This is a genomic window from Brevundimonas sp. GW821-FHT02A10 (assembly GCF_059422025.1).
This window is the reverse complement of the sequence record NZ_JBWKWC010000001.1, coordinates 456,363-680,383: the sequence shown is the minus strand read 5'-3', so window position 1 is coordinate 680,383 and position 224,021 is coordinate 456,363. Positions and strand designations below refer to the sequence as shown.

The 224,021-nt window shown below is 67.6% G+C and carries 216 protein-coding genes and 1 tRNA gene (2 of these 217 cut by a window edge); 111 read left to right on the top strand and 106 right to left on the bottom strand.

From position 1 onward, the window contains the following. The 10 genes from cuyB to accD form a co-directional block, all read left to right on the top strand. Window positions 1–428 carry the 3' portion of a cysteate racemase gene (gene cuyB, locus AC07U0_RS03005; protein WP_494718543.1) on the top strand. 232 nt of this gene lie to the left of the window's left edge, so the window shows 428 of its 660 coding nt (coding positions 233–660); the start codon falls outside the window, past its left edge; it ends in the stop codon at window positions 426–428. Between the two features lie 204 nt (window positions 429–632). After that, entirely contained in the window at window positions 633–1,592 is a 960-nt protein-coding gene (locus tag AC07U0_RS03000; RefSeq protein ID WP_494718542.1) for a nucleoside hydrolase, read from the top strand. Then, window positions 1,589–2,437, top strand: coding sequence for a ribokinase (locus AC07U0_RS02995; RefSeq protein ID WP_494718541.1), 849 nt, complete (start codon window positions 1,589–1,591; stop codon window positions 2,435–2,437). The genes AC07U0_RS03000 and AC07U0_RS02995 overlap by 4 nt, the downstream gene beginning before the upstream one ends. Window positions 2,438–2,512: 75 nt before the next feature. Next, entirely contained in the window at window positions 2,513–3,412 is a 900-nt protein-coding gene (locus AC07U0_RS02990) for a class I SAM-dependent methyltransferase (protein ID WP_494718540.1), read from the top strand. Beyond that, window positions 3,409–4,149, top strand: a complete 741-nt coding sequence (locus AC07U0_RS02985) for a pseudouridine synthase (RefSeq protein WP_494718539.1) — start codon at window positions 3,409–3,411, stop codon at window positions 4,147–4,149. The genes AC07U0_RS02990 and AC07U0_RS02985 overlap by 4 nt, the downstream gene beginning before the upstream one ends. A 31-nt stretch (window positions 4,150–4,180) precedes the next feature. Continuing rightward, window positions 4,181–4,819, top strand: coding sequence for a phosphoribosylanthranilate isomerase (locus AC07U0_RS02980; RefSeq protein WP_494718538.1), 639 nt, complete (start codon window positions 4,181–4,183; stop codon window positions 4,817–4,819). Between the two features lie 31 nt (window positions 4,820–4,850). Next, window positions 4,851–6,065 carry a tryptophan synthase subunit beta gene (trpB, locus tag AC07U0_RS02975; protein ID WP_494718537.1) on the top strand — a complete coding sequence of 405 codons (1,215 nt, stop codon included), beginning with the start codon at window positions 4,851–4,853 and terminating at the stop codon, window positions 6,063–6,065. Further along, window positions 6,062–6,502: a hypothetical protein gene (locus AC07U0_RS02970; RefSeq protein ID WP_494718536.1), complete on the top strand. Its 441-nt coding sequence runs from the start codon at window positions 6,062–6,064 to the stop codon at window positions 6,500–6,502. Before trpB ends, AC07U0_RS02970 begins: the two co-directional genes overlap by 4 nt. Next, a complete protein-coding gene (gene trpA / locus AC07U0_RS02965) occupies window positions 6,499–7,329 on the top strand; it encodes a tryptophan synthase subunit alpha (protein WP_494718535.1) in 831 nt (276 codons plus the stop codon). Before AC07U0_RS02970 ends, trpA begins: the two co-directional genes overlap by 4 nt. Window positions 7,330–7,338: 9 nt before the next feature. Beyond that, a complete protein-coding gene (gene accD / locus AC07U0_RS02960) occupies window positions 7,339–8,238 on the top strand; it encodes an acetyl-CoA carboxylase, carboxyltransferase subunit beta (protein WP_494718534.1) in 900 nt (299 codons plus the stop codon). A 236-nt stretch (window positions 8,239–8,474) separates the two neighbouring features. Here accD and AC07U0_RS02955 read toward each other — a convergent pair whose 3' ends face one another. From AC07U0_RS02955 to AC07U0_RS02925, 7 genes are all read right to left on the bottom strand, one after another. Further along, window positions 8,475–8,891: a hypothetical protein gene (locus AC07U0_RS02955; protein WP_494718533.1), complete on the bottom strand. Its 417-nt coding sequence runs from the start codon at window positions 8,889–8,891 to the stop codon at window positions 8,475–8,477. Between the two features lie 83 nt (window positions 8,892–8,974). Continuing rightward, entirely contained in the window at window positions 8,975–10,735 is a 1,761-nt protein-coding gene (mnmC2, locus tag AC07U0_RS02950; protein WP_494718532.1) for a tRNA (5-methylaminomethyl-2-thiouridine)(34)-methyltransferase MnmC2, read from the bottom strand. 107 nt (window positions 10,736–10,842) lie between these two features. Continuing rightward, window positions 10,843–11,151, bottom strand: coding sequence for a hypothetical protein (locus AC07U0_RS02945; protein WP_494718531.1), 309 nt, complete (start codon window positions 11,149–11,151; stop codon window positions 10,843–10,845). A gap of 144 nt (window positions 11,152–11,295) precedes the next feature. Then, window positions 11,296–11,553 carry a hypothetical protein gene (locus AC07U0_RS02940; protein WP_494718530.1) on the bottom strand — a complete coding sequence of 86 codons (258 nt, stop codon included), beginning with the start codon at window positions 11,551–11,553 and terminating at the stop codon, window positions 11,296–11,298. Between the two features lie 113 nt (window positions 11,554–11,666). Then, on the bottom strand, window positions 11,667–11,963 hold the full coding sequence (locus AC07U0_RS02935) for a hypothetical protein (RefSeq protein WP_494718529.1): 297 nt from the start codon (window positions 11,961–11,963) through the stop codon (window positions 11,667–11,669). Between the two features lie 157 nt (window positions 11,964–12,120). Beyond that, window positions 12,121–12,987, bottom strand: coding sequence for a flagellar motor stator protein MotA (gene motA / locus AC07U0_RS02930; protein ID WP_494718528.1), 867 nt, complete (start codon window positions 12,985–12,987; stop codon window positions 12,121–12,123). Between the two features lie 86 nt (window positions 12,988–13,073). Beyond that, a complete protein-coding gene (locus tag AC07U0_RS02925) occupies window positions 13,074–14,873 on the bottom strand; it encodes a long-chain-acyl-CoA synthetase (RefSeq protein WP_494718527.1) in 1,800 nt (599 codons plus the stop codon). Between the two features lie 275 nt (window positions 14,874–15,148). On the opposite strand from AC07U0_RS02925, the gene AC07U0_RS02920 reads away from it, so the two are divergent. Both AC07U0_RS02920 and AC07U0_RS02915 read left to right on the top strand, forming a co-directional pair. After that, window positions 15,149–15,625: a peptidase S1 gene (locus AC07U0_RS02920; protein ID WP_494718526.1), complete on the top strand. Its 477-nt coding sequence runs from the start codon at window positions 15,149–15,151 to the stop codon at window positions 15,623–15,625. Between the two features lie 153 nt (window positions 15,626–15,778). Continuing rightward, window positions 15,779–16,312 (top strand): hypothetical protein, encoded by a 534-nt coding sequence (locus tag AC07U0_RS02915; RefSeq protein WP_494718525.1) that lies wholly within the window; start codon window positions 15,779–15,781, stop codon window positions 16,310–16,312. Between the two features lie 96 nt (window positions 16,313–16,408). On the opposite strand, the gene AC07U0_RS02910 is transcribed toward AC07U0_RS02915, so the two are convergent. Further along, window positions 16,409–17,734: a PQQ-dependent sugar dehydrogenase gene (locus AC07U0_RS02910; RefSeq protein WP_494718524.1), complete on the bottom strand. Its 1,326-nt coding sequence runs from the start codon at window positions 17,732–17,734 to the stop codon at window positions 16,409–16,411. A 9-nt stretch (window positions 17,735–17,743) separates the two neighbouring features. Next, window positions 17,744–18,304, bottom strand: coding sequence for a lipocalin family protein (locus AC07U0_RS02905; protein ID WP_494718523.1), 561 nt, complete (start codon window positions 18,302–18,304; stop codon window positions 17,744–17,746). 146 nt (window positions 18,305–18,450) lie between these two features. Here AC07U0_RS02905 and AC07U0_RS02900 point away from each other — a divergent pair, with 146 nt between their 5' ends. The 4 genes from AC07U0_RS02900 to AC07U0_RS02885 all read left to right on the top strand — a co-directional run bounded on the left by AC07U0_RS02900 (window position 18,451) and on the right by AC07U0_RS02885 (window position 21,845). After that, window positions 18,451–18,771 carry a DUF2218 domain-containing protein gene (locus tag AC07U0_RS02900; protein WP_494718522.1) on the top strand — a complete coding sequence of 107 codons (321 nt, stop codon included), beginning with the start codon at window positions 18,451–18,453 and terminating at the stop codon, window positions 18,769–18,771. Window positions 18,772–18,881: 110 nt separating this feature from the next. Continuing rightward, the gene (locus tag AC07U0_RS02895; RefSeq protein ID WP_494718521.1) at window positions 18,882–19,850 is read left to right on the top strand and encodes an ABC transporter ATP-binding protein; all 969 of its coding nucleotides are present in this window, start codon (window positions 18,882–18,884) and stop codon (window positions 19,848–19,850) included. Further along, window positions 19,847–20,614 (top strand): ABC transporter permease, encoded by a 768-nt coding sequence (locus AC07U0_RS02890; RefSeq protein ID WP_494718520.1) that lies wholly within the window; start codon window positions 19,847–19,849, stop codon window positions 20,612–20,614. The genes AC07U0_RS02895 and AC07U0_RS02890 overlap by 4 nt, the downstream gene beginning before the upstream one ends. Before the next feature lie 106 nt (window positions 20,615–20,720). After that, the gene (locus AC07U0_RS02885; RefSeq protein ID WP_494718519.1) at window positions 20,721–21,845 is read left to right on the top strand and encodes a hypothetical protein; all 1,125 of its coding nucleotides are present in this window, start codon (window positions 20,721–20,723) and stop codon (window positions 21,843–21,845) included. A 17-nt stretch (window positions 21,846–21,862) separates the two neighbouring features. Here AC07U0_RS02885 and AC07U0_RS02880 read toward each other — a convergent pair whose 3' ends face one another. Next, a complete protein-coding gene (locus AC07U0_RS02880) occupies window positions 21,863–22,240 on the bottom strand; it encodes a hypothetical protein (RefSeq protein ID WP_492033925.1) in 378 nt (125 codons plus the stop codon). A 185-nt stretch (window positions 22,241–22,425) separates the two neighbouring features. Here AC07U0_RS02880 and AC07U0_RS02875 point away from each other — a divergent pair, with 185 nt between their 5' ends. The 4 genes from AC07U0_RS02875 to AC07U0_RS02860 all read left to right on the top strand — a co-directional run bounded on the left by AC07U0_RS02875 (window position 22,426) and on the right by AC07U0_RS02860 (window position 25,682). After that, window positions 22,426–22,854: a DUF305 domain-containing protein gene (locus AC07U0_RS02875; RefSeq protein WP_494718518.1), complete on the top strand. Its 429-nt coding sequence runs from the start codon at window positions 22,426–22,428 to the stop codon at window positions 22,852–22,854. A 72-nt stretch (window positions 22,855–22,926) separates the two neighbouring features. Beyond that, window positions 22,927–24,111, top strand: a complete 1,185-nt coding sequence (locus AC07U0_RS02870; RefSeq protein WP_494718517.1) for an acyl-CoA dehydrogenase family protein — start codon at window positions 22,927–22,929, stop codon at window positions 24,109–24,111. A gap of 4 nt (window positions 24,112–24,115) precedes the next feature. After that, complete coding sequence (locus AC07U0_RS02865; protein WP_494718516.1) at window positions 24,116–25,240, top strand: acyl-CoA dehydrogenase family protein; 1,125 nt, start codon at window positions 24,116–24,118, stop codon at window positions 25,238–25,240. Between the two features lie 76 nt (window positions 25,241–25,316). Beyond that, window positions 25,317–25,682, top strand: a complete 366-nt coding sequence (locus tag AC07U0_RS02860; protein WP_494718515.1) for a hypothetical protein — start codon at window positions 25,317–25,319, stop codon at window positions 25,680–25,682. Between the two features lie 78 nt (window positions 25,683–25,760). Here AC07U0_RS02860 and AC07U0_RS02855 read toward each other — a convergent pair whose 3' ends face one another. The 15 genes from AC07U0_RS02855 to AC07U0_RS02785 form a co-directional block, all read right to left on the bottom strand. Beyond that, window positions 25,761–26,060, bottom strand: coding sequence for a hypothetical protein (locus tag AC07U0_RS02855; protein WP_494718514.1), 300 nt, complete (start codon window positions 26,058–26,060; stop codon window positions 25,761–25,763). 153 nt (window positions 26,061–26,213) lie between these two features. Next, the gene (locus tag AC07U0_RS02850; protein ID WP_494718513.1) at window positions 26,214–26,480 is read right to left on the bottom strand and encodes a hypothetical protein; all 267 of its coding nucleotides are present in this window, start codon (window positions 26,478–26,480) and stop codon (window positions 26,214–26,216) included. Window positions 26,481–26,582: 102 nt separating this feature from the next. Further along, a complete protein-coding gene (locus tag AC07U0_RS02845; protein ID WP_494718512.1) occupies window positions 26,583–26,825 on the bottom strand; it encodes a hypothetical protein in 243 nt (80 codons plus the stop codon). 14 nt (window positions 26,826–26,839) lie between these two features. After that, window positions 26,840–27,829, bottom strand: a complete 990-nt coding sequence (glk, locus tag AC07U0_RS02840) for a glucokinase (protein ID WP_494718511.1) — start codon at window positions 27,827–27,829, stop codon at window positions 26,840–26,842. Then, window positions 27,829–29,664 carry a phosphogluconate dehydratase gene (gene edd, locus AC07U0_RS02835; RefSeq protein WP_494718510.1) on the bottom strand — a complete coding sequence of 612 codons (1,836 nt, stop codon included), beginning with the start codon at window positions 29,662–29,664 and terminating at the stop codon, window positions 27,829–27,831. The genes glk and edd overlap by 1 nt, the downstream gene beginning before the upstream one ends. After that, on the bottom strand, window positions 29,664–30,368 hold the full coding sequence (pgl, locus tag AC07U0_RS02830; RefSeq protein ID WP_494718509.1) for a 6-phosphogluconolactonase: 705 nt from the start codon (window positions 30,366–30,368) through the stop codon (window positions 29,664–29,666). Before pgl ends, edd begins: the two co-directional genes overlap by 1 nt. Continuing rightward, on the bottom strand, window positions 30,361–31,818 hold the full coding sequence (gene zwf / locus AC07U0_RS02825) for a glucose-6-phosphate dehydrogenase (RefSeq protein WP_494718508.1): 1,458 nt from the start codon (window positions 31,816–31,818) through the stop codon (window positions 30,361–30,363). Before zwf ends, pgl begins: the two co-directional genes overlap by 8 nt. Before the next feature lie 41 nt (window positions 31,819–31,859). Beyond that, window positions 31,860–32,483, bottom strand: coding sequence for a bifunctional phosphoribosyl-AMP cyclohydrolase/phosphoribosyl-ATP diphosphatase HisIE (gene hisIE / locus AC07U0_RS02820; RefSeq protein ID WP_494718507.1), 624 nt, complete (start codon window positions 32,481–32,483; stop codon window positions 31,860–31,862). Then, window positions 32,480–33,247 carry an imidazole glycerol phosphate synthase subunit HisF gene (gene hisF, locus AC07U0_RS02815; RefSeq protein WP_494718506.1) on the bottom strand — a complete coding sequence of 256 codons (768 nt, stop codon included), beginning with the start codon at window positions 33,245–33,247 and terminating at the stop codon, window positions 32,480–32,482. The genes hisIE and hisF overlap by 4 nt, the downstream gene beginning before the upstream one ends. Then, complete coding sequence (locus tag AC07U0_RS02810; RefSeq protein WP_494718505.1) at window positions 33,244–33,978, bottom strand: 1-(5-phosphoribosyl)-5-[(5-phosphoribosylamino)methylideneamino]imidazole-4-carboxamide isomerase; 735 nt, start codon at window positions 33,976–33,978, stop codon at window positions 33,244–33,246. The genes hisF and AC07U0_RS02810 overlap by 4 nt, the downstream gene beginning before the upstream one ends. Continuing rightward, entirely contained in the window at window positions 33,975–34,574 is a 600-nt protein-coding gene (hisH, locus tag AC07U0_RS02805; RefSeq protein ID WP_494718504.1) for an imidazole glycerol phosphate synthase subunit HisH, read from the bottom strand. Before hisH ends, AC07U0_RS02810 begins: the two co-directional genes overlap by 4 nt. Beyond that, window positions 34,571–35,995: an imidazoleglycerol-phosphate dehydratase HisB gene (gene hisB / locus AC07U0_RS02800; RefSeq protein ID WP_494718503.1), complete on the bottom strand. Its 1,425-nt coding sequence runs from the start codon at window positions 35,993–35,995 to the stop codon at window positions 34,571–34,573. The genes hisH and hisB overlap by 4 nt, the downstream gene beginning before the upstream one ends. Next, window positions 35,992–37,299, bottom strand: coding sequence for a histidinol dehydrogenase (gene hisD / locus AC07U0_RS02795; protein WP_494718502.1), 1,308 nt, complete (start codon window positions 37,297–37,299; stop codon window positions 35,992–35,994). Before hisD ends, hisB begins: the two co-directional genes overlap by 4 nt. Then, window positions 37,299–38,180, bottom strand: coding sequence for an ATP phosphoribosyltransferase (gene hisG / locus AC07U0_RS02790; RefSeq protein WP_494718501.1), 882 nt, complete (start codon window positions 38,178–38,180; stop codon window positions 37,299–37,301). Before hisG ends, hisD begins: the two co-directional genes overlap by 1 nt. Window positions 38,181–38,187: 7 nt before the next feature. Next, window positions 38,188–38,511 (bottom strand): YerC/YecD family TrpR-related protein, encoded by a 324-nt coding sequence (locus AC07U0_RS02785; protein ID WP_494718500.1) that lies wholly within the window; start codon window positions 38,509–38,511, stop codon window positions 38,188–38,190. A gap of 189 nt (window positions 38,512–38,700) precedes the next feature. On the opposite strand from AC07U0_RS02785, the gene AC07U0_RS02780 reads away from it, so the two are divergent. The 8 genes from AC07U0_RS02780 (at window position 38,701) to pgsA (ending at window position 49,263) form a co-directional block, all read left to right on the top strand. Beyond that, complete coding sequence (locus AC07U0_RS02780) at window positions 38,701–40,104, top strand: circularly permuted type 2 ATP-grasp protein (protein ID WP_494718499.1); 1,404 nt, start codon at window positions 38,701–38,703, stop codon at window positions 40,102–40,104. Further along, window positions 40,104–41,042, top strand: a complete 939-nt coding sequence (locus AC07U0_RS02775) for an alpha-E domain-containing protein (protein WP_494718498.1) — start codon at window positions 40,104–40,106, stop codon at window positions 41,040–41,042. The genes AC07U0_RS02780 and AC07U0_RS02775 overlap by 1 nt, the downstream gene beginning before the upstream one ends. Before the next feature lie 4 nt (window positions 41,043–41,046). Continuing rightward, window positions 41,047–41,904: a transglutaminase family protein gene (locus AC07U0_RS02770; protein WP_494718497.1), complete on the top strand. Its 858-nt coding sequence runs from the start codon at window positions 41,047–41,049 to the stop codon at window positions 41,902–41,904. An 84-nt stretch (window positions 41,905–41,988) separates the two neighbouring features. Continuing rightward, the gene (locus AC07U0_RS02765; protein ID WP_494718496.1) at window positions 41,989–42,762 is read left to right on the top strand and encodes a proteasome-type protease; all 774 of its coding nucleotides are present in this window, start codon (window positions 41,989–41,991) and stop codon (window positions 42,760–42,762) included. Window positions 42,763–42,816: 54 nt separating this feature from the next. Next, a complete protein-coding gene (gene uvrC, locus AC07U0_RS02760; RefSeq protein WP_494718495.1) occupies window positions 42,817–44,715 on the top strand; it encodes an excinuclease ABC subunit UvrC in 1,899 nt (632 codons plus the stop codon). Window positions 44,716–44,803: 88 nt separating this feature from the next. Further along, window positions 44,804–47,866: a DUF3857 domain-containing protein gene (locus tag AC07U0_RS02755; protein ID WP_494718494.1), complete on the top strand. Its 3,063-nt coding sequence runs from the start codon at window positions 44,804–44,806 to the stop codon at window positions 47,864–47,866. A gap of 40 nt (window positions 47,867–47,906) precedes the next feature. Then, the gene (locus tag AC07U0_RS02750) at window positions 47,907–48,530 is read left to right on the top strand and encodes a carbonic anhydrase (RefSeq protein WP_494718493.1); all 624 of its coding nucleotides are present in this window, start codon (window positions 47,907–47,909) and stop codon (window positions 48,528–48,530) included. Window positions 48,531–48,606: 76 nt separating this feature from the next. After that, the gene (gene pgsA, locus AC07U0_RS02745) at window positions 48,607–49,263 is read left to right on the top strand and encodes a CDP-diacylglycerol--glycerol-3-phosphate 3-phosphatidyltransferase (protein WP_207868762.1); all 657 of its coding nucleotides are present in this window, start codon (window positions 48,607–48,609) and stop codon (window positions 49,261–49,263) included. Here pgsA and AC07U0_RS02740 read toward each other — a convergent pair. The 4 genes from AC07U0_RS02740 to AC07U0_RS02725 all read right to left on the bottom strand — a co-directional run bounded on the left by AC07U0_RS02740 (window position 49,260) and on the right by AC07U0_RS02725 (window position 54,482). Then, window positions 49,260–49,478: a hypothetical protein gene (locus AC07U0_RS02740; protein ID WP_494718492.1), complete on the bottom strand. Its 219-nt coding sequence runs from the start codon at window positions 49,476–49,478 to the stop codon at window positions 49,260–49,262. The genes pgsA and AC07U0_RS02740 overlap by 4 nt on opposite strands. A gap of 148 nt (window positions 49,479–49,626) precedes the next feature. Continuing rightward, window positions 49,627–50,145 (bottom strand): GNAT family N-acetyltransferase, encoded by a 519-nt coding sequence (locus AC07U0_RS02735; RefSeq protein WP_494719178.1) that lies wholly within the window; start codon window positions 50,143–50,145, stop codon window positions 49,627–49,629. Between the two features lie 2 nt (window positions 50,146–50,147). After that, window positions 50,148–52,208 carry a S46 family peptidase gene (locus AC07U0_RS02730; protein ID WP_494718491.1) on the bottom strand — a complete coding sequence of 687 codons (2,061 nt, stop codon included), beginning with the start codon at window positions 52,206–52,208 and terminating at the stop codon, window positions 50,148–50,150. Window positions 52,209–52,400: 192 nt separating this feature from the next. Next, on the bottom strand, window positions 52,401–54,482 hold the full coding sequence (locus AC07U0_RS02725) for a S46 family peptidase (protein WP_494718490.1): 2,082 nt from the start codon (window positions 54,480–54,482) through the stop codon (window positions 52,401–52,403). Window positions 54,483–54,665: 183 nt separating this feature from the next. On the opposite strand from AC07U0_RS02725, the gene AC07U0_RS02720 reads away from it, so the two are divergent. Genes AC07U0_RS02720 through AC07U0_RS02710 form a run of 3 tightly spaced genes read left to right on the top strand, consistent with a single transcriptional unit; the run spans window position 54,666 to window position 57,638 of the window. Further along, entirely contained in the window at window positions 54,666–55,838 is a 1,173-nt protein-coding gene (locus AC07U0_RS02720; protein ID WP_494718489.1) for an ABC transporter permease, read from the top strand. Then, complete coding sequence (locus AC07U0_RS02715; RefSeq protein WP_494718488.1) at window positions 55,835–56,593, top strand: ABC transporter ATP-binding protein; 759 nt, start codon at window positions 55,835–55,837, stop codon at window positions 56,591–56,593. The genes AC07U0_RS02720 and AC07U0_RS02715 overlap by 4 nt, the downstream gene beginning before the upstream one ends. Before the next feature lie 34 nt (window positions 56,594–56,627). Further along, window positions 56,628–57,638 (top strand): HlyD family secretion protein, encoded by a 1,011-nt coding sequence (locus tag AC07U0_RS02710; RefSeq protein ID WP_494718487.1) that lies wholly within the window; start codon window positions 56,628–56,630, stop codon window positions 57,636–57,638. A 3-nt stretch (window positions 57,639–57,641) separates the two neighbouring features. Here AC07U0_RS02710 and AC07U0_RS02705 read toward each other — a convergent pair whose 3' ends face one another. From AC07U0_RS02705 to AC07U0_RS02685, 5 genes are all read right to left on the bottom strand, one after another. Continuing rightward, the gene (locus tag AC07U0_RS02705) at window positions 57,642–58,307 is read right to left on the bottom strand and encodes a DsbA family oxidoreductase (protein WP_494718486.1); all 666 of its coding nucleotides are present in this window, start codon (window positions 58,305–58,307) and stop codon (window positions 57,642–57,644) included. 60 nt (window positions 58,308–58,367) lie between these two features. Continuing rightward, window positions 58,368–60,527, bottom strand: coding sequence for a histidine kinase dimerization/phosphoacceptor domain -containing protein (locus AC07U0_RS02700; protein WP_494718485.1), 2,160 nt, complete (start codon window positions 60,525–60,527; stop codon window positions 58,368–58,370). A gap of 1 nt (window position 60,528) precedes the next feature. Next, window positions 60,529–61,086, bottom strand: coding sequence for a biliverdin-producing heme oxygenase (locus AC07U0_RS02695; protein ID WP_494718484.1), 558 nt, complete (start codon window positions 61,084–61,086; stop codon window positions 60,529–60,531). Window positions 61,087–61,096: 10 nt separating this feature from the next. Next, window positions 61,097–61,909 (bottom strand): crotonase/enoyl-CoA hydratase family protein, encoded by an 813-nt coding sequence (locus AC07U0_RS02690; protein WP_494718483.1) that lies wholly within the window; start codon window positions 61,907–61,909, stop codon window positions 61,097–61,099. A 114-nt stretch (window positions 61,910–62,023) separates the two neighbouring features. Further along, window positions 62,024–62,179 (bottom strand): hypothetical protein, encoded by a 156-nt coding sequence (locus tag AC07U0_RS02685; RefSeq protein ID WP_492946861.1) that lies wholly within the window; start codon window positions 62,177–62,179, stop codon window positions 62,024–62,026. 149 nt (window positions 62,180–62,328) lie between these two features. On the opposite strand from AC07U0_RS02685, the gene AC07U0_RS02680 reads away from it, so the two are divergent. Next, entirely contained in the window at window positions 62,329–62,571 is a 243-nt protein-coding gene (locus tag AC07U0_RS02680; protein ID WP_494718482.1) for a DUF1289 domain-containing protein, read from the top strand. A 118-nt stretch (window positions 62,572–62,689) separates the two neighbouring features. Further along, entirely contained in the window at window positions 62,690–63,220 is a 531-nt protein-coding gene (locus tag AC07U0_RS02675; RefSeq protein ID WP_494718481.1) for a TIGR02281 family clan AA aspartic protease, read from the top strand. A gap of 4 nt (window positions 63,221–63,224) precedes the next feature. Here the strand turns inward: AC07U0_RS02675 and dusA are convergent, their stop codons facing one another. Genes dusA through AC07U0_RS02645 form a run of 6 tightly spaced genes read right to left on the bottom strand, consistent with a single transcriptional unit; the run spans window position 63,225 to window position 69,730 of the window. Continuing rightward, window positions 63,225–64,259 carry a tRNA dihydrouridine(20/20a) synthase DusA gene (gene dusA / locus AC07U0_RS02670; RefSeq protein WP_494718480.1) on the bottom strand — a complete coding sequence of 345 codons (1,035 nt, stop codon included), beginning with the start codon at window positions 64,257–64,259 and terminating at the stop codon, window positions 63,225–63,227. A gap of 57 nt (window positions 64,260–64,316) precedes the next feature. Continuing rightward, the gene (locus AC07U0_RS02665) at window positions 64,317–65,702 is read right to left on the bottom strand and encodes an FAD-containing oxidoreductase (protein ID WP_494718479.1); all 1,386 of its coding nucleotides are present in this window, start codon (window positions 65,700–65,702) and stop codon (window positions 64,317–64,319) included. A gap of 50 nt (window positions 65,703–65,752) precedes the next feature. Next, entirely contained in the window at window positions 65,753–66,652 is a 900-nt protein-coding gene (gene mmsB / locus AC07U0_RS02660; protein WP_494718478.1) for a 3-hydroxyisobutyrate dehydrogenase, read from the bottom strand. A gap of 28 nt (window positions 66,653–66,680) precedes the next feature. Continuing rightward, the gene (locus AC07U0_RS02655) at window positions 66,681–67,820 is read right to left on the bottom strand and encodes an isobutyryl-CoA dehydrogenase (protein ID WP_494718477.1); all 1,140 of its coding nucleotides are present in this window, start codon (window positions 67,818–67,820) and stop codon (window positions 66,681–66,683) included. Next, on the bottom strand, window positions 67,820–68,200 hold the full coding sequence (locus AC07U0_RS02650; RefSeq protein ID WP_494718476.1) for a DUF6678 family protein: 381 nt from the start codon (window positions 68,198–68,200) through the stop codon (window positions 67,820–67,822). The genes AC07U0_RS02655 and AC07U0_RS02650 overlap by 1 nt, the downstream gene beginning before the upstream one ends. Before the next feature lie 27 nt (window positions 68,201–68,227). Further along, on the bottom strand, window positions 68,228–69,730 hold the full coding sequence (locus tag AC07U0_RS02645; protein ID WP_494718475.1) for a CoA-acylating methylmalonate-semialdehyde dehydrogenase: 1,503 nt from the start codon (window positions 69,728–69,730) through the stop codon (window positions 68,228–68,230). A 184-nt stretch (window positions 69,731–69,914) separates the two neighbouring features. Between AC07U0_RS02645 and AC07U0_RS02640 the strand changes: the two genes are divergently transcribed. From AC07U0_RS02640 to AC07U0_RS02590, 11 genes are all read left to right on the top strand, one after another. Further along, complete coding sequence (locus AC07U0_RS02640; protein ID WP_494718474.1) at window positions 69,915–71,015, top strand: DUF2855 family protein; 1,101 nt, start codon at window positions 69,915–69,917, stop codon at window positions 71,013–71,015. A 24-nt stretch (window positions 71,016–71,039) separates the two neighbouring features. Continuing rightward, window positions 71,040–71,930 carry a LysR family transcriptional regulator gene (locus AC07U0_RS02635; protein WP_494718473.1) on the top strand — a complete coding sequence of 297 codons (891 nt, stop codon included), beginning with the start codon at window positions 71,040–71,042 and terminating at the stop codon, window positions 71,928–71,930. 42 nt (window positions 71,931–71,972) lie between these two features. Next, entirely contained in the window at window positions 71,973–72,605 is a 633-nt protein-coding gene (locus tag AC07U0_RS02630; protein WP_494718472.1) for a TetR/AcrR family transcriptional regulator, read from the top strand. Between the two features lie 50 nt (window positions 72,606–72,655). Further along, window positions 72,656–74,188, top strand: coding sequence for an acyl-CoA carboxylase subunit beta (locus tag AC07U0_RS02625; protein ID WP_494718471.1), 1,533 nt, complete (start codon window positions 72,656–72,658; stop codon window positions 74,186–74,188). Then, entirely contained in the window at window positions 74,188–74,586 is a 399-nt protein-coding gene (locus AC07U0_RS02620; RefSeq protein ID WP_494718470.1) for a hypothetical protein, read from the top strand. Before AC07U0_RS02625 ends, AC07U0_RS02620 begins: the two co-directional genes overlap by 1 nt. After that, complete coding sequence (locus tag AC07U0_RS02615) at window positions 74,586–76,580, top strand: ATP-binding protein (protein WP_494718469.1); 1,995 nt, start codon at window positions 74,586–74,588, stop codon at window positions 76,578–76,580. The genes AC07U0_RS02620 and AC07U0_RS02615 overlap by 1 nt, the downstream gene beginning before the upstream one ends. After that, window positions 76,580–77,971 (top strand): methylmalonyl-CoA mutase family protein, encoded by a 1,392-nt coding sequence (locus AC07U0_RS02610; protein ID WP_494718468.1) that lies wholly within the window; start codon window positions 76,580–76,582, stop codon window positions 77,969–77,971. Before AC07U0_RS02615 ends, AC07U0_RS02610 begins: the two co-directional genes overlap by 1 nt. Next, window positions 77,968–80,142 (top strand): methylmalonyl-CoA mutase, encoded by a 2,175-nt coding sequence (gene scpA, locus AC07U0_RS02605; RefSeq protein WP_494718467.1) that lies wholly within the window; start codon window positions 77,968–77,970, stop codon window positions 80,140–80,142. The genes AC07U0_RS02610 and scpA overlap by 4 nt, the downstream gene beginning before the upstream one ends. Next, window positions 80,139–80,561, top strand: coding sequence for a methylmalonyl-CoA epimerase (gene mce / locus AC07U0_RS02600; RefSeq protein WP_494718466.1), 423 nt, complete (start codon window positions 80,139–80,141; stop codon window positions 80,559–80,561). Before scpA ends, mce begins: the two co-directional genes overlap by 4 nt. A gap of 43 nt (window positions 80,562–80,604) precedes the next feature. Beyond that, entirely contained in the window at window positions 80,605–83,007 is a 2,403-nt protein-coding gene (locus tag AC07U0_RS02595) for a TonB-dependent receptor (protein ID WP_494718465.1), read from the top strand. 123 nt (window positions 83,008–83,130) lie between these two features. Next, window positions 83,131–84,003: a hypothetical protein gene (locus AC07U0_RS02590; protein ID WP_494718464.1), complete on the top strand. Its 873-nt coding sequence runs from the start codon at window positions 83,131–83,133 to the stop codon at window positions 84,001–84,003. Between the two features lie 18 nt (window positions 84,004–84,021). Here AC07U0_RS02590 and AC07U0_RS02585 read toward each other — a convergent pair whose 3' ends face one another. From AC07U0_RS02585 to AC07U0_RS02565, 5 genes are all read right to left on the bottom strand, one after another. Next, window positions 84,022–84,762, bottom strand: a complete 741-nt coding sequence (locus tag AC07U0_RS02585; RefSeq protein WP_494718463.1) for a porin family protein — start codon at window positions 84,760–84,762, stop codon at window positions 84,022–84,024. Window positions 84,763–84,871: 109 nt separating this feature from the next. Continuing rightward, window positions 84,872–85,678 carry a hypothetical protein gene (locus AC07U0_RS02580; protein ID WP_494718462.1) on the bottom strand — a complete coding sequence of 269 codons (807 nt, stop codon included), beginning with the start codon at window positions 85,676–85,678 and terminating at the stop codon, window positions 84,872–84,874. A gap of 11 nt (window positions 85,679–85,689) precedes the next feature. Continuing rightward, window positions 85,690–86,223, bottom strand: a complete 534-nt coding sequence (locus tag AC07U0_RS02575) for a hypothetical protein (protein WP_494718461.1) — start codon at window positions 86,221–86,223, stop codon at window positions 85,690–85,692. Then, window positions 86,220–87,053, bottom strand: coding sequence for a DUF2092 domain-containing protein (locus AC07U0_RS02570; protein WP_494718460.1), 834 nt, complete (start codon window positions 87,051–87,053; stop codon window positions 86,220–86,222). Before AC07U0_RS02570 ends, AC07U0_RS02575 begins: the two co-directional genes overlap by 4 nt. Before the next feature lie 11 nt (window positions 87,054–87,064). Further along, window positions 87,065–87,667 (bottom strand): DUF4136 domain-containing protein, encoded by a 603-nt coding sequence (locus AC07U0_RS02565; RefSeq protein ID WP_494718459.1) that lies wholly within the window; start codon window positions 87,665–87,667, stop codon window positions 87,065–87,067. Between the two features lie 217 nt (window positions 87,668–87,884). Between AC07U0_RS02565 and AC07U0_RS02560 the strand changes: the two genes are divergently transcribed. Then, complete coding sequence (locus tag AC07U0_RS02560) at window positions 87,885–89,099, top strand: BamA/TamA family outer membrane protein (protein ID WP_494718458.1); 1,215 nt, start codon at window positions 87,885–87,887, stop codon at window positions 89,097–89,099. 4 nt (window positions 89,100–89,103) lie between these two features. Here the strand turns inward: AC07U0_RS02560 and AC07U0_RS02555 are convergent, their stop codons facing one another. The 3 genes from AC07U0_RS02555 to AC07U0_RS02545 form a co-directional block, all read right to left on the bottom strand. Next, entirely contained in the window at window positions 89,104–90,066 is a 963-nt protein-coding gene (locus tag AC07U0_RS02555) for an HAD family hydrolase (RefSeq protein ID WP_494718457.1), read from the bottom strand. A gap of 169 nt (window positions 90,067–90,235) precedes the next feature. Continuing rightward, window positions 90,236–91,774 carry an arylsulfatase gene (locus AC07U0_RS02550; protein WP_494718456.1) on the bottom strand — a complete coding sequence of 513 codons (1,539 nt, stop codon included), beginning with the start codon at window positions 91,772–91,774 and terminating at the stop codon, window positions 90,236–90,238. Between the two features lie 92 nt (window positions 91,775–91,866). Next, on the bottom strand, window positions 91,867–92,850 hold the full coding sequence (locus tag AC07U0_RS02545) for an HAD family hydrolase (RefSeq protein ID WP_494718455.1): 984 nt from the start codon (window positions 92,848–92,850) through the stop codon (window positions 91,867–91,869). Window positions 92,851–92,985: 135 nt separating this feature from the next. On the opposite strand from AC07U0_RS02545, the gene AC07U0_RS02540 reads away from it, so the two are divergent. Continuing rightward, window positions 92,986–94,011 (top strand): hypothetical protein, encoded by a 1,026-nt coding sequence (locus AC07U0_RS02540; protein ID WP_494718454.1) that lies wholly within the window; start codon window positions 92,986–92,988, stop codon window positions 94,009–94,011. 14 nt (window positions 94,012–94,025) lie between these two features. After that, the gene (locus AC07U0_RS02535; RefSeq protein WP_494718453.1) at window positions 94,026–94,694 is read left to right on the top strand and encodes a hypothetical protein; all 669 of its coding nucleotides are present in this window, start codon (window positions 94,026–94,028) and stop codon (window positions 94,692–94,694) included. Window positions 94,695–94,860: 166 nt separating this feature from the next. Here AC07U0_RS02535 and AC07U0_RS02530 read toward each other — a convergent pair whose 3' ends face one another. The 4 genes from AC07U0_RS02530 to uvrB form a co-directional block, all read right to left on the bottom strand. Next, window positions 94,861–95,250, bottom strand: coding sequence for a hypothetical protein (locus tag AC07U0_RS02530; protein ID WP_494718452.1), 390 nt, complete (start codon window positions 95,248–95,250; stop codon window positions 94,861–94,863). 534 nt (window positions 95,251–95,784) lie between these two features. Then, window positions 95,785–96,606 carry a DNA adenine methylase gene (locus AC07U0_RS02525; protein ID WP_494718451.1) on the bottom strand — a complete coding sequence of 274 codons (822 nt, stop codon included), beginning with the start codon at window positions 96,604–96,606 and terminating at the stop codon, window positions 95,785–95,787. Beyond that, on the bottom strand, window positions 96,606–98,891 hold the full coding sequence (locus AC07U0_RS02520; RefSeq protein WP_494718450.1) for a DGQHR domain-containing protein: 2,286 nt from the start codon (window positions 98,889–98,891) through the stop codon (window positions 96,606–96,608). The genes AC07U0_RS02525 and AC07U0_RS02520 overlap by 1 nt, the downstream gene beginning before the upstream one ends. A gap of 80 nt (window positions 98,892–98,971) precedes the next feature. Further along, entirely contained in the window at window positions 98,972–101,191 is a 2,220-nt protein-coding gene (uvrB, locus tag AC07U0_RS02515; RefSeq protein WP_494719177.1) for an excinuclease ABC subunit UvrB, read from the bottom strand. A 299-nt stretch (window positions 101,192–101,490) separates the two neighbouring features. Here uvrB and AC07U0_RS02510 point away from each other — a divergent pair, with 299 nt between their 5' ends. Continuing rightward, window positions 101,491–102,240 carry an extensin family protein gene (locus tag AC07U0_RS02510; protein WP_494718449.1) on the top strand — a complete coding sequence of 250 codons (750 nt, stop codon included), beginning with the start codon at window positions 101,491–101,493 and terminating at the stop codon, window positions 102,238–102,240. Here AC07U0_RS02510 and AC07U0_RS02505 read toward each other — a convergent pair. Beyond that, complete coding sequence (locus AC07U0_RS02505; RefSeq protein ID WP_494718448.1) at window positions 102,237–103,208, bottom strand: hypothetical protein; 972 nt, start codon at window positions 103,206–103,208, stop codon at window positions 102,237–102,239. The genes AC07U0_RS02510 and AC07U0_RS02505 overlap by 4 nt on opposite strands. Before the next feature lie 54 nt (window positions 103,209–103,262). Between AC07U0_RS02505 and AC07U0_RS02500 the strand changes: the two genes are divergently transcribed. From AC07U0_RS02500 to AC07U0_RS02490, 3 genes are all read left to right on the top strand, one after another. Next, window positions 103,263–103,841 (top strand): hypothetical protein, encoded by a 579-nt coding sequence (locus AC07U0_RS02500; protein ID WP_494718447.1) that lies wholly within the window; start codon window positions 103,263–103,265, stop codon window positions 103,839–103,841. 117 nt (window positions 103,842–103,958) lie between these two features. After that, window positions 103,959–104,747 carry an isocitrate lyase/PEP mutase family protein gene (locus AC07U0_RS02495; RefSeq protein WP_494718446.1) on the top strand — a complete coding sequence of 263 codons (789 nt, stop codon included), beginning with the start codon at window positions 103,959–103,961 and terminating at the stop codon, window positions 104,745–104,747. Beyond that, complete coding sequence (locus AC07U0_RS02490; RefSeq protein ID WP_494718445.1) at window positions 104,747–105,277, top strand: methylated-DNA--[protein]-cysteine S-methyltransferase; 531 nt, start codon at window positions 104,747–104,749, stop codon at window positions 105,275–105,277. Before AC07U0_RS02495 ends, AC07U0_RS02490 begins: the two co-directional genes overlap by 1 nt. Here AC07U0_RS02490 and AC07U0_RS02485 read toward each other — a convergent pair. Next, window positions 105,274–105,654 (bottom strand): winged helix-turn-helix transcriptional regulator, encoded by a 381-nt coding sequence (locus AC07U0_RS02485; protein WP_494718444.1) that lies wholly within the window; start codon window positions 105,652–105,654, stop codon window positions 105,274–105,276. The genes AC07U0_RS02490 and AC07U0_RS02485 overlap by 4 nt on opposite strands. 108 nt (window positions 105,655–105,762) lie before the next feature. On the opposite strand from AC07U0_RS02485, the gene acuI reads away from it, so the two are divergent. After that, entirely contained in the window at window positions 105,763–106,761 is a 999-nt protein-coding gene (gene acuI / locus AC07U0_RS02480; protein WP_494718443.1) for an acrylyl-CoA reductase (NADPH), read from the top strand. A 56-nt stretch (window positions 106,762–106,817) separates the two neighbouring features. Here the strand turns inward: acuI and AC07U0_RS02475 are convergent, their stop codons facing one another. Together AC07U0_RS02475 and AC07U0_RS02470 are read right to left on the bottom strand one after the other, a co-directional pair. After that, on the bottom strand, window positions 106,818–107,447 hold the full coding sequence (locus AC07U0_RS02475; protein ID WP_494718442.1) for a beta/gamma crystallin-related protein: 630 nt from the start codon (window positions 107,445–107,447) through the stop codon (window positions 106,818–106,820). A 94-nt stretch (window positions 107,448–107,541) separates the two neighbouring features. Then, window positions 107,542–110,247: a M14 family metallopeptidase gene (locus tag AC07U0_RS02470; RefSeq protein WP_494718441.1), complete on the bottom strand. Its 2,706-nt coding sequence runs from the start codon at window positions 110,245–110,247 to the stop codon at window positions 107,542–107,544. A 132-nt stretch (window positions 110,248–110,379) separates the two neighbouring features. Between AC07U0_RS02470 and AC07U0_RS02465 the strand changes: the two genes are divergently transcribed. From AC07U0_RS02465 to AC07U0_RS02425, 9 genes are all read left to right on the top strand, one after another. Beyond that, complete coding sequence (locus tag AC07U0_RS02465) at window positions 110,380–111,066, top strand: hypothetical protein (RefSeq protein ID WP_494718440.1); 687 nt, start codon at window positions 110,380–110,382, stop codon at window positions 111,064–111,066. Further along, on the top strand, window positions 111,059–111,769 hold the full coding sequence (locus AC07U0_RS02460) for a hypothetical protein (protein ID WP_494718439.1): 711 nt from the start codon (window positions 111,059–111,061) through the stop codon (window positions 111,767–111,769). Before AC07U0_RS02465 ends, AC07U0_RS02460 begins: the two co-directional genes overlap by 8 nt. After that, the gene (locus tag AC07U0_RS02455; RefSeq protein ID WP_494718438.1) at window positions 111,762–111,971 is read left to right on the top strand and encodes a helix-turn-helix transcriptional regulator; all 210 of its coding nucleotides are present in this window, start codon (window positions 111,762–111,764) and stop codon (window positions 111,969–111,971) included. The genes AC07U0_RS02460 and AC07U0_RS02455 overlap by 8 nt, the downstream gene beginning before the upstream one ends. Window positions 111,972–112,059: 88 nt before the next feature. Beyond that, a complete protein-coding gene (locus AC07U0_RS02450) occupies window positions 112,060–112,806 on the top strand; it encodes a helix-turn-helix transcriptional regulator (RefSeq protein ID WP_494718437.1) in 747 nt (248 codons plus the stop codon). A 360-nt stretch (window positions 112,807–113,166) separates the two neighbouring features. After that, on the top strand, window positions 113,167–113,496 hold the full coding sequence (locus tag AC07U0_RS02445; protein ID WP_492031610.1) for a PadR family transcriptional regulator: 330 nt from the start codon (window positions 113,167–113,169) through the stop codon (window positions 113,494–113,496). A gap of 26 nt (window positions 113,497–113,522) precedes the next feature. Further along, window positions 113,523–114,665 (top strand): HAAS signaling domain-containing protein, encoded by a 1,143-nt coding sequence (locus AC07U0_RS02440; protein ID WP_494718436.1) that lies wholly within the window; start codon window positions 113,523–113,525, stop codon window positions 114,663–114,665. Window positions 114,666–114,728: 63 nt separating this feature from the next. Further along, on the top strand, window positions 114,729–115,844 hold the full coding sequence (locus tag AC07U0_RS02435; protein ID WP_494718435.1) for a bifunctional transcriptional activator/DNA repair enzyme AdaA: 1,116 nt from the start codon (window positions 114,729–114,731) through the stop codon (window positions 115,842–115,844). Then, a complete protein-coding gene (locus tag AC07U0_RS02430) occupies window positions 115,825–116,364 on the top strand; it encodes a methylated-DNA--[protein]-cysteine S-methyltransferase (RefSeq protein ID WP_494718434.1) in 540 nt (179 codons plus the stop codon). The genes AC07U0_RS02435 and AC07U0_RS02430 overlap by 20 nt, the downstream gene beginning before the upstream one ends. A gap of 29 nt (window positions 116,365–116,393) precedes the next feature. After that, window positions 116,394–117,620 (top strand): sensor histidine kinase, encoded by a 1,227-nt coding sequence (locus AC07U0_RS02425; RefSeq protein WP_494718433.1) that lies wholly within the window; start codon window positions 116,394–116,396, stop codon window positions 117,618–117,620. Window positions 117,621–117,622: 2 nt separating this feature from the next. On the opposite strand, the gene AC07U0_RS02420 is transcribed toward AC07U0_RS02425, so the two are convergent. Continuing rightward, window positions 117,623–118,360, bottom strand: coding sequence for a LamG domain-containing protein (locus AC07U0_RS02420; RefSeq protein WP_494718432.1), 738 nt, complete (start codon window positions 118,358–118,360; stop codon window positions 117,623–117,625). A gap of 4 nt (window positions 118,361–118,364) precedes the next feature. Continuing rightward, window positions 118,365–119,879, bottom strand: coding sequence for a threonine ammonia-lyase, biosynthetic (gene ilvA, locus AC07U0_RS02415; RefSeq protein WP_494718431.1), 1,515 nt, complete (start codon window positions 119,877–119,879; stop codon window positions 118,365–118,367). Window positions 119,880–120,168: 289 nt separating this feature from the next. Here ilvA and nadA point away from each other — a divergent pair, with 289 nt between their 5' ends. The 4 genes from nadA (at window position 120,169) to AC07U0_RS02395 (ending at window position 123,938) form a co-directional block, all read left to right on the top strand. Next, complete coding sequence (nadA, locus tag AC07U0_RS02410; protein ID WP_494718430.1) at window positions 120,169–121,248, top strand: quinolinate synthase NadA; 1,080 nt, start codon at window positions 120,169–120,171, stop codon at window positions 121,246–121,248. A 1-nt stretch (window position 121,249) separates the two neighbouring features. Then, the gene (locus tag AC07U0_RS02405; protein WP_494718429.1) at window positions 121,250–122,770 is read left to right on the top strand and encodes an L-aspartate oxidase; all 1,521 of its coding nucleotides are present in this window, start codon (window positions 121,250–121,252) and stop codon (window positions 122,768–122,770) included. 4 nt (window positions 122,771–122,774) lie between these two features. Continuing rightward, window positions 122,775–123,632, top strand: a complete 858-nt coding sequence (gene nadC, locus AC07U0_RS02400; protein WP_494718428.1) for a carboxylating nicotinate-nucleotide diphosphorylase — start codon at window positions 122,775–122,777, stop codon at window positions 123,630–123,632. Between the two features lie 87 nt (window positions 123,633–123,719). Next, complete coding sequence (locus AC07U0_RS02395) at window positions 123,720–123,938, top strand: hypothetical protein (protein WP_494718427.1); 219 nt, start codon at window positions 123,720–123,722, stop codon at window positions 123,936–123,938. Between the two features lie 9 nt (window positions 123,939–123,947). Here AC07U0_RS02395 and AC07U0_RS02390 read toward each other — a convergent pair whose 3' ends face one another. Beyond that, window positions 123,948–125,015: a cell wall hydrolase gene (locus AC07U0_RS02390; protein ID WP_494718426.1), complete on the bottom strand. Its 1,068-nt coding sequence runs from the start codon at window positions 125,013–125,015 to the stop codon at window positions 123,948–123,950. 535 nt (window positions 125,016–125,550) lie between these two features. On the opposite strand from AC07U0_RS02390, the gene AC07U0_RS02385 reads away from it, so the two are divergent. Together AC07U0_RS02385 and AC07U0_RS02380 are read left to right on the top strand one after the other, a co-directional pair. Then, complete coding sequence (locus AC07U0_RS02385) at window positions 125,551–125,751, top strand: hypothetical protein (RefSeq protein ID WP_494718425.1); 201 nt, start codon at window positions 125,551–125,553, stop codon at window positions 125,749–125,751. A gap of 264 nt (window positions 125,752–126,015) precedes the next feature. Then, complete coding sequence (locus AC07U0_RS02380; protein WP_494718424.1) at window positions 126,016–126,378, top strand: DUF6481 family protein; 363 nt, start codon at window positions 126,016–126,018, stop codon at window positions 126,376–126,378. Window positions 126,379–126,442: 64 nt separating this feature from the next. Here AC07U0_RS02380 and AC07U0_RS02375 read toward each other — a convergent pair whose 3' ends face one another. Beyond that, window positions 126,443–130,111: a PAS domain S-box protein gene (locus AC07U0_RS02375; RefSeq protein ID WP_494718423.1), complete on the bottom strand. Its 3,669-nt coding sequence runs from the start codon at window positions 130,109–130,111 to the stop codon at window positions 126,443–126,445. A 211-nt stretch (window positions 130,112–130,322) separates the two neighbouring features. On the opposite strand from AC07U0_RS02375, the gene AC07U0_RS02370 reads away from it, so the two are divergent. The 5 genes from AC07U0_RS02370 (at window position 130,323) to AC07U0_RS02350 (ending at window position 135,686) form a co-directional block, all read left to right on the top strand. Then, window positions 130,323–130,802 (top strand): Dps family protein, encoded by a 480-nt coding sequence (locus AC07U0_RS02370; RefSeq protein ID WP_494718422.1) that lies wholly within the window; start codon window positions 130,323–130,325, stop codon window positions 130,800–130,802. Window positions 130,803–130,975: 173 nt separating this feature from the next. Next, a complete protein-coding gene (locus AC07U0_RS02365; protein ID WP_494718421.1) occupies window positions 130,976–132,109 on the top strand; it encodes a cell wall hydrolase in 1,134 nt (377 codons plus the stop codon). A 109-nt stretch (window positions 132,110–132,218) separates the two neighbouring features. Next, window positions 132,219–134,159, top strand: coding sequence for a PAS domain-containing protein (locus AC07U0_RS02360; protein WP_494718420.1), 1,941 nt, complete (start codon window positions 132,219–132,221; stop codon window positions 134,157–134,159). Between the two features lie 72 nt (window positions 134,160–134,231). Next, complete coding sequence (locus AC07U0_RS02355) at window positions 134,232–134,639, top strand: response regulator (RefSeq protein WP_494718419.1); 408 nt, start codon at window positions 134,232–134,234, stop codon at window positions 134,637–134,639. A gap of 75 nt (window positions 134,640–134,714) precedes the next feature. Beyond that, window positions 134,715–135,686: an aldo/keto reductase gene (locus AC07U0_RS02350; RefSeq protein WP_494718418.1), complete on the top strand. Its 972-nt coding sequence runs from the start codon at window positions 134,715–134,717 to the stop codon at window positions 135,684–135,686. 3 nt (window positions 135,687–135,689) lie between these two features. Here AC07U0_RS02350 and trxB read toward each other — a convergent pair whose 3' ends face one another. Beyond that, the gene (gene trxB, locus AC07U0_RS02345; RefSeq protein WP_494718417.1) at window positions 135,690–136,697 is read right to left on the bottom strand and encodes a thioredoxin-disulfide reductase; all 1,008 of its coding nucleotides are present in this window, start codon (window positions 136,695–136,697) and stop codon (window positions 135,690–135,692) included. Window positions 136,698–136,769: 72 nt separating this feature from the next. On the opposite strand from trxB, the gene AC07U0_RS02340 reads away from it, so the two are divergent. Beyond that, on the top strand, window positions 136,770–137,114 hold the full coding sequence (locus AC07U0_RS02340; protein ID WP_494718416.1) for a hypothetical protein: 345 nt from the start codon (window positions 136,770–136,772) through the stop codon (window positions 137,112–137,114). A gap of 12 nt (window positions 137,115–137,126) precedes the next feature. Here the strand turns inward: AC07U0_RS02340 and AC07U0_RS02335 are convergent, their stop codons facing one another. The 6 genes from AC07U0_RS02335 to AC07U0_RS02310 form a co-directional block, all read right to left on the bottom strand. After that, the gene (locus tag AC07U0_RS02335) at window positions 137,127–138,098 is read right to left on the bottom strand and encodes a mitochondrial fission ELM1 family protein (RefSeq protein WP_494718415.1); all 972 of its coding nucleotides are present in this window, start codon (window positions 138,096–138,098) and stop codon (window positions 137,127–137,129) included. Window positions 138,099–138,106: 8 nt separating this feature from the next. Further along, window positions 138,107–138,580 carry a transcription elongation factor GreA gene (greA, locus tag AC07U0_RS02330; RefSeq protein ID WP_207868605.1) on the bottom strand — a complete coding sequence of 158 codons (474 nt, stop codon included), beginning with the start codon at window positions 138,578–138,580 and terminating at the stop codon, window positions 138,107–138,109. 163 nt (window positions 138,581–138,743) lie between these two features. Continuing rightward, on the bottom strand, window positions 138,744–138,944 hold the full coding sequence (locus tag AC07U0_RS02325; RefSeq protein ID WP_494718414.1) for a hypothetical protein: 201 nt from the start codon (window positions 138,942–138,944) through the stop codon (window positions 138,744–138,746). Between the two features lie 90 nt (window positions 138,945–139,034). Further along, window positions 139,035–139,700: a glutathione S-transferase gene (locus AC07U0_RS02320; RefSeq protein WP_494718413.1), complete on the bottom strand. Its 666-nt coding sequence runs from the start codon at window positions 139,698–139,700 to the stop codon at window positions 139,035–139,037. Between the two features lie 80 nt (window positions 139,701–139,780). After that, window positions 139,781–139,999 (bottom strand): cysteine protease, encoded by a 219-nt coding sequence (locus AC07U0_RS02315; protein ID WP_494718412.1) that lies wholly within the window; start codon window positions 139,997–139,999, stop codon window positions 139,781–139,783. 124 nt (window positions 140,000–140,123) lie between these two features. Continuing rightward, a complete protein-coding gene (locus AC07U0_RS02310; protein WP_494718411.1) occupies window positions 140,124–142,277 on the bottom strand; it encodes a discoidin domain-containing protein in 2,154 nt (717 codons plus the stop codon). Window positions 142,278–142,367: 90 nt separating this feature from the next. Here AC07U0_RS02310 and AC07U0_RS02305 point away from each other — a divergent pair, with 90 nt between their 5' ends. Further along, window positions 142,368–143,660 carry a dicarboxylate/amino acid:cation symporter gene (locus AC07U0_RS02305; RefSeq protein ID WP_494718410.1) on the top strand — a complete coding sequence of 431 codons (1,293 nt, stop codon included), beginning with the start codon at window positions 142,368–142,370 and terminating at the stop codon, window positions 143,658–143,660. 4 nt (window positions 143,661–143,664) lie between these two features. Here AC07U0_RS02305 and arr read toward each other — a convergent pair whose 3' ends face one another. The 5 genes from arr to AC07U0_RS02280 all read right to left on the bottom strand — a co-directional run bounded on the left by arr (window position 143,665) and on the right by AC07U0_RS02280 (window position 149,893). Next, window positions 143,665–144,078: an NAD(+)--rifampin ADP-ribosyltransferase gene (gene arr, locus AC07U0_RS02300; protein ID WP_494718409.1), complete on the bottom strand. Its 414-nt coding sequence runs from the start codon at window positions 144,076–144,078 to the stop codon at window positions 143,665–143,667. Between the two features lie 23 nt (window positions 144,079–144,101). Further along, on the bottom strand, window positions 144,102–147,398 hold the full coding sequence (gene carB / locus AC07U0_RS02295; RefSeq protein ID WP_494718408.1) for a carbamoyl-phosphate synthase large subunit: 3,297 nt from the start codon (window positions 147,396–147,398) through the stop codon (window positions 144,102–144,104). Window positions 147,399–147,421: 23 nt separating this feature from the next. Then, window positions 147,422–147,724: a hypothetical protein gene (locus AC07U0_RS02290; RefSeq protein ID WP_494718407.1), complete on the bottom strand. Its 303-nt coding sequence runs from the start codon at window positions 147,722–147,724 to the stop codon at window positions 147,422–147,424. A 434-nt stretch (window positions 147,725–148,158) separates the two neighbouring features. Next, complete coding sequence (locus tag AC07U0_RS02285) at window positions 148,159–148,854, bottom strand: HAD family hydrolase (RefSeq protein WP_494718406.1); 696 nt, start codon at window positions 148,852–148,854, stop codon at window positions 148,159–148,161. A 37-nt stretch (window positions 148,855–148,891) separates the two neighbouring features. Then, entirely contained in the window at window positions 148,892–149,893 is a 1,002-nt protein-coding gene (locus tag AC07U0_RS02280; RefSeq protein ID WP_494718405.1) for an acyl-CoA thioester hydrolase/BAAT C-terminal domain-containing protein, read from the bottom strand. A gap of 152 nt (window positions 149,894–150,045) precedes the next feature. Between AC07U0_RS02280 and AC07U0_RS02275 the strand changes: the two genes are divergently transcribed. From AC07U0_RS02275 to AC07U0_RS02260, 4 genes are all read left to right on the top strand, one after another. Continuing rightward, a complete protein-coding gene (locus tag AC07U0_RS02275) occupies window positions 150,046–150,507 on the top strand; it encodes a DUF805 domain-containing protein (RefSeq protein WP_494718404.1) in 462 nt (153 codons plus the stop codon). Window positions 150,508–150,601: 94 nt separating this feature from the next. Beyond that, window positions 150,602–151,759 (top strand): glutamine-hydrolyzing carbamoyl-phosphate synthase small subunit, encoded by a 1,158-nt coding sequence (gene carA / locus AC07U0_RS02270; RefSeq protein WP_494718403.1) that lies wholly within the window; start codon window positions 150,602–150,604, stop codon window positions 151,757–151,759. Beyond that, entirely contained in the window at window positions 151,759–152,712 is a 954-nt protein-coding gene (locus tag AC07U0_RS02265; protein WP_494718402.1) for a hypothetical protein, read from the top strand. The genes carA and AC07U0_RS02265 overlap by 1 nt, the downstream gene beginning before the upstream one ends. A 63-nt stretch (window positions 152,713–152,775) precedes the next feature. Then, on the top strand, window positions 152,776–154,002 hold the full coding sequence (locus AC07U0_RS02260; RefSeq protein WP_494718401.1) for an acetyltransferase domain-containing protein: 1,227 nt from the start codon (window positions 152,776–152,778) through the stop codon (window positions 154,000–154,002). Window positions 154,003–154,005: 3 nt separating this feature from the next. Here AC07U0_RS02260 and AC07U0_RS02255 read toward each other — a convergent pair whose 3' ends face one another. From AC07U0_RS02255 to AC07U0_RS02245, 3 genes are all read right to left on the bottom strand, one after another. Further along, window positions 154,006–154,275 (bottom strand): hypothetical protein, encoded by a 270-nt coding sequence (locus AC07U0_RS02255; RefSeq protein WP_494718400.1) that lies wholly within the window; start codon window positions 154,273–154,275, stop codon window positions 154,006–154,008. Window positions 154,276–154,486: 211 nt separating this feature from the next. Continuing rightward, window positions 154,487–154,762 carry a transcriptional regulator gene (locus AC07U0_RS02250; RefSeq protein WP_494718399.1) on the bottom strand — a complete coding sequence of 92 codons (276 nt, stop codon included), beginning with the start codon at window positions 154,760–154,762 and terminating at the stop codon, window positions 154,487–154,489. Beyond that, window positions 154,759–155,418 carry a hypothetical protein gene (locus tag AC07U0_RS02245; protein ID WP_494718398.1) on the bottom strand — a complete coding sequence of 220 codons (660 nt, stop codon included), beginning with the start codon at window positions 155,416–155,418 and terminating at the stop codon, window positions 154,759–154,761. The genes AC07U0_RS02250 and AC07U0_RS02245 overlap by 4 nt, the downstream gene beginning before the upstream one ends. Before the next feature lie 107 nt (window positions 155,419–155,525). On the opposite strand from AC07U0_RS02245, the gene dnaG reads away from it, so the two are divergent. The 4 genes from dnaG to AC07U0_RS02225 all read left to right on the top strand — a co-directional run bounded on the left by dnaG (window position 155,526) and on the right by AC07U0_RS02225 (window position 163,347). After that, entirely contained in the window at window positions 155,526–157,406 is a 1,881-nt protein-coding gene (dnaG, locus tag AC07U0_RS02240) for a DNA primase (RefSeq protein WP_494719176.1), read from the top strand. Between the two features lie 94 nt (window positions 157,407–157,500). Beyond that, a complete protein-coding gene (rpoD, locus tag AC07U0_RS02235; RefSeq protein ID WP_494718397.1) occupies window positions 157,501–159,453 on the top strand; it encodes an RNA polymerase sigma factor RpoD in 1,953 nt (650 codons plus the stop codon). A gap of 389 nt (window positions 159,454–159,842) precedes the next feature. Next, on the top strand, window positions 159,843–160,733 hold the full coding sequence (locus AC07U0_RS02230; RefSeq protein WP_494718396.1) for a hypothetical protein: 891 nt from the start codon (window positions 159,843–159,845) through the stop codon (window positions 160,731–160,733). A 172-nt stretch (window positions 160,734–160,905) separates the two neighbouring features. Further along, window positions 160,906–163,347 carry a YecA family protein gene (locus AC07U0_RS02225; RefSeq protein ID WP_494718395.1) on the top strand — a complete coding sequence of 814 codons (2,442 nt, stop codon included), beginning with the start codon at window positions 160,906–160,908 and terminating at the stop codon, window positions 163,345–163,347. A gap of 53 nt (window positions 163,348–163,400) precedes the next feature. Here the strand turns inward: AC07U0_RS02225 and AC07U0_RS02220 are convergent, their stop codons facing one another. From AC07U0_RS02220 to AC07U0_RS02210, 3 genes are all read right to left on the bottom strand, one after another. Beyond that, window positions 163,401–165,917: a TonB-dependent receptor domain-containing protein gene (locus tag AC07U0_RS02220; RefSeq protein WP_494718394.1), complete on the bottom strand. Its 2,517-nt coding sequence runs from the start codon at window positions 165,915–165,917 to the stop codon at window positions 163,401–163,403. Between the two features lie 308 nt (window positions 165,918–166,225). Next, window positions 166,226–166,732 carry a VOC family protein gene (locus tag AC07U0_RS02215; protein ID WP_494718393.1) on the bottom strand — a complete coding sequence of 169 codons (507 nt, stop codon included), beginning with the start codon at window positions 166,730–166,732 and terminating at the stop codon, window positions 166,226–166,228. A gap of 238 nt (window positions 166,733–166,970) precedes the next feature. Beyond that, entirely contained in the window at window positions 166,971–167,180 is a 210-nt protein-coding gene (locus AC07U0_RS02210) for a flagellar basal body rod C-terminal domain-containing protein (protein WP_492946954.1), read from the bottom strand. A gap of 172 nt (window positions 167,181–167,352) precedes the next feature. Here AC07U0_RS02210 and AC07U0_RS02205 point away from each other — a divergent pair, with 172 nt between their 5' ends. The 3 genes from AC07U0_RS02205 (at window position 167,353) to AC07U0_RS02195 (ending at window position 169,084) form a co-directional block, all read left to right on the top strand. After that, on the top strand, window positions 167,353–167,886 hold the full coding sequence (locus AC07U0_RS02205) for a hypothetical protein (protein ID WP_494718392.1): 534 nt from the start codon (window positions 167,353–167,355) through the stop codon (window positions 167,884–167,886). Window positions 167,887–167,922: 36 nt separating this feature from the next. Then, the gene (locus AC07U0_RS02200; RefSeq protein ID WP_494718391.1) at window positions 167,923–168,243 is read left to right on the top strand and encodes an Mpo1-like protein; all 321 of its coding nucleotides are present in this window, start codon (window positions 167,923–167,925) and stop codon (window positions 168,241–168,243) included. An 82-nt stretch (window positions 168,244–168,325) separates the two neighbouring features. Beyond that, window positions 168,326–169,084: an SDR family NAD(P)-dependent oxidoreductase gene (locus AC07U0_RS02195; protein WP_494718390.1), complete on the top strand. Its 759-nt coding sequence runs from the start codon at window positions 168,326–168,328 to the stop codon at window positions 169,082–169,084. Between the two features lie 77 nt (window positions 169,085–169,161). Here the strand turns inward: AC07U0_RS02195 and AC07U0_RS02190 are convergent, their stop codons facing one another. Further along, window positions 169,162–169,761 (bottom strand): 3D domain-containing protein, encoded by a 600-nt coding sequence (locus AC07U0_RS02190; RefSeq protein WP_494718389.1) that lies wholly within the window; start codon window positions 169,759–169,761, stop codon window positions 169,162–169,164. 219 nt (window positions 169,762–169,980) lie between these two features. Here AC07U0_RS02190 and AC07U0_RS02185 point away from each other — a divergent pair, with 219 nt between their 5' ends. Beyond that, window positions 169,981–170,583, top strand: a complete 603-nt coding sequence (locus tag AC07U0_RS02185) for a glutathione S-transferase family protein (RefSeq protein WP_494718388.1) — start codon at window positions 169,981–169,983, stop codon at window positions 170,581–170,583. Between the two features lie 115 nt (window positions 170,584–170,698). Next, on the top strand, window positions 170,699–171,475 hold the full coding sequence (locus AC07U0_RS02180; RefSeq protein ID WP_494718387.1) for a transglutaminase-like domain-containing protein: 777 nt from the start codon (window positions 170,699–170,701) through the stop codon (window positions 171,473–171,475). On the opposite strand, the gene AC07U0_RS02175 is transcribed toward AC07U0_RS02180, so the two are convergent. Then, window positions 171,456–172,064: a hypothetical protein gene (locus AC07U0_RS02175; protein WP_494718386.1), complete on the bottom strand. Its 609-nt coding sequence runs from the start codon at window positions 172,062–172,064 to the stop codon at window positions 171,456–171,458. The genes AC07U0_RS02180 and AC07U0_RS02175 overlap by 20 nt on opposite strands. Before the next feature lie 95 nt (window positions 172,065–172,159). Between AC07U0_RS02175 and AC07U0_RS02170 the strand changes: the two genes are divergently transcribed. After that, a complete protein-coding gene (locus AC07U0_RS02170) occupies window positions 172,160–173,773 on the top strand; it encodes an NAD(P)/FAD-dependent oxidoreductase (RefSeq protein ID WP_494718385.1) in 1,614 nt (537 codons plus the stop codon). Between the two features lie 5 nt (window positions 173,774–173,778). On the opposite strand, the gene AC07U0_RS02165 is transcribed toward AC07U0_RS02170, so the two are convergent. The 4 genes from AC07U0_RS02165 to AC07U0_RS02150 all read right to left on the bottom strand — a co-directional run bounded on the left by AC07U0_RS02165 (window position 173,779) and on the right by AC07U0_RS02150 (window position 177,582). Beyond that, the gene (locus tag AC07U0_RS02165) at window positions 173,779–175,521 is read right to left on the bottom strand and encodes a M1 family metallopeptidase (protein ID WP_494718384.1); all 1,743 of its coding nucleotides are present in this window, start codon (window positions 175,519–175,521) and stop codon (window positions 173,779–173,781) included. Between the two features lie 81 nt (window positions 175,522–175,602). Further along, window positions 175,603–176,775, bottom strand: coding sequence for an acyltransferase family protein (locus AC07U0_RS02160; RefSeq protein ID WP_494718383.1), 1,173 nt, complete (start codon window positions 176,773–176,775; stop codon window positions 175,603–175,605). Window positions 176,776–176,900: 125 nt separating this feature from the next. Then, window positions 176,901–177,470, bottom strand: coding sequence for an NUDIX domain-containing protein (locus tag AC07U0_RS02155; RefSeq protein ID WP_494718382.1), 570 nt, complete (start codon window positions 177,468–177,470; stop codon window positions 176,901–176,903). A 35-nt stretch (window positions 177,471–177,505) separates the two neighbouring features. Next, window positions 177,506–177,582 (bottom strand) — tRNA-Arg (locus tag AC07U0_RS02150). Between the two features lie 328 nt (window positions 177,583–177,910). Between AC07U0_RS02150 and AC07U0_RS02145 the strand changes: the two genes are divergently transcribed. Further along, entirely contained in the window at window positions 177,911–178,657 is a 747-nt protein-coding gene (locus AC07U0_RS02145) for an SDR family NAD(P)-dependent oxidoreductase (protein WP_494718381.1), read from the top strand. Next, on the top strand, window positions 178,657–179,265 hold the full coding sequence (locus AC07U0_RS02140) for a 2-hydroxychromene-2-carboxylate isomerase (RefSeq protein WP_494718380.1): 609 nt from the start codon (window positions 178,657–178,659) through the stop codon (window positions 179,263–179,265). Before AC07U0_RS02145 ends, AC07U0_RS02140 begins: the two co-directional genes overlap by 1 nt. Here AC07U0_RS02140 and AC07U0_RS02135 read toward each other — a convergent pair. After that, the gene (locus AC07U0_RS02135; RefSeq protein ID WP_494718379.1) at window positions 179,262–179,837 is read right to left on the bottom strand and encodes a hypothetical protein; all 576 of its coding nucleotides are present in this window, start codon (window positions 179,835–179,837) and stop codon (window positions 179,262–179,264) included. The two genes, AC07U0_RS02140 and AC07U0_RS02135, sit on opposite strands and share 4 nt — an antisense overlap. 117 nt (window positions 179,838–179,954) lie before the next feature. On the opposite strand from AC07U0_RS02135, the gene AC07U0_RS02130 reads away from it, so the two are divergent. Then, window positions 179,955–182,435, top strand: coding sequence for a helicase-related protein (locus tag AC07U0_RS02130; RefSeq protein ID WP_494718378.1), 2,481 nt, complete (start codon window positions 179,955–179,957; stop codon window positions 182,433–182,435). A gap of 3 nt (window positions 182,436–182,438) precedes the next feature. On the opposite strand, the gene AC07U0_RS02125 is transcribed toward AC07U0_RS02130, so the two are convergent. Both AC07U0_RS02125 and AC07U0_RS02120 read right to left on the bottom strand, forming a co-directional pair. Further along, the gene (locus tag AC07U0_RS02125; protein ID WP_494718377.1) at window positions 182,439–183,050 is read right to left on the bottom strand and encodes a hypothetical protein; all 612 of its coding nucleotides are present in this window, start codon (window positions 183,048–183,050) and stop codon (window positions 182,439–182,441) included. Continuing rightward, window positions 183,047–183,352, bottom strand: coding sequence for a PadR family transcriptional regulator (locus tag AC07U0_RS02120; protein ID WP_494718376.1), 306 nt, complete (start codon window positions 183,350–183,352; stop codon window positions 183,047–183,049). Before AC07U0_RS02120 ends, AC07U0_RS02125 begins: the two co-directional genes overlap by 4 nt. 130 nt (window positions 183,353–183,482) lie before the next feature. Here AC07U0_RS02120 and AC07U0_RS02115 point away from each other — a divergent pair, with 130 nt between their 5' ends. Next, a complete protein-coding gene (locus AC07U0_RS02115) occupies window positions 183,483–183,782 on the top strand; it encodes an RNA-binding S4 domain-containing protein (protein WP_494718375.1) in 300 nt (99 codons plus the stop codon). On the opposite strand, the gene AC07U0_RS02110 is transcribed toward AC07U0_RS02115, so the two are convergent. Next, window positions 183,751–184,416 (bottom strand): YceI family protein, encoded by a 666-nt coding sequence (locus AC07U0_RS02110; RefSeq protein WP_494718374.1) that lies wholly within the window; start codon window positions 184,414–184,416, stop codon window positions 183,751–183,753. The genes AC07U0_RS02115 and AC07U0_RS02110 overlap by 32 nt on opposite strands. 190 nt (window positions 184,417–184,606) lie before the next feature. On the opposite strand from AC07U0_RS02110, the gene fdxA reads away from it, so the two are divergent. After that, on the top strand, window positions 184,607–184,948 hold the full coding sequence (gene fdxA, locus AC07U0_RS02105; RefSeq protein WP_207868559.1) for a ferredoxin FdxA: 342 nt from the start codon (window positions 184,607–184,609) through the stop codon (window positions 184,946–184,948). A gap of 302 nt (window positions 184,949–185,250) precedes the next feature. Then, window positions 185,251–185,808, top strand: coding sequence for a CarD family transcriptional regulator (locus AC07U0_RS02100; RefSeq protein ID WP_494718373.1), 558 nt, complete (start codon window positions 185,251–185,253; stop codon window positions 185,806–185,808). 53 nt (window positions 185,809–185,861) lie between these two features. On the opposite strand, the gene AC07U0_RS02095 is transcribed toward AC07U0_RS02100, so the two are convergent. The 4 genes from AC07U0_RS02095 to AC07U0_RS02080 form a co-directional block, all read right to left on the bottom strand. Continuing rightward, entirely contained in the window at window positions 185,862–187,055 is a 1,194-nt protein-coding gene (locus AC07U0_RS02095) for a glycosyltransferase (protein ID WP_494718372.1), read from the bottom strand. Window positions 187,056–187,292: 237 nt separating this feature from the next. Further along, window positions 187,293–189,956: a glycoside hydrolase family 3 C-terminal domain-containing protein gene (locus AC07U0_RS02090; RefSeq protein ID WP_494718371.1), complete on the bottom strand. Its 2,664-nt coding sequence runs from the start codon at window positions 189,954–189,956 to the stop codon at window positions 187,293–187,295. 106 nt (window positions 189,957–190,062) lie between these two features. Further along, a complete protein-coding gene (locus AC07U0_RS02085; RefSeq protein WP_494718370.1) occupies window positions 190,063–191,007 on the bottom strand; it encodes a DUF808 domain-containing protein in 945 nt (314 codons plus the stop codon). Window positions 191,008–191,094: 87 nt separating this feature from the next. Next, on the bottom strand, window positions 191,095–191,574 hold the full coding sequence (locus AC07U0_RS02080; protein WP_494718369.1) for a DUF3617 domain-containing protein: 480 nt from the start codon (window positions 191,572–191,574) through the stop codon (window positions 191,095–191,097). A gap of 239 nt (window positions 191,575–191,813) precedes the next feature. Here AC07U0_RS02080 and rpmB point away from each other — a divergent pair, with 239 nt between their 5' ends. Next, complete coding sequence (rpmB, locus tag AC07U0_RS02075) at window positions 191,814–192,110, top strand: 50S ribosomal protein L28 (protein WP_492946975.1); 297 nt, start codon at window positions 191,814–191,816, stop codon at window positions 192,108–192,110. A 62-nt stretch (window positions 192,111–192,172) separates the two neighbouring features. Here the strand turns inward: rpmB and AC07U0_RS02070 are convergent, their stop codons facing one another. Beyond that, entirely contained in the window at window positions 192,173–192,592 is a 420-nt protein-coding gene (locus tag AC07U0_RS02070; RefSeq protein ID WP_494718368.1) for a DUF983 domain-containing protein, read from the bottom strand. 194 nt (window positions 192,593–192,786) lie between these two features. Here AC07U0_RS02070 and AC07U0_RS02065 point away from each other — a divergent pair, with 194 nt between their 5' ends. Continuing rightward, a complete protein-coding gene (locus AC07U0_RS02065) occupies window positions 192,787–195,627 on the top strand; it encodes a tetratricopeptide repeat protein (protein ID WP_494718367.1) in 2,841 nt (946 codons plus the stop codon). A 42-nt stretch (window positions 195,628–195,669) separates the two neighbouring features. On the opposite strand, the gene AC07U0_RS02060 is transcribed toward AC07U0_RS02065, so the two are convergent. From AC07U0_RS02060 to AC07U0_RS02050, 3 genes are all read right to left on the bottom strand, one after another. Then, window positions 195,670–195,948, bottom strand: a complete 279-nt coding sequence (locus tag AC07U0_RS02060; protein ID WP_207868550.1) for an HU family DNA-binding protein — start codon at window positions 195,946–195,948, stop codon at window positions 195,670–195,672. A 111-nt stretch (window positions 195,949–196,059) separates the two neighbouring features. Beyond that, complete coding sequence (gene fliP, locus AC07U0_RS02055) at window positions 196,060–196,887, bottom strand: flagellar type III secretion system pore protein FliP (RefSeq protein WP_494718366.1); 828 nt, start codon at window positions 196,885–196,887, stop codon at window positions 196,060–196,062. Further along, the gene (locus AC07U0_RS02050) at window positions 196,884–197,246 is read right to left on the bottom strand and encodes a FliO/MopB family protein (RefSeq protein ID WP_494718365.1); all 363 of its coding nucleotides are present in this window, start codon (window positions 197,244–197,246) and stop codon (window positions 196,884–196,886) included. Before AC07U0_RS02050 ends, fliP begins: the two co-directional genes overlap by 4 nt. A 143-nt stretch (window positions 197,247–197,389) precedes the next feature. On the opposite strand from AC07U0_RS02050, the gene flgB reads away from it, so the two are divergent. The 6 genes from flgB to AC07U0_RS02020 all read left to right on the top strand — a co-directional run bounded on the left by flgB (window position 197,390) and on the right by AC07U0_RS02020 (window position 201,281). After that, window positions 197,390–197,803, top strand: coding sequence for a flagellar basal body rod protein FlgB (flgB, locus tag AC07U0_RS02045; protein ID WP_494718364.1), 414 nt, complete (start codon window positions 197,390–197,392; stop codon window positions 197,801–197,803). A 20-nt stretch (window positions 197,804–197,823) separates the two neighbouring features. Next, window positions 197,824–198,243 carry a flagellar basal body rod protein FlgC gene (flgC, locus tag AC07U0_RS02040; protein ID WP_404822028.1) on the top strand — a complete coding sequence of 140 codons (420 nt, stop codon included), beginning with the start codon at window positions 197,824–197,826 and terminating at the stop codon, window positions 198,241–198,243. A 10-nt stretch (window positions 198,244–198,253) separates the two neighbouring features. Then, the gene (gene fliE / locus AC07U0_RS02035; RefSeq protein WP_494718363.1) at window positions 198,254–198,553 is read left to right on the top strand and encodes a flagellar hook-basal body complex protein FliE; all 300 of its coding nucleotides are present in this window, start codon (window positions 198,254–198,256) and stop codon (window positions 198,551–198,553) included. Between the two features lie 18 nt (window positions 198,554–198,571). Then, window positions 198,572–199,423 (top strand): 3-deoxy-8-phosphooctulonate synthase, encoded by an 852-nt coding sequence (gene kdsA / locus AC07U0_RS02030; protein ID WP_492946983.1) that lies wholly within the window; start codon window positions 198,572–198,574, stop codon window positions 199,421–199,423. A 93-nt stretch (window positions 199,424–199,516) separates the two neighbouring features. Continuing rightward, a complete protein-coding gene (locus AC07U0_RS02025; protein ID WP_494718362.1) occupies window positions 199,517–200,860 on the top strand; it encodes an amidohydrolase family protein in 1,344 nt (447 codons plus the stop codon). Window positions 200,861–200,900: 40 nt separating this feature from the next. Next, window positions 200,901–201,281: a VOC family protein gene (locus tag AC07U0_RS02020; RefSeq protein WP_494718361.1), complete on the top strand. Its 381-nt coding sequence runs from the start codon at window positions 200,901–200,903 to the stop codon at window positions 201,279–201,281. A gap of 18 nt (window positions 201,282–201,299) precedes the next feature. Here the strand turns inward: AC07U0_RS02020 and AC07U0_RS02015 are convergent, their stop codons facing one another. The 3 genes from AC07U0_RS02015 to folE all read right to left on the bottom strand — a co-directional run bounded on the left by AC07U0_RS02015 (window position 201,300) and on the right by folE (window position 205,281). Continuing rightward, on the bottom strand, window positions 201,300–203,324 hold the full coding sequence (locus AC07U0_RS02015) for an ATP-binding protein (RefSeq protein ID WP_494718360.1): 2,025 nt from the start codon (window positions 203,322–203,324) through the stop codon (window positions 201,300–201,302). Between the two features lie 97 nt (window positions 203,325–203,421). Next, window positions 203,422–204,576: an acyltransferase family protein gene (locus AC07U0_RS02010; protein WP_494718359.1), complete on the bottom strand. Its 1,155-nt coding sequence runs from the start codon at window positions 204,574–204,576 to the stop codon at window positions 203,422–203,424. Between the two features lie 120 nt (window positions 204,577–204,696). Then, window positions 204,697–205,281 (bottom strand): GTP cyclohydrolase I FolE, encoded by a 585-nt coding sequence (folE, locus tag AC07U0_RS02005; protein ID WP_494718358.1) that lies wholly within the window; start codon window positions 205,279–205,281, stop codon window positions 204,697–204,699. 107 nt (window positions 205,282–205,388) lie between these two features. Between folE and fliQ the strand changes: the two genes are divergently transcribed. The 5 genes from fliQ (at window position 205,389) to AC07U0_RS01980 (ending at window position 211,582) form a co-directional block, all read left to right on the top strand. Continuing rightward, a complete protein-coding gene (gene fliQ, locus AC07U0_RS02000) occupies window positions 205,389–205,652 on the top strand; it encodes a flagellar biosynthesis protein FliQ (RefSeq protein WP_494718357.1) in 264 nt (87 codons plus the stop codon). Between the two features lie 7 nt (window positions 205,653–205,659). Beyond that, window positions 205,660–206,442, top strand: a complete 783-nt coding sequence (fliR, locus tag AC07U0_RS01995; RefSeq protein WP_494718356.1) for a flagellar biosynthetic protein FliR — start codon at window positions 205,660–205,662, stop codon at window positions 206,440–206,442. After that, window positions 206,435–207,514, top strand: coding sequence for a flagellar biosynthesis protein FlhB (flhB, locus tag AC07U0_RS01990; RefSeq protein WP_494718355.1), 1,080 nt, complete (start codon window positions 206,435–206,437; stop codon window positions 207,512–207,514). The genes fliR and flhB overlap by 8 nt, the downstream gene beginning before the upstream one ends. A 46-nt stretch (window positions 207,515–207,560) precedes the next feature. Further along, window positions 207,561–209,651, top strand: a complete 2,091-nt coding sequence (cckA, locus tag AC07U0_RS01985) for a cell cycle histidine kinase CckA (protein WP_494718354.1) — start codon at window positions 207,561–207,563, stop codon at window positions 209,649–209,651. A 104-nt stretch (window positions 209,652–209,755) separates the two neighbouring features. After that, on the top strand, window positions 209,756–211,582 hold the full coding sequence (locus AC07U0_RS01980; RefSeq protein ID WP_494718353.1) for a DUF885 domain-containing protein: 1,827 nt from the start codon (window positions 209,756–209,758) through the stop codon (window positions 211,580–211,582). A 20-nt stretch (window positions 211,583–211,602) separates the two neighbouring features. Here AC07U0_RS01980 and AC07U0_RS01975 read toward each other — a convergent pair whose 3' ends face one another. Beyond that, window positions 211,603–212,523 carry a LysR substrate-binding domain-containing protein gene (locus AC07U0_RS01975; RefSeq protein ID WP_494718352.1) on the bottom strand — a complete coding sequence of 307 codons (921 nt, stop codon included), beginning with the start codon at window positions 212,521–212,523 and terminating at the stop codon, window positions 211,603–211,605. A gap of 323 nt (window positions 212,524–212,846) precedes the next feature. On the opposite strand from AC07U0_RS01975, the gene AC07U0_RS01970 reads away from it, so the two are divergent. Continuing rightward, complete coding sequence (locus AC07U0_RS01970; protein WP_494718351.1) at window positions 212,847–214,697, top strand: DUF885 domain-containing protein; 1,851 nt, start codon at window positions 212,847–212,849, stop codon at window positions 214,695–214,697. 3 nt (window positions 214,698–214,700) lie between these two features. Here AC07U0_RS01970 and AC07U0_RS01965 read toward each other — a convergent pair whose 3' ends face one another. From AC07U0_RS01965 to AC07U0_RS01955, 3 genes are read right to left on the bottom strand one after another with little or no spacing between them, the layout of a single operon-like run. Further along, window positions 214,701–215,612: an NAD(P)/FAD-dependent oxidoreductase gene (locus AC07U0_RS01965; RefSeq protein ID WP_494718350.1), complete on the bottom strand. Its 912-nt coding sequence runs from the start codon at window positions 215,610–215,612 to the stop codon at window positions 214,701–214,703. 7 nt (window positions 215,613–215,619) lie between these two features. Further along, window positions 215,620–215,832, bottom strand: a complete 213-nt coding sequence (locus AC07U0_RS01960; RefSeq protein ID WP_494718349.1) for a hypervirulence associated TUDOR domain-containing protein — start codon at window positions 215,830–215,832, stop codon at window positions 215,620–215,622. Beyond that, window positions 215,829–215,963, bottom strand: coding sequence for a hypothetical protein (locus tag AC07U0_RS01955; RefSeq protein WP_494718348.1), 135 nt, complete (start codon window positions 215,961–215,963; stop codon window positions 215,829–215,831). The genes AC07U0_RS01960 and AC07U0_RS01955 overlap by 4 nt, the downstream gene beginning before the upstream one ends. A 191-nt stretch (window positions 215,964–216,154) precedes the next feature. Between AC07U0_RS01955 and AC07U0_RS01950 the strand changes: the two genes are divergently transcribed. The 3 genes from AC07U0_RS01950 (at window position 216,155) to AC07U0_RS01940 (ending at window position 218,789) form a co-directional block, all read left to right on the top strand. Beyond that, complete coding sequence (locus tag AC07U0_RS01950) at window positions 216,155–217,375, top strand: NADP-dependent isocitrate dehydrogenase (RefSeq protein ID WP_492946999.1); 1,221 nt, start codon at window positions 216,155–216,157, stop codon at window positions 217,373–217,375. 159 nt (window positions 217,376–217,534) lie between these two features. After that, window positions 217,535–218,179 carry a DUF2939 domain-containing protein gene (locus AC07U0_RS01945; protein WP_494718347.1) on the top strand — a complete coding sequence of 215 codons (645 nt, stop codon included), beginning with the start codon at window positions 217,535–217,537 and terminating at the stop codon, window positions 218,177–218,179. 52 nt (window positions 218,180–218,231) lie between these two features. Continuing rightward, a complete protein-coding gene (locus AC07U0_RS01940) occupies window positions 218,232–218,789 on the top strand; it encodes a DUF2939 domain-containing protein (protein ID WP_494718346.1) in 558 nt (185 codons plus the stop codon). A gap of 34 nt (window positions 218,790–218,823) precedes the next feature. Here the strand turns inward: AC07U0_RS01940 and AC07U0_RS01935 are convergent, their stop codons facing one another. The 3 genes from AC07U0_RS01935 to gltB all read right to left on the bottom strand — a co-directional run. After that, entirely contained in the window at window positions 218,824–220,626 is a 1,803-nt protein-coding gene (locus AC07U0_RS01935) for a DUF885 domain-containing protein (protein WP_494718345.1), read from the bottom strand. Window positions 220,627–220,694: 68 nt separating this feature from the next. Then, window positions 220,695–221,987: an ammonium transporter gene (locus AC07U0_RS01930; RefSeq protein WP_494719175.1), complete on the bottom strand. Its 1,293-nt coding sequence runs from the start codon at window positions 221,985–221,987 to the stop codon at window positions 220,695–220,697. An 81-nt stretch (window positions 221,988–222,068) separates the two neighbouring features. Then, window positions 222,069–224,021, bottom strand: partial view of a glutamate synthase large subunit gene (gene gltB, locus AC07U0_RS01925; protein ID WP_494718344.1) — the 3' end only. 2,565 nt of this gene lie beyond the right edge of the window; the window shows 1,953 of its 4,518 coding nt (coding positions 2,566–4,518); its start codon lies off the right edge, out of view; it ends in the stop codon at window positions 222,069–222,071.

The window sequence follows — 224,021 nt, the reverse complement described above, 5'->3', positions numbered from 1 at the left end:
GCAATACGGCGCATGCGCAGGGCGCGGGCATCCGCGCGGCCGGTCTGCCCTTCATCGACATGATCGCCGAGACGACGGCGGCGGTGGTGGCGACGGGGGCGAAGCGAGCCGGAATCCTCGCCACGCCCGGCGGCGAGGCCCTCTATACTGCGGCCCTGACGGCGGCGGGGATCGAGCCGGTGGTGCTGGAAGGCGCCGACCGCGAGGCCTTCATGGCCCGGGTATACGGGGTCAAGGCAGGGGACATGGGTGAGGCGGCCCGGACCCGCATGGCCCAGTTGGCGGCGGCCCTGGTCGCGCGCGGCGCCGAGGTGGTCATCGCCGGCTGCACCGAGGTGCCGCTGCTGCTCGGCGCCGGCGACGTCACTGTGCCTCTGGTGGATTCCGCCGAGGTGCTGGCCGGGGCTTGTGTGAAGGCCTGTCTGTGATCCTTCTCCCCTTGCGGGAGAAGGTGGCAGCCGAAGGCTGACGGATGAGGGGGCACGCCAACCTTTAAGATGGGCTGATCCAATCACGTCCGACGCCGTACGACCCCTCATCCGACCTCGCTGCGCTCGGCCACCTTCTCCCACAAGGGGAGAAGGATCATGTCGTCCTTGCCTCTTGCGACAACCCTCGCCAAACCTGTCGCGATGACGACGCGTAGCCTGATTATCGACTGCGACCCCGGGGTGGATGACGCCGTGGGGTTGTTCCTCGCCTTCGCGGCGCCCGGGCTGGAGCTCCTGGCGGTGACCACGGTGGGCGGCAATGTCCCGGTGACGGCGACGGCGCGCAACGCCCGGATCATGCGCCAGATCGCCGGGCGCGAGGATGTTCCTGTGTATGCCGGCGCCGAGCGGCCTCTGGTGCGCGAACCGGCGGGCGCGGGGGATTTCCACGGTCTGGAAGGAACCGGCGACCTGACCGTCTTCGAACCCGATGCGCCCGTCGCCGAGGGCCATGCGGTCGACGCCATCATCGATCTGGTCATGAGCCGCGCGGCGGGCGAGGTCGCCCTGTCCGTCATGGGGCCGATGACCAATGTGGCGCTGGCCATGCGCAAGGAACCGCGGCTGGCGGCTCATGTCGGCTGTGTCGTGGTCATGGGCGGGGCGCGCAGCGAGGGCGGCAACATCACCGCCTCGGCCGAGTTCAACATCTGGGCCGACCCGGACGCGGCGGCCGAGGTCTTCGCCTCCGGTTGCGAGATGATCGTCATGGGGCTGGACGCCACCCATCAGGTGCGCGCGACCGAGGCCCGGATCGCCGCCATCGAGGCCGTCCGCACGCCTGCCGCCGAAGCCACGGCGTCCATGCTGCGCTTCTCCCAGCGGATTGAGCGGGAGATTGTCAGGGGTGATGCTTCGCCCCTGCACGACCCGTGCACCGTCGCCTGGCTGCTCAAGCCCGAGCTGTTCGAAACCCGGCCCTGCCGGATCGAGGTCGAGACCGCATCCGACCTCACGCGCGGTCATACGGCGGTGGAGTTCCGCATCGACCCCGCGACCGCGCGCCATCACTGGGCGACCAAGGCGGACGGGCAGGGGGTGTTCGACCTGATCACGGCGACGCTGAAAGCCGCCGCCCCGCAGCGAAAGGCCGTCGGATGAACATCACCGTCGTCGGCTCCATCAACCTCGACTTCGTCGCCTCCGCCCCCAGCCTGCCGGCGCCGGGCGAGACGGTGACGGGTGCGACCCTGATGCGTCACCCGGGCGGCAAGGGCGCCAACCAGGCTTTGGCCGCCGAGAAACTCGGAGCGGAGGTCGCCCTGATCGGCCGGGTCGGCGACGACGGCATGGCCGGGGTGGCCCTGGCCCTGATGGAGGATTTCGGCGTTGATCTGGCGGGGGTGGAGGTCGATATCGCCGCCCCGACCGGCGTGGCCCTGATCGCGGTCGATCCCACGGGCGAGAACCAGATCGTGGTCGCGGCCGGCGCCAACCACATGGTCACGCCGGAACAGCTGCCGGCCCGGATCGAGGGGCCGCTGATCGTTCAGCTGGAGCTGCCGATCGCGACGGTGGAGGCCGCCGTCGGCCGCGCCGTCGGTTTCGTCTGCGCCAACCTGGCCCCCGCCGCGCCGGTGTCGGAGGCCCTGCTGCGGCGCGCCGACCTGATCGTGGTCAATGAGGTCGAGGCCGAGTTCTACGGCGACCTGCTGCACCACGGTGGCGGCCGGGTGGTGATTACGCAAGGCGCGCGTGGGGCCGAGATGTACCAGCGCGGGGTCAAGATCGCCTGGGCCACGCCGCCGAAGATCACCGCCGTCGATGCGACCGGCGCCGGCGACGCCTTCGTCGGGGCCATCACCGTGGCCCTGCTGGACGGAATGGAACCGGCGGAGGCGCTGAAGTTCGCCTGCGCCGCCGGGGCGGTCGCCGCCACCCGCGCCGGGGCCCAGCCGTCCCTGCCGACGCGCGATGAGGTCGAGGCCTTGCTCTCACAAAGCTGAAGGCTCTGGGTCCCCGCCTTCGCGGGGATGAGCGGATGTTTCCTGTTCGAAGCGGAACCGGCTATAGGCGCCGCGATGAACACGATCCTCTATGGACGGCCGCCGCTGGTCTTCGATCCGCCCGGCGCCGCGACCCAGACCTCGCCCCTGATCCCCGGATCGATCCCGCTGGAAAGCCTCGCGCCCGGCTCGGTCGACAGCGTCATGATCTACGCCCCGCCCGGCGTGCTGGAGCGGCGCTACACGCTGGCGCTCGCCCTGAAGGCCCTGAAGGTCGGCGGACGGCTTGACGTCATGGCTCCCAAGGACAAGGGCGGCTCGCGTCTGAAGAAAGAGCTTGAGGCCTTCGGCCTTGAGATCGGCGAGACGGCCAAGGCGCACCATCGCCGCTGCGTGGTCATCAAACCCGAAGCCATGACGGGTATCGACGCGGCCATCGAAGCGGGCGCGCCGCGTCTGGTCGAGGGGCTGGAAGCCTGGTCGCAACCGGGCGTCTTCGCCTGGGACCGGATCGACGGCGGCTCGGCGCTGCTGGCGCAAACCCTGCCTGCGCTGAAGGGCGCGGGCGCCGATCTGGGCTGCGGCTATGGCGCGCTCGCGACCGTGGTGCTGCGCTCGCCCGCGGTGACGGCGCTGAAGCTGGTCGATACCGATCGCCGCGCAGTCGAGGCCGCGAAACGCAATGTCGAGGACCCGCGAGCCAGCTTCGAATGGGCTGACGTCCGGACGCTCGAAGGCGAGGGGAACCTCGACTTCATCGTCATGAACCCGCCCTTCCACGACGGCGGCGCCGAGGACCGGCGTCTGGGTCAGGCCTTCATCCGCAAGGCCGCCGAAATGCTCAAGAAGGGCGGCGTCCTGTGGCTCGTCGCCAATCGCCACCTGCCTTACGAGGCCGAGCTGAAAGAGGCCTTCAAGCGCGTGACTCCGGCCGGCGACGGCGGCGGCTACAAGCTGTTCGAAGCGGTCAAATGAGCAAAACACCGACCTCTCGCGTCGATAAACTTCTCGGCTCGATGGGCTACGGTTCGCGGACCGAGATCGCGCGGCTGGGCAAGGTCGGGGGGATCGTGCTGGACGGCGCCGATCTGACGGATGTGTCGAGGCGGATTCCGGTGACGCCGGACCTGCCGACGCGGATGGAGATCGACGGCGAGCCGCTGGATCCGGTCGCGGGTCTGGTCATGCTGCTCAACAAGCCGCTGGGCATGACCTGTTCGCGCAAGGAAGACGGGGCGCTGGTCTATGACATCCTGCCGGAGCGCTGGAAGCGTCGCGACCCGGCGCTCTCGACCATCGGGCGGCTGGACAAACAGACCTCGGGCCTGCTGCTGCTGACCGACGACGGCGACCTGCTGCACAGGGTGATCAGCCCGAAGAAACATGTGGCCAAGGTCTATCGCGCCACGCTCGCCCGGCCGCTGGTCGGAACCGAGGGCGCGCTGTTCGAACAGGGCGGTCTTGTGCTGGAAGGCGAGGACAAGCCGCTGGCGCCCGCGCATCTCGAAGTGCTGTCGCCGACCGAGGCCCGGCTGACCGTGACCGAGGGCCGCTATCACATGGTCCGCCGCATGTTCGCCGCCGTTGGCAACCACGTCGAGGCCCTGCACCGTGAGCGTCTCGGCGGGTTGACCCTGCCCGACGACCTAGCGCCGGGCGAATGGCGGTTGCTGGATCAGGCGCAGATCGACGCGATCTTCGCCGGGTCTTGACCTCGGGCCGCCCGCCGCGCACCTGCGGGGCATGACCACCGGCGTGAAAATCTGCGGCCTGACCACTCCCGAGACGCTCGATGCGGCGCTGGATGGGGGGGCTGCGTTCGTCGGGGCCGTGATGTTCGCCAAAAGCCCGCGCAACGTCGCCCCGGTCGAGGCGGCGACCCTGTTCGAACGCGCTCGCGGCCGGGCGAAGGTCGTGGCCGTGGTGGTCAATCCCGACGACGCCCTGCTGGGCGAGATCGCGGCGACGCTGAAGCCCGACTTCATCCAGCTGCACGGCTCGGAAGCGCCCGCGCGCGCGGCCGAGGTCCGGGCCCTGACCGGAGCGGGGATCATCAAGGCCCTGCCGATCCGGAGCGCGGAGGATTTTGCGGCGGCGGCGGCTTGGGAGCCGTTCTGCGATTACCTGATGTTCGACGCCAAACCGCCCGAAGGCGCGGACCTGCCGGGCGGGGTGGGGGCGTCGTTCGACTGGTCCCTGCTGGCCGGGCGCGCGTTCGAGAAGCCCTGGTTCCTGGCGGGCGGGCTGAACCCCGAAAACGTCGCCGAGGCGATCCGGATTTCGGGCGCGCCCCTCGTGGACGTGTCCTCTGGCGTGGAAAGCGCCCCGGGTGTTAAGGACGCAGCCCGGATTGCGGCGTTTCTGAAGGCGGCGCGGTCCTAATTCCGACGCCTCCCCGCGTGAAGGTCTGCCTGTGAACGCCATCCTGCCCAATGCCTACGCCCAGCCCGACGCCGAGGGCCGTTTCGGTCCCTATGGCGGCCGGTTCGTGCCCGAGACCCTGATGCCGCTGGTGCTGCAGCTGGACGAGGCCTATGCGGCGGCCAAGGCGGATCCGAGCTTCCAGGCCGAACTCGACGGCTTCCTGACCCACTATGTCGGCCGCGAGAGCCCGCTTTATTTCGCCGAGCGCCTGACCGAACATTTCGGCGGGGCCAGGATCTGGCTGAAGCGCGAGGACCTGAACCACACGGGCGCGCACAAGATCAACAACTGCATGGGCCAGATCCTTCTGGCCCGCCGCATGGGCCGCACCCGGATCATCGCCGAGACCGGCGCGGGTCAGCACGGGGTGGCGACGGCGACCGTCTGCGCCCGCTTCGGCCTGCCCTGCACGGTCTATATGGGCGCGGTCGATGTGGAGCGGCAGCAGCCGAACGTCTTCCGCATGAAGCTTCTGGGGGCCGAGGTCTTCCCCGTCACCGCCGGCGCTGCGACCCTGAAGGACGCGATGAACGAGGCGATGCGTGACTGGGTCACCAACGTCGAGGACACCTATTACATCATCGGCACGGCGGCCGGGATGCACCCCTATCCGATGATGGTGCGTGACTTCCAGTCGGTGATCGGCAAGGAGATCAAGACCCAGGCGATGGCCCAGATGGGCAAGCTGCCCGAGGCCGTGGTCGCCTGTATCGGCGGCGGGTCGAACGCCATCGGCGCCTTCCATCCCTTCATCGATGACGCCGGCGTGCGGCTGATCGGGGTCGAGGCGGCGGGCCATGGGCTGGACACGCCCGACCATGCGGCCTCGCTCAAGGGCGGACGGCCCGGCGTGCTGCACGGCAACCGCACCTATCTGCTTCAGGACGACGACGGCCAGATCCTTGAGGGGCACTCCATCTCGGCTGGTCTCGATTATCCGGGCATCGGGCCGGAGCACGCCTGGCTGCACGACATCGGCCGCGCCGAATATCGCTCGGCGACTGATCAGGAGGCGCTGGACGCCTTCCAGCTGTGCTCGAAACTCGAGGGCATCATCCCCGCACTGGAGCCTTCCCACGCCCTGGCCCGCACGGGCGAGATCGCGAAGGAAGTGGGCAAGGGCGGCGATGTGGTCCTGCTGATGTCGGGGCGTGGCGACAAGGACATCTTCCAGGTCGCGAAATATCTCGGAGTCGAACTGTGAGACAGACGATCGCCGCGGGGCTGGTCCTCGCCGCCTTCCTGACCGGCGCGGCCGGAGCCTCGGCTCAGGGTGTTTCGGTCGCCCCGCCGCCGCTGGACGTGCTGGACGGAACCGTACTCGCCGCTGACTGCGGAAACATGTTTGGTCTGGCCGGAAACGCCTTTTGCGTGACGGCGCCGCTGGCGGGCATGGAGACCGCGTCCCGCGCCTATGTCGAGCATCAGAAGACCCAAGGCTGGCTGGTCGCCGAGGACAATGAGCGCCACGTCGTCTTCGTGCGCCGCAAGGACGGCGGCGACTGCGAGATGATGCAGATGCTGGCCTATTACGACCGCAGCAAGCCCGCCGCCGCCGACACCCCCGGCTATCTGGCCTTCTCTCTCATTCCCGGCGGCGGCTGCCGGGCCGAGAGCCCTGTTTCGGCGCCCGCCCAATGACCACTGCCCGTATCGACGCCCGCTTCGCCGCCCTGAAGACTGAAGGCCGGGCCGGCTTTGTCGCCTATGTGATGGCCGGCGATCCCTCGCGCGACGAGGCGCTGGAAATCCTGAAGGGCCTGCCCGCCGCCGGCGCCGACATCATCGAACTGGGTTTTCCCTTCTCCGATCCCATGGCTGAAGGACCGCCGATCCAGCGCGCCGCCCAGCGCGGGCTGAAGGCCGGTCTGACGTTGAAGGGCACGCTGGCGCTGGCCGCCGCCTTCCGCGAAACCGACGCCGACACCCCGGTGATCCTGATGGGCTATCTGAACCCCATCGAGAGCCACGGCTATGAGGCCTTCGCGCGCGACGCGGCCGCCTCGGGCATTGACGGTCTGATCATCGTCGACTGCCCGCCGGAGGAGGCCGATCCGCTGTCGGACGCCCTGGACGCCCACGGCGTGTCCCTGATCCGCCTCGCCACCCCGACCTCGGACGACGCCCGTCTGAAGGTCATCGCGCGGCGCACCTCGGGCTTTGTCTATTACGTCTCGGTCGCCGGCGTGACCGGGGTGAAGGAGGCGCAGGCCGTCTCCGTCGCACCGGCCGTCGAGCGCGTCCGCAAGGCCTCGGGCCTGCCGGTCGCCGTCGGCTTCGGGGTCAAGACGCCGGAGCGCGCCGCCGAGATCGCCCGCGTCGCCGACGCCGTCGTGGTCGGTTCCGTGCTGGTGGAAGAAGTCGCCGCGGCCCTGGCGGCGAACGAACCTGCCGCTCCGCGCGTTCTGGCCAGGGTGAAGGCTCTGGGCGACGCCGTACGGGGTGCGCGCGTGGGCGAAACCGTCTAGAGACCCGCCATGGCTGATAACAAACCCCATAACGACAAACCCCGCGTCGGTTGGCTTTCGCGCTTCGCCCCGGGCGTGCGCAAGATCGTCAGCCGCCGGACGAACGAGACCCCCGACAATCTCTGGGTCAAGGATCCGGACTCGGGCGAGATGCTCTATCGCTCGGACCTCGAGGCCGCCCTGTGGGTGACGCCGTCGGGCCGCCACATGCGGCTGAATGCCGAACAGCGTCTGCGCTACACCTTCGACGACGGCCAGTTCGAGGCGATCGACACGCCGGAGGTTCCTGAAGACCCGCTGAAATTCTCGGACGGCAAATCCTACAAGGATCGTCTCAGCGCAGCGCGCAAGGCGGCCGGCCGCAAGGACACGATGATGATCGGGTTCGGCGAGATCGACGGCACGTCCGCGGTCGTCATCGTCCAGGACTTCAGCTTCATGGGCGGATCGCTGGGCACCGCCGCGGGCGAGGCCTTCGTCGCCGCCGCCCACGCCGCCATCGCCCGTAACGTGCCGCTGGTCTGCTTCACCGCCGCCGGCGGCGCCCGGATGCAGGAGGGCGCGCTCAGCCTGATGCAGATGGCTCGCTCGACCCTGGCCGTGCAGGAGCTGAAGGCGGCCCAGCTGCCCTATGTTGTGGTTCTCACGGACCCCACCACCGGCGGCGTCACCGCCAGCTACGCCATGCTGGGCGACGTCCATCTGGCTGAGCCGGGCGCCCTGATCGGCTTCGCCGGTGCGCGGGTGATCGAAAGCACCATCCGCGAGAAGCTGCCGCCGGGCTTCCAGCGCGCCGAATACCTTCAGGAAAAGGGCATGGTCGACAAGGTCGTGGCCCGTCCGGACCTGCCCGAGACCCTCGGCGCTGTCCTGTCGATGCTGATGGGCGGAAAGCGCCGCGCGGCCTGATTTTCCGACCTGTGGGGCATGGATTTACCCCTCAGGCGTCCTGATCCATACCAAAGTTAGGACGCGGCGCGCGGGCGCACGCGATAGAAGGCCCGTGTCTGGTCATAGTACGGCCGGACGGGGCGGCCCGGTCGATTAAGTCCCTTCCAGACTGACCGGGCCGCATCCATTTTCCCGCCAGCCGACAGGCGAGGAATGTGGGATGCGGCCCAGGCGTCGCGGCCCGTGCGTCGTGGTCAGGGGCGATCGGAGGCGGGAAGGGCGGCGATTTCGGCGTCGGTCAGCTTCTTTTCGATGACGGCGCGACAGCCTTGAGCCGCGCCCGCGCGCGCCGGCGCCGACAGATTGACCCAATCATCGGTGCACAGACGGCTGAAGCCCGTGCCCGCCGCCGGCGTGATCGCCATCTGGGGCGTGTTGTACAGGTCGCTGCAATCGCCGGCGGCGCTGAGCTGGTAGACGCCCTGGCCGCGCACCTTCAGATAGACGGCCGTTCCGCCGGAGCTGGTCCGGAAATTATCGACCTGTTGCTGGAAGAAGCACTGACGTCCCGGCGCCGGGGTTTCGGCGCGAGCGGCGGTCGTGGAGGGGGCGGCGGCGGACCCGATCAACAAACCGATGACGGGCACAAACACGAGCAGGGATTGACGCAAGACGGCCTCCTTGAAGGGGATGGAATTCGAGCAGTCCATTCAAAACTGGACCCGTTACGGTTCGCCCGCAAGGGTTGCGGCGATCATACGTCTTCAGACGTGCGCGCGCCGAACCGCTGCGGCGACAGGCGCGCCGCGAAGCCGCCGGGCAGAGGTGAGGAGGCTTTCGCGATCAGGGCCGCCAGATGCTCTCCCAGAAGCGGCGCGACACAGAAGCCCCGCGACCCCAGACCGCCCAGCCCATAGACACCGTCGCCGAGTGCGCCGCAGACCGGCAGCCGGTCCGCTGTGGTGGCGCGAACGGCGGCCCGGGCCTCGGTCGGGCTCGCCGCGATCTGCGTGGCCAGTTCGGGGAAGCGGGCCGCCAGAACGGCGCGGTTTCGCTCGGCGTCGGCAGGCCGGACCTCGGCCGTGACCTCATCGCGGTCGTGGGTGGCGCCGAACAGGAAGCCTGACCCGGTCGGGGCGATATAGCCGCCCCAGGCCGTGGCCTCGGGCGCCGGATCGCTCTCGACCCAGTCGGCCTGACCTCGCACCGGGCGCAGTTTCAACTCCGGCGCCAGATCGGCGGCGCCCCAGCCGGCGGTCAGGACCACGGCGGCGGCCTCGGTCAAAATCCCGCCTCCGGCGTCGAACAGGCGCAGGGTCGCGCCATCGCGTTCGATCCGTGCGACCCGACCCGTCACGACCGGAACGCCGTCCAGCCAGTGCTCTAGGATCCGACGGGGCGCCGCGGTCAGGGCGCCGGCCATGCTCAAGCCGTCCCCGGATGCTGTCATCTCGCCCTCAGGCCACCAGGGCTGGGCCGCAACCTTGGCGAAGCGGGCGGCGTCGCGGTCGGATTGCGCCAGCTGGGTCACGCCCGGGGAGATCACCGCGCCCGGCGTCACCTGATAGAGCGTGCGGGCGCGCTCCAGCGCCTGGGCGTGGAAGCCGGCGATGACGGCGTCTCCGGCATCGAGCCGGGGGGTGACCAAGGCGGCCGGAAAGCCCGATCCCCCGGCGCCGGGCCGCTCCGCCTCGATCAGGACGACGGGCATGTCGAGGGCTCGCAGGGCCCGCGCGACCGAGGCCCCCGCGATTCCGCCGCCGATGACCGCGACCGAGGCGGGCGTTCGGGGCGTGGTCGCCGCGTCCGTTCGCCAGGCCTCCAGCCGTTCTCGCTTGCGTCCATGGCCGGGGCGTTTCTCGACCTGAAAGCCGCGCTCCGACAGGCCGCGCCGCACGGCGCCGGCGACGGTGAAGGTGGCGACGCGGGCGCCCGGCGTCGATCGCGCGGCGATCCCGTCCATGACGGCGTCGGACCACATGCCGGGGTTCAGGGCCGGGGAGAAGCCGTCCAGGAACCAGGCGTCCGCCTGTCCCGACCACTCCTCCAGCGCCCAGGCCGCGTCGCCGACGGCGAGGTCGAGGGTCGCGCGAAAGTCAGGCAGGTCGATCCGGTGAAAGCCGGGCGTCCCCGCGGGCCAGGCGGCGATCAGGGCGGCGGCGATGTCGGCGACCTCCGGCCAGGCGGAGAGCGCTCGCGCCGCCTCTTCCGCCGTCAGCGGGAAGGCCTCGATGGAGAAGATGTTGAGGAGACCGTTCGCCGGCCCCTCGCGCCGCCACAGGTCCAGCAGGGCGATGATGTTGAGCCCGGTGCCGAAGCCCAGCTCGGCGACCGTAAACCGCTTCCGCCCTGCCCAGCCCTCCGAAAGGTGGCAGCCGCCGAGGAAGACCGCACGGCTCTCGGCCAGGCCGTCGTCCTTGGAGAAATAGACGTCGCCGAACCGGGCGGATCGGGGCGCGCCGTCCTCGGACCAGGTGAGGTCGGCGTGTCCGGTGGTGTCGGGGTCGGGAAGCATGGCGCTCTCCTACACCGCCCATCTTGCCCGGACGACGGCGGATACGAAAAAGGGGCCGCCCGAAGGCGACCCCTTTCCATCGAGACCCGAAGGTCTGTCCGTAAGATCTAGTGCTTTTCCGGAGCCGGGGCTGCGGCGTGCGGCGCCATGGCGCTTTCGGCCGGAGCAGCGTGGGCGTCGGCGGCCGGAGCGGTCGTCGTGGCGGCGGCGGCGCTGGAGGCCGCTTCGCCCGCAGCGGCGGCGGCGTCGGTCGCGGCCTGGTCGGCGGTCGCGGCGGCGTCAGCGGCGGTGTCGGCGGCGGCGGCCGAATCAGCGGCGGCGTCGGCGGCCTTTTCCTCGGGCTTGGCCGAGCAGGCGGTGATGGCCAGAGCGGCGGCGGCAGCGGCCGAGAGGGCCATCAGGTGACGAATGGTCATGGGGAATTCCTTCCTTTTTCCGCGAGATCTTCAAGCCTCGCACCGGGAGCAGACGCCCGGCTGAGCGAAATCGCAAGTTAAAAACTCACGCGTTCGTGATCGCGAGGCGGGGTGCGACGATCGGTCGTCCGACCGCGAAACGGGTCAGTGCGCGGTCGGTTGCGGCGCCGCGTCAGGCGTTCCGGCGGCCTCCGCGGCCTGGGTCCCGGCCTGCAGGGCGGCTTCGCTGGCGGCGGCTGCATCGGCCCCGGCCTTGGCCGCATCGGATGCCGCCTGATCGGCGGAGGCGGCCGCCTGGTCAGCCGATGCGGCGGCGCTCTGTTCGGGATGATCCGAATGGCAGGCGGCGACGGCGAGGAGGGCGCCGAACAGGGGCGCGAGCAGCAGCGGACGAAGGGTCATGGCGGGCTCCCTGTGAGACGGGCGCGTGGCCCGCTGTCCGGCGTAACGCGAGGCGTACGTCGGAGGCAAGCCGGGAGGCCGCCGGTCGAGCCGGCAGCCTCCCGGTCAGGCGGTCAGTGTTTCGGCGCCATGGCGCTGTCGGCGGCCGGGGCCATCTTGTCGGCGGGAGCGGGCGCCATCGCGCCGCTGGCCGGGGCCATGGCGCTGTCTGAGGGGGCCATGGCGCCTTGGGCGGCGGGGGCAGCCGGAGCCATGGCTCCGTCATGGGCGCTATCGGAAGCGGGGGCCATCGACCCTTCGGCGGCAGGGGCCATCGGGGTTTCGGCCTTCTCGTCCGGCGCCGGCTTGCAGGCGGCGATGGACAGGGCCGCGAGGCCGGCGGCGGCGAGCATCAGGTGGCGAGCGGTCATCAGGGGGTTCCCTCTGTCGTTGGTTCGGCGAGGCGATGCGCCGCACCGTTGAAGCGTCGGAGGGTCGGTCAGCCCGCACCCTCGACCCGGCTACGCGGGCGAGGGGCGAAGGGTTACAGAAACAGGGTCGCGGCCCGGGGGCGTCGAGGCGCTGACGTCACTCGGTGGGCGCGGCGGCCAGGGCCTCTTCCATCTCGGCGAAGGAAGGCTGGGCCGCCGAGGGGATGTCGCCGCGGCCGATTTCGACCGAGATCTGGGCGGCGTTGCCGTGCAGGTGGGCGACCAGGACCGACTGGATGATCTTGTAGAAGGCGGCTTCCTCATCGACGATCGCGTTCAGGCGCGCTGCGAACGGGCCGACGAGGCCATAGGCCAGGAACACGCCGAGGAAGGTGCCGACGAGGGCCGAGCCGATCATCTCGCCCAGCACGGCGGGGGGTTCAGTGATGGCTCCCATGGTCTTGATGATGCCGAGCACGGCCGCGACGATGCCCAGGGCGGGCAGGCCGTCAGCCAGGTTCTGAAGCGCGTGCGGGGCCATGGCGGCCTCGTGGTGGTGCTTCTCGAGCTGCTTCTCCATGGCGTCCTCGATCTGGTGAGGATCCTCCAGGTTCATCGTCATCATCCGCAGGGTGTCGCAGATGAAGTCGATGGCGAAATGGTCCTTCATCACCTTCGGGTACTTCTGGAAGATGCTGGATTCGCCGGGCTTTTCGATGTGGCTTTCCAGGGCGATGACGCCCTTGGACTTCATCGTCTTGGTCAGCTGGAACAGCAGGGACAAGAGGTCCTTGTAGTCCTGCTTCTTCCACTTCGGACCGGCGAAACATTTGCCGAAACCGCCCAGGGACGACTTGATGACGCCGATCGAGTTGGCCATCAGGAAGGCGGCGACGCCGGCGCCGAGGATGGCCATGAGTTCGTGCGGGGCGGCGTGAATGATCACGTCCATCTTGCCGCCAGACATCAGGAAGCTGCCGAACACGAGGCCGAACAACAGCACAATGCCGATAATCTGGAACATAGACGGGCGCCCGGAGTCCGCGAGGAGAGGTCGGGACCATCGCCGTTAATGATTAAGGGGCGGTTGCGATTTGCCGCCCGATGTTCTCAGAGCCGGTTTTCGCCGCTCAGGATCGCCGCCAGGATCGCCGGGGTCAGCTTCTGGTAGCCGGACTTGCCGCCGCGCACATAGATCGTCCCGTCGGTCCTGGCCGGATCGAAGCCCTCGGCGACCAGATCGACCTTGCGGTATTTGAAGGTGCCGGTGGTCTCAACCGTCTTGGCGATGCGGACGAAGACGGGCCGGGCGTAGGGCGGCAGCTGTTCGTCGGCATAGTCGGAGAAGGCCTTGGCCGAGAATTTGCCTTCGGGAATGATGGTGACCATGCCCGCCTTGCCCTCGGTGAAGGGCACGGGCACGCCATAGGCGATGACTTCCTGCACGCCCGGCGCCTCGGCCAGCCGCTGCTCGACCTCGGAGGTGGAGACGTTCTCACCCTTCCAGCGGAAGGTGTCGCCGATCCGGTCGATGAAATAGAGGTAGCCTTCGGAATCCTGACGCATCAGATCGCCGGTGCGGAACCACTTGTCGCCGCGCGCGAAGACGTCGGTGAGGATCTTCTTCTCGGAGGCGGCCTTGTCGGCATAGCCGGAGAAGTCGTGGCGGACGTCGTTGCCGATGGCGCCGATGGCTTCGCCGATCTCGCCCGGACGGGCCTCCTCGCACAGGCCGTTGGCTCCGCGCACCGGCTCGTTGGAATCGACGTCGAAGCGGACCAGGCGGATGTTGATCTGCTTCTTGAGCAGCTTGGGCACGCGGCCGATGGCGCCCTGTTTGCCGTCGAAATTGAACAGGGAGACGTTGCCTTCGGTCGAGCCGTAGAACTCCAGGATGTCCGGGATTTTGAAGCGGCTCTGGAATTCGGGCCAGACGTCGGGGCGCAGGCCGTTGCCGAAGGCCAGCCTCAGTTTGTGGGCGCGGTCGTCCTCGCCCGGCGGGCAGTTGACCAGATAGCGGCACAGCTCGCCGATATAGACGAACATGGTCGCCCTGGTCGCGCGGACATCGGCCCAGAAATTGGTCGCCGAGAAGCGCTTGCGCAGGATCAGCCGCCCGCCGTTCAGCAGGGCCGGGCCAATGCCGACCAGACCGCCGGTCGAATGGTACAGCGGCAGGACGTCATAGATGGCGTCCTGGGGCGTCGAGTTGGTGCAGCCGGCGAAGGCCCGCATATAGGTCCGGGCGCGCGAATGGGGGATGCGCGCCGCCTTGGGCAGGCCGGTGGTGCCGGAGGTGTAGATGAAAAGGGCGGTGTCGCGGTTGGTCAGGCCTTCGCGCACGGTCCTGGGCGGCCGCACCGAGGAGGCGCTGCGCACGGCGTTGTCCAGGTTGCGCCGGGCGTCGGCCTCGTCCTCGGACTTCAGGCCCACGACCCACAGCATCAGGCTGCGCGTGGCGAAGGGACGAGCCTCCTCGACCTGCTTCCAGGTGCTCTCGTCGGCGACCACCTGGGCCACATTGACGATGTTCAGGCAGTGGGCGAGCGCCTGGCCGGTCAGGTTGGTGTTGATCAGGGCGGTGGCGATGCCGACCTTGGAGAAGCCGATCCAGGCTGCCAGATACTCGATGCGGTTGTGCATCACCAGGCCGACGACGTCCGAGCGGCGCAGGTTGCGGCTGCGGGCCCAGGCGCCGAAGCGGTTGGCCAGGGCGTCGAGCTCGCGATAGGTGACCTTGCGGGTCTCGTCCTCGACCGCGATGTTGTCGCCGAACTTGTCGACGGCCTCTTCGAAGTCGTCACAGAGCAGGACCGGGCTATCCAGCTCGATCGGCTTGATCCGCTTGAGCAGCCGCCTGAGGCCGTTGGCGAACTTGAGGTCGCGCCTGATGTTCGCTGCGAGACCCATGATTGCCGTCACTCCGTATGCGCCTTGTGTTCTCCTGATGGACAACCCGCCCGCCCGGGTCAACTCGCGGGCGAATTCAGAACGATGCTCCATGAGGTTTTGGGCGGTCCGTGGCGCCGTTGCGCCGGTAACGCACGGTCAAGTTTCACCTTTCGACAGGATTGAACGGGCGTCAGTTTTCGTCGGCTTGATCCCGGACCAAGCGCGACGTTAAATCGCACAACGCCGGTCGTCGGATCGTCCGAAGGAATTCCCGGCGGGGGGAGATTTTCGATATGCGCCGCCTTTCCATCGCCGCCGGTCTGTTTGCCCTGGCCGCCGCCGTCGCCGCCCCGGCCTACGCCCAGGACTTCGACGCCGACACCACCTACGGAAACCTGGACCTGCAGGCCGGTTTCACGCCCGATCCGGCGCTGGTGTCGCTTCAGGCGGGCGGTTCGATCGACGCCTCGACCCGGTTCGACAGCTGCCAGGGCTTCATCGCCTCGGCGCCGGACGTGCGTCTGAACTGGAGCGGTTCGACCAAGGGCGGTTCGCCGATCAAGATTTCGGTCGTGTCCAACGCCGACACCACCCTCGTGGTCAATGCGCCCGACGGCAGCTGGCATTGCGATGATGACAGCGGCGAGGATTCCAACCCCTCCCTGACCCTGACGCCCCAGAATGGCCGCTACGAGATCTGGGTCGGCACCTATACCTCGGGCGAGACCAAGAATTCGGTCCTGTCGGTTTCGGAAGTCACCAGCTTCTGATCCCTGTATCAGCCTTGCCGTGAGGCAAGCGGCGCCGTGAAGCGCGGTTGTCGTCACGATTGTGGCGACAACGGTGTTTCTTCCGGGCGGTGATGATTTGGCGGAACCCGGATCGGTGGCGGATGTTCTTTCTCCGAACTTTTGGAGGATACAATGTCCGTCACCTATACTGACGATACCGTCACCCCGATTAATGAAGACGTCTATGTGCCTGCCTTCTCGCGCCGTCCGGCGAAGCAGAAGAAGGTCCGCGCCTGGATGATCCTGGCCCCCATCGCGGCGGTCGCCCTGATCGGCGGCGGCGCGGCGATGCTGATGTCCAGCGGCGGCGAACCCGCCCAGCCCTTGGCCGAACCGGCTCCCGCCCCGACCCCGATGGTCCAGCCGACCCCGGTCGCTCCGGCTCCGGTCGCCGCGGTCCCAGTCGAGGCCGCCCCCGCTCCGGTGGTTCGTCAGGCCGCTCCGGCTCCGGTCGCGCGTCGTGAAGCAGCGACGGTCCGCAGCGCCCCGCGTGCCGCGCCCCGCGTTGAAGCCCCCGCTCCGACCGGTCCGCAACCCTATAGCGGCGCCACGTCTTCGCTGAACGCCACGACCCCGGCCCCGCGGATCGTCACCCCGTCGATCCCGGCTCCCACGCCCGCTCCGGCGGCCCCGGCCCCGGTCATCGTGGTTCAGCCCCTGACCTAGGTTTGCGCCCCGGGTCCGTGCTTGAGTTTGCGGACCTGCGTGAAGAGGCCCCGGCGGAGTGATCCGTCGGGGCCTCCTGCTGTCGGCGGCTGAAGCTCAGTTCGCCGACGACACCCGCCAGACGACATTGCCCACATCGTCGGCGACCAGCAGGGCGCCGGTCCGGTCGGTCTGGACCCCCACGGGCCTTCCTTGCGCCTCGCCGCTAGCGTTGAGGAAGCCGGTCAGGACGTCGCGCGGCGTGCCGGTCGGAACGCCGTTTGCGAAGGCCACGAAGATGACCTTGTAGCCGTTGGGCGCGGCCCGGTTCCAGGAACCGTGCTGTCCTATGAAAGCCCCGTTCCTGAAGGCGGCGGGCAGGGTCGTGCTGTCCGAGAAGGTCAGGCCCAGCGAGGCCGTATGGGCCCCGAGCGCATAGTCCGGGCGGATGGCGCTGGCGACCAAAGCCGGGTTCTGCGGTTTGACCCGCTCGTCCACCGTCTGGCCGTAGTAGCTGTAGGGCCAGCCATAGAAGGCGCCGGGCGTGACCGAGGTCATATAGTCGGGCACCAGATCATTGCCGATCTCGTCGCGCTCATTGACCGAGACCCACAGCTTTCCGCTCTCCGGGTTCCAAGCCAGGCCCACCGGGTTTCTGAGGCCCGAGGCATAGACCCGGCTGGCGCCCGTCGCCCGGTCAATCTCGAGGATAGCGGCGCGATTGACCTCCTCGCCCATACCGAAGTCGGCGACGTTGGAGTTGGAGCCCACCCCGACATAGAGCTTCGTACCGTCCGGGCTTGCGACCAGGCTCTTGGTCCAGTGGTGGTTCCGGCCGGCCGGCAGGTCGGCCAGCTTGGCCGGCGCCGCGGTGATCTGGGTCTGGCCGGTGGCATAGGGGACGCTGACCACCGCATTGGCGTTGGCGACATAGAGGCGGTCGCCGACCAGGGCCATGCCGAACGGCGACATCAGCCCGCTCAGGAAGACGGTCTTCAGCTCCGCCGTGCCGTCGCCGTCGGCGTCGCGCAGCAGGAAGATCCGGTTGGGGCTCGGCGTCCGGGCGCCGGCCTTCTTCATGAACAGGCCCTGGAAAAAGCCCTTGATGCCTTCCGACTTCACCTCAGGAGGCTTGGGCGGGGCGTTGGTCTCGGCGACCAGGATGTCTCCATTGGGCAGGCGATACAGCCAGCGCGGATGATTCAGGCCCGTGGCGAAGGGCTGGACCTTCAGTCCGGCCGCAGGGGTCGGCATGGCGCCGGCGGGCCAGCCCACGGCGGGCGCCACCTTCACCGTCGGGAACAGGGCCGAATGCGGCGCGGGCAGGGTGGGGGAGGGACCGAAGCCGACGGCGGGATCCAGCGTCTCCTGACCTCCGCACGAAGCCAGCATCAGGGCGGCGGCGCAGACGGCGACGGGGGCGGCGATGAGCGATCGAGACATGGGCAAACCTCAGTTCGGAAGCGGTGCGGGAAACTCGAGCCGGGCGGGATCATAGCCCAGTTGACGAACGCGTTCGACGAGCGCGGCGAGCTCCGTCCGCGACGGAACCGTGCGGGTATAGATCCACAGCCGGTCGAAGGTCGGGTCGGCCGAGATGAACCAGCCGTAGTCCTCGGCGTGGTCCAGAATCCAGAACTCCCAGGTCACCAGACCGCCGAAGTAGCGGGCGCGGAATTTGGCGTTGGTCCCGGGGTCGAGAATGGTCGCGCGGGCGCCGATGGCCTTTTCCTTGCCGGTCGGGGTCTTGTCCTGGCAGGTGTCGCGCAGGGTCAGGGCGGTCGGGCCGGTCAGGGTGTAGCTGGTCGTGCCCGCCACGCAGCCGTCGGTCAGCCGCATCGGCAACCGGCCGATTTCCAGCCAGCGTCCGGAATAGAGCCGGCTCGCGTCGACGGCCCTTGCCGGCTGCGGCGCGCGATACTGTGCGGGAGACGGAGCCGTGGCGCAGGCGCTGAGCCCCGCCGAAAGCGCCAGCGCGGCCGAGGCGGCGACGGCGAGGGATCGAAGGGACATCGGGCAGGCTCCACGGGTGCGGTGACAACCGTCAGCTACGAACGCGGTTCCCGTCGCGATGCGGCCACGCTCACGACACAAGAAGATATATCTTGCGAATTGTTCTCAACTGACTATAGGCGGAGCCCGACAGAAGGAAGATCCTCATGGCCGATATCGCTCCCACCGCCGGGGCCCCCATCTCCGAGGCCCGCACCGAGACCGCCCACGCCAGCCGCTATCTTCAGCAGCTGGCCAAGCACTGGAGCCACAAGTTCGAGGTCCAGTTCACGCCAACGGCGGCGACCATCGACCTGCCGCTCGGTCGCTGCGAACTGGCCGCCGACGCCGAAGCCTTGGAGGTGACGCTGAAAGGCACGCCCCACGTCGATATGGCCCGCTTCAAGACCGTCGTCGCCGAGCACCTGCAGCGCTTCGGCCACCGCGAGACCCTGACCTTCGACTGGCGCGACGCGACCCCCGCCTGACGCCGAACCGACGTCGAATTGTGTCAGCAGCTCTGTCCGGCGCCTTGAGACGGCGGTGAACAGGGCCATATTCCCCGCGCGGCCGTAACGACGGCGCGCGGGGAGCCTCCATGACGCCGACGACCAATACGCCGCCGAAAGCGGCCCCCGTGATCACGATCGCGGGCCTGTCCAAGACCTACAAGTCCGGCCTCCAGGCCCTGAAGACCGTGGACCTGAGCATCGGCAAGGGCGAGATCTTCGCCCTGCTGGGCCCGAACGGGGCGGGCAAGACCACCCTGATCTCCATTGTCTGCGGCATCGTCACCCCTTCGACCGGCACGGTCGTCGCCGATGGCTTCGATATCCAGACCCAGTACCGTCAGGCCCGCTCGCGCATCGGTCTGGTGCCGCAGGAGCTGACCACCGACGCCTTCGAGACGGTGCTGGCCACCGTGACCTTCTCGCGGGGCCTGTTCGGCAAGGCGCCGAACCCGGCCTTCGTTGAACGGGTGCTGCGCGACCTCAGCCTGTGGGACAAGAAGGACGCCAAGATCATGACCCTGTCCGGCGGCATGAAGCGCCGGGTCATGATCGCCAAGGCCCTGAGCCACGAGCCGGACATCCTGTTCCTCGACGAGCCCACGGCCGGCGTCGACGTCGAGCTGCGCCGCGACATGTGGCAGCTCGTCAGGAAGCTGCGCGATCGCGGCGTGACCATCATCCTGACCACCCACTATATCGAGGAGGCCGAGGAGATGGCCGACCGGGTGGGCGTCATCCTCAAGGGCGAGCTGATCCTCGTCGAGGAGACGAAGGCCCTGATGAAGAAGCTGGGCAAGAAGACGCTGACGCTGAATCTGACCGAAGCCATGACGGCCGTCCCTGCCGAACTGGCGCAGTGGAAACCCGAACTGAAGAACGAGGGCCATGAGCTGGAATACAGTTTCGACGCCAACGCTGACGACACCGGGGTTCCGTCCCTGATCCGCGCGCTGGAGAAGCTGGGCGTCGGCTTCAAGGACCTGAACACCACCCAGAGCTCGCTGGAAGACATCTTCGTCTCCCTCGTTCATCGCGAAAAGGGAGAAGCGGCATGACCTTCAACGCTTACGGCGTCTGGGCCATCTATCGCTTCGAGATGGCGCGGGCCCTGCGCACCCTGTGGCAGTCGGTGGTCACCCCGGTGATCACCACGGCGCTCTATTTCGTCGTCTTTGGCTCAGCCATCGGCGGCCATATGAACTCGGTCGACGGCGTGCCCTACGGCGCCTTCATCGTGCCGGGCCTGATCATGCTCAGCCTGTTCACCCAGTCGATCTTCAACGCCTCCTTTGGCATCTACTTTCCGAAATTCACGGGCACGATCTACGAGATCCTGTCGGCGCCGGTCAGTTCGATGGAGATCGTCATCGCCTATGTCGGGGCGGCGGCGACCAAGTCGGCGGTGCTGGGCCTGATCATCCTGGCGACGGCGTCGCTGTTCGTGCCGCTGCACATCCTGCACCCCTTCGCCATGTTCGCCATGCTGGTGCTGATCTCGGTGACCTTCAGCCTGTTCGGCTTCATCATCGGCGTCTGGGCCAACGGCTTCGAACAGCTGCAGATGATCCCGATGCTGATCGTGACGCCCCTGACCTTCCTCGGCGGCTCCTTCTATTCGATCGACATGCTGCCGCCCGCCTGGCGGGCGATCACCCTGTTCAACCCGGTGGTCTATCTGATCTCCGGCTTCCGCTGGACCTTCTACGGGGCCGGGGATGTGGGGGTGGGCTACAGTGTGCTGGCGACGCTCGGCTTCCTCGCGGTCTGTCTGGTCATCGTCGGCTGGATATTCAGGACGGGCTACCGGCTGAAGAACTGACCTGAACCACCGGTAACGGTCGGGCCACGAAAGGGCCGAACTGCAACCTCATCGTTGCGTTTCAGTATTGTACGCCCGGGCTCGCACCCGGACGACCGGAGCGCCCATGTCCGACAAGACCCCGGAAAGCCAGCCCCAATCCGAGCCCCGGCCCCAGCCCGAGGGCGGCCCCTCGCGGCATCAGGTGCAGTGGGGCCGGATGCCGTCGCAGGTCTTCCGTGCCGGGCCCCTGCCCAGGGGCCCGTCGGTCGTTCAGTCCCAGCCCCGGTCTGCCGCTCCCGCCGTCGGCGCGACGGTGACGCCGGCGCCGACGTCAGCGCCCGAGTCCTTCACACCGGGGGGTTCCGGCCAGCCGGTTGCTCGCCCGGCGGCGACGGGGCGCGGCGGCATTTACAGCGGCTCCCTGATCCCTCGGGCGCGGCCGGATGCGGCTACGGGCTCCCTGCCGCCGGTCGCTCCCCGTCCGACGCCGCAACCCGCGTCGCAACCCATCGAGAACCCGCCCGAACATGCAGCGCGTCAGGCGCTCGCGACCGCGCGCCTCGCGTCCGAACCGGTCGTCGCTCCGGCGCCCGCCCGGGTCGACACGACAGTACGGCCCTTGCCCGAGGCCGCCGCGCCTGCGGTGTCGCCCTTCGATCCGCTGCCCGAGCCGTTCGCCGCCATTCCCGAAGCGGCCGCCAACCCGAATCCCGTCCCGACCCCGGCTCTCTCGCGCGCGACCGGCAAGACCGGCTCCAGCCGCCTGCCGCTCTATGTCGGCGCGGGTGTGGTAGTGATCGCCGGCGTCGCCGCCGCCGTCTGGTTCCTGCGCCCGCAGCCGGCGGCCGCGCCCGCCTCGACGTCCCCTGTCGTCGTCACCGAAGCGGCTCCGGCCCTGACGCCGCCCGTCGAGTCCGCCCCGATAGCTACGCCGGAACCGGTCCCGTCCGCGCCCGCCACGACCGCGCCTGTCGCGGCGTCTGTCTCAGCCCCGGCCCGTCCGACGATGTCCGCGCCTGCCCAGACCCGTCCCGCCGCGGCCGCGACCTCGACGCGACCGGCCGCTCAGGTTCCGACCCCGACCGCGACCCGGACTCCTGTCCCGGCTCAGACCCCGGCCGCTCCGCCGCCGCAGATCGTGGTCGCGCCGATCGTCGTGGCCCCGGCCGCGCCGCCACCGACGGCCGCGCGTCCGCAGACAACCGATCCCGACGCCCCGATGTCGACGCGGCCCCAGCCTCTGGATTGAGTGAAAGCCCCCGCGCCTCAGCGCAGGGTGATGTAGCCGCGCTCGACCATCCGGCGCAGACCCTCATAGGCCTCGGCCAGCTCCTCATAGGCGCTGCGGTGGGCCGTCAGGCGGGCGGTCTGGTCGGGCGTCACCGGCGAGCCGGATTCTGACAGGCGCAGGGCCTCGGACACCCATTTGGTCCGCGCCGTGGCCACCGTCACCGCCAGCCGCTGGAAGGTCGAGGGGTCGATGACCGAGAGGGCGGCGCCGATCACCTCGCGGTTGGAGATGAAGGCGGTGTAGTCGATCTGCTCCATCAGGCCGCGCAGCTTGCGGACTTCGCTGGGATCGCTGTCCTGGGGCTCGAAATGGTCGCGGGTGCGGCGTGTGCTCGAGGTCATGATGCTCGACATCGGATCGTCCTCTGGCCTCTGGATGGCCGTTCAGAGCCGAGGTTGCGCCGCGCCGGTTAACGATCGGTTCCGGATCATCCCCAGCTGCGACGTTCCGGCCGGCGATCCCGTCTGGCCCAGCTTCCGGAATCGCGCGAATCTTCCGCCACGGAAGGGGGACGGTGATGATGCGGGAGCGACCTTATATGCGGCTGGCCATCGTCCTGTTCGGGGCTCTCATCGTGACGCTGGGCGTCGGTCACGCCATGGCCGCGCGAGCCGAGCACATCCACATCAGCGCCGACCACATCTACCTGGCCCTGATGGCCGTGGCGCCGATCGGCATGCTGCTGCTGTTCCTGCTGGGCGAGCTGTTTCCCAGCAAGAAGATGAACTACGGCCTCAGCGCCGCCTTCGCCCTGGTCTTCGTCGGGGCCTTCGTCGGAGCCCGCACCCAGGCCGGCGTCAGCGAGAGCGACTTCGCGGGCGCCATGATCAGTCATCACTCCCACGCCGTGACCCGCTGCGGAAACGCCAGCCTGAAGGATCCGCGGCTGATCGCCTTCTGCGAGCGGATGACCGCCCGCAACCACGCCGAAATCGCCGAGCTGGAACAGATTCTCGCGAAACCCTGACGCTGCGTCATTGCGAAATCCTGTTAGACAGGTCACGGGCGAAGGCGGAAACACGTGGGCCCGGGAGACGACATGACCGATCTGGAAACCTTCCGCGCGGAGACCCGCGCCTGGCTGGAGGCGAACTGCCCGGCCGAAGTCCGCGGCCCGCAGGGCGGCGAGGAAGACCGCGTCTGGGGCGGCCGCAATCCCACCTTCAAGACCCCGGCCCACAAGCTCTGGATGGAGCGGATGGGCGCGAAGGGCTGGACCGCGCCCGAATGGCCCAGGGAATACGGCGGCGGCGGCCTGAGCCGGGAAGAAGCCAAGGTCCTGCACTCCGAACTGCGCCGCATCGACGCCCAGCTGGCGCTGTCCAGCTTCGGCATCTGGATGCTGGGTCCGGCGCTTCTGCAATTCGGCACCGAGGAGCAGAAGAAGCGCTTCCTGCCCGAGATCGTGCGCGGCGAAATCCGCTGGTGCCAAGGCTATTCCGAGCCGGGCGCCGGCTCGGATCTCGCGGGCATCCAGACCCGGGCGGTGGATCAGGGCGACCACTGGATCGTCAACGGCCAGAAGGTCTGGACCTCCTACGCCGACAAGGCCGACTGGATCTTCTGCCTGGTCCGCACCGACCCGGACGCGCCCAAGCATCTGGGCATTTCGTTCGTCCTGTTCGACATGGCGACCAAGGGCGTCACCACCAAGCCCATCACCCTGATCTCCGGCAAGTCGCCCTTCTGCGAGACCTTCTTCGACGACGTCCGGGTCGAGAAGGAGAACCTGGTCGGAACGCTGAACCGCGGCTGGGACGTGGCGAAGGCGCTGCTGGCGCACGAGCGGACCATGATCGGGGCCATGGGCTCGATCGCCTCGGGACGGCCCATGGGTCTGGTCGCCGCCGACAGTCTGGGCGTCGATTCCGACGCCCGTCTGGAGGACCCGATGTTGCGCGCCCGCATCGCCGAGCTGGAAGTCGACCTCGCCGCCTTCAACCTGGCCATGGAGCGGGTCGGGGATCAGGTGAAGGCGCGTCAGGTCTCGCCCGCCATCGCCTCCATGCTCAAATACTACGGCTCGGAGCTGAACAAGCGCCGCCACGAAGTCCTGATGACGGCCGGCGGCTCGGATACGCTGGAGTGGGAGAGCGAGCGCTCTGACCACGGGTCGGCGGCCCGCGACTGGCTGCGCACCAAGGCCAATTCCATTGAGGGTGGGACCAGCGAGATCCAGCTGAACATCATCGCCAAACACCTGCTGCAACTGCCCGGAGCCTGAGCGGATGCCGCTGATCCTGACCGAAGAACAGACCATGCTGAAGGAGGCCGCCGACGGCTTCCTGAGCGAAAACGCCCCCGTCGCCCACCTGCGGGCCCTGCGTGACAGCCAGGACGCCAACGGCGTCTCGCGCGATCTGTGGAAGGCGTTCGGCGAGATGGGCTTCGCCGGGGTGATCATCCCCGAGGAACATGGCGGTTCCGGCCTCGGCGCCGTCGAGGCGGGGGTGGTGGCAGAGGCGCTTGGCCGGACCCTGACGCCCTCGCCCTTCATGGGGTCGGGCCTGCTGTGCGCCAGTCTGCTCTCTGAAGGCGGTTCGGCCGAACAGCAGGGCGAATGGCTGCCGAAGATCGCGGCGGGCGAGGCCATCCTGTCTCTGGCCATCGACGAGGGCCCCAAGCACCGGCCCTCGGCCATGACCGCCCGCGCCGAGCGTTCGGGCAACGGCTTCAAGCTGAACGGCGCCAAGGGCTTCGTGCTGGACGGTCACATCGCCGACGCTTTGATCGTTGCGGCCAAGACCGACGACGTGACCCTGACCCTCTTCCTCGTCGATCCGAAGACCCCGGGCGTCGAGATCGAGCGCACCGTCATGGTCGACGCCCATAACGCCGCCCGCGTCACCCTGACCGACGTCCAGGTCGACGCCGACGCCATGATCGGCGCTATCGACCAGGGCGAACCCCTGCTGCAGAAGGCGCTCAACCTCGGCCGCGCCTGCGCCGCCGCCCAGCTGAACGGCGCGGGCGATCAGGCTTTCCAAGTCACCCTCGAATACCTGCGCACCCGCAAGCAGTTCGGCAAGCTGATCGGCGAGTTCCAGGCCCTGCAGCACCGCGCCGCCCATCTGTTTTCCGAGATCGAACTGGCCCGGGCCGCGACCATCGGCGCCCTACAGCGCATCGACGCCGGCGTCGATGAAAAGGGACTGTCGGCCTCCATCGCCAAGTCCAAGGCCGGCCGCGTCGCCGAACTGGCGGTGCAGGAGGCGGTCCAGATGCACGGCGGCGTCGGCATGACCGACGAGTTCGACGTCGGCCTCTATATGAAGCGCGTCCGGGTCCTGAACGAACTGCTCGGCGATGCGGGCTTCCATGCGGACCGGCTGGCGCGGGCGCAGGGGTACTGATCGGCATCTGTCACGAAACGGACCCATCCGGTCCCTAGGCGTGTTTCACGACTGAAACCCGAATCGGAGACTTCTCATGCGCATCCTGATCGCTGCCCTCGCGCTTTCCAGCGCCCTCATGGCCGCATGCACGCCGATGACGGGCCCCGCCGATCCGGCGGTTCCGGGTCAGAGCGCCGACGCCGCCTCCTGCGCCTCGCGCGGCGGCGAACTGCGTCGTGTGGGCCGGATGCAGACCCAGCAGTGCATCGTGAAATACGCTGACGCCGGCAAGTCCTGCACTTCCGGCTCGCAATGCGCCGGCGACTGCCGTCTGGAGGGCAATAGCGGCGTCGCGCCGGGCGCCGCCGTCACCGGCCAGTGCCAGGCCGACAGCGACCGCTTCGGCTGCCACACCACCGTCGAGGACGGCAAGGCGGGCCAGACCCTCTGCATCGACTGATACGACCCGCCTCAAACGCATGAAAAAGCCCCCGCCGATCGCTCGGCGGGGGCTTCGTCATTTCAGACGCTCAAGCGATCAGTGCTTGGCTTCGTCCTTCACCGCGTCGGCGTGGGCGTTCGCGTTTTCCTTGGTCTGGTCGGCCGCCGAACGCATGGCGTCGGCGGTCGCCTCGCCCTGGGCCACCGTCTGGTCGGCGGCGGCCTGGGCGTGGGCCTCGGTGGTCTTGGCGTCGGCTTCCAGCTTCTCGGCATTGGCCTCGCCCTGGGCCTGGATGGCGTCGGCTTGCGAGTCAGCGGCCTTTTCGGCGGGCTTCTGGCAGGCGGCGACGCCGGTCATGGCGGCGATGGCGGCGGCGGCGATAATCAGCTTACGCATGGGAACTTCCTCCTTATGGAGACAGCCAAACGCTTTGGGGTCCTGTCGGTTCACATCGCCGTGAGAGTTTCGTGATCCGGACCGTGGGGCGTCCCGCAACGAAAAGCCCCCGCCGATCGCTCGACGGGGGCTCTGTCGTTGGAACGTAAGGCCTCAGTGACCCGGCTGTTCGCCCTGGGTCGGCGAGGTGCTGGGCGTGTTGGCGGTGGTCATGCCGCCGTCTGCATTACCCGCCTGCTGCTCGACGTGGTCGGCCTGGGCGTTCAGATTCTTTTCCTGCTGCTCGTTCGGCGTGGCGGCGGCCTGGGCTTCCAGGGCGTCGGCCTGTTTCTCGGCGGTCTTGTCGGCGGCGCTTTCACCGCAGGCGGCGACGCCGGCCAGAGCCACGGTGGCCGCGACGGCGAGGATCATTTTACGCATGGAGTTTCCTTCCCTTTTCGGAGACCGAGCGCCTCCTTGTTGGAGACAACCCAACGTCGCCGAAAGGAAAGGGTTCACGCCTGCGTGACAGTCCGTGACCGATCAGTGATCCGTCTTTTCGGCCGGGACCGGGGTGACTTCCATCGTCTGCATCTGGGCTTCGATCTGGCGCTGGGCGCTTTCGATCTGCAGTTCGTGACGACGCTCTTCGGGGGTCATGGTCGCCTTGTCCGGCACGGGCTCGGCGGCCGGAGCAGGGGCGGGGGCCGGGGCCTCGGCCTTCTGCTCGCAGGCGGCGGCGGTGAGGGCGACGGCCGCAACAGCGGCCACGGTCAGGATGCGCATTTCGATGTCTCCGATCAGCCCAGGTCCGCGCCGAGATCGGCGAAGGCCACGCGGGCGGCGCCCAGCAGGGCGGCGTGTTTGTGCAGGATAACGTGCGTCGGAATGGCCTGCATATATTCCTTGAACCGGCCCTTGCGCTCGAACCGCTCGCGGAACGGGCTGACCTTCAGGAAGGGCAGGATGCGCGGGGCGATACCGCCGGCGATATAGACCCCGCCGCGGGCGCCCGTGGTCAGGGCGATGTCGCCGGCGACGGCGCCCAGGATGGCGCAGAAGCGGGCCAGGGTCGCGCCGCAATGGCTGTTGGGATTGTCCAGGGCTTCCTGGGTGATCTGGGCCGGGTCGTCGATATGGCTCTCGCGGCCGTCGATCTCGGCCAGGGCACGGTGCATGTTCAGCAGGCCGGGACCGCAGATCAGGCGCTCGATCGAGACCCGGTCATAGCGGCGGCGCAGGATGCGCAGGATCTCGTCCTCGATCGGATCGCCGGGCGGGAAGCAGGCGTGGCCGCCCTCGGACGGCATGGCCAGTTCGTTGCCGTGGGCGTCGCGGATCAGAGCCGAGACGCCAAAACCGGTGCCCGGGCCCAACACCGCGACGGCGGCGTGGGGGTCACCCTCTTCAGGGCCGCCCAGCGAGGCCAGCTGGTCGGACGGCACCACCGGCGCGCCCCAGGCCAGGGCCTCGAAGTCATTGATCAGGCGCACGGGGTTCAGACCCAAGGTGCCGAGCTCCTTTTCCGACACCGCCCAAGGCGAGTTGGTCAGGTCGATCTCGCCGTCGGTGACCGGTCCGGCCACGGCGATGACGCCGCCGGTCGGCTTGACCTCGCAGCCGTCGATGAAGGCCTTCACGCCCTCAAGGAAGGTCGGATAGGTCTCGGCGGGGAAGCTGTCGTGGTGCTCCAGCACAGGCTTGCCCTCGACCATATGGGCCAGGGCGAAACGGGCGTTGGTGCCGCCGACGTCGCCGACGAGCAGGGTCTTGTCCCAGGTAACAGCCATCAGTCTTCATCCTCCCGGGAGAAACAAACGGTGGCGCCCTCTTCTGCGGAGGTGACCACCCGGCGGAACGCCGAGAACAGTTCGCGGCCATAGCCCCAGGATGAGGCGTCCGCATTGGCGGCCGACCGCTTCGCGCGCGGCCGGGATTGCAGGTCGGCGACGGCGACCGTGGTCAGGACCCCGGCCTCGGCGTCCAGACGGATGATGTCGCCTTCCTGGACATAGGCCAGAGGACCGCCCGCGAGGGCTTCCGGCGAGACGTGGATGGCGGCGGGGGTCTTGCCCGAGGCGCCTGACATTCGACCGTCAGTGACCAGGGCGACGCGGAAGCCGCGGTCCCACAGCACCGACATCAGGGGCGACAGGGAGTGCAGCTCGGGCATGCCGTTGGCGCGCGGCCCCTGGAAGCGCAGGACGATGACGACGTCGCGGTTCAGCTCACCGGCCTTGAAGGCGGCCTGAACGTCTTCCTGGGTCTCGAACACGGCGGCGGGCGCCTCGACGATGCGGTGCTCGGGCTTGACCGCCGAAATCTTGATCACCGCCCGGCCGAGATCGCCCTTGACCAGACGCAGGCCGCCCTCGGTGTCGAAGGGATTGGAGGCGGGGCGCAGGATGTCGAGGTCGAGGCTTTCCTTGACCCCGTCGCGCCAGACCAGCTCGCCCTCGACCATCGACGGCTCCTGGAAATAGGCCTGGATGCCTTCTCCCATGATGGTGGTCACGTCGGAGTGGATATTGCCGGCCTCGGCCAGTTCGCGGGCGATGAAGGCGACGCCGCCGGCGGCCTGGAAGGCGTTCACATCGGCCGAGCCGTTCGGATAGACCCGGGCCAGCAGCGGGGTCACGGCCGACAGCTGATCCATGTCGGTCCAGTCGATCAGCACCCCCGCCGCCCGGGCCATGGCGACCAGATGGATGGCGTGGTTGGTCGATCCGCCGGTCGCCAGCAGGGCCACGATCATGTTGACGATCGACTTCTCGGAAATGACGTCGGCCATGCGGCAGTCGCCGGTCTTCGCCAGCTCGACCGCCCGTTTTGCGGCGGAGGCCGTCAGGGCGTCGCGCAGGCCCGTGTCCGGATGGACGAAGGCGGTGGACGGCATGTGCAAGCCCCCCAGCTCCATCATCATCTGGTTGGAGTTGGCGGTGCCGTAGAAGGTGCAGGTGCCGGGCGAGTGATAGCTGCCGACCTCGCTGGCGAGCAGCACATTCCGGTCGACCTTGCCTTGCGCATATTCGGCGCGAACCCGGGCCTTTTCAGCGTTGGGGATGCCCGAGGGCATGGGACCGGCGGGTGCGAAGACGACGGGCAGGTGACCGAAGGCCAGGGCGCCCATGAACAGGCCCGGGACGATCTTGTCGCAGACGCCCAGCATGATGGCGGAATCGAAGGCGTCGTGGGTCAGAGCCACGCCGGCGGCCATGGCGATGGCGTCGCGGCTGAACAGCGACAGCTCCATGCCCGGACGGCCCTGGGTGACGCCGTCGCACATGGCGGGGGTTCCGCCTGCAACCTGGGCCGTGCCGCCGACCTCGCGGGCCGCCTTGCGGATGATGTCGGGGAAGCGCTCGAACGGCTGGTGGGCCGAGAGCATGTCATTGTAGGCGGTGACGATGCCCACATTGGGCTTCGACCCGTCCATCGCCGTCAGCTTGTCGGCGATGGTCTGGCCGGCGAAGGCGTGGGCCCAGTTGGCGCAGCTCAGCTTGGCGCGGCCGGCGCCCGAGTCGCGGGCGGCGTCCATGCGGCGGATATAGTCGGCGCGGGTGGCCTTCGACCGTTCGACGATGCGGGCGGTGACCTCGGCCACGACGGGATGGAGAGTGGGCATCAGCTGGCTTCCGTCCACACCACTTCGAGCGGGACCTTGTTGGCGATCAGGGCGGCGATGGGCTGGATGGCCGGATCGCCTTCGGCCTCCATCTCGAAGACCTCGCGCTTGGCGGCGCCCTTGAGACCCAGGATGACCCGCTCGGCCTGCATCAGCCAGGGCAGGTTGATCGAAATCCGCTCCAGCGTCGGGGCCGAGCCGTCACGGCCGTGGGGCACGCCCAGCACCGTCGGCTTGAGGGTCGGGGTCAGCAGGGTCTTCAACGTCGGGCTGTTGGGGAACATGGAGCAGATATGGCCATCCTCCCCCATGCCCAGAAGGACGGCGTCGAACCGACCGCCCGTGGCCGCGCCCAAGGCATGGGCGGCGACGGCGGCCGCCCGGTCGACGGTGACCTCGGGCGTGTAGAGGGGGATGAAGGTCGCGGCGGCGGCCTTGTCCTGCAGCAGGACGTCGCGGATCAGGCGGGCGTTCGACTCCGGCGAGCTCTCCGAAACATAGCGCTCGTCCACCAGGGTCACGGCGATGTTCGACCAGCCGATGTCGGCCTTGGCCAGCCGGGCGTAGATGGGCGACGGCGTCGATCCGCCCGGACCCGCGAAGGCCGCGCGGCCGTTGGCGATGACCGCCTCGCCGAGGGTCTCTTCCAGACGACCGGCAATGGTCGCGGCCCAGGCGTCGAGCGTGGGGAAGGCCTCAAGCATCGGTCGTATTCCAGTCCCGGCCGGTACGGGCCATCAGCATGTCCGAGCCGTCCGGACCCCAGGTCCCGGCGACATATTCCTGCGGCTTCACATCGCCGTCGACCCAGGCCTCGGAGACCTCATCGACCCATTTCCACGCCTGTTCGGCTTCGTCGCGGCGCACGAACAGGGTCGAGTCGCCCTTCAGCGCGTCCAGCAGCAGACGCTCATAGGCGATGCGGCGGCGCGGCGGCACGTCGGTCTTGTCGCGGAAGCCCCAGCTCAGGCTCATCTTGATCGGCTGCAGCTGCATCCGGCTGTCGAGGCCCGCCTTCTTGTTCATCACCGTCAGGGAGATGTCTTCCTCGGGCTGCAGCTCGATGATCATCTTGTTGGCCTGCGGCTCCCCGTCCTCATAGTCGAAGATCGAGTGGGGCAGGGGCTTGAACTGGATGACGATCTCGGTGCGCTTCTCGGGCAGCCGCTTGCCGGTGCGCATGAAGAAGGGCACGCCCGCCCAGCGCCAGTTGTCGATGTCGGCGCGGATGGCGACGAAGGTCTCGGTGTCCGAATCCTGGCCCCGCTCCTCGTCATAGCCCTTGACCAGCTTCCCATCGACCAGTCCGCCGACGTACTGGCCGCGCACGGTCACTCGCTCGGCCTCCTCATGGGTGATGGGCCGAAGCGAGCGCAGCACCTTGACCTTCTCGTTGCGCACCGATTCCGGATCGAGGTCCGACGGCGGCTCCATGGCCACCAGGCACAGCAGCTGCAGCATGTGGTTCTGCAGCATGTCCCGAAGGGCGCCGTACTCGTCGTAATACGGCCAGCGGTCGCCGACGCCGACGGTCTCGCCGACGGTGATCTGGACGTGGTCGATGTTCTGGGCGTTCCACAGCGGCTCGAACACGGTGTTGCCGAAGCGCAGGGCGATCAGGTTCTGGACCGTCTCCTTGCCGAGGTAGTGGTCGATGCGGAAGACCTGCGATTCCGAGAAGGCGTCGGCGACGGCGTCGTCGATCTCGAGGAAGGTCTTCAGGTCGCGCCCGACCGGCTTCTCCAGCACGACCCGGTCATCGACCTCGGCGAGGCCCGCGGCGCGCATGGCGGTGACGATCTTCGCATAGAGGGACGGGGAGACGGCGAGGAAGGAGGTCACCGACCCCTGACCGACCTTGTCCTTGAGCGGCTTCAGGCTCTCGGCCGAGGTGGCGTCGACGGCGAGATAGTCGAGCCGGCCCTCCATCCGTTTCCAGACGGCCTCGTCCCAGACGTTGTCCGCTTTGGCCTTGGCCTCGCAGGTCTCACGCACCTTGGCGATGTATTCGGCGGGGCTCTCCTCGGAGCGGGCGGCGCCGATGATCTTCAGATCTTCCGGCAGCAGGCCGTCGTGATCGAGGAAATAGAGCGAGGGCAGCAGCATCCGCATGGCGAGATCGCCGCCGCCACCGAACAGCACCAATGCCGCCATGCCTGTTTCCTTCCGAAGGTGAGGGCCGTGAAAGACCCTTCTTACGACGCGTCTTTGGCCGGTTGGGCCCGCTGAGCCAACACGTCCAGCACGTCCTGAAACACCAATTGACGCGACCGTAACAGGACCAGCAGATGATAGACCAAATCCGCAGCCTCGCTCGCGAGTTCCGCATCGGGACCGGCGACCCCGGCGAGGGCGGTTTCAACACCCTCCTCACCGACCTTCTGGGCCAGACGCTTGGGCCCTTCGGCGATCATCCGGGCGGTGTAGCTGACCGAAGGATCCTCGGAGGCGCGTTGGGCGATGGTCCGCTCCAGCGCCGCGATCCGGCCCAGACCGGGCGCATCCGCATCGCCGAAACAGCTGGTCGTGCCCAGATGGCAGGCCGGGCCCATGGGACGCACCGCGACCACAAGGGCGTCGCCGTCGCAGTCGGGCGTGATCGAGACGACCGTCTGGCGGTTCCCGGAGGTTTCGCCCTTCCTCCACCGTCCGCCGCGAGAGCGCGAGAAGAAGGTCGCCTCGCCGGACTCGATCGTCTCCTCCAGCGCCGCGCGGTCCATGTAGGCCAGCGTGAGCACCTGCAGGGTGTCGGCGTCCTGGACAATGGCCGGGATCAGGCCGTCGCCCTTGGCGAAATCCAGAGCATTGGGATCGATCATTGTCTCACCTCCACGCCGGACGCCGCCAGCGAGGCCTTCAGGTCGGGGATGGCGATGGCGCCGGTATGAAAGACGCTGGCCGCGAGCGCGCCCGAGACATTGGCCTGCTCGAACACGTCGAGGAAGTGCGACACGGCGCCGGCGCCGCCGGAGGCGATCAGGGGGATGGTCAGGAGGCCGCGGGCCTCGGCCAGCTGGGCGACGTCATAGCCCTTCCGCACCCCGTCTTGATCGATGCAGTTGAGCACGATCTCCCCGGCGCCGAGGCTCTGCGCCTCCGTCAGCCAGTCCAGGGTGCGCTTGCCGGCCAGACGGCGGCTGTCGGGATCGCCGGTGTATTTGTGGACGACGTATTCGCCGTTCTCACTGCGGCTGTCGACGCCGACGACCACGCACTGGCTGCCCAGCCGTTCGGCCATCTCGGCGATCAGTTCGGGGCGTTCGAGCGCGGGCGAGTTGATCGAGACCTTGTCGGCGCCGTGGTCCAGACAGGCGGCGGCCTGATCGACTGAGCGGATGCCGCCGGCGACGCAGAAGGGAATGTCCAGCAACCGGGCGATCGACTTGACCCAGGCATAGTCCAGCGTCCGCCCCTCGGGGCTGGCGGTGATGTCGTAGAAGACCAGTTCGTCGGCGCCCTCGTCGCGATAGCGGGCCGCCAGTTCGGCGGCGTCGCCCATGTCGACATGGCCCTCGAAACGCACGCCCTTCACGACCCGGCCGTCCTTGACGTCCAGACAGGGGATGATGCGGCGCGCCGTCACTGGCAGGCCGCGATGGCTTCGGCCGCGGTGAACCGGCCTTCGTAGATGGCGCGGCCGACGATGGCCCCGTCGCAGCCGATGGCGGCGGCGGCGGTAAGGTCGTCCAGCGACGAGACCCCGCCCGAAGCCTGGACCTTCAGGTCCGGACGGCGACGACGCACCTCGCCCAGCAGGTCGAGATTGGGTCCGGTCAGGGCGCCGTCGCGGCCGACGTCGGTGATAAGGACGTGGCTGAGCGTTCCCGCCGGATAGCGGTCGAGCGCCTCCCACAGGTCGAAGCCCGCGGCCTCGGTCCAGCCCTTCAGCGAGGGCACCGGCACGCCGTCCTCGCCGATGCGGACGTCGAAGGCCAGGGTCAGCTGTTCGGCCCCGAACCGCTCCAGCCAGCCGGCGACCTCGTCCGGCTTTGTCACCGCCAGAGAGCCGACGACGATGCGCGACACGCCCGCGCGCAACAGGCGGATGATGTCCTGATCCGACCGCACCCCACCGCCCGACTGGATGGCCACGTCGAAGCTGGAGGCCAGTTCGCCGATGAGGGTGTGCTGCACGGCATGCCCGGCCTGGGCGCCGTCGAGGTCGACGATATGGACCCAGGTCGCCCCGTCGCCGACGAAGCTTGCCAGCCGCCGCATCGGGTTCTCGTCATATTCGGTGACCTGATCGAACCGGCCATGCATCAGCCGCACGCAGGTCCCGGCGCGGAGGTCGATGGCGGGATAGACGATCATGCGGGCAACTCGAGGAAATTCTTCAAAATTCGGGCGCCGGCCTCGGCCGAACGCTCGGGGTGAAACTGGCAGCCCCAACGATTGCCCTTGCGGACCACGGCGGGGACGACGGTTCCATAGTCGGCGCGAGCCAGGGTCGCCTCGCCGTCCGGACAGACGAAGCTATGCACGAAATAGGCGTAGGCGCCGTCGGCGACGCCTTCGATCAGCGGATCGGCTTTTACGGTGGTCAGCCGGGTCCAGCCCATGTGCGGCACCGGCAATTCGGGATCGATGTCGAACTTCGTCACAACGCCGGGGATGAAGCCGAGCAGGTCTACGCCGCCACCCTCTTCGCTGCGCTCGAACAGCAGCTGCTGGCCGAGGCAGACGCCGAGCAGGGGACGTTCGAAGGCCTTCAAGGGTTCGATCAGGTTGAGCGCCGCCAGCCGTTCCATCGCATAGCCCGCCGCTCCGACGCCGGGCAGGATGACCCGCTCGGCCCCCGCGACCACGGCCGGGTCGTCGGTGATGACGGCCTCGGCGCCCAGCCGCTCCAGCGCGAACTGCACCGAGGCGGTATTGCCGGCGCCGTATCCGATGATGGCGACGGTCAAAGCACACCCTTGGTGCTCGGCACCGCATCGCTCTCGATCCGGATCGCCTGACGCAGGGCGCGGCCGAAGCCCTTGTAGACGGCCTCGGTCTTGTGGTGGTCGTCGTCGCCCGTGACCTTGATGTGCACGGCGGCGCCCATGGCCTCGGCCAGCGAACGGAAGACGTGGGCGGTCAGGTCGGTGCGGTATTCGCCGATGAAGGGGGTCGCGAACGTCCCTTCGAACAGCGGATAGGGCCGGCCCGAAAGGTCGATGGCGACATGGGCCTCGGCCTCGTCCATGGCCAGGACGAAGCCATAGCGGGCGATGCCGCGCCGCTCCCCGAGCGCCTGCTTCAGCGCCTGACCGAGGGCGATGGCGCTGTCCTCGATGGTGTGGTGGGGGTCGGTGTGCAGATCGCCCTCGCACGACAGGCGCAGGGAGAAGCCGCCGTGGGCCGCGACCTGTTCCAGCATGTGGTCGAAGAAGCCGACGCCGGTGTGGATCGTGATCGGACCGGTCGCGTCGAGGTCGACGGCGCAGACGATGCGCGTCTCCTTGGTGTCGCGCACGGCCTGTCCGGTGCGGTGCGGCCGGGCGCGCGGCACATTGAGGCCCAGCGCGAGCAGCAGCCGGTCGTTGACCTCCGGCTTGATCGAGATCGGCAGGCGCAACCGGTCGCCGGACCGGTCCGCCGCGACGCCGTATTTGGCCAGTTCGGTCAGGGTCGCCTCGGGATCGGAGGGGCGGGCCATCAGGATGGGGCCGACGCCGCTTTCGACCGTCATCAGCCGGGCGACCTCGCGAGCGACGCGGGCGCGCTCCAGCTTGACCGAGGCGATGCGCTCCGCGGTCTCGATCATCCGCGAAGGATCCAGCGCCTGCTGCGCCAGCCGCACGAGGGGCTCGGGCAGGGCGTAGGGCTCCAGCACAGACGACAGCCGGGCAAGCGTTTGCGCCTGCGCTATCGCCGCCCCGACGCGAGCGCCGGCCAGACCATAGGCCAGCGACAGGCTGCGCAGCACGACCAGATTGGCGTGGTCGCCGACGACGGTTACGGCCGAGGCCCCGTCGGCGAATTCGATCAGACCCTCGTCAACGACGAGCAAGGCGGGGGCGACGCGTTCGGCCATCTCGGCGACCGCCTCGGGCGAGCCGAGGGCGCGGATGACGATGGCCGCGGCTTCACCGGCTCCGGGATAGATGGCGGCGAGGCCCGTATAGGGCTGGGCGTCGGGCGCCTGAACGGACTTGCCCTCACGCGCGGCGAGACGCCAGACCAGCTCCAGCCCGTGTGTCAGACCGCGCACCGGCAGCACCTGTTCGACGGGCACACGATAAATCTGCGCCATGCGGGCGGCCAGCGCGGACGGATCAGCCGGATAGCGATCCAGACCTTCGCCGCCGGAGACCAGCGGGGCATAGGGGGCGGGCAGGGTCATTCCGGGCTCCGCAGGTCGGCGGCGCGGGCGTGGGCCTCCAGCCCTTCCAGCCGCGCCAGACGGGCGGCGACGGGCGCGAGGACGGCGGCGCCGGCCTCGGTCACCGTCTGGACCGACATGGAGGTCATGAAGCTGGCGGTGGTGATCCCGCCCAAGGTCCGCGCCCCGCCGTCGGTCGGCAGGACGTGGGACGGGCCAGCGGCATAGTCGCCCAGGGTCTCGGCGGCCCAGCGGCCGACGAAGACGGCGCCGGCGGCGGTGATCTGTTCGACCAGGGCTTCGGCGTCCTCGGTCTGGATGGCGAGGTGTTCGGGGCCATAGAGGTTGGCCACCTCGCAGGCCGTCTCCATGTCGCGCACCTTGACGATCCGGGCCTCGGCGAGGGAGGCGCGGGCGATGTCGGCGCGGGGCAGGGTCTCGAGCTGCTCCTCGACCTCCCCGAGGATGGCGTTGATCGTCGCGGTCGAGTCCGAGACGAGGATCACCTGCGCGTCCGCATCATGCTCGGCCTGGCTGAGCAGGTCGGCGGCGGCGATCTCCGGATCGGCCGAGCCGTCGGCGATGACCAGCAGTTCCGATGGTCCCGCCGGCATGTCCTGCGAGGGGCCGCCGGGCAGGGACGAGGCGTAGCGTTTGGCCTCGGCAACATAGGCGTTACCCGGGCCGAACAGCTTGTCGCAGGCCGGAATGGTCCCGTCTTCCAGCTCGACGCCGAAGGTCAGGGCGGCGATGGCCTGGGCCCCGCCGATCAGCCACAAGGCTTCGAGCCCGGCCTCTGCGGCGGCGAGGATCATGGCGGGGTGGACACCGCCGTCCTTGGTCGGAGGCGTGACGGCGACCCGCTCCCGCACCCCCGCCACGCCCGCCGGAATGGCCAGCATCAGCAGGGAGGAAAAGAGAGGGGCGCTGCCGCCAGGCACATAGAGGCCTGCGGCTCCAATCGGCCGCCAGACGAGGCGCGACTTCACACCCGGCGTGGTCTCGACCCATGCCGTATCTGCCGGCTTTGTCATCTGGTGGAAGACGCGGACGTTCTCGGCGGCGATGCGCAGCGAGCGGGTGTCGGCGGGGGCGAGCGCATTGCGGGCCGCGTTCACGACCTCAGGCGTGATGGCGATCCGGCGCGGCGCCGCCTTGTCGAGCTTCAGGCTCCAGTCGGTGACGGCCTGACCGCCGCGGGCGCGGACGTCCTCGAAGATCTCGCGCACCACATCGACGACGCGCCCCTCGGTGCGCTGCGTCGGGCGGGCCAAGGCGGCCTTGCGCCCCGCGGCGTCCAGCGATGCCCAGTCAATCCGCTGCATCACATCATCTTCTCGATGGGGAGGACGAGGATGGCCGAGGCGCCGGCGGCCTTCAGCTTCTCCAGCGTCTCCCAGAAGACGGCTTCCTGACAGACGGCGTGGACGGCGACCGCGTCATCGCGGCCCATCAGGGGCATGACGGTCGGGGCCCCGGCGCCCGGCAGGATGGCGGTGATCTCGTCCAGCGCCGAACGCGGGGCGTTGAGCATCACGTATTTGGCCCCCTGCGAGGACACCACGCCGGCCATCCGCTCGATGATGGAGTCCAGCAGATGCGCCAGTTCGGGCTCGGGGCCGGTCGGCGATTTGATCAGGACGGCCTGGCTTTCGAACACCGTCTCTTTGGCGTTGAGCCCGTTGGCTTCCAGCGTCGCGCCGGTGGAGACGAGGTCGCAGATGGCCGAGGCCAGTTTCAGCCGCGGGGCCACCTCGACAGCGCCGCGCATGACGACCGTGTCGGCCTGAACGCCCCGGTCGTTGAGGAAGCGCTGCAGGATCTTGGGATAGGAGGTCGCGATGCGCAGGCCCTGCAGCGAGTGCGGGCCTTCATAGGCGAGCGTCGGCGGCACGGCGAGCTTGAGCGTGCAGCGGCCGAAACCCAGCGGCATGATGACCTCTGCCGTTGCGCCGCCGTTCTTGTCTTCCTCCAGCACGTTCTCGCCGACGATGCCGAGGTCGCAGACGCCGTCGGCGACGAAGGTCGGGATGTCGTCGTCGCGCACGCGCAGCAGGTCGATCGGATAGTTCTCCACCCGGTACAGCAGGTCGTTGTGGCCCTTGACCCACTTGAGGCCCGCGTCCCGGATCAGCTCGAGCGAGCGGTCGGCCAGACGGCCGGATTTCTGGACGGCGATGCGCAGCCGTCCCTGAACAGTACTCATGGCGGGGTCAGGCTTTCTTCTTTTTCAGGCGTTCCAGCACCAGGCTGTAGCCCTGATGCGGCATATCCTTGAGGAACCGGGCGACGCGCACCACGGTGGTCGGGCTGGCGCCGGCTTCGAGGGCAATCTCGCGATAGGACTTGCCCTGTCCGTGCAGCAGGCGCGCCACGGCCCAGCGCTCGGCGAAGGCGCGCAGTTCCGAGGGCGTGCACAGGTCCGACAGGAAGGCGTCGAACTCCTCGCGCGTCTTCAGCGACAGCAGGGCGTCATACAGGGCTATGCGGTCGTCGGCGGCCTTGTGAACGGCCTTGCGGGTGATCGGGGCGGTCATGGCGTGTTCCACTAGAGTGTAACAGTGAAACGGTCAAGGGGTTCGGGCGTTCGTCCCCCGCGCTGTGCGCACATCGCTGACCCGCCGAAAGAAAACGTCTTTGCGCTGCAACATTTCTGTTGCGCGATGCGGCGAGGCCGGACCAATCTGAATGGGCTTAGCAGAGGGAATGGGGCCACGTTCGACGAGATGTCAGGCGAAAGCGGATCCGGCGAGATCCGTCCCAGCTACCGGACCCTGGCCCGGTGGCTCGAGAATGCGCCGTCCGATCTGCTGCAGTCCCGGTCCCGTCAGGCCGAACTCTTCTTCCGCCGCATGGGGGTGACCTTCGCCGTCTATGGCGATGTGGAGTCCAATGAGCGGCTGATCCCCTTCGACGTTGTGCCTCGCATCATCGGGGCGAAGGAATGGGAGGACCTGGAGAAGGGCCTCAAGCAGCGCGTCTCGGCCATCAACGCCTTCCTCAAGGACATCTACGGCCCGCAGGAATGCATCAAGGCCGGTATCGTCCCGGCCGACCTGATCTTCACCAATCCCCATTATCGCCCCGAGATGCAGGGCCGCCGCCCGCCGGGCGACATCTGGACCCATATCACCGGCGTCGATCTGGTTCGCACCGGCGAAGACGGTTTCCTGGTGCTGGAAGACAACTGCCGCACTCCCTCGGGCGTCTCCTACATGCTGGAGAACCGCGAGATGATGATGCGGCTCTTCCCCGACCTGTTCGCCGAGCACCGCATCCGTCCGGTCGAGACCTATACGGACATGCTGCTGGCCAGCCTTCAGGCCTCGGCGCCGACGGGAGCAGGGGCCGACCCGAACATCGTCGTCCTGACGCCGGGACCCTATAATTCCGCCTATTACGAGCACTCCTTCCTGGCCGACAAGCTGGGCGTCGAGCTGGTCGAGGGCGGCGATCTCGTGGTCAATGACGACATCGTCTACATGCGCACGACCGAGGGTCTGAAGCGCGTCGACGTCATCTATCGCCGCGTCGACGATGAGTTCCTCGATCCCCTGACCTTCCGCCCGGACTCGGCGGTCGGCATTCCCGGGATCATGGCGGCCTATGCGGCGGGCAATGTGACCCTGTCGAACGCGGTCGGCACCGGCGTCGCCGACGACAAGGCCGTCTACACCTATATGCCCGACATCATCCGCTTCTTCTCGGGCGGCGATCCGATCCTCGGCAATGTGCCCACATGGCGCTGCCGCGAGCCGGACGCGCTCAAGGAGGTCCTGTCCAAGCTCGATCAGCTGGTGGTCAAGGAGGTCGGCGGCTCTGGCGGCTACGGCATGCTGGTGGGCCCCGCCTCGACCAAGGCCGAGATCGAGGCCTTCCGCGCCAAGCTGATCGCCGATCCGGACGACTTCATCGCCCAGCCGACGCTGGCGCTCTCGACCGCGCCGACGCTCGAAGGCGGCACTCTGTCGCCGCGCCACGTCGACCTGCGCCCCTTCGTGCTGTCGAGCCCCAAGGGCATTCGCGTCGCCCCCGGCGGCCTGACCCGGGTGGCGCTCAAGGCCGGATCCCTGGTGGTCAACTCCAGCCAGGGCGGCGGAACCAAGGACACCTGGGTGCTGGACGACTGATGCTTAGCCGTACCGCAGACAGCCTTTACTGGACCGGCCGCTATATGGAGCGGGCGGATTTCCTCGCCCGGATTCTGGAAGCCGCCGTGCGTCTGGCCGCCTTGCCGGCCAAGGACGGCGCCGCCGCTACCGCCTGGGCCAGCGCCATCGCCTCGGCCGGGGTCTCGCGCGCCTTCGCCGCCTCGGGCCGGGCGCCGAATGAGAAGTCGGTGCGCGAGTATCTGGCCTTCGCGCCGGACAATCCGTCGTCGATCCGCGCCTGCATCACCGCGGCCCGCACCAACGCCCGCTCGGTCCGCACCGCCCTGACCATCGAGCTGTGGGAGGCCATCAACGGCGCCTGGAACGGCATGAACGAGCTGGGCGAGCCGTCCAAGCGCGACGACTTCGTGCGCTTCCTCGAATGGGTGAAGACCGTTTCCCTGAACGTCGAGGGCGCCTCGTCGCGGACCATGCTGCGCAATGACGCCTACTGGTTCCTGCGTCTGGGCATGGCCATCGAGCGGGCCGACAACACCGCCCGCCTGCTGGACGTGAAATACCACCTGCTGCTCCCGGCCGACGAGCGGGTCGGCGGTCAGCTCGACTATTTCCAGTGGACCACCCTGCTGCGCGAGGTCTCGGCCCTGACCGCCTATCGCTGGGTCTATCGCGAAAGCGTACGGCCCTGGCTGGTCGCCGACCTGATGGTGCTCAACCGCCAGATGCCGCGCTCGCTGGCCAGCTGTCAGGGGATGATCGTCTCCTATCTGGAGAAGCTGGCTACAGACTACGGCCGACGCGGTCCGTCCCAGCGCCTGGCTTCGGCGCGTCTGGCCCAGTTCAACGACGCGAAGATCGAGGACATCTTCCAGTCCGGCCTGCACGAGTACATTCTCGGTTTCCTGAACGAGAACAACAATCTGGCTGCCGCCATCCACGACCAGTACCTGGTGTGACCTGATGCGCATCCGGATCGACTACCAGACGCAATATTCCTATGCCCGGGCGGCGCGGTTCATCGTCCAGACCCTGCGTCTGACGCCGCGTTCGACCGAAAGCCAGCAGGTGCGGGAGTGGCGGATCGAGACCGACGTCGACACCCGTCTGCGCCGCTCGGACGACGCTTTCGGCAACATCGTCCACACCCTCTATACCGAGCGCCCGACGCCGACTCTGACCATCCGGGTCTCGGGCGAGGTGGCGACCACCGACACCGGCGGCGTCCTGCGCGGCGCCCCGGAGCGTCTGTCGCCTCTTGTCTATCTGCGCGACAGCGCCCTGACCCATGCCGACGCGGCCCTGCGGGAATTCACCGACAAGGTGGACGGGCCAAAGGGCGCCGGGCAAGGCGATGTCCTGTCCCGCCTGCACCGGCTGATGGCGGCCATCCATGGCGAGGTGGCCTTCATGGTCGGCTCCACGACCGCCGACCACACCGCCGCCGACGCCTTCGCCCAGCGGCAGGGCGTCTGCCAGGACCACGCCCAGATTTTCATCGCCTGCGCCCGCCGCATGGGTGTCCCCGCCCGCTATGTCTCGGGCCACCTGCACCGCTCGGACGGGATTATCGATCAGGACGCCGCCCACGCCTGGGCCGAGGCCTGGGTGCCCGATCTGGGCTGGGTGGGTTTCGACGCCGCCAACGGCATCGCCCCGACCGAACACTATGTGCGCGTGGCCTCGGGTCTGGACGCGCTCGGCGCCTCGCCCTTCCGTGGCACCAGCTACGGCGGCGGCATGGAGACCATGACCGTGGCCCTGCGTGTGCGCCAGATGCAACAGACCCAGCAACAACAACAGACCATCGGATGGTCATGAAGTGTCAAGGGTCGTTGTGAGAAGAGAATCTGTTAGCGTTACGGCTTGCTTAGCGCGTGCGCGCCCCGAGGCTGTACTGAACCGATGACCTATTGCGTCGGCATGTTGGTGAATGAAGGTCTGGCGATGATCGCCGACACCCGGACGAACGCGGGCGTCGACAATATCTCGTCCTACAAGAAGCTGCACGTCACCGAAGTCCCGGGCGAGCGGATCATCTCCATCTGCACCGCCGGCAATCTGTCGGTGACCCAGACGGCCCTGGCCATGGTCGCCGAGGGCATCAAGATGCCCGGCCACGACGACATCGAAACGCTGGAAACCACGCCCAGCCTGTTCCGCGCCGCCCAGCTGGTCGGCTATGCGCTCAATCAGGTCCGCAAGGAAATCGCGCCTTCGCTTGAGGCCGACAGCCTGAAGGTCTCGGCCTCGATGCTGCTGGGCGGCCAGATCCGCGGCGGCAAGATGGGCCTGTATCTGATCTACGCCCAGGGCAATTTCATCGAGTGCAGCGCGGACACCCCGTACATGCAGATCGGCGAGCTCAAGTACGGCAAGCCGATCCTCGACCGCGCCCTGCGTCCCGACACCCCGATGGCCGAGGCGGTCAAGCTGGGGCTGATCAGCTTCGACTCGACCATTCGCTCGAATATCGCCGTCGGGCCTCCGTTCGACATGGTGGTGATCAAGCGCGACAGCCTGCACGGTGACCAACGCCGGATCGAGGCCGATGACCCTTACTTCAAGGACCTCGGCCGCCGCTGGTCCGAGGCCCTGGCCAACGCCCACCGCAACATGCCGCCCCCGCCCTGGCTCGATGAGCAGAACAGCCGTCCGCAGATTTCGGTGGTCGGCTAGTCCACCCGCCGGTTCCCGCCAGCAATCGGTTTCAAATCACCTATATTGCTCCCGATGACCGAGGAGACGATTCTGGCTGAAGACGGTTCGGGCGCGCTGAAGGCCGCCGAGCTGATCCGCGACGAGGCGCGGCGCGCGCCGGACAAGCCGGGCGTCTATCGCATGTACGGCGAGGACGGGACCTGCCTCTATGTGGGCAAGGCGCGCTCGATCAAGAAGCGCATCCTCCAGTACGCCCAGGGACGGTTCCACACCCAGCGCATCGGGCTGATGGTCTCCCTGACGCGGTCGATGGAACTGGTGGTCACGGCCTCCGAGACCGAAGCCCTGCTGCTGGAATCCAACTTCATCAAGAAGCTGAAGCCGCGCTTCAATGTCGTGCTGCGCGACGACAAGTCGTTCGCCGAGCTGATGATCCGCCGCGACCATCGGGCGCCCCAGGTCAGGAAGCATCGCGGCGCCCATACGACCCCCGGCGACTATTTCGGACCCTTCGCCTCGACCTGGGCGGTGAACCGGACCCTGAACACCCTGCAGAAGGCCTTCCTGCTCCGGTCCTGCTCGGACAGCGTCTATGAGACCCGCACCCGGCCCTGCATGCTGCACCAGATCAAGCGCTGCTCGGCGCCCTGCACCGGCCTGATCTCGCTGGAGGACTATGGCGAGTTGGTCACCGAGGCCGAGCAGTTCCTGCGCGGCAAGTCGCGCGCCGTCATCGGCCGCCTGTCCGCCGAAATGACCACCGCCGCCGAGGCCGAGGACTTCGAACAGGCCGCCCGGGTCCGCGACCGTATCCGCGCCCTGTCGGCGATTTCGATGGAGAATTCGGTCTCGGCCGAGGGGGTGGCGGAGGCCGACGTCTTCGCCCTGTTCGCCGAGGGCGGCCAGGCCTGCGTCCAGGTCTTCTTCTATCGCGCCGGCCAGAACTGGGGCGGCCGGGCCTACTTCCCGCGCGTGGACAAGTCCGACACCGATCCGGAGATCCTGTCGTCCTTCCTCGGCCAGTTCTACGAGGACAAGCCGGTTCCGCGCGTGATCCTGTCGAACGTCGTCCCGTTCGAGAAGGAGCTTCTGGAAGAAGCCTTCTCGATGAAGGCGAGGGAGGCGGACGGGCGGCGTGTCGTCTCCATCGATCGGCCGCAGCGCGGCGACAAGGCGGCCCTCGTCGATCATGCCCTGACCAACGCTCGCGAGGCTCTGGGCCGCAAGATGGCCGAGGGTTCGGCCCAGGGCAAAATTCTCGACGAGGTCTGCGAGGCCTTCGGTCTGGAGGCCCGGCCCGAGCGGATCGAGGTCTATGACAACGCCCACATCTCCGGGACCAATGCGGTCGGCGGCATGATCGTGGCGGGCCCCGAGGGTTTCCAGAAGTCGCAGTACCGCAAGTTCAATATCCGCGATCAGGAGATCACGCCCGGCGACGACTACGGCATGATGCGCGAGGTCATGCGCCGTCGCTTCGGCCGTCTGGTGAAAGAAGAGGAGGAGGGCGCCGAAGAGGTGGTCCGCCCCGACCTGCTGCTCATCGACGGCGGCGCCGGACAGCTGGCCGAAGTGCTGGCGGTGCTGGCCGATCTGGGTCTCGACGACATCCTGGCCGTCGGCGTGGCCAAGGGGCCGGACCGGGACGCGGGCAAGGAGCATTTCTTCGTGCCGGGCAAGCCGCCCTTCATGCTGCCGCTCAAGTCGCCGGCCCTCTATTACATCCAGCGGCTGCGCGACGAGGCCCACCGTTTCGCCAACGGCGCCCACGCCAAGCGCCGCTCGATGGACATCAAGAAGAACCCGCTCGACGAGATCGAGGGTGTCGGACCGGGCCGCAAGAAGGCCCTGCTGCACGCCTTCGGCTCGGCCAAGGGCGTGGGCCGCGCCTCGGTCGTGGATCTGGTCAAGGTCGACGGGATCAGCGAACCGCTGGCGGAACGCATCCACGCCTTCTTCCGCAAGAGCTGATCAGCGGACGCTGATTCTCCATACAGGCCGTTCCCGCTTCTCCTGCCCAGCTTCCGTGCTAAACCTTTGCGGGAGATCTGGAGGGGTCATGTCGAGAGTGTGGTTGTGTGCGTTTGCGGCGGTTTCGCTGCTGGCGGCGGGGGACGTGCGTGCTCAGGAAGTTGAACGGGCCGCGACGCCGTCATGGGTGCGTCCGTTGGCCCAGGACGAGGCCCCGGCTCCGGTTGACGCCTCGCCGATCCGCATTCTCGCCACCGACCAGCAGGTCCGTTTCACGCGCGACGGCGTCGACACCTACACCTTCCGCCGCTACCGTGTGCAGACAACCCAAGGTCTGGGCATGCTCAGCACCATCAGCGCCGTTTGGTCGCCCCAGCGCGAGAGCGTGCAGGTCCATTCGATCCGCATCATCCGCGGAACCCAGGTCATCGACGTCCTCGACGGCCAGACCTTCGAACTGCTCCGGCGCGAGAGCAATCTTGAGAACTCCATGCTGGACGGCGCCCTGACGGCGACGCTGCAGCCGCGCGACCTGCGGGTCGGCGACATCCTGGAAACCGCCTTCACCCTCCACGACGGCGGCGGCGTTCTGGCCCCGCACCGCGAGGTGCTGAACGGACTGAACTCGGGGCTGACCGTCGACCACTACCGGATGCGCGCGATCTGGCCCGACGAAATGCCGATCCGCGTCCGGGGCATCGGCTCCTGGTCCGACGCCGCCCCGCGCCCGGATCGCAACGGCTGGGTGCTGGAGATCGACAAGCGCGACCTGCAGCCGCCCCGGATGCCTGACGACCTGCCCGCCCGCTTCTATTTTGACCGCACGGTCCAGTTCACCGACTTCGCCGACTGGTCACAGGCCTCCGCCTTGATGGCGCCGCTGTATGCGAAGTCCGGAACGCTGGAGCCCGGTTCGCCCCTGACCGCCGAGATCGAGCGCATCCGCGCCGAAAACCCGACCCCCGAGGCCCAGGCCGCTGCCGCCCTGCGTCTGGTGCAGGAACAGATCCGTTATGTCGCCCTGTCGATGGGCGAGGGCAACTATACCCCGGCCTCGGCCGACGAGGTCTGGCGCGCCCGCTACGGCGACTGCAAGGGCAAGACCTCGCTGCTGCTGGCCCTGCTGCACGGTCTCGGCATCGAGGCCGAAGGCGCTCTGGTCAGCACCAGTCTGGGCGACGGTCTGGACACCCAGCTGCCGCTGCTGGCCTGGTTCGACCACATCATCGTCCGCGCCACGATCGGCGACCGGACCTACTGGCTGGACGGCACCCGGACCGGCGACCGTGATCTGGCCTCGATCACCCCGCCTCCCTATCACTGGGCCCTGCCGGTGCGTGACGCCGCCGCCGTTCTGGAGCCCATCGTGGTGCCGCCGGCCGAACAGCTGGCGCTCGACATCTCCATGACCATTGACGCGTCCGAAGGCCTGGATGCGGCCGCGAAGATGGACATGGACTGGGCCATGACCGGAGACGCCGCCACGGCCTATCGCGAGCGGATATCGACTATTCCGCCCGAGCAGCTCGAGACGATGATGAAATCGTCCATGCAGGACAGCGACGCCTTCAAGGTCACGAACGTCGGCAATCGCTTCGATGACGCGACCAACACCTTCCATCTGCTGATCAGCGGAACGATGCGCATGGCCTGGGTCGCGGGATCGGGCGGCCGCCTGCTGGCCATCGACGGTTCGACCCTGACCACCAGCACCCAGGCCGAACGGAAGGGGCTGTACGCGGCCTGGAAGGACGATCCCTATTCCAACGCCTATCCGATCCGGAACCGGGTCCGCACGCGCATCATCTTGCCCGGCGGCGGCGAAGGCTTCCGTATCGAGGGCGCCGACCAGACGGTCGTGTCGGCCGGCGTTCACATGGAGCGCACGGCGACCATCACGGACGGCGTCGCCGAGGTGGTGATCACCTCCACCAGCCTGACGCCCGAAGTCAGCGCCGCCGACATGGCGACGGCGCGGACCCGCAACGAGAACCTTTCAAATGCGATGGTCCGGGTGCGCGCGCCGGCGAACTATCAGGCGACGGCGGCCGATCGCGCCCGGATGGAGGCCGCCGACAGCGATGTCGAGGACCTGATCAAACGGGCGGAGACCCTGACCAATTCCGAAGACCTCGACGGGGCTCTCGCCCTGCTGGACGCCGCATTGGAGAAGACGCCCGACGACGCCAAGGCCCTGCGCGCCCGTGGCGCGGTCCGTCTGGCCAAGGACGACTATGCCGGCGCCCAGGCGGACTATGACCATGCGGTCGATCTGGATCCGGCTGACATCGACGCCTTGACGGGGCAGGGCCGGGTGGCGCTCAGTGACAGCCGCGCGGCCGACGCCGTCGTCAGCTACAGCGTCGCCCTGCGTCTCGATCCGGGCAACCTGACCGCCCTGTGGGGACGCGGCGCCGCCTACTACCAGATCGGTCGCTACGACCGGGCCTTGGCCGACTACCGCGCCCTGAAGACGGCTGATCCCGATCTCTCGGCCGGACCGTCCGGTGAACTGCGCGCCCTCTACAAGCTCAACCGCCTGGCCGAGGCCCGGACGCTGATAGAGGCGATGCTGGCCGAGACCCCGACCGACCGGACCGGTCTGAACAGCCTGGTCTGGCTGGCCAAGCTGGAAGGCAGGCCCGAGACCGCTCTGGCGCCGCTGGACACCGCCATCGCGGCGTCTCCGGACAGCAGCGATCTGCTCACCCTGCGCGGCCGGGCCCGGGTGCGTGCGGGCGACGCGACCGGCGCGCGCGCCGATTTCGCCGCCGTGCGCGCCCTGGCCGCCGGCGATCCGGTCCTGCTTAACAACCTGTGCTGGGGCGAGGGGTTGGCCGGCTTCGATCTTGAGGTCGCGCTGGGCGATTGCGACAGCGCCATCGCGGGCGCCGAGGAGGCGGGCTTCATCGACAGCCGCGCTCTGGTCCTGCTTCAGCTCGACCGGTACGCCGAGGCCAAAGCCGCTTACGATCAGGCCTTGGCCGCGGAGCCGAACCAGACCTCATCCCTTTATGGCCGGGGGCTGGCGCGTCTGGCCCTGGGCGATGCGGCCGGACGCGAGGACATGGACAAGGCCCAGGCCCGGTCCTTCGACGTGGCGGACAATTTCAACGCCTTCACGGCCCGCCATCCAGAACTTTCGCGTTGATGATCTTGGCGTCGCCCCCGGGCGGCGCCAAAAGCGGTTCATGAGCGACTTCAACAACGACGCCCTGACCGAGGGTTACCGCCGTTTCCGCCAGGAGCACTGGCCGGAAGCCCGCGCGGAATACGAGACCCTGGCCAAGGGTCAGAAGCCGCACACCCTGATCGTCGCCTGTTCCGACAGCCGCGCTGACCCGGCCCTGATCTTCGACGCCGCGCCCGGCGAGCTGTTCGTGGTTCGCAACGTCGCCAACCTGGTCCCGCCCTATGAGCCGGACGGCCAGAAGCACGGCGTCTCCGCGGCGCTGGAGTTCGGGGTCAAGGTGCTGGAGGTGTCCCGCATCGTGGTCATGGGCCACGCCAGCTGCGGCGGCGTCGGCGCCATGCTGCACGGCGCGCCCGACAACTGCCGCGACTTCGTCGCCCCCTGGGTCGAGCAGGGCACCCCGGTGGTCCGCCACGTCGCCGAGACGGTGGCGCCCGATCAGGTCCAGAGCGCGGCGGAGGAGGCGGTGGTGCGCCTGTCGATCCGCAACCTGCGCACCTTCCCCTGGATCGCCGAGCGCGAGGCGGCGGGCAAGCTCACCCTGACCGGCCTGCATTTCGGCATTGCCGACGGCGTGCTGCGCAAGCTGGGCGACGGGCCGCGGTTCGAACCTCTGGGCTGATCGGTCGTTCACTGCTCACAGTCGCGTCCGGCGGCGAAGCATGGCAAACGATATGCAGCCGCCTGAAAGAGACTCGATGACCCCCGCCCATCACGCCAATCCGATCCCCAACATCCTGACCGGCATCCGCCTGTTCGCCGGGGTGGTGATGTTCCTGATCCTGGCGGGCGCGACCGGGGGTTTCGGACCGCTGTCGGCCTATCTCGATCCTGACGACCAGTTCGCCCTGTATCGCGCGGCCTTCTGGATCTTCGTGGTCGCGGCCTCGACCGACTGGGTCGACGGCTATCTGGCGCGCCGCTGGAACGCGACGACGCGCTGGGGCGCCATCCTCGATCCCATCGCCGACAAGATCCTGGTCACGGGCGCCATCCTGGGCGTGCTGACCTCCGGCTCCGTGCCCCAGATCGCCATCCCCTGCGGCCTGATCCTGTTCCGCGAGTTCGCCGTCTCGGCCCTGCGCGAGACCGTCGCCGGCAAGGTCAAGCTGGACGTCACCCTGCTGGCCAAGTGGAAGACGACGCTGCAGATGGTCGCCCTCGGCGCCCAGCTTCTGGCCCGCAACTGGGACGGCTTCGGCTGGGACCTCGACTATATCGACCAGTTCCAGCTCGTCGCCGACACCCTGATCTGGGCCGCCGCCTTCGCCACCCTGTGGACCGGCTGGCAGTATTTCGACAAGGCGCGGCGCGAGATGAACAAGCCCGAAGTCGTCAAACTGGACCCGCTCTAGGGGCGGCGTTTGGTCAGGCGCTGGTTGTCGTTCAGACCCGTGTAGGGCGGGACGGCCGCGGGCGTATTCAGACGGGCCCGTCGCTCGCGCAGCATGGCGTGAAAGTCGTCGGCGAGTTCCAGCAGCTGCCGGTTCGACAGCCGTTTGGCCACAGAGAGCAGCTCGTCTTCCAGCTTGCCGAAGGTCCGTAACGAGACTCCTGGACGGCCGGGCATGCGAACTCTCTACTGTTGGCGGGGGGACCTGCCGATCAGCTAAATCGGCGTAGGGCGCGGTGTCATGGGGGCGGCGTGATTAACGCCGCCCGGAACTCGCCATTTCCGGGAAATGTCCACAGCTTTCAGCTGCAAAGCTTGTGACCGCCTACAGCGCCTTGGCCAGCACCACGAACTCCAGGTCGCGCCGCTTGGGCAGGCCGAACCGTTCGTCGTCCATTGGGAAGGGCTGGGTCTCGCCGGTCAGGGCATAGCCGCGCCGCTCGTACCAGGCGATCAGTTCCTCGCGCTGGCGGATGACGGTCATCTCCATACGTGGCGCCTTGAGCGTTTCCGCCGCAAAGGCCTCGGCGCCCGCCATCAGCTGACGGCCCAGACCGCCCGCCTGCCGGTCCGGATCGACCGACAGCATGCCCAGATAGGCCGAGCCGTCGGCCTGACGGGCCACGAGGACGCAGCCGATCAGGACCTCGCCCTCCAGCGCCAGAAGCAGCGTCTTGTCGGGATCGGCGATGATCTCCGCCAGACCGTCCGCGTCGGTGCGCTGACCGCCAAGCAGGTCGGCCTCGTGGGTCCAGCCCTTCTTGGCCGTCTCGCCGCGATAGGCGCTCTCGACCAGACGGTGCAGGGCCGGAATGTCGTCCGGCGTCGCCGGCCTGAGCGTCAGGGTCACCGAACGCCCAGCTCCGCGACGAGACCCGACATGCCATAGACGTCGCGCAGGGCGGCGGTCACCGCGCCGGTCGTGACGATGACGCTGCGGTTGACCTGACGGTCATAGCCGTAGGCGTTGCGCTGGCTGAGCACGGTCGAGTCGAAATTGGCCCCGACGATCTCGCCCTTCGCATTGACGACCGGCGAGCCCGAGGAGCCGCCGATGGTGTCGGACGATACGGTCATGTCCAGCACGGTGTCGGCCGGGATGCGGTCCTTCGCGGCCAGCAGTTTCGGCGCGACGTCGAACGGCGGGGCGCCGGTGGCGCGGTCCCACAGGCCGGCGAAGGTGGTGAACGGCCCCCAACGCTGGCCGGGCACGTCCGAACCCTCGATCTTGCCGTAGGTCAGGCGCAGCGTCCCCGTCGCATCCGGATAGACCGCGTCGCCATAGGCGGCGAAGCGGGCGGTGGCCAGCGCTTCCGAGCCACGGTCGGTCGGAGCCTGAACCTTCTCCTCCCACTCGGTGCGGATGGCGCGGGTCGGCTCCTGGATCGACAGCAGGTACTGGATCATCGGATCGTCGGACGCCTGGATGGCGGCGAGACCGCCTTCCCACAGGGCGCGACGCACGGCCGGGTCGGCCAGCTTCGTGCCGGAGACGACGCGCGCCGACAGCTGTTCGGGCGACTCACGGCCCAGCAGCGGACGCACATAGGGGCTGTCGACGGTCAGCCATTCGCGGGTCTTGGACAGCCACCACTCCATGCGGATCTGCTCGAGCTCCGGATAGACCGGCCTTTCGGCGAACAGGGCGGTGCGGGCGGCGGACAGGCGGCTGTCGGCGAACTCCGGCAGGCGCTGGTCGGACGGCTTGGCCCGCTCCTGCGCGCCACGCACCAGCGTCCGCGCCCAGAGGAACAGTTGCGATCCGCCGGCGACCGAGGTCGTGCCGATGCCCGTGCCGCCTTCCAGCAGGGCGTATGGGGCATAGAGTTCACGAACGGCGGGCTGAATGGCGGCCAGATCATTGAAGGTGCCTTCGCCGGCCTTCTGACGGAAGTCGGTTTCATTGGCCGCCCGGGTCGCCATGAAGGCCGGGTCGGTCAGGGCGCGCATGCGGCCGAGACCGCGCTTGTAGGTGTTCTCGAGGCTGACGATCGGATCCATCGCCTCGAAGGCCTGACGCTCACCCTCTTCGGAATAGCGGATCATCCGGCCGCGCAGCTCCGAAGCGATCAGCTGATCCATCGGCAGGACCACGTCGCGCACCGTCATCAGCTGGTCCTGGGTCAGCAGACGCTGGGTCGCGCCCGGGCTGCCCGAGACGAAGACGGGCGTGCCCTCGACGGGCTTGGTGGCGTTCCAGACGAAGTGGGTCGGGGTCTGTGCGGGGGCGTCGTTCTCGTACAGCCGGATGAAGGCCGCATCGATGGCGAAGCGCGGGAAGCTGAAATTGTCGAGGTCGCCGCCGAAGGTCGCGGCCCGGTCCTCGGGGGCGAAGGCCAGGCGGACGTCGGTGTACTTCTTGTAGGTGTAGAGCTTGAACTGGCCGCCCCGGTACAGGCTGACGACCTGACAGCGCTTGTCGGTCACGTCGCCGCAGGCTTCGGATTCGATCCGCCCGGCCTCGGCGTCGCGCGCCTGGGTGAAGGCGGCGCCCGACAGGCCCTCGCCCGCCTTGTGCATCCGCTCGGTCACGTCGGCGATGCCGGTCAGGACCTCGGCGGTCGAGCCCGGGCATTTGACCTCTTCCTCACGCGCCTTGGGGGTGAAGCCGGTCTCGGCGTAGTTGGTCGCCTGGGTCGAGATATTGGCCACGCAGGTCGCGACGCAGTGGTTGTTGGTCATCACCAGTCCCTCGCCGGAGACGATCCCCGCCGAACAGCCGCCGAATTTCACCGACGACAGCCGCACCTGATCGAGGAAGCCCTGATCGATGCTCGTGCCGAGCGTCTGGTTCGCCCGGGCGATCGGGAAGTTGTCGAAGGTCCACATGCCTTCCTCGGCGCTCGCGGACGAGGCGGCGGCGAAGCCGAGAACGGCGATGGAGGCGGCGAAGGCGAGATGACGCATGGATAACTCCTGTTTCCTCCCTGTCGCGTAGCGATGGGGAGGTGGATCGGCGGCCGCTTGGCCGGCGAGACGGAGGGGTTCTTGAAGCGCACTCGGTCCAGGGTCTTCAGATCGTGGTGCGGCAAGCGCCCCTCCACCACTTCGTGGTCCCCCTCCCCATTCGCCAAGCGGCGAACGGGGAGGAGATATGGATCAGCGAACCCCCAGCTCTTCGAGCAGGCGGGGCTGGTGGTAGATGTTGCGCAGGGCCTCGGTGATGGCGGCGGTCGAGACCGTCACTGTCCGGTTCAGCGCGCCGTCGTAGCCGAACGAGCCGCCCAGCGAGTGGATATTGCCGTCGAAGGCGGCGCCGATGACTTCACCCCGGGCGTTGATCACGGGCGAGCCCGAGTTGCCGCCGATGATGTCGTTGGTCGAGACGAAGTCGTAGACGGTGTCCTTGTTCACCTTCGACTCGTTGTCGAGGAAGGCTTGGGCCGCGTTGAACGGCTCGGCGCCCGTGGCCCGCTCATAGAGACCGCCCATATAGGTGAAGGGCGGAACGGTCACGCCGCGATAGCTCCAGCCGGCGACGGCGCCGTAGGACAGACGCAGGCTGAAGGTCGCGTCCGGGTAGAGGTTGGTGCCGTAGACCGCGAACCGGGCCTGGGCGATCTTCTCGCCGGCCTTGGCGGTCGGGCCGTTGACGGCCGAGTCCCACTGGGCGCGCACGGCCTGGGCCGCGTTGTCGTTGGCCAAAACGAAGGCGATCAGCGGGTCGCCCGAAGCGGCCAGTTGCTCCGGCGTCATGGCGAACAGTTGCGCGCGCACGGCCGGGTCGCCCAGCTTCGTGCCCGTGACCAGACGGTCGGCGATGTCGGCCGGGGCGTCCTTGCCGAGCAGGGCCTTCACCTCGGCGTTGTCGACGGTCAGGTACTCCCGCGTCTTCAGCATCCAGTGGGTCAGGTAGATTTCTTCCAGACCCTGATCGATCGGGGTCACCTCGGCCAGACGACGGGCAGTCTGGGCCAGGGCGGCGTCGGTATAGCCGGCCCGGCGCTCGGCCATCGGCTTGGCGCGTTCCTTCGAGGCGCGAACGATGGCTTTGGCATAGCCGTACAGGGCCGAGCCGCCGCCGGCCGAAGCTTCCAGCTGGCGGTAGGGCAGGTAGAGGTCGCGGGCCGAGGCCTGGACCTTCTCCAGATCGCCCCACGGATCGCCGATGCGGGCGGCGATGGCGGGATCGGCGGCGACGCGGGCGCGCAGCTCGGCCTCTTCCTCACGCTTCTTGCCCATGAAGGCCGGGTCGGTCAGGGCGCCTTCCTGGCCGTAGTAGACCTTGAAGCTGTTCTCCAGACCGAACAGGGGATCGAAGACGACCCGCTTGGCCTCTTCCGAGGTGGTCGCATATTCCTGTAGACGGCCGCGCAGTTCCGAGGCCTGGATCAGGGTGATCGGGTTCACCTGATCGCGCAGACGCTCCAGCTGCGACATGGTCAGCAGACGCGAGGTCGAGCCCGGGTTGCCGGCGACGAAGGTCACGTCGCCTTCCTTGGGCGCGTTCGGGTTCCAGGTCAGGTGGGTCGGGGTCGAGACCGGCTTGCCGTCCTCATAGATACGCAGGAAGCCGGTATCGAGGGCGTAGCGCGGGAAGTTGAAGTTGTCGGGATCCCCACCGAAGAAAGCGGCCTGGTTTTCCGGCGCGAAGACCAGACGGACGTCCTCGTACTTGCGGAACTTGTACAGGGCGTAGCGGCCGCCACGGTAGAAGCTGATGACCTGACAGGTCTGGGTCTGTTTGTCGGTGCAGTTCTCGTCCTCGATCTTTGTCGTCTCGGCGCCGCGCGCCTGGACGAAGGCCGCGCCTTCCAGCCCCTGGCCGGCGCCCAGCACCCGGTCGGTGACGTCGATGATGTCGGTGAGAATCTCGGCGGTCTCGCCGGGGCATTCCTTCTCTTCCTCGCGCGTCGCGGTCAGGAAGCCGTTCTTGACGTAGTCATGCTCGGCCGAGGACAGCTCCTGGGCGCAGCCGACGACGCAGTGCCAGTTGGTCAGGATCAGGCCCTCGCCCGAGACCAGCGACGCCGAACAGCCGTTGATGCGGACGGCCGAGTTGCGGATGTGGTCCAGCCAGGCCTGATCGATGTGGGTGCCGTATTTGTCGTTCACCGTCTGGATGGGGAAGTTGTCGAACGTCCACATGCCCTCGTCCGCCTTGGCGGGCGTGGAGGCGGCGGACAGGACAGCCGTGGCCGCGCCGAGCGCAGCAAGTGAGACGGTAAAACGTAGCGACATGGGGTCGATCTCCGATGGGAACGCGGCTTTGCTAGACCCAAGCCGGGCCGCCGTCCATGCCGCCCGCCTGTGGCCTCGCGACACGTCTCGGGAACGGAGCCGACGCCTTACCCCGATTTAACTTGGTCTTGATCGTCGTCGGCCTCAGATAACGACAACACTTCGGGGTTGAAACGCTTTTACATGTCGCTCGCACTATCCACGCTGCTGTTTGAGTGGCGGCGCTATATGGCCGCCGTCATGGCGCTGGCCCTCTCCGGGCTGCTGGTCCTCGCCATGACCGGCGTCTTCATCGGCATCGGCAAGGGCTTCACCGCCACGATCGAACGTTCCAGCGCCGACATCATCATCATGCAGCCGGGCGCCAAGAGCCTGATGGGCGGCCCCTCGGGCGTGCCGCGCCGCTTCATTCCCCTGGCCTACAACCACCCTGAGGTGGTCGAGGTGAAGCCGCTGGACGGCGCCGGCGGCAGCTTCCAGTCGATCAAGAACGTCGACCCGACCATGTCCCAGGCCGAGCGCGCCCGGCGCGGCGCGCCCAAGCAGCAATTCGTCCAGACCTCGATCATCGACACCACGCCCGGTTCGGTGACCATTCCGACCGACTATTCCCAGGAACTGATCGACGCCCTGCGCCAGCCCTATACGGTCGCCATCGACGAGACGGCGCTCAAGCCCCTGGGCGTCAAGCTGGGCGACAAGGCCCTGTACAACGGCCAGACCGTGACCGTCGTCGCCGTGCTGCGCGGCTATCCCAACATGATGCAGTCCACCATCGTGATGTCACGCGACACCCTGCGGATGGTGGGCCAGGCCGACACCGGCCCGCGTGTCGGCCCCCTGATGGTCAAGCTGCGCGATCCCGCCCGCTCCCAGCTCGTTGCCGCCCAGCTCAACGCCATGGGCAACGGCCAGTGGAAGGCCTGGACGCGTCAGGAACTGGCCGACGCCAACGCCGGCGCCATGTTCGAGGAAGGCATCCTGGTCATCATCATCGGCGGCTGCGTGGTGCTGGGCACCATCATCGGCGTGGCCATCACCTGGCAGACCCTGCGCGGCGCCATCATGGCCAACATCAAGGAGTTCGCCTCCCTGCGGGCGCTGGGCGTCGGTATGGGCTCTCTGAACCGGATCGTGGTCGAGCTCAGCTTCTGGGTCGGCTGCGTCGGGGTGGTGGCCGCGATCGTCCTGACCTGGCTGGTCTCGCTGCTGGCCATGGCCAATGCGGTCATCATCGCCCTGCCGCCCATCCTTCTGGTGGTGGTCGGCGGCGGCCTGATCCTGATCGCCATGCTGTCCGGCATCCTGTCGCTGGGCATCCTCAAGAACAGCCAACCCGCGGACCTGCTGCGATGAACGCCCATACGAAAGTTCACGGCAAGCACGGCGACTTCGCGATCGAGGCCAAGAATCTGGTCAAGCGGTTCAAGTCCGGCAAGGCCTATGTCGAGGTGCTCAAGGGCGTCGACTTCGATGCGCGCCACGGCGACCTGACCATGGTCATGGGCCCCTCGGGTTCCGGCAAGTCGACCCTGATCGCGGCGCTCTCGGGCCTGCTGCGGCCCGAGGAAGGCCGTGTCGACGCCCTCGATGTCGACGACCTGTGGAAGATGTCCAGCGGCCGGATCGACAAGTTCCGTCTGGATCACTGCGGCTTCATCTTCCAGGGCTTCAACCTGTTCCCGGCGCTGACCGCCCTGCAGCAGGTCGAGATCGTGCTGAAATTCCAGGGCTTGACCCCCGGGCAGGCGAAGAAGCGCGCCACCGAGGCCCTGGTCGAGGTCGGTCTGTCGCACCGCCTGCATCAGCGCCCCGCCATCCTGTCGGGCGGCGAGAAGCAGCGCGTCGCCATCGCCCGCGCCCTGGCCAAGGATCCCAAGATCCTCTTCGCCGACGAACCGACCTCGGCGCTGGACGGCGAGAACGGCCAGGTGGTCATCCGCCTGCTGCGTCGCGCCGCCACCGAACACGGCGCCGCCGTCATTTGCGTGACCCACGACCCCCGCCTCGAGGCCTGGGCCGACCGGGTCATCAAGATCGAGGACGGCGTCATCGTCTCGGACGAACGCCGCGTGCCCGATCCCACCGCCACCCTCTCTTCGCACCACTGATCGCCAGAACAAGATCCCTCAGGACCCAACGCAAATGCCCGCCTTTCTGAAGAACAAATGGACCTGGATCGGCATTCTGCTGATCATCGTGCTGGTTGTCGGCTTCCTCGTCGTCAGCAAGGGACAGGCCGCCAAGAAGGCCGAGGTCGAGAAGGCCGCGGCGACCAAGGTCGAAAGCCCCTATGCGGCCATCGCCAACGGCAAGGTCGATATCGAGGGCGGCATCATCCAGGTCGCGGCGCGCCGCGGCGGCATCATCCGCGAAGTCCTGGTCCAGGAAGGCGACCGCGTCGTCGCCGGCCAGATCCTGGCCCGTCAGGAAGACGATGAAGCCCGTCTGGCCGTCCAGAGCGCCCGCGCCCAGGTCGCCCAGGCTGAAAGCCAGCTGGCCCAGATCCGCGTTGACATCCGCACCGCCCAGCGCGAGCGCGAGCGCCTGCAGAAGCTTGTCGCCACCAACTTCGTCGCCGCCCAGCGCATCGACCAGGCCCAGGACGCCATCGACACGGCCCAGGCCCGGCTCGGCTCCCAGACGGCCGCAGTCCAGACCGCCCGCGCCCAGCTGTCGCAATCGCTCTACAACGAAGAGCTGACGGTGATTCGCAGCCCGATGGCCGGCCGCATCGTGCGCCGCTACGCCAACCCCGGCGCCGGCGCCTCGACCCTGAACGTCTCGGCCATGTTCGATCTGGAGCCCGACGCCCCGCGCATCGCCCGCGCCGAGATCGTCGAGTCCGACATCCCCAACATCGCCGCCGGCCAGGCCGTCGAGATCACGCCGGAAGGCGATCCGACCAAGGTCTATATCGGTTCGGTCCTGCGCCGCGCCGCCGTCTTCGGCGCCCGCAAGCTGGCCTCCGACGACCCCTCGCAGCGCTCCGACGAACGCGTCGTGGAAGTCGTGGTCTCGGCCGGCGACGCGCCCCTGCTGATCGGCCAGCGCGTCCTGGTCAAGTTCATGAAGCCGGGCCAGACCGCCGGCGCTCCGCGCGCACCGTCCAACGGCGTGCCTGCCGATCGCTCGATGCGTCAGCCGGGCGCGTAAGCCTCAGGCGGCGGAGGGCGCCTTGCTCTCCGCCGCGACCTGCCTCAGGGCGCCTTCGAAGACCTCGGCGGGCTGGCCGCCCGAGATCAGATATTTGTCGTTGATGATGATGGCCGGGACCGAGTTGATCCCCCGGCTGCGCCACAGCTCCTCGGCCGCCCGCACCTCGGCGGCATAGCGGCCCGAGGCCAGCACCTCCGCCGCCTCCGCCCGGTCCAGCCCCACCGAGGCCGCTGTATCGGCCAGGACCTCGCGGTCGCCCGGGTTCAGCTGTTTCGTGAAATAGGTTTCGAACAGGGCCGCCTTCAGCGCCGCCTGTTTGCCGCTCGCCTCGGCCCAGTGCAGCAGGCGATGGGCGTCGAAGGTGTTGTAGATGCGGCTCTCGTCCGTCATCCGCATCTCGAAGCCGACCTCGGCGGCGCGGCCCTTGATCATGGCGCGCGCCTGGGCCGACTGTTCGGGCGTGGAGCCGTATTTGCGGCCGATGTGTTCGACGATGTTCTCGCCCTCGGGCGCCATCTGCGGGTTCAGCTCGAACGGCTGGAAATGGATGTCGACCTCGGCCAGATCCCCGACGCGGCCGATCGCCGTCTCCAGCCCGCCCAGTCCGATCACGCACCAGGGGCAGGAGACGTCGGAGACGAAGTCGATCTTGATCGGGGTCGGCATGGCGGGCGTCCTTGAAGGTTCGTCCGCATATGGGCGCTGATGCGTCCCCCGCCAGACCCGCTAGCCGATCGGCGCCGTCAGGATGACCCGCAGGCCCGGTCTGGCCGCCCGGTATTCGATCGCCGCCCCCAGCTGTCCGGCCAGGCTTTCGATCAGGCGCGAGCCGAACCCCTTGCCCGCCTGGTGCCCGCCGACGCCCTCGTCGGCGACGATGACCCGCGCCGCGCCCCGGTCTTCCTCGAGCGTGACGTAGAGGGGGCCGGGCCGGCCGCCATAGGCGTATTTCTGGGCGTTGATGATCAGCTCGGTCAGGACCAGTCCGAAGGTCACGGCGCGCCCGGCCTCGATGCTGATCGGCGCCAGTTCGGTGTGGATCAGCGCCGCCCAGTCCTGTCCCGAGGAGGTCGCCATGTCCTCGATCAGCTCGGAGAAATAGCGGCCCAGATCGATCGTCTCGAACTGGTCGGCGCGGTACAGGCGGCTGTGCACCAGCGACACGGCCTTCACCCGCCGCTGGGCCTCCTTGAGCACCTCGGAGGAGGGACGCGCGTCCACATTGTCGCGCGCCTGCAACGACAGGAAGCTGGCGATCAGTTGCAGGCTGTTCTGGACGCGGTGATTGACCTCACGCAGCAGGAAGTCCTGATGCTCGAGCTTCAGGTCGCGGTCGGCGACCGATTCCTGCAGCGACTGGTTGACCCGGCGCATCTGGCGCAGGGCCCGCAGTTCGAACAGGGCGTCACGGAAGCGGCCGGCGCTTTCGATCTCCGGGTTGGTCCAGCGCTGGGCCCGACCGCTGACCGTCTCGGTCCACTCCTCGAAACTGGCGCGCGGGGTCAGCTTGCCCGCCTCGCCCGTCTTGACCGCCGTATGGGGATCGCCCGCCCAGCGCACGACCTCCAGCTTCTCGGCCCGGAACCACATCATGACGAAGGGCTCTTCGGCGGCGATGACAAAGGCCATGAAGCCGCTGGCCTCGGTCTTCCAGGCGGCCGCGGCCGGGAAGATTTCCGACAGGCTGGCGCTGGAGACGACGCGGCCCGCTGCGGTCTTCGCCACCCAGTTGCCCAGGGCCGCGACGCCGTTGGCGGGTGGACAGGCGCCGCCGGTCGAGACGTTCTTGCCGCGCAACACCGCCGCTCCCGTCGCCCCGACAAGGGACGCGATCTCGTCGAGGTGCTTCGCCAGGGCCGCGTCCAGCGGCTCCTCCAGCGGGATACGGGCGACGAGTTCGTCCTCAAGTCCGCGGAGCCGCACCCGCTCGCGATAGAGTTCGGCGTCGTCCTTGGCCTTGAGCTGGCGCGCCAGACCCCGCGCGAGGGCGGTGGCGGCGATCCGCGTCTCGTGGGTCAGCAGGCGAGGCCGGCTGTCGTGACAGGCGACCAGACCCCACAGCACGCCGTCGGTGACGATGGAGATCGAGGCCGAGGATCCGACCTCCATATTGCGCAGATACTGGAGGTGGATCGGCGACACACTGCGCAGGACGCTGTCGCTCATGTCCAGCGGCGGCTCATTTTCAGGCAGGGCGGGGCGCAGGGGGCGGGGCTGGTAGCGCACCTCGGGGATGACCCGCACCGGATTGCGCACATAGAGGGCGCGCGCCTGCTTCGGAATGTCCGTCGCCGGGAAGTGGTGGTTCAGGAAGGACGACATCTCCGGCGCCCTGGATTCCGCCAGCACGCTACCCGCATCGTCGTCGAGGAAACGATAGATCATCACCCGCTCGAAGCCGGTCAGGCTGCGGAACTCGTCGGCGGCCCGGGCGGCCAGCTGGCGCACATTGGCGGCGCGTTCGAAGGCGACCCCGGCCTTGTCCATCCGGGACAGGAGGTCGATGCCGGTGTGGGTCGTGTCGCCGCTGCGTTCGACCTCGACGATCCGGCGCGTCCCGCTGCGGTGGGTGCTGACATCGAAGGTCTCGCCCGAGAGCGCGGTCCAGCGGCCGATGAAGACGGCCCCGTCGCCCGGGGGCGGGGAGGCGACGGCCTCACCGATTATCTCGCCGAGCAGGGCGGACACGGGGCTGCCGATCCACTCCTGAACGCCGGTAATGTCCTCGATGTCGCCCGCGCCATGGGCCACGACGGCGTCGTCAACGTCGGTCACCAGCATGAAGCCGTGAGGCTGGATCGACCCGGGAATGTGGATGGGCTCGCGGTCGCAGTCGTTCAGTTCGGCATCGGACAGCGCAAGGTCAGCGGAGGGCGTTTCAGGCACGTCAGTCTCCGCAAAGAACCTCATGGGCATAGCGGAAGCCGGCGACGCCGCCGGCCAGAACGTCCGGACGCGCCTCGGGTTCCCTGCGGTCGGCCAGGTCGAGAACCTCGACGAAGCGTCGCCACCAGTCTCCTGTATCAGCCCCGTAGGGGTGTAAAAAGCTCAATCCGACCAAATCCTTACCCCGGCCGACAAGTGTACGGTGGATGACGCGCCCGCCCAGCGAACTGCCCTCCAGCACATACCACCAGCCCAGCGCCTCGGCGGCGGATCCGACAGTCGGCGGGGTGATCTTCAGCGGCTCACCACCGAGGTCGGCGAGGTCCCGCGCAATGCCGTCCGCGCGGCGGCGATGGTCGAATTCCAGCCCCGGCATGTCGTTGAGCCACGGCTCGACCGCCGGCTCGACCGAGGCGTGCAGCCGGTGAAACCGCGCCACCAGATCGCGTCGCCGCTCCGGATCGGCGACCCGGCCGAACAGGTCGATGTCGGTTTCCAGCGCCTTGTGCGCCTCGCCGGTCGCCCCACGCAGGGCCTCGATGATTGCAGGTTGGGACAAGCGGTCGCCTTCAATCGCCGGTGAAGGTCCCGGCGCGCTTTTCCAGCACCGCCGTCACCCCTTCGATGTGGTCGTCGGTCAGATGGGCCAAAGCCTGCATGGCGGCCGACAGCTCCAGCGTCTGGTCGAAATTCATGTCGCGGCCCTGACGCAGCAGGGACTTGGCCATGCGCAGGGCGCGGGGCGGCTGGGCGGCGACCTGGGCGGCGGTGATCAGGGCTTCGGTCATCAGGGCCTCATGCGGCACGACCCGGTTGACCAGTCCCCAGCGATCGGCGGTCTCGGCGTCCACGGCCCGGGCGGTGAACAGCATCTCGGCGGCGCGGACATAGCCGACGTTGCGCGGCAGCAGCCATGAGCCGCCGTCGCCCGGGATGATGCCCAGCTTCAGGAAGGGCACGCCGAAGCTGGCCCGGTCCGAGGCGATGCGGATGTCGGCCAGTCCGGCGATGTCGCAGCCCAGGCCGAAGGCGGGGCCGTTGACCGCCGCCACCAGAGGAACCTCCAGCCCGTAGAAGGCGCGCACGATCCGGTGCACGACCCGGCGGTACTGCTCGCGGATCGCCGCGCCCGAACCGGCGAACAGGTCCTCGCGCGCCTTCATCGAGTTGAGGTCGCCGCCCGCCGAGAAGGCGCGCCCGGCGCCGGTCAGGACCACGCAGCGGATGTCGAGGTCGGCGTTCACCGCCTCGCAGATCGCCGCCACCTCATCGCCGTCGCCCAGGTCGGGCAGGGCGTTCAGCCGCTCGGCCCGGTCGAAGGTCAGGACCAACACCGATCCGCCGCCGGGCTGGGCGATCTTTTCCTGTTGGATGAAGGCCAAGACGCGCTCCGGAATTGCAAAACCCCGGCCTTGTCGGGGCCGGGGCGCGGTGGCGCAAGTCGGAACTTGCTGTTTGATCTTGCGATCTGGAGCTTCAGCCCGGATCAGCGAACCCTATCGGGGACGCTTGATCTCGATGGGCGTGAAGTTGGATGGATGACTGACCACGCGATCGTTCGCGCGGCTCTGCTTGCCAGAGTTCACCAACATCCCGCCCCAGAAGGCGAAGGACGTCATGGCGTGCTGGAGATTCCTGTCCTTGTCGTTCATCTTTGATGTCTCCTTTCGTTGAACGAGGAAAAGAGACACGTCGTGCTTGCAGGGGTTTGCACCCTCTTAGTCGTTTCGCGTCAAATTCTAGATCGCATACGGAATGATTAATTGCAAGGGTTTTGGTCTGGGTTCGGAGTATATTTCGCATGTCTGTCACGCCTGTGATGCCTGAGCCACGGCCAGAAAACCGGAGTGTTCCCCGGGCCATCGCGACCCCGTGCGTCAAGGTCTGCATCGTCGACGGGGCGTCCAGCCTCTGCCTCGGTTGCTATCGCACCCTGACCGAAATCGGCGGCTGGTCTGGTTTCACCGACGAGCAGCGCGCTGAAATCATGGCCGAATTGCCTGCCCGCCGCGACCAGATCGAGCCCGCGAAGCTGGGCCTCTGACGGCTCCCCGATACGGCTCCGCTCGCTAACCTTTTGTCAGCCACATCGGTTCACCGCATCCCAACGCGGCTGTGAGAGGGTGATCTCGCCGCAGAAGCGGTTTCAGTCGCGTGAGCCCATGATCCGCTTCGATTTTCAGACGGTCGCCGTGATGGTGATGGCCACGGCCTCCTCGCTGAGCGTGGCCTTCTGGTTGAATCACGCCGATGCGCGCGGTCAGGCCCATGCCGAGACCGCCGTCATGGTTCCGGCCGTGAACGCCCCTGCCCATCATTCCACCTCCGGCGCCGCCCAGGTGCTCAAGGCCGCTGACGGTCACTACTGGGCCGAGGCCGAGATCGACGGCCGCGCCGTCCGCGTCCTGGTCGACACCGGCGCCAGCGTCGTGGCCCTGACCCGTGAAGACGCCCTGCGTCTGGGGCTGCACCTCACCTCTGACGATTTCACCCGCACGGTCCAGACCGCCTCCGGTCCCGCCCGCGCCGCCCCGGTCGAGCTCAAGTCGGTCGCCATCGCCGGCGCCGAGGTCCGTCAGGTCCAGGCCCTGGTCGTCGAGAACGGCCTGAAGCAATCCTTGCTGGGCATGAGCTATCTGGGCCGCCTGTCCGGCTTCGAGGCCACCCCTGCCGGCCTGACCCTGCGGCCCTAGGAGTTCAGGCCGCGCGATCCTCGGCCTGGCTGATTTCAAAGGCCCGTTCGGCCTCGCGCACGGCCTCGACGGCGCGATCCACGACCTCGATCCCCGCGCCCTTCACGATGGAGTCCGTCGTCAGGATGCGCCGGAAGGCGCGCGCGCCGCGACGGCCATGCATCAGCCCCAGCATGTGGCGCGTCATGGCCGGCAGATGCACGCCTTCCTCCAGCCGTGCTTCCAGATAGGGACGGTAGCGGGCGATGGCCTCGAACGGATCCACGTCGGGCGTCTCCGCCCCGAAGAAGCGCCGGTCGACCTGACCCAGCAGCGCCGGTTCGTGATAGGCGGCGCGGCCCAGCATAACCCCGTCCAGCTGCACCCCGTCGGAGGCGTCCAGATGAGCCTTGGCGGCCTCCAGCGAAGCGATGCCGCCATTGATGCAGATGGTCAGATGCGGCCGCTCGCGCTTCAGCCGGCGCACCAGGTCATAGTCCAGCGGCGGCACGTCGCGGTTTTCCTTGGGCGACAGGCCCTTCAGCCAGGCCTTGCGGGCGTGGACGATGAAGGTGGTGATCCCGACCGCGGCGGAGGCGTCGACCGTGGCGAACAGGCTGGTCGCCGGGTCCTGATCGTCCACGCCGATCCGGCATTTGACGGTGGCGGGAACCCCGACCGCCTCCTTGATGGCGGCCATACAGTCGGCGACCAACTCGGGCTCGCGCATCAGGCAGGCGCCGAACCGGCCCGACTGGACCCGGTCCGACGGGCAGCCGACGTTCAGATTGATCTCGTCATAGCCGAAGGCCTCGCCGATCTTCGCGGCCTCGGCCAGCTGGGCCGGGTCCGATCCGCCCAGTTGCAGCGCGACCGGATGCTCGACCGCATCGAAGCCCAGCAGCCGCTCCCGATCGCCATGCACCACGGCCGGCGAGGTCACCATTTCCGTATAGAGCAGGGCCCGACCTGACAGGGCGCGGTGAAACGCCCGGCAATGCCGGTCGGTCCAGTCCATCATGGGGGCCACCGAAAGCCGGTGGGCGGGCGGGGTCTGCATGTCGGGCCTTCGGGAGGAAGCGGCGGTCTATAGGCGAAACCGGCTGAAAAGGCGACCTCAGGCCTTTGCAGGCTCCAGCATGCCGAAGACGGTCGGGATCAGCTCGGAGACCGTGGGATGGATATGCATGGTCCGGCGCATGTCGTCGGCGGTGGCGCCGCGGGCCATGGAGTCGAGGATGGCGTGGATCGCCTCGTCCCCCTCGACGCCCAGAATGGCGGCGCCGAGGATGGCGTCGGTGTCGGCGTCCACGACCACCTTCATGAACCCTTGCGTCTCGCCGCGTTCGACCGCCCGGCCCACGCGGGTCATCGGACGGACGCCGACGCTGACCTTGTGGCCCTTCGCCTTCGCCTGGGCCTCGGTCATCCCCACTCGGCCCAGAGGCGGGTCGATATAGAGGGCATAGGCCTCGATCCGGTCACTGACCCTGCGGTCATCATCATCGAGCAGGTTGGCCGCCACAATCTCGAAGTCGTTGTAGGCCGTATGGGTGAAGGCGCCCCGCCCGTTGCAGTCGCCCAGCGCCCAGATCCCGGGCGCCGAGGTCTCCAGACGGTCGTTGACGGTGATATAGCCGCGCGCATCGACGGCCACGCCGGCCTTGTCCAGATCAAGATCATCCGTGTTCGGAGTTCGGCCGACCGCCAGCAGGGCGTGAGAGCCGGTGACGCTGGAATCGCCCGACTTGCAGTCGACATGGACCTCGATGCCGCCACCGTCCACCGGCCTGAAGCGGATGCACTCGGCGTCGATGCGGATCGCAATCCCCTCGGCCTCGAGGATCTCTCGGATGGCGTCGGAAACCTCCGGGTCCTCGCGACTGATCAGCCGCTCGCCCTTCTCGACCACGGTCACCTGCGCCCCGAAGCGGCGGTACATCTGGGCGAACTCCAGCCCGATATAGCTGCCGCCGACGACGACCAGATGCTCGGGGATGACGTCCAGCTTCAGGATGTCGGCATTGGTCATCAGGGCGACGTCATCGATCCCCGGCATGGGCGGCCGCGCCGCCCGGCCGCCGACATTGATGAAGATGCGCGGCGCAGTCAGGGTCCGGGCGCCCACGAGCACCGTATCGGCAGAGGTGAAGCGGGCCGCGCCCCGGATCAGGACGACGTTCTCCATGCCGTCCAGCCAGCGCTCGACTCCGCTGCGGGCATTGTGGATCACGGTGTCGGCGCGGCCCTTTACCGTCGCCATATCGATCGAAGCCTCGCCTGCGATCGTCACGCCCCAGTCGGCGGCGCGGCGGACGACCGAGGCCGCGCGGGCGCTGGCCACGAGGGTCTTGGTCGGCATGCAGCCGGTGTTGACGCAGGTCCCGCCGACCAGATGCCGCTCGATGACGGCGACCTTCATCCCTGCCTTGCCCAGCCGTTCGGCGAGCGGCGGTCCGGCCTGTCCCGCGCCGATGACGATGGCGTCGAAGGTTTCGGTCATGGGCGCGCTCCGGATTGCGCCCGGAGCCTAGGCCGCTTCCGGAGGCGCCGCTACGCCTTCGGCAGCCCGTCCAGCTGCCCGCGCAGCATCTGCAGGATGGCCGAGAAGTCGCGGCCGCCGTAGCCCAAGCCGTTGAACATCTGAAACAGGGCCTCCGACTGGGCGCCGAGCGGGGTCGAGGCGCCTGCCTTGGCCGCCGCGTCCTGGGCCAGCTTCAGATCCTTCAGCATCATCGCTGTGGCGAAGCCGCCGTCATAGTTGCGGTTGGCAGGCGACGTCGGCACCGGCCCGGGCCACGGATAATAGGTCGTCACCGACCAGCTCTGGCCCGAGGACTTGGCCGCGATGTCGAAGAATTTCACCGGGTCCAGACCCAGCTTTTCGGCGAGCGCGATGGCCTCGCAGGTCCCCAGCATGGTGATGCCCAGGATCATGTTGTTGCAGATCTTGGCCGCCTGTCCGGCGCCGTGATCGCCGGCGCGGAAGGTCGCGCGACTCATCGGCTCCAGCGCCGCCTCGATGCGGGCGAACTGGTCCTCGACGCAGCCGACCATGAAGGCCAGGGTCCCGGCGTCCGCCGCCATCGTCCCGCCCGAGACGGGCGCGTCGGCGAAGACATAGCCGGCCTCGGTCGCCATCGCCGCCACGGCCCGCGCCGTATCCACGTCGATGGTCGAACAGTCCAGCAGCAGGGCCGAGGAGGGCGCCGCCCCGATGATCTGTTCCGAATAGACCGAGCGCACATGCGGTCCGGCGGGCAGCATGGTGATGACGACCTCGGCGTCCTTCACCGCTTCCGCGACCGAGCCGGCCGGGGTGCAGCCCGCGTCCCTGGCCCGGTCCAGCGCCGCCTGCGACAGGTCGAAGGCCAGAACCTCATGGCCCGCCTTCGCCTGGTTCGCGGCCATGCCGCCGCCCATATTGCCCAGGCCGATGAATGCGATCTTCATGGTCGTTCTTCCCTGATCTGTTCGCTGCTTACTGACGAAGCATTTCGCGTGCGGTGATGACCCGCATGATCTCATTGGTGCCTTCGAGGATGCGGTGGACCCGCAGGTCCCTCACGATCCGCTCCAGCGGATAGTCCTTCAGATAGCCGTAGCCGCCGTGCAGCTGCAGGGCCTCGTCGGCGATCTGGAAACAGGCGTCAGTGGTCAGCCGCTTGGCCATGGCGCACCATTTGGTCTTTTCCGGATGGTCGGTGTCGATGGCCCAGGCGCCGCGCAACACCATCAGCCGGGCGGCCTCCAGATCGGTGGCCATATCGGCCAGTTTGAACTGGGTGTTCTGGAAGTCGGCCAGGGCGCTGCCGAACTGTTTGCGCGACTTCACGTAATCCAGCGTCGTTTCCAGCGCGAGCCGCGACCCGCCCAGCGAACAGGCGGCGATGTTCAGCCGGCCGCCGTCCAGCCCCATCATCGCATAGCGGAAGCCGTCGCCCTCCTTGCCCAGCAGGTTGGCGGCCGGGATGCGGCAGTCATCGAACTGGACGATGGCGGTCGGCTGGGCGTTCCAGCCCATCTTCCTTTCCTGCGCTCCGAAGCTCAGGCCCGGCGCGTCCTTGTCGACCACGAAGGCCGAGATGCCCTTCGGCCCCGGCTCGCCCGTCCGCGCCATGACGACATAGACGTCCGAGGTTCCGGCGCCCGAGATGAAGGCCTTGGAGCCGTTCAGCACCCATTCGTCGCCCTCGAGCCGGGCGGTGGTCCGCATCGCCGCCGCGTCCGAGCCCGAGCCCGGCTCGGTCAGACAATAGGAGGCTATATTCTCCATCGTCGTCAGCGACGGCACATAGCGCTGGCGCAGGTCGTAGGAGCCGAACCGGTCGACCATCCAGGTCGCCATATTGTGGATCGAGATGAAGGCCGCGACCGAGACGTCGCCTCTGGCCAACTCCTCGAAGATGATCGCCGCCTCGACCCGGCCCAGACCCGTGCCGCCGAAGTCTTCCGACGTATAGATGCCGCAGAAGCCCATCTCCGCCGCCTGCCGCATGACGTCGACGGGGAAGATCTTGTCCTCGTCCCACTCGGCCGAGTTCGGCTTGAGCAGGTCCTCGGCGAAGGCGCGGGCCGCGTCCTGGATGGCGCGCTGGTCGTCGTTGAGGGCGAAGTCCATCAGGTCGCTTTCGGGTGGGAATAGCCGCGCACGCGCGTGCCTGCGGCCGTCGATTCAATTGGAAAATGGCCGAGCGGGGCGAGCACGTCCGCCAGGTCGAGCGGAAGATCCAGCCACTCGATGGCCCTTAGCTCGACAGGGCCAAATTCGATGGTGTCCATGAAGGCCAAGGGACAGTCGAGGCTGGGAGGAAAGTTGATCGTCTTGGCCTCGGCCACGTCAATGAACTTCACTCCGGCCAAGACCTGCGTCGGATGGGCGGCCGCGACTGCCTCAATCAGTTTGCGCCACTTGGTGTCAGACATTAGCGCAGCGGAAAACCGCTCACGCGCCAGACGGCCTTCGCGCTGAGGGTTCAGCGGCGAAGGCGAGGCGCCCAAGTTTGCTCCCTCGGGCGCCCTTCCCACTTACGCCATCGTCGGAATGACGAATGACGAGTCAGCGTGCTCCAGCTCGGAGTCCGGCCAGCGGGCGGTGATCGTCTTGACCTTGGTCCAGAACTTCACGCCTTCCATGCCGTGCTGGTTGGTGTCGCCGAAGGCCGAGCGCTTCCACCCGCCGAAGGTGTGATAGGCGACCGGCACGGGGATCGGCACATTGATGCCCACCATCCCGACGTTGACGCGGGCGGCGAAGTCGCGGGCCGCGCGGCCGTTCTGGGTGAAGATGGCGACGCCGTTGCCGTACTGGTGCTTCGACGGCAGGCTCAGCGCCTCCTCGAACGACGCGGCGCGGACGATCTGCAGCACCGGGCCGAAGATCTCTTCCTTGTAGGATTCCATCTCGGGCGTGACGTTGTCGAACAGCGACGGGCCGACGAAATAGCCCTTCTCGTGACCCTGCAGGGTGAAGCCGCGGCCGTCGACGATCAGGTCGGCGCCGTCCTTGACGCCCTGGTCGATCCAGCCCTCGACGCGAGCCTTGTGCTGGGCCGTGACGACCGGGCCGTAGTGGGCGCCGGCGTCGGTGGAGATCCCGACGCGCAGGGTCTCGATCTCGGCGACCATCCGGTCACGCAGCTCGTCGGCGGTCTTCTTTCCGACCGGCACGACGACGGGCAGGGCCATGCAGCGCTCGCCCGCGCTCCCGAACGCGGCGCCGGCCAGATCCTTGACCACCTGGTCCATGTCGGCGTCGGGCAGGACCACGCCGTGGTTCTTGGCGCCGCCCATGGCCTGGACGCGCTTATGGTTGGCCGCGCCGGTCTGGTAGACATAGTGGGCGATATCGGACGAGCCGACGAAGCTGACGGCGTGGACCAGCGGATGGGTCAGGATGGCGTCGACGGCCTGTTTGTCGCCGTGCACGACGTTCAGCACGCCCGCGGGAGCGCCCGCCTCCATCATCAGCTCGGCCAGACGCACCGGCACCGACGGATCGCGCTCGGACGGCTTCAGGATGAAGGTGTTGCCGACCGCGATGGCCACGCCGAACATCCACATCGGGATCATGGCCGGGAAGTTGAACGGGGTGATGCCCGCCACCACGCCCAGCGGCTGGCGCATCGAATAGACGTCGATGCCGGGGCCCGCGCCCCAGGTGTATTCGCCCTTCAGCGCATGCGGGATGCCGCAGGCGAACTCGATGACTTCCAGACCGCGCTGGATGTCGCCCTTGGAGTCGGCGATGACCTTGCCGTGCTCTGACGACAGCATCTCGGCCAGCTGATCCATATTGGCCTCGACCAGACGCTTGAACTCGAACATCACCCGGGCGCGGCGCTGCGGATTGGTCGAGGACCAGCCGTCGAAAGCGCCCTGGGCGGCCTGGACCGCGCGGTCCATCTCGGCGTCATTGGCCAGTTGCACCCGGGCCTGAACCTCGCCGGTGTTCGGATTGAACACGTCCGAGAAACGTCCCGAGGCGCCCGTGAAGCTGGCGCCGTTGATGAAGTGGTTGATCTCGCGCATGGGCTGCGTCCTGTTGGTTTCGTCCCTGTAGACGCCGATCTAGCAGGCCGGGCAGGGCGAGGGCATTGCAAAGTTGCGGTCACAGGCTTGCGAAAACGCATTGTCGCGCGACCTCGAAGCTTCTCCTGCGTCAACCCGGATATCCGCTAGCCTTGGCGTAACGAGGAAATGCCGGAGAAGCGAGATGCCCGATTTGAACCGCCGTCTGATGACATCGAAAGCCGATCTCGGCGCCACCCTGCTGCAGCCCAGCGGCCCGTTCGAGCCGAAGGGCGGCGAAGTGGTTCTGGCGCTGGACCGCTTCTCCCTGACGACCAACAACATCACCTACGCGGCCTATGGCGACAGCATCGGCTACTGGAGCGTCTTTCCGACCGGTCAGGACGGCTATGGCATGATGCCGGTCTGGGGCTTCGCCGATGTGGTCAAATCCCGCGCCGAGGGCGTCGAGGTCGGCGCCCGGGTCTTCGGCTATTTCCCCATTGCCGACACCCTGCTGGTGCAGGCCGAGAAGATCACAAAGGGTGGGTTCGCCGACGCCGCGCCCTGGCGCAAGGCCGTTCCGGACATCTACAACCGATACGTCCTGTGCGCCGCCGACGCCAATTATTCGGCCGATCTGGAGAACCCGGAGGTCCTGTTCCGGCCCCTGTTCATCACCTCCTATACGGCCGTCGACTTCCTGCGCGACCATGACTTCTTCGGAGCCAAACAGGTCGTGGTCTCCAGCGCCTCGTCCAAGACGGCCTATGGCGCGGCCTGGTGTCTCGGCGAAGACGACGTCGATCTGATCGGCCTGACCGGCGCCCGCAACCGCACCTTCGTGGAAGGTCTCGGCGCCTATTCGTCCGTGTACGGATATGATCAGATCGAGAGCCTGCCGACCGGCGTGCCGACCCTCTACCTCGACCTCGCCGGCGATCCCGCCCTGCGTCGCCGGGTCCACGCCCGGTTCGGCGCCGACCTGACCTACGACTGCCTCGTCGGCTCGACCCAGAGCGACGCGTTCACCAATGACGATCCGGAGCTGGTCGGGCCCAAGCCCGAGTTCTTCTTCGCCGCCACCTGTCTCGACGCTCACCGCGAGCGCGGCACGCTGCGCGCCTTCTATGAGAAGTTCTTCGCAGACCAGCGGGCCTTCTTCGAGCGCGTGGTCGACCCGGCCTTGCCCTGGATCCGCATTGTCGAGCACAAGGGGCTGGGCGAGGCGGCCAAGGTTGTGCGGGCCCTGGCGGACGGGGTGTCGGATGCAGCCGAAGGCGCGGTGGTCCGCATCGTGCGCTAGGGCCTTGCATTATCGCAGTGGTCCATGCGCAATCGCGCAATGTTCGACTGGGACGACGTTCGCATCTTCATCGCCGCCGCCCGCGCCGGCTCGCTCGGCGGAGCGGCCACCCGGCTGGGTATCGACGCCGCCACCGTCGGCCGCCGGGTCGCCCGGCTGGAGAGCGCGCTGAAGTCGACGCTGGTGGTCCGCTCCGCTTCGGGCCTGCAGCTGACAGCCGCCGGCGCCCAGCTGCTGCAGGTCGGGCTCGAGGCCGAGAGCGCCATGGACGCCGCCGCCCGGGTGGCCCAGCCCGACGTCGTCGCCGGCACCGTCCGGATCAGCGCCTCGGAAGGCTTCGGCGGCGCGGTCCTGGCCCCCGCGCTGGCGAGCCTTCACGCCGCCCGGCCCGGCCTGCGCATCGAACTGGCCGCCAGCTCGGGCTTCCTGTCGCCGTCGCGGCGCGAGGTCGATATGGCCATCACCCTCAGCGCCCCCGACAGCGCCCGGCTGATCGTCGAGCCCCTGACGCCCTATCAACTCGCCCTCTACGCCAGCCCCACCTACCTCGCCGCCCGTCCGGCGCCGGACAGCGTCGAGGCCCTCAGCGACCACGACATCGTCGGCTATGTCGACGACCTGATCTATGCGCCGGAGCTGCGCTATCTCGACGAGGTCCGCCCGGGCCTGACGCCGCATCTGGCCTCCTCCTCGATCCGGGCCCAGCGCGAGATCATCGCCGGCGGCGGCGGGATCGGCGTCCTGCCCTGCTTCCTCGCGGAAGGCCTGACGCGGGTCCTGCCCGGCGTCCTGATCGAGCGCCGCTTCTGGCTCAGCACCCACCGCGAGGTCCACGATACGGCCCGCCTGCGCGCCGTCACCGCCTGGGTCCGCGCCCTCTGCGCCGGGGCGGCGGAGCGGCTCTCGCCGTTCTAGGGGGCGGGCTGACATTCGCGTCCAGTCTGCTATGTCTGACGCATGAGTAGTGTTTCCGCACCCGCTGCCTCCGACGACCTCTGGTCCGCCCCGGGCCGGCCGCGCGATCCCGACGCCAAGCGCGAGGCCATCCTCACCGCCGCCGCCACCGCCTTTGTGAAGGACGGATACGGCGCCACCTCGATCGACGACGTCGCCGCCCGCCTGGGGGTGTCCAAGCCGACGGTCTACTACTACGCCGGATCCAAACAGGCCCTGCTCAGCGCCTGTTTCATGATCGCCCTGGACGCCTATTCCGAAGCCGTGGAGGAGGGCGCCGTCTCGGGCGTCGATGGGCGCGAGCGTCTGCACCAAGTCGTTCAGAAATATGTGGAAATTACCACCACCGTGTTCGGGCGCTGCCTGCATCGGGTGCCCGATGTCGAACTGACCCCGCCGGTCCGCGAACGGCTGCGCGCGGTCAAGCGCAAGGTCGACGCCCGCATCCGCGACCTGCTGCGCGAGGGTGTCCGCGACGGCTCCCTGCGCACCGCCGACGTCCGCATGTCGACCTTCGCCATCTCGGGCGCGATGAACTCCATCGCCCAGTGGTACGCCCCCGAGGGCAAGCTGAGCCCTGAGGAAATCGCCGAACGCCTCTGGGACGCCTTCTCCGAAGGGGTCAGGCCCCGTTGACCCGCCGTCAGCCTTCCGCCATTAAGTCTACTCGCAAGTAGGAAATAGAGATGCAGGCCATCCTCGACCAACTGGAACAGCGCCGCGCGGCGGCCCGCCTCGGCGGCGGCGAGGCCCGGATCGCGGCCCAGCACGCCAAGGGCAAGCTGTCGGCGCGCGAACGCATCGACGTCCTGCTGGACGAGGGCTCCTTCGAGGAGACCGACATGTTCGTGGAGCACCGCTCCCACGAGTTCGGTATGGAGAAGCAACGCATCCCCGGCGACGGCGTCGTCACCGGCCGCGGGACCATCGGTGGCCGTCTGGTCTATGTCTTCTCCAAGGATTTCACCGTCTTCGGCGGTTCGCTCTCGGGCGCCCACGCGGCCAAGATCGTCAAGCTCCAGAAGATGGCGCTCACGACCGGCGCCCCGATCATCGGCCTGTTCGACGCCGGCGGCGCCCGCATCCAGGAGGGGGTCGAAAGCCTCGCCGGCTATGCCGACATCTTCCTGCAGAACACCCTGGCCTCGGGCGTCATCCCCCAGATCAGCGTCATCATGGGCCCGTGCGCGGGCGGCGACGTCTATTCCCCCGCCATCACCGACTTCATCTTCATGGTGAAGGACACGTCCTACATGTACGTGACTGGCCCCGACGTGGTCCGGACGGTCACCAATGAGGTCGTCAGCCATGAGGACCTCGGCGGCGCCCGCGTCCACGCGGGCAAGTCGGGCGTCGCCGACGGCGCCTTCGAGAACGATCTGGAGGCCCTGTCCGAGGTCCGCCGCCTGATCGGCTTCCTGCCCCTGTCGAACCGCGAAAAGCCGCCCGTCCGCGACAGCTATGACGATCCGGCCCGCGACGAGGCCTCGCTCGACACCCTGATCCCGGCCAATCCGAACCAGCCCTATGACATGAAGGAGCTGATCCTGAAGACGGTCGACGAGGCCGACTTCTTCGAGATCGGCGCGGATTTCGCGAAGAACATCATCTGCGGCTTCGGCCGTCTGGACGGCCAGCCCGTCGGCATCGTCGCCAACCAGCCCCAGGTTCTGGCCGGCGTCCTCGACATCGACAGCTCCCGCAAGGCCGCCCGCTTCGTCCGCTTCTGCGACGCCTTCGGCCTGCCGCTGGTCACGCTCGTCGACGTCCCCGGCTTCATGCCCGGCACCAAGCAGGAGTACGGCGCCCTGATCAAACACGGGGCCAAACTGCTGTTCGCCTATGCCGAAGCGACCGTGCCCAAACTGACCCTGATCACGCGCAAGGCCTATGGCGGCGCCTATGATGTGATGAGCTCCAAACACCTGCGCGGCGACGTCAACTACGCCTGGCCCACCGCCGAGATCGCGGTCATGGGCGCCAAGGGCGCGGTCGAGATCATCTTCCGCAAGGAGGCCGGCGATCCCGAGGCCCTCGCCGCCCGCGAGGCCGAATACAAGGACCGCTTCGCCAACCCCTTCGTCGCCGCCGGCCTCGGCTATATCGACGACGTCATCATGCCCCACGGCACGCGCCGTCGCCTGATCCGTGCGCTGAAGACCCTCGCGAACAAGGTCCAGGACAATCCCTGGAAGAAGCACGACAACATTCCGCTGTGATGGGCTCGCTCGGCGTCAATGATCCTGCGGCGATCTATTGTGCCCGCAACGAGGACAGCGACCGGCTGATCCGGATGGATGCTGCGCGTCCTGAGGACTGGGCCGATCTGGATATCGACCTCACGATCTGGCGCGCGACTACCACCATCAAGTCGGAAAAGATCGTTCCCCGAATACTGCCCGAATTCCTGAGGCGCGCGATCGCCAACCCTTACAACGGCTGGATGACCAGCGGCGATGTGGTTCGCCTGAAGCTGGAGGCGTCGCATTTCGCGATTTGGCCCGAAGCCGACCGCGAAGCCGTTCTGGCCCTCCTGCCCGCCTATATCGCAACCCCCGACACCGACTCCGAAAGCCTGGCCGAATGGCTGCAAGCTTTCAGCCTGAAGGACGCCTGATGTTCTCCAAAATCCTCATCGCCAACCGGGGCGAGATCGCCGTTCGGATCATCAAGACCTGTCGCCGGATGGGCATCAAGACGGTGCTGGTCCACTCCGACGCCGACACCGGCTCGCTGGCGTACGAGATGGCCGATGAGACTGTGCACATCGGTCCGTCGCCCGCCGCCCAGTCCTACCTGCTGCAGGACAAGATCGTCGAGGCGGTGCGTCAGACGGGCGCCGAGGCCGTGCATCCGGGCTTCGGCTTCCTGTCGGAGAACCCGGTCTTCGCGCGGCGGCTGGAGGCCGAGGGCATCGCCTTCATCGGCCCCAACCCCCACGCCATCGAGGCCATGGGCGACAAGATCACGTCCAAGAAATTCGCCGCCGAGGCCGGCGTCTCCACCGTGCCCGGCCATATGGGCCTGATCGAGACGACCGAAGAGGCCGTGAAGATCGCGCGCGAGATCGGCTACCCGGTCATGATCAAGGCGTCGGCCGGCGGCGGCGGCAAGGGCATCCGCGTCGCGGAATCCGATGACGACATGGCCGAGGGCTTCGCTGCGGTGAAGGCCGAGGCCCTGACGGCCTTCGGCGACGACCGCGTCTTCCTCGAGAAATTCATCGTCAACCCGCGCCACATCGAGATCCAGGTGCTGGGCGACAAGCACGGCAATATCGTCAGCCTGTTCGACCGCGAATGCTCGATCCAGCGCCGCAACCAGAAGGTCATCGAGGAGGCGCCGTCGCCCCTGCTGGACGAGGCCACGCGCAAGAAGATGGGCGATCAGGCCGTGGCCCTGGCCCGCGCCGTGAACTACGACTCGGCCGGCACGGTCGAGTTCGTCGCCGGTCAGGACAAGAGCTTCTACTTCCTCGAAATGAACACCCGGCTGCAGGTCGAGCATCCGGTGACCGAGCTCATCACCGGCGTCGATCTGGTCGAACAGATGATCCGTTCGGCGGCCGGGGAGACCATGGCCTTCGGTCAGGATGACCTGAGGATCAACGGCTGGGCCATCGAGAGCCGCATCTACGCCGAGGATCCCTATCGCGGCTTCCTGCCCTCGATCGGCCGTCTGGTCCGCTATGAGCAGCCGGAGGAGGGCGAGCACGAGGGCGCCGAGGCCCCCTACGTCGTGCGCAACGACACCGGCGTCCGCGAGGGCGACGAGATCTCCATGTTCTACGACCCCATGATCGCCAAGCTCTGCACCTGGGGCGAGACCCGCATCGCGGCCGTCGACGGCATGGCCCGGGCGCTGGAGGACACCCATCTCTCGGGCGTCGGCCACAACGTCCCCTTCCTCGCCGCCGTCATGGATCAGGAGCGTTTCCGCTCGGGCGCCCTGTCGACCAGCTACATCAAGGACGAGTTCCCCGAGGGCTTCCACGGCGTCCCCGCCGGCGCCCTGCAGAAGGATGTCATGGTGGCCACCGCCGTGGCCATGAACGAGATCCTGTCGGATCAGGCCGGCGACACCTCGCAACGCACCGACTGGATCGTCCTGATCGACCGCGAGGCGACCGGCGTCACGGTCGGCTATGACGACGAGGAAGCCCTGACGCTGGAACTGGTCGAGGAAGACCGCGTCCTGCAGCTGTCCGACATCGACTGGCGTCCCGGTCTGGCCCAGTTCCGCGGCGTCCTCGACGACGAGGCCTTCACTGCCGAGGTCAAGCGCGTGCCCGGCGGCTTCGAGATCCGCAGCCGCGCGACCAAGGCCCGCGTCCGCGTCCTGTCGCCCCACCACGCCGAACTCTTCGCCCGCCTGCCCGAGAAGGTCGCGGCCGACACCTCCAAACTGATCCAGTCGCCCATGCCGGGTCTGGTCGTCTCCATCGCCGTCGAGCCCGGCCAGTCGGTCAAGACCGGCGAGACCGTGGCCATCATCGAGGCCATGAAGATGCAGAACATCATGAAGGCCGAGCGCGACGGCGTGGTCAAATCCGTCGGCGCCAAGGCCGGCGACCCCGTCGCCGCCGACGATGTTCTGGTCGAGTTCGAGTGATGTCCAGCAGCGCTTTCGACACCCCCACGCCCGAGCAATGGCGTGAGTCCGCCGTCAAGGCGCTGAAGGACAGGCCTATCGAAAGCCTGCTTCATCTGGATACGGATCATCTGGTCACCCGGCCCCTCTATGCCGACGCGACCGGGATCCAGCCCCTGTTCGCGCCGCGCCCCTCGGACGCCGAAGGCCGGGCCTGGGACCTGCGCACCCAGGTGGAGGGCGATGACCCCGAGGCCGTCAACGCCGCCGTCCTGACCGACCTCGAAGGCGGCGCCGCCAGCGTCATCCTGTCGGGCGCGGTGCTGGCGGATTCCGAGCCGTTGGCGAAGGCTCTGAACGGGGTGGCGCTCGAACTGGCCGCCATCGGCCTCGACGCCGGGCTCGCGGGACCCGAGGCCGCCAACGCTCTCGCCGTCGTCGCCAAGGGCTCGCCGCGCGCGAAGCTGATGTTCCACATGGACCCGCTGTCGGCCTATGCCGCGAACGGGGGCTCGCCCCTGCCGATCGAAATGCATCTGTCGCAGATGGCCGCCACCGCCGAGCGGCATTCGGGCGCTTATCCGGACGCGACCTTCTTCCTTGCCAGCGGCCGCGCCGTGCATGAGGCGGGCGGCTCGGCCGGGCAGGAGCTCGGCTTCACCGCCGCCGCCGTCGTCGCCTGTGTGAAGGCCGCCGTCGACGCCGGCCTGTCCGCCGAACGGGCGCTGACGGGCACGGTCCTCGGCGTCTGCGTCGACGCCGAATATTTCGACAGCCTCGCCAAGGTGCGGGCGCTGCGCCTGATCTGGGCCTCGATGACGAAGGCCTTCGGTCTCGATCTCCCCGCCAATATCGAAGCCCGGTCGTCGCGCCGGATGCTGGCCGCGCGCGATCCCTGGCCCAATCTGCTCAGGCTCACCGCCGCCGGATTCGCCGGGGCCGTCGGCGGCGCCGACGCCGTGGTGCTGGACGGCTTCACCCGCGCCTCGGGCCGCCCTGACGCCTTCGCCCGCCGTCAGGCGCGCAACACCCAGATCGTCCTGATGGAAGAGGCGCACATCGGCCGCGTCGACGATCCCGCCGCCGGCAGCTGGTTCCTCGACGCCCGGACGCGTGATCTCGCCGAGGCCGGCTGGGCCGAGTTCCAGCGCATCGAACGCGAGGGCGGCGTCGTCGCCTCGCTCAAGGGCGGGGCGATCCAGATGCGCGTCGGTGCCAGCCGCCAGACGCTGAAAGCCGCCTTCGACAAGGGCGCCAGCCAGATCATCGGCGTCACCAGATATGTCGACCCCGACGTCCGCCCGGCTCCTGTTGAGGCCTCCGCTGCGACCCCCGCCGCCGCCATTACCGACAGCTGCGCGCCCCTGCTTCCCCTCCGCTTCGCCGCCGCCTTCGAGGAGGCCGGACAATGACCGCTTCCGGGACCTTCCCCGACTTCACCAAGGCTGCGCTCGACCTCGGAGCCACCGGAACCGGACCCGCGCGCGATCCCTGGCGCACGCCGGAAGGCATCGAGGTCGCCTCCGCCTATGACGCCTCGGCCATCGCAGGCAATGAGACGGTGCACGGCCTGCCCGGCTTCGCGCCCTTCCTGCGCGGCCCCTATCCGACCATGTACGCGGGCAATCCCTGGACCATCCGCCAGTACGCCGGCTTCTCCACCGCCGAGGCCTCCAACGCCTTCTACCGCCGCAACCTCGCGGCCGGTCAGAAGGGGCTGTCGATCGCCTTCGATCTGGCCACCCACCGCGGCTACGATTCCGACCATCCGCGGGTGAAGGGCGACGTCGGCATGGCCGGCGTGGCCATCGATTCCATCCTCGACATGCGGACCCTGTTCGACGGCATTCCGCTGGATCAGATGTCGGTCTCCATGACCATGAACGGCGCCGTCCTGCCGATCCTGGCCCTCTATGTCGTGGCGGCGGAGGAACAGGGCGTGCCGCACGCAGCCCTGACCGGGACCATCCAGAACGACATCCTCAAGGAGTTCATGGTCCGCAACACCTACATCTATCCGCCCGAGCCCTCGATGCGGATCATCGCGGACATCTTCGAATGGACGGCGAAGGAGACGCCCAAGTTCAACTCCATCTCGATCAGCGGTTACCACATGCAGGAGGCCGGGGCCTCGGCCGATATCGAACTGGCCTACACCCTGTCCGACGGCATCGAATATCTGCGCGCGGGCAAGGCGGCGGGCATGGCCATCGACCGGTTCGCGCCGCGTCTGAGCTTCTTCTGGGCCATCGGCATGAACTACTTCATGGAGGTCGCCAAGATGCGCGCCGGCCGCCTGCTGTGGGCCGAGGCGGTGCGCAAGGAGGGCGGGGTCGATCCCAAGTCCCTGTCCCTGCGCGCCCACTGCCAGACCTCGGGCTGGAGCCTCGCGGCCCAGGACGTGTTCAACAACGTCTCGCGCACCATGGTCGAGGCCATGGCGGCGGCGGGCGGCCAGACCCAGTCCCTGCACACCAATGCGCTGGACGAGGCCCTGGCCCTGCCCACGGACTTTTCGGCCCGGATCGCGCGCAACACCCAGATCCTGCTACAGTCGGAGACCGGCCTGACCCGCGTCATCGATCCTTGGGGCGGCAGCTATTACGTCGAGAAACTGACCCAGGAACTGGCCGCGAAAGCCCGCGCCCTGATGGACGAGGTCGAGGCCGCCGGCGGCATGGCCAAGGCCATCGAGGCCGGGATTCCCAAGCTCCGCATCGAGGAATCGGCCGCCAAGACCCAGGCCCGTATCGACACCGGCCAGCAGACCGTCGTGGGCGTGAACCGCTATCTGAACGACGTCGCCGACGACATTCCGATGCTCAAGGTCGACAATGCCGCCGTCCTCGCCGCCCAGATCGAGAAGCTGAAACGCCTGCGCGCCGAACGCGACGAGGCGGCGACGCAGACAGCGCTTCAGGCCCTGACCGACGGCGCACGCGGCACGGCCAATCTGCTGGAACTCGCCGTTCAGGCCGCCCGCGCCCACGCCACCGTCGGCGAGATTTCCGATGCGCTCGAGGCCGCCTTCGGTCGACACGTCGCCTCGGTGAAGACCGTCTCCGGCGTCTATGCGAAGGAGGCCGGCAAGGATCCCAGGTTCGCCCGCGCTCGCGACATGGTCGCCACCTTCGTCGAGAACGACGGCGGTCCGCCGCGCATCCTGATCGCCAAGCTCGGTCAGGACGGTCATGACCGGGGCCAGAAGGTCATCGCCACCGGCTATGGCGACCTCGGCCTCGACGTCACCGCCGGCGCCCTGTTCCAGACCCCGGCCGAGGCCGCGCGCGATGCGGTCGCGGCCAATGTCCACGCGGTCGGCGCCTCGTCGCTCGCCGCCGGTCATTTGACGCTCGTGCCGGAGCTGAAGGCCGAGCTGGAGCGGCTGGGGCGGTCCGACATCATGATTGTCGTCGGCGGGGTCATCCCTCCGAGCGACGTCCAGCCCCTGATCGAGATGGGCGCCGCCGCCGTCTATCCGCCCGGCTCGACCGTCGCCGACACCGCCGTCGACCTGATCGAGAAGCTGAACCAGCGCCTCGGCTACGCCCAGCCCGCCCCCGTCAAGGAGCCCGCCCGATGATCGGCAAGCTGAACCACGTCGGCGTCGCCACGCCGTCCATCGCGGACTCCATCAAACTCTATCGCGACGTCCTCGGCGCGACGCAGATCGGCGAACCGTTCGACCTCCCGGCGCAAGGGGTGAAGGTCTGTTTCGTCGACCTGCCCAACGCCCAGATCGAACTGATCGAGCCCTATGACGACACCTCCCCCATCGTCGGCTTCCTTGCGAAGAATCCGAAGGGCGGCCAACACCACGTCTGTTTCGAGGTCGAGGACATCCATGCCGCCGTCGCCGAGAGCCGGGCCAAGGGTCTGACCATCCTCGGCACGGGCGAGCCCCGCATCGGCGCCCACGGCACCCCCGTCGTCTTCCTCCATCCGAAGGAGATGGGCGGCGTCCTGATCGAACTGATGGAGACGCCGAAAGGCGATCACTAACCGTCCCCCGACGGTCCTTCCTTCCCCCAAAAAGAGTCCTTCAATGACCTCCGCCTCTCTCGCCCGTGCGAGCGTCCTCGCGCTCGCCATCTCCGGCGTGCTCGCCGCTCCGGCCTTCGCCCAGGATCCGTCGGACGACCAACAGAACACCCACATCACGATCAATTCGACGCAACGCCTTCCGGACGTCGTCGTCACCGCCGAGCGCCGCGAGGGCTCGATGCAGCGCACCCCTCTGTCGGTCTCGGTCGCGGCCCAGCCCCTGCTGGCGGGCGCGGGTGTCGTCGACATCAAGGACCTGGCCATCGTCACGCCCGGCCTGCTGGTCGCCTCGACCTCGAACCAGACCTACACCACCGCTCGCATCCGGGGCGTCGGCACTGTGGGCGATAATCCGGGGCTGGAAAGCTCGGTCGGGGTCGTGGTCGACGGCATCTTCCGCGCCCGCAACGGCGTAGCCTTGGGCGACCTCGGTGAGGTCGTGCGCACCGAGGTCCTGCGCGGCCCGCAATCGACCCTGTTCGGCCAGAACACCTCGGCTGGCGTCATCAATGTCGTCACCGCCGGCCCGAGCTTCGACTTCGGCGCCACAGGCGAGGTCACTGTCGGCGACCACGGAACGCGTGGCGGTTCGGTCTCCGTCACCGGCCCCCTGATCGAGGACAGACTGGCGGGCCGGCTCTACGCCTCGGTCCGCCGCCGTGACGGCCTCTATGACGTGCGCACCGGCAATGGTCCGCGTACGGAATCCGACGACCAGAATGAGGCCTATGAGACCGTGCGCGGCCAGCTGCTGTGGACGCCAACCGCGACGATCTCCAACCGCCTCAGCGCCGACTTCACCCATCGCGACGAGCGCTGCTGCATCGGCGTCCAGCAATCCACCGGCCCAACAGCGGGCATTCTCGCTCTGCTCAGCCCCGACGGCGGCGTCATGAATCCGGCCGACCCTTCGGCCCGCACCGGCTACGCCAACCGCGACACCAATACCCGGATCAAGGACGGCGGCGTCTCGCTGCATACGAAGATCGACACCAGGTTGGGCCTCGTCGAACTGACCACGGCCGGGCGTCAGTGGCGCGCCGTCCTCAGCCAGGACTGGGACTTCACCTCCGCCGACATCGCCTACCGTCCTGACGACGGCAGTTGGTCCAACCGTTTCCGCACCTTCAGCGAGGAGGCGCGGCTGACCGGATCGCGCGGCGCCTTCGACTATACCGGCGGCGTCTTCCTCCTGCGCGAGACCCTGCTGCGCAAGGACGCCTTCCTCTACGGCTCGGCCTATGAGGACTATCTCGGCCGTGTCCTGACCCGCTCGACCGCCAACCCCGTCGGGCTCGCCGGCTATGTCTCCACCCTGACCGGCCTGCCCGTGGGCGAGAGCTTCGTGGCGGGGCAGGGCGCGCTCGACACCTATGAGCAGACGGCGACGACCGCCGCCCTGTTCGGCCAGACGACCTGGCATGCGACCGACAAGCTCGGTCTGACTCTCGGCCTCCGCTACAGCCATATCGAGAAGGATCTCGACGCCCGCTATACGAACACTGACGGGGGCAAGGCCTGCGCCGCCGCCCTCGCGCGCGGGATCACGAACGCCACCCTCTGCCTGCCTTGGGCCAATCCCGCCTTCAACAATCTGAGCCGCTCGGAAGGCCTGACCGACGACGGCTGGTCGGGTCTGGCCCGCGTCGAATACCAGTTCACGCCCGCCGTCCTCGGCTATGTGTCGTACGGGCGCGGTCGCAAGAGCGCGGGCTACAACCTCGACCGCGCCCAGACCAACCTCGTCCCCGACGCCTCCACCGCCTTCGCGCCCGAGGTCGTCGATTCCGTCGAGGTCGGCGCCAAGGCCAACCTCCTGCAAGGCCGGCTGCTGATCTCCGGCGACGCCTTCCATCAGGCCTATACCGACTTCCAGCTCAACACCTTCCTCGGCACCACCTTCCTGGTGAAATCCATTCCCGAGGTGACCGCCAAGGGCGCCGAGCTGGAGGGGACCTGGCGTCCGTTCAGCGGTCTCAGCCTGCAGGCGGGCGTCGTCTATGCCCAGACCGAATACGGCGACGCGCCGGTGTCCGGCCTGCCGCTGCTGGCCGGTTCGCGCCTGTCCTTCGCACCCCTGTGGTCGGGCAATCTCGCGGGGACTTGGCGTCGCGACATCGGCAATGGCTTCGCGGTCCGCGCCGCCCTCGCCGCCAAATACTCCTCGGCCTACAACACCGGCTCGGACCTCGCGCCCGAGAAGGTGCAAGGCGCCTTCTGGCTGGCCAACGGCTCGGTCGGTCTGGACTCGGACAATGGCTGGTCGGTCGAGCTCTGGGGCCGTAACCTGTTTGACGAGCAGTACAATCAGGTGGCCTTCGGCGCCCCCTTCCAGACCGGCACCATCGGCGCCTTCCTCGGCGCCCCGCGCATGGTCGGCGTGACCCTACGGGTCACCCGCTGAACCTGAGGCCGGAAGCCCGCCGCACGCGGGTCTCCGGCGCGGCCGTCAGGGTTCGTGCTGATTTCCGGGACAGGGTCGGGCGGGGAGACTTCGGGTCTCTGTCACGATCCCGAAGGCGCGATCATGGAAGTCCTCAAGTCGATATTGCCGCTTCTCATCACCGGCAGCATGGCCGCTCTGGTGGTGACCGTCGGGTTGAAGTCCGGCCCCGGCGATCTTCTCTACGTCCTGCGCCGGCCGGCCCTGTTCGGACGGGCGATGCTCGCCGTCGTCGTGATCCCGGTCGTCGTGGCGGCTCTCGCGATCTGGCTGCTTCCGCTCGATCCGGCGGTGAAGGCGGGCATCATGCTGATGGCCGTCTCCCCCGTACCTCCCCTGGTGCCCGGGCAGGAGCTGGGGGTGAAGGGCCGCAAGGAGTATGCCTACGGTGTCTATATCGCCATGGCCCTGCTCAGCGTGGTGTCGGTGCCGGTGGCCTTCGACATCGCCGCGCGCCTGTTTGGTCGAGACGACACCGTGACGGTGGCCAGGATGGTGGTGACCCTGCTGACAGGCGTCCTCATCCCGCTGGCGTTGGGCCTATTGGTCCGGCTTGTCGCCCCGGGCTTCGCGGCGAAGGCGGCGCCCTGGGTTTACAAGCTCAGCCTGCTGCTGGTGGTGCTCGCCTTCCTGCCGATTCTGGTGCGGATCTGGCCCCTGATCCAGGCGCTGATCGGCAACGGCACCCTCCTGGCCATGATCGCGGTCGTGGCGATGTGTCTGCTCGGCGGCCACCTGCTCGGCGGTCCCGACCGCATCGACCGCGCCACCCTGGCCATCGCCAGTTCGGTTCGCCATCCCGGCATCGCCGTCGCCCTGGCCGGCGCCAATTTCGTCGACAAGCACGTCGTCGCCGCCGTCCTGCTCTTCATGCTGATCGGCCTGATTGTCGGCACACCCTACAAGATGTGGATCAAGCGCACGACGCGGGAAACCCCGGCTCCGGCGACCGCCTGACGGTCGCCGGTCTGCGTGTCAGAAGGTGATCTGCGTCCCGATCAGCGGGCCGTACTGCGCGACGTCGAACACGAAGCCGTCGTGGTCGTAGTCGATCGCGTAGTAGCGATAGCCGGCCGTCAGGGCGATGCGATCGTTGAAGCGGTAGTTGACCGCCGCCATCGCCTGCCAGGTCAGGTCCGAGGACACGCCGAAGCCGCCCACGTCGCCATAGCCGATCAGCGACCAGCGCGGGCTCAGCCACACCACGCCCCGGCCGCCGATGACCGGATCGACCCAGGTCTCGGTGTCATTGGCCTTCACCGAACTGCCGTCCGGCCGCATCAGGCGGATGTCGTTGTCGGCCCAGTTGATCCGCGCCCCACCCAGCACGTCGAAGGTCGCGCTGTCTCCGTCCAGAACGCGATACGACACCGCCAGGGTGCTCATCAGCGACTTGGAGTCCACGCCCGCGGAATCGAAGCCCGAGGTCGGGACCTTCAGGTCGGCGCTCTGGCCCGTGTCGACGTAGCTGATGTCGCCGACGAACGCCCATTGCCCGCTGCGGATCTCGAACGAGGACGCCAGACCCAGCTGCAGCTCGTCGACGATGTCGCCGAAATCGGCCTCGGTATGGACCGTCGGCAGACCCGGCACCGGGGCGATGTCGCCCTTCATCCCGGCGGCCCAGAAATAGGGGGTCACGGTCACCTGGGCGGCGGCCGGAGAGGCGGCGGCAACAAGCAGGACGGCGCAGGCGGCGGGGAGGAGCGGCTTCATTTTCGTGGCCTTTTCGAAGCGAATGAGAGACCGGACCACTATTCCCAACCTGCCTGATACGGCCCATCGGGCGAAACCCGAACGCCCCTGAGGTCGTCGGGCAGGGGCGCTATTCGGGGAACAGGAAGGTCGCGACGGCGCGCAGGCCCCAGTCCGGCGCATTGGTCCCATTGACCAGATAGATCTTGGCCCCGATGCCCAGCGACACCCTCTGCTCGCCGAACTTGTACAGGTGCGACACCGACAGATTGGCCGGCACGCTCCAGGTCTCGTGGGTCCAGTCGTAGGAGGCTTCGAGGTTGGCGCCCCAGGTCGTCGCGTCGTGGGTGGTGTAGCTGTAGAAGGGCTGCAGGAAGGTCTGGCTGACGTCGTCGCGCGCCTTGGATCCCGCATAGGACCAGATGTGGTTGGCCAGCAGGCCCCAGGTCGACTGACCCTGCTGCTTCAGGACCAGCCCGGTCGGTCCGGCGCCCCATTTGTTCGTGCCCAGCTCGTCCGTGCCCACGGGCCACAGGAAGACCGGCCCCACCGCCCAGGTCAGGCCGTCCTTCGACTGGGGCGAGAAGAAGAAGCTCTGGGTAATGTCGGACAGGCCGTAGGCGTCCTCGACGCCCGGCGCCGGACTGGCCTGATAGACCAGCGGCACGATGGTCCGCACGATCAGGTTCCAGTCGTCGTTCAGCTTGAACGGCACGACCGGCTGAATGTTCAGCGTCTGCCGCGCCCCGTCGTCGGGGCCGAAGCAGCAGTCGTAATTATACTGGAACGGCACGCTGATCATGCTGGCCACGGGATTGGACAGCTTCTTGGCCAGCTCCTGGGCGTCGTCCTGGGCGCCGTCCTGGGCGAAGACCAGGCCCGGCGCCGCCCAGGCGGCCACGATCGCGGCCGCCTGGATGAGATTTCCCCGCGTCATCCGCCCGCCTCTCAGGGCCGGTCGACGACGACGTAGGTGATCGTGTCGCCCTGATACTGCGGGGCGTAATAGACCCCTCCGCAATAGTAGTAGCTCCCCGCATAGGGCGAGCAGGACGGCGGCAGGGAATAGACCATCGAGCCGATCACCGCCGAGGTCACCGCCGCCGCCGTGCCGATCGCCACCCCGGTCGCGATCGGGTGGTAGTGGTCGTCCCAGTCGTAGCCGTGGTCGTGGTGATCGTCGTTGACGTTGATGTTCACGTCGCCGGTGTTGATGCGGTTGTTGTTGCCGCGGTTGCCGCTGTTGTTGCCGCCGCGATTGATGGTGTTGTTGCCGCCGCGGTTTCCGGCATTGGTGTTGCGGTTGGGAGCGGGGCGCGCGCCGCCCCCGCCCGGAGCGCGAGCCGCGCCGGCATGGGCGCCGCCGCCGTGGCCGACGCTGGATCGTCCGGCCCCCCGCACCTGGGCGGCGGCCTCGAGCGCCGGGGCCGAGGCCAGAAGCGTGGCGGCGGCCGCCACCATGAGAGCGTGGGAACGGGTCATTGCGAACCTCCCTGATCGGCCATGCGGATGGGGGCGTCCGCGGCGGCCGGGGTAAAGGCGAAGGTGGAGGCGTCGAAGCGCGGGTTCAGGTTCCACGCCAGCTTCGCCGAGAACTCGGGCCGCGCCGGATCGGTGCGGTCGACGATGACGATCTTGAGCGGCAGGGGCTTGTCGCCCTGCTGGATCCAGACCTGCCACTCGATATCGGGCCCGGCGAAGGCGTACTGGTCGGTGGCGACGCCGTCGACGGTCACCGCGCCGATGTGCTGGGCGGTGGTGTATCCGGTCGGCAGATTGGCCGGGTCGCCCCAGTGGAAGATGTCCTCCAGCGGCAGGACGATGCCGTAGCGGTCCGCGGCGACGTCCAGCACTTCGGCGATGGTCGGCGGCGCCTCGACGCTGGCGTAGAAGCCGCGCGCCGGCGCATAGACGGTGAACCGCTTGCCGTCATAGATGAAGCGGCGGACCTTCTTGTCGGTCTTCGTCTCGATGACGAAGGCGTCCGGGCGGCGCACCTTGTAGGTGTTGGTCCCGTCCAGATCGATGCGGCGATCATCCTCCGTGACCAGATCGATGCTGCTCGTGGCCACAACCTCGAAGCTCTGCAGCGTGCCCAGATAGGCGCCCATACGGTGCAGGGCCTCGGTGGGTTCAGGCGCCGGATAGGGGGTTTCCTGGACGGCCGCGGCCGCCGCCGGTTCGGTCATCATGGCCACGACCGTGGCGGGCAGGACGGTCATGGCCGCCGCGATGACGAAGCCGGTCAGGGCGGGGGCGGCCCGGGCGGGCATCGAGACCGCCGTGCCCGGGGCGGAGGGGGATCTGCGCATCGTCATCGCCCCTACTGAGCCCCGCCGGGCAGGGTCTTGACCATGTCGGCGGCGACGGCGTTCAGGCTGGCCTGATCGGCGTCCGAGCTGTCGACGCGACGGTTCGAGGTCGCCCGCCAGGCCAGCTGGCCCGAGGCGCGATCGACCAGATCCACGATCATCGTCCCTTGTGTGTAGTTGATGGTTTCGACGTCCAGCATCGGGGCGCCGTAGAAGCCCCAGCCGCCGACACAGCCGCGGAAGCCGCAGGCCGCCATGGGCGGCGGGCCCATATTGTTCGAGGTGACGTCGGAGCGGGCTTCCAGACCGACGTAGTAGGACACCAGCAGGGTGGCCTGGCTGGGCGAGCTGACGCGCCGATAGCCCTTGGCGGCCAGGGCGCTGTCGACGGCCGACTGGATGCGCTGGTTGATGATGTCGTTGGCCACGCGCGGATCGGCCGACCGCTGGGTCGCGCTGGTCACCGGCGCCCAGGCATAGGTGGAGCCGGGCACGACCGAGGTGCTGCTGGACTGGAGCACATCGACCTTGCCGGCGGGGGTCTCGCAGCCCGCGAGGGCGAGGACGGAAAGGGCGACGGCGGCGGCGGCCGTACGGGTAAGGAAGACGGACATGGGACGATCCCTTCGAGGCTGAATGCCGGTGAGAGTTTTCGGTCCGCCGGGGTCACGGGGTAATCGGGTAAAAACCTGAGGGGGCCGCCAACTCCCCCCGAAGCCCGGTCGGGCCGACGGGCGCGGGGGCGGGGTCCCGGCCGCCCGCCTCGGGTCTAGGCCCGATAGGTTTTTCCCCCGACAGACCCGATACCGGAGCCGCAAGGAGGCGCCTCCCATGCCGTTCGACCGCTCCCGATCCCCGCTCGCTCCCTTCAATGCCGGGTCGTCTTCCCGTCGCCGGCTGACCGGTCCGGCCCTCGGCGTCTGCCTGGCCGGAGCCGCCGGATCGGCATGGGCGCAAGTCACTCCGCCGTCGGTGCCGCCGCCTTCCTCATCGTCCACATCGCCAGATGTCCCGGCCGATCCGTCCACGGACATCGCAACGAAGAAGCCCCACGACTTCAGCTTCGTCGCCCTGCCGATTCCGGTGTCCAACCCCACCATCGGCAGCGGTTTCGCGGTGGGAGCGGGCGCTCTCTACAAGGCCGGCGGCTCGGACAAGCCCTGGGTCACGGGCCTCGCCTTCCTCTACACCAACACCGAAAGCTGGGGCCTGGCCCTGGTGCAGAAGGCCTATATCGCCGACGACCGGTTCCGCGTTGTCGGCGCGGCCGGCGGCGGTGAATTCCACATCGACTACTATGGCATCGGCGCCAATGCGGGGGACCGCAACATCTCGGTGCCGATCACCCAGGACGCCGTCTTCGTCGGTGTTCAGGGCCTGATGCGGGTGGCGCCGCATTTCTACGCCGGGTTCCAGTATCGCTACCTCGACATGTCGACGAGCCTGCACATCGACCCGCCGCCCTTCCCGGACCTCGATATTCCGCCTGCGGAAAGGGAGTCCGTCTCCTCGGCCCTGGGCCTGTCGGCCGAATACGACACGCGCGACAGCGAGTACCAGACCTCGCGCGGTATCTACGCCACCGGCGTCTGGCTGGTCTCCGACACGGCGATCGGCAGCGACCGCGATTACAGCCGGGGCGAAGCGCGCATCAACGGCTATCACCGGCTGGACCCGAAATCCGTCCTCGCCTGGCGCGGCTCGGTCTGTGTCGCGGGCGACGACGCCCCCTTCTACGACATCTGCAACTACGGCAGTCAGAACGACCTCAGAGGCTATGCCTCGGGACAGTATCGCGACCGGGCCATGGTCGCGGTCCAGGCCGAATACCGACGCCACCTGTTCGGCCGCTTCGGCGCCGTGGTCTTCGCCGGGGTCGGCGGGGTGGGGCCCAATCTCGGCTCGGTCACCGACGCCTTCCTGCCCGCCGGCGGCATCGGTCTGCGGTTCGAGGCCTCGCGGAAATACGGCGTCAACGTCGGGGTCGACTATGCGGTCGGCAAGGATTCCGACGCCTTCTACTTCCGAATCGGCGAGGCCTTCTGAGGCGCTATAGGCCCCGGCGACGGATGCGTTTCGGCGGCGCGACCGCGTCACTCATCGCCGGAAACACCGTCGCCCAGTCGCGGCTCATACTGACCCGTTTCAGCCCGTAGAATTCGGCCCGGTCCAGCGCCTCGGCCAGGGGGCTCAGGACGAAGTCGCGGTCATAGGCGACCTCCCGGTCCGCATCGTCGTGATGCAGCAGCAGCGCCAGCCGCTTGCCCGGTCCGGACAGGGTATAGCGCATCATCGACAGGTCGCCGTCCGAGTTGCCGAACGCCAGGATCGGCCGCCGTCCGATGTGCAGGCCGATATTCTCGGTCTTCGCCTCGCGGTCGTCGAAGCTTTCCAGATGGGGCAGTTTGAACAGATCGAGATGCCCGTTGGTGTCCTGCACCTGGGTGCGGACCGTGCTGCCGATCACCCGCTCCGGCGGCACCCCGTAGCGGCTTTCGGCGAAGGCGCGGATGAAGTCGGACCCGCCGCCCGAGACGATCCAGATCTGGAATTCGTGGTCGCGCAGATAGTCCAGCAGTTCGAGCTGTGGCTGGAAGACCAGATCCGTATAGAGGCGGTCGAACCGGGGATGCGGCGTCTCGGTCAGCCAGTCCTTCGCCGAGCGCATGAAGTTGTCGACCGTCATCCCCGCGTGGACGGCGAAGGCGACCTCGAACACGCCGCGCTTGCCCAGAGCCTTGAGCGCCGCCAGGTCGTGGTCGAGGAAGGCCTTGTAGGGCGCCCGGTCCGCCAGTCCGGGATTGGTCCGCACCAGATGCTTCAGCCGGGCCTGGGCGAAGGCGACCTGGGGCTGGACCGGCTGTTCGCACCACAGGGTGCCATCGTTGTCGAACACGGCGATCCGCTCGGCGACCGGGACGAAGTGGTTTCCCCGGGTCGTCACGGCCGCGACGAAATCGACGATGGCCTTGCGGATGGAGCCGGTGCGCCAGGAGGGCAGGGGGTCGGTCATCGGGAGCGTCGCCGTTTCCGTGGAGAGAGGCGTCAGACAGACACGAGGACCAAGGGCGCGGAATCGGGTGAAACCCCGCCCCACGGCTCAGGTTGGTCTGTGGCCTGCGTCGACGAAAAAGGCCGGCGGTCGCCCGCCGGCCTTTCCGTTTCCTGATCGGCAGGGCGCCTCAGCCGCCGCCCTGGGCCTCCGCCATCTTCGCCACCGCATCGTCGATGGTGAAGGTGTTGGGCTTCTGAACCGGCGGGAAGTCCTTGAAGGTGGCCGCGAACTGATCGGCGAGACCCCAGGCGCCGTACAGGATGTAGGCGTGGTAGATGAACCACTCGTAGTAGCTGTTCGAGGTGACGTCCGCGTACTCGTACGGATCGGTCCTCAGGTTGAACAGCTTGGGCAGGCGCAGGGGAATAAAGGGTTCGGCCCACAGGCCCATCGTCCCCTTCAGCCGCTGCTCCATGAAAACGACCTTCCAGTTGTCGTAGCGGACGCCCAGGATGTCGCCGTCGTCCGAGATATAGACGAACAGCTGACGCGGGCTCTTCTCGACCTCGCCGGTCAGGTAGGGCAGCAGGTTGAACCCGTCGATGTGGTTCTTGTACTGCCGCCCGGCGGCGGTGACGCCCTTCTTGACCTTCTCGACGATGTCCGGCTCACCCGCCGCCGCCAGGAAGGTCGGCAGCCAGTCGTGGTGCTGGATGATCTCGTTGGAGACGCTGCCGGCCTTGATCTTGTTCGGCCAGCGGATCAGTTCGGGAATGCGGAAGGCGCCTTCCCAGTTGGTGTTCTTCTCGCTGCGGAACGGGGTCGTGCCCGCATCCGGCCAGCTGTTGCGGTGCGGCCCGTTGTCGGTCGAATAGACGACGATGGTGTCCTCGGCCAGGCCCAGCTCATCGAGCAGGTCCAGCATCTGGCCGACGTTCTTGTCATGGTCGATCATGGTGTCGTGGTAAGGCGACTGCCACCGCCCGGCCTGACCCAGGCTCTCCTTCTTCGTGTGCGTGAACATGTGCATGTGGGTGGTGTTCAGCCAGACGAAGAAGGGCTTGTCGTCGCCGTCCGCCCGCTTGATGAAGTCGGTGGCCTTCTCGACGAACTCGTCGTCGCAGGTCTCCATGCGCTCGATGGTCAGCGGTCCGGTCTCCTCGATCTTCTGCTTGCCGACCTTGCCCCAGCGCTCGTGGGTGGTGTCGTCGTCGACGTCGGTCGCCCAGCTGTGGACCACGCCCCGCGGCCCGTTCTTCTTCTTGAAGTTCGGGAAGTCCTTTTCGGGGTAATAGTCATACATTTCAGGCTCTTCCTCGGCATTCAGGTGGTACAGATTGCCGAAGAACTCATCGAAGCCGTGATTGGTGGGCAGCATGTGGTTCAGGTCGCCGAGATGGTTCTTGCCGAACTGACCGGTGGCGTAGCCCTGCTCCTTCAGCAGGGCGGCGATGGTCACCAGCTTGTCGTTCATGCCCACGGGCGCGGCCGGGGCGCCGACCTTGGACAGGCCGGTCCGCAGCACGCTCTGGCCGGTGATGAAGCTGGACCGGCCGGCGGTGCAGGACTGCTCGCCATAGCTGTCTGTGAACAGCATCCCCTCATTGGCGATGCGGTCGATATTGGGCGTCTGATAGCCCATCAGCCCCTTGGTGTAGCAACTCAGATTGCTGATCCCGATGTCGTCGCCCCAGATGACGAGGATGTTCGGTTTTCCGTTCGGCATGGCGGTTCTCCAGAGGAAGGGTGCCGCAGGGGTAGCGCCGGGCCCCCATGGCCGGGATCGGGTGAATCCCTCTGGCGAGGCGGCTGGATTCCTCAGCGGGCCTCGTAGGGGAAGACGACGCGCCAGTCGTTGCGGATGCTGACCACGGTCCATCCCGCGGGCCCTGCGGCGTCCAGCGCCTTGTCCAGCCTGCCGATCGCGCTCTGGCGGTCATAGGCGTATTCGCGCGCCGCATCGTCATGGCGGACCAGCAGGCCGAACCGCGTCCCGGTCGCGCCGGTCGCGTACTGCAGCATCTGCAGATCGCCGTCCGAATTGCCCGCCGCGAAGATGGGCCGGATGCCGATCTGCAGGGCCAGGTTGCGGACCTTGTCCGGCCCGTCGTCGGGCAGGGACCTGTCCGTCCGCGTCAGGACCCAGCCGCCGTCCGCCTCGACCATGTCGAGGGCGTTGCCGGAGCCGATCACCTGCCAGGGCGCTACCCCGTAGGTCTCGCGCGCGAAGGTCCGCATGAAGTCGCGATCGCCGCCCGAGACGATGAAGACCTGAAACCCGCCGGCCCTCAGATAATCCATCAGCTCCAGCATCGGCTGGTAGACACTGTCCGGGTACGGACGGCCCGACTGCGGATGCCGCGCCGTGGTCAGCCATTCCGTCGCTGCGGCCGAAAAGGCGTCGACCGTCAGGCCGCTGTGGGTCGCCGCGACCAGTTCCAGCAGCTCGCTCTGGGTCAGGGCCGCGATCCGCGCCCGGTCGCCGCTCAGCACCGCCTGGAAGGCCGGCCGCGCCGCCAGCGCCGGGTCCGCCTTCGCCAGCGCCGCGGCCCGCGCCAGCGAGAAGGCCACCTCCGTATAGACCGGCTGCTCGGTCCACAGGGTGCCGTCGTTGTCGAACACCGCCACCCGCTCGCCCTCGGGCACGAAGGCCGGGCCCGGCGAGGTCACGGCCTCCACGAAGGCCACGATCGCGCTCTTCGCCGCCCCCGCGTTCCACGACGGCAGCGCCGCCCGGGCCGGGCTCGTCAGCGCCAGCGCGACCAGCATCACCAGCGGGGCCAGCAGACGTCTCACAGACATGGCGATCTCCTTCCCCGCCAGCATCCCCGCGCGCGACCCCGCCGTCTGTCCGGCCAAACCCCATCCTCTCCCCGAGCCACCCCCTCAGGTCCTCGCCCGATGGCGCCGCCGGGGAGAACCGCCTCTTCTGCCCCCATGCCCAGCCGTCTGATCTCCCTGACAGGCGCCGTCGTCCTCGCCCTCACGAGCGGGGGCTGTATCGGGCTGGGCGGGCAGAGGATCGGCATCGACCGCGCCGACTACACCGTCCGGCTGCGTGACAGCGAGAAGGCCGAACTCCTGTCCAACATCGTCGCCCTGCGCTTCGGCGACGCCCCCAGCTTCCTCAGCGTCGCCTCCGTCATCAGCCAGTACACGCGCGAGACCTCGGGCCGCCTGCACCTCGAAATCTCCGCCCCCGGCGACGACAGCCCCGGCAATACCGACGGCTCCATCCTGTTTCGCGAGACCCCCACGGTCACCTACACCCCCATGTCCGGCGAGCGGTTCGCGCGCAGCCTGCTGTCGCCCATCCCGCCCGCCTCCCTGCTGGGGATGATCGAGGCGGGCTGGGCGGCGGACGACCTGTTCCACATCGCCGTCCGCTCGATCAACGGCGTGCGCGCCGGCGCCCGCGCGCCCCTGTTCGCCACCCCGGGCGACCCGGACTTCCCCGTCGTCGTGGCCTGTATGCGCCGGCTCCAGGCCTCGGGCGCCCTCAGCATCCGGCTCAAACAGGAGGACGGCGTCTGGGCCTCCGTCGCCCGCCTGTCCGCCACCCTGACCGACCAGGACCGCGCCGATCTGGAGACCCTCAGCGCCCTGCTCGGCCTCCGCCCCGAGGGCCGCGACATGCGCGTCGTCTTCGCCGTCGAGCCGGTCCAGAAGGACGAGCTGGCCGTCACCACCCGCTCCATGCTGGAGGTGCTGCAGGAGATGGGCCAGGGCGTCGACCTGACCGGAACCGACGTCTTCGATCCGCACGATCTGATCCGCGTCCATAGCGGTCCCAAGGCGCCCGACCACGTCCATGTCGCGGTCCAGCAGCGCGGCCGCTGGTTCTGGATCGAACAGGACGACACCGCCTCGATCCGCGCCTTCCTGCTGGCCCAGATCCTGATGTCCCTCAATGACGACACCGGCGCCGCCCGCTCGCCCCTCGTCACCATCCCCGCGGGTTGAGCCCGGAGAGCAAAATGGCCACCGCCGCTGCCGCCCCCAAGCCACAGACCCTCTGGTCCCGCCTCGTCCACTGGGTCGGCTCCCATGCCGACATCGCCAGCGCCGTCACCCTGTCCATCGCCGGGCTGCTGACCTCCTGGTCCGGCTATCAGGCGGCCCTGTGGGACGGGGACCAGGCGGCGTCCTACAGCCAGGCCGGCGCCCTCAGAACCGAGGCCTCGCGCCGCCAGATCCAGGCCGGCCAGCTCGAGGCCGCCGACGTCCTGATGTTCACCCAGTGGCTCGACGCCGAGGCGCGGGGCGACGCCCGTCTGGCCGGTTTCTACGAACAGAGGTTCCGCCCCGAATACCGCATCGCCCACGCCGCCTGGCGCGACCGCCAGCCCCTGACCAATCCGGCTGCCCCCGCCACACCCTTCGTCATGCCCGAATACCGGCTCGCCGCCCGCGCCGAGGGGCTGGCCATGGAGCGCAAGGCCACCGCCACCTTCGACCACGGCCAGTATGCCAACAAGGTCAGCGACGCCTTCGTCCGCGCCACCGTCATCTTCGCCAGCGCCCTCTTCTTCGGCGGCATCGGCCAGGCCTTCCGCCGCCCCGCCCTCCACCTCGCCATGCTGGCCATCTCGGTCCTCCAGTGCCTCTGGGGCGTCATCGCCATGGTCCAGCTGCCGGTGAACTGACCCCGCCACCCTCTCCCACGGGGAGAGGGCTTGAGGCTCGCAGAGCGCAGCGATGCGTCAGCCGAAAGGGTGAGGGGTAATGTCGCCAACCGGTGAGGGCATAACCCCTCACCCTCCCACGCGCTTCGCGCGCGGGCCCCTCCCTCTCCCTCTGGGAGAGGGGAAATCACGGCACCCCCACCGCCTCCCCCTCCGGCAACCCCATCTGCTCGCGCCACGCCTTCCGATGCAGCCGCAGCATCGCCTCATCCAGCGCCCACAGCGGCTTCAACCGGCCGTCCTCGTCCCAGAACTCGTCCGCCCACGGATGCTCCGCCGCCCGCGCCCGGTCCATCGCCGCCACCTCGGGCCCCAGATGGTCGGCGCGCCAGCGATAGAGGAAGGTCATGTGCCACATCGGCGCGCTCTCCATCGGCCCGCCGTCCATCATCCGGATCAGGTCCCGCGCCAGCTCCCGAGCGCCGTCCCGCTGGGCCAGAAACGCCTCCAGCTTCCGCTCGCCATACCTGTCCCAGCCCTCCGGCGGGATCGGCGACGGATCGCAATCCCCCCGCATCCCCGGCCCCCGCCGCCATCTGTCCCTGGCGCGCCGTCGCCACAGATTATCCAACCCGACGTCATACCGCTCGGCGACGGATGCCGCCGTCTCCCCCGCCTCCCACGCCCGCCGCACCTCCTCCCAGGTCTCCTCCGACCGTATCTTCGGCGCCGCCCACCGGCTCATGGCCGGGCCTCGGGGCAGAAGGGCAGGCGAGGGACGTCGAACAGGCCGCCCATGGCGATCCTCCATGCAGGGCTTTCCAGACCCCCATCCTGCCCCCGCTGGTGACTGTGCTGACCCGAACGCCTCGAGCGCCCGCATCGACGCGCCCCAAGCCGTTCAGATCCTTGAGGTTCGTCGCCCGGAACAGACATCGGGTGTGCCTATCCCTCCCCATCGCTCTCGCGATGGGGAGGGGGACCGCGAAGCGGTGGAGCGGCTCTTCACCTCCCCATTCGCGCAGGCGAATGGGGAGGACAGATTGCGCAGCGATCAGGAGGGGAGGCGCGGCACCTGAAGTGAGGAGCGATATCTCGTGATGCAGGGTGCCTAGTAATTTATCTTCACGGCAATTTCTGAAGTATTTGATCTGTAGTTAGATCCCCCACCTATCACGGAGTATCTTTTCAAGGTCACCGTTTCTCCAATATCATCATATAGCATCCGCACCGATTTATGATCGGCATTGCTTATAAGGATTTTTACGCCTCGATTCGATGCTCGCCTTATTGCTCGAGAAAGGCGCTCTTGGTCGTGCCAAGAGAATATATTCTCGTTGTATTTAACAAAGCCGTTGTTATTGTGTTTCACAGTGTAGGGTGGGTCGACAAATAGGAAATCATTCCTTTTTGCCCTATCAATTACAGGCTCAAAGTCAGAATTCAATATCTCGCAGCCGTCTAGAGCTTCTGCTATTGCTTCAAAATTATCCGATTTAAGTAGAATCTGATCCTTCGTGCCTTTTGGTACATTGAATTCTCCCTTTCTATTTACTCTGTATAGCCCGTTGTAGCAGGATCTATTAAGATATAAAAACCAAGCGGCAAGTCCTGTCGGGTCTTTTGGTCGATTTGATCGAGTTTCATAATAATATGGTTCAGAATGATTGGTAGCGTGTTTAGATAACTCCTCCTGAACTCCCATGACGTCAAACTGAATGGCGCGATATGTTCTTATAAGGTCTAGATTTAAATCTGAAAGAATCGCTCTTTCCGGTCTGATGCTGAAGAAAATAGCTCCACCTCCGAAGAAGGGCTCGACGTATGTGTCGAAATCTTTCGGTATGAGGTTCTTGTAATTTCGAGCAAGCCATCGCTTTCCGCCTGCCCATTTCAACGGAGGAGTCAGCTCCTCTAAAATCAACGCAGACATCAGGACGCCTGCTTTCGAAGATGGTCTTCAATCAACGACAGCAAATTCATGTCTGCGTCGGAATATGACCTATTGAAAGGGTGAGCATATATCTTGCGCACGTCGTTGAAATCATCGAACCATTTTATGTATTTGGTCAGGCCTTTCTGTTGGCCCGGAAGCGGTATATTCAGGACATCCTTGAAGTGGGGCCAATTTTCGTTGGTTTCGACGATTTTCTTAAGCTCAATTACGTCGAGATATGTCTCAAGAGGTGTGGTGCCGTCTGGATCCGTATCCGCCCGCTTGCTGTAGGCTTTGATTTTTATGTCTTTGTTTTTGATTCCCTTTTCAAAGAAGTCAGCGCCGTAGATCTCTCTTAGTCGCTGGATGACATACCGGTGAAGATTGTCGACGATCCATCGGACATACTGGTCTCCTTGATCGGTCCGTCCTTTCGATGAATTCAACCGAAATTCCTCAAGGCCATCCACGTTCAGTGAAGGGAGCTGTTCAGCGATTAGAGCTGCGGACTGCAAGAAGTAGCGTTTGGGGCCACCCGTACCGAAGGTAATTGGGAATCGCGCCTTGAACTCCTCATCAGAGGCCTGTTCACAGAAATCGATAAATGGTTTGGCCAGCATTATGGCTTGATCAGCCAGATCTCCTGGATCCACTTCTCGGACGTCAATTCGCTCGACGGTCTCGAGATGGCGAATGAGCTCAGACGATAGACGGATAAGGGCGGCAACTGCCACGTTATGGCAGAGGGGGACGGCGGAGCCAGCCCAACGGTCAGGGTTCACCCGGCGTATTGCCTCAAAGAAGTTGCTCAGAAAGCTCGTAATATTTGAGAGCGTTTCCTCGTGAGTACGTCCCGTGAGCGGGCCGTCCACAAGCCTTCCATCTCGTGCTGAAAGCCGCCCTATAAGCGCGCTTTGGAGGATTGCGGGCTTCAGCTGGGGTACCGTCAAGGGCTGCTGACGGCCGCGCATGCCAGGAAGAGCGATGCGATCTTCAAACGGCCCCAAAACTTCACCGCGAAGCATGTCGAGGGCGCGAACGGCGATCGCGCTAAGCGCTTCCCGGGGATCTTCGGATCCCCATTTGAGTTCACCATCTAACTCGTCGAGCAGTTTCTTTTGGACCTGCTTCTGTTCGCGATTGATCGTTGCGAATAGGTTGGCCTCTTCTTCTGCAGGAAGGCGCTCAAAGGCGACAACGGGAATCGCAGGAGCCCTATCGGGGTCGCCTACTATCGCGGCGCCGTAGATCCGATGTTGCCCGTCGATGATCCAGCAACTCTTATATGTGTCGGGCAAGTAGAGACGACCAAACTGGACGTCTCCGCCGGGGTCGCGCTCTCCGATGTCAAATCGAAGATTGTGGTGGAAATTCACCAGCACCGAGTTCGCAAAGTAGCCGCCAGCTTCAAGGAAACCGGCGATTTTCTTCAAGCGTCCAGGGTTTATCAGCCGCTGATAAGTTGGGGCTCCCGAGGGATCACGAAGATCTCGGTGGTTCACAAATGCCCGGCGAAGGAGGTCTTCTGCAGAAATGGTGAAGGAGTAGGCCGCACGGCCTCCTAAGCGAAAGCGAGACGCCATCACATAGGATTGAGATAAGGCGGGTATGGATTGGCCGCGCAGGAATTCGGCGTGAAACTGATATTTTGCGGCCTTGCCGAGAATTTTGGCTATCTCCATGAAGTATCGAAGCTCGTGTTCGCGAACTACATGAATTTGCCGATCTTTGGCGCGCGCTAGATCGTTCTCTTTCCATCGAATTCTTGCTGTCACCATCAGCCAGATGATCTTTGGCTTATATTCCGGTCCGCCGTGAGCGCGGATGGCGTTTGCTACCTGTTTCTTGATGGAGTCGAACTCGGAAAGCTCTGCTTGCAGGCTCCTAGATTTCATCGACTCGGCGGATTTGCATTCCGCCACGACCGCCGTTTCATCATCTAGCGCTAGCACGTCGATCTGCTTGGTGATCTTTTTGCCTTCCACATCGACCGTCACTTTAAAGTGGCGGCCTGTGTTCAGCTTTTCGTAGCCGAGCAGATATAGGAGGACCCAAAGTTGGTTTTCGAGCTGCTCGTCCAACCGCTTGGCTCTGCGAACTCGGACCCCGCGCTGCATGTCGCGGTCTTTTTCCCAACCCGCTTCAAGATGTTCGGCTAGCTCGCCTTGGCTGACCCGCTTGATCGAATACGGCTGGCGACGCTTTTTGTACTCGGCGATCCGAGCGGCGCGGGTCTCGGTCAGGCCCTCTGCTGGAATTGTAGCTACGTTGGCTTCTGGCAACTCGCCCCCCGGCTTATCTAGCTTATCTCGGAGGCAAGCTACTGAGAGTTGAGGGGTTTGCCTAGCGTCACCAGAGGTAGCTACCGCCCCTTCCTGAACGCCTCCGCCTTCTCCGCCGCGGCCTCCTGACGCCACTTCTTCGGGGCCGCGCGGTCCACCGCATCCCCCTCCGCCGTCATGACGTCGTTGGCGAACTCAAGGTCCAGAAGCTTGAGCTTCTTGATCTCGTCGCGCAGGCGGGCGGCTTCCTCGAACTCGAGGTTGGAGGCGGCGTCGCGCATCCTGCCTTCGAGGTCCTTGAGGGTGGCCTGGAAGTTGGAGCCGACGAAGGGTTTGGAGTCCTCGCGGACGCCGGCCGGGATCAGGACGCGGTCCTTCTCATAGGGGCTGTCGAGGATTTCCTTGATGTCGCGCTTGACGCTCTCGGGCGTGATGCCGTGTTCGAGGTTGTAGGCCTCCTGACGCTCGCGGCGCCGGTTCGTTTCGGCCATGGCGCGCTCCATCGAGCCGGTCATGCGGTCGGCGTAGAGGATGACGCGGCCGTCGACGTTGCGCGCGGCGCGGCCGATGGTCTGGATCAGGGAGGTCTCGGAGCGCAGGAAGCCCTCCTTGTCGGCGTCGAGGATGGCGACCAGGCCGCACTCGGGGATGTCGAGGCCCTCGCGCAGCAGGTTGATGCCGATCAGGACGTCGAAGGTCCCCAGACGCAGGTCGCGGATGATCTCGATGCGTTCGAGGGTGTCGACGTCGGAGTGCATGTAGCGGACGCGGACGCCCTGTTCGTGCATGTATTCGGTCAGGTCCTCGGCCATCTTCTTGGTCAGGACGGTGACGAGGGAGCGGTAGCCATTGCGGGCGACCTGTTTGACCTCGTCGATGACGTCGTCGACCTGGTTGCGGGTCTTGTCGCTGACGGGGCGGATCTCGACCGGGGGGTCGATCAGGCCGGTGGGGCGGATGACCTGTTCGACGAAGACGCCGCCCGATTGCTCCATCTCCCACGGGCCGGGGGTGGCCGAGACGTGGACCGTCTGGGGCCGCATCGCCTCCCATTCGTCGAATTTGAGCGGGCGGTTGTCGATGCAGGAGGGCAGGCGGAAGCCGTACTCCGCCAGGGTCGATTTGCGGCGGTAGTCGCCGCGGAACATGCCGTTGATCTGGCCGATGGTGACGTGGCTCTCGTCGACGAAGAGCAGGGCGTTGTCGGGGATGTATTCGAAGAAGGTCGGCGGGGGCTCGCCGGGCGCGCGGCCGGTCAGCCAGCGGGAATAGTTCTCGATGCCGGCGCAGGAGCCGGTGGCCTCCATCATCTCCAGATCGAAACGGGTGCGCTGTTCGAGGCGCTGGGCCTCCAGCAGCTTGCCGTTCTCGATCATCCAGTCGAGCGTCTCCTTGAGCTCGGCCTTGATGCCGGCGGCGGCCTGGTTGAGCGTCGGCCGGGGGGTGACGTAGTGGGAGGCGGCGTAGACGGTGATCTCCTTCAGATCGGCCGTCTTCTTGCCGGTGAGGGGATCGAACTCCTGGATGCTCTCGATCTCGTCCCCGAACAGGCTGATGCGCCAGGCGCGATCCTCCTGGTGGACCGGGAAGATCTCCACGACGTCGCCGCGCTTCCTGAACATCCCCCGCTCGAAATGGACGTCGTTGCGCTTGTACTGCAGCGCGATCAGGTCCGCCCGCAGCTTGCCCTCATCGATCTGATCCCCGACCTTCAGCGTGAAGGTCATGGCGGTATAGGTCTCGACCGACCCGATGCCGTAGATGCAGCTGACCGAGGCCACCACGATGACGTCGTCCCGCTCAAGGATCGACCGCGTCGCCGAGTGGCGCATCCGGTCGATCTGCTCGTTAATCGAGGAGTCCTTCTCGATGTAGGTGTCGGTGCGGGGGACGTAGGCCTCGGGCTGGTAGTAGTCGTAGTAGCTGACGAAATACTCGACGGCGTTGTCCGGGAAGAAGCTCTTGAACTCGGAATAGAGCTGGGCCGCCAAGGTCTTGTTGGGGGCGAGGATCAGGGCGGGGCGCTGGGTCTGTTCGATGACCTTGGCCATGGTGAAGGTCTTGCCGGAGCCGGTGACGCCGAGGAGGACCTGATCGCGGTCGCCCTCGCCGGCCTGGGCGACGAGTTCGGCGATGGCGGCGGGCTGGTCGCCTGCGGGGGTGTATTTGGTCTCGAGGCGGAACTTGCCGCCCTTCTTCTTGCCCTCGTGCGAGGGGCGGTGGGGGACCCAGTCGTCGGGCTTGCCGGGGGCTTCCTCGGGCGTCAGGCGCGGGCCGGAGACCGGGGCGAACATCGGCATCTTCGACATCGCCTTGGGCATCGCGCCGGCGTCGTCGCGGAGGAAGGCGGCGGGCGCTTCCTGCATGCCCGAGCCGGGGACGTGCACGGGCTTGGTGATCCGGGGCGCGGAGCCCTTGGGCGTCGAGGAACGGTTCATGAACGCAAGATAGGTCTCAAGGGCGGGGGACGCCAGTCAGAGCGCCCGGAACGGCGGAGGGTTGCTGACAGCAGGGTGGCAGCAAGTTTCCGCGTCGGCGACGCTTCGGGTGTGAGGTGTCCTGACCTACCTTGCCGCGGGGCGTCGCGTGGATGATTCGAATGCGGTCTGGAATACGAGGCAGGGCGGTGCTGGCGGCCTGGGTGCTGCTGTCCGGCTGCGGGCGGTTGATCCCCGACGCTCCGAAGCCCGCCCCATACTATCCTCCGAGCATGAGCCGGCCGGGGCAGACCTCCTACGCCAGCGCGACCGGGGTGATCGGCCAGCCGATCGATGGCGACACTTTCCGGCGGCTGCGCGGCGCGACGAGCTCGCTGGGCCAGTGCGTGGCCGAGCTGGATGCGGCTCGGGTGACCTTCTCACCGACGCCGGATCGGGTGAACTCCGAAACCTGCGGCCTGACCGACGCCGGGGTGCTGGGCCCGGACTTCGGGACGGTGGCCCGGTTGCAGCCCTCGGACGTGACCATGACTTGCGCGCTCGCGGCGGCGGTCAGCGTCTGGCGTCGGCAGTCGGTGGAGCCGGCGGCTCGCGAGCTGTTCGGCTCCGACGTGGTCCAGATCGATCATATGGGCGTCTACGCGTGCCGACCGGTCAACAGCCAGGCGGGCAACCGGCCGAGCGCCCACTCGCGAGCGGCGGCGCTGGACTTCGCCGGGGTGCGGCTAAGGGACGGGACACGGATCACCGTGACCAATGACTGGAACGATCCGGGGCCGAAGGGGCAGTTCCTGCACCGGATCCGCGACGACGCCTGCAAGGTGTTCGGGACCACGCTGAGCCCTGACTACAACGCCCTGCACCACGACCACCTCCACCTTGAGGCGGAGGCCAGTCGCTTCTGCCGTTAGCGGCGATTGGAGACCCGGGCGCGGGTTTCCAGATCGCTCAGGCGGCCGGTCAGGTAGTCGCGGTCGGCGGCAGAGGGCGGGGTGCGGCTGTAGGCCGCTTCAAGGCGCAGCAGGTCGCCGTATTCGACGCGGATGTCGGCGGCCTCGGTGCGGCTGATCGAACCGGAGCGCTCGCCGGCCGAGACGGCGGCGTCGATGTTGGCCAGGCGGGTGCGGTTGTCGAGGACCGGTTGATAGCCGCCGCCATTCGAGGGACCGTCGCCGATACGAGCGTCCAGCGCATCCAGACGCGCGTCGAGATCGGCTTGCTCGCGGGCGTCGATGCCGTTGCGGGCGTATGAGGCCTCGGTCTGGATCAGGGCCTGATAGTCGGTGCGCAGGCTGGTGGCCTGGGTGCGGGTGATGCGGCGCGCGGTGACGGCGGCGTTGATGCGGGCCTCGAAGTCGGCGCGGCCGTCGGCGACCGAGGTGTTCGAGCCATAGCCGCCGCCGCTGTTCGGATAGCCGTTTCCGGTGTTGTCGACGACGTTCAGCCTCTGGGTGAAGGACTGGTACTGGGCGTTCAGGTCGGCGCGTTCCTGGGTCGTGAAGCGGCCGTCGGCGCCGTAGCGGGCTTCCAGCTGAACCAGGGCGTTGTAGTCGGTGCGCAGGCGGTCAGCGCTGGAGCTGGACCGGGTTCCGGCGCGGACGTCAGCGGTCAGTTGGCTCTCGAACTGGGCGCGACCGGTCTCCAGCGGGCGGCGGTTGGCCAGCCACTGCGGGTCCAGATTGGAGTTGATGCCGAACAGGGCGCCGACGACGCTGCCGAGATTGGGCTGCTGGGTCTGGCTCTGGCTGTATGGCGTTGTTTGCCCGTAGGGCGTCTGGGCATGGGCGTTCGTCGTGATCGCCATAGCGGCCGCCGCGATCCCGATCAGGGCGGGCGCGATCAGGTCGCGCGAGGTGACGGTGGTCTTGATCGAACGCATGGCGATATCTCCGACTTGGGCCAGCCCCCCTGACCTTGAGCCGGAAGAACGGCGATGGGCCGGATCGGTTGCTTTCGTGGCGGTTCTTCAGTCATCTCCGCCTGCCGGACCCAGGGCGGAGCAACTGAAAGAGATGTCATGCGACGCGCGTTACCGGGGCTAATCGCTGTCTTCCTCGCCGGGTGCGCTGGCACGACGGATCGCACACCCGACGGCGATATCGAATTACCGCCGTCGCCGCTGGCGCTGAGCGTCTCGAGAGAGGTCGATCCCGAGGGACACCTCTATGCCCGGGTCCAGATCCGCAATGCCTCGGATCATCCGGTTTGCATCGCCACAGACGTTCTGAAGCGCGAAACCACATTCGCGATGCACATCGCCCTGCGCAGGCGGTCGCATGCGCCGATCGCCTTCCGCAGTCCTGGCTATGTCCCGCCGCCGTTGCCGGGGGTGTCTACGCTTGAGCCCGGCGCCGAGGTGAGCCGACGCTATCCGTTGTCAAACCGGTTTGCCCCGACAGAAGGCGCACTGATCGGCTATCGCGATCTGGAAATCCTTGCCCGTTTCTCCGCCGGGGGCTGCCCTGGCGTGTTTCAATACCCGATAGACTCGGGCTGGCGGCCGTTTGACTGACCGTTAGACCCGGCGTCTGCCATCCCAAACCTGTCAGCATCCCCCGTTCGCGTCCGAAAACCGCGAGACGCTTATCCGCTGCGGGCCTAGGTTCTTCCGCGAACACGGAGACCCGCCATGACCTCGTTCCGCGACCTGCACGCCTCGGGCCTGCTGATCCTGCCCAATGCCTGGGACGCCGCAAGTGCGGTGATCGCGCGCGAAGCTGGGGCCAAGGCGGTGGCGACGACCAGTGCGGGCATCGCCTGGGCTCTGGGCTGGCCGGACGGGGCGGAAGGCGAGCAGGCGCCGCCCGAGGGTGAACTGCTGGCGGCGCTGGCGCGGATCGTGCGCGTGGCGGGCGTGCCGGTCAGCGCCGACTGCGAGGCTGGCTTCTCCGACGATCCGGCCGAGGCCGCGGCCTTCATCCGTCGGGTGGTCGAGACGGGCGCCGTGGGCATCAATATCGAGGACGGCGCCGGGCCGGCGGAGGGGCTGGCGGACAAGATCGCGGCCATCCGCGCGGCGGTGGGGCCGGACCTGTTCATCAACGCCCGCTGCGACCTGTGGCTGAGAGGGATCGGGCTGATCGAAGGGCGGCTGGAAGAGGCGGCGCGACGCACGGCCCTGTATCGCGAAGCCGGGGCCGACGGACTGTTCATGCCGGGCGTGACGGACGAGACGACGATCCGCGCGCTGGTCGGGTTCGGCCTGCCGCTGAACCTGCTGGCGCGAGCGGTCCTGCCGGGGGCTGCGGCGCTGGAAGCCATGGGCGTGCGCAGGCTCAGCGCCGGGTCGAACATGGCGGCTGCCGCCTATGGGATCGCCGACCGGCTGACGCGGGCGTTCCTCGCGGACGGACTGTCGGGGCCGCAGGTCGAGGCGGCCATGGACTATGGGGCGCTGAACGCCCTGATGAGCCGCTGATGAGCCTGACCTTCTATCGCGCCGTGATCGACAGCCCGATCCAGCCGCTGGCCATCGCCTTCGATGAGGCAGGGGCGCTGAGGGCGCTGAGTTTCGACGGCAAGGGCGACAGTGTCAGGGCCACGATGGCGCGGGAGTATCCGGGCGCGACCCTGATCGAGGCGTCCGTTCCCGAGGCGATGGCCGAGGCCTTCGACGCCTATTTCGCCGGCGACCGGGCGGCGCTGGACCGGATCGCATGGTCGCTGGAGGGGGCGACCGGAGAGGGTGGCTTTCAGGCGCGGGTCTGGGTCGAGCTGACGAAAATCCCGCCGGGTCAGACCATCAGCTATGGCGAGATGGCGAAGCGCGCGGGCGGCTCAGGCCCTGAGGCCGCGCGGGCGGCCGGCGTGGCCCTGAACCGCAATCCGATCGCCCTGGTGCTGGCCTGCCACCGGGTGGTCGGCGCCGATGGGGCTATGACCGGCTTCGGCGGCGGGCTGGAGCGCAAGACCTGGCTGCTGCGCCACGAGGGCGCGCTTCTGCTCTAGGCGGCGTCGGCCTCCCCGGCCGCGCAATAGATTTCCGAGACCGGCATGCCGTGGTCGCGCTGATAGGCCATGCCCCATGCCCGCAGGGTCAGCAGGATCGGCTCCAGGCTGCGGCCATAGTCTGTCAGCTCATATTCGACGCGCGGCGGCACCTGCGGAAAGACGTGGCGGGCGACGAGGCCATCGGCCTCAAGTTCGCGCAGTTGAAGCGTCAGCATGCGTTGGGTTGCGTTGGGGATGCGCCGGGTCAGCTGCATGAAGCGCAGGCGCTTCTCCAGAAGGTGGAACAGGATCAAGGGCTTCCACACCCCGCCAATGACCGACAAGGTCACTTCGACAGCGCATCCGCTCTTCGCGTCCAGGCGTTTGGGTCGCATCTGTATACGTCCATCAATGATAGTACCGGTGATGATTGTGCCTTCTTGCGATCATCGGCGCACCGTCCGATCTGGGTCTCATCGACATTCCAGACAAGGACCGGACCGATGACTGAACAGGCGAATTTCAAGGCGCTGCTGACGACCAAAGGCGAGGGCGGGCTGCAGACTGCGGTGGTCGATTTCTCCGCGTTGGACCTGATGGCAGGCGAGGTCACGATCGCGGTCGAATGGTCGACCATCAACTACAAGGACGGTCTGGCGATCACGGGCCGGGCGCCGGTGATCTCGGTGTTCCCGCTGATCCCGGGCATCGATCTGGCCGGGACGGTCGAGGCGTCGGCGGATGCGCGGTTCAAGGTCGGCGACCGGGTTCTGGTCAACGGCTGGGCGCTGAGCCAGACGCATCATGGCGGCTATGCGCAGAAGGCCCGTGTGCCGGGCGACTGGCTGATCCCCGTGCCCGAGGCCTTCACCACGCGCGAGGCCATGGCCATCGGCACGGCCGGCTATACGGCCATGCTGTGCGTGCTGGCGCTGGAGCATGGCGGGGTGAAGCCGGAGCAGGGCGAGGTGCTGGTGACCGGGGCGAATGGCGGGGTCGGGTCGATCGCCATCGCCCTGTTGTCGAAGCTCGGCTACCGCGTCGTCGCCTCGACCGGGCGGCTGGAAGAGGCTGACTACCTGAAGGCGTTGGGGGCGGCCGAGGTCATCGATCGCGCGACCCTGTCGGAGCCGGGCAAGCCGGTTCAGACCGAGCGCTGGGCCGGGGCGGTGGACTCGGTCGGCAGCCATACGCTGGCGAATGTGCTGTCCCAGACGAAGTATCGCGGGACAGTCGCCGCCTGTGGCCTGGCCCAGGGGATGGACCTGCCGGGATCGGTCGCGCCGTTCATCCTGAGAAATGTGACGCTCGCCGGGATCGACAGCGTCAACGCTCCGCGCGAGGTCCGGCTGGAGGCCTGGCGTCGACTGGCCACGGATCTGGATGGGGTCAGGCTGGCATCTACCATCACTGAGGTGGGGCTGGCCGAGGTCCCGGTCGTCGCGGCCGACATCCTGCAGGGCAAGGTGCGCGGCCGGACGGTGGTCGACGTCAACCGCTAGACCGAAATCCGTCCCCGGAGCCCGCGCTCCGGGGGCGGAAAGTCGTGCTGTGACGTCTAGCGGATCGAGGAGATCGTGTTGCCCATCCGGATGCTGTGCAGGTCGCGGATGGACTGGCTGATCGTGACGCAGCGGCCGTTGTATCGGCTGTCGACGCACACCTGGGCCCGGCCGCTGTGGACGCGGATCGAACGGATGTTGTCGTTGAAGCCGGGGAAGTTGCCGAAGTTGGCGATCGGGGTGTCGATGGCCAGGGACCGGCCGGTGTAGTTGGCGCCCGTGTAGACGGTGACGCTGAAGTGGCCCGGCGCAGGCGGACGCGGCGGTTCGGGGCGAGGCGGGATGGGGCGGGGCGGCTGGGGCGGAACTGGGCGCGGAGGTTCGGGCGGGCGCGGTCCGCCGCCGTTGCAGCGCAGATAGCCGTCGTCGTTGGCGATGTCGCGGCCCCGGCAGCTGTTGGTGTCGATTGAAGAGAAGACCGGGGCGCCGCGCCGGTTGGGGCACTGGGCGCTGAGCATGTTGCCGTTCAGGTTCGCGCCACGACAGCTCTGCAGATAGCTGCCGGATGGAAGCTGGCCGCCGGACGGAGGGCGGGTCGGACTGGTGTGCTGCTGGGCGAAAGCCACGGCGGATACGGAGACCGAGGCAAGGATGCCGGCGGCGGCGAGAAGGCGAAGACGGGACATGCACCAGACCTCTCGAAGACGTCGCTGAATGCGACGCTTCACCCTACGCCGCCCCCGGGAGGCTGCAACCCGTTCGGCGTCTGTACGGTCGTCCCTACCAGTTCGGACTGGCGTGGGCCGGGCCGCGGAAGACGGCGTTGGCGAAGATGACCTTCATCCCGTCCAGATAGCCGCGCGTGGTCGGGTCCTGGGCGAAGCCGATGATCCAGCCGCGGCCCGAGGACGCGGCCATGATCGCGGGCTTGAAGGCCAGCTGGGCGCGGTTCTGGGCCCAGAGCTGGCCGGACATCAGCAACTCATCGGCCGAGGCGAAGCGGGCGACGTTGGTCCCCTCGCCGACCTTCAGCGGAGTGTAGATGTCGCTGCCGCCGACGAGGACGTTCAGCGACGGAGCGACCCCGGCCGAGAGCCAGTGGTCGGGATCGACGTCGGCGCGGGCCAGGACCCCGGCGACGGAGGCCGGGCCGTGCTGGCTGTCGCCGACCTGTTTCTCATAGTCCGAGAGGCTGGCGATCAACTGGCCCTCGACGCGGGCCTTGTCGGAAGCGCCTGAACCGTCACCGGCCTCGGCGGCGTTCTCGCGGCGCGAGGCCAGCATGTCGGAGGCCGGGTCGGTCAGGAAGCGGGTCGCCGAGCCGAGACCGATCAGGGTGCCGCCGTTGTCGACCCATTCCTTCAGGTGTTTGGCGCCGCCGTCGCCGAGAATGCCTTTATAGCCGCCGCCCTGGGGCAGGACGATCACCTGGAAGGCCGAGAGGTCGGCGCTACCGAGATTGGAGGTGCGGACCACGGTGACCGGATAGCCGAACTCCCGCTCCAGCACGTAGCGAGTGGCGCCGACGGCGGTCGGGTCGGTCGGGTCGTCCCAGGCCAGGGCGATGCGCGGCGCGCGGACGGCGACGGCGTCGGAGGAGCCGAAGCTGGGGCCGTCAGAGTTCCAGCTCTCGGCCGCGCCCACGACCTCGGCGCCGGTCGTGGCGGCCCAGCCGGTCATCCTCGCGGTCAGGTCGGCCGGGTTGCCGGCGCGGGGGATGACGAGCGTCCCGGCGGGCCAGCGGCGACCGGCGTGGGTGAAAGGCTTGTCCATGGTCCGCAGGGCTACGCCCTGACGCAGGGCCGAGGCCATCAGCCGGGTCGCGCCGAGGCCGGGGGCGACGAGGAAGCCGTAGGCCGCATCGCTGTCGGCGATGCCGCGCGGGACGACCTTGTCGGTGGTCGCGGCGGTGACGCTGACGGTCGGGGCAGAGGCGCAGCGGTCCGACGGGGTGTTGAACATCAGGGGCAGGGACCAAGCCGTGACGTCATAGATTTCGTCGCCCAGGCCGCGGGCGCGGCGGCGCTCCTGTTCGGCCAGGAAGGCGGCGGGGACGGCGACGTCCCTGGTCAGCAGGACTTCGGCCATGCGGCGCTGGGGCTGGCTGAGGTTCACGACATAGGAGCCGGCGGGATAGCTTTTGCCGCACGCGGTGAAGCCGGCCTCGGCCTTGCCGACCTCGACCCCCGAGGCGACCAGCAGGCCCGCCAGACGGTCGGCCTCGCCCGGGTCCCAGCTGGAGCGCGACAGCACATAGGCGCCGCGTCCCGACACGCCGTCGGCGCCGTAGGCATAAAAGTTGTTGAGCAGCCGGTCGTGGTTGGCCGAGGCCGCCTCGATGGTCGAGAGGGAGGCGACGAAATGGTTCCGGACCGTGTCGCGGTAGGTCAGGATTTCGCCCGACGACCGGCGCGCCGCCAGACCCCGGGCCGAGCCCTGCTCATAGGTCATGGAGACGGCTCCCAGGTAGCCCGGCCAGCCGTCGCCATAGCCCGGATAGAAGGCGTCGAAGACCTGGCGGTTGAAATAGGGGATGCCGTTCTGGTCGAAGCGGCGAGCGGTGTTGCGGCCGATCAGCTCGCGGCTCTCCAGCGTCGCCGGGAAGATCCACGGGTTCAGCGGCTGGGCCTCGGGCGGGAAGAAGAAGGTCTCGTCGGTGCCCATCTCATGGGCGTCGACCAGCACCTGCGGCCGCCAGTCGCGCACGGCGGCGGCCTGACCGCGCGTCTCGGGCTGGGTCTGGATGAACCAGTCGCGGTTCAGGTCGAAGAGGTCATGGTTGAACCGGCCGCCGGGCCAGAGCTGGTCGCGCTCGGCCGAGAGGGGGTCGGGGTTGGGCTCAGTGCCGAAGCCCGAGGCGTTGGAGTTCAGGAAGCGCTCGCGGCCGTCGGGATTCTGGGTCGGCACGAAGACGACGACGGTGTTGGCCAGCCATGACTGAACGGCCGGATCGCGCGAGGCCAGCAGGTGGCGGGCGGCGGCCATGGCGGCGTCGGCGGGGCTGATCTCGTCGCCATGCACCGAATACGTCAGCCAGACGATGACCGGCTGGTCGGCGATAATGGCGCGGGCGCGCTCGGGGGAGGTGACACGGGCGTCGGCCAGGGCGCGGGAGTTGGCCTTGATCTGGTCCAGTCGGGCGATATTGGCGGCCGAGCCGACGGCGGCCCAGAACACCGGACGGCCTTCATGGGTGATGGCGTAGTCGCCCATGGCCACGCGGTCGGGGGCGGCCGCGCGCAGGGCCTCGAAATAGCGGCGGACGTCGGCCGCGCGGCTGATCCGGGCGCCGCTGTCATAGCCCAGCACCTGGGCGACGGACGGGACGCTGGCGTCATAGTCGGCGCCGGGGATCAACGGGACCGATGCGGGCGCCGTCGTGGACGCGGTGGTCTGCGACAGGGCGGGAGCGGCGCCCAGAACAGACGTGGCGGCGAGGACGGCGGCGAGGCCGGCCGGAACGAGACGGCGCGAAAAAGACGGCATTTGTGATGGGATCCCCGAAAGCGGAGCCACCCTAGCCACGCCGTAGCGAAAGGGAAGCGGGGCTCTTGACGGTGTGTAACCCATAGGTGATATGTGTAACCCGAAGGTGACATCAGGCGCAGGAGCGTATCGATGACGGCGGACAACAGGAAAACCCCGGAAGGAACCAGCCGGACGAAGTTCGTGCTGCTGGCTATGTTGACGGGGCTGGGCGCAGCGATGTGCGCCTTTGGCTTCGCGTGGGGCGCCGACAAGACCGGCGATGCGGCGACGACGGCAGGGGTGATCGCGGGCATGGGCGCCGCCTTCATGGCTGCCGGAGCGATCTGCGCCTGGTTTTATCGCCCGGGCGGTCCACGCTGGCGCGTCGATCCGGCCGAGCCCGGTCGGCGGGACCGGCTGCAGGCGCAGCGCGCGCGGCAGCTGGCCATCTTTCCGGCCCTGTCGCTACTGTTCCTGGCCCAGGCCTTCGGGGCGCTGGAGCATGTGGTCGAGGGCCAGCATCGCTGGGTCGACTATGTGAGGCTGGCCGTGCCGGTCCTCTATGCCTGGGTCACGGCCCTGATGGTGATGGGCTGGGACGGCGTTTCGATGAAGAACAAGCGCTTCCTTGAAGATGAACTGACGCAGTCGCTGAGGGCGCGGGCGATGACGCTCGCCTTCTTCGTCCTGATGGCGGGCACGACCCTGTCGCTGGGGCTGGGCCTGTGGCGCGCCGAAATCGGGACGGTGAGCCTGATCCTCGCCCTGGCGGCGGCGGGCGCCGCGGCGGGCCTGCGCTTCGCCTGGCTGTTCCGCGAGGCGGGTCGCGATGAGTGAGGCCGCGATGGACGAGGTCGAGGTCCTGCTGGGGCGCGAGCGTCGGCGTCAGGGGCGGGAGCGGTTCGGGCTGGTGGTGATGGTCGCCGGCATTCTGGTCGGCGGTCTGACCCTCACGCTTGCCGATGTGGGCGCGATCTCCGAGGGGCAGGCGAGCTTGGGCTTTATGGCCGCGGTCACCGCCGGCGGGCTTGGGGCGCTGATGGTCCTGGTGTGGCGGCGGGGGCGGACGGCGCGGCGTCTGGAGAGCCTGATCGGCCGACGGGACCGGCTGCAGCGTGTCCGCAACGATCGCATTTACGCCACGTCTCTCACAGGCTGGGGCATGGTTGCGGCCAGCCTTCCGGCCTTGTCGAGGATCGTCTACGGCCAGGCGCAGGCTGATGGCGGCGACGTCGGCTTCGTCGCGGGAGCTGCCCTGGCGCCATGGCTGGTGGTGATGGCTGTCGCGGGTTGGGAGGGTCTGGCGCGACCCAACCGTCGCTGGCTTGAGGATGAGGTTACGCGCGACATGCGTCAGCGAGCTCTGTCGCTGGGGTTTATCGTCCTGATGGCGGCCATGTCAGGCCTGTTCATTCTGGGCCTGTGGCATCGGGACTGGGCCGCGATGGCTTTTCCCGCCGTCCTGATGACGGCCGCTTCGGCGGCGGGCCTGCGCTTCGTCTGGCTCGACCAGCAGGCGGAAGGCGGCGACGGTGGGTGATCCGCGTCTGGGCTCCAGACTGAAGGCGATCCGGACCGAGGCGGGGCTGACCCAGGCCGAACTGGCTGATCGCGCCGGGGTGTCTCGGAAGACGATCAACACAGTCGAAAACGGGGTCTTCATCCCCTCGACCCTGCTGGCGCTCAGCCTTGCCAGGGCCCTGGGGACCACGGTCGAGGCCCTCTTCTATCTGACCGAATAGGGCCGGCGAGGAAAACGCCCCTTTCTGTCGGCTATTGGACATTGATCAACCCAAGGGTGTGCCTCATGGTGGCGCGTGGGGTTTGATCATGCCGAACAGAGACCTGTCACTGGGTGAGCATTTCGCCGGTCTTCTGTCCGAACGTGATCCGGACAGACGCTGGAAAGTGCTGACCAAGGGTCTGGCCCGGATGGGGCTGGACCAGGTCAACTACGCCTTCCTCGACATGGTCACCTATGACCGGATGGAAGCGCGGGGCGATCCGGCCATGTCGACCATGCGGTCGGACTGGATCGAGTATTACACCGAGCGGATGTACGACATGCGCGACCCGCTGGTCGGTCATGTCCGGGCGGCGCGGTACGATCCGGTGATCTTCGAAACCGCCACCCATTACGGCCCCTCGCAGATCCTGAACGAAGCCGACGAGGCCGGTCTGGCGGGTGGCATCCTGATCCCCCTGCCGGGAGCGCCGGGCACGTTTGGGCCGGGCGCCGGGATCGTCATGGGCTCGGGGATGGATCCGGCCGAATGCAGACGGCTGCTGGAAGAGCACGGGCCGCGGCTGGTGTCCGTGGCGCATCTGTTCCATGCCGGCGCGGTCGGAGAGATGATGCGGCGTCGCTATGGGGCGGCGAAGCTGACGACGCGCGAGCGGGACTGTCTGCAGGCCGTGGCCCGGGGCCGGCGGATCAGCGCCATCGCCCATGACCTGGTGCTGGCCGAGGTCACGGTCAGCCTGCACCTGAAGAATGCGCGCCAGAAGCTGGGCGCACGCAGCCTGCCCGAGGCCGTCGCCCGGGCCCTTCTGTTCCAGCAGATCGAGGTCAGTTGAGAGGGCCTCGGGGCGCTCAAGCTTGACCATACCGTCTCAATTCCGGGACGCCCTATAGTTTTCCGCAGGTAGCGGCTGTGGCCGCCCAGCCCTAGACCTCAGGAGCCCGACGGGATGGCTCCCAGATGTCGATTCGCCGGGTTCCGAGCCGCTCCGCCTGACCGTAGGGCGGCCACGGAACGGGCGTTCCGCCTTCGCCCCACGGGGACGGGACGCCCCCTTCGCCCGTATCGGCGCCCCCCCTCGAAATCTCCCGGATCTGACCTGCCTCATCCGGGATTCCGACGTTCGCTTGACTCGGTCGCACAGTATGTCGCATACACTGTGTGTCACACACTATGTGACGCCAAGGCAGATGCGATGACCCCGGATCCCGAACTGTTCGAAAGCATGAGGCTGGAGCTGCGGCGCGGGTCGCTGGTCCTGGCCGTGCTCGCCCGGCTGAGGGAGGAGCGCTACGGCTATACCCTGCGCCAGGCCCTCGCCGGCGACGGGCTGGAGATGGAGGAATCGACCCTCTATCCGCTGCTGCGCCGGCTCGAGAGCCAGGGGCTGCTGGTCTCGGAATGGCGCGAGGAGGAGAAGCGCAAGAAGCGCTTCTACCGCCTGTCGCCGATGGGCGAGGCCATGCTGGCGGCCCTGGCCGACGAATGGCGGGGCATCAACGCCTCGCTCGACAAGATTCTCTGACATTCACGATTGAAGGAGGGACCCCAATGACCCTGACGGAACGCTATCTGAAGGCCGTGGCGGCGCAGCTGCCCAAGGCCAGCCGCGAAGACATCGTCGCCGAGCTGCGCGACGCCATCCAGACCCGGATGGAGGATCGCGAGGAAGAACTCGGCCGGCCTCTGACCGAGGACGAAGAGGAGGCGGTGCTGCGCGAGTTCGGCCATCCGCTGAGCGTCGCCGCCCGCTACGGCTCAGGACCTCAGCACGTTGTCGGGCCCGAGCTCTATCCCTGGTGGATGTTCGGGGTGAAGGTCGGGCTGATGGCCCTGGTCTGCATCACGGTCATCGGGGCGATCGTCCGCGTTCTGGTTGGCGACGAGGAGGTCGGTCGGGCGATCGGTCAGGCCTTCCACAGCGTCTTCACCGGCGGCATCACCATCATCGGCCTGGCGACCATCGCCGGCTTCATCATCGAGCGGCAGAAGGAGAAGCCGGCCTTCCTGCGCGACTGGCGGGTCAAGGATCTGGGCCTGTTCGAACTGGCGGGCATGGATGCGGATGCCGTGTCGCGGCAGTTGGCCGGGACGGTGGAGACCTCATCCCGGGATCGGCGCGGGCGTCGCGGCGGCCGTATGACCCTGTCGCCGGCGGCGCGGGCGATGGGCAGCGCGGCGGCCTGGACGGTGCTCCTGCTGTGGTGGGCCGGTCTGCTGATGGTCACGCCCCTGCGGCCCGAGGACCTGTTCGCGGTGGGCGGGGCGACGATCGGCGGCGTCGACTATGCCGACATCTTCCGTCGCATCCTGGACGTGCTCTACTGGCCCGGCGTCGCCTATGCCGCCTGCCGGATCGGCTTCGACCTGATCCGGGCGGCCCATCCGGGACAGGTGCGTTTCACGGCGCTGGGCGACCTGGCCTTCGGCGGGGCTCAGGCCTGGCTGTTCTTCTGGCTGTGGACGGCCTCGCCGCTGGCGCCGGTGATCCATGTGGACAGCGCCCAGGCCTTCGTCGACCGGATCCGCGCGGCTTTCGAGGGCGGCTGGTGGAGTCTGTCGACCGTCCTGATGGCCTGTGTGGTGTTCGGTCTGCTGCAGGCCCTGTTCAGGATGTCCGGCGCCCTGTGGCGGCTGATCACCGGCCAACTGATGGCATACGACCGCCGGCGGTGGGACGGGGCCGCCGCCTAGGTCTGAAACTCAAATGTCCGAAAACCGCGAGACATGGGGGCCGCGCGCCCCCATGTTGTCGTCATGGAAACGCGGCACACGGATCTGGATCAGGACGCCTGCTACCGCGCCGCGGTGACGCGAGACGCGCGGTTCGACGGGCGCTTCTTCGGCGGGGTGACCTCGACGGGCATCTATTGCCGGCCGGTCTGCCCGGCGCGGACGCCCAAGCGCGAGAACATGATCTTCTATCCCACGGCGGCGGCGGCCGAGGAGGCGGGCTTTCGCGCCTGCCTGCGCTGCCGGCCCGAGACGGCGCCCGACATGGGGGCGTGGCGCGGGACCTCGAATACGGTCAGCCGGGCGCTGAGCCTGATCGAGGCGGGAGCGCTGGATGAGGGCGACGTGGACACGCTCGCAGGAAGGCTTGGCGTGGGCGAGCGACAACTCCGGCGGCTGTTCCGGCAGCATCTGGGCGCGGCGCCGGTCAGCGTGGCCCAGACCCGGCGAGTGCTGCTGGCCAAGGCCCTGATCCACGAGACCGATCTGACCATGGCCGAGGTGGCGCTGGGGTCCGGCTTCGGCAGCGTGAGGCGGTTCAACGAGACCTTCCAGTCCCTGTACGGACGACCGCCCTCCGCCCTGCGGCGTCGCAGGGAACGGCCGGGCGAGGGCGGGGTGCGGCTGAGCCTGCCTTACCGGCCGCCCTATGACTGGGAGGCGATGCTGGCGGCGCTGCGGGTGCGCGGCGATGTGGTTGAGGACCGGGTCTGGTCGCGGGCGCTCGATGCTGCCGTGGACGGCGCCGACGGGCGGGTTTCGGTCACCCCGGAGAAGCCGGGCCGGGTCGAGGTGCGGGTGGAGGCTTCCGACCTCCGGGCGCTTCCGGGGGTTCTGGCGCGGGTGCGGCGGGTGTTCGACCTGTGCGCCGACCCGGAAGCCATCGCGCGGGATCTGTCGACTGATGCGGCGCTCAGACCACTGGTCGAGGCGCGGGCGGGGCTGAGGCTGCCCGGCGACTGGGTGGATGCGGGGAGCGAGGCCCCCAACGACCGCCTGCCTGAAGATTTCGACGCGCGGCTGATCGGCCGGGCGGATCACTGGCGGCCCTGGCGGGCCTATGGCGCGCTCCACCTGCGAACGGCGGGGATCGGGGCGGCGGAACTGAAGGAGATGGACCATGGCCAGAAGGCCGCCTGAACCCCTGACGCTGACGCTGGACCGGATCGAGACCCCGGTCGGAACCGTACTGCTGGTCGTCGATCCGGACGGCGCGGTGCGGGCGCTGGACTTCGCCGGATACGAGGACCGGATGCACCGTCTGCTGCGACGCCACTATGGCGATGCTCCGTTGACGGATGGTCGGGCGCCGGAGCCGGTGCGAGATGCGGTCGCCGCCTATTTCGCGGGCAACCCCAAGGCGCTGGACGGGCTGACGGTGAAGACGGCGGGCACCGACTTCCAGCGCTCCGTCTGGGCGGCCCTGCGCGATATTCCGGCCGGCGAAACCCGCACCTATGGCCAGCTGGCCGCAGCGATCGGCAAGCCGAAGGCGGTCCGTGCGGCGGGGCTGGCCAATGGCCAGAACCCGGTCGCGGTCATCGTACCCTGCCACCGGGTGATCGGGGCGAACGGGACCCTGACCGGCTATGCGGGCGGGCTGGAGCGCAAGCGCTGGCTGCTCGATCACGAACGGGCTGTACGCAAACAGCCGTTTTAACGGGGTCGCACTTAAGCTACACAGATGGAATGACTTTTTCTGATCCCACCGCTGCAAAGGCGTCCGGTATCGACCGCGACATCGCGGCGGTGGCGGGGATTGATGCGGTCACCAACATTCTGGACGTCGTCTGCCGCCTCACCGGCATGGGGTTCGCCGCCGTCGCGCGGGTCACCGAGACCCACTGGATCGCCTGCGCTGTGCGCGACGAGATCGGTTTCGGCCTGGCGGTCGGCGGGGAACTGCCGCTGAAGACCACGATCTGCGACGAGATCCGCGACAGCCGCGAGCCGGTGGTGTTCAACGACGCCGCCGAGGATCCCGCATACCGGGACCATCACACGCCGCGCATCTATGGTCTGCGGAGCTACATCTCCTTCCCGATCATCCGGGCCAGCGGCGAGATGTTCGGCACCCTGTGCGCCATCGATCCGAACCCGCATGTGGTCGACAAGCCTGAGACGCGGTCGACGTTCAAACTGTTCGCCGAGCTGATCGCTTTCCACCTGGACGCCGCCGAACGGGTCGCCGTGTCGGAGGCGGCGTTGATCGATGCGGACGAGGCCGCGGTTCTGCGCGATCAGTTCATCGCCGTCCTCGGTCACGACCTGCGAAATCCGCTGGCGGCGGTCCAGGCCGGGATCACCCTGCTGAAAGCCACGCCGCTGAACGACCGGGCGAAACTGGTCGTCGGCCAGATGGAAGCCAGCGCCTTGCGGATGGAGCGGCTGATCGCCGACGTGCTCGACTTCGCCCGCGGGCGTCTGGGCGGCGGGGTGCCTCTGGCGCGTCAGGCCGAGGGCCGGGTGCATGAAGTCATCGAACAGGTGGTGCAGGAGTTGCGCGCCGCCTGGCCGGACCGGACCATCGTCACCGACATCCGGGTCGACCGGCCGGTCGCCTGCGATCCCGACCGGGTGGGGCAGCTGTTGTCCAATCTGATCGCCAACGCCCTGACCCACGGCGCCGCGGACGGTGAGGTGCAAGTCCATGCCCTGTGCGAGGGCGAGTTCTTCGAACTGTCGGTGACCAATGCCGGCGACCCGATTCCCGACCACGCCCTGCCGCATCTGTTCAAGCCCTTCCACCGGCCGAAGAAGGATGAGCCACAGGCAGGGCTGGGACTGGGGCTCTACATCGCCTCGCAGATCGCCCACGGGCACGCCGGATCTCTGGACGCGGACTCGACGGCCGAGCGGACGCGGTTCCGCTTCGTCATGCCGGTGTGGGCGGCGATCGAGGGCGATCGACCCTAGACTCAGGTCGTACGGAACGGATTGCTGAAGCGGTCGGGCGTCAGGGCCTCGGCGTGGAAGCGTGCCTCGCGAACGGCGCCGTTGAAGTAGTTGCGCTTGTTGAACCGGCAGCCGACCGAGGACTTGCCCGGTCCCTGCGGCTTGAAGGCCAGCGGGCCCTCGGCTTGGACCACGCCGTTGACGAAGCTGCGGTAGGTGGTCCCGTCGTAGGTCTGGGCGACGTGATACCACTGGCCGACAGGGAAGCGCTTCGTGGGTTCGATCAGGGTCAGATTGTAGCCTTCGCCCTTGGTGAAGGCGTCGAGATACCATTCGTTCTCGACCACGCGGATCTCGAAGAGGAAGCGGGTGCCGATCGGCGCCGAGCCGTCGGCCGGGGTCGGTTCGTCGACGGCGAGGTGGAACCAGCGCTGTTCGAAGGCGCCGCCGTCGGGACGGAACAGGGCTTCGAAAGTGAAGTGCTCGGCGCCGGCCAGAGGGTGGTCATCGATGAACAGGGCGTCGTCGACGCCGTCGAATTTCACCGCCTGACCCCAAGGGCTGTCGGTCAGGGCAGGGGCGCCTTCGACATGGGTCGGATGGCCGCCGATGTCGGCGAGTGTGTCGAAGGTCCAGATCTGGCCGGCCGCCGCGTCGCGGGGGCGGGCGGAGAGCGGGGTGGCGCAGGCCGAGGTCGCGGCGAGCAGGGGCGCGGCGGCGGCCGCGAGGATCAGGTCGCGCCGGGTGGTATCGGTCCGCATGGGGTCACACTCCGTCGAGGAACAGGCGACTGGCCGGGTTGTCGGTCTCGTCAACGTAGGGATAGCCCAATCCGTCGAGCGCCGCGACCAGGGCCTCGCGCTCGCCCGGCTGGACCGAGACGCCCGCCAGCACCCGACCGACGTCGTCGCCGTGGTTGCGGTAGTGGAACAAGGTCAGGGCCCAGGCGGGCTGCAGGCTGTTGAGGAAGCGCAGGAAGGCGCCGGGCCGCTCGGGGAACTGGAAGCGCAGGATCCGCTCGTCGCCCAGACCCGTGGCGCGGCCCCCGACCATGTAGCGGACGTGCAGCTTGGCGGTCTCGTTCTCGCTCATGTCCTCGACGGAATATCCGTCGGCGCGCAGGGCGGCGATCAGGGCGTCCTTCTCGGCGGCGCCATCCTTCAGCCCGACCCCGACGAAGAAGTGGGCGGCGCCGGTATTGCTCCAGCGGTAGTTGAATTCGGTCACCGAGCGGCCGTCCAGCGAGCCGAGGAAGCGGCGATAGGCGTCGCGGTCGTCGGGCAGGGCGACGGCCAGAAGCGCCTCGGCGCCCTCGCCGATCTCGGCCCGTTCGGCGACGTGGCGTAGGCGGTCGAAATTGAGGTTGGCGCCGGAGTTGATCGCCACCAGAGCTCCGGTTCCCGGATTGGCGGCGGCCCAGGCCTTCATCCCGGCCAGCGCCAGCGCCCCGGCGGGTTCGGCGACGGCGCGGACGTCGTCGAAGATGTCCTTCACCGCCGCGCAGATGGCGTCGGTGTCGACGAGGACGATCTCGTCGAGCAGGTCCTTGCAGAGTTCGAAGGTCAGGTCGCCCGCGCGGCGCACCGCCACCCCGTCCGCGAACAGGCCGACCTGATCCAGGGTCACAACATGGCCCGCGTCGATGGAGGCCTTCATGGTGGGGGCGTCCACGGGCTCGACCCCGATGACCTTCGTACCGGGTCGCAGGAAGCGCACGATAGCCGCGACCCCGGCCGCCAGACCGCCGCCGCCGATGGGCACGAAGACGGCATCGATCGTGTCGGGGTGCTGGCGCAGGATCTCCAGCCCGACCGTGCCTTGACCGGCGATGACGTCGGGGTCGTCGAAGGGGTGGACGAAGGTCGCGCCGGTCTTCGCCTCAAGCTCGCGGGCGTGGGCATAGGCGTCGTCGAAGCCGTCGCCGTGCAGCACGACCTCCCCGCCACGCGCACGCACGGCCGCGACCTTGATGCCCGGGGTGGTCACCGGCATGACGATGGTCGCCTTCGCGCCTCGGGTAGCGGCGGCGAGGGCGACGCCTTGCGCATGATTTCCAGCCGAGGCGCAGATGACCCCGCGCGCGAGCTCGGCCTCCGACAGGTTGGCGATGCGGTTGTAGGCGCCGCGGATCTTGAACGAGAAGACCGGCTGCAGGTCCTCGCGCTTGAGGAAGACCGGACGACCGAGACGGCGCGACAACCGGGTCAGGCCGTCCAGGGCGGTTTCTTCGGCCACGTCATAGACCCGGGCGGTCAGGATGCGGCGGATGGTGTCTTGCACGAACGTCTCGGGAAATCAGCGCGGAGAGAAAGGAAGCTGTCGTCTAGGCCGCCGTTGATGCGGGGTCGAGCATTAATGCACCGCTTCTGGCGTCGGATGCGAGTGAGCATTTGCCCCGCAGGCAGAGAGATTTGCTTTTTCGGCGTGAAGGAAAACCCGTCGCGATCCGGCGCATTTACGCTTGCGCCCCACGAAGATCGGCCTACATTGAATGCACATATGTTCAAGTTGAGCATAAGTCTTGAATGTGAGACGGGGCGACAGAGAACGCCCATCAGGAGGACCCGCGATGGCGGACGGTATGTTTGGTCTTTCGGAGCGCACGGCGCGCGAGACGGCCCCGGTCTGGGAGAAGGTCAAGGACCATGTCACCCCGATCGAATGGCCCTCGCAGGCGGAGCTGATCGTCGAGATCAACCGTCTGAAGAAGGAGCGCGACGCCGTCATCCTGGCCCACAACTATATGACGCCCGAGATCTTCCACGGCGTGGGCGACTATGTCGGCGACAGCCTGGGTCTGGCCAAGGAGGCCGCGCGGTCGAGCGCGAAGGTGATCGTCCAGGCGGGCGTCCACTTCATGGCCGAGACCTCCAAGATCCTGTCGCCGGACAAGACCGTCCTGATCCCCGACCTGAAGGCCGGCTGCTCGCTGGCCGAGGCGATCACGGGCGCCGATGTGCGGCTGATCAAGCAGCGCTACCCGGGCCTGCCGGTGGTCACCTATGTGAACACGACCGCCGATGTGAAGGCCGAGACCGACATCTGCTGCACCTCCGCCAACGCCGTGCAGGTGGTCGAATGGGCGGCGAAGGAGTGGGGCGTCGACAAGGTCATCCTGATCCCCGACGAGTTCCTGGCGCGCAACGTCGCGGCCCAGACCAATATCGGCATCATCGCCTGGAAGGGCCGCTGCATCGTGCATGAGCGCTTCACCGGCGCCGATATCGCCGAGATGCGCGCGGCCTATCCGGGGGCCGAGATCCTGGCCCACCCGGAATGCCCCGAGGACGTCCTGTCGGCGGCCGACTTCGCCGGATCGACGGCGGCTATGACCGACTATGTGATGGCCAAGAAGCCGAAGCAGGTGGTGCTGATTACCGAGTGCTCGATGGCGTCCAACATCAAGGGCGACGTGCCCGAGGTGAACTTCATCGGCCCGTGCAACATGTGCCCCTACATGAAGCGGATCACGCTGGAGAACATCCGCGACTGCCTGCTGAACATGGAATACGAGGTTACCGTCCCCGAGGAGATGATCGCCAGGGCGGCGCTCGCCGTGCAGCGGATGATCGACCTGCCGCCGCCCGCCGTTCCGGCGCGCTACGACATGGTCAAGGCGAAGCACCACGTCGCGGTGGAGCTGATCTGAGGTGGCCCGGATCCAACATGACGGCCCGCTGATCATTGGCGGCGGTCTGGCCGGACTGTCAGCGGCGCTGGAGGCCGCGCCGGCGAAGGTGCTGGTCGTCAGCCCCGCGCCGCTGCTGCAATCGGCCTCAAGCGCCTGGGCCCAGGGTGGGGTCGCGGCGGCTCTGTCGGCCAAGGATGCGCCGGCGCTGCATCTGAAGGACACCGAGGCGGCGGGCGCGGGTCTGGTCAATCACCATGCCGCAGAGGTCCTGACCGACGACGGCCGGGCGACGGTGGAGTGGCTGGCGTCGCTGGGCGCCCCCTTCGACCGCGAGGCTGACGGCGGCTTCGCCGTCTCGCGTGAGGCGGCCCATTCCATGGCGCGCGTGGCCCGGGTCGGCGGCGACGGGGCGGGGCGGGCGATCCTGTCGGCGCTGGTCGCGGCCGTGCGCGCGGCTGAGCATGTGACGGTCTGGGAAGACGGGCGTCTGCGCGCCCTCCTGCAGGACCAGACCGGCCGGGTGGTCGGCGCCCTGATCGAGCGCCACGGCTCTGAAATGGTCGAGGTGCTGGCGTCCGCCGTGGTGCTGGCGACCGGCGGCGCGGGCGGTCTCTATGGCGCGACCACGACCCCCGCGGCCTTGCTCGGCGAGGGCCTGGCCCTGGCCTACAGGGCCGGCGCCGAGGTGCTGGACCCGGAGTTCATGCAGTTCCATCCGACGGCTATCGACGTCGGCCTCGATCCCATGCCCCTGGCCACCGAGGCCCTGCGCGGTGAGGGGGCGCGGCTGATCGACAGGGACGGCGCCTTCATCCTGGGCCCGGCGGACGACGCCGATCTGGCTCCGCGCGACGTGGTGGCGCGGGCCGTGCACCGGTCGCGGGCCGAGGGGCGCGGCGCCTTCCTCGATGCCACCAAGGCCATCGGCGAGCATTTCCCGACAGAGTTTCCGGCCGTCTTCGCCTCCTGCATGGCGGCGGGACTGGACCCGCGCGTCACCCCCATTCCGGTGGCGCCGGCGGCCCACTACTATATGGGCGGGATCACCGCCGATCCGGACGGGCGCACGACCCTGCCGGGCCTGTTCGCCGTGGGCGAATGCGCGGCGACGGGGGTGCACGGCGCCAACCGTCTGGCCTCCAACTCCCTGCTGGAAGCGGCCGCCTTCGGGCGTCGCACCGGGCGGTCGGCGGCGGCCGAGACTGTCGGCGGTGGTGAGCCTGTCGTGAACGCAGAGCCCGTCGATCACATGAGCGCGGAGGGTCTGCTGGAGCTGCGTCAGGGGCTGAGCCGCGATGCGGGCGTCATCCGCGACGCGGCGGGCCTGACCCGTCTGCTGGCGCTGATCGACAGGCTGGAAGGGGCGGAGGGTGAAGCCCTGCCTCTGGTCACCGCCCGGCTGATCGCCGAGGCGGCGCTGGCGCGGCATGAGAGCCGGGGCGGGCATTTCCGTTCGGACTATCCATTGACGAAGGACAAGGCCGAACACACCCGGGTGCGGCTCACGCCCGCGGGCGTGGTCATGATGGCGGCGGAATAAGCTCATGCGACAACTGCCGGACATCATGATCGATGCGATCGTGCGCGCCACCCTGACCGAGGATCTGGGCCGGGCGGGCGACGTCACGGCCCAGGCCTGTATCCCCGACGACGCCCGGATGCGGGCCGTGGTCGGGGCGCGCAAGGCGGGCGTGCTGGCGGGCATCGACTGCGTGCGGCTGGCCGTGCTGGCCATGGATCCGAAGGCCTCGGTCGAGATCCGGGTGCGTGATGGCGAGGCCTTCGAGGCCGGCGCGGTGCTGGCCGAGATCGAGGGCGACGCCCGGGCCCTTCTGTCGGCCGAGCGGACCGCGCTGAACCTGCTGGGCCGGCTGTGCGGGGTCGCCACCCTGACCCGCGACTATGTCCGTGCCGTCGAGGGGACGGGCGCGCGCATCGCCGATACCCGCAAGACGACGCCGGGTCTGAGAGCGCTGGAGAAGCACGCGGTCGTCTGCGGCGGCGGGATCAATCACCGCTTTGGTCTGGATGACGCCATCCTGATCAAGGACAACCACGTCGCCGTCTGCGGCGGCGTTGAGCCTGCGGTGCGCCGCGCCCGCGAGATGGCCGGCCATCTGATGAAGATCGAGCTGGAGGTCGATGGTCTGGCGCAGCTGGATGAGGCGCTGGCCCTCGTCGAGCAGGGAGCCGGCCCGGACGTGGTCATGCTGGACAATTTCAGTCTGGATGACCTCCGGACGGCCGTGGCGCGGACTGTAGGCCGGGTGACGCTGGAGGCGTCCGGCGGGGTCAATCTGACCACGGTCAGGGCCATCGCGGAGACCGGGGTCGACGTGATTTCGGTCGGCGCCCTGACCCATTCGGCGGCGGCGCTGGACGTAGGGCTCGACGCGATCTGAGGGTTTCCTCCGATCGCCAAAGAGCGGCGTTCCGGAACAGCCTTGAGTCCCGGGGGTTTAACTCCTCGAGAGATCAAGGAGGTCTTCATGAGCAAGCCGCTGAAAATCCCGAAGGAACAACGCAGTTTCGCCGCCGCCGGCAATCTGTCCGTCGAAGATCTGGCCCTGTCTCACGACCGGCGCGATGTGCTGACCGGCGTGCAGTCGAGCCAGCCGGGCGACGCGGACGTCAACCTCGGCGAGCAGGGCCGCTACGGCAATCTCAAGCAGAACCTGACCACCCACTGGAAGGTGCAGGAACGCTAAAAGCCGTCCTCAGGCTTGCGGCGTGGAGACCGAGGCGGAAGCACTCGCGGTCGCCGGCGTCGCGGGACGTTCGGCCGCCGTTACGCGCGGTGCGGGCGTGGCGGCCGGGGCCGGCGCGGGAGCCGCGGTCGCGGTCGCCGGGGCTGTGGGGCGGCTTTCCGAAGGGCGAGGGCTCTCGCCCGACAGGGCTTCCTGGGCCAGAACCATCGTATAGGCCACGGCCTGACCGGCCTGGCGAACCGGGACGCTGGGGTCGAGGCTGGCCTGCATCAGCTGCGGACGATCCTCGGACGGACGGGCGGCATAGGTAAAGGCGTTGCTGGATCCCGAACGGCCGCCGAAGCGATAGAACAGGTGGTGGCCGACCTGGCTGACCTGAATGAGGGCGTTACGCCAGCCCGGCGAGACGCCGGTGGTGTGGAAGTGGGTCGCATTGCCGACCTGGGCGTAAACGGAGCCGGACAAAGCCTTGGACGCCACATCGCGGGCCCGGTTCCAGGCGATCGGATTGACCCGGCCGCGCATCGAACCGTCGCACGTGAAGCTGAACTGGCAGCCCGCACGCAGGGCCGCGCCCTGGAAGACGACGCCGCAGATACTCTTGGGGAAGGCGGGGTGACGGACGCGGTTCAGGACCACCTGGGCCACAGCCTGCATGCCGTCACGGCCTTCGCCGCGGGCTTCGTAATAGGCGGCCTGGGTCAGGCATTCGAGATCGCGTGAGGCGTCGAGCGCATTGCCCATCCGGAACGGGCGGGCGGCGTCGGAGGTCAGGCTCACCCGGCGCAGGGCCTTGTCGGCCGGTTCGCCGCGCAGCTGTTCGAGGCGGGCGGTCATCAGCTCGGCCTGGCGGTCGCGCTGGGCGCCGCCGGCGACTGTGTAGGGGTCGTGACGCCGGGCGATGGTCAGGGCGCTTTCATCCAGCCCGCCGGCTGCGGCCGAGAGGGCCTCTTCGGTGAAGCCCGCCGCGGTGGCGCCTTCGAGTCGTTCCGCCTGCGCGCGCAGGGTCGTCGCCTTGGCTACGGTTCCGCCCATATAGGCGCAGCCGATGGCCAGTCCGACCAGGCCCCCGAACATCGCAGCCGCCGTGACGGGCCGGATACGGGCCACGTGATCGGCAGGCGTGTTCGCACGCGTCTGCGCGGAATGAAACAAAGGCGTAGTCCTGTTCAGCAGGGCGAGAAACGCAGCCCCCGGGGTCGTCTTCACAGACAGGCGAGGTCCCTCTTGGGAGTGCGTCGCATCCGGCTGTGGTTAATCGACGGTCAGCGAACGGCCGGTCGTCGAAGCAGCGCCTTAAGCCATCCGTTTATGGCGTCAATGTGTTTGATTCGCAAGCTGACGCTGCGTCGCAGCAATTTGCACGGATGAAAAGGCATTCGTGGAAAGGAGATGTGTCTTTACGATACATCGGGTTCAGTCGGTGTGTTATTTACTGTATTGGGTTTGCACTGATCAACTCAACGATGATGATCCGTTTGTGACACAAACTGAACGCGCGCAAATCTGTTGTCTTCAGGAGGTGGTGGCGGGGGATTTAAACTTCAAGGTCTGAATCGCGGAACCGTGTCCGTTAAACGGACGTTAAGCGTGAGCATTCCGGAGTTTATGCATGATCCGCACCACTCATCGCGTCCTCGTCGCCGCCGCCCTGACCGCCTCCGTCCTCGCGCTCGGCGCCTGTGGACACACGATCGAACAAAAAGCCGCGACCGGCGCCGTCGCGGGCGCTGTCGTGGCCGGTCCCGTCGGCGCCGCCGTCGGCGGGGCGGCGGGTACGGTCGTCGGCCAGGCGCAAAAGCCGCACCGATAAGCCGGTCCCAGGCGGGCGCGGGGTTGGATTTCCGGCCCCGCCTCCCTATATCGACCTGTGATCAGAGGGGCGCCATCCGCGACGGATCGGCGCCGTCCTCTGTTATCGGCCATGGCGAACCTTGCTTTTCGGCGCGGTTTCCGCTTTGTCCCACCCGCCCCGGCTCGCCTTAGTTTCGGCGGAGCCCCTCCCTAAGAGACGCGACGCTGTCACCCGGCGACGCCGCGTGACCTGAACCCGTCTGAAGGACAACCGACCCTACGCATGCGAGATCTGAAACAAACCGGCTTCAACGACCGTATCTCCGCCCAGCAGGACGCCAAGAAGGCCCTGCTCGCCAAGTTCAAGCCCAAGGCCGCCGCCCCCGACCCCGAGTTCGAAAAGCTGGCTGAGAAGCGCGCCGCCGAGAAGGAGGCCCTTCGCCAGCAGCACGAGCTCGCCAAGGCCGAGTTGCGCCGCGAGAAGGCCGAGAAGGACGCCGCCCGCCTGGCTGAGGAAATGGCCAGCCAGGAAGCGATCGACGCCGAGAAGCGCGCCGCCCGCAAGGAGCGCAAGCAGCTTTCCAAGGAAGAGCAGAAGGCCGCGCGGGACGCCCGCTACGCCGCCCGCAAGGCGCGTCAGCGCTAAGGGCTCTTCATCGAAGACTAGTGACGCCGGCGAGGGCTTCCTCGCCGGCGTTTTCGTTTGCGCCTCACGCCAGCGGCAGCAGGTCGCCGAGGGCCTGGCGCAGCTGGTCGCCGGAATAGGGTTTGCGCAGGAAGGGCCAGGGCGCGTCGCTGAGCGCCTCGTCGACGTCGTCGCCCGCATAGCCTGACGTGAGCAGGATGGGCATCGCCGGATAGCGGTCGGCGCAGACGCGGGCCAGCTCGATCCCGGTCATCCCGCCCGGCATGACCACATCGGTCAGCATGATGTCGAACGACCGGGCGGCCAGTCGCTCCAGGGCCTCTGGGCCCGTCTCCGCGGCCTCGACGTCGAGGCCGAGGCCGGTCAGCAGCTCCATGGCGATGGCCGCGACGCCCGCGTCGTCCTCGACCAGCAGCAGGCGGCGGCCAGAGGGGATGGCGTCGATCTCGGTGCGGACCTCGGGCGCGGCCACGGCCTCGGTCGTGTCCAGCGGCGGCAGATAGAGTCTGATCTCTGTGCCCCGGCCTAAGGTTGAGGCGATGTGCACGCCACCGCCGCTCTGGCGCGCGAAGCCATAGACCTGGCTGAGACCCAGACCGGTGCCCTTGCCGACGGCCTTGGTGGTGAAGAAGGGCTCGAACACCCGGGTCATGGTCGCGGTGTCCATGCCCGCCCCGTTGTCCGACACCGTGACGCAGACATACTGGCCGGGAGCCAGTTCAGAGACGTCTCCGGCGGCGACCGAACAGCTCATCGTCTGGACGGTGATCCGGCCCTTGCTCTTCGCGCCGACGGCGTCGCGGGCGTTGACCATCAGATTGAGCAGGGCGGCCTCGAACTGGGCCGGGTCGACGCTGACCTTCGCTCCGCCACGCCTGAGCTTCATCCGGTATTCCACCGCCTCGCCCACGGCCCGCCGTAGCAGGGGTTCGCTCTCCTGGATCAGGGCGTTGAGGTCGACGGGCTCGGGGCGCAGGGCCTGACGGCGCGAGAAGGCCAGCAGCTGATGGGTCAGACCCTCGCCGCGACGGGCGGCGGCCAGGGCGGCCTCGCCGAGCTTCTTCCTGCGCGCGGCGTTGTCCGGCGACTTCAGGATCATGTCCAGGGCGCCGATGACCACGGTCAGCAGGTTGTTGAAGTCGTGGGCCACCCCGCCGGTCAGACGGCCGACCGCCTCCATCCGTTGGGCGTGCATCAGGTCGGCCTCGGCCTTGGCCTTCTCGGCGAGGGCCTCACCGACCCGCTCCTCCAGCAGTTCGTTGATGCGCTTCAGGTCGTCCTCGGCGCGTTTGGCGTCGGTGATATCGAGGCTGGCGCCGACATAGCCCTGGAAGGCGCCCGTCGCGTCGAAGCGCGGCACCCCTTCGGAGCGCAGCCAACGCTGGCCGAAGGTCGGATGCTGGACCCGCATGACGGCCTCAAACTTGTCCCTCGCCTTGAAGGCCCTGAGGAAGGTCAGGGAGAAGATCTTCAGGTCGTCGGGATGGATGAAGCCCATCCAGCGGTCGTCGCGGATCTGGTCGGCGTCGACGTTGAAGAAGGTCTTGTAGCGTTTGTTGGTGAAGACAATGCCCGGGCGTTCGTCGGTCATCCAGATCAGGGCCGGGGCGCTGTCGGCGACGGTGCGGAAGCGGGCCTCGGATTCGGCCAGCGCCGCCTGGGCCTCGCGCGCGTCGGTGACGTCGAAGGCCACGCCGACGAAGCCCAGGACCTGACCGCCGGGGCCGAGGCGCGGGCGCGAGAAGGACTTCAGCCAGCGGTATTCGCCCGAATGATGCCGATAGCGCGCCTCCAGCGAGAAGGGCTGGCCGGTGGCCTCGCCGGTCAGGGATTCCCGCACCAGATAGTCCTGGTCGTCGGGGTGGATGAAACTGCGCCAGTCGGCGGTGCGGACGCTTTCGTAGTCGCCGCCCATATAGGCGACGTAGGCCTGGTTGACGAAGGCGCGCTGGCGGTCCTGCTGGGTGACCCAGATCAGCACCGGGGCGGTGTCGGCGATGGCGCGGAAGCGGGCTTCGCTCTCGACCACCTCGGCCTGGGCGCGGGTCCGCTCGACCTCGACCCAGGCGCGTTCGGCGACCTCCTCGATCAGGCCCAGTTCGTCGGCGGTCCAGATCCGGGGGCGGGCAGAGGCCACATTGAGGAAGGCGCGCAGGCGGCCGCCGCGCATGAGGGGAATGGCGACGAAAGCCAGGGCCTGGATGGCCTCGTGAGCAGGCAGGTCGGGGGAAGTGCGTGGATCGGCCGCGACGTCATCGACCGCGACCAATCCGCCGTCCGACAGTTCGTCCCGGACCGCGTCGCCGAAGTCCGAGACCGGAAGCTCGCCCTGGTTGGAGGCCACGCCCGCGGTCCAGTCCTTCGACAGCCGCCAGACCCCCGCCTCGGCGGCCAGCTCGCCAAAGCCGACGCGATTGACGCCCAGACGTTCGCCCAGCGCCCGGTTGACCACGGACATGACGTCATCCGTGTCGGTCAGCTCGCGAAGGGTGTCGCTGAGTGTCAGGACGAAGCGCTGGCGCTGGGCCTGACGGGCCATCGCCTCGATCGCCTCGCGGGTCTCGGTGAGGTCGAACGACATCCCGACATAGCCCTGGAAGCGGCCCTCTCCGTCGAAGCGCGGATTGACCGAGACGCGCATCCAGCGCCACTCGCCGTCGTGCCGGCGGAAGCGGGCCTCGAAGCCGTAGGGCGCGTGCGCCGGTCGGGCTTCCGCCTGGACCCGGCTGACCGCCGCCGCGTCGTCGGAATGCAGGGACTGACGCCAGACGTGGCCCAGGACCTCGTCCGCCGGGCCGCCGTAGAAGGCGGCTAGCGCGGCATTGACGAACTCCACCTCGCCCTCGGCATTGGTCAGCCAGACCGGGGAGGGGGCGGTGTCGGCCATCAGGCGGAACCGCTCCTCGCTTTCCCGCAGGGCGGCCTCGGTCTGTTTGGCCTCGGAGATGTCGACGATGACGGCGATGAACCCCTTGGGCTTGCCGTCGGGGCCCAGCAGCCGCTGCAGGCTGGTCAGGGCCCAGACGACAGAGCCGTCGTCGCGGAAATACCGTTTCTCGATCTGTCCCGCGCCACCGACCAGGGTCGAGGCGAGCAGGGCCTTGGTCGGGGCGATGTCGTCGGGGTGGGTGACGTCGCCGGTCCGCGCCCCGATCAGCTTCGCCTCGGTTGTGCCCAGAATCTCGGCGAAGCGGCGGTTGGCCGTCTCGACCACCCCGTCCAGGCTCACGCGGGCGATGCCGGCCGAGGCCTGTTCGATGATTGCGGCCAGCTCCAGCTCGGTCTGGCCCATGCGGACGTCCGACCGCTTCAGGGCCGCGACGGTGTCGTCCAGCGAATGGACCGTCTTGCGCAGCGACGCCGCCACCAAGGTGGCGAACAGGCTGACGATCAGGAAGTTGATGGTCGAGGCCTGGCCTTGCGGATCCATGAGCCGCGTCGCCCCCGAGGCGCCCACCAGCACCCAGCCGCCGGCGAGGCTGGCAAGCGTCGCCGACAGGCCCGCGATGCGCCCGCCCGCCAGCGCCGCCAGGATGACGCCGGGCAGCAGGATCATAAAGCCGGTATTGGCCGGATAGAAGGATTGCAACGCCCAGCGCAGGGCCAGGAAGACGGCCGAGAAGGCCAAGCCTATCAGGATGTTGACGCCCATGGGCTGCGGGCGCGACCGGGCCAGCCGCGCCAGAAGGGTGTCGGTCGCCAGAATTCGTCTGAGGAACGCCGCTGCGTCCATTCATCCCCCGATCGTGCGGCGCGCCTGGACCCTGGCCCGTTTCGCACGACGTTGCTGCAACGCTGTCGGCCGTTTCGCGTTCCCGGACGTCCGACACGCCCACTTGCCCCTGTTTCCGGCTGTCCCGTCAAGCTTTGCCGGGGTTGGATTCGGGCCTCGAAATGCCTAACTGCAACTTCTGATATCTGAACGGCTGAACCGGAGCTCCCCCATGACCGCAGCGATCAACACCGGCCTGAGCAAGGCTGAACGCACCGACGTCGTCGGCGAACTGACCAAGGTGCTGGCCGACAGCTATTCCTTGTACCTGAAGACCCACGGCTATCACTGGAATGTGCGCGGGGCCGAGTTCTTCTCGATCCACAGCCTGCTGGAGCAGCAGTACCGCGAGATCTGGGAAGCCCTGGACACCATCGCCGAGCGTATCCGGGCCTTGGGCGAATTCGCCCCGCAAGGCTACGCCACCTTCGGCAACCTGACCTCGATCGTCGATGGCGATCCGGAGAAGGATTCCAACGCCATGCTGGCCGAGCTGATCAAGGACCACGGCACGGTCATCGCCACCATGCGTCAGGCGCTCAAGACCGCCGAAGACGACGGCGACGACGTCTCGGTCGATCTGATGACCCAGCGTCTGGCTGCCCATGAAAAATCCGCCTGGATGCTGCGTTCGACGCTCGGCGCGAAGTAAGAGTCTGAACGAACGTCAATCCGTGGCCTGAAAATCGCCCGGAAGGTCTGGCATCCGCCCCGACCTTCCGGGCGTCTTCTCTTCAGACGCCGCCGACCGAAAGCACGATGATCGCCATCGACTGGACCAGGGTGAAGACGCAGGGACGGAGGGTCGCGGCCGCGGCGCCCGCCATGCTCGCCGCCCTGGGCGTGGCCATGGCCGCCAGCTCGACGCCCCGTCCGGTCATGGACCGCACCGCCGAGGCCGTGGCCCACGCCACCCGGGGCGATCTCGGCGGCGAAGGTCTGGCGGCGATGACCTCGCGGCTGACGCCTTCCGAGCTGGCCCTCGCCATCCGCCACGATCCCAATGAAAAGCAGGTCGCCCTCTATGGCCTGACCCCGGGCTGGGAGAGCCTGACGCTCGCCGGCAAGCCGACGCTGGAGCTGGGCGCCAACGGGCTGGAGGCCCAGCGGCTGAACGCCGCCACGCCGACGACCTCCGGCGCGCTCCGGCCCGCCCTGCCGTTCGTCTTCCGCGCGGCGTCAGAGGCCGACCGCAAGCGCGCCGAGCGCTGCCTGACCCAGGGTATCTATTATGAGGCGGCGCTGGAAAGCACCGAGGGTCAGGAGGCCGTGGCCCAGGTCATCCTCAACCGTGTCCGCGACCCCAATTATCCGTCCAGCATCTGTGGCGTGGTGTTCGAGGGCGCCGAGCGCAATACGGGCTGCCAGTTCAGCTTCACCTGCGACGGGTCCCTGTCCCAGGCGCCGGTCGGCTGGGCCTGGGACAGGGCGCGCACCGTGGCGCAGCGGATGCTGGCCGGCCATGTGGCGACCAAGGTCGGGACCGCGACCCACTATCACGCCGACTACGTCCACCCCTGGTGGTCGCCGACGCTGGCCAAGATCACCCAGATCGGGGCCCACATCTTCTATCGCTGGAAGGGGATCTACGGCGAGACCGCGGCCTTCCACCAGCGCTACGCCACGCGCGAGCCGGTCATTGACGAGGCCCGCTTCGCCCGGCCGCGTTTGATCGTCGCCTCCGCCACGCCGGACGCGCCGGCGATCGCGCTCGGCCCGGACGGCAAGCCGCTGGCGGTGGGCATGAAGACGGTGCAGATCGACGGCCAGACCCGGGTCGTGGGCGTGGTCAGTCTGGGCGGCCGGCGCGCTCCGACGCCGGATGAGATCGCCGCCATCAACGCTCGCATGAACGCCTTCGAGCACCCGCAGGCGACGCCGGCGGCTGCGCCGCGTGTCGTGGTCGCCCCGGGCGCCACCGCGATGGACGTCGAGGAAGTCGGCCGCCCCGGCAACTGATTGCGGCGTCAGAAGATTCAGCCAGCCTGACGACAGTCGGGTTGCAACGCTCCATCAGGCTCTGCATTTAAAAGGCTCGTTGGCGCCCGGCGCCCTGAGAAGGCCTGCCGTGTCTGAGAAGCCCGTCGAACAGATCGAGCCGTGGAGTGAGCCTGAGCGGATCGCCGCCCTGCGCAGCTATGCGATCCTCGACACCGACCGCGAGGCCTCCTTCGACGATCTGGTCAAGCTGGTCGCCCGGATCTGCGAGGCCCCGATCGCGGTGGTCAATCTGATCGACGAGGGTCGGCAGTGGTTCAAGGCCGAGGTCGGTCTGGGCGTGCGCGAGACGCCGCTTGAGACCTCCTTCTGCGCCCACGCCCTGCTGATGCAGGACGGGATGGTGGTTCCCGACGCGACCGAAGACCCCCGCTTCACCTGCAATCCCCTGGTCACCGGCGAGGCGCATCTGCGGTTCTACGCCGGGGTGTTGCTGAAGACCGCCGAGGGCCTGCCGTTGGGCACCCTGTGCGTCCTCGACACCGAACCCCGCCCGGAGGGGCTGACCGAATTCCAGGCCTCGGCCCTGAGGACGCTTGCCGGTCAGGCCATGGCCCAGCTGGAGCTGCGCCGCGCCCTCGCCCAACGCCGCGAGAGCGAAGAGACGGCGCGTCGGGCCATGACCGCTTCGGACTATGTCGGCGCCTTCGATTGGGACATCGTCAACGACCGGGTGGTGGCGGACGAGAAGTTCGCCCGCATGTATGGCGTCGATCCGGCCGTGGCCGCCGCTGGCGCCCCGATCCGGGTCTTCACCGCCGCGATCCACAATGACGACTTCGCCCGGGGGCTGGAGGACATGCGGCTCGCCATTCAGGAGGGCAAACCCTTCATCAGCGAATACCGTCTCGTGGTCGAAGGTCAGCCGACACGCTGGGTCGTGGCCCGGGGCCAGGTCTATTACGGTTCCGATGGCGCACCCGAACGCTTCCCCGGCCTCGCCGTCGACATCACCGAACGCAAGGCGATGGACGCCAACCTGGCCGAGGCCTCCGAAGCCCTGGCCGAAAGCGAGGCGAAGTTCCGGGCCATCGCCGACTCCATGCCCCAGATGGTCTGGTCGACCCTGCCGGACGGATTCCACGACTACTATAACGCCCGCTGGTACGAGTTCACCGGCGTCGAGGTCGGCTCGACCGACGGCGAGGGCTGGAACGCCATCTTCCATCCGGACGACCAGCCTCGGGCCTGGGAGGTCTGGCGGCATTCGCTGGCGACGGGCGACCTCTATGAGATCGAGTACCGGCTGAGGCGGAACGACGGGGTCTATCGCTGGACGCTGGGGCGGGCCACGCCGATCCGCAATGAGGCGGGCGAGATCGTGCGCTGGTTCGGGACCTGCACGGACATCGACGATCTGAAGCGGGTCGAACGGAACACCGAACTGTTGAGCCAGGAGCTCAGCCACCGGATCAAGAACATCTTCGCCGTGGTCTCGGCCCTGATCGCCCTGTCGGCGCGGGAGTATCCCGAGGCCAAGGCCTTCGCCGCCGCCGTGCGCAACCGCATTGGGGCTCTGGCCCGGGCGCATGAGTTCGTCCGGCCCCATACGGAGGTGTCGCGCCCGACCGTCGGCGGCATGACCCTGCATGCCTTCCTCGAGGCCCTGTTCAAGCCCTATGCCGCTGTCGATGGCGCGCCTCGGGTGGTGCTGGAAGGGGATGACGCCCTGTTCGACGATCAGGCAGCGACGTCGGTGGCCCTGCTGTTCCACGAACTGGCGACCAACGCCGCCAAATACGGCGCCCTGTCCGAACTCGGAGGTGTCGTCACGCTCGACACCCGACTGGCGGGCGACCGCTTCCGCCTGACCTGGACCGAAAAGGGCGGGCCTCCGATCACCGCACCCCCGACCCGTGCGGGTTTCGGCTCATCGCTGGCTACCATCTCGGTAGAGGGACAACTGGCCGGAAAATTGGAACGAATCTGGGCGCCGGACGGTTTGATCGTCGTAGCGGACCTCCCCGCAACTGCGCTTTCCAGACGTAAGGCCGCCGCAAAGGCGATCTGATGCGGCATGGCGTGAAACCTGCAAGGCCGTTGTGCGTTCAGGCGCAGGGCGTCGATCAAGCAAGCTGAAAGAATGACTTCGCGTATCCTGATTATTGAAGACGAAGCCCTGGTGGCCATGGAGCTGCGCTTCGTCCTGGAAGACCTCGGTCACGAGGTTGTCGGCACCGCCGCCGATGCGCGCACCGCCCGGAATCTGGTCAAGGAGATGGAGGTCGATCTGGCCCTCGTTGATATTCACCTGTCCGACGGCCCCACCGGCGTCGAGCTTGGTCGGAGCCTGGCGCAGGAAGACGGCGTCACCGTTCTCTATATGACTGCCAATCCCGGCATGGTGCGCGACGGCGTCGCCGGGACCATCGGTGTCCTGTCCAAGCCCGCCGACGAGCGCGCGGTCCAGACCGCCGTCGACTACGCCCTGCGTCGCCGCAAGGGTGAGCCGGTCGACTACGCACCGCCGGAACTGCAGCTTTTCGCCTGATAAATCGGCACAGCGACGGTTGCAGGTCAGTTGATCGGGCATAAGTCAGAAGCTCCCCCGAAACGGAGCCTTCCCATGCAAAGACGTCCCCTCGGCAAGAGCGGCCTCGAAACCGCGCCCCTGGTCTTCGGCGGCAATGTCTTCGGCTGGACCATCGACAAGGACCGGTCGTTCGTCCTGCTCGACGCCTTCATCGACGCCGGCTTCAACGCCATCGACACCGCCGACGTCTATTCGCGCTGGGTCCCCGGAAACGCGGGCGGCGAGAGCGAGACCATCATCGGCGAATGGCTGAAGGCGCGCGGCAAGCGCGACGACGTGCTGATCCTGACCAAGGTCGGCTCGTCCATGGGCCAGAACGGCGATGACGCGCGCAACGATCTGTCGGCGAAGTGGATTGAGAAGGCAGTGGACGCCAGCCTTAAGCGGCTGAAGACCGACTACATCGACCTCTATCAGTCGCACTGGATGGACAAGCTCACGCCAACCGAAGAGACCCTGCGCGCCTACGAAAACCTGATCCAGTCCGGCAAGGTTCGCGCCATCGGCGCCTCCAATCACGATGTGCCGAAGCTGAAGGAGGCATCGGCCCTGGCGGCGGAAAAGGGCCTGCCCCGCTATGAGACGCTGCAGCCTCACTACAATCTCTACAGCCGCGATACGTTCGAGGGCGAGCTGCAGGACTATGCGGTGGCCGAGAACCTAGGCGTGATCACCTATTTCAGCCTCGAGAGCGGCTTCCTGAGCGGCAAATACAAGACCGCCGAGGACCTGAAGAGCGCTAGCCGGGGCGGGGCGCTGAAAGATCATTTCAACGAGCGCGGCGTGCGCATCCTGGCGGTGCTGGACGGCATCGCCCAGCGGCTGGAGGCGACCCCGGCGCAGGTGTCGCTGGCCTGGCTGCTGAGCCGTCCGGGCGTCACCGCTCCGATCGTCAGCGCCACCTCGCTGGAGCAGTTGAACGACACCCTGAAGGCGGCGACCCTTGAGGTCCCGCAGGACGCGCTGGACGAGCTGACGGCCGCCAGCGAGTACGATCTGGGTTGACGCCTACCAGACCCCGATCTTCTCCGCCTCGTGGTGGCTGATCGGGTTGTGGGCCTTGGCGTGGTCCTCTTCCGCGAGGAAGCGGACCGCGTCGAGGGCGGCCATACAACCCATGCCGGCGGCGGTCACGGCCTGGCGGTAGATGTCGTCGGTGACGTCGCCGGCGGCGTAGACGCCCTCGATATTGGTCGCCGTCGAGCCGGGCTTCACCACGAGATAGCCGCCGGCCTTGGTCTCCAGCTGACCCTGGAACAGCTCCGACGAGGGGGCGTGGCCGATGGCGATGAAGACGCCGTCGGCGTCGACGGTCTGCGTCTCGCCGGTCTTGACGTTCAGAAGCCGCGCGCCCGTGACGTTCGACGCGACGCCGTCGGTCTGGCCGAGGATCTCCTCGACCGCATGGTCCCAGATGACCTCGATCTTGGGGTTGGCCAGCAGGCGGTCTTGCAGAATCTTCTCGGCGCGGAACTCGTTCTTGCGGTGAACGACCGTGACCCTGGCGGCGAAGTTCGTGAGGAACAGCGCCTCCTCGACAGCAGTATTGCCGCCGCCGACCACGATCACCTGTTTGCCACGATAGAAGAAGCCGTCGCAGGTGGCGCAGGCCGAGACGCCGAAGCCCTGGTATTTCTGCTCGCTCTCCAGACCCAGCCATTTGGCCTGGGCGCCGGTCGAAATGATCACTGTCTCGGCCAGCATCTCGGCGCCCGAATCCAGCTTCAGCCGGAAGGGGCGTGACGACAGATCGGCGGAGACCACGATGTCCTCGATGATCTCGGTGCCGACGTGTTCGGCCTGGGCCTTCATCTGCTCCATCAGCCAGGGACCCTGAATGACCTCGGCGAAGCCGGGATAGTTCTCGACGTCGGTGGTGATGGTCAGCTGGCCGCCGGGCTGGATGCCGGCGATGATCACCGGATTGAGCAGGGCGCGGGCCGCATAGATGGCGGCGGTCCAGCCGGCAGGGCCGGATCCGATGATGGCGAGGCGGACTTTGCGAGGTTCGGTCATGATGGCCTATGTAGTCGCTGATTCCGCTTCGCGCGATGCCGTGCGACGTTCAAATCCACAGGAGCCGGCGACATGCCCAACCGCAGTTTTCTGGGCGTCGGCGTCCTGATCGGCCTGGTCATCGGGTCCCTGGCCGGAATCTGGACCGGGCATCTGGCCTTCGGCATCATCGGCGGCGTGCTCGCGGGCGTCGCCCTGGCCCTTGTGATCGACTGGCTGGGGCAGTTGAAGCCCGGGCGTGGAAGCAAGGGCGGCGACGACGGCGGCAGCGGCTTCTGGATCGACGGTTCGGGCCACGATCGGTCGGGTCATGGCGGGCATCACGGCCATGGGCATGGCCATCATGGTCACGGCGGTCACGATGGCGGTCATGGCGGTTCGGACGGTGGTGGTGACGGCGGTGGCGGCGGCGACTGACGCCTCTGCCAGTCAGCGGGTTTGCATCGCCTCAAGCACGGCCCTCGCCGCCCGGTCGGTCTCGGCCAGCGGCTGATAGGTCCAGCTGTCGAGTGTGCCGTCGAATGGACGCGTCGCGCCGTGGGCCTCGAGGTCCGCGTGCAGGCGCGCGAACTTGCCGGCGGGCTTCAGCGCGACCATCGGCAGGACATGCACCGGCTTGCCGGTCGAGGCGGCCTCGGCGGCCATGTTGGCGCTGTCCTCGGTGACGAGGATGTGGTCGGCGGCGTTCAGGAAGGCGAAGAAGGGGTTGGCCCCCTCGCCATCCCAGAGGATGCCCGGCAGGACGGACAGGCGCGCCGTCATCGCCGTCTTCGCCGCCTCGGGCGTCCGGCGCGAGAAGGTCAGCATCAGCGAACCGCCCGCCGTCTCGATCGCCGTTGCGATCTGTTCCGCCAGATCGGCCGCATGGGCCTCGGTCAGGTCGAAAGCCTTCGACTTGCCGCCGATGAGAAGCGCGACGCGAGGATGGGGCAGGGGATTGATCGCTGTGGCGAAGGCGGGCGCGGCCTCGACGATCCGCTGAGGGGTGATCCGGTGCGGCGAGCCGACGATCTCGAACACTGTGTCGCCGGACAGGCCGTCATGGGCCGGCGCCACCACCATGTCGAAGCGCGAGGGCGACAGGCGCGGATCCTGGGTCTGAATCACGAAGGTCCTGCCGCCCGAACGCCGACGCACCGCCAGCGACAGCGGCAGGGTGGCCCGGCCGGTGGCGATCCACAGATCGGGCCAGGCCTCGTTGTCAGCAGGGAAAGGGGCGTCGGACGCCGGATCCAGCATGGCTGGAAGCTTCAACGCCGACGGCAGCTTGTCGAAAGCCGGTCGCCAGCGGATGCGTTTGGTGGTGATTTCGGCAGGCGTCAGGCGCTGGATCGCCTCGGCGAGGCCCAGCGCCTGATTCTCGATTCCTGCACGGCCGTCGGAGACGACCCGGATCCGCAAGGGGTGGGTTACTTCCACTCGACCTTGAGGATTTCATAGGCCTTCACGCCACCTGGCGTGTTGACCTCGACCACGTCGCCGATCTCCTTGGAGATCATGGCGCGGGCGATCGGCGAGGAAATGCTGATCTTGCCCTTCTTCACGTCGGCCTCGTGTTCGCCGACGATCTGGTAGCGGCCCTCTTCCTCGGTGTCCTCGTCGACCACGGTAACCGTGGCTCCGAATTTCACCTGAGAACCCGAAAGCTTGGTCACGTCGATGACCTGGGCGCGGCTGATCTTGTCCTCGATCTCGGCGATCGAGCCTTCGATCCAGCCCTGGCGTTCCTTGGCGGCGTGATACTCGGCGTTTTCCGACAGGTCGCCGTGTTCACGGGCCTCGGAAATGGCCGCGATGACGCTGGGCCGTTCCACCGACTTCAATTGCTTGAGCTGCTCGTCGAGGGTGCGGTAGCCCTCGGCCGTCATCGGCACTTTTTCCATATGAATCAGGAGTTTCTTTTTCGCCCGGAAATCCGGAGGGAGGACAGTGAGAGATAATGCGGTGTTGGCTGCAGTCGCTGGGCGCGCGCGACCGGCCAAAGAGATTAGGGCGCCTGACGTCGAAACTCAAGTCGCCATGGCGACCGTCGTTATGCCGCGAGGGTCAGGCGGCGCGGCTCGCGTTGCGCTCGCTGCGATGCAGGAGCATCCGCTTGGCGATCGTGTAGACCAGCCAGGCTAGGGCCGAGGCGCCGATCAGGGCGAATACCGAGGAGATCACCGCCGCGCCCGCCGAGATGAAGGCGATGACGAAAGCGATGGCGGCGAGAAGGCCGGTGACGATCTGAACGGTCTGGATCTGCATGGACGGGTTAACGCACCCGGGAGGGGCCGGTTGCGGTACGTCTCCGATCACTTCTGGCGCACGGCCTTGTGAGCCCTCGTCCGGACGGTCCTACGCGTAGGCGTAGGGCCCGCCGCGCTCCAGCGCCCGCTGATAGGCCGGACGGGCGTGGATGGTCTGCAGGAAGGCGCGGCAGCGCGGCTTGTCCGGACCGAACGGCGCCCGGGCCGAACAGGCTTCCAGCGGGAAGCTCATCATGATGTCGGCGGCGGTGAACTGATCGCCCGCGAACCATTGGGCCTTGGACAGTTCGCCTTCCCAATAGGCCGAGTGGGCCTCGATCTGGGGATCGATGAAGCTGGACTGGGCCTTGTTCGAGATGGCGTTGACCAGCGGCTTGATCAGGCCCGGCGAGCGCTTGGGCAGGGCGCCGAAGACGAGCTTGAGCAGCAGGGGCGTCATGGCCGAGCCCTCGGCGTAGTGCAGCCAGTAGGTGACGCGGCGGGCCGCCTCGCTGCCGGCGGGCGGGGTCAGGGCGTTGCCCGGGTGGGAGGCCAGGATCTGTTCGATGATGGCGCCGGTCTCGGCGGTGACGACGCCGTTCTCCTCGATCACCGGCGACTTGCCGAGCGGGTGGATGGCGCGGAGCTCGGGCGGGGCCAGCATGGTCGCGGCGTTGCGCTCATAGCGCTTGACCTCATAGGGCACGCCCAGCTCCTCCAGCAGCCACAGCACGCGCTGCGAGCGGGAGTTGTTCAGGTGATGGACGGTTATCATGGCGCGTTTCCCGGCGGAGTGACCGCTGTTTTCAGCACACTAGGCCGGTTGACGCGGGGGAGGGCAAGAGGCTTGCGCGATCAGGCGCGTCGCCCGCTCCAGCGCGTGCGGCTTTGCGGTCGGGCGCTGGCGGGGCGAGCGCCGGGGCCCTGCGACACCGTCTTGTTCCGATGCTGCTGGAACAGCTCGAACGCCAGGGTGGCGAGCGCCAGCTTGCCGGCATGACGCCCGGCGAACCGGCGTCCGCCCTTCGACAGAAGCAGGCCGCCGACGGCGGTGGCGATACGGGACAGGGCCATGACATTTACTCCGGTTGCCCGGATGAAACGGCCCTCACCGATATCGGTTCAGGCGCTGGGGCGGATGGTCACGTCTGCGCCGGCAAGACCGGAGCCGCGGCGGTCGGCGGGACCAGCGCGGGGATCAGTCGTCCCTGGGCTTCGGAGTTTCGGAGGAGGGCGGCGTGGTCAGGGGCGTCGTGCCTGGAGCGGGCGCACTCCCGGTCGGCGGAGTTGGCGCGCCTGTCGCCGGAGCCGCGGCCGTACCGGTCGCGGGCAGGGGAGCGCCGATCACCGGCGGTGCGCCGCTGATATAGACGGGCGGAATACGGGTCACGACGGTGCCGGTCGCGGGCGGAGGACCCGGATCGGCGGGCTGCGGCAGGCCGGTCACCGGCGGATCGGGCTCACGCACCGTCCCCGCCGCACCGGGCACGTCAAGCACGACGCTGAGCGGTGAGACGCCGGTGTCTCCAAAGGCCTCGACGGCGAAGGCGTAGTCCACCCCGGCGTTCAGGGCCCGGATCTCGACCGCGCCGCCGCGGGCCGCCAGATCGTCAGCCCAGACCTGATAGGTCAGATGCAGCCGGTCGCGCTTGACGCCCCAGCGGATGTTGTAGCCGAGGATGCGGCCGCCGGTCGGATTGGGCACGGCGTCGAAGGCGACGATGGCGTTCCTCTGATCCTCGCCGCGTTTGACCGTGACGTTGGCGGGAGCGGCCGGGGCCGGGCCCGTCGCCGTGCCGAAGACGCGCAGGTCGGCGATGGCCAGATGGGCGCCCGGCGCCTCGCCATGCTCATAGCGGATATAGCGGGCGCGCACGGGCCGCTCGCCCTGGACATAGGCGTTGGGGCTGTCGCGTTCCGAGTTCATCCGGCTGGCGAAGGTCGACCAGTCCTCGCCATCGGTCGACCACAGGATGCGGAAGCGGGTCCGGAGGCCCGGCAGTTCGGCGAAGATGCCGGCCTGGTAGTCGGCGTAGTTGACCTGCACCGCCTGCACCGTCTTCACCGCCCCGAGATCCAGCGTCAGCGTCTGGCCCGCATTGTTGTTCGCTGCGACCCAGAAGGTGCGCGGGTCCTCGTCCGTGGTCCGATCGGCGGCGAAGTCGTCCAGCGTCGAGGAGGCGGTCGCCTTGGCGCGATAGGAGAGGGGCATCCAGCCTGTGAACAGGCTGTCGGGATCCGTGACCGGACCGTCCGGCGCCCGCTGGGGGAAGTCGCCGAAGCGGCTGGAGAACCACATCTGGCCGTCCGGATGCACGCCGCCCGGATAGAGGGCGATGCGCCGCTCGAAGCTCCAGTTCAGCCCGACCCACGACGTGCCCGCGTTCCACAGATTGCCGTAGCGGTCCGCGAACGTGGAGCCCTGTCCCGCACCGCTGACGAAGCCGCCGGGCTTGTAGCTGATCGGGCTGTAGGGCGCGTATTCGAACGGCCCGAGCGGCGAGGCGCCCGTGTAGAGCCCGGTGGCGGAGGCGTTGTAGCCGGTGCCGGGCGCGGCGTACTGGAGGTAGTACCGCCCGCCGACCTTGTTCATCCAGGCCCCTTCGAGGAAGGGGCGGACCGGGGTCCCGTCGGGCAGGCCGCCCGAGTGATCCTGTCCGAATCGCTCCCAGCCGTGCCGGTCGGGGTCCAGGGTGAAGAAGGGGCGTGGCGCGTCCACCCACTCCATCGGCGGCACCGGATTGATCTCCGAGCCGAACAGGGGCGCGCTGTCGGACGAGCCCCAGTAGACGTACCATTTGCCGTCATCGTCGATGAACAGATCGGGGGCCCAGGGACCGGCGGGAATTTTGCCCGCCGACGAGGTCTCGCCCTTCGCGGCCATGCCCGGGACCGGCGGCATCACCCGGGTCAGGTAGTCCCAGACCGCGCGGGTCGGATCGATGCTGACCAGCATCGGCTTCGGCTCGGTCGAGGACTGCATCAGATAAAGGCCGTCGTCGTCCGAGGCGGCCGCCGGGGCGACGCCCGCGCCGAACGGCCAGCGATCGGGGGTGACATAGGTCCAGTCAACCAGATTGCGCGAGGTCCAGTAGCCGTCGCCCCCGGTCTGGAACAGATAATAGCGGTCGCGGTGCAGGACGATCGTCGGGTCGCCGCCGGTGCGATAGCTGATGCCCTGATGCGTCTGTTCGAAGCTGTATTTGTAGTCGAGATCGACCGGGTTGGCCCAGGTGCGTCCGGTCGGCGCCGCGCTGGTCGTCGTCGGCGTTTGGGCCGCGGCGCCGGATGCGAGCGCGCTTCCCGAAATGAGGGCGGCGACGGCGGCGAGAACGACGGTCGAAAGGCGCATTTCTGAACCCTACCATGAGCTTGGCCGCGCGAAAGACCTGAACAACCGTCGGCGGGTGGCTTCGCGCTGCGGGAGTGCTAAGCCTGTCGCATGAGCTCTTCGCGCCTCCGCAGCCTTTTCACCTCCCTCAGCCTCTGGGTGGTCGTGGCCCTCGTGCTCGGACTGGCCGTCGGCGCCCTGTCGCAGGGCTCCGGTGTGGAGACGATCGTCACCGCCATCGAGCCTCTGGGCGGGGTCTGGCTGAACGCGCTGAGGATCACCGTCATCCCCCTGGTGTTCGCCATGCTGGTGACGGGGATCGTCTCCATCGCCGACGCCGCCTCAACCGGACGGCTGGCGGCCAAGGCCCTTCTGGTCTTCACCGTCATGCTGGTCGGGGCCACCGTCTACGCCATCCTTGCTGGACTTGGCCTGCTGCAGATCTGGCCCATCGATCCGGAGGCCGGGCGCGCCCTTCTGGCGGGCATTCCCGCCGACACGGCCGCTACCGTCGGCGAGGCGGCGCGCACCGACGGGCTGCAGGCCTTCCTCAACAGCCTGGCGCCCTCCAACCTGATCAAGGCCGCCGCCGAGGACGGGGTGCTGGGCGTGGTCGTCTTCGCCATCGCCTTCGGCTTCGCCGCGACCCGGCTGGAGACCCGCCTGCGTCAGCCGCTGTCGGCCTTCTTCGAGGCCACGGCCGAGGCCATGGTGGTCATCGTCCACTGGGTGCTGCTGGCCGCGCCGTTCGGCGTTTTCGCCCTCGCGCTCGGCGTGGGCCTGCGCGCCGGTGTCGGCGCGGCGGGCGTGCTGGGTCACTACATCGCCATCGTCTGCCTGAGCCAGATCGGGGTGATCCTGCTCGTCTACGTCGGCGTGCTCGCCTTTGGTCGGATCGGTCTGCGGCGGTTCGCGGGCGCGGTCGCCCCGGCCCAGGTCGTGGCCTTCTCGACCCAGTCGTCCCTGGCCAGCCTGCCGGTCATGGTCGAGCGCGCGCGCGATACGCTCGGCGTCTCCTCGGCTTCGGCGGGGTTGATCCTGCCGCTGGCCGTCGCCGTCTTCCGTCTGACCAGCCCCGTCGCCAACCTGGCTGTCTGCCTCTACGTGGCCCAGTTGTACGGCGTGCACCTCAGCCCGGGAATCCTGATCGCCGGCGGGCTGACGGCCATCGCCGTCTCGGTCGCTTCGGTCGGCCTGCCGGGTCAGGTCAGCTTCTTCGCCTCGATCGGCCCGATCTGCCTGGCCATGGGCCTGCCCATCGGCGTCCTGCCCCTGCTGTTGGCGGTCGAGGTCGTGCCCGACATCTTCCGCACCATCGGCAACGTCACCGCCGACCTGGCCGCGACGCGTATCGTGGCAGGACGGGACGAGGCCGTGGATCTGGAAGCGGGCGAGGGGATCTAGGCCGTCAGTCGATCGCCTCAACGCCCTCGGCCTTCAGACGGGCGATATGGGCCTTCATGGCCTCGAGCTGTTCCGGCGGATGCGGCGTCCACTCCGTGATCTCGCCGACGATCCGCAAGGGCGCGCGCGAGCGGTAGGAGCGGGTCGGATTGCCCGGGAATTTCTTGTCCGTCAGGTTCGGGTCGTCGATCCAGTCGCCCGTCGGCTCGACGAGGTAGATGCGCTGACGGCCGTCGCCGGCCGCCAGTTCCGCGCCCCAGATCGCCGCCTCCAGCGTGCCCGAGAAATAGATCCACGACCCGGCCTGACCCGAGCCGTAGTTCGAGTTCCAGCCGACCGCCAGCTCGTCGCCGACGCCCAGATCGGCGCGCGTGCCATGGTGGAAGGGGCCCTTCTCGTCCGGCACGGCGTCGGTCATTGCGGTCTTCCTCTACTGGCCGGTCAGTAGGCCTGGATGGCCTTCACATCCAGTTCACCGGCCTTGATCGCCCCGATCGCCTGTGAGGCGGCGAGCGCCCCGGCGGCGGTGGTGTAGTAAGGGATTTTCATCATCAGGGCGGTGCGACGCAGGCTGAAGCTGTCCTGCAACGCCTGTTTGCCGTCGGTGGTGTTGAAGACCAGCTGGACCTCGCCGTTCTTCATTGCATCGACGATGTTCGGGCGGCCTTCCAGCACCTTCTTGACCGGGGTCACGGCCAGACCCTGTTCGGCCAGATACGTCGCCGTACCGCCGGTGGCGATGATCCTGAACCCTTGCGCGATCAGGGCGGCGACGGCTTCCTTGATGAAGGGCTTGTCGTCATCCTTGACCGAGACGAAGGCGCAGCCGGTCGTCGGCAGGGTCGTGCCGCCGCCGATCTGGGACTTGGCGAACGCGCGGGCGAAGGCGGGGGCCATGTCGGCCTCGCCGTCGCGTTTCCAGTCCAGACCCATGACCTCGCCGGTCGAACGCATTTCCGGGCCGAGGATGATGTCGACCCCGGCGAAGCGGGCGAACGGGAAGACCGCTTCCTTGACCGCGATATGATCATACGGCTTGTCGGTCAGGCCGAAGGACTTCAGCGGCACCCCGGCCATCACCTTGGCGGCGATGGCGGCGACGGGCAGGCCGATGGTCTTGGCCACGAACGGCGCTGTGCGCGAGGCGCGCGGGTTCACTTCCAGCACGAAGATGCGCGGATTGTCGGAGTGCGGCTCCTCGATCGCGAACTGGACGTTCATCAGGCCGCGCACCTTCAGCGCCCGGGCCATGGCCTCGGTCTGGCGCTTCAACTCGGCGACGACGGCCGGCGACAGCGACCACGGCGGCATCGAACAGGCGCTGTCGCCCGAGTGGACGCCGGCTTCCTCGATATGCTCCAGCACGCCGGCGACGAAGACGGTCTCGTCGTCGCACAGGGCGTCGACGTCCACCTCGGTGGCGCGGTTCAGATAGTGGTCGATCAGGACCGGATCATTGCCCGAGACCCGCATGGCCTCGCCGACATAGCGGTCGAGTCCCTCGCGGTCGTGGACGATCATCATGCCGCGGCCGCCCAACACATAGGAGGGGCGCAGGACGACCGGATAGCCGACGCGGTCGGCCTCGGCGGCGGCTTCCTCATGCGAGCGGGCCAGACCGTTCGGCGGCTGCTTCAGACCGATGTCGTTGAGCATCTGCTGGAAGCGCTCGCGGTCTTCGGCCAGGTCGATCGAATCCAGCGTCGTGCCCAGGATCGGCACGCCGTCGGCATGCAGGGCATGGGCCAGCTTCAGCGGGGTCTGGCCGCCGAACTGGACGACGCAGCCGATCAGATCGCCCTTCGAGCGTTCGACCTCGATCAGCTCCAGCACGTCCTCGGCCGTCAGTGGCTCGAAATACAGCCGGTCGGAGGTGTCGTAATCGGTGGAGACCGTCTCGGGGTTGCAGTTGACCATGATCGACTCGACGCCGATGTCGGCGAAGGCGAACGCCGCGTGGCAGCAGCAGTAGTCGAACTCGATGCCCTGACCGATCCGGTTCGGACCGCCACCCAGGATGATGGCCTTCTTCCTGTCCGAGGGCTCGGCTTCGCACTCGGGGATCTGGCCCAGGGCGCCGGTCTCATAGGTCGAATACATATAGGCGGTCGCTGAGGCGAACTCGGCGGCGCAGGTGTCGATGCGCTTGAACACGGGGCGGACCGACAGTTCGCGGCGCGCCTTGCGGACGTCGGCTTCGCTCTGGCCGGTCAACTGGCCGAGGCGGGCGTCGGAGAAGCCTTTGGCTTTCAGCTTACGGAAGTCGGCGGCGTCGGTCGGCAGGCCCTTGACCCGGACGTGGCCTTCCTCGCGCACGATGTCGGCGATCTGGCGCAGGAACCACGGCTCGTAGGAGCAGGCTGCATTGACCTCCTCGACCGTCAGGCCGTGGCGGAAGGCCTGGGCGATGACGCGGATGCGGTCGGGTGTGGGCTGACCGAGGGCGCGGATGACGGCGGCCCGGGCGGCGGCGTCATCGGGCACGTCGGAGGTGCCCTCGATCTCGATCTCGTCGAAGCCGGACAGGCCGGTTTCCAGGCCACGCAGGGCCTTCTGCATCGATTCCTGGAAGGTCCGGCCGATGGCCATGACCTCGCCGACCGACTTCATTGAAGTGCCGAGCAGGGGCTCGGAGCCCGGATACTTCTCAAAGGCGAAGCGCGGGATCTTGGTGACGACATAGTCGATGGACGGCTCGAAGCTGGCCGGGGTCACCTGGGTGATGTCGTTCTGCAGTTCGTCGAGGGTGTAGCCCACGGCCAGACGCGCGGCGACCTTGGCGATCGGGAAGCCGGTGGCCTTGGACGCCAGCGCCGACGAACGCGACACACGCGGGTTCATCTCGATGACGACCATCCGGCCGTCGGCGGGGTTGATCGCCCACTGGACGTTCGAACCGCCGGTCTCGACGCCGATCTCACGCAGGACGTTGATCGAGCCCGTGCGCATGCGCTGGTACTCTTTGTCGGTCAGGGTCAGGGCGGGGGCGACGGTGATCGAGTCGCCCGTGTGCACGCCCATCGGATCGACGTTCTCGATCGAGCAGATGATGATGCAGTTGTCCGCCGTGTCGCGGACGACCTCCATCTCATATTCCTTCCAGCCGAGGACGCTTTCCTCGATCAGCACCTCGGTCGTCGGCGACAGGTCGAGGCCGCGCAGGACGATTTCCTCGAACTCCTCGCGGTTGAAGGCGATGCCGCCGCCGGTGCCGGCGAGCGTGAACGACGGGCGGATGACGGCGGGCAGGCCGACGAACTCCAGCCCGTCCAGCGCCTCTTCCATCGAATGGGCGGCCTTGGAGCGGGGGCTTTCCAGACCCAGCTTGTCCATGGCGTCGCGGAATTTCTGGCGATCCTCGGCCTTGTCGATGACCTCGGCCTTCGCGCCGATCATCTCGACATTGTATTTCTTGAGCGCGCCGCTCGCGTCCAGCGCCAGGGCCGTGTTCAGGGCCGTCTGGCCGCCCATGGTGGGCAGCAGGGCGTCAGGGCGTTCCTTGGCGATGATCTTCTCGACCATCTCGGGCGTGATCGGCTCGATATAGGTCGCGTCCGCCAGCTCCGGATCGGTCATGATCGTGGCGGGGTTGGAGTTGACCAGGATGACGCGATAGCCCTCGGCCTTCAGCGCCTTGCAGGCCTGAACGCCGGAATAGTCGAACTCGCACGCCTGGCCGATGACGATGGGGCCGGCGCCGATGATCAGGATCGACTGGATATCTGTACGCTTGGGCATCGGGGCCTCTTGGTCTTGAAACTTTAGTGGGTCACGACCGCACACTCCCAGCCGTCGTAGTCGAGCTGGAAGGCCGCGGCCCAGGATTGCATCATGGCGGAGATGGGGGCGAAGCTGGCTTCGTCCACCGGAATGGTCGTTTCGAGGACGGTCATCTCGTCCTGGCCTCGGGTCACGAAGCCCGCGCGGCGGGCGACCTCGTTCAGGTCGTCGTGGTCGCCTTCGCCGTAGAAGTAGAACAGGGTGTGGCGCGGGGTGACGCCCGTGTCGCCATGCGTGGCGAGAGCGGCGCGGACGGCGGCGTCTTTCTCGTCATGCTCGGACATGGATCGGTCTCGCGCGAACGACCGGCGTCGCGTGGATTCGCGGCCGGGGGCGTTCAGGTTGTCGGTTAAGCGGCCCGTCTAAAGACGGGGGGGCAGGGGGGCAACCCTCTATCGTCGTTGCTGAGGCTTCCGTCCGCGGGCGGCGTGAACCCAGACCGTCGGAGTCGCACGATTTGTGACGGATTTTTGTATCGAAACAATGACTTGAGGAATTCCGGGATGGCTCTGCCCGGCGCCCTCTAAACAACGGTTACACTCTTCAACAGGCCGGGACGCTCAGCCGCGTCCGGGCCGGCGTTCATAACCATGATTTCGCATAATCTGGCAGTGTCGCGGTGGCCTGAAGATCAAGTCGCTGATTCAAAAGAAAAACATTGGCAGTATTTGGCAGTCTGTCAGTGCTTTTCACTGACAGTCCCACCTCACGCCTGCCCTCAGGCCCGTTCCGCGATCCATGCCGGAAGCTGTGCGATGGCCTCCAGCGCGCCATAACGGGGATGGCCCTCGGGCGCATCGGCCAGTTCGTGGGCCCAGGTGACGTGATAGGGGATGTGGACGCCAAAGGCGCCCGCCTCCAGCGCCGGGAGCACGTCGGACTTCATCGAGTTGCCGGCCATGACGGCCTCGGCCGGGCCGGTGCCGTGACGGTCGAAGATGCGGTCATAGGTCCCGCGATCCTTCTCCGAGACGATCTCCACGGCCACGAACAGATCGCCGAGGCCCGAGGCGGCGACCTTCCGCTCCTGATCCATCAGGTCGCCCTTGGTGATCAGGACCAGCCGGTACTTCTCCGACAGGGCGGCCAGGGCCTCGTCGACGCCCGGCAGGGTCTCGACCGGATGGGCCAGCATCTCGCGTCCGGCGGCCAGGATCTCGCGCACCACCTCCGGCGGGGCGCCGCCGTCGCACAGCTCCATCGCCGTCTCGATCATCGACAGGGTGAAGCCCTTGATGCCGTAGCCGTAGAGGCGAAGGTTGCGCCGCTCGACCTCGGCCAGCCGGGTCTCGATGGTTTCGAGGTCGCCGTGGTCGTCCAGCAGGTCGACGAAGCGGGCGTGGGTCAGGCGGAAGATGGTCTCGTTGTGCCAGAGGGTGTCATCGGCATCGAGGCCTACGGTCGTGATGGTCATAGGCGGCTCCTAGGCCCGGGAGCCGCCCCGTTTCAAGTCAGTTCAGGGCTTCGCGCAGGAAGGCGAGGACCCGGGGCCAGCCGTCATTGCGGGCCGCGACCAGGCCCGGGACGGTGCCGCCGAGTGAGGTGGCGCGCTGCAGGCCGGGCGCATCGGGCGAAACCGGGATGCCGAAGGCGGCATGGCCGGCGTCGGGATAGGCGATGTTGACCACCGGATACGCGAAATGATGGTCCTTCAGCCGCTGCACCACCTCGCCGGCCATGCGCGAGGAGGGCCACAGGCCGTCGGCCTGACCCGAGATCATCATCACCGGGCCGTGGATGTTCTCCACCGCGATCCGGGCTTCCGCAGGCGCCGCCGTCAGGCTGTCGTTGTAGAGGTTGAAGACGCCGGTGAAGCCCTTCGACAGGTCGTAGTGGGTGTAGGGCAGGGGCTGGCCATCGGCGGTCCAGGACGACCCGACCGGACCGCCGGCCATGTCGATCCCGGCCCAGACCACGCTGGACGGCACGCCGACGACGACCGCGCCGATCTGCGGCTCGCGGCTGGCGATCAGCAGGGCCAGCTCGGCGCCCTTGGAGATGCCCATGACGGCGACGGGGCCGTGGATCTCGGGTCGGGCCCTGAGCCAGGCGAGGGCGCGGCCGACCGGTTCGATCGGGACCTGATCCAGCTTGGCCTGCTGACCGGGCTCGCCGAAGTAGGAGACGGCGATGGCGGCGAAGCCCTCATCGGCCAGATGCCGCGCCAGACCGCGCGATCCGCCGAGCCCGCCCTCGGAGCCGCCCAGAACGATCACCGCGCCTGCCGAGATCTGCGATCCGGCGACGGGAGCGAAGTATTCGGCGACCAGGCCGTCCTCGCGAATGACCACGGTCGCCGGACGGGCGGTGGGAGCGGTCGCCTGTTGGACGGCGGGCGCCGGCGGGGTCTGGGCCGCAGCCATCGTGCCGGTCAGGACGAAGGCCCCGAACAGGACGGCGGACAGGGCCGCGGAGGCGCTGACGAAGGACGCGACGGGCAGGGCGTTGGGCATTTCAATCTCCATCTATGAAGAACTTTGAAACACAAAGTCTATGGCCAGTCAACCGCCCTCCGAGGTTACGGCGACTTCACTGGCGGTTTGGCCGACCCGTGTTAGCGTTTGATGCGACGGCGCTCGCCGTCGGAGCGAGACAGAGAACCGCGATGAAGGATTTCCTGAAGGCCTACACCCGCTACGCCGAGTTCGAGGGGCGGTCGGATCGCAAGGAGTTCTGGTACTATGTGATCTTCTATCTGGTCGTCAGCGGCATCCTGTCGATCATCGATGAGACCCTGTTCGGCGGCGGGATGATCGGTATCGGCGGGCCCGGCTGGGCCCAGAGCCATTGGGATGGGGGCGGACTCTGGCAATGGGGGTGGGGCTGGAACTGGGGCATCCACGACAAGGGGCCCCTGACGTCGATCTTCAGCCTGATCTCCCTGATCCCGTCGATCTCGGTCAGCGTGCGCCGGCTGCACGACACCAACCGGTCCGGATGGCATTTCCTGTTCTGGCTGCTGCCGGTCGTCGGCTGGATCTTCCTGTTGATCTGGTATTCCCAGAAGGGCGACCCGGTCTCCAACGCCTATGGCGAGCCGCCGGTCGGCAGCCAGCTGGAGCTCTGAATGCGGGTCTCGCAGGGCCGCCGTTGACCCGGCGGCCCGCGATGAGTAGTGACGCCGCCGTTTGCTCGCCGGGATTCGGTGCTAAGGAACGGCCATGACCACTCAACTGCTTCCCGGCTGCACCGGCGTCCTCGCTCTGGCCGACGGAACCATCCTGCAAGGGATCGGCGTCGGCGCCGTCGGCACGGCGCTGGGCGAAGTCGTCTTCAACACCGCCATGACGGGCTATCAGGAGATCCTGACCGACCCGTCCTACATGAGCCAGATCCTGGCCTTCACCTTCCCCCACATCGGCAATACCGGGGTGAACGTCGAGGACATCGAACAACTGGGCGGCGGATCCGACACCTCGGCGCGCGGCGCCATCTTCCGCGACCTGCCGACCGATCCCGCCAACTGGCGCAGTGAATCCAGCTTCGACGCCTGGATGAAGCGCCGCGGCGTCGTCGGTCTGGCCGGCGTCGATACGCGCGCCCTGACCAAGATCATCCGCGACAAGGGCGCGCCCCACGCGGTCATCGCCCACGATCCGGAAGGCAAGTTCGACCTCGAGGCCCTGGTCGCGCAGGCGAAGGCCTGGACCGGTCTGGTTGGCCTCGACCTCGCCAAACCCGCCTCGACGCTTCAGTCGTTCGAATGGGACGAGAGCCTCTGGGCCTGGCCCGAGGGCCACCCGAAGACCGAAGGCCGCAAGACCGTCGTGGTTGTCGACTATGGCGTGAAGCGCAACATCCTGCGGGCCCTGGCCTCGACGGGCGCGAAGATCACCGTCGTCCCCGCCACGACCTCGGCCGAGGACATTCTGGCTCGCAATCCCGACGGCGTGGTCCTGTCCAACGGTCCGGGCGATCCGGCCGCGACCGGCGAATACGCCGTGCCCGAAATCCAGAAGCTGGTCGAAAGCGGCAAGCCGGTCTTCGGCATCTGCCTGGGCCACCAGATGCTGGCGTTGGCGCTGGGCGCCACAACGGTCAAGATGGAGCAGGGCCACCACGGCGCCAACCATCCGGTCAAGGACCTGACGACCGGCAAGGTCGAGATCGTCTCGATGAACCACGGCTTCACCGTCGACCGCGACAGCCTGCCCGACGCGGTCGCCGAGACCCACGTCAGCCTGTTCGATGGCACCAACTGCGGCATCGAGCTGAAGGGCCGCCCGGTGTTCAGCGTCCAGCACCACCCCGAAGCCTCGCCCGGGCCGACCGACAGCCTTTATCTGTTCGACCGGTTCTCCGCCCTGATGGACGCCTGATGGCCTTGCCGTCCGCGAAGTCAGCCTATCTGGGCTGGCTCTCGCGCGCGCTGAAGCCTGACGGCAGCGGGTTGCCCAAGGTCAGTGGCGACCTCGTTCTGGGCTACGGCACCGGCTATGACGCAGCCGACATCGCCCCCTTCGTCCTGTCGCTGCGGGCCGTGTTCGACGGGAGCGTGGCCCTGGTCGTCGATGACCGGCCGGACCTGAAAGCCTTCCTCGACCAGCACAACGTCATCGCCGTCCATCCGCAGCATCTGGACGGCTGGGAGCCGCATGCCGTCATGGCCCGGTTCGCGGCCTTCGACCGGCTGCTGGGGCAATGGCCCGAGGTGAAGAGCGTCCTGATCACCGACGTGCGTGACGTCATCTTCCAGGCCGCCCCGTTCGCGCCTGCGCCCGAACGGCTCGAGGCCTATGTCGAGTACGAGGACGGGGTCCTCGGCGACCACGACTTCAACATGAAATACCTGCGGGCCCTCGCCGGCGACGATCTGGCCGAGGCGATCGCCCAGAAGCCCTGCATCTGCGTCGGCACCGTCATGGCCCCGCGCGAGGCCATGATCCGCTTCTGCCGCACGGTGATGATGCTGGCGGCCATTCCCCGTTCCGAGCTGGGCGGCGCCTTCGGGGCCGATCAGGCGGCCTGCAATCTGGCGGTCCACATGGGGCTGGTCGAGGCGGAGATCCGCCCCAACTACGGGCGCATCGCGACCCTTGGTCTGACGAGGACGGAAACGCTCGGCTGGTCGGACGGCAAGGTCACCAATCCCGGCGGCGGCTGGAGCGCCATCGTCCACCAGCACGACCGGCATCCGGCCCTGGCCACCGCCGTCCACGCCCGCTGGGGCGGGGGGCTGGAACACCGCGTCCGGGTGCAGAAGAAGACCTTCGCCCAGCGGCTCGATAAGCAGACCCAGTCGATCCGTCGCCGGCTTCCCGAGCTCCGGTAACGGCGTCTGGCCAATCCCCGGCCGTGACGGCAGAGTAGGGCATCGCCTTCGAGGGGGAGCTCGATGACCGCCACCGCCGAACGTCCGCTGGACGCGCCCCTGACCGCTCCGGCTTCGGGCGGGGTCATGCGATCGGGCGCGTCCCGTCTGGACGCCATCGACCTGCTGCGCGGTCTGGTGATCTGCATCATGGTGCTGGATCACGTGCGCGACTACTTCCATGCCAGCGGCCAGTTCGACCCTCTCGATCTGTCGGTGACCAACCCGGTCCTCTATGCGACGCGCTGGATCACCCATTTCTGCGCCCCGACGTTTGTGTTTCTGGCGGGCGTCTCGATCTGGCTGCAGGCGTCGCGCGGCAAGACGGGCTGGGCCCTGTCGCGATTCCTGCTGACGCGCGGCCTGTGGCTGATCCTGCTGGAGCTGACCGTGATCGGCTTCGCCTGGCAGTTCCAGGGCTACTCCCTAGTCTTCCTGCAAGTCATCTGGGCCATCGGCGCCTCGATGGTGGTGATGGCGGCCCTGATCTGGTTGCCGGTCAATGTCCTGCTGGCGCTGGGGATCGTCATTCTGGTGGGGCACAATCTGCTGGATCCGATCCAGCCCCAGGCCTTCGGCGCCGCCGCGCCGGTCTGGATGGCGGTGCATACGCAAGGGATCGCCCCGCTCGGCAAGTTGCCGATCCTGTTCGCCTATCCCTTCGTGCCCTGGCTGGGGATCATGCTGTTCGGCTATGGCTTCGGCCGGGTGTTCGACCTGCCCGAGACGAAACGACGCCGCACACTGACCCTTGTCGGTCTCGGCATGATCGCCGCTTTCGTCGTGCTGAGAGCGCTGCAGATCTATGGCGACCCCAATCCCTGGCAGATGCAGGACGCCCCGTGGAAGACGGTCGCGGACTTCATGGACGTGCGCAAATATCCGCCGTCGCTGCTCTATGCCCTGATCACCCTCGGGCCGGTGCTGGTGTTTTTGCCCTGGCTGGAGCGGGTGAGGAGCCTGCCGGCGCGTTTCCTGCTGCCGTTCGGACGTGCGCCCCTGTTCGCCTATGTGCTCCACATCTATGTGGCGCACGGGCTTCTGCTGCTGATCGGGACGGCGACGGGCCGGCCGCTTGAGGCCTTCATCAACCCCTTCTTCGACCCGCAGCCGTCAGGGCAGGGGTGGGGACTGCCGCTGATCGCGGTCTATGCCGTGTGGCTGCTGGTGCTGGCCATTCTCTACGGCCCGGTACGCTGGTTTGCAGGCGTGAAGGCGCGCCGCCGCGACTGGTGGCTGGGGTATTTGTAGCGACTACGGGATCGGCGCAAAGCTGCGGTCCTCGCAGCGCAGGGCGCAGGCCTTGCGGATCGCGGCTGGGGCGGCGCTGAACCAGTATTGGGCGTCGTCGTCGCGGTGGGCGTGTTTTCGCTCCAGTCCGCGAAGCCGCCTGAGCGCCGCGTTCTCCAGCAGGCGCGCATGCAGGGCGCGGGGCGAGAGTTCGGCGATGGCGGGAGAACCGGGGACGGCGACGGCGTCGGGGCCAGTGGGTTCCACCGCCGGACGGGCGATAGAGATAAACATCGGTCGTCTTTCAGTCGTATCGAGATTGCGACGCCGACCGCGTCCTGGCCCCGGGGCGCCCGCCATTCTTTCTGGGCGGGTCGGTATGGTTAATCCACAAGGTCTGTGGATTGTTCCGATGTGTCCATAAAAATATGCGTGAAATCAGGCAGTTATGGTCACGCTTTTAACTATATGGTTAACAAGAGATTAACGGCGGCGCTAACGGTGATCAGCCCAGACGGTCCAGATGGGCGGCCCAGGCGGCGCGGCCCGTAGCGGTCAGATTGATCCGTGTCCGGGGCTTTCTGCCGAGAAATCCGCGACCTAGCTCGACGTATCCTGCGCCTTCCAGCCGCTGCAGATGGCTGGAGAGGGTGTTGTTGGCCAGCTCAAGCGCGGCGGCCAGTTCGGTAAAATCCGCGGCGCCCCGATCCGATAAATAGGCGAGGACGCCGGTGCGAATTCGGTTCGACAGCAGCGGATCGCCCTCGAAAGGGGCGTTCACCGCGCCCTCTGACGCATCAGGATGACCGCCGGGAGGAAGGCGAGGAACAGCAGGCAGGCTGCGGCGAGCGGCAGAGCCGGGGGCGAGTTTCCGATGATCGCCATGCCGATCGCCGCCCCGAAACTGCCGATCGCGACCAGAAGCAGCCACCGGCGGTCATTCAGAATAGCCGTCACCCACCAGGCGGCGCCCCACAGGGTGAGGAGCACCGATGGCAGCAGATAGGCGGCATAGACGGCATCGGTCGACAGCTGGTCCTCGGTGAATATCCGAAAGCCGACCACCATTGTGATCATGGCGATGAAGGCTGCGCTCCAGGTCGCGGTCGCCGCACGGCTGAGGCGGACGCGGTTGGGGCCGAGGGTTCGCCAGACGGTCCAGATGAGGGTGACGAGGAAGAGGATGTGGGCGGCGAAGACGCTGAGGTTGAGCGCCTGGACGATCGGACCGGCTTCGGCGCGACCTGTCGCGGGACCGGGAAGGCCTTCGATGGCGATGCCGATGAGGATGGCCAGCAGGGCGAACCCGTACCCGCCGCCGAACACCGCCATCAGCAGAAGGAAGGGCGCGGGCTCGCCGCGACCGGCGCTGGCCAGGCGCTTTAGATAGGCGAGGTCGCTCTCGTCGGAGGAGGTCGGCGTGACGGTGTCAGACATCGGGGTTCTCCGGTTTCGGTTTGACTACTTTCAATTGTAAAGTTGTCGAGTCAAGAGGGGGCGGTCAGCGGCCTCGCTTGTCGGGCTATCGGGCGCTATGGTCGGGGGTGCGCTTCGACGAACGCTTTCTTGAAGAACTGAAGGCCCGCCTTCGCCCGTCCGACGTGATCGGCCGGTCGGTGAAGCTCAAGCGTCAGGGACGCGAGTGGGTGGGTCTGAGCCCCTTCTCGAAGGAGAAGTCACCGTCCTTCTTCGTCAATGACGACAAGGGCTTCTTCCACGACTTCTCCTCGGGCAAGCACGGCGACGTCATCTCCTTCCTGCAGGAGGTCGAGCGGCTGTCGTTCCCGGAGGCGGTCGAGCGTCTGGCCGCCGAGGCCGGGATGCAGATGCCGGCCGAGGACCCCCAGGCCGCCGAGCGCGAGCAGAAACGTCAGGGTCTGTCGGACTGGATGGACCTGTCGCAGAAATGGTTCGCCGCCAATCTGCGCCGTTCGGCGGGCAAGGCCGCGCGCGAATACTTGGAGCGCCGCGGCCTGCCCGAGGACCAGTGGGAGCGGTTCGGCCTGGGCTATGCGCCCAACGACCGCGAGGGATTGAAGAACGCCCTGATCCAGCGCGGCGCCAAGCCGGGCGAACTGGTCGAGGCCGGGATGCTGATCTCTCCGGAAGGGGGTGGCGCGCCCTATGACCGGTTCCGCGACCGGCTGATGTTCCCGATCCTCGATGCGCGGGGTCGGATCGTCAGCTTTGGCGGCCGGGCCATGAACCCCGACGACCGGGCCAAATATCTGAATGGTCCGGAGAGCCCGCTCTTCCACAAGGGCGCGACCCTCTACGGCCTGCCCGAGGCGCGGCGCATTCTCGGCGCGGAATCGAAGTCGACCCAGGCCATCATCGTGGTCGAGGGCTATATGGACGTCATCGCCTGCCAGCGCGCGGGCCTGCCGGCCGTGGCGCCAATGGGCACCGCCCTCACCGAGGAGCAGATGGAGCGGCTGTGGCGGGTCTCGTCCGAGCCCGTGCTCTGTTTCGACGGCGACGGCGCCGGCCAGCGCGCCGCCTATCGCGCCATCGAACGCGCCCTGCCGCTGCTCAAGCCCGGCCGGTCCTTCCGCTTCGCCCTGCTGGAAGGCGGCCAGGACCCCGACGACATCTTGCGCGACAAGGGGGCGCCGGCCCTGCGTCAGGCGATGAGCGAGACCAAACCCTTCGCCGAGGTTCTGTTCAAGCGCGAGGTCGAGGCCGAGCCACTGGACACGCCCGAGCGCAAGGCCGGACTCAAGGGGCGGCTGCGCCAGGCGGCGGCGGCCATCCAGGACAAGGATCTGGCCGAACAATACCGCCGCGAGATGTTCGAGCGGTTCGACGCCCTCTTCCCCTCCGGCCGCAACGCGCCCCAGTCGCAGCGTCCTCAGCAGGGCGGGCCAGGGGGGCGCTGGCGCGGGCCGCCGCCCAAGCTCGGCCAGACCGCCGAGGGCGCCGAGGCCATGCAGTCGCTGAGCCGTTCGATCGAGCCCGTCGCCGCCGCTTTGGCCCACGGCGCCATCGACGATCCGGAGAGGATGGACGACCATCTGGAGGCGATCGCCTCGCACGGGTTCGGCGATCATGCGCTGGACGGCCTGGCGCAAGAACTCGTCCGCCTTCGGTTTAGCGGCCAAACCCTTGACAGTGCGGCATTGCGACGCCATCTGGCCGCTTCGGGACACGATGCTTTAGTGCGCGAGGTCGAGAAGGCGGCGGCAAAGTCCGGCGCGCCTTTCCTGGCCGCAAATGCGCCCCTCGCCGAAGCAAGGGTCCGGTGGTCGCAAGCGTTCGACGCTCTGACTCGCGTGGCGGGGCTGGAGAAGGCGCTGGCGTCAGCGAAGTCGAATGCCGAACAGGCTTTCGACGCCTCCGCCTTCAGTCGTCTGAAGGCGGAACGCGACGTATTGCGGCGAGCCATCAAGACCGGGACGATTTGGGAAGACGAGGCCTCTTCGTAACAAACGAAGGCCGGGCGCGTTCTCTTTTGGAACGGATGTTGCATTTTTGCCGAGGGGTCTGGCGGCCTCTGAATCGGCTGGAGACAGAGACTTAATGACCGATACGCAGGAACCTGCTGAGACCTCGTCCGACGGGCCGCTGCTCGACCTTACGGATGCGGGCGTCAAGAAGTTCATCAAGCAGGCCAAGGCCCGCGGCTATGTCACGATGGAGGAGCTGAACAAGGTCCTGCCGTCGGAAGAAGTCACGCCCGACGCCATCGAAGACACTCTGGCGATGCTGTCCGAAATGGGCGTCAACGTCGTTGAGGCGGAAGAGGACGCGGCCGAGAGCTCGGGCGGCGAGGTCGCCGAGCGCGCCGAGACCCAGATCTCCGACGAAAACGCCAAGCCGACCTATGACCGCACCGACGATCCGGTACGGATGTATTTAAGGGAGATGGGGAGCGTCGAGCTTCTCTCCCGCGAGGGCGAAATCGCCATCGCCAAGCGGATCGAGGCCGGCCGCGACGCCATGATCTCGGGTCTCTGCGAAAGCGCCCTGACGTTCGAGGCCATCATGGTCTGGCGCGACGAACTGGCCAACAACCGCATCCTGCTGCGCGAGGTCATCGACCTGGACGCCACCTATGGCGTGATCAACCCGTCGTCCCTGCCGCACAACCAGCCCCAGGCCGGCATCCCCGGCCAGCCCCAGCCCGCCGCCGCCGAACCTGAAGAGGGCGCGGCCGAGAAGCCCGAGGGCGAGGACGAGGAGGACGAAGATTTCGACGACGGCGGCGGCATGTCGATCTCGGCGCTGGAAGCCGAGCTGCGCGACGGCGTCATGGAGACGCTGGACGCCATCGCCTCGGACTTCGACGCCTTCCGCAAGCTGCAGGAGCGGCTGGTCGAAACGCGCCTCAAGGGCGAGGACCTGAACGCCAAGGACCGCAAGGCCTATGAGACCCTGTCGGTCGGCATTTCGGACCGGCTGAAGACGGTCAAGCTGAACAACAACCGCATCGAGGCCCTGGTCGAGCAGCTGTACGCGATCAACAAGCGGCTGATCGGTCTGGAAGGCCGTCTGCTGCGCCTGGCCGACAGCTACGGCATCTCGCGTCCCGAGTTCCTGAAGTCCTACTTCGGCAAGGAGCTGGACCCGAACTGGACCGAGGCCGTCAAGGAAATGGGCGTCCGCTGGACCAAATTCTCGGACAACGAAGCCGCCCAGATCCACAAGATCCGCATGGATGTCGCGGCCGTGGCGGTCGAGGCCGGCCTGCCGATCGACGACTACCGCCGCATCGTCCAGACGGTCCAGAAGGGTGAACGCGAAGCCCGTCAGGCCAAGAAGGAAATGGTCGAGGCCAACCTGCGCCTCGTCATCTCCATCGCCAAGAAATACACCAACCGCGGCCTGCAGTTCCTTGATCTCATTCAGGAAGGCAACATCGGTCTGATGAAGGCGGTCGACAAGTTCGAGTACCGCCGTGGCTACAAGTTCTCGACCTACGCCACCTGGTGGATCCGTCAGGCGATCACCCGCTCGATCGCCGACCAGGCGCGGACCATCCGTATCCCGGTGCACATGATCGAGACGATCAACAAGATCGTCCGCACCAGCCGCCAGATGCTGCACGAGATCGGCCGCGAGCCGACCCCGGAAGAGCTGGCCGAAAAGCTGGCCATGCCGCTGGAGAAGGTCCGCAAGGTCCTGAAGATCGCCAAGGAGCCGATCTCGCTCGAAACCCCGATCGGGGACGAGGAAGACAGCCACCTGGGCGACTTCATCGAGGACAAGAACGCCATCCTGCCCATCGACGCGGCGATCCAGTCGAACCTGCGCGAGACCACCACCCGCGTGCTGGCGTCCCTGACGCCGCGCGAGGAACGCGTCCTGCGCATGCGCTTCGGCATCGGCATGAACACCGACCACACCCTTGAAGAGGTCGGCCAGCAGTTCTCGGTCACCCGCGAACGCATCCGCCAGATCGAGGCCAAGGCGCTGAGGAAGCTCAAGCACCCGAGCCGGTCGCGCAAGCTGCGGAGCTTCCTGGACAGCTGATCCGGGGTTCGCAAAGACGATCAGGGGCCGTCCGAAAGGGCGGCCCTTTTTCTTTGCCATCACTGCCATTTGTCATCCCGGCCGCAGCGAAGCGGAGAGCCGGGACGGGACGCCGCTGCTCCCCATCGATCCCGGTCGGCCCGCAGGGCTGAACCGGGAGACCGCCGCGGCCACGACGATCGCTCCGGATGAGCTGCGCTCTCCGGAGCGGGGGTGTTGAGCGGGGTTTGCGTCCCCGATCTTCGCTTCGCTTCGTCGGGGATGACAAGGTCCTCCCTTCCACAGAGTGACCAATCCGGATCGTCAAACGCGCCAATTGTTTTGACCAATCCCGCCAACCTCGTCTGCCTGCGACCGATACCGACGTTCCGCCAACTCACGGTCATCCCATGACCCAGAGACGCGAAATCAAGCAGAGGTCCCAAAAGGTCTGGGATGCGGCGAAGGAGGCCTATCTGGCCGGAGAGACGGCGGCCTCGGTCGCGCGGCGGTTCGACGTGGGCTACGGCAATCTGCGCTATCGGGCCAATGCCGAGGGCTGGACCCGCAGGGCGACGATGGCTGCGAAGGCCGAGGCGGACGCCGAGGAGGCGATCCGCATCGCGGGCCGGGCGGACGAGGTCGCCGAGCCCGCCGCGATCGTGGCGAGGCCGGCCACGGCGCCGGGCGCGGCCTTGCCGCTCCCGGCCGATCCCTTCGTCGATTTCGACATCCATTGCCCCGTCCCCGAAAAGGCCACTCCCGGCGAGGCGCTGGAGGCGGCGGTGCGCCGCGCGGGGCGCCGGCTGGCGCAGGGGCGGGCGCGCGAAGCGCTGGACCTGCTCAAGGCGGCCGAGGCCATGGCCCAGATCACCGGCTCGCGCCTGCCGACGATGGAGGAGATGGAGGCGGCCGATCATGAGTCGTCGCGCATCAGCGACGCCGTCGTCATCGCCATCGAACAACTGGCCGCCTTCCTGGCCGAGACCCTGCTGACGCCCAAGATCGATCCCCTGCCGGGCTTCGAACATTTCCACCTCGACTGGCGCGCCCGCTGGGCGACGCCGGACTCCGCCACCATCGACGCCGACCGCGAACGGATCTGGGCCACCGGCCGCGAGGACCTGATCGCCCTCTATGACGAGGAGGGAAACCTTCGGCCCCGTCCTTGCCCCGACGCCGAAACCCTGTCCGAGGCCCTGAACCTGATCACCGTCCGGAACATCACCCGGAAGTACGGCAACTTCCGCGAGGGGATCGAGACGATGATCGCGGCGATCCGGAGCGGGGAGGGGCGGTGAGCGGCGACGTCCACCGAGGCGTCACCGGCGGGGCCAGCCGCGACTGGACCGCCGGCGGCCGCCTGAAACCCGTCCCGGTCCCTTGACGGCTTAAGGTGTCGCCTTACCTCCCCGTGCCGGATTTGTCATTTGTGGGCGAAACCAGCGTATCCACACCGAAGGAAACTAACACTTGGGCAGGAAGAGCAAGGCGGGGCGCGCGCGCAACCGGCCGGACGAGATGTTCTCGGCTGGACCGTTCGATTTCGCGCGAAAAGGCCGTGTGGTCATCGCTCGCAACCGGATGTCACCAGCTCAGCAGGCCGAGGCGACTCGGAGGGCCGCTGCTCTCTATCCGGAGGTGGTGGCGGACATGCAGGCGCTGGTGGATGCGATCGCCGAGCGCGTCGCGGGCCTGCCGCCTGACCAGTTATTGCAGCGCGCTTGGTATGGCTTCTTCATGGCCCAGTTCGCGGGCGGGGAGGATGCGGACGCGGGCCGAAGCGACGGCATCGACCTCCGCATGATCGACTACGTCCAAAGCGTCATCGCCGCGGTCCCGCCGCGCATGCCCTATGCCGATGAGGTGTCCGACGAGGATTTCGCGGCTCTGCGCCATGATGTGGCGGCCCTGTTCTCGAAACTTGCGTTGGACTTTCCGATGGCGCGCACAGCAGCGCGCCAGCTTGCGGATCCGGACTTGGACATGGAGTTGGAAGGGTTCCAAGTGAAGGCTGAATTGTTGTGGGCCAATGTCCGTGGCCACAGATTCCAGAACCATGAGCGGGAAGCCCTGCAAGCACTGTTGGAGCCGCACTCGGCCGTGTTGCAACGGCTGTTCGGTCTGGACGCCGCAGGTCTGGCCCGAGAAGCGGAGAACATCCAGTCGGCTCTCACCCGAGGGATGCATGACGCGACCGTGGACTTATCCGCCTTCCACGAGGAGAGCTTGAAGCGGATGCAAGAGGCCTTAGAGGCCGGCGTCGTCGCAGACGGCGATCACCCCATGGCCGTGGTGATGGCGGACCAGGAATTTGCCGCACGCGGTCGTGACGTCATGGGACGGTTCATGGGCTTGGACCTCTTCGAGGTCGAAAAGACTTCGGCCCTGCCCCAAGTGCTGCGCGATGCCCTCAGCTGGGCCCCCGGCGAGGAAACCGACTTCTTCGCCCCCGGTGAGGACAAGGGGTGGCCGCTGCGGGTCTGGCCCACGATGATGCGGCCGTTCCTGCGGTTCGGCGGACGAACCTTGTGTTTCGATCGCTATGCGCTCTTCGACCATCTGTACCGGGCCCTGCAGCGTATCGTACTCGGTCTTGAACCCGGTTACCGAGTGGCTTGGAACGACGGCCAGATGGCGGCCAGCGAGGATCTGCCGTTTGAGCGGCTAGGTCAGCTGCTCCCCGGCGCAACGCGCATCCAGTCGATCTACTATCGCTGGGCGCCCGACGGTGGGGCTGCCCAATGGCATGAGGCCGACGGGATCCTGGCCTATGACGGTCATCTGTTCATCATCGAGATCAAAGGCGGCGCCTTCACCTGGACCTCGCCCACGACGGACCTGCCGGCGCATCTGGCCTCGCTGCGTGCCCTCGTCGCCCGACCAGCTGAGCAGGGATCGCGCTTCTTCGACTATCTGCGCAGCCGCGACGAGGTACGGATCTTCGACGCCGATCACAACGAGATCGGCCGCTTGCGCCTGTCCGACTACCGCCACGTGAGCCTGTGCGCGGTCACTCTGGATGCTTTCACCGCACTGGCGGCCCGCGCCCAACACCTGCGCACGGTCGGTGTCGATGTAGGCGCACGGCCCGTTTGGGCCCTGTCGCTGGACGACCTGCGGGTCTTCACTGATCTGTTCGCAAATCCGCTCGACTTCCTGCATTTCACTGAGCAGCGGATGCTTGCGGCGGCGTCGCCCGATGTCGATGTGGACGACGAGCTGGACCACCTCGGCCTCTATTTGCGGGAAAATCACTACAGCGCCTATGCCCGTTCGCTAGCTGAACACGGCGGGATTCCGCGTTTCGACGGCTACGCTGCGCCGATCTACGCCTTCTATGCAGGGCTGCTGAGGGATGAGGCTCCAGAGCCACCACGACAGGAACGTCCAGCGCTGTTCGACAACATCCTCGCCGTGCTTGACCGCAAGGCTGAACCCCGGCGCTCGGAAATCTCTAGCCTTCTTCTCGATCTGGCAGATGACGATCGTTCGGATTTGGCTGGGAAAGTTGCCCAAGCGCTGATCGATCAACCGGTGGAGCGCCGCTCAAAACCCCTGTCCTTTTATGGCGAGATCCCGCTGACGGTCTATGTCTGGTCACCCTCCGCTCTGCGAGATGCGAACGCCGCCCGTGAGCACGCTGAAAACGTCGCGGCGGCGGCGGGTGAAGGCGAACGGGTGTTGCTGGAACTGCAGTTTGGCCCCGGCGGTGCCTTGGTCAATCTGCACTGGAGCCGCATCGCTCTGAACGCGCTCGGCGTCGAACGACGGGCCGAGCTGCATCGTGCGGGCGAGGCTTTGGTCAACCGTCGCCTCGCTGAGGCGAAAGCGAAGGGTGCGATCGGGCGTAACGCCTCATGCCCATGCGGAAGCGGATCGAAATACAAGACTTGTCATGGTCGGCGCGCGTAGACACGCAACCTTTAAGCGGCGGCCCCTCCCGAGGCCGCCGCTCTTCACCCTGATCAGAAGTCCATCCGCGCCGACAGCGAGATCGTCCTGCCGTTCGCCGCTCGCCCCAGACCCACGCCGTTCGCGGGAACCGACGGCGTCGTGATCTCGATCCAGGCGACCTCGTCGAAGAGGTTGTTGGCGTTGAGCATGAGCTGGACGCGTTCGACGGGGCGGTACTGGAGGAAGGCGTTGACCAGCAGATAGCCGGGGACGGTCATGATGTCGTTGTCGGTGGCGTAGCTGCTGGTGGCGCCGATGAGGTTGGCGCCGATGGTGACGTAGCGGTTCTGGTACTGGGGCGTGGCCTGGTACATGAAGTCGGGCTGGCGACGCGGGACCATGCCGTTGACGGTGGGGTTCAGCTTGTCGTCGACGATCTCGGCCTGGGTCCAGGTGACGCCGGCGGTCAGGCTGAAGGGGCCGTGCTGGACGGCGCCCTCGGCCTCGACGCCGTAAGCGGTGTAGTTGCGGTCGGTGGTGATGGCGCCGGCCTGGACGTTGGTGTCCTCGGTGTCGGCCGAGAAGCCGGTGACGTTCAGGGTCAGGTTGGCGCGGCGGTATTTGAAGCCGCCCTCCAGCTGTTCAACGATGTCATAGCCGTCGGCCTCGTCGGGCATGGAGCCGTCGACGGTGCTGACCTTGGACGAATAGAGGATCTTGTCGGCGCCCGCGCGGGCGCCGCGGCTGTAGCGGGCGAAGACGGCGAAAGGCTCGGCGACGCGGAAGTTCACGCCGGTCGAATAGCTGAGATAGCCGTAGTCGTAGTCGACGGGCGCGGGGCTGCCGAGCGGGGTGACGGCGGTCTTGCCTTCGGCGACCGAGATGACGCCGTCGCCGTTGAAGTCATAGCCGATGATGCCGACGCGGCCGCCGCCGAGGTCGGCGCCGTAGAGCTGGCCGCTGACGTCGCCCTGGTCCCAGCGCAGGCTGCCGCCGACCGAGAAGCGGCCGAAGCGGTAGTTGAGCGAGCCGTAGGGGGCGACGATATTGTACTCGACGTCGTATTTGCGGCGGTAGAAGGCGGTATTGCCCGAGCGGTTGAAGCCGAGGTAGCCGCCCTGGGTCTGGGGAATGCCGCCGGCGTTGGTCCAGTTGATCAGGGCCGAGGAGCCGTCGGCGCCGACCAGCTGGATGTGGTTGCCGTAGAGCCAGTCGCTGCCGAGGTTCTGGATCGAGTTGTAGAGGCCGGCGGTGACGGTCAGCTCATTGCCGCCGACCTCGAAAGCGCGGCTGGCGCGGATGTCGTTGATGAAGTTGTCGAGCTTGGTCGCGTCGATACGGTTCAGCGAGCTGGCGACCACCAGGCCGTTGCCGTTGACGGTGGCGAGGTTGGGGATGACCTGACCGGCGAGCGGGCCGGTGGCGTAGCTGAAGGTCCCTGTGCCGGCGCCCAGTGAGGCGGGCAGGGCGTTGCCGGCATAGACGGCCGAGATCAGGTTGCGGGTCGTGCCGCCCGAGATCTGCGAATAGCGGGCGCGCTGGGTGATGGTCCAGTCGTCGACGGTGAACTGGCTCTCCAGACCGATCGACTTGACGTTGGCGTTCATGCCCGTGTCCATCGGGATCACGGTCGGGTTGTTGGAGCCGTCCAGGGTGATGACGCCGGGGAGGTAGCCGGACAGCATCGAGTCCTTGCGGACGTCGAAGCCGTTGAAGCTCTCGAAGGTCGGGTCGTCGTTCGTGCCGGTGATGCGCACGGGACCGGACAGGTACTGGGGCGACTTGTCGTTGAGGTATTTGCCCGACAGGCGGACATAGCCGCCGGTGAAGGTCTTCGTGAGGTTGAACTTCAGCTGGCCGCCTTCGAAGGCCTGGTAGCCGACGTCGCGCGGGCCTTCGCCGGAGCGGTAGAAGCCGCCGACGTGGAAGCGCAGGGTGTCGCTGAGCGGGGCGCCGTAGTCGAAGTCGACGCGGTTGGTGTCGTAGTCGAGGCCGGTGGTGATCTGGATGGCGCCGCCCTTGACGTCGCCGGTGCGCGACAGAAGGTTGATCACGCCGCCGGGCGAGTTGGAGGCGAAGGTCGACGACGATCCGCCGCGGATCGCTTCAATGGCCGCAAGGTTGAAGTCGGCGCGAATGAAGATGTCCGAAGCGACGTTGAAGAAGTCGCCGAACTCGAGGACCGGCAGGCCGTCTTCCTGGATCTGCATGTATTTGGAGCCGCTGGACGCCAGGGGCAGGCCGCGGATGGTGTAGGCCGAGTTGCCGTCGCCGGTGGAGGACTCGGTGCGGATGCCCGGGATATTGCGGATGATGTCGGCCAGGGAGCGGGCGCCGAGCAGCTGAATCTCGTTCTGCCTCAAGGCGCTGGTCGAGGTCGCGCTGTCGAGGCGGTCACGGCCGCGGGCCACGCCGGTCGAGAAGACGGCCTCGGCGGGGGCGGCGGCGGGCGGGCGGGCGGCGGGGGACTGGGTCTGGATCGCTTCGCCGGAAGCGGCCGTGTTTTCGACTTCGGCGGCATTGGCCGCGCTGAACGCTGACGCCAGAACAACTGGCGCAAACGCCAGCAACAGTGATTTGGTCTTCATGGTTTGTCCCCCGGATTAAGAACCGCTTCCGAGCGACATGGAACAAGAAGGATAATCAGCGATTAACCGAACATAGTTTCGTCGCAGAGTTCGACATAACCTAAGTATTACTACGTAACGATACAACTTCCGTCTATATGAACGGCGATAAGTCTTGAAGGCTCGGCCCTGGCAACCGATCAGGGGCAGAAATCATCAGTTCTGTCGGATTGTGGTCACATTTGAGGGGGCGCCGACGGGCGTAGCCCCGGGACGAAAATGGCGGCCCCTCCCCGGACCGCCGTTTTCGCCCCCTCAGACTTCGGGCCTCAGGCGTTTTCGAGCGTGCGTTCCTGCGGCTGGTGGCTGTCCAGGGCGCGGTTCGGGTCGGCCATGTCGGTCACGGCGTTGGCGAAGCCCAGGTATTCCTCGGCGAACGCCGGGGTGAGGGCCTCGACCAGCCAGGCGTTCTCGATCCAGACCTCGACGACGTGGAAATGGCCGCCGCGGTCGCAGACGAAGCTCTCCCAGCCGCGGGCCTCGGCCATCGCGTGGATGGTCTCGGCCGAGTGCTCCACGCTGACGGCGAAATGGGTGGGCGAGCGTTCCGGCCCGGAGGCAGGGTTCTGAATGAAGATGGAGCCAGGCTCGCCGTTCGGGATCATGACAGTTCCGGCAGGATAGATCTCGACGGCGGTGCCCTTGCCGTCGGCCTTGAAGACCATGCGGCTGCCGGGGTTGGGCGGGAAGTCGACGGACACGCCGCCGATCAGTTCGGCGAAGAAGTCGGCGACGGCGTTGGGATCGCGGGCGCTGACGGACAGGTGGTGGATCATCGTAGGGTCTCCTCGGAGTGGGCAAGGCTCCGCCGGGGCGTGCGAAAGGGTTCGCCGCCTGAAGGTCGGGACTGGCCGCTGTTGATGGATCTCGCAGGCCACAGGGCGCTGCGAGGCCGGGAGAACTACGGTCGCCGACCCCGGGTCTCAACTTAAATGGCTGTCATGAGCCCTTATTAACCTCGGCCATAAGACGGCCCCGAAATCGGACCGAATTCGGCAGGCGGTCGGACGGGGCTCAGGCGAAGATGTCGAGGATAGCGCCGACCATGTCATCGGCGGTGCGCCGGACGGCCGCGTTCGCCTTGAAGGCCGTCTTGGCCTCGATGCGTTCGACGGTTTCTTCCGCCAGATTCTCCAGCGGATTGGCGGCCGTGCGCGCCGCGCTGCCCTCGAAGCGGACGAGGGCGGTCGACATTCCGGCGCTGGCGATCGAGGCGGCGTTCATGGGAAGCGAGACTATTGCGAACAGGCTTAAGCGGCCGTGTGCGAAGGTGGTGAACCGGCTCAGGTGTTTACCCGATCCTTTCGGAGAACGGCGTGCGGCTTGTGCGGCCGGTCCGGGCGGTGCAGGGTTAATCCGCCGGGGGGCGTCCACGAGGGTGGAGGAGAGGGCGGCCATGTTCAGTGGAGCGCATCTGAAGCGGCGGCTGGGCCAGTATGGCGCCGCCTGGGTGATCGGGTTTCTGGTCTCGGGCGCGGGCATCCTGATCGGCTGCCTGTTCATGGACATGATGGCGGCGGCGGATTGGGTGCTGCCGTTCGTGCTGGGCGGGGTCGGGCTGGCGCTGGGCGTCGGTGTCGTGATGACCTTGCTGTCGAACCAGACCGTCGGAACGAAGCTGGCGGTCGTGCTGCTGGCCCTGCTGCTGGTGCTGCCTCTGCTGTGGGCGCCGGTGTCGGCGGCGGTCGTGATCGCCTTCTTCGCCGACCGGTCGATCGAATATTCGCAGGTCTATGCCGGCTTCCAGATCGGGATCAGCCGGGTGCTGTTCCCGATCAGCGAATGGGTGCTGGGCGGCGCCGTGTTCCAGAGCGTCTGGCAGGCGTTCCAGATCGTGGCCTCGGTGGTCGGCTTCTTCTCGGCCCTGGCCAATATCTGGCCGATCATCCGGCGGGTGCTGGGACCGGAGCCCGGGCGAGAGGCGGCCTGATTTGCATCGGACCCGACAGGAGCGCAGGTTTCACCCATGAGCACCCAGCCCGCACCCGGCGAACGCTACGCCTCGTTCGAAGCCTTCTACCCGTACTATATCCACGAGCACTCCAACCGGATGTGCCGGCGGATCCATGTGGTCGGCACGGGGCTGGTGATCCTGACCTGGGTGCTGGGGCTGACGGTCAGCCTGTGGTGGTTCGCGGCCAGTCCGGTGGTGGGCTACGGCTTCGCCTGGGTCGGGCATTTCTTCTTCGAAAAGAACAGGCCCGCGACCTTCCAGTATCCGCTGTGGAGCCTGATGGGCGATTTCCGCCTGTTCTTCGAGACGGTCAGCGGCAAGCGGAAATTCTGAAACCGTAAGTGTTCCTGATGGCGGTTACGCCAGCTGTCTGACAGGTCCATATCCAGCGCTCCCCCACTGAAGGAGCGTATTGATGGAACAGGAACTCAAGGGCCAGGTCATTGTCGTGACGGGCGGCGCCAGCGGCATCGGGCGCGACGCCTGTTTCGCCCTGGCCGGCAAGGGCGCCGACGTGGTGGTCGCGGACTTCAATGAAGAGGGCGCGAAAGCCGTCGCCGAAGAGGTTCGGGCTCTGGGTGTGAAGGCCGAGGCCTTCAAGGTCGATGTGTCGAAGGCCGAACAGGTCGAGGCGCTCGTCGATTTCGCCGTGACCACCTTCGGCACACTGAGCGGCATGTTCAACAACGCCGGGGTCAGCAAGGTGCAGTCGCTGCTGGAGATGGATCCGGCGTCGTACCTGAAGGTCATCGAGGTCGATCAGCACAGCGTCTATTACGGCCTCCACTATGGGGCGAAGGCGATGGTGAAGCTGGGGGTGAAGGGGGTGTTCGTGAACACCGCCTCGATCTACGGCTCGGTCGCCGCCAAGGGCAGCTTCAACTACAACGCCGCCAAGTCGGCCGTGATCGCCATGACCCGGTCCGGCGCGCTGGAGCTGGCCGAATACGGCATCCGCGTTGCAGCCGTGGCGCCGGGCTTCATCGAGACGCCGATGATGGGCCAGCTTGACGATACAGCCCGTGCGGCCCTCGCCAGCCAGCACGTGACGCACCAGTTGATCCATCCGGAGAAGGTGGCCAGCGTCGTGGCCTTCCTGTTCACCGATGCGGCCTCGGCCATCAACGGCTCGACCGTCGCGGTCGACGACGGCTTCCTGGCCTTCAAGGTCTAGAAGACAGGCGTCTGAAAACAGAAAGGGCGGCCGGTTCGCACCGGCCGCCCTTTTCCGTGTCGCCCTGAAAGAGCGGTTTAGTTCGACGCCATCTGCAGCGGCGCCGCCGGGGCGGTCGTGGCGGGCGGGCAGCCGTCGAAGGCGCCAACCCGGACGATGGTCAGGGTGGCCTGGTTGAGGCGGCGGGCCTGGCGCATCGAGGCGCGGCCGTTGCCGGTGTAGAGATCGACGCGTTCGCCCTTGATCGCGCCGCCGGTGTCGGAGGCGTACCAGTAGCCGTCGTGGATGGTGCCGTCGGCCAGACGCATGCCGACCGTCTCACGAATGAAGAGTTTGGTGCGGCGGGGAATGACGCGGGGATCGGTGGCCACGGTGCGCATGGCTACCGGGCGGCAGCCCAGGCTGTCGTTGCCCGTCGCTCCGCCGCCGCCTGCATGATAGAGGCTGGCGTGGGCGTTCCAGTCGGGATCTTCGGCCATCAGCTCGGCCTGTTCAGGCGTGAGATTGGCGATCGCCACCGCATCCGTATCCGTGTCGCCGTTGGAACCGATCGTCGTATCCGGGGTTTCCGAAGCAGTCCGCTCGTGAGCGACGACCGCGTCGTAAGCGACGGGCTCGCCCATGGCCGAAGAGGCGAGGGCGGCAAGAGAGACGATGGCGGCGACGGCGAAACGCACGGGCAAGGCTCATGGCGGCGCCGACCGGGAACCATGGCGGCGCGTGCTGTCTCGTTTGAACCTGTGACCACAATGTGGCGAAGACTGTGGCGAAACCCGTTCGTCCACATCTGCGACGGATAAGCGGGGCTTATCCAGAGTGATTCCGAATCCGGCTTGGGCACAGGCTGAGATTGCGATATCAGTATATCGCATTTCTTAATCCTTGATCTGGTCGCGATGCTTACTCTCTATGGTGATATTCGTTCGGGCAACTGCTTGAAGGTCAAGTGGTTGCTCGATTGGCTCGGGCGTGATTATCGCTGGATCGAAGTCGATATCCTGACGGGCGGTAGCCGGACACCGGAATTCACCGCGATCAACACCGCCTGCCAAGTCCCGACACTGGTATTCGCCGACGGCCGGCCGCTGGCCCAGTCGAACGCCATCCTCCTCGCACTGGCCGAAAGTACGAGCCTCGTTCCTGTGGATGACTACGACCGGGCGGTGATGCTGGAGTGGTTGTTCTGGGAGCAGTACAGCCACGAGCCCTATGTCGCCGTGGCCCGGTTCCAGTGCGCCTACCTCGGCAAGACGGCGGAAGAGATCGAGCCGCGGCTGATGGAGCGGGGCCATGGGGCGCTGGCCCGGATGGAGGCGCGGCTGTCCGAACCCGGGCGTGAGTGGCTGGCGGGGATGGCGGTGTCGTTGGCCGATCTGGCGCTGGTCGCCTACACGCGCGTGGCGCATGAGGGCGGGTTCGACCTGTCCGGCTATCCGGCGGTGAGGGGCTGGATCGGGCGGGTTGAGGCGGCGTTCGGGATCGGGCGCCGGGGTGCGTAAGGACCCCCTCTAGCTTTCGTCGCAATCCTCGTGTCTATGCGCCCGCCCGATGCGGAACACGCGCGCCCGCGCGTCGTTGAGCAGCGGCCAGTACAACCCCTTGCAGAGTGCCCCCATGAAGCTGCGTGTCCGCGCCGAGCTGGTCTATCGTTTCGAGCCGCCGACGGACGCCATCTATCAGATCGAGGTGGCCCACTGGCCGGGGCAGACGATCCTCGAGGAAAGCCTGACCACCAACCCGCCGGTCGTCTTCCACGAGGACAAGGATGCGGTCTTCGGGGCGCGGACGCTGCGGGCGCACCTCGAGGGCGAGGTGGCGCTGGTCTATGAGGCGGTCGTCGAGAACGGGTCGTTGAAGGGGCTGCCGGAAGGCGTGCGTCAGCACGACTGGAACGACCTGCCGGCCGAGACCCTGCCGTACCTGCTGCCCAGCCGCTATTGCCCGTCGGACCAGTTCGGACGGTTCGTGCAGCGCCAGTTCGGCGAGACCACGGGCGGCGAGCGGGTGCTGGCCATCCTCGGCTGGATCCGTGAGAACATCGACTATGAGCGCGGCGTCTCGGACAGTGAGACGACTGCGGCGCGGACCTTCATCGACCGGGCCGGCGTGTGCCGCGACTTCACCCATCTGGGCATCACCCTGTGCCGCGCCTCGGGCATTCCGGCGCGGGCGGTCAGCGCCTATGCGCACCAGCTGACGCCGCCGGACTTCCACGCCATCTTCGAGGTCTATCTGGACGCGGGGTGGTGGCTGGTCGATCCGACGGGGCTGGCGCCGATCGAGGGTCTGGTCCGCATCGCCTGCGGCCGCGACGCCGCCGACATCGCCTTCCTGAGCACCCAGGGCAACTGTCAGATGGTGCGGCAGTCGATCACGGCCGAGGCGGTTTAAGGGGGGTATCCGTCGCGGTTGCGGGGCTAATGGCAGATTTGGCGCTGGCGAAGTACTTGTCGCGCAGGTTCGGATAAGGATGAAGTCGACCGAGGTATTTGTGTCCAAGGCGGCCGAAAACAGCAGCTGCAGAATTAACGTCAGACAGATATTCTTGACCGTCGTTACCGGACGCAATATCGGCCTCTATGAAGTCTAGGATCATAATCATATATCCGACTTCTTCTTGAGCTTTAGGGTCTGGGATGACGACGTTGCTCGCGGCGAGCAACTGTGCTCGTGCTCGCCGAAGGGCTCCCGTTTCAGTAAGATGTTTAGCGTTGGCTGCTTCAGCCTCCTTGTCACCTATGTCGCCGCTGTAACTGGTCGAAACAACCTCGAGTTCTGACCCGATGTTGTAGCAAACGCTGCCGATCTTACGACGCTCGAAAACAGCCGCTCTCGCACCTTGCAAGACCGCGTACCAAAGAGCGCCTACTGCCGCGAAGGCTGCGACGCCGTTCAGGGCAAGCGTCCACCAAGCAGCATTAGCCGAGGACACAGCTGCGGCGGCCGCCTGCTGGGTAGCTGCCAACATATCTGCTTCCATGATCACCCCCTCCGTTCTCCCAACCTGCGTATCATCAAATTAGTAAGCCCATCATGCCCCATGCGTTTGGCGGCGCGAGCGGTTAGAAGGCGCGGATGTTGCGCCTTTCTGAACTCAAACTGCCTCTCGACCACACGCCGGAGGCCCTGCCCGCCGCGATCGCCGCGCGTCTGGGCGTGCCGGCCCGTGATCTGATCTCGTGGTCTGTGTGGAAGCGCGCGCATGATGCGCGGAAGAAGTCGGCGATCCTCAAGGTCTATATCCTCGACGTCGAGGTGCGGGACGAGGCGGCGGTGCTGGCCCGGTTCAGGGACGATCCGCACCTGAAGCCGACGCCGGACGTGGCCTATCGTCCGGTGGCCGTAGCGCCGAAGGGCGAGACGCGGCGGCCGGTGGTGATCGGGGCGGGGCCGTGCGGCCTGTTCGCCGGGCTGATCCTGGCCGAGATGGGCTTCAAACCGATCATCCTGGACCGCGGCAAGGTGGTGCGGGAGCGGACCAAGGACACCTGGGAGCTGTGGCGCAAGAGCAAGCTCCATCCCGAGTCGAACGTGCAGTTCGGCGAGGGCGGGGCGGGCACCTTTTCGGACGGCAAGCTCTACAGCCAGATCAAGGATCCGCGCTTCCTGGCGCGCAAGGTGCTGACCGAGTTCGTCGCGGCGGGCGCGCCCGAGGAGATTCTGACCGAGGCCCATCCGCACATCGGCACCTTCCGTCTGGTGACCATGGTCGAGGCCATGCGCGAGAAGATCGAAGCGCTGGGCGGGGAGTACCGGTTCGAGCACCGGGTCGTGGATGTGGAGCTGGACAAGGGCGCGTTGCGGGGCGTGCATCTGCACACCGGCGAATTCCTCGAGGCCGACCACGTGGTCTTCGCCATCGGCCATTCGTCGCGCGACACCTTCCAGACCCTGTATGAGCGGGGCGTCCATATCGAGGCCAAGCCGTTTTCGATCGGGTTCCGGATCGAGCATCCGCAGTCGTGGATCGACAAGGCCCTGTTCGGCCCCTGCGCCGGGCATCCGGATCTGGGCGCGGCGGCCTATTCGCTGTCGCATCACTGTTCGAACGGGCGGACGGTCTACAGCTTCTGCATGTGCCCGGGCGGGACAGTGGTGGCGGCGACCAGCGAGCCGGGTCGGGTCGTGACCAACGGCATGAGCCAGTATTCGCGCAATGAGCGCAACGCCAACTCCGGCTTCGTGGTCGGCATCTCGCCCGAGGATTACGGAAGCGACCACCCGCTGGCGGGGATCGAGCTGCAGCGCGATCTGGAGACGCGGGCCTATGCGGCCGGGGGCGGCGACTATTTCGCGCCGGGGCAACTGGTCGGCGACTTCCTGGCGGGCCGGCCTTCGACGACGCTCGGGGAGGTGATCCCCAGCTACAAGCCCGGCGTGACCCCGACCGATCTGGCGCCCCTGATGCCCGACTATGTGATCGCCGCCATGCGCGAGGCCCTGCCGGTCTTCGGCCGCAAGATCCCGCGCTACGACGACGCCCAGGCCGTGCTGACGGGGGTGGAGACGCGCAGCTCGTCCCCGATCCGGATGACGCGCGGCGCCGACTTCCAGAGCCTGAACGTGCGCGGCCTGTTCCCGGCGGGCGAAGGCGCCGGCTATGCGGGTGGCATCCTCTCGGCGGCGGTGGACGGCATCAAGGTGGCGGAGGCCGTGGCGAAGTCGATGACGGGGCAGACGGCGGCTTAGGCCGCCTAGTGCCTCGGCCGCGCCGGGCCGCTGTCCTCGCGCTGGCGGGCCTGGTAGGCATCGATGAAGTCGAGCTGGCGCAGCAGCTTGTTGTGCGGGTCGAGGATGATGTGGGCGCCCTCGGGGGCGGTGAAGTCGCCGTGGCCGTCGCGCATCGGCAGGGTGCGCAGCTGGCCGTCGACCTCGACCTCGACCGGCATGGGGAAGGCGCCGTCGGTGTCGGCCCAGGCCACGGTCGCGCGATCGCCGTCGCGGGTCAGGACCAGTTTCGGCAGGGCCGCCTGATAGACATAGGTGGCGAAGAACCAGCCGAGATCCTTGTGGCTCTCTTCATTGACGATGCGGATGAAGTCGGGCGTCGAGGCGTAGAGCGGCTCGAAATTGCCTGGGCGGGGATCGGGGCGGCCGTAGACCAGACGGGTCAGGGACCGCTTGAAGGCCTCGTCTCCAATCAGCATCCGCAGCGAATGGGCGACCAGGGCGCCCTTGTTGTAGAGGTCGAGTCCCGGGCCAGTGGCGTCGGTATAGACGGTCGCGGAATCCTGCGGCTTGCCCGACACCAGCGGGAAGGTGTTGTGCAGCGCCAGCCGCATGACAGCCAGCTCGCTCTCCATATAGCGGTCGCCGTTCAGCCAGCGGGCGTAGAGGGGCTGCATGTAGGAGCCCAGCCCCTCGTGCAGCCACATGTCGTCCCAGGTGACATTGGTCATCTGGTTGCCGAACCACTCGTGGGCCAGCTCGTGCTGCAGCAGCCAGTCATAGCCCTTGCCGTCCAGCTTGTAGGCATTGCCGTAGGCGTTGATGGTCTGGTGCTCCATACCCAGGTGCGGGGTCTCGACCACGCCCATCTTCTCGTCGGCGAAGGGGAAGGGGCCGACCTCGCTCTCATAGAAGTCGAGCATCTTCGGGAATTCGGCGAACAGGGCCTCTGCGCGGTCCTGACGGTCGGAGGCCAGACGCCAGAAATGCAGGGGCACGGTGTTGCCGAAGCGGCTGTGATAGTCGGCGGTCATCTCCGCATACGGCCCGATGTTCAGGGCGATGGCGTAGGTGTCGGGGTGAGCGGCCGACCAGTTCCAGGTCGTTGTGCCGTCGCCGTTGTCTGTCTTCCCGAGGAAGCGGCCGTTGGACGGGGCCGAGAGGTCGGACGGGATTGTGATGTGAAGGTCGGCGCGGGCTGGCTCGCCCTCCGGATGGTCGATGCAGGGCCAGAACAGGTCGCAGCCCTCGCCCTGAACGGCGGTGGCGATCCACGGCTTGCGGTCGACAGTCTGGGCCCAGACGAAGCCGCCGTCCCAGGGCGCGTTCTTCGCCTGATGCGGCGAGCCGGCATAGGCGATGCGGACGGACGCCGTCTGGCCGGCCGCGAGCGGGGCGGGCAGGGTGATGGTCATTCGGCCGTCGGGATTGGTCCATTGAGCCGCGTCGAGTGTCTGGCCGTCGACCGAGACGGAAGAGATGGCGAAGACGGTGTCGAGCTCGACCACCAGCCGGTCGAGCGGGGCCGTGGCGGTGAAGTCGAGGGTGGCGACGGCGTCAATGGTCTTCGTGTCCGGCATGACCTTGAAGGCCAGATCCGCCCTGTCGAACCGCATGGCCAGCTGTTCGGGCGTGCGCGGCGTGCCGGTGGTCAGGGTGAAGGCGGTGCTGTCCGGCGTTGCCGCTGCTGCCCGCGATGGTGTTCCGCTGACAAGCGCTGAACCTATCGTAAGGGCGAGGGTGGCTATAGCCAGGCGAAACGCGGTCATGGGAGATCTCGGAGGCTTGGTTGGTCGAATGTCCGCAGATCGGATGCGGGCTGTGGGACGGGCCATTCTATTGAGTTGAGATCAGGCCTGAGGCGGCTCAAGGGCGACGGATTTATCCCGCGGGCGCTCGATCAAGCCCTTCAAAAAATCTCTGAACCGACCGGTCCTAGCTTCCGTGAGGCGACTAAATCCATAGGCGATCAGGATCGTCGTCGCCATAAGCCCGCCGAGCAGGGCGAAAGAGACCCAGCCGTCCGACGAAACCAGCTGATAGCCAAAAGCATCATGCAGAATTCCAACCGCCAGGATCACCAGCGGGAAGTGGATCAGGTAGAGGCTGAACGAGAACTCCGCGAGGTGGTGGCTGAGGCGGGCGAACGGCATGGGGCGCTCGCCCTGGCTGGAAATCAGCAGGACCGCGAATCCGCCGGCGACCATGGCGTCGCGGATGTAGGAATCTCCCGGGAACTCGATCTTTCCGCTCAGGTAGTTCGCCGTCATCGACGCAACGAAAAAGGCGATGCCCAACCAGAGAGGCGGCCGCCACCAGTCGCGCCTCAGATATTCATACACCCCCACGCCGGCAGCCCAGAACGCGCCCCAAGCGAGAATAGGCAGGGGCAAAAAGGCGATCATGCCCACGGTTGAAGCAACGCAGACCGCGCGCACGCCCAAGCGCTTGTCGAACCAGAAAGCGGCCACCGCCGCGAACAGCATGTAGTACCACCACTCGTAGGAGAGGCTCCAAAGCGGACCGTTGCTGCCGAAGCTGGGCGCCGTCACGCGCTGGAGCATGAAAAGATTTGCGAGGAAGGTCTGGAGGTTCAGGCGATCAACGGCCGACCACATCATGGAGCCGATTTCGCTCCCCTGCAGGCCGGTGTAGATGCCGGACTGGTTCCAGAACCGGATGCCGATCACATCGGCAGCGGCCGTAAGCAGCAGTGCGGGGATCAGAACGACGTAGATCCGGCTGAAGCGCTTGATTCCGTAGTCCGTTAGGCTGAAGCCCCGTTTACCCGCGCCCTTGAGCGTAAGGCCCCCGACAAGGAAGCCGCTGATGACGAAGAAGAGCATCACGGCCTGATGCCCGAACTCGGAAATCGTAACGAAAGGCAGGAGCATTACTCGCATGCCCGAATAGTCGATGACGGGAGGAAGAAGGAGTTGCCGGAGGTGGTAGGCGACCACGATCCAGGCCGCGGCCCACCGCCAAAAATCCAGGACGCTCGATAGCCGCGGCGACAGTGTCATATGTTCCCCCAAAGCCCGTCAAAGCTTGGCATGTTCGACCGCCAGTGTCAGGCGCCCAGGTTGGCCGGGCGGTCTCAGCCGATCTAAATGCGCGTGATTTCCGCAACCCCCTCCGGCGATCCGGATCAGCCGAACAGTTCCGGGCGGCGCAGGCGCAGGGTGGAGAGCAGGACCAGGGTTTTCATGTCGTTGAGAGTCCCGGCGTCCTGAAGGCGGGCCAGTTCGGTCAGGGGGAACTCGAGGACTTCGATCTCCTCGTTCTCGTCCTTCAGGCCGCCGCCCGGGGCCACCCGGTCCGCGAGCGTATAGGCGCCGAGGTAGAGGCCGATCCATTCCGTGGAGACGCCGGGCATCGACCAGGCCGGGCCGATGCTGTCCAATCTGCCGAGGGTCACTCCAGCCTCTTCCAGAGCCTCGCGGCGTACGGCCGTCTCCTCGTCCTCGCCCGGGTCGATCAGGCCGGCGGGAACCTCAAGGATGTGGGGGTCGGCGGCGCCGGCCAGCATCGGGCCGTTGCGCATCTGGCGCACCAGAAGGGCGACGCGGCGCCCGGGGTCGTAAGGCAGGACCGCGATGGCGAAACCGTGATCCTCGACCTCGCGGGTGATGACCGCGCCCGAGTCGAGTTCGATGGTCGCCTTGTAGAGTTTCGACCAGCCTTCATAGACCGGCGTCTTCGAGATCAGTCGGCTCATCAGAACTCCGAGCGGGAGGCTTCGGGGAGGGGAGGTGGCGACTCCGGAGGGACTCGAACCCCCGACCTCTGCTTTAGGAAAGCCTTGCTCTATCCGGCTGAGCTACGGAGCCACGCACCGGGACGACCTAGCGGTTCGAGACGGGCGGGAAAAGCCCCGGGTTTTCCGTAATGCGGCGCCTGACCGCCACGAGCCGCATATCGCGTTCGTGGCGAGGATTTCGGTTTGTGGTTAATCGGCCTTAAGATACAATATCTTGTAGGGAACAAACCCCGAATCGGGCCGTGTCGGTGATTCGGTCCTGATTCGTTTCGTGCCTGTTCCGCCGCCTGAAGCGTCGCCGTTAATCGGGTTTCCTGGCGGGACAGCCGGGCGGCCGATCCGGCTTTGACATCCTCTCCGTTTCGATCTGAAACTGTCTCCCGAACGGAGATCGCGAAATGGCGACCACGGGAGAAGCAAAAGGCGTTTGTCTGATCGTCGGCGCCGGAGACGGTGTGGGCGCGGCGGTGGCGCGGGCCTTCGCGAAGGACGGTCTGGCGGTCTGCGTGACGCGCCGGCCCCGGCATCTGGACCAGCTGGACGCGCTGGCGGCGTCCATCCGCGATGAAGGCGGCGAGGCCCATGCCTATGGCGTCGATGCGCGCGACGAGGCGGAGATGATCGCCTTGGTCGACCGGATCGAGGCCGAGGTCGGGCCGCTGGAGGTCGTGGTCTTCAACATCGGGGCCAATGTCCGCTTCGGGGTGCGCGAGACCACGGCCCAGGTCTATTCCAAGGTCTGGGAGATGGCGGCCCTGGCCGGCTTCTTCGCGGGGCGGGAGGCGGCGCGGGTGATGACGCCGCGGGGCAAGGGGACGATCCTGTTTACAGGGGCCACGGCCTCGACCCGAGGCGGCGTGGGGTTCTCAGCCTTCGCCGGGGCCAAGGCGGCGCTGAGACAGCTGGCCCAGTCGATGGCGCGGGAACTGGGGCCGCAGGGGATCCATGTCGCCCATGTGGTGGTGGACGGGATGATCGACGGCGCCTTCATCCGCTCGATGGTGCCGGACGCGGAGGCGAGGCTGGCCGCCGACGAAATCCTCAGGCCCGATGAGCTCGCGAAGAATTACGTCTGGCTGCACCGTCAGCATCGCAGCGCCTGGACGTTCGAACTGGACCTGCGCCCCTGGAAGGAGACCTGGTGATGCCAGCCTCAAAGACCATCGACTTCGTCTTCGATTTCGCCAGCCTGAACGCCTATCTGGCCTATCGCGCCCTGCCGGATCTGATTGGGCGGACGGGGGCGACGGTCAACGTCATCCCCTGTCTGCTGGGCGGGATCTTCAAGGCCACGGGCAACCAGGCGCCCTTCACGGCCTTCGCCGGGATCAAGGGCAAGATCGACTATGAGATGCTGGAGATCCGCCGGTTCGTGAAAGCGCACGGGATCGCCGACTTTCAGATGAACCCGCACTTCCCGGTCAACAGCCTGCTGGCGATGCGCGGCCTGTGCGCCTGCCAGCCGGGCGAAGAGTTCGACCGCTATGTGGATGTGGTGCTGGCCGGGTTCTGGGAGCGCGGGTTATTGATGAGCGATCCGACCGTGCTGGCCGGCGTCATCGACGAGGCGGGGCTGGAAGCCGAACGGCTGCTGACGCTCGCCCAGACCGACGCGATCAAGGCGAAGCTGGCGGACAATACGGCGGCGGCGGTTGAGCGCGGGGCCTTCGGCGCGCCGACCTTCTGGGTCGGGGAGGAGATGTTCTTCGGCAAGGAACGGCTGGGCCAGATCGAGGACCTGCTGTTCGCCTAGTGGGGCTCGGGCGCCGGGACCCTGACGAAGGCCGGGCTGATCGCCGGGGCGACCACGGGCGCGACGACCGGCGCGACCACGGGAGCGGGCGTCGTCGTCGGGGTCGTGGCGGGAGCGGTCTCCGAGGCGGTCTGGGTTGAGGTCTGGGCGGGTTGAGCCACAGCTGTCTGTGAAGCGGTCTCGCCGCAGCCGCGTCCGGCGTAGAGGCCGTTCAGATAGTTCCAGCGGTCGCGTTTGGCGTGGGCCTCCGCTTCCTTCTTGTCCTTTCCCGAGCTGGTCAGGGCGTCGGCGCCCGCAAGGGCCAGACCGGCGCCGGGAACCAGCATCGAGGCGCCCGCGCGGGCGATGCCGGCGGCGCGGCCCAGAAGTCCGGGCCCTTCTTCGCCCATCGAGGCGCTGATCGTCGCGGCTTCGTCGGCCATCTGCGAGCAGGTCAGGCTGTCGTCGCCGGCGCGGACGACCGTGCCGGGGGCGTCGGCCGTCTGGGCTGCTGCGGTCTGGGCCAGGACGGGCTGGCCGAGCGCCAGAAACGCCGAGGCGGCGGCAAGCGCCACGGTTACGGGGATACGCATAGAAAGCCTCCACTCCACCCCCGAGGCCGGTCTAACGGGCGAGGCGGGCAAAGCGTTGCTCCCATGCGCGCTGCGCCGCTTGAGCAACCGAAACAGAATCGCCACCTTATGAAGGTCATGAGTGATCGCCCCACCGGCCTTGGCCCCTCCCGCGTCGTCGCGGTGCTGGGCCCGACCAACACCGGAAAGACCCACCTCGCGGTCGAACGGATGCTGGGTCACGCCTCGGGCATGATCGGCCTGCCCCTGAGGCTGCTGGCGCGCGAGATCTATGAGCGGATCGTCAAGCTGCGCGGCGCCTCCGCCGTGGCCCTGATCACCGGCGAGGAAAAGATCATCCCGACGCGGCCCCACTACTGGGTCTGCACGGTGGAAGCCATGCCGCTGGAGCGGGAGGTCGAGTTCCTCGCCGTCGACGAGATCCAGCTGGTCGCCGACCCGGAGCGGGGCCATGTCTTCACCAACCGGATGCTGCATGCGCGCGGCAAGTTCGAGACCATGTTCCTCGGCGCCGGGACGATGGCGCCCCTGATGCGGCGGTTGATCCCGGATCTGGAGATCGTCACCCGCGAGCGTCTGTCGCATCTGACCTATGCCGGATCGAAGAAGCTGACGCGTCTGCCGCGCCGGTCGGCCATCGTCGCGTTTAGCACGGATCAGGTCTACGCCATCGCCGAGCTGATCCGGCGTCAGAGGGGCGGGGCGGCAGTGGTGATGGGATCCTTGAGCCCCCGTACCCGCAACGCCCAGGTGGCTCTGTTCCAGTCGGGGGAGGTGGACTTTCTGGTCGCCACCGACGCCATCGGCATGGGGCTGAACATGGACGTCGACCATGTGGCCTTCGCGGGAATGAGGAAGTTCGATGGTCGAAGGACGCGCTGGCTGCACGCCCATGAGATCGCCCAGATCGCCGGCCGGGCCGGACGCCACGTGCGCGATGGCACCTTCGGCGTCACCGGCGAGTGCGAGGAGCTGGACGAGGATCTGGTCGAACAGGTGGTGTCGCACCAGTTCGATCCGGTGCAGGCGGCGGAGTGGCGCAACGCCCGGCTCGACTTCGACACCCTGCCGGACCTGCTGCGGTCGCTGACGAAGACGCCGGAGCGGGCGGGGCTGAAGCTGACGGCCCAGGCGCTGGACGAGACCCTGCTGCGCCGGGCGATGCAGGACGAGGAGATCAAGCGGATCAGCCGGTCGCGTGGGACGATCATGCGGCTGTGGGAATGCTGTCAGCTGCCGGACTTCCAGAAGACGACGCTGGATGAGCATGCGCGGCTGTCGCGGGATATCTTCCACGCCCTGACCGGCAAGCGCGGGCGGCTGACCGATGACTGGATGGCGCCGCGCTTCGCCGAACTGGATCGCGACGACGGCCAGATCGACCAGTTGTCGGCGCGGCTGAGCGGCGTGCGGACGCTGTCCTATATCGCGGCGCGACCCGACTGGCTGGATCAGGCCAAGGGGTGGCGTGAGAAGACGCGGGCGCTGGAGGACCGGCTGTCCGACGTGCTGCACGAACGGCTGACGGCGCGGTTCGTGGATCGCAAGACCACGGCCCTGATGCGGTCGCTGAACGACCGGGCAGGGACCCTGGCCGAGGTGGCCGAGGACGGCGTCGTGACCGTGGACGGGGAGGCGGTCGGCCATCTGGAGGGTGTCAGTTTCGCGGGCCAGACCGGCGGGTCGCTGCTCGCCGACCGGACGCTGAAGGCGGCAGCCCTGCGGGCGGTGGCGCCGGAGATTACGCGGCGGCTGGGGCGGTTGGCGGCCGATCCGGACGAGGCCTTTGCGGTGACGCCCGAGGGCGAGGTGCTGTGGTCGGGGGCGCTGGCGGCGAAGATCATCAATGCCGAGCCCTTCAGCCCGCGCGTACGGCTGATCGGCGATCTGGGTCCGCAGGCGGCGCGCGACCGGGCGCAGCGGCGCATCGAGGCCTGGCTGGCGTCGGAAGCCGGGCGGGCGCTGCGCGATCTCAAGCGGTTGAAACAGGCGGTCGAGAGTGGGGGGCTGAAGGGGCTGCCGCGCGGCATCGCCTTCCGCCTGCTGGAGGCCGGGGGGATCATCGACCGGCGCGACGTCGAGCGCGATCTGGCGGCGCTGAGTCAGGTCGAGCGGCGCACGATCAAGACCTTCGCCATTCGGGTCGGGGCCCATTCGGTGTGGCTGCCGGGCGTGCTGAAGGCGCGGGGGCGGACGATGGCCCAGGCCTTCGCGGCGAACGAGCCGTTCCGCGTGTCGGGCGAGGGGCTGGCGCTGCTGCCGATCCCGGGGCCTTCGGTGCGGGCGCTTTCAGCGTTCGGTCGGCGGTCGGTCGGACGGTGGTCGGCGCCGGTCGAGCTGCTGGAGAAGCTGGCCGAGGCGAAGCATGCGGCGGGCAAGGGCAATATCCCTGACGACGTCCTGACCGAGCTGGGGCTGAAGGCGGGGGAGGCCGGGGCGCTGCTGGCGGCTTTGAAGGCCACCCGCGCCCAGCAGCCGGACCGGCCGGGGAAGCCGGTGGTGATCAAGGACTCGCCCTTCGCCAAACTGGCCGAACTGACGGCGGCCCCCCAGCCCGCACGGCGCAAGCAGCCGCGGCGGAAGAAGGCGGCGAACTAGGTCTCAGGCGACGGCGGTTCGGCGCGCCGGCCAGACCCGCCGTATGCTCCAGCCGAGGGCTGCGCCGACAATGCAGGGCCACATTCCGTCGAACAGGAACTGGAGCGCGTACACGACGCTCAGAATATCCGGATCATTGCTGGGCCGGATCCACGGGTTGGACAGGACCGGCTTGAGCAGGATCAGGAAGAACCTGGGCATCGCGCCGTCTTGCCAAAGGAATGGCACAAGCAGGCCTGCGAGGATGGCCCGGCGCGGCCATGCGAGGGCCAGAACCAAAGAGGCGAGGGCTTGCAGGGCCGCGTTTGCGGTGCTGACCGGCCCCACCCAGTCCGGCGCGACGAACGGGTACATCAGATTGAAAGCCAGGGGGAACAGGAGCCAGCTTCCCGCCAGAACGGCGACCATGAACCCGACGCCGAACGGCGCCTCGGCCCGCATCCGCCAGCCGAGCGAACTGGCGAGGCATCCTGAGGCCCAGGCCAGCGATCCCGGTCCGTCCTGAAGCGCCTCGAATTCCTGACGCATCGCCAGTGACCATTCCGCGCGCGAGGCCGGGGTCAGGGCGGCGGCGAGGGCCATCAGGGGGCGGGCGATCACGGCCTGAAGCGTCATGCGAGCGATCCTTTCGGCGAGAGGGCGGGACGGGCGGCGGTGGCGGCGCGCAAGGCGGCCTTGCCTGCGGCGGTGATGCGATAGGCGTGACGGGGCGGACGGCCCGGAATGCCCGGCTCCAGCCACTGGCTTTCCAGCAGGCCGCGTTCGGCCAGGCGGATCAGGATCGGATAGAGGCTGCCTGACTTCAGCCCGGTCGCGGCGGCGATTTCCAGCCCGTACAGCCAGGACTGCGGGTTCAGGGCGAGCGCCGTCAGGACGGTCGCGGTCTGTGCGGAAAGGCGTCGGCCGGAGGCGGTCATGGCATAACTCTACATATGTAGAGTTTGTCGTCAAGCTGTGCCGAACGATGATTTTCGAGTCTCGGCGTCTTGTGCTTCCACCGGGAAGGCGCAGGTTTGGACGCAGGCAATGGAAGGATGAGCGCCCCGCATGAACGAGCCCTCGGTTCGCGTCGATGTCTGGCTGTGGCGGGCGCGGTTCGCGAAGTCGCGGTCCATCGCTGCGGATCTGGTCGAGCGGGGCGCGGTGCGGCTGACCCATCAGGGGCGGCAGACGCGGCTCGACAAGCCCAGCCGGCTGGTCCACCCGGGCGATGAGATCACCTTCGCCGTCGACGGACGGGTGCGGGCGGTGCGCGTGGAGGCGCTGGGCGAGCGGCGCGGACCCCCGGCGGAGGCCCGCGCCCTCTATGTCGATCTTATTGAGCCGCCGCAGGCTCCTGCTTCGTGAATTCGCCTTCGATGTGCAGCGTGACATCGTCGCCGAGGCCGACGCCCAGGCCGTAGCTGACGCCGAAGTCCGAGCGCTTGATCGTGGTCTCGCCGTCGAAGCCGACGCGGTAGCCCTTGTTCATGTACGGGCCGGCCTGGTTGAAGCGGACCGCCAGGGTCACCGGACGGGTCACACCACGGATGGTCAGGTCGCCGGCGACGGCGGCCTTCGAGGCGTCATCGCGGTCCACGGTCACCGAGGTCGCCTTGAAGGTCGCGGTCGGGAACCGGGCGGCGTCGAAGAAGTCAGGCGTCTGGAGGTGACCCTTCAGGGCGTCGTTGTTCGGGGCGACGTCGGCGATCGGCACAGTGGCGCTAAGGGTCGAGGCCGAGGGGTTGGCCGGGTCAATGGTCAGGTCGGCCGAGACGTTGGTGAACTGGCCGGTATAGGTCGAGAAGCCGAGGTGTTTGACCGACCAGGTAATCTTGCCGTGGTCCGGATCCAGTTTGTAGGTTCCGGCCTGAACCTCGACCGGGTTCTGGGTCGCCGCCGACTGGGCGTCCGCGCTGTGTGTGATAAGACCGCCGCCGACGAGGGCGAAGGCGAGGGCGGCCGCAGCGCTGGTGCGGACAAGAAGACGACGATTCAACATGATGGGCTCCGGGAGAGGGATCAGGTCGATCTAACTGCAATCGACACTGATGCAATAGCAGTTCGTCCCGGTGCGACAAGAAAGCCATGCTGTCCGGCGTCGATAGAACCGCTGAGTTGACACCCCCGGCTGCCGGGGCCATGTCCCCGAACCGCCCTCTCTCAACCGCCTGACGTGATCTCCGCCCGCCATGACCTACATCGTCACCGACGCCTGCGTGAAATGTAAGTTCATGGATTGCGTCGAGGTCTGCCCCGTCGACTGCTTCTACGAGGGCGAGAACTTCCTGGTCATTGCGCCCGACGAATGCATCGACTGCGGCGTCTGCGAGCCGGAATGCCCGATCGACGCGATCAAGCCCGACACCGAGGATGAGCCCGACGGCAAGTGGCTGCAGATCAACGCGTCCTACGCCAAGGTCTGGCCGAACATCACGGTCAAGGGCACGCCGCCCGCTGACCGCGAGGAGTGGGAGCGGGTCGAGAACAAGTTCGAGAACCATTTCAGCCCGAACCCCGGCAAGGGTTCCTAAGCAACCGCCGCAATGCGGTCACAATGGACCCCTTCGTACCAGAGACGCAGGGGACGTTTTGAAATTGCCCCGTTTTGTGATATGTTCCTTCACATTGGATCGGGCGGTCTGCAGTTTCACTGCGCCGCCCGAGTTTGCGACAGAATCCCGCCCATGAAGGCGGGGTCGGCCAGAGGTTTGGTGATCCGTTTCTGCATTTGACGCGTTGATAGTTCCACCGACGGCCCCTCGCCGGCGGTGGGAAAACTGTTTGCGCAGTGCGCTTTCGCTTCGCCGATCCCTGTGTCCGGGAAAGGAATGACATGACGAACAAGAGCGGTCTGGAATTCAAGGTTGGCGATGCGGTCGTCTACCCGGCCCACGGCGTTGGCAAGGTCATCGCGATCGAGACCCAGGAAGTCGCCGGCATGTCGCTGGAAGTCTATGTCGTGACCTTCGACCACGAGAAGATGACGCTGCGCGTTCCGACCAAGAAGGCCAAGACCGCCGGCCTGCGTTCGCTGGCCGCCGACGACGTCGTCACCAAGGCCCTGACCACCCTGAAGGGCCGCGCCCGCATCAAGCGCACCATGTGGTCGCGGCGCGCCCAGGAGTACGAAGCCAAGATCAACTCGGGCGACCTGATCTCGATCGCCGAAGTGGTCCGCGACCTGCACCGCGCCGACTCCCAGCCGGAGCAGTCGTACTCGGAGCGCCAGCTGTATGAATCGGCTCTGGACCGGATGGCTCGCGAAGTCGCCGCCGCCAACCGCATCGACAAGGACGCCGCCGTCGAGCTGCTGTCCAAGTCGCTGAGCGCCAAGAAGGCCGTCGCCGCCGCCGCCGTGGACGCCGACGCCGAGGAAGCCGAAGCCGCCTGATCCGTTCGCGGAACTTGAGACTGAAAAGCCCGGGAGCGATCCCGGGCTTTTTGCTATCCGGCCGCCGCCTGCGACGTGCGCCGGATGGTGTCGAGCAGGGCCGGGCCGACGGAGCGGATGTCGAAAGACTGTTCGAACAGGGCCTTGCCGCATTCGCCCATCTCGCGCCGCGTGGCGGCGGAGGTCGCCAGCCAATCCTGGATCAGGGCCGTGGCCCCGTCGAGGGTGTCAGGTCGGATGAGGCCGGCGCCCGCCCCCTCGACCTCGCGCCAGATATTGACCTTGTCGCTGATCAGGACGGGCAGGCCGCAGGCCGCAGCCTCGGCGACGACGACGCCGAAATTCTCCTGATGCGAGGGCAGGATAAAGGCCTCGGCGTTATGGAAGGCGCCCCATTTGGCGTCGTCCAGGATCATGCCCGTCCAATGGATGTGTTTGGCCACGCCCAGCCGTTCGGCCAGATGGCGCAACGACTGGATGAGGACCGGCGATCCCGGCCCGGCCATGACCAGCTGCAGGTCGGGCGCCCCGGCCTCGGCGCGGTTTCTGACCCGGGCGAAAGCCTCGATCAGCAGGTCGCAGCCCTTCTTCTCATGGATGCGGCTGAGATAAAGCAGATAGGGGCGGTCGCCCAGGGCCGGAGCGGCGGCCTTGAAGGCCTTCGTCTGCTCGGGGGTCGGCGGCGGTGGGGCCGAGGTGCCGTAGCCGACGACGGTCTCGCGATAGGGATGGTCGAGGAACTGCCCCCGGGCCAGCAGCCGCTCCTCCTCGGTCGTGAACAGGACGCTGGCGGCCGCGGCCATCAGCCGGCCTTCGCCGACGGTCCAGAACAGCTGTTTGGCGGCGTGCTTGAGCGGATAGGTCTGCCGGAACCAGGGATCCATCATCCCGTGGGTGAAGACATAGTAGGGAACCGGCCCGCCGGGCAGGACGCGCGAGGCGCCGAAGGCGGCGTAGTTCCACAGGCCGTTGACGATGACGGCGTCGTAGCGCCCGACGTTCTCCCTTAGCCAGGGAGCCAGGAGGGGCGAATAGCGCCAGTGGCGGAGCGGCTGCGGCCAGGCGCCGGACCCACCAAGGGCGTGGACCGTCAGGGGCGTGGTCTCAAGCCAGGGGGCGTCCGGCTGATCCAGGCAGACGACCTCGCAGGCGCACGCGTCGCGGGTGACCTCCGCCTGTCTCAGAATCCCCTCGACCGGACCGCCGTCGGCCGGATTCATCGAGGCGATGACGTGCAGAAGCTTCAACCCAGGCATCCATCAGGGACTTCGTCCCGGTCAGCCACAAGCCATCGCCGGGGTTCGGCGAGAGCCGACCCTCCGTCGATTATAGCCCCACCCCCGGGTTCAAGAGCCGACCACGCTCACCGGGCGCCGGACCGCTGACGAGGCTTCCTGCTCGTCTTACAGTCCTGCAAAGACAAGACGCCACCGACAGCGCCTCACATCAAGGCCGCGCGTCCGAAAGGCGATTTTTCCGACGCGCTAGAAGGCGGGAAGCGCCGCTTCGCCCAAGATCGTCAGCCGGCCCTCGACGCCGGAGGGGAGGTCGTCGCTCCCGGACAGGATCGGTTGGCCGCCACCGATCCAGAGCGTCACCGGTCCGGCGTGGACCGAGCGGCGTCCCTGATCGTCGACCGTGCTCATCGCCGTGGGGCTGATGTCGAAGTCGACCCGGCGGCTCTCTCCGGCCTTCAGCAGGATGCGCTGGAAGCCGACGAGGCTGCGCACGGGCGCATCGGGACCGGGGCGAGACGCATAGAGCTGGACGACCTCGGCGCCGTCGCGCGCGCCGCTGTTGATGATCTGGACGGAGACCTTCGCGGCTGAGCCCGCCGTGATGTCCGTCTGGTCGAAGGTCAGGGGCGAATAGTCGAACCGGGTGTAGCTGAGGCCGTAGCCGAACGGGTACAGCGGCGCGCCGTGGAAGCGGCGATAGGTCCGGCCGTCCATGCCGTAATCGGTGAAGGGCGGCAGGTCGTCGGCAGACTTGTAGAAGGTCACCGGCAGGCGGCCCGAGGGGCTGAAGTCGCCCGCGATCAACTCGGCGACGGCCTGACCGCCCTGACCGCCCGGATACCAGGCCTCGATAATGGCCGGCAGATGGGCGTCGGCCCAGTTCACGCTCATGGCCGAGCCGTTGGCCAGCACCAGGATGACGGGCTTGCCGGTGGCGTGCAGGCGTTCGAGCAGCTGTTGCTGGGGCGCGGGCAGATCCAGGCTGGTGCGGTCGCCGCCGGCGAAGCCGGGGGCCTGGACGACCATTTCCTCGCCCTCGAATTTCGAGGTCAGGCCGCCGACGAAGACGATCAGGTCCGCCGCCTCGGCCGAGCGCATGGCCGGGGCGGCGCCGGATCCCGGCTTGCTCCACTGGATCTTCTGGCTGGCGCGCGACCCCTTCTGGATGGCCTCGATACGGATGGCGTGGGGACGGTCCGCGCCCAGGTCGATGGCGGTGTCGGAGGTGGGCCAGGCGGCGTCCCAGACATCGGCGACCAAGACGTCATCCACGAAGACGCGATAGCCGTTGGCGCCCGTGTAGCGGAACCGGTACTGGCCGGGTTCGGCGACCTTCAGGAAGCCGGTCCAGCGGATGGAGGTCTCGCGTTCCTGACGCACCGGGCTGCCCCAGGCGAATTTGGCGTTCAGGTCCGTGCGGCTGGCGACGGGCGCGCCGGCCAGGTCCGGGCCCGCGAACTCTTCGGCCTTCAGTCCGGGCGCGGCGCAGGCGGCGTCTTGGCAAAAGGCGAGGTCGGGAATGTCCTCCAGCGGCGGGGCGACCCAGCCGGTCCCTTCCACGAAGCTGATCTCCGCGTCCGGGAAGCGGGCCTTCAGTCCGTCGAGAATGGTGATCGGATGCGAGGGCGTGCCGTTGTAGTTGCCGACCAAAGCCTCGACCGTGTTGGCGTTGGGGCCGACGACGGCGATCCGGCGCGGCGCCGCCTTCAGGGGAAGCAGGCCGTCGTTCTTGAGCAGGACCAGAGATTCCCGCGCCGTCTGCAGCGCCAGGTCGCGATGGGCCGGGGTGTCGTAGTCGGTGGCCTTGATCGCGGCGTAAGGGCCCGTGCCGGGCGGATCGAAGGTCCCCAGCCGCATGCGGGCGACGAAGAGGCGATGCAGGGCGGCGTCGAGCACGTTTTCCGAAAGCAGGCCCTGTTCGACGGCGTTGACGGTCGTCTCAGGCTTGAAAGTCCCGTTGGCCATGAAGTCACAGATCAGGTCCGTGCCGGACTTCAGGGCCAGGGCCACGGCCTCCTCGGGCGTGCGGACGGTCGCGTGCGAGGTCGGCAGATAGAAGTCGGCGATGGCGGCGCAGTCGGACACGACATGTCCGTCGAACTTCCAGTCGTCGCGCAGGCGGCGCTGCAGATAGTCGGTGTTGGCGCAGGCCGGCACGCCGTCGACGGCGTTGTAGGCGCACATCAGGGCCTGGGCGTGGGCCTCGGTGACGGCGGCGTGGAAGGCCGGCAGATAGGTCTCGGTCACGTCGCGCGGCGAGGGGTGGATGTCGTCGCGGTGGCGGCCGGCCTCCGGGCCGCTGTGGACGGCGAAATGCTTGACGGCTGCGATGGTCCTGGGGTGGAGCGGATCGTCGCCCTGCAGGCCTTCGATGAAGGCCACGCCGAAGCGGGAGGTCAGGAACGGGTCCTCGCCCCAGGTCTCCTGACCCCGGCCCCAGCGCGGATCGCGGAAGATGTTGACGTTGGGCGACCAGACGGTGAGGCCGCGATACTGGCGCGTTGAACCGTCGGGGGCGCGGTCTTCGAGGTTCTTGGCCCGGAACTCCGTGCCGATGACGTCGGCGACCTGATGGATCAGGTCCGTGTCCCAGGTCGCGGCCATACCGATCGCCTGGGGGAAGACGGTGGCTTCGCCCGCCCGCGCGACGCCGTGCAGGCCCTCGCTCCACCAGTTGTAGCCGGGGACGCCTAGGCGGGGGATGGCGGGGGCGCCGTGCTGGATCTGGGTCGCCTTTTCCGCCAGCGTCATGCGCGAGACGAGGTCGGTCGCCCTGGCCTCCGCCGAGGCGGTCGGGTCCAGATAGACCGCTGGAGCGGAGGACGGCGCGGGGGCGGTTTGTCGGGCCAGGGCCTCCATCGGCGACAGCAGGATCGCGATGGTCGCGACGACGGACAACGCCTTGTGCATGGAGGCCTCCCGGCGAAACGCCGCTCCCGGTTCGCGTTTTCGCGCTTATGGCCTCATTTGTATTATTATATAGCTTTCGGTGTCCAGTGACGCGAGGTCGCGCCCGCTAGTGCTTCGCGCCGGGCTTGAGTCGCATCGCCTGGTGCAGAACGAAGGCGATGACGCCGCCGACGACCGTGCCGATGACGGCGGAGATCAAGGCGGTGGTCAGCCAGCCGGCGAGGTCGCCGATGGGGCCGAGCGCCGATGCGATGGCGTGGGACAGGTGCTCGACCGGCTCGGCCGGCCAGGCGAGGCCGAGGGTGTGGGAGCCGTGCAGCAGGATGCCGCCGCCGACCCAGAGCATGGCGAAGGTGCCGATGGTCGACAGGGCGCTCATGACGACCGGCATCGCCTTGACCATACCTCGCCCGAAGGCGCGTACGCCCTTGCTCTCGCGCTGGGCCAGATGCAGGCCGACGTCGTCCATCTTCACGATCAGGCCAACCACGCCATAGACAACGACGGTCATGATCAGGCCGACGATGATCAGGACGCCCGCCTGGGTCAGCAGGGGTTCGGAGGCGACGTCCGACAGGGCGATGGTCATGATCTCGGCCGACAGAATCAGGTCGGTGCGCACCGCGCCGGAGACGGTGGCCTTCTCCAGGGCAGCGGGATCGTCATGGGCCGGGCCATCGTCCTCATGGCCGTCGGCGCCAAACATCTCCATCAGCTTCTCGGCGCCCTCGAAACAGAGGTAGGCGCCGCCGCACATCAGGATCGGCGTGATGGCCCAGGGGGCGAAGGCGGTCAGCAGCAGGGCGACCGGCAGGATGATGAAGAGCTTGTTGCGAACGGAGCCCACGGCGATCTTGCCGATGATCGGCAGCTCGCGGGCCGGGGACAGGCCGACGACGTAGCGCGGGGTGACGGCGGCGTCGTCGATGACCACGCCCGCCGCCTTGGTCGAGGCCTTGCCGGCGGCCGCGCCCATGTCGTCGACCGAAGCCGCGGCCAGTTTGGCGATGCCCGCCACGTCGTCGAGCAGGGCGATAAGTCCGGAGGGCATGGGCGGTCTTCAGGTCCGAGAGGGGGAGACCTTCGGGCCTAGAGCAGGATTTTCAGCTTGTCGATGCGTGCAGCGGTCGGGCGCCGATCAGAAATACTCGGCGTTGGCCGGGCACTGGGCGCTGACGCGGCGGGCGGTGATGCTGGCGGGAATATAGGGGGTGCCGCGCAGCAGCTGGGCGCCGCCGTTGAACTGGAAGCTCTCCGACTGATAGGTGCCGCGCAGGCGCACGTTGAAGCGACGGCCCTTCTTGTCCTGACAGGTGCCCTCGAAGCGGGCGTTGCCGCCGCCGACCTCGCGCACCGGATAGGTGCAGGCGTAGCGGCGGGTGGAGATGCCGCCGAAGAAGCGCGAGATGTCCTGCGGGCGGACGCATTTGGTTTCGGTGTTGCGGTCGCCGACGGCGCTGGTGGTGTATTCCCAATAGCCGGGCAAGACCGGCTGGGCCGGAGCCGGGGTCTGGGCGTGCAGGTCGCGGGTCGGCGAGGCCAGCAGAATCGCACCCGCGAGGGCGGGGGCGGCGACGGCGGCGATACGAATGGCCACGGAGGCTTTTGGCGTCTTCATCTCTAAAATGTCCCGGTCAGCGTCTTTCGCTGTTATGCCTTCACTATATGGCGGCTTTTGAACGGCGGCTGAACAGACCTCTTCGGTCAGGCGCAGACTCGGTTTCCGGCCCGAAAGCCTTGACGTCGCGCAGGCCGTTCCTCTATACGGCCCCCTCTCGCGAAGGGGACCCCTCCTTGCGCGCCCCTATTTCATGCGTCCGGTGCGTTTTGCCGGGCGATCACCTCAAGGATCAGACGATGTCGCGTCGTTGCGAACTCACCGGTATCGGCCCGATGGTCGGCCACAGCGTGAGCCACTCGAATGTGAAGACCAAGCGCCGCTTCCTGCCGTCGCTGAAGAAGGTCAAGCTGGCTTCGGAAGCCCTGGGCCAGACCTTCACCCTGCGGATCTCGAACGCCGCCCTGCGCACCCTGGACTACAAGGGCGGCCTGGACGCCTATATCGTCAAGGCCGGCGACGAGCAGCTGTCGCTCTCGGCCCAGCGCATCAAGCGTCAGGTCAAGGCCAAGCTGGCCGAGCAAGCCGCCGCCTGATTTCGGCGCTGCTGACAAGAGTTTGAAAAGGCCGGTGGAAACACCGGCCTTTTTCTTTTGCCTTAGCGCCAGGGCGAGCCTTCGCCGTGTTTGCCGATGCTCTTCCACTCGGGCGGGGCGGCCTTGTGGACGTACTGTTCCGAGACCAGCCAGCCCTTGAAGGGGCGCAAGGTCCCCAGGCACATCAGGGCCAGGAGAGGGAAGGTCACCGCGAAATGCACCCAGATCGGCGGGTGGACGGTGAACTCGAAGGCCATGAAGGCCATCATCCCGACCACGCCCACGCCCGACATGACGAAGAAGGCCGGGCCGTCCGCCGGGTCGGCGAAACTGTAGTCGAGGCCGCAGACCGGGCAGCTGTCGCGAATCGTCAGATAGCCCTTGAGCAACGGGCCCTTGCCGCAGCGCGGGCAACGGCAGCGGATGCCCGTGCTCAGGGTGTTGAGCGGCGGGTATTCAGGGGCGGGAGCGGGGTCTGACATGGCGTCTTCCTTTGTCCCGATGTCGGCCTGCGGACCCTCTGGCGCAAGGCGGCGTCGTGTCCTTGGACGATTTGTCCAACCTTCGTTCTACGGGAAATGGCAAACGCCGTATTAACCGCGTTGAAAGGCCCCGCGCGCGAGTGTGCGCGTCAATGGTTGGGCCGTCCTCGAGAAAATCGATCGCGAGGACCTCTGTGGCGCTGGGCGCCGTGGGGGCGGTCGTGCTCGCCCCGATCCTGACACCCGCCGCGCCGGCGATCGCGCAGGAAGCCTCCAGCGCGCTTGAGCCCCTGACCATCCGCCTGGGCACCACCCGCCGGGGCGAGGCCCAGAACTTCACCCGCGTCGAATTCGCCGGGGTCATCGGCGCGCGCTCGCGCGTCCGCCGCGAGGGCCAGGCGGTCGTCGTCCGCATCGGCACCACCGCCGCGCCGGACATCAGCCTGCTCAAAAACAGCCTGCCGCCGGGCGTGACCAAGGTCGAAACCCGGGCGGTCCAGGGCGGCTCCGAGGTGCTGCTGACCCTGGCCCAGGGCGCCGATGCACGGTCCGGCGTGGCCGACGGTGCGGTCTGGCTGAACCTCTATGCCCCGGGCGCCCAGCCCCAGTCGGGCCTGACCGCGTCCAGCGCCGTCCCGGCCAACGGGGTCGTGCCGGTGACCACCACGGCCGAGGCGGATCGGGTGGTGATGAATTTCCAGTGGGCCGCGCCCGTCGGGGCGGCCGTCTTCCGCCGCGACGACGCCGTCTGGATCGTCTTCGACACCGCCGCCAAGATGGGCCTGCCCAAGGGCGCCAGGATGGGTCCGGCCGGAGAGGCGCGCTGGGCCCAGGGACCGGGCTACACCGCCATCCGTATCGCCGCCCCGGAAAACCTGCCGGTGTCCGCGACGGGGCAGGGCACGACCTGGACCGTGACCATCGGAGGCGTTCCGACCAGCCCGGCCCAGGCCGTGGAGGTCGACCGCGACGACACCGCCCAGACGGCTCTGGTCGCGCGCATGGCCGGGGCGACCAAGGCCATCTGGCTGACTGACCCGATGATCGGCGACCGGTTCGCCGCCGTCACGGCGCTCGCGCCCGGCAAGGGCTTCGGCGACCGCCGCCAGACCATCGACGTCACCCTTCTGCCGACCGCCCAGGGCATGGCGGTCGAGACGCCGACCGACGACCTGACCATCGTGGCCGCCGGCGATCTGGTGACCGTGTCGCGCCCACAGGGCCTGACAATGTCGGCGCCGTCGGAGGCGGTTCTGGACGCCGCGCCCGACGCCCCGCACCTGCCGCGCAAGGCCGCCTATCCGGCGATGATTCTGGCCGACTGGGCCGATCCGGGCGCCGAGGGCTTCTCCGCCCGTTACCGCGAATTGCAGAACGGAGCCGAGCAGGAGACCGCCCAGGCCAGCGAGGATCCACGCACCCCGATCGAATCGCGCATGGGCTTCGCCCGCTTCCTGATCGCCTCGGGCCTTGGCTTCGAGGCCATCGGCGTGCTCAACGCCATGATCGCCAAGACGCCCAGCCTGCAGGGCGAGCCCGAGGTGCGCGGCCTGCGCGGCGCGGCCCGGGCCTCCATCGGCCGTTTCGAGGAGGCCGAGGCCGATTTCGCCTCGGGCGCTCTGGCCGGCGACCCGTCGACCAAGGTCTGGCAGGGCTATGTCGCGACCCAGCGCGGTGACTGGACGGGGGCGCGTCTGGCCTTCACCGCGGGCGCCTCCGTCATCGATCAGTTCCCCAACGACTGGAAGGCCCGCTTCGGGGCGGCCCATGCCCTGGCGGCGCTGGAACTCGGCGACCTGCCGGCCGCCCGATCCCTGCTGGCCTTCAGCTTCAGCCAGCGCGCCCCGGCGGCCGATCAGCTGACCGCGCGGCTGGTGCAGGCCCGGCTGTTCGATCTGGACGGCCAGAGCGACCGGGCGCTGGCGGTCTACACGGCCGTCGCCCGTGCGCCGCTGGACGGCATCGCGACGCCCGCCAAGCTGGGCGTGGTCAAGCTTTCCCTCGCCAAGGGAATCATCACTCCCGACGCCGCCGCCAAACAGCTGGAAGAGCTGAAATGGCGCTGGCGAGGCGATGCGACCGAGCTGGCCGTGGTGCGGACCCTGGGAAGCATCTACCTGCAGCAGGGCCGCTATCGCGAGGCCTTGGAGGTCCTGCGCAGCGGCAACAAGCGGATGATCGATCTGCCGGGCGCGCGCGAAATCCAGGACGACCTGTCCTCGACCTTCCGCGCCCTGTTCCTGCAAGGCGCCGCCGACGGGCTGCAACCGGTGCAGGCCCTGGCCCTTTTCTACGACTTCCGCGACCTGACCCCGATCGGCGCCGACGGGGACGAGATGGTGCGGCGGCTGGCGCGCCGCCTGATCGACGTCGACCTGCTGGATCAGGCCGCCGAACTGCTCAAGCACCAGGTCGATGAGCGTCTGGACGGCGTGGCCAAGGCCCAGGTGGCGACCAATCTGGCCACTGTCTATCTGATGGATCGTCAGCCGGAGAAGGCGCTGCAGGCCCTGTGGAGCTCGCGCACCACCCTGTTGCCGGCGGCCATGAACGCTGAGCGCCGGGCGCTGGAGGCCCGCGCCCTGATGGATCTGGGTCGCTACGACCACGCGCTGGAACTGCTGGAGGGCGACAGCACGCCCGAAGGTCTGGATGTCCGGGCCGAGATCTACTGGAAGCAGCAGAACTGGGCCGGGGCCGCCAAGGTCTATGACCAACGTCTGGGCGAGCGGTTCAAGGACACAGCCACGCCTCTGGACGCCGCCGACGAAAGCCGGGTGATCCGGGCCGGGGTCGGCTATTCGCTGGGCCACGACCTGCCGGCCCTGTCGAAGCTGTCGCGCGCCTATCTGCCGTTCGCGGCGCGGGCCCGTTCGGCGGCTTCGATGCGCATCGCCCTGTCGGGCTTCGACGGCCAGGAGGGGGCGGTGCAGGCCAGCGACTTCGGTCAGCTGACCGCCGGGGCCGACACCTTCGCCGGATGGGTCCAGGCGATGAAGGCGGACTTCAGAAAGCAGACGGGCGGGAACGGCTGACCGTTCCCGCCCGCTTTCCTCCCTGTCGAGGGAGAAGCAGTCTTACTTGTTGACCGCGTCCTTGAGGGGCTTGGAGACCCGGAAGCGGACGGCCTTGGAGGCGGCGATCTTGATGGTCGCGCCCGTGGCCGGGTTGCGGCCTTCGCGCTCGGCGCGGGCAGCGGTGTCGAAGACGCCCAGGTTCGAGATGCGGACGTCGCCGCCGGCGGTCAGCGACGAATGGATGTTCTTGACGATCGCTTCCAGCACGCGGCCGGCGTCGGCCTGCGAAACACCGGCGTCCTTGGCGACAGCGGCGATCAGTTCAGCTTGAGTGGTCATGTGGTCGTTTCCATAAACTCGCCCGATTCCGGACGATGACCGGGGGATCAACACGCTTTTGGGGCGGCTTGGCAAGCGCCGTTGACGCGCAAACGCCCTGACAGCGGGGGTTTACCCCCCGACAGTATGTCGGGTGAAGCTCTCGACAAGGCTTCCGGCGACCAGTCTCCAGCCGTCCACGAGCACGAAAAAGATGAGCTTGAAGGGCAGGGAAATCACCACCGGAGGCAGCATCATCATACCCATGGACATGAGCACGCTGGAGACTACCAGATCGATCACAAGGAACGGAACGAAAAGGAGAAATCCGATTTCGAAAGCCTTCTTCAACTCGCTGATCATGAAGGCCGGAGTGACCACGCGCAGGGGCAGGTCGGCCATCTCCGTATTGGGCTCCACCTTGCTCAGTCGGGTGAAGAGCGAGAGGTCCCCGCGGTCGACCTGGGCGAGCATGAAGTTTTTCACAGGTTCCGACGCCGCATCAAACGCTTGAGGCAGCTCCATCTGCTGATCGAGCAAGGGGCGGATGCCCGAATCATAGGCGTCCTGCCAGGTCGGAGCCATGACGATGGCGCTCAGAAACAGGGCCAGGGAGACCAGAACGGCGTTCGGCGGCGACTGCTGCATGCCCAGCGCCGTGCGCAGCAGGGACAGCACCACGATGATCCGCACGAAGCTGGTGGTCATGATCACGATAGACGGCGCCAGCGACAGGACGGTCATCAGACCGACCAGCTGAACCACCCGCTCGGTGAGGCCGGCGCCGGTGCCCAGATCGACGTTGATCGAGGAGCCGGAACCCGCGGCGGCGGCCACATCCTGTGCGAAGGCGGCCAGAGGCCAGGCCAGGCAGAGCAGGGTAGTGACCAGCGAGAGCAGGGCCGCCCGCTTGAGCTCGGCGCGGGTCGGGACAGTGAAGATCGAGGCGGCGAGCTTCACTTCGGGCCTCCCTTGTTCAGGGCGGAGAGGTTCAGACGCGCGAAGGGACGGGGCGTTTCGGCGACCGGCTCCGGCGCGGGCGGGGCAGGTCGTTCGGCGGGCTGGCGCGGCTCGATCAGTTCGCGGCCCTCGCCCAGCAGGATCAGCCGCTCTTCGTCATCGACGCGGACGAGGACCAGCCGGCGGGCGGGGTCCAGCACCAGGGTTTCCATGACCTGCAGACGCCGTTCGCCCCGCTCGGCGCCGAGCTTGGCCAGAAGCTGCGGGGCGTAGCGGCGGGCGGCCCAGGCGCAGAGCCCGATCAGGCCCAGCACAAAGGCCAGGCCGAAGATGGCGCGGGCGAAATCAAGGACGTTCATGCGGGCGACGGTTCCGGGGCCGCTGGAACGCGCGGCCGGTCGGGGCTGACTCTTTAACCATCGTGGTTAACGACCCGTTGAAATAACGCCCTGTTAACCATGCAGGCGGCATTTTCTGCCTATCCGATCAGGAGACCCGCCCGATGGGCATCGCCGACGTTCCACTGCTGGGCCAGATCAAGGGCCGCCTGAACTGGCTCGATGAGCGCCAGCGGGTGGTCTCGCAGAACATCGCCAATTCCTCGACGCCCGGCTTCGTCGCCCGCGACCTGCAGCAACCGGCCAACGCCGACTTCGCCGCCGCGATGCGGCAAGGCGGGGGACTGCAGATGGCGCGCACCAATGCGGCCCATATCGCCCCGGCCCCGGCCAATGTGGCGCGCTTCTCGTCCCAGGCCTCGCCGGACTCCGAGACGACGCTGGACGGCAATTCGGTCGTGCTGGAAGAGCAGATGCTCAAGATGTCCGAGAGCCGCATGGCCTATGACGCCGCGATCAGCCTGTATTCCAAGTCGATGTCGATGCTGCGGATGGCCGCCAAGAAGCCCGGCGGCTGAGCCGGGATCAGGAATAGACCATGCCCGATCCGGTCCCGCCCCGTAACACCGCCATGGCCGTGGCCTCGAGCGCCCTGCGCGCCCAGCAGTCGCGCATGCGGATCATCGCCGAGAACATCGCCAACGCCCAGTCGACGTCCGAGACGCCCGGCGGCACGCCCTATCGTCGCCAGATCCCGGTCTTCGAGGCGCGCAACGTCGACGGCGCGACCGGTGTGGCCCTGGCCGAGGTCAAGCCGGACCAGAGCGACTTCAAGATGGACTACGACCCCTCGCACCCGGCGGCCAACGCCGACGGCTATGTGATGCGGCCCAATGTCGACACCCTGGTCGAGGCCATGGACATGCGCGAGGCGCAGCGCGCCTACGAAGCCAATCTGAACGTCATCGAGACGGCGCGGTCGATGGAAAGCCGCACCCTCGACATCCTGAAGCGATAGGAATTAGCCGATGAATCCGATGGCGGCGATGAAGGCCTATGCGGCGGTTCAGGGCGGGGGAATGCCCACGGGTGGAGCGGCGGCCCCGGCGGCGCCCGGCTTCGGCGAGATGCTGCAGAACGTCATGGGCGACATGACCAAGTCCACCAGGGCCGCCGAGACCCAGATGACCGGCGCCATCCAGGGCCAGGGAAACATGATCGACGTGGTCACCTCGGTGTCCAGCGCCGAGGCCTCTCTGGAAACCGTCATCGCCGTCCGCGACCAGGTGATTCAGGCCTATCAGGAAATAATGCGCATGCCGATCTGACGGCCTATATAGGCCGCCATGTCCATGATTCATCTCAAGCGCTGGAACCTCTCCATCGGGGCCGGCCAACCGCTCGTCGTCATCGCCGGCGTCAATGTGCTCGAAAACCTCGACATGGCCCTGGCCGTGGGGCGCGAGCTGAAAGCCAATTGCGAGGACCTGGGGCTGCCCTATGTCTTCAAGGCCAGCTTCGACAAGGCCAACCGGTCGTCGATCACCTCCTACCGCGGTCCCGGGATCGACGAGGGGCTGAAGCAGCTCGAGATCATCAAGGCCGAGCTGAACGTGCCGATCTGCACGGACATCCACGAGGTCGATCAGGCCGAGCGCATCGCCGCCGTCGCCGAACTGGTCCAGATCCCGGCCTTCCTGTGCCGCCAGACCGATCTGGTCGTCGCCGCCGCCCGCGCCACGGCCGCGGCCGGCGGCTGGATGCACGTCAAGAAGGGTCAGTTCCTGGCCCCCTGGGACAGCGCCAACATCATCAAGAAGGCCCGCGAGGCAGCGCCTGAGCTCGACATCGTCATGTGCGAGCGCGGCGTGTCCTTCGGCTATAACAACCTGGTCGTCGACATGCTGGGCATCGGCCAGATGCAGAAGCTGGGCGTGCCGGTGACCATCGACGCCACCCACGCCGTCCAGCTGCCCGGCGCCGATCCGCGCACCAGCGGCGGTTCGACCGGCGGGCGTCGCGAAGGCGTGTCGATCATCGCCAAGGCCGCCGTCGCCGCCGGCGCCGACGGCGTCTTCCTGGAGTTCCACCCGGATCCGGACAAGGCCCTGTGTGATGGTCCGAGCTGCCTGCCCCTGACCGCCTCCCACGGCCTGCTCAAGACCCTGAAGACGATCCACGAAGCCGTTCAGGCCTGATCGTCCTCAACGGGCTTACCGCGATTTAATCGGCCGCCGCGCATCCGCCGGCGGCCGATCTTGTCTCTACTCCCCGACACGAAGGAGAGAGAGATGCCCGTCCGCCGCACCGCCTGCCATGCCCTGTTTCTGGCCGCGACCGTCGCCGCCTGTCTGACGGCCATGACCCGCGCCGAAGCTCAGGAGCGCGCGCCGGGGCCGGTGACGCTGGTGCGCGCCGGAAACCTGTTCGATTCCGAAGCCGGCCGCATGGTGGGGCCCCGCGACCTGCTGATCCAGAACGGCAGGGTGCGACAGGTCGGGACCGATCTGACGGCGCCTGAAGGCGCGACTGTACTCGATCTGCGGCGCTGCTCGGTCCTGCCCGGCCTGATCGACGCCCATACCCATCTGCTGCTGGAGCAGCGCGCGCGTGAGAGCCTGTCCGACACCGCCGCCCGCGATCAGGGCGTCGACGGCGACGCGACCCGGGTTCTGCACGCCGCGCCACGCGCCCGGGCCTATCTGGACGCCGGTATCACGACGGTCAGGGATCTGGGCAACTCGGGACAGTACCTGGATCTGATCCTGCAGCGGGGCATCGATCAGGGCGATGTCCCGGGGCCACGCCTCTATGGCTCCGGGCCGGGTCTGGCGCCCGAAGGCGGTCAGCTGGAGCCTCAGCCGGCCGATCCGCATCATCTGATCGCCGGCGAATATCGCATCATCAAGGGCCCGGATGACGCCCGCTCGGCCGTACGCGAGGCCGTCGCCGCGGGCGCCCGGGTGATCAAGATGTATCCTGAGGCGACGCCCCAGCGCACCCGGTTGTCGGTCGCCGAGATGGCCGCCATCGTCTCCGAGGCCAAGCGCCACGGCGTGCCGGTCGCGGCCCACGCCACCTCGGACGCGTCTATTCGTGAGGCGGTCGAGGCCGGGGTCGCCTCGATCGAACACGCCTATGAGGTCTCCGACGAAACCCTTCGGCTGATGGCGGCGCGCGGCGTCTGGCTGGTCCCGACCGATCCGTCTGACGAGATGGCCATCGCCTTCACCCGCGACTGGCCGGTCCAGCCGCCCGAGGCCGAGGTCCGCGCCCATCTGGCCCCGGCCCGCGACCGGCTGCGCCGCGCCCGGGCGGCGGGTGTGCGGATCGCCATGGGCTCGGACTTCTACGTGCCTTGGCTGACGGGGCGGGGCGAGGCCGCGCGCGGGACCCTGGACGGCTATGTTGAGGCGGGCATGACCCCCGCCGAAGCCCTGCAGTCGGCGACCTGGGGCGCGGGGACGCTGATCGGCGACACCGGTCTGGGCGTGCTGCGGCCCGGCGCCTATGCCGATCTGATCGCCCTGCCCGGAGACCCGACGGCGGGTCTGTCGGCGCTGCATGATCTGAAGCTGGTCCTCAAGGGCGGCAAGGTCGAACGGTCCGACGCCGCAGCCTGCGCGGGAACCTGACCCCGTCCGGGACGCTGGTCCGGAGCATCAGGAGAACGCCATGCTCAAGGACAAGCCCTCCTCCGCCATCGTCGCCGTCAAGGACCTCGCCCGCGCCAGGGCCTTCTACGGCGGAACGCTGGGCCTCGAGGCCACGCCGGAGACCAACGACCAGATCCTGGTCTTCGCCACGGGACCCACGAAGCTGGTCGTCTATGTCTCCAACTATGCCGGAACCAATCAGGCCAATGCCGTGGTCTGGGGCGTGGGCGAGGACATCGAGGCCGTGGTCGCCGACCTGACGACGAAGGGCGTCGCCTTCGAGAACTACGACATGTCGGGCGCGACTTTCGAGAACGGGGTCCACCGCATGGGCGACTTCCGAATGGTCTGGTTCAAGGACCCGGACGGCAACATCCTGCACATCAACAGCGGGACCTGAGGCCAGCGGCCCGGCCAATCAGGCCGCGCGCTTCATCGCTGCCCCGTAGAGGGCGCGGCTGACTGTGCGGAAGAAGTCGGCCGGAACCAGCGGCTTGGACACCACCCCGGCGAAGCCGGCGGCCATCAGCCGGGAAGTATCCCCGTCGCCGTCGGCCGTATAGGCCAGGATCGGGGTGTCGGCGGCCGAGGCGACATAGGACCGGATGGCCTTCAGCGCCTCGCGGCCGTCCATGCGCGGCATCCGCAGGTCCATCAGGACCAGATCGAAGGCCTCCTGCGTCAGGCGATCAACGGCCGCCGCGCCGTCCTCGACTTCGACCACGTCAGCCCCCAGACCCGACAGGAACAGGCGGGCCAGCTCACGGTTGGCCGGATGGTCATCGGCGACCAGCACCCGGGTTCCGCTCAGGGCCGACAACTGGGTGACTTCGGCAGGCGGCGTGACCTCAAGGGCGGCGTTGGCGGCCTGGGCGTCGATCTCGAACCAGAAGCGGCTGCCGCGGGCGACGACGCTGTCGGCGCCGACGGTTCCGCCCATGGCCTCGCACAGGCCCTTGCAGATCGCCAGACCCAGGCCGGTGCCGCCCGCGCCGCGCGTGGTCGAGCCGTCGATCTGGGAGAAGCGCTGGAACAGCAGGCCCAGCTTGTTGGCCGGAATGCCCGCGCCGGTATCGGCGACGGAAACCCCGAGGCGCTGGGTGCGTGGATCCCAGGCGGCGACGACCTTCACCCCGCCGGTCGTGGTGAACTTCACCGCATTGCCGATCAGGTTGAGCAGGATCTGACGGACCCTGTCCGGATCGATCATCAGGGCCGGGACCAGGGCGGAGGAGACCGAGCTCATGCGGAAGTCGAGCGTCAGATCCTTTGCCCCGGCCTGGGGCGCGAACAGCTCCAGCGTGGAGCGGCACAGATCTTCCAGATCGGTCGGCTCGGGCCGGATGGCGACCTGACCGGCCTCCAGCTTGGAGAAGTCGAGGATGTCATTGACCGTGCACAGCAGGGCCCGACCGGCGTTGTCGATGCGGCGGATGTAGTCGCGCATGACCGGCGACAGGTCAGGCTGTTCGGCGGCCAGGTCGGTGAAGCCGACGATGCTGGTCAGGGGCGTGCGCAGCTCGTGGCTCATATTGGCCAGGAACTCGGATTTGACCGCGGCGGCCTGTTCGGCGGCGACGATGGCGGCGCGCTGGTCGGTCACGTCCTGGAAGACGCCGAACAGGCTGACGGGGCGGCCTTCGCGATCGAACTGGCAGTCGCCCTTGGCCAGAACGCGGCGCTTCTGGCCGTCCGCCCGGTTGAAGCTCAGCTCTACCTGGAAGGGGCCCTTGCCCAGGGTCGAGGATTCGATCGCGTTCCTCAGGATCGTCTGATCCTCGGTGTCGTAGAACAGGATCGCCTTGCCCAGGACCGGTTGATAGGTCTCACGGGTCAGTCCGTAGATGGCATAGCATTCGTCGGACCAGAGCAGGGTCCCGGTCTTGAGGTCGCATTTCCAGTGGCCCACGCCGCTCATGGCCTCGGCCATGGCGAGCACCTGTTCGCGCTCCTTCAGCCCGTGTTCGGCGCGCAGCCGCTCCAGTTCGGCCACCGCCAGGTCGGCCAGGTCGCGCAGTTCCGCCAGCGCTTCGTCCGAAGGGCGGGGGCGGGGCACGGTGTCGATCACGCACAGGGCGCCCAGATTGAACCCGTCGGAGGTCGTCAGGGTCGCGCCGGCGTAGAAGCGGACGCCCGGGTCGCCGGTGACCATCGGGTTGTCGCGGAAACGGGGGTCGGTCGCCGCGTTCTCGACGACCAGAATGCCGCGGGGCGGTCGCTGGATCGTCACGGCGCAAAAGGCCTCCTCGCGCGAGGTCGAGCAGACGTCGATCCCGGTTCGCGCCGCCAGCCACTGGGTGTCCTCGTCGATCAGGGTGACGGCCGTCATCGGACAAGAGAACAGCTTCGCCGCCAGCCGCGCGGCGGCGTCAAGCACCGGATTGGCGGGCGCGCCGATGACGTTGAAGCTGTGTAGTGCGGTTAGGCGATCGATCTCGGACATGACGCGCTCGGGGGAGAGGGAACTGTCCTCATCCTGCCCGGCAATGGTTTACGCAGCGCTAGGCTTTGCCCTCGTACGGCGCTGTAAACCTATAACTTTAGGCCGTTTCGGGCGTCCGGACCGGCGCCGCGACAACCGCCACGCGGCGGTTGCGGCGGGTCTTCAACCAAGCCTTGATGCGGGTCTGCATCGGCTGGTCGATGACGGTGTGGAAGGCGAAGGCCACCGCGAAGGCAGCCGCGATCCCGCCGACGTAGAGAACCCATTGCGCCGCGACCGGCAGGGCGAAGCGGGCGATCAGGACATTGGCCACACCGAACCAGCCGATGCGCGTCACCTCATTGGTGATGAACATCGAAAAGGACATGACCGACAGCTTCTCGACCAGCTTCGACGGGCGGGTCACCGGCACCGCGCCGGCCGACAGGATGATCAGCGAGATCAGGACCAGGGCGACCAGGGCGTGTTTGTCGAACGCCTCGACCACGAAGAAGGCGACGGCAGCGAGGACGCCGACCACAGCGGCCAGCTTCGGCGCGATCCAGACCCGTTCGGTGAACTGGGCCAGACCCATGCCCAGGATGAACAGAGGCAGGGCGCGCCAGAAGCCGTACATCATCGGCATCTGATAGACGGGATAGCCGAACAGGGCCCAGGCCGCCTGATTGGCTGCGAGATAGAGCAGGACCACACCCGCCAGCGCCGTCCACGGTCCGAGACGCTTCATCCCCTTCAGGATCCAGGGGAAGGCGAGGTAGCAGCCGATCAGGGCCGAGACCGACCAGCTGGGCGCGTTCCAGCCCAGGCCGCCATGGACGCCGAACGCCTGGGTCAGGGTCAGTTGCGCGGGCAGTTGGTCCCAGCGGAACCATTCGGGATTGCGCGGGGGCTCGCCCAGGGCGGTCGAAACCACGACCAGGGTCACCAGGGTCAGTCCCATGATCAGATGGGCCGGGACCACGCGCAGATAGCGCTTCAGGAAGAAGTCGCCGGGCGACATCCGTCCGGCGTTCACCGCCGCCCCATAGACCCGCATCAGCACATAGCCGGAATCGATCAGGAAGAAGTTGGTCAGCAGAAAGCCGCCGCGCTCGAACATCGGATTGATGAGCTGCGACAGGGGCACGGGGCCGGCGGCCTGGTAGTGGTGCAGGATGATCAGGCTGGCCACAATGAAACGCAGGGCGTCCAGCCAGCCGCCACGGGAGATCGGCGGTGTCTCGTTTCGGGTCGAAATCGCGGTCCAGGCCATCTCACGGGCTCCTTCGAGCCTGTTCGAGCAAGGGTCGGACCATCGGCTACAGCGACGGTTGCAATGGCCGGGCGTTCAACTTCGAGGGCGTGACATTTGACTTAGGGGACGGCGCCGCCGTCACCGGGTCAGGCGCAGAAACTCCTCGCGGGTGCGGGGGTCGTCCTTGACCACGCCCAGCAGGGCGCTGGTGGTCAGTTTGGCGCCGGGGACATTGACGCCGCGCAGGGTCATGCAGCTGTGCTCGGCCTCGATGACCACGCCGACGCCCTGGGGCCGCAGCACCTCCTCGATGGCGGTGGCGATTTCGGCGGTCATCTTCTCCTGGATCTGCAGCCGCTTGGCGTAGCCGCGCACGACCCGCGCCAGTTTGGAGATGCCCACGACGCGGTCGGTCGGCAGATAGCCGACATGGGCCACGCCCACGACCGGCAGCATGTGGTGCTCGCAGAAGCTGACGAAGCGGATGTCCTTCAGCACGACCAGCTGGTTATAGCCGCCGACCTCTTCGAAGGTTCGTTCCAGATAAGCGCGCGGATCGCTCTCATAGCCCTGAAACAGCTCCTTGTAGCTGCGGGCCACGCGCGCAGGGGTGTCCAGCAGCCCCTCGCGGTCGGGATCGTCGCCCGCCCATTTGATCAGGGTGCGAACGGCGGCTTCGGCTTCTTCGGGAGAGACGGAGTGATCGTGGGGCGTATCGGTCATCGAGGGGATATAGCCGTCGAAAGTCTGAAGGGGGAGGGGGACTTTGCTAACCCGCCGTTAACCATGGTCCCGGCATTTTCTGCCCAGTATCGGGAGCGTAGAGATTTATGAACGGCGCTGAAGTTCTGGACGTGGGCCGCGACGCCCTGTGGCTGACGATTCAGCTGTGCGCCCCCGTGCTCATCGTCGGCCTGATCGTCGGCGTCGGCATCGGCCTGTTCCAGGCCCTGACGCAGATTCAGGAACAGACCCTGGTCTATGCGCCCAAGATCATCGCCATCTTTGTCTCCCTGCTGCTGTTCCTGCCGCTGATGGGCGCCCTGCTGGGTGGCTTCATGCGCACCATCGCCGCCCGCATCGCCGGGATGTAGCGAGGACGTGGAGCCTTACGCCACCGCCGATCAGGTCTGGGCCGGCGGGCTGATCTTCGCCCGCATCGGCGCCCTGCTGCTGACCATGCCCGGCATCGGCGAAAGCTATGTGCCGCCACGCATCCGGCTGGCCCTGGCCCTGCTGGTCTCGCTGGTGCTGTGGCCGATCGTGGCGGGCAGTCTGCCGGCCCTGCCGGCGACCGTGGGCGGGGTGTTCGGCTGGGTCATTCGCGAGGTCGTGACCGGCCTGATGATCGGCACCATGCTGCGCATCTTCACATCGTCGCTGTCGACGGCGGGCGAGATCATCTCCCTGCAGACCACGCTCAGCTTCGCCCAGACCGCCAACCCCCTGTCGGGCCAGCAGAACACCACCGTCGCCTCCTTCCTGATGCTGTTCGGCACGGTGCTGGTGTTCGCCACCAACACCCATCACCTGTTCATCGCCGGCATCGTCGGGTCCTATGAGCTGATCGCCCCGGCCAAGCCTTTGATCGTCGCCGACTTCGCCCAGATGGCGGTGCGCACCGTCGGCGACAGCTTCATGCTGGGCGTCCAGCTGGCGGCGCCGGTGATCGTCTTCGCCCTTATCTTCAACCTGGCCTCGGGCCTGGTCGCCCGGGTCATGCCGGCCTTCCAGGTCTATTTCGCCGCGGCGCCGCTGAGCGTCATCCTGGGTCTGTCCATCTTCGCCCTGTCCTTGGGCGTGCTGGGCACTGTGTTCATCGACCGCTTCCGCGCCCTGGCGTCGGTATTCGCGGCTGGAGCGGGAGGAGCGGCCGGTGGCTGAAGACTCCGATCCCGACTCCAAGACAGAAGACGCCACCCCACGAAAACTCGAGGAGGCGCGACGCAAGGGTGACGTCGCCAAATCTCCCGACGTCGCCCAGACCCTGAGCCTGATGGGCGCCTCCGCCGTGGTGATTTTCGGCGGCGGCTATTTCGCCAGCAAGATGGCGGAGTCCTTCGTCCCCTTCATCGCCTCGCCCCACGCCATGCTCGGCATCCTGGAATCCGGCTCGGGCGCCCAGATCGGGATCACGGCGATGTGGGCCGTGGGACCCTTCCTCGGAGCGGTCATGCTGGCCACCATCCTGGGCGGCGTCGGCGGCAATGTCGGCCAGATGGGCGGCCTGATTTTCAGCCCCGACAAGCTGGCGCCCAAATGGGACAAGGTCAGCCCGATGGCCGGGTTCAAACGGCTGTTCGGCCCGGACAACTTCATGCATTTCGGCCAGACCCTGGCCAAGCTGATCGCTGTCGGCGTGATCTGCTGGATGGTGCTCAAGCCGCATATGCGCGAGTTCGAGAACCTGGCGGCGATGAGCCCCCTGGCCATCCTGCCCCTGACCCGCGACCTGGCGGTGGCCCTTCTGGCCTCGGCCCTGGTCTTCATGGGTGCGGCGGCGGGCGCGGACTTCATCTGGCAGAAGCTGCGCTTCGCCAAGAAGATGCGGATGACCAAGGAAGAGCTGAAGGAAGACTACAAGCAGACCGAGGGCGACCCGCACGTCAAGGCCAAGCTCAAGCAGATCCGCATGCAAAAGAGCCGCCAGCGGATGATGGCCAATGTGCCCAAGGCCACCGTCATCGTGACCAACCCGACCCACTATTCGGTGGCCCTGCGCTACGAGCCCGATCAGGGCGACGCGGCCCCCGTCTGCGTGGCCAAGGGCGTTGATGCGCTCGCTCTGCGTATCCGGGAGGTGGCGAAGGAGCACAAGGTGCCGATCGTCGAGAATGTGCCCCTGGCCCGGGCCCTCTATGCCGCCGTCGACGTCGACGAGACCATCCCGCGCGAACATTTCGAGGCCGCCGCCAAGGTCATCGGATTCGTCATGCAGAAGCGGAAGAAGCGCTGATCGCGTTTCCGCGTATGCTCAGGACTCTGATTCGTCGCGGGGTCGCATGACCGCAGTCACACCGGGTTTGCCAAAGCTCCAGAAAGCCGGCCTCAGGAAGGGGCGCGGCGTCGATCTGTTGATGATCGTGATGTCGGTCGGTTTCGCCATGGCCATCGCCGCCCTGGCCTGGCCAGCGTTCCGGGCCGGGCCGACCACGACGCCCAGCATGATCCTGCTGCTGACGGTTTCGGCCGTGGCCCTGATCGGCCTGTTCGCCTTCGGCCGGGTCGACGCCAAGCGCCCTGCCGGCGACGTGGCGGTCGAGATGCTGGACGCCATGGCCGAGCCCGCCGCCCTCGTCTGGGCCGGAGGTCAGGTGCTGGCCTATAACGGCGCCTGGGCCTCGCATAACGGCGCGACCGTGGCCCTGCCGAAAGGCAAGTCGGCCCAGGCCCTCTACATGGCCTTCGCCCAAGCCCGAAAAGGCGAGCAGGGCCGGGCCATCGTCCGTCTGGGCGAGCGCGAGATCGAGGTCCTGATCGGTCTGGCCGGCGAGGGGCGTTTCCTGGTGCGCGAGGCGCCCGAGGCCGCACTGACCCACACCACCTCCGCGCCGCGCCCCTATGTCGCCGCCAAGGGCGAGGGCCGGGCCATGGCCGCCGGGGCCCCGTTCGGCTCGGCCGTGATTGCGGGTGACGATATCTTCGCCGGCCGGGCGGAAGAGCCCAATCCGGCCCTGTCGGTCCTGACCGGCCCGAATGCCGCCGGCGACGCCGCCTTCGGCCATCTGTTCGAACCCGGCGGCGTGGGCGAGGCCCGCAAACGTCTGGCCGACGGTTCGACCGGGCCGATCGAGCTGGTCGCCCGCGCCTTCCCCGACAAGATGCTGCACCTCTATGTCGCCCCCGAGGGCGACAAGCGGCGCATCTGGCTGTTCGACGTCTCGGCCCAGAAGTCGATGGAGCTGCAGCTGTCGCAGGCCCAGAAGATGCAGGCAGTGGGGCAACTGGCCGGGGGCGTGGCCCACGACTTCAACAACCTGCTGACCGCCATCCAGCTGCAACTGAGCGGCCTGCTGGAGCGCCACCCGGTCGGCGACCCGTCCTATGAAGGCCTGAACGAGATCCGCCAGACGGCGATCCGCGCGGCCGATCTGGTGCGCAAGCTGCTGGCCTTCTCGCGCAAGTCGACAGTGCGGCGCGAGCGGCTGGATCTGGGCGAGCTGGTCTCGGAGTTCACCGTCCTGCTGCGTCGTCTGCTGCGCGAGGACGTGCGGCTGGAGACCGACTACGGCCGCGACCTGCCGGTGGTCCTGGCCGACAAGTCCCAGCTGGAGACGGCGGTCATGAATCTGGCCGTCAACGCCCGCGACGCCATGCGCGGCGTGGTCGCCCCGGGCGCCGGCGTGGTAACGATCAAGACCCAGCGCCTGACGGTCGAGGAGGCGCGTCTGCTGGGCTGGCGTGATGCCCCCGCCAACGAACAGGCCGGCGGCGAGATCGCCCTGATCGAGGTCTCCGACACCGGCCCCGGCGTGCCGCCCGAATTGCTGGACAAGATCTTCGAGCCCTTCTTCACGACCAAGGCGGTCAACGAAGGCACGGGCATGGGTCTGGCCACCGTCTACGGCATCGTCCAGCAGGCCGGCGGCCATATCGGCGTGGCCAATATCGAGGGGGCCGGCGCCGCCTTCCGTATCTTCCTGCCCGCCGCCACGCCCGAGGAGCTGGTCGAGGCCGCCCCCGTGGTGGTCAAGGTCAAGGCCGCGCCGCGCGACCTGTCCGGGGCCGGCCGCATCCTGTTCGTCGAGGACGAGGCCGCGGTGCGCGGCATCGCCGCCCGCCTGCTGCGCCAGCGCGGCTATGAGGTGATCGAGGCCGCCGACGGCGAGGAGGCCCTGGGCCTGGCCGAGGAATGGGCCGGCCAGATCGACATGATGATCTCCGACGTCATCATGCCCGGCCTTGATGGTCCGTCCCTGCTCAAGAAGGCGCGGCCCTATCTGGGCGACGCCCCGGTGATGTTCATCTCGGGCTATGCCGAGAGCGACTTCTCCGACCTGCTGCAGGACGAGAAGGGCGTGTCCTTCCTGCCCAAGCCGCTGGACATCAAGACCCTGGCGGAACGGGTGAAGCAGGAGCTGCACGCGGACTGATCGCGGGCGCTAACCCGAGGGCGGTCCTGTGTGACCGTTCCTTAACTTGCCCGCCCGTCAGGGCGGCGCATAGGGTCCCGGCGCACTCGCTTTCGGAGTTTCCCATGATCGACCGCCGTCGCCTTCTCGCCGCCGCATCCGCCGGAGCCGCGCTCGCCGCCGGCGGCAAGGCCTTCGCCCTTTCCGGAGACGCCGCTTCGTCCAAGGCAGCCTTGGCCGACTACATGGACAAGACCTTCGAGGCCGAGGTCGACGCCTCGCCCGAGACGGCGACCGGTCTGGGGCTCGACACCGGCGCCCGGGCCCCGCTGAAGTCGCGGCTGACGATCCCCACGCTTGAGGAAGAAGAACGTCAACGCGCCGCGACCCGCAAGGAGCGCGCCGATCTCGACCGGCTGGATCGCGCCTCGATGGATGTCCAGGACGGCATCTATTACGACACTATCGCCGCCAATCTGGATGCGGTCATCGCGACCTACAGTATCCCGTACGGTCAGGGAGGCTGGCCCAATCCCTACCGTGTCAGCCAGGGCGGAGGGGCCTATCAGGGCACAGCCGATTTCCTCGACAACCAGCATACGATCGAGACAGCCGCCGACGCCGAGGCCTATGTCGCTCGCGTGGACGCCTTCGCCGATGTCCTGACCGCCGAGACCGAGCGGATGCTGGAAGATTTCGGCCGTGGCGTCGTGCCGCCGGACTTCATCCTCGCCAAGACGATCGGCCTGCAGGAAGGCATGCTGGGAACGGCGGCGAACGAGTCGACCCTGGTCGGATCCATCGTGCGACGGACGCGCGAGAAGTCGATCCCCGGCGAGTGGGGGCCGCGCGTCGAAAAACTGGTCACCGAGCGGGTCTATCCCGCCCTGCAACGCCAGAACGACGCACTGAAGGCGAAACTGCCGACGGCCAGTCACGAGGCCTCGGTTTCACGTCTGCCGCAAGGCGAGCAGTACTACGCCAACAGCCTGCATTACATCACCACGACCCGCCTGACCGCCGACGAAATCCATCGGGTCGGGCTGGAGCAGGTCGCCGATCTCACCGCCCGCTCGGACGTGTTGTTGAAGGCGCAGGGGTTCACCCAGGGGACGGTCGGCGAGCGCATCGCCGCCCTGACCAAGGATCCGGCCAATGTCTATGCCAACACCGACGCCGCCAAGGTCGAGCTGGTCGCCCATCTGAACACCCAGATGGCGGCGATGCAGGCCTTGCTGCCCAACGCGTTCGGCAGGCTTCCCAAGGCCTCCGTCCAGATCAAGCGCGTGCCCCCGGAAATCCAGGAAGGCGCGTCGCAGGGTTATTACAACGCGCCGAGCCTCGATGGCTCGCGGCCGGGCATCTACTGGATCAACCTGACCGACACGGCGAACTGGCCCAAATTCGGCCTGCCGACCCTGACCTATCACGAGGCGATTCCGGGTCACCATCTGCAGATTTCGCTGCAGCAGGAGAGCGGATCGGCGCCCCGGCTGATGAACACGCTCTTCTTTTCCAGCTACGCCGAAGGCTGGGGGCTGTACGCCGAACAGCTCGCCGACGAACTTGGCGCCTATGCCAACGACCCGCTGGGCCAGGTCGGTTTCTACCAGAGCCTGCTGTTCCGCGCCGTCCGGCTGGTGGTCGATACCGGGATCCACTCCAAGGGCTGGAGCCGCGAACAGGCCATCCGCTATTTCATCGAGAACACCGGCCGGGCGACGGGCGGGGCGACGTCGGAGGTCGAGCGTTATTGCGCCTGGCCCGGTCAGGCCTGCGCCTACAAGGTCGGGCACAACGAATGGGTCCGTCTGCGCGAAAAGGCCAAGGCCACTCTGGGCCCCCGGTTTGACATCAAGGGCTTCCACGACACGGCCCTGGCCGGCGGCGGCATGCCCCTGACGGTGCTGGAACGGGTCGTCGACAACTGGGTCGCGACCCAACGGGCCTGATCCGCGGCGCCTGATCGGATCTAGCGGCCGACCCCGGTCAAGGCCGAGGTGATGGCCGGATCGTCCGCCGCCGCCTTCAACAGCCACTCGCGGAAGCGCACGATCTTGGGCGAGCGCCGACGGTCGGCGGGCCAGCAGATCCAGTAGCCTGGGCTCAGCTCAACCATCTGGGAAAAGGGCTGGATCAGCATCCCGGCGGCGATCTCGCGCGCATAGAGGATGGGGGAGGCGAGGGCCACGCCCTGACCGCCCAGCGCCGCATTGACCTCCAGCGCCTGGAAGTCGGCGCGCAGCCTCACGGCAGGATGGGCCACGCCCTCGACCCCGGCCTCGGCGAACCAGGCGCCCCATTCCTTTTCCTCGCCGATACGCGGCGCGGCGATCAGGTCGGCGGGGGTGCGCAGGTTCAGCTTTTCGCACAAGGCGGGCGTGCACAGCGGGGTGAAGACGCTCGGCATCAGCAGTGCCGTCTCCAGTCCGGGCCAGGAGCCTGTGCCCGAGCGGATGGCGATGTCGACGTTCTCGCGCGTCAGGTCCATCAGGGCGGAAGAGGTGTCGACGCGCACGGCCAGACCCGGGTTGGCGATCTGGAACTCGCCCAGCCGCTGGGCCAGCCACTGGCTGGCGAGGGTGGCGAGGGTGGTGATCGACAACACCCCCTGATCGGCGTCGGTCAGGTCGTTCAGGGCGCGGCGCAGCAGCAGCATGGCCTCGGTCGCGGCGCGCGCCAGCCGTTCACCGGGCTCGGTCGGGGCGACCTCGCGCGGCAGGCGGCGGAACAGGCTCATGCCGAGCCGGCTCTCCAGCGCCTTGATCTGCCAGCTGACCGCGGCCTGGGTCATGCCCAGCTCTTCGGCGGCGCGGGTGAAGCTCTTCAGGCGCGCCGCCGCCTCGAACACGCGGATGGAGGCGAGCGGAATTCCGGAAAGGGGATCAGACATAAGCCCGCCTTGTAGTGGACGCGCATAATCCGGTTTGTGGGCCAGCGCCGTCAAGCCCAACCTGTGCGTCTCGATGAACCGCAGCACAGGAGGCTGTTATGGAAGAGATGTACCGCACGCATAAGGAGCCTGTATGGGGTTGGGTCGCCGTAGCGGCCGACCTGATTGCCCAGGCGCGACAGGACCGCGCCGCGGCGAAGGCCGGACGGTCGCGCCCGGTCGGAGCCGTTCCCGCACGCTGACCGAACGGGAAAATCGGCGGCGCCGTCTTGCGGCGGGCTTCGGCTTGGGGGCCAATGCGCGTCCCTGAACGGAGACGTCCCATGATCGACCGCCGCCGCCTGCTCCAGACCGCCGTCGCCGCCGGGGCCTTCGCGCCCGTCGTCGGATCGCTGGGCGCCTGCGCCGCCGAGGGGGCGGGGCCGTCTTCGGCCGCTGACGCCCTGGTCGCGGAGATCGGCGAGACCTCGGTGGACGTCAATCCGGCCCTGGCGACCAATCTCGGTCTCGACACCGGCGCCCGCGCCGCGCTCAAGGGCCAGTTCTCGCCCAAGGGCGCCGAGGGCCGCGCCGCCGCCATCGCCCGCAATGACGCCTGGGTTTCGAAGATCCGCGCCATCGACGCCTCGAAACTGACCGGCCAGAGCGCCGCCAGCTTCGGCGTGGTCAAGTTCCAGGCCGAGACCCTCGATACCGCCAAGGGCTTCGGCTACGGCGATTTCGGCTTCGTCGACGCCTCGGCCTACCCGATCCAGCCCTATACGATCAGCCAGTTGACCGGGACCTATCAGTTCGTCCCGGACTTCCTCGACACCCAGCATTCCATCGAGACCACAGCGGACGCCGAGGCCTATCTGTCGCGCCTGTCGGCCATGGCGACGACCATGGATCAGGAAACCGCCTCCAGCCGCGCCGACGCCGCCAAGGGGGTGATCCCGCCCGACTTCATCATCAGGAAGGCCCTGATCCAGATGACGGCCCTGCGCTCGGCCGCACCGGCCGAGGCGGGCCTGACCACCAGTCTGTCGCGCCGGGCGAAGGAGAAGGGTCTGGCCGGGGACTGGGACGCCCGCGCCGCCGCCCTCGTCGAGCAGCAGGTCTATCCGGCCCTCGATCGCCAGATCGCCCTGATGAATGAGCTGCTGCCGAAGGCGAAGTCTGACGCGGGCATCTGGGGCCTGCCCGACGGCCCGGCCTATTACGCCGCCGCCCTGAAGCTGATGACCACCACGGACCTGACGCCGGACGCCATCCACGAGATGGGGCTGGAGCAGTCCAAGGATATCCTGTCGCGCATGGACGCCATCCTGAAGGCGCAGGGTCTGACCGAAGGCACGGTCGGCCAGCGCATGGCCGCGCTCGGCAAGGATCCGAAGCACCTCTATCCGAACACCGACGCCGGCAAGGCCCAGGTCCTGATCGATCTGAACGCCCAGATCGTCGCCATGAAGGCTCGTCTGCCCGAATATTTCGGTCGACTGCCCAAGGCCGATGTCGAGGTGCGGCGCGTGCCGGTGGCCATCGAGGCCGGCGCGCCGGGCGGCTATGCGGTGTCGCCATCGCTGGATGGCTCGCGCCCTGGCGCCTATTACATCAACCTGCGCGACACGGCCGAATGGCCGAAATACACCCTGCCGACCCTGACCTATCACGAGGCCATTCCGGGTCACCATCTGCAGGGCACGCTGGCGGTCGAGAACACCGGCCTGCCGCTGATCTCCAAAGCCCTGTTCTTCTCGGCTCATGGCGAGGGCTGGGCCCTGTATTCGGAACAGCTCGCCGACGAGATGGGGGTCTATGCGAACGATCCGTTCGGGGAGCTGGGCTATCTGCAGAGCCTGTTGTTCCGCGCCTCGCGTCTGGTCGCCGACACCGGCCTGCACCACAAGCGGTGGAGCCGCGAACAGGCGATCCGCTACATGGTCGACACCGGCGGCGACGAGGAGAGCGGCATCGCCACCGAGGTCGAACGCTACTGCGTCTGGCCGGGTCAGGCCTGCAGCTACAAGATCGGCCACACGGAGTGGGTGCGCCTGCGCGAGGACGCCAAGACGACTCTGGGCGACAAGTTCGACATCAAGGGCTTCCACGACACGGCGCTGGGCGTCGGCGGGGTGCCGATCGCGGTGCTCCAGACCGTGGTCGCCGACTGGGTGAAGTCGAAACAGGCCTGATTGTCAGACGGTCAGTCCATCGGCCTCGCGCAGGGCGTTGTGGATGGCGGTGGCGGCGACGGCCGCTTCCGCCGTGGCCACCGCGATCTGGTTCAGACCCCGCACCACGTCGCCGGCGGCGTAGAAGCCCGGGACGGTGGTCCGCTGATGGCTGTCGACGACCAGACGTCCGTCGTCGCCGGTCAGGGCGCCGAGGCCTTCCGCCAGTGAGGCGTTGGCCGAGGTCCCGAGCGCCGAGTAGACGAGATCGAAGGCCGTCCGATGCCCGCCGAAGCTGAAGGCCGTGACCCGGTCGTCCTCCAGATGCACCTGTTCGATCGCCGTTTCGACGAGGGCGATCCCGAGCCGGTCCAGAGCGGCGCGCTCGGTCAGGATGTCGGGGGCTCCGATGTGGATCAGGGTGACGCGGTCGGTGTAGGTGCGGATGAAGGCGGCCTCGCGCACACCCATGTCGCTGTCACCGATCACAGCGACGGCCTTGCCGGTCGCCTCATAGCCGTCGCAAATCGGACAGATGCGGACCAGCGCGCGCCGCACCGCATCCTCAACGCCCGGCAGGTCGGGATGGTGGTCGACGACGCCGGTGGCCAGAAGCACGGCGCGCACCGCGATGTCGCGCCCGTTCAGACGCGCGATGAAGCCACCTTCGACTGCGGTGAGGCTTTCGACCGAGCCGGCCTCGACGACGGCGCCGTATTCCTCGGCCTGTTCGCGCAGCCGCGACAGGATGGCGGCCCCGGTGATGCCCGCCGGAAAGCCCGGCATGTTGTGGCTGACGGGGATCCAGCAGGCGCGGGGCTGGCCCGCGTCCGCGACCAGAACCCTGCGCAGGAACCGCGCCAGATAGGTCGCCGCCGTCAGCCCCGCGGGGCCGGCGCCGATGATCAGGACTTCGGGGGCGGCGGGCCGGGGCAAGCGCCGCTCAACCCTTGCGCAGTTCGGAGGGTTTGTGGGCCGCCCGGGCGCCGGTCTTGCCGCTCTCGACCAGATACTCGGGGTTCTCCGGCGAGGCCGCGACCTTGTGGTCCTTGATCTTCATGGGCTTGGTCAGCTTGCGGACGACCTTGCCGATCGTCGTCCCCTGGCTGTGATCCCATTTGACCGTGTCGCCGGCCTTGAAGCTCTTTTCGGTCACGGCGGATCCTCCTCGGCTCGGGCCTGATGTTCAGCGAGCACCAGTCGCATCAGTTCCACGTCCACCAGCGGCGGCGCCTCCAGGAATGTCAGTATCCATTGGTCGATCAGTCTTTCGGCTTCCTGGCTCACTCTGCCCCTCGATGAGTCATGACGCCCTTCCGGCAGAGGTAAGCCGTGCGAACGGCGCCGGTTCAGCTTCACCGTGAGCGACTTTTTGAGGGCAGGGTTAACCGGTGGCAGGCCCCCCTTTGCGTGTGGGGCTTCAGGTGGCTATACCGCCGCCAACCCATTCTCCTTCCCAAACGTCAGAGGCGCTCCGCATGGCCAAGATCAAGGTCGCAAACCCCATCGTCGATATCGACGGCGACGAAATGACCCGCATCATCTGGCAGTGGATCAAGGACAAGCTGGTCTTCCCGTTCCTGGATCTGGAGCTGGACTACTACGACCTGGGCATGGAGCACCGCGACGCCACCGACGACCAGGTGACGATCGACGCCGCCCACGCCATCCAGAAGCACGGCGTCGGCGTGAAGTGCGCCACCATCACCCCCGATGAGGCCCGGGTGAAGGAATTCGGCCTGAAGAAGATGTGGAAGTCGCCGAACGGCACCATCCGCAACATCCTAGGCGGCGTGGTCTTCCGCGAGCCGATCATCTGCTCGAACGTGCCGCGTCTGGTTCCGGGCTGGACCCAGCCGATCGTCGTCGGCCGTCACGCCTTCGGCGACCAGTACAAGGCCACCGACTTCCTGTTCCCCGGCAAGGGCACCCTGTCGATCAAGTTCGTCGGTGAAGACGGCGCCGTGATCGAACACGAGGTCTATCAGGCGCCGGGCGCCGGCGTCGCCATGGGCATGTACAACCTCGACGCCTCGATCCGCGACTTCGCCCACGCCTCGTTCGGCTATGGCCTGAAGCGCAACTATCCGGTCTATCTGTCGACCAAGAACACGATCCTGAAAGCCTATGACGGCCGCTTCAAGGACATCTTCCAGGAAGTGTTCGACGCCGAATACGCCGACAAGTTCAAGGCTGCCGGCCTGACCTACGAACACCGTCTGATCGACGACATGGTCGCGGCTGCGATCAAGTGGTCGGGCGGCTTCGTCTGGGCGTGCAAAAACTACGACGGCGACGTGCAGTCGGACGTCGTGGCGCAGGGCTTCGGCTCGCTGGGCCTGATGACCTCGGTCCTGATGACGCCGGACGGCAAGGTCCTGGAAACGGAAGCCGCCCACGGCACCGTGACCCGTCACTACCGCCAGCACCAGAAGGGCGAGGCCACCTCGACCAACTCGATCGCCTCGATCTTCGCCTGGACCCAGGGCTTCAAGCACCGCGCCAAGCTGGACGGCAATGCCGAGCTGGAACAGTTCGCCTCGACCCTGGAAAAGGTTGTCGTCGACACCGTCGAAGCCGGCTTCATGACCAAGGACCTGGCGCTGTTGGTCGGCGACCAACAGGGCTGGCTGACCACCGAGGGCTTCCTCGACAAGGTCGCCGAAAACCTGCGCGCCGAACTGCCCAACGTCGGCTGACAAGCCGCGCTTTCGGGCGCTCAGGTAGCGAGCCGCCGCGCGGCGAGTGTTAGCGCCCAACAAGAATGATGCGCCCGCAACGGCTTGACCGTTGCGGGCGTTGTCTTGAGCGCATAGCGTTAACGCCGAAGCCGTCGGGGGACGTGTGAGGGACAGGCCGTGAGCGACGAAACGTCCAAGGACGCCGACTATCAGCCGGTCTGGGCGCGCTCCCAGGCCCGCAAGGCCGCGTCGCGACGTGACCCGTCGTTCAAGCGGCTGATTCTGAACCTGATCGTCGTGGGCGTGATCGCCGCGGTCGTGGCCTTCTTCGTCGCCCCGGCCGTGGCCTTCTTCGGCATCCGCGCGGCCGCCCAGGCCGGGGATGTGCAGGGCCTCTCCAAACTGATCGATTACGACGCCGTGCGCGCGTCGCTGAGGCCCCAGGTGACGGGGCGCACCGAGCCGCTGACGCCGCCGCCGTCAATCCTGCAGGACCCGCTGGGCGCCATCCGCCGTCAGTTCGAACAGGCTGTGCCCCAGGTCGTTCCGAGCGCCCCGCCGGTCGACGCCTGGTTGGCGCCGCAGCCGTTGATCGCCCTGACCTCCGGCGCCGGTCGCGACGCTCTCACGGTGGCCGATAACCCCGCCGGCCAGACCGCTCAAGGCTGGCCCCGGCCGGTCTACTGGAGCGTCAACCGCGCGCGTCTGAGCATCGCCGACGACGCCCACGCCCCGACGATCTTCACCTTCGAGCGGCGAGGGCCGTTCGAGTGGAAACTGGTGCATATCGGCCTGCCGCCGGAAGGTTCCGTCGCGCCTTGATTACCCCTCGAAACCGTCCAGCCTGCGCCGCGTTGCGGTCCGAGGAGACCCAATGACCCGCAAGACCCAACTCGCCGTCCTCGGCGGCGTCCTTTTCCTCTTCTTCGCGGCCTGGTTAGCCTCGCCGTTGCTGGCCGTGCGCGGCCTGATCTCGGCGGCCAAGGCGGGCGATGAGGCGAAGCTGGAGCAGTTGGTCGACTTCCCGGCCTTCCGCACCAGTATGAAGGAAGAGCTGAACGCGAAGCTGGTGGAGCAGATGCGTTCCGACCTCGGTGACCGGGCGGGCGGTCTGGGCGGTCTGGGCATGATCCTGGCCCCGACCCTGATCAGCGGCGCGGTCGATGCCTTCGTCACCCCCCAGGCCGTCGCCGCCATGGTCCGTTCCGGCGAGGTGCCCAGCGCGAAGAGCGTGGCCCGCAACCGGGCCCATGTGCCGGACGAGCCGTCCAGCAAGGTCCATCAGAGCTACAGCTATCGCGGCCTCAACACCTTCGCGATCCGGCTGACCCGCGAGGACCAGCCGGACGAATATGTCGACCTGCTGATGGACCGCCGCAACGTCTTCGGCTGGAAGCTGGCGGCGATCGACCTGCCGAAGAAGTCCAGCTAGTCCCGCTCATCCCCGCGAAGGCGGGGACCCGGCGTTACTTCGCCTTCTGGGCCGCGATCCATTCGTCCATGCGCTGGTCCAGCAGGTCGAGCGGCAGGGGGCCGTCGACGAGCAGGGCGTCGTGGAAGTCGCGGACATTGAATTTCTGCCCCAGCTCGGTCTCGGCGCGGGTGCGGATGGCGCGCAGGCGGATCTCGCCGATCTTGTAGGCCAGGGCCTGACCCGGCCAGCCGATGTAGCGCTGCAGTTCGGTCTCGATGTTGTGCGGCGACAGGGCGGAGTTGTCGGTGAAACACTGCCGCGCCTGTTCGATCGTCCAGCCCATCCAGTGCATGCCGGTGTCGGCCACCAGACGGCAGGCGCGCCACATCTCGTAGGACAGCCTCCCGAACCGCTCTTCCGGCGTGCGATAGAAACCCATCTCCTCGCCGAGGAATTCAGAATACAGACCCCAGCCCTCGGTGAAGGCGGTGACGTCGACGTTGCGGCGGAAGTAAGGGCCTTGGGCCGCCTCCTGCTGTAGCGAGATCTGGATGTGGTGGCCGGGCACGGCCTCGTGCAGGGTCAGGGCCGGCAGCTCATAGAGCGGCCGCTGGTCCAGCTTGCCGGTGTTGACGATATAGCCGCCGGGCACGCCCTCGGCGAGCGAGCCGCCGTTGTAGCGGCCGGTCGTATAGGTGTCCTCGATGTCCAGCGGCACCGGCCGGACGTTGTAGGTCAGGCGCGGCAGGGTGCGGAACAGGGCCGGCAGGCCGCCGTCGGCCCGCTTGGCCATCTCCGACGCCTTCTCGATCATGTCCTCGCGCGAGGTCGCATAGAACTGAGGGTCCGTGCGCAGGTGCTGGAGAAAGCCGGCGAAGTCCCCGGTCCAGCCGGCGGCGCGCATCTCCATATCCATGCGGGCGCGAATGCGGGTCACCTCGTCGAGACCGATCTGGTGGATCTGCTCCGGCGTCAGGTCGGTGGTCGTGTAGGACCGGGCCTGGAAGGCGTAATAGTCCTTGCCGCCCGGTCGTGATCCGATGCCGACCTCGGCCGAGGCGGCGGGCAGGTAGTCGTCCTGGACGAAGGCCAGCCACTGGCGGCGGCGCGGGTTGATCTGGTCCGCCACGATGGCCGCCGCCCGCGCCTTCAGCGCCGTCTGGTCGGCCGCCGGGATCGAGGCGGGCAGGGCGGTGAAGGGCTTCAAAAGCGGGTCGGTCTCGGGCGTGAAGGCGACCTCGTTCCTCAGGGAGACGAGATAGCTCTCGGTCACCGACTTCGGCTGGGTGAAGCCGGTGGCGAGGCCGCGCCGGGCATTCTCCAGACTGTCGTCATAGAGTTTGGGCAAAGCCTCCAGACGGGCGATCCAGGCGTCGGCGTCGGCGCGATTGGTGATCCGTGTGGTGGAGGCGACATAGGCCATGTTCTGGCCAACCCCGCCCTCGGAGGTGAAGGCCAGACGGCCGCTATCGTAGCGGATCGCCTCGATGGCGCGCTTGAGCACCCAGATCAGGAAGTCGCGGTTCAGCCGATCGTCGGAGGCGAGGCCCTCGGTCTGGATAGCCTGGGCGCGGGCGAGGAAGGCTTCGAGCGGCGCCTGGGTGGCGACCTCGGCGGCGCGGGTGGCGTCGGGCAGTTTCGACTTGGCCGCCTGATCCCCCTCGAACCCGGCCGAGATCGGGTCATTGGCCTTGAGGAAGGCCTCATAGTCGGTGAGCAGGGTCGCGAGGGCCGGGTTGGGCGCCGGGGTCGCGACGGGCGCCGGAGTGGGCCTTGCAGCGGCTTGGGCGAAGGCCGCGCTCGCGGTGGTTGTGAGCAGCAGTGCGGCGATGCCGATGGCGACGCGAGTGTTCATGTGAAGGCCCCTTCCAGACGGCGCGCATGGGGCCGGATGGAAGGGGTTCAGTCAATGGGCGACGACCGTCAGCTGTGAATGCTTTCGCCGTGTTCGGAGTAGTCGAGACCCTCGACCTCGCCTTCCTTCGTGACGCGCAGGCCGACCGTGAATTTGCAGATCATCAGGACGACGAAGGTGCCCACCGCACTCCAGGCGATGGCCCCGCCCAGACCGATAGCCTGCTTCACGATTGAGGCACCTTCGGACAGCGGGTTGACAGCCGCCGAGGCGAAGACGCCGGTCAGCAGGGCGCCGACGATGCCGCCGATGCCGTGGATACCCCAAGCGTCGAGGCTGTCGTCATACTTGAGCGCATGCTTGAGCCAGACGGCGCCCGCATAGCAGGCCGGGCCCGCGATGACGCCGATGAAGAAGGCGCCCTTGGGATCGACGAAACCCGCCGCCGGGGTGATGGCGACCAGACCCGCGACGATGCCGGAGAGCAGACCCAGCAGGGTCGGCTTCTTCTTCTCGATCCATTCGATGGCCAGCCAGCCGAGTGAGGCGGCGGCGGCGGCGAGGATGGTGTTGAAACAGGCCGTGCCCGCCAGCGCGTCTGCGGCGCCCGCCGACCCCGCGTTGAAGCCCAGCCAGCCGACCAGCAGCAGGCCGGTGCCGATGGCGGTATAGGCGAGGTTGGCCGGAGCCATGTTGTCGCGACCGAAGCCGTGACGGGGCCCCAGCACCAGACAGCAGACCAGACCGGCGACACCGGCGTTGACGTGGACGACCGCGCCGCCGGCGAAGTCGAGCACGCCGAGCGAGCCCAGATAGCCGCCGCCCCAGACCTGATGGCAGATCGGCGCATAGACGATCAGGTGCCAGAGGCCGAAGAACAGCAAGCTGGCCGAAAACTTCATCCGCTCGGCGAAGGCGCCCGCGATCAGGGCCGGGGTGATGATGGCGAAGGTCATCTGGAAGCTGACGAACAGCAACTCTGGGATTCCGGGCAGGAGGCTGTGGGCGGTGGTCGAGGTGACGCCGTTCAGGAAGGCCGCCTGCAGCCCGCCGATATAGCCGTTGACCGCGTCCGGCCCCTTGCCGAAGGCGAGGCTGTAGCCGGCGATGAACCACAGCACCGAGACCACGGCGAAGGCCGCCGTCGACTGGGCGATGACGGAGATGATGTTCTTCTTGCGGACCATGCCGCCGTAGAAGAGGGCCAGACCCGGCAGGGTCATCATCAGGACGAGCGCCGTGGAGGTCAGCAGCCAGGCGCTGGCGCCCGAGTTCAGGTCGAGAACGACCTGATGCCCGAGCAGGGCGGGCGCCGCCGCTGAAGCCGGAGCGGCCGAGAGAGCGAGAAGCGCCGCCCCCATCAATGGAATTGAGGCGAGGCGGCGGATCAGGGTCATCGGCGGGGAGGCCTATCGACTAGAGAAAACAGGGAGGAATACGGATCATGCGGGCACCGCCTCCGCATGGTCAAGCTCGGCCTCCGCCTTGGCGACGGGCGTCGGAACGATCCGCACGAAGCGTGTGACGCTCTCGCCCCAGTTGGCGATCAGACGCTTGGCCAGGGGCGAACCCGTGGCCTTCACGTGAGCGCGGATCAGGGCCTCCAGACGGTCGGCGGCGGCCGGGGTCACGGCTGCGACCGAGGCCAGATCGCCGTTCAGGGCGAGGTCGATCTGGGCCCGATCCTGCAGCACGAACAGCTCGCCGCCGGACATGCCGGCCGCCAGGTTCCAGCCCACCGGGCCGAGGACCACGACGCGGCCGCCGGTCATATATTCGCAGCCGTGGGCGCCCAGGCCCTCGACCACGGCTTCCGCGCCCGAGTTGCGCACCGCGAACCGCTCGCCCGCCGACCCGGCGACGAACAGCCGGCCCGAGGTCGCGCCGTACAGGGTGGTGTTGCCGATGGCCGGTTGGTGCTCGCGGTATTCGACCGGCTTGACCACGATGTCGGCGCCGGACAGGCCCTTGCCGACATAGTCGTTGGCCTCGCCGGTCAGCTCGAGCTTCAGACCCTTGGCGCAGAAGGCGCCGAAGGACTGGCCGGCCGAACCCTGCAGCTTCAGGGTCAGGACGCCGGTCGGGCCGGTCGGGCCCCAACGCCTGACGATCGCCGAGGACACGCCCGCGCCGATGGTGCGCATGACGTTGGAGATCGGATAGCTGAGCTCGGAGGTCTGGCCTCGATCGAGGAAGGCCCAGGCGTCGTTGAGGACACGGGCGTCCAGGGTTTCCGGAACCGCCGCGCGGCCCTTCTCGGCCCACAGCTTCTTCTCGGGCGCCTCGACCCGGACCAGCAGGGGGTTGAGGTCGAGGTCGTCCAGATGGGCGCCGCCGCGACGCACCTGACGCAGCAGGTCGGTGCGGCCGACGATCTCGTCTAGGGTCCGGGCGCCCAGCATGGCCAGGTATTCGCGGACTTCCTCGGCGATGAAGCTGAACAGGTTGACGACCTTGTCCGCCGTGCCCGTGAACTTCTCGCGCAGGCGCGGATCCTGCGAACAGACGCCGACCGGGCAGGTGTTCGAATGGCACTGGCGCACCATCAGACAGCCCATGGCGATCAGGGACGCCGTGCCGATGTTGAACTCCTCGGCGCCGAGGATGGCGGCGATGACGATATCGCGGCCGGTGCGCATGCCACCGTCGGCGCGGACCACGACGTGGCTGCGCAGATTGTTGAGGCTGAGCACCTGATGGGTCTCGGCCAGGCCGATCTCCCACGGCAGACCTGCGTGCTTGATCGACGACTGGGGCGAGGCGCCGGTGCCGCCGTTGTGGCCGGCGATCAGGATGGCGTCGGCCTTGGCCTTGGCCACGCCCGAGGCGATGGCGCCGATGCCCGAGGCGGAGACCAGCTTGACCGTCACCCGGGCGTCCGGATTGATCGACTTCAGGTCGTAGATGAGCTGGGCCAGATCCTCGATCGAATAGATGTCGTGGTGCGGCGGCGGCGAGATCAGGGTCGTGCCGACGGTCGAGTGCCGCATCTTGGCGATGAATTCGGTGACCTTGAAGCCGGGCAACTGGCCGCCCTCGCCGGGCTTGGCGCCCTGGGCGATCTTGATCTCGATCTCGCGGCACTGGTTCAGATATTCGGCAGTGACGCCGAATCGGCCGGAAGCGATCTGCTTGACCGCCGAGTTCATGTTGTCGCCGTCCGCACGGGTCGCGTAGCGCTCCGGATCCTCACCGCCTTCGCCCGACACCGAGCGGGCGCCGATACGGTTCATGGCGACGTTCAGGACGCCGTGGGCCTCGGGCGACAGGGCGCCCAGCGACATGCCGGGCGTCAGGAAGCGCTTGCGAATCTCCGAAACGCTCTCGACCTCATAGACTGGCACGGGCGACAGGCCTTCGCGCCAGTCCAGCAGGTCCCGCGGGGCATTGTCGGG

Bases quoted from the DNA above. Each gene is read 5' to 3' on its own strand.
- AC07U0_RS03000 (WP_494718542.1), top strand. From the start codon at position 633: ATGACGACGCGTAGCCTGATTATCGACTGCGACCCCGGGGTGGATGAC.
- AC07U0_RS02995 (WP_494718541.1), top strand. From the start codon at position 1,589: ATGAACATCACCGTCGTCGGCTCCATCAACCTCGACTTCGTCGCCTCC.
- AC07U0_RS02990 (WP_494718540.1), top strand. From the start codon at position 2,513: ATGAACACGATCCTCTATGGACGGCCGCCGCTGGTCTTCGATCCGCCC.
- AC07U0_RS02985 (WP_494718539.1), top strand. From the start codon at position 3,409: ATGAGCAAAACACCGACCTCTCGCGTCGATAAACTTCTCGGCTCGATG.
- AC07U0_RS02980 (WP_494718538.1), top strand. From the start codon at position 4,181: ATGACCACCGGCGTGAAAATCTGCGGCCTGACCACTCCCGAGACGCTC.
- trpA (WP_494718535.1), top strand. From the start codon at position 6,499: ATGACCACTGCCCGTATCGACGCCCGCTTCGCCGCCCTGAAGACTGAA.
- accD (WP_494718534.1), top strand. From the start codon at position 7,339: ATGGCTGATAACAAACCCCATAACGACAAACCCCGCGTCGGTTGGCTT.
- mnmC2 (WP_494718532.1), bottom strand. From the start codon at position 10,735: ATGCTTCCCGACCCCGACACCACCGGACACGCCGACCTCACCTGGTCC.
- AC07U0_RS02945 (WP_494718531.1), bottom strand. From the start codon at position 11,151: ATGACCATTCGTCACCTGATGGCCCTCTCGGCCGCTGCCGCCGCCGCT.
- AC07U0_RS02940 (WP_494718530.1), bottom strand. From the start codon at position 11,553: ATGACCCTTCGTCCGCTGCTGCTCGCGCCCCTGTTCGGCGCCCTCCTC.
- AC07U0_RS02935 (WP_494718529.1), bottom strand. From the start codon at position 11,963: ATGACCGCTCGCCACCTGATGCTCGCCGCCGCCGGCCTCGCGGCCCTG.
- motA (WP_494718528.1), bottom strand. From the start codon at position 12,987: ATGTTCCAGATTATCGGCATTGTGCTGTTGTTCGGCCTCGTGTTCGGC.
- AC07U0_RS02925 (WP_494718527.1), bottom strand. From the start codon at position 14,873: ATGGGTCTCGCAGCGAACATCAGGCGCGACCTCAAGTTCGCCAACGGC.
- AC07U0_RS02920 (WP_494718526.1), top strand. From the start codon at position 15,149: ATGCGCCGCCTTTCCATCGCCGCCGGTCTGTTTGCCCTGGCCGCCGCC.
- AC07U0_RS02915 (WP_494718525.1), top strand. From the start codon at position 15,779: ATGTCCGTCACCTATACTGACGATACCGTCACCCCGATTAATGAAGAC.
- AC07U0_RS02910 (WP_494718524.1), bottom strand. From the start codon at position 17,734: ATGTCTCGATCGCTCATCGCCGCCCCCGTCGCCGTCTGCGCCGCCGCC.
- AC07U0_RS02905 (WP_494718523.1), bottom strand. From the start codon at position 18,304: ATGTCCCTTCGATCCCTCGCCGTCGCCGCCTCGGCCGCGCTGGCGCTT.
- AC07U0_RS02900 (WP_494718522.1), top strand. From the start codon at position 18,451: ATGGCCGATATCGCTCCCACCGCCGGGGCCCCCATCTCCGAGGCCCGC.
- AC07U0_RS02895 (WP_494718521.1), top strand. From the start codon at position 18,882: ATGACGCCGACGACCAATACGCCGCCGAAAGCGGCCCCCGTGATCACG.
- AC07U0_RS02890 (WP_494718520.1), top strand. From the start codon at position 19,847: ATGACCTTCAACGCTTACGGCGTCTGGGCCATCTATCGCTTCGAGATG.
- AC07U0_RS02885 (WP_494718519.1), top strand. From the start codon at position 20,721: ATGTCCGACAAGACCCCGGAAAGCCAGCCCCAATCCGAGCCCCGGCCC.
- AC07U0_RS02880 (WP_492033925.1), bottom strand. From the start codon at position 22,240: ATGTCGAGCATCATGACCTCGAGCACACGCCGCACCCGCGACCATTTC.
- AC07U0_RS02875 (WP_494718518.1), top strand. From the start codon at position 22,426: ATGCGGCTGGCCATCGTCCTGTTCGGGGCTCTCATCGTGACGCTGGGC.
- AC07U0_RS02870 (WP_494718517.1), top strand. From the start codon at position 22,927: ATGACCGATCTGGAAACCTTCCGCGCGGAGACCCGCGCCTGGCTGGAG.
- AC07U0_RS02865 (WP_494718516.1), top strand. From the start codon at position 24,116: ATGCCGCTGATCCTGACCGAAGAACAGACCATGCTGAAGGAGGCCGCC.
- AC07U0_RS02860 (WP_494718515.1), top strand. From the start codon at position 25,317: ATGCGCATCCTGATCGCTGCCCTCGCGCTTTCCAGCGCCCTCATGGCC.
- AC07U0_RS02855 (WP_494718514.1), bottom strand. From the start codon at position 26,060: ATGCGTAAGCTGATTATCGCCGCCGCCGCCATCGCCGCCATGACCGGC.
- AC07U0_RS02850 (WP_494718513.1), bottom strand. From the start codon at position 26,480: ATGCGTAAAATGATCCTCGCCGTCGCGGCCACCGTGGCTCTGGCCGGC.
- AC07U0_RS02845 (WP_494718512.1), bottom strand. From the start codon at position 26,825: ATGCGCATCCTGACCGTGGCCGCTGTTGCGGCCGTCGCCCTCACCGCC.
- glk (WP_494718511.1), bottom strand. From the start codon at position 27,829: ATGGCTGTTACCTGGGACAAGACCCTGCTCGTCGGCGACGTCGGCGGC.
- edd (WP_494718510.1), bottom strand. From the start codon at position 29,664: ATGCCCACTCTCCATCCCGTCGTGGCCGAGGTCACCGCCCGCATCGTC.
- pgl (WP_494718509.1), bottom strand. From the start codon at position 30,368: ATGCTTGAGGCCTTCCCCACGCTCGACGCCTGGGCCGCGACCATTGCC.
- zwf (WP_494718508.1), bottom strand. From the start codon at position 31,818: ATGGCGGCATTGGTGCTGTTCGGTGGCGGCGGCGATCTCGCCATGCGG.
- hisIE (WP_494718507.1), bottom strand. From the start codon at position 32,483: ATGATCGATCCCAATGCTCTGGATTTCGCCAAGGGCGACGGCCTGATC.
- AC07U0_RS02810 (WP_494718505.1), bottom strand. From the start codon at position 33,978: ATGATCGTCTATCCCGCCATCGACCTCCGCGCCGGGACCTGCGTGCGG.
- hisB (WP_494718503.1), bottom strand. From the start codon at position 35,995: ATGACCCTGCCCGCCCCCTATGCCCCGCTGGTCTCCGGCGGCGAAGGT.
- hisD (WP_494718502.1), bottom strand. From the start codon at position 37,299: ATGCAGCGGATTGACTGGGCATCGCTGGACGCCGCGGGGCGCAAGGCC.
- hisG (WP_494718501.1), bottom strand. From the start codon at position 38,180: ATGAGTACTGTTCAGGGACGGCTGCGCATCGCCGTCCAGAAATCCGGC.
- AC07U0_RS02785 (WP_494718500.1), bottom strand. From the start codon at position 38,511: ATGACCGCCCCGATCACCCGCAAGGCCGTTCACAAGGCCGCCGACGAC.
- AC07U0_RS02780 (WP_494718499.1), top strand. From the start codon at position 38,701: ATGTCAGGCGAAAGCGGATCCGGCGAGATCCGTCCCAGCTACCGGACC.
- AC07U0_RS02775 (WP_494718498.1), top strand. From the start codon at position 40,104: ATGCTTAGCCGTACCGCAGACAGCCTTTACTGGACCGGCCGCTATATG.
- AC07U0_RS02770 (WP_494718497.1), top strand. From the start codon at position 41,047: ATGCGCATCCGGATCGACTACCAGACGCAATATTCCTATGCCCGGGCG.
- AC07U0_RS02765 (WP_494718496.1), top strand. From the start codon at position 41,989: ATGACCTATTGCGTCGGCATGTTGGTGAATGAAGGTCTGGCGATGATC.
- uvrC (WP_494718495.1), top strand. From the start codon at position 42,817: ATGACCGAGGAGACGATTCTGGCTGAAGACGGTTCGGGCGCGCTGAAG.
- AC07U0_RS02755 (WP_494718494.1), top strand. From the start codon at position 44,804: ATGTCGAGAGTGTGGTTGTGTGCGTTTGCGGCGGTTTCGCTGCTGGCG.
- AC07U0_RS02750 (WP_494718493.1), top strand. From the start codon at position 47,907: ATGAGCGACTTCAACAACGACGCCCTGACCGAGGGTTACCGCCGTTTC.
- pgsA (WP_207868762.1), top strand. From the start codon at position 48,607: ATGACCCCCGCCCATCACGCCAATCCGATCCCCAACATCCTGACCGGC.
- AC07U0_RS02740 (WP_494718492.1), bottom strand. From the start codon at position 49,478: ATGCCCGGCCGTCCAGGAGTCTCGTTACGGACCTTCGGCAAGCTGGAA.
- AC07U0_RS02730 (WP_494718491.1), bottom strand. From the start codon at position 52,208: ATGCGTCATCTCGCCTTCGCCGCCTCCATCGCCGTTCTCGGCTTCGCC.
- AC07U0_RS02725 (WP_494718490.1), bottom strand. From the start codon at position 54,482: ATGTCGCTACGTTTTACCGTCTCACTTGCTGCGCTCGGCGCGGCCACG.
- AC07U0_RS02720 (WP_494718489.1), top strand. From the start codon at position 54,666: ATGTCGCTCGCACTATCCACGCTGCTGTTTGAGTGGCGGCGCTATATG.
- AC07U0_RS02715 (WP_494718488.1), top strand. From the start codon at position 55,835: ATGAACGCCCATACGAAAGTTCACGGCAAGCACGGCGACTTCGCGATC.
- AC07U0_RS02710 (WP_494718487.1), top strand. From the start codon at position 56,628: ATGCCCGCCTTTCTGAAGAACAAATGGACCTGGATCGGCATTCTGCTG.
- AC07U0_RS02705 (WP_494718486.1), bottom strand. From the start codon at position 58,307: ATGCCGACCCCGATCAAGATCGACTTCGTCTCCGACGTCTCCTGCCCC.
- AC07U0_RS02685 (WP_492946861.1), bottom strand. From the start codon at position 62,179: ATGAACGACAAGGACAGGAATCTCCAGCACGCCATGACGTCCTTCGCC.
- AC07U0_RS02680 (WP_494718482.1), top strand. From the start codon at position 62,329: ATGTCTGTCACGCCTGTGATGCCTGAGCCACGGCCAGAAAACCGGAGT.
- AC07U0_RS02675 (WP_494718481.1), top strand. From the start codon at position 62,690: ATGATCCGCTTCGATTTTCAGACGGTCGCCGTGATGGTGATGGCCACG.
- dusA (WP_494718480.1), bottom strand. From the start codon at position 64,259: ATGCAGACCCCGCCCGCCCACCGGCTTTCGGTGGCCCCCATGATGGAC.
- AC07U0_RS02665 (WP_494718479.1), bottom strand. From the start codon at position 65,702: ATGACCGAAACCTTCGACGCCATCGTCATCGGCGCGGGACAGGCCGGA.
- mmsB (WP_494718478.1), bottom strand. From the start codon at position 66,652: ATGAAGATCGCATTCATCGGCCTGGGCAATATGGGCGGCGGCATGGCC.
- AC07U0_RS02655 (WP_494718477.1), bottom strand. From the start codon at position 67,820: ATGGACTTCGCCCTCAACGACGACCAGCGCGCCATCCAGGACGCGGCC.
- AC07U0_RS02645 (WP_494718475.1), bottom strand. From the start codon at position 69,730: ATGCGCGAGATCAACCACTTCATCAACGGCGCCAGCTTCACGGGCGCC.
- AC07U0_RS02640 (WP_494718474.1), top strand. From the start codon at position 69,915: ATGCCCGATTTGAACCGCCGTCTGATGACATCGAAAGCCGATCTCGGC.
- AC07U0_RS02635 (WP_494718473.1), top strand. From the start codon at position 71,040: ATGCGCAATCGCGCAATGTTCGACTGGGACGACGTTCGCATCTTCATC.
- AC07U0_RS02630 (WP_494718472.1), top strand. From the start codon at position 71,973: ATGAGTAGTGTTTCCGCACCCGCTGCCTCCGACGACCTCTGGTCCGCC.
- AC07U0_RS02625 (WP_494718471.1), top strand. From the start codon at position 72,656: ATGCAGGCCATCCTCGACCAACTGGAACAGCGCCGCGCGGCGGCCCGC.
- AC07U0_RS02620 (WP_494718470.1), top strand. From the start codon at position 74,188: ATGGGCTCGCTCGGCGTCAATGATCCTGCGGCGATCTATTGTGCCCGC.
- AC07U0_RS02615 (WP_494718469.1), top strand. From the start codon at position 74,586: ATGTTCTCCAAAATCCTCATCGCCAACCGGGGCGAGATCGCCGTTCGG.
- AC07U0_RS02610 (WP_494718468.1), top strand. From the start codon at position 76,580: ATGTCCAGCAGCGCTTTCGACACCCCCACGCCCGAGCAATGGCGTGAG.
- scpA (WP_494718467.1), top strand. From the start codon at position 77,968: ATGACCGCTTCCGGGACCTTCCCCGACTTCACCAAGGCTGCGCTCGAC.
- mce (WP_494718466.1), top strand. From the start codon at position 80,139: ATGATCGGCAAGCTGAACCACGTCGGCGTCGCCACGCCGTCCATCGCG.
- AC07U0_RS02595 (WP_494718465.1), top strand. From the start codon at position 80,605: ATGACCTCCGCCTCTCTCGCCCGTGCGAGCGTCCTCGCGCTCGCCATC.
- AC07U0_RS02590 (WP_494718464.1), top strand. From the start codon at position 83,131: ATGGAAGTCCTCAAGTCGATATTGCCGCTTCTCATCACCGGCAGCATG.
- AC07U0_RS02585 (WP_494718463.1), bottom strand. From the start codon at position 84,762: ATGAAGCCGCTCCTCCCCGCCGCCTGCGCCGTCCTGCTTGTTGCCGCC.
- AC07U0_RS02580 (WP_494718462.1), bottom strand. From the start codon at position 85,678: ATGACGCGGGGAAATCTCATCCAGGCGGCCGCGATCGTGGCCGCCTGG.
- AC07U0_RS02575 (WP_494718461.1), bottom strand. From the start codon at position 86,223: ATGACCCGTTCCCACGCTCTCATGGTGGCGGCCGCCGCCACGCTTCTG.
- AC07U0_RS02570 (WP_494718460.1), bottom strand. From the start codon at position 87,053: ATGCGCAGATCCCCCTCCGCCCCGGGCACGGCGGTCTCGATGCCCGCC.
- AC07U0_RS02565 (WP_494718459.1), bottom strand. From the start codon at position 87,667: ATGTCCGTCTTCCTTACCCGTACGGCCGCCGCCGCCGTCGCCCTTTCC.
- AC07U0_RS02560 (WP_494718458.1), top strand. From the start codon at position 87,885: ATGCCGTTCGACCGCTCCCGATCCCCGCTCGCTCCCTTCAATGCCGGG.
- AC07U0_RS02555 (WP_494718457.1), bottom strand. From the start codon at position 90,066: ATGACCGACCCCCTGCCCTCCTGGCGCACCGGCTCCATCCGCAAGGCC.
- AC07U0_RS02550 (WP_494718456.1), bottom strand. From the start codon at position 91,774: ATGCCGAACGGAAAACCGAACATCCTCGTCATCTGGGGCGACGACATC.
- AC07U0_RS02545 (WP_494718455.1), bottom strand. From the start codon at position 92,850: ATGTCTGTGAGACGTCTGCTGGCCCCGCTGGTGATGCTGGTCGCGCTG.
- AC07U0_RS02540 (WP_494718454.1), top strand. From the start codon at position 92,986: ATGCCCAGCCGTCTGATCTCCCTGACAGGCGCCGTCGTCCTCGCCCTC.
- AC07U0_RS02535 (WP_494718453.1), top strand. From the start codon at position 94,026: ATGGCCACCGCCGCTGCCGCCCCCAAGCCACAGACCCTCTGGTCCCGC.
- AC07U0_RS02530 (WP_494718452.1), bottom strand. From the start codon at position 95,250: ATGCGGGGGGATTGCGATCCGTCGCCGATCCCGCCGGAGGGCTGGGAC.
- AC07U0_RS02525 (WP_494718451.1), bottom strand. From the start codon at position 96,606: ATGTCTGCGTTGATTTTAGAGGAGCTGACTCCTCCGTTGAAATGGGCA.
- uvrB (WP_494719177.1), bottom strand. From the start codon at position 101,191: ATGCCGATGTTCGCCCCGGTCTCCGGCCCGCGCCTGACGCCCGAGGAA.
- AC07U0_RS02510 (WP_494718449.1), top strand. From the start codon at position 101,491: ATGCGGTCTGGAATACGAGGCAGGGCGGTGCTGGCGGCCTGGGTGCTG.
- AC07U0_RS02505 (WP_494718448.1), bottom strand. From the start codon at position 103,208: ATGCGTTCGATCAAGACCACCGTCACCTCGCGCGACCTGATCGCGCCC.
- AC07U0_RS02500 (WP_494718447.1), top strand. From the start codon at position 103,263: ATGGGCCGGATCGGTTGCTTTCGTGGCGGTTCTTCAGTCATCTCCGCC.
- AC07U0_RS02495 (WP_494718446.1), top strand. From the start codon at position 103,959: ATGACCTCGTTCCGCGACCTGCACGCCTCGGGCCTGCTGATCCTGCCC.
- AC07U0_RS02490 (WP_494718445.1), top strand. From the start codon at position 104,747: ATGAGCCTGACCTTCTATCGCGCCGTGATCGACAGCCCGATCCAGCCG.
- AC07U0_RS02485 (WP_494718444.1), bottom strand. From the start codon at position 105,654: ATGCGACCCAAACGCCTGGACGCGAAGAGCGGATGCGCTGTCGAAGTG.
- acuI (WP_494718443.1), top strand. From the start codon at position 105,763: ATGACTGAACAGGCGAATTTCAAGGCGCTGCTGACGACCAAAGGCGAG.
- AC07U0_RS02475 (WP_494718442.1), bottom strand. From the start codon at position 107,447: ATGTCCCGTCTTCGCCTTCTCGCCGCCGCCGGCATCCTTGCCTCGGTC.
- AC07U0_RS02470 (WP_494718441.1), bottom strand. From the start codon at position 110,247: ATGCCGTCTTTTTCGCGCCGTCTCGTTCCGGCCGGCCTCGCCGCCGTC.
- AC07U0_RS02465 (WP_494718440.1), top strand. From the start codon at position 110,380: ATGACGGCGGACAACAGGAAAACCCCGGAAGGAACCAGCCGGACGAAG.
- AC07U0_RS02460 (WP_494718439.1), top strand. From the start codon at position 111,059: ATGAGTGAGGCCGCGATGGACGAGGTCGAGGTCCTGCTGGGGCGCGAG.
- AC07U0_RS02450 (WP_494718437.1), top strand. From the start codon at position 112,060: ATGCCGAACAGAGACCTGTCACTGGGTGAGCATTTCGCCGGTCTTCTG.
- AC07U0_RS02445 (WP_492031610.1), top strand. From the start codon at position 113,167: ATGACCCCGGATCCCGAACTGTTCGAAAGCATGAGGCTGGAGCTGCGG.
- AC07U0_RS02440 (WP_494718436.1), top strand. From the start codon at position 113,523: ATGACCCTGACGGAACGCTATCTGAAGGCCGTGGCGGCGCAGCTGCCC.
- AC07U0_RS02435 (WP_494718435.1), top strand. From the start codon at position 114,729: ATGGAAACGCGGCACACGGATCTGGATCAGGACGCCTGCTACCGCGCC.
- AC07U0_RS02430 (WP_494718434.1), top strand. From the start codon at position 115,825: ATGGCCAGAAGGCCGCCTGAACCCCTGACGCTGACGCTGGACCGGATC.
- AC07U0_RS02425 (WP_494718433.1), top strand. From the start codon at position 116,394: ATGACTTTTTCTGATCCCACCGCTGCAAAGGCGTCCGGTATCGACCGC.
- AC07U0_RS02420 (WP_494718432.1), bottom strand. From the start codon at position 118,360: ATGCGGACCGATACCACCCGGCGCGACCTGATCCTCGCGGCCGCCGCC.
- nadA (WP_494718430.1), top strand. From the start codon at position 120,169: ATGGCGGACGGTATGTTTGGTCTTTCGGAGCGCACGGCGCGCGAGACG.
- nadC (WP_494718428.1), top strand. From the start codon at position 122,775: ATGCGACAACTGCCGGACATCATGATCGATGCGATCGTGCGCGCCACC.
- AC07U0_RS02395 (WP_494718427.1), top strand. From the start codon at position 123,720: ATGAGCAAGCCGCTGAAAATCCCGAAGGAACAACGCAGTTTCGCCGCC.
- AC07U0_RS02390 (WP_494718426.1), bottom strand. From the start codon at position 125,015: ATGTTCGGGGGCCTGGTCGGACTGGCCATCGGCTGCGCCTATATGGGC.
- AC07U0_RS02385 (WP_494718425.1), top strand. From the start codon at position 125,551: ATGATCCGCACCACTCATCGCGTCCTCGTCGCCGCCGCCCTGACCGCC.
- AC07U0_RS02380 (WP_494718424.1), top strand. From the start codon at position 126,016: ATGCGAGATCTGAAACAAACCGGCTTCAACGACCGTATCTCCGCCCAG.
- AC07U0_RS02375 (WP_494718423.1), bottom strand. From the start codon at position 130,111: ATGGACGCAGCGGCGTTCCTCAGACGAATTCTGGCGACCGACACCCTT.
- AC07U0_RS02370 (WP_494718422.1), top strand. From the start codon at position 130,323: ATGACCGCAGCGATCAACACCGGCCTGAGCAAGGCTGAACGCACCGAC.
- AC07U0_RS02365 (WP_494718421.1), top strand. From the start codon at position 130,976: ATGCTCGCCGCCCTGGGCGTGGCCATGGCCGCCAGCTCGACGCCCCGT.
- AC07U0_RS02355 (WP_494718419.1), top strand. From the start codon at position 134,232: ATGACTTCGCGTATCCTGATTATTGAAGACGAAGCCCTGGTGGCCATG.
- AC07U0_RS02350 (WP_494718418.1), top strand. From the start codon at position 134,715: ATGCAAAGACGTCCCCTCGGCAAGAGCGGCCTCGAAACCGCGCCCCTG.
- trxB (WP_494718417.1), bottom strand. From the start codon at position 136,697: ATGACCGAACCTCGCAAAGTCCGCCTCGCCATCATCGGATCCGGCCCT.
- AC07U0_RS02340 (WP_494718416.1), top strand. From the start codon at position 136,770: ATGCCCAACCGCAGTTTTCTGGGCGTCGGCGTCCTGATCGGCCTGGTC.
- greA (WP_207868605.1), bottom strand. From the start codon at position 138,580: ATGGAAAAAGTGCCGATGACGGCCGAGGGCTACCGCACCCTCGACGAG.
- AC07U0_RS02325 (WP_494718414.1), bottom strand. From the start codon at position 138,944: ATGCAGATCCAGACCGTTCAGATCGTCACCGGCCTTCTCGCCGCCATC.
- AC07U0_RS02320 (WP_494718413.1), bottom strand. From the start codon at position 139,700: ATGATAACCGTCCATCACCTGAACAACTCCCGCTCGCAGCGCGTGCTG.
- AC07U0_RS02315 (WP_494718412.1), bottom strand. From the start codon at position 139,999: ATGGCCCTGTCCCGTATCGCCACCGCCGTCGGCGGCCTGCTTCTGTCG.
- AC07U0_RS02310 (WP_494718411.1), bottom strand. From the start codon at position 142,277: ATGCGCCTTTCGACCGTCGTTCTCGCCGCCGTCGCCGCCCTCATTTCG.
- AC07U0_RS02305 (WP_494718410.1), top strand. From the start codon at position 142,368: ATGAGCTCTTCGCGCCTCCGCAGCCTTTTCACCTCCCTCAGCCTCTGG.
- arr (WP_494718409.1), bottom strand. From the start codon at position 144,078: ATGACCGACGCCGTGCCGGACGAGAAGGGCCCCTTCCACCATGGCACG.
- carB (WP_494718408.1), bottom strand. From the start codon at position 147,398: ATGCCCAAGCGTACAGATATCCAGTCGATCCTGATCATCGGCGCCGGC.
- AC07U0_RS02290 (WP_494718407.1), bottom strand. From the start codon at position 147,724: ATGTCCGAGCATGACGAGAAAGACGCCGCCGTCCGCGCCGCTCTCGCC.
- AC07U0_RS02285 (WP_494718406.1), bottom strand. From the start codon at position 148,854: ATGACCATCACGACCGTAGGCCTCGATGCCGATGACACCCTCTGGCAC.
- AC07U0_RS02280 (WP_494718405.1), bottom strand. From the start codon at position 149,893: ATGCCCAACGCCCTGCCCGTCGCGTCCTTCGTCAGCGCCTCCGCGGCC.
- AC07U0_RS02275 (WP_494718404.1), top strand. From the start codon at position 150,046: ATGAAGGATTTCCTGAAGGCCTACACCCGCTACGCCGAGTTCGAGGGG.
- carA (WP_494718403.1), top strand. From the start codon at position 150,602: ATGACCACTCAACTGCTTCCCGGCTGCACCGGCGTCCTCGCTCTGGCC.
- AC07U0_RS02265 (WP_494718402.1), top strand. From the start codon at position 151,759: ATGGCCTTGCCGTCCGCGAAGTCAGCCTATCTGGGCTGGCTCTCGCGC.
- AC07U0_RS02260 (WP_494718401.1), top strand. From the start codon at position 152,776: ATGACCGCCACCGCCGAACGTCCGCTGGACGCGCCCCTGACCGCTCCG.
- AC07U0_RS02255 (WP_494718400.1), bottom strand. From the start codon at position 154,275: ATGTTTATCTCTATCGCCCGTCCGGCGGTGGAACCCACTGGCCCCGAC.
- AC07U0_RS02245 (WP_494718398.1), bottom strand. From the start codon at position 155,418: ATGTCTGACACCGTCACGCCGACCTCCTCCGACGAGAGCGACCTCGCC.
- rpoD (WP_494718397.1), top strand. From the start codon at position 157,501: ATGACCGATACGCAGGAACCTGCTGAGACCTCGTCCGACGGGCCGCTG.
- AC07U0_RS02230 (WP_494718396.1), top strand. From the start codon at position 159,843: ATGACCCAGAGACGCGAAATCAAGCAGAGGTCCCAAAAGGTCTGGGAT.
- AC07U0_RS02220 (WP_494718394.1), bottom strand. From the start codon at position 165,917: ATGAAGACCAAATCACTGTTGCTGGCGTTTGCGCCAGTTGTTCTGGCG.
- AC07U0_RS02215 (WP_494718393.1), bottom strand. From the start codon at position 166,732: ATGATCCACCACCTGTCCGTCAGCGCCCGCGATCCCAACGCCGTCGCC.
- AC07U0_RS02210 (WP_492946954.1), bottom strand. From the start codon at position 167,180: ATGAACGCCGCCTCGATCGCCAGCGCCGGAATGTCGACCGCCCTCGTC.
- AC07U0_RS02205 (WP_494718392.1), top strand. From the start codon at position 167,353: ATGTTCAGTGGAGCGCATCTGAAGCGGCGGCTGGGCCAGTATGGCGCC.
- AC07U0_RS02200 (WP_494718391.1), top strand. From the start codon at position 167,923: ATGAGCACCCAGCCCGCACCCGGCGAACGCTACGCCTCGTTCGAAGCC.
- AC07U0_RS02195 (WP_494718390.1), top strand. From the start codon at position 168,326: ATGGAACAGGAACTCAAGGGCCAGGTCATTGTCGTGACGGGCGGCGCC.
- AC07U0_RS02185 (WP_494718388.1), top strand. From the start codon at position 169,981: ATGCTTACTCTCTATGGTGATATTCGTTCGGGCAACTGCTTGAAGGTC.
- AC07U0_RS02180 (WP_494718387.1), top strand. From the start codon at position 170,699: ATGAAGCTGCGTGTCCGCGCCGAGCTGGTCTATCGTTTCGAGCCGCCG.
- AC07U0_RS02175 (WP_494718386.1), bottom strand. From the start codon at position 172,064: ATGGAAGCAGATATGTTGGCAGCTACCCAGCAGGCGGCCGCCGCAGCT.
- AC07U0_RS02170 (WP_494718385.1), top strand. From the start codon at position 172,160: ATGTTGCGCCTTTCTGAACTCAAACTGCCTCTCGACCACACGCCGGAG.
- AC07U0_RS02165 (WP_494718384.1), bottom strand. From the start codon at position 175,521: ATGACCGCGTTTCGCCTGGCTATAGCCACCCTCGCCCTTACGATAGGT.
- AC07U0_RS02160 (WP_494718383.1), bottom strand. From the start codon at position 176,775: ATGACACTGTCGCCGCGGCTATCGAGCGTCCTGGATTTTTGGCGGTGG.
- AC07U0_RS02155 (WP_494718382.1), bottom strand. From the start codon at position 177,470: ATGAGCCGACTGATCTCGAAGACGCCGGTCTATGAAGGCTGGTCGAAA.
- AC07U0_RS02145 (WP_494718381.1), top strand. From the start codon at position 177,911: ATGGCGACCACGGGAGAAGCAAAAGGCGTTTGTCTGATCGTCGGCGCC.
- AC07U0_RS02140 (WP_494718380.1), top strand. From the start codon at position 178,657: ATGCCAGCCTCAAAGACCATCGACTTCGTCTTCGATTTCGCCAGCCTG.
- AC07U0_RS02135 (WP_494718379.1), bottom strand. From the start codon at position 179,837: ATGCGTATCCCCGTAACCGTGGCGCTTGCCGCCGCCTCGGCGTTTCTG.
- AC07U0_RS02130 (WP_494718378.1), top strand. From the start codon at position 179,955: ATGAGTGATCGCCCCACCGGCCTTGGCCCCTCCCGCGTCGTCGCGGTG.
- AC07U0_RS02125 (WP_494718377.1), bottom strand. From the start codon at position 183,050: ATGACGCTTCAGGCCGTGATCGCCCGCCCCCTGATGGCCCTCGCCGCC.
- AC07U0_RS02120 (WP_494718376.1), bottom strand. From the start codon at position 183,352: ATGACCGCCTCCGGCCGACGCCTTTCCGCACAGACCGCGACCGTCCTG.
- AC07U0_RS02115 (WP_494718375.1), top strand. From the start codon at position 183,483: ATGAACGAGCCCTCGGTTCGCGTCGATGTCTGGCTGTGGCGGGCGCGG.
- AC07U0_RS02110 (WP_494718374.1), bottom strand. From the start codon at position 184,416: ATGTTGAATCGTCGTCTTCTTGTCCGCACCAGCGCTGCGGCCGCCCTC.
- fdxA (WP_207868559.1), top strand. From the start codon at position 184,607: ATGACCTACATCGTCACCGACGCCTGCGTGAAATGTAAGTTCATGGAT.
- AC07U0_RS02100 (WP_494718373.1), top strand. From the start codon at position 185,251: ATGACGAACAAGAGCGGTCTGGAATTCAAGGTTGGCGATGCGGTCGTC.
- AC07U0_RS02090 (WP_494718371.1), bottom strand. From the start codon at position 189,956: ATGCACAAGGCGTTGTCCGTCGTCGCGACCATCGCGATCCTGCTGTCG.
- AC07U0_RS02085 (WP_494718370.1), bottom strand. From the start codon at position 191,007: ATGCCCTCCGGACTTATCGCCCTGCTCGACGACGTGGCGGGCATCGCC.
- AC07U0_RS02080 (WP_494718369.1), bottom strand. From the start codon at position 191,574: ATGAAGACGCCAAAAGCCTCCGTGGCCATTCGTATCGCCGCCGTCGCC.
- rpmB (WP_492946975.1), top strand. From the start codon at position 191,814: ATGTCGCGTCGTTGCGAACTCACCGGTATCGGCCCGATGGTCGGCCAC.
- AC07U0_RS02070 (WP_494718368.1), bottom strand. From the start codon at position 192,592: ATGTCAGACCCCGCTCCCGCCCCTGAATACCCGCCGCTCAACACCCTG.
- AC07U0_RS02060 (WP_207868550.1), bottom strand. From the start codon at position 195,948: ATGACCACTCAAGCTGAACTGATCGCCGCTGTCGCCAAGGACGCCGGT.
- AC07U0_RS02050 (WP_494718365.1), bottom strand. From the start codon at position 197,246: ATGAACGTCCTTGATTTCGCCCGCGCCATCTTCGGCCTGGCCTTTGTG.
- flgB (WP_494718364.1), top strand. From the start codon at position 197,390: ATGGGCATCGCCGACGTTCCACTGCTGGGCCAGATCAAGGGCCGCCTG.
- flgC (WP_404822028.1), top strand. From the start codon at position 197,824: ATGCCCGATCCGGTCCCGCCCCGTAACACCGCCATGGCCGTGGCCTCG.
- fliE (WP_494718363.1), top strand. From the start codon at position 198,254: ATGAATCCGATGGCGGCGATGAAGGCCTATGCGGCGGTTCAGGGCGGG.
- kdsA (WP_492946983.1), top strand. From the start codon at position 198,572: ATGTCCATGATTCATCTCAAGCGCTGGAACCTCTCCATCGGGGCCGGC.
- AC07U0_RS02025 (WP_494718362.1), top strand. From the start codon at position 199,517: ATGCCCGTCCGCCGCACCGCCTGCCATGCCCTGTTTCTGGCCGCGACC.
- AC07U0_RS02020 (WP_494718361.1), top strand. From the start codon at position 200,901: ATGCTCAAGGACAAGCCCTCCTCCGCCATCGTCGCCGTCAAGGACCTC.
- AC07U0_RS02015 (WP_494718360.1), bottom strand. From the start codon at position 203,324: ATGTCCGAGATCGATCGCCTAACCGCACTACACAGCTTCAACGTCATC.
- AC07U0_RS02010 (WP_494718359.1), bottom strand. From the start codon at position 204,576: ATGGCCTGGACCGCGATTTCGACCCGAAACGAGACACCGCCGATCTCC.
- folE (WP_494718358.1), bottom strand. From the start codon at position 205,281: ATGACCGATACGCCCCACGATCACTCCGTCTCTCCCGAAGAAGCCGAA.
- fliQ (WP_494718357.1), top strand. From the start codon at position 205,389: ATGAACGGCGCTGAAGTTCTGGACGTGGGCCGCGACGCCCTGTGGCTG.
- cckA (WP_494718354.1), top strand. From the start codon at position 207,561: ATGACCGCAGTCACACCGGGTTTGCCAAAGCTCCAGAAAGCCGGCCTC.
- AC07U0_RS01980 (WP_494718353.1), top strand. From the start codon at position 209,756: ATGATCGACCGCCGTCGCCTTCTCGCCGCCGCATCCGCCGGAGCCGCG.
- AC07U0_RS01975 (WP_494718352.1), bottom strand. From the start codon at position 212,523: ATGTCTGATCCCCTTTCCGGAATTCCGCTCGCCTCCATCCGCGTGTTC.
- AC07U0_RS01970 (WP_494718351.1), top strand. From the start codon at position 212,847: ATGATCGACCGCCGCCGCCTGCTCCAGACCGCCGTCGCCGCCGGGGCC.
- AC07U0_RS01950 (WP_492946999.1), top strand. From the start codon at position 216,155: ATGGCCAAGATCAAGGTCGCAAACCCCATCGTCGATATCGACGGCGAC.
- AC07U0_RS01940 (WP_494718346.1), top strand. From the start codon at position 218,232: ATGACCCGCAAGACCCAACTCGCCGTCCTCGGCGGCGTCCTTTTCCTC.
- AC07U0_RS01935 (WP_494718345.1), bottom strand. From the start codon at position 220,626: ATGAACACTCGCGTCGCCATCGGCATCGCCGCACTGCTGCTCACAACC.
- AC07U0_RS01930 (WP_494719175.1), bottom strand. From the start codon at position 221,987: ATGGGGGCGGCGCTTCTCGCTCTCTCGGCCGCTCCGGCTTCAGCGGCG.